We start from the raw sequence: 225,707 nt of genomic DNA, 5'->3' as shown, positions 1-225,707 counted from the left end.
TACGGGTCGGCCAGCGCCGCGACGTCAGGCGAGACGCGCTTGCCCTGGGCGAGCGCCGCCGGAACGACTCCGCGCTGGTAGTCGGGCTGGGCGAATACGGCGCTGACGCCGCCACCCGCGCCGCCGCCGTACAGGTCACCCGGCAGAGGCGCCGTGTAGCTCAGCGTGCCGTCGGTGCCCTTCTGGACCTTGTCGAGGATGTCGCCCCAGCCGGTCTCCCACGCGATCTTGCCGTTCTTGTCGATCGCAGTGCTTGTGCCGCCCACCGAGGTCACCCACGGGGAGGAGGCCGGGAAGTCCGGCGACGCGTAGCCGAGGTTGATCGTCTCGTCACCGTTGTCACCGCTGGAGAAGTAGAGCCCGATTCCCTCACCCGCGGCCTGGAGCTGCAGGTTCACCTCGCCCTGGATCACGTCCGCCGGGACCGCCTCGCCCACGTTTCCGTAGCTGTTGCTGACGATGTTGGCGAGCTTGTTGTCGAGGATCTTCGACATCGCGATGTCGAGGCCGCCCGAGCAGTCGGTACCGCCGACGTACAGGATGCGCGCACCCGGTGCGATCGCGTGGACGGACTCGACGTCGAGCGTCTGCTCGCCCTGCCATCCGCTGGGCTGCTGGCAGAGGTCCTGGTCGGTGAACTGGCTGGGCTGCGGCACGAGCTGCTGGTAGCTGGAGTTCGTCAGACCCGGCTCGCCGTTCTGCTGCGAGTAGCTGTTGGCGTCCTTCAGAATGCTGGGGCTCGCGTACGCGTCGATGATTGCGACGGTCTGTCCGGTGCCGTTGACGCCCTGCTTGCCGAGGGTGTCGAGACCGTAGGCGCTACGCAGCTGCTGCGGGGTGTAGCCGCAGATGTTCGTGTTGAACTGCGTCTTGCCGTAGGCCGCCGGCATGGTCGCGGTGTGCTCGCCGATGTAGTGCGAGCACGGCGCATCGACGACCGGTGCGGCCGCGGCCTTGCGCTGCGCGAAGGGCGCCGCCGTGGTGCCCAGGTCACCCTGCTTGATCGAGTCGGGGCGCGTTGTGGTGCGCGACTGCTCCAGGCTGATCGCCGAGACCTTACCGGCGATGGCTGCCGGGACCGATGGCGCCGAGGCCGGGGCGATCAGCTCCTTGCCCTGGTGCTTGAACGAGTGCAGCGAGGTGCCGAAGACGGAGCCGAGCTGGTCGGGCGTCCCGCGGAAGACGACGTACTGGCGACTGTCGGGCACCCCCTGGATGGTGAGGCCGGCGGCCTTGATGAAGTTGACGATGGAGTCGAAGTCCGGCTTCGTCGGTGAGAACCGGTTGATCCACTGCTGCGGCGACAGCGCCTTGCGGTAGCCACGGTCCAGCGGGTTCGAGACGGCCTTGGCGAGCGCCTCTGCACCCTTCTGGTCGCGCAGGGGCAGGTAGATCTCGCCCTGCACCGTGGTGTCGGCGGGGGCCGCGCCCGTGTCGTTCGCGGCGGTGGCCCACGCGGGGACGGAGCCGGCGTAGGGCACCCGGTCGGCTGCGCCGGCCGCGGATGCTCCCGCCAATGACAAAGCCACCACGGCGGACGTGGTGGCGATGATCCCGAGCGCCCTCTTGTGAAGGGATCGGGGGGTGCGAAGTGCCATGAATGTCATCCTTCGTATCGGACCGGCTCTGCGGCGAGCCGCCGCGCGACGCGCGACAGGAGTGACCCTAAACCCGCGTGTTCTACCGCCACAAGAGGGGGTAGAAAGGCCTGTCGGGATCGTTGCTCCTGATGAAGGATCCTCACCGCGCAAAACATCCCGGCCCGGCCAGGAAAACGCCGACGGGGCCGGGGCCGGCGTGCGGCCCCGACCCCGTCGGGATGTTCGTGGAACGAACTCAGATGGCGTTGACGTCCAGCGGGATGCCCGGGCCGAACGTGGTCGACACGGCGCCCTTCTGGATGTAACGTCCCTTCGCGGCGGACGGCTTCAGACGCACGACCTCTTCGAGAGCGGTGGTGATGTTGTCGTTCAGCTGCTCGGCGGTGAAGCCGGCCTTGCCCACGACGAAGTGCACGTTGGCGTGCTTGTCGACGCGGAACTCGATCTTTCCGCCCTTGATGTCGGAGACGGCCTTGGCCACATCCGGGGTGACGGTGCCGGTCTTCGGGTTCGGCATGAGGCCGCGCGGGCCCAGCACCTTGCCGAGTCGTCCGACCTGGCCCATGAGCTCCGGGGTGGAGACGGCCGAGTCGAAGTCGGTGTAACCACCGGCGACCTTCTCGATGAGCTCGGCGCCGCCGACCTCATCCGCACCCGCGGCGATGGCCGCCTCGGCCGCAGGGCCGGTGGCGAACACGATGACGCGGGCGGTCTTGCCCGTGCCGTGAGGAAGGATGACGGTACCGCGGACCATCTGGTCCGCCTTACGGGGGTCGACACCCAGCTTCAGCGCGACCTCGACGGTCGAGTTGAACTTGGCGGAGCCGGTCTCCCGGGCGAGGGCGACAGCCTCCTCGGGGGTGTAGAACTTTCCGGCCTCGATCTTGTCGGCCGCGGCCCGGTAGGCCTTTGACTTCTGTGCCATGAGATTTCTCCTAACGAGAATGTGGTGCGAGCCTGGCCGGCTCTTCCACGAGATGTCTGGTGGAGTCGGGGCCTCAGGCCTCGACCGTGATGCCCATCGAACGGGCGGTGCCTGCGATGATCTTCGACGCCGCGTCGATGTCGTTGGCGTTGAGGTCGACCATCTTCTGCTCGGCGATGGCGCGCACCTGCTCCTGGGTCAGCTTGCCGACCTTGTTGGTGTGCGGGACGCCGGAGCCCTTGGGGACGCCTGCAGCCTTCTTGATCAGCTCGGCGGCCGGCGGGGTCTTCAGGACGAACGTGAACGAGCGGTCCTCGTAGACGGTGATCTCGACCGGGATGACGTTGCCGCGCTGCGACTCGGTGGCCGCGTTGTAGGCCTTGCAGAACTCCATGATGTTCACGCCGTGCTGACCCAGGGCCGGGCCGATGGGCGGGGCCGGGTTAGCGGCGCCGGCGTTGATCTGAAGCTTGATCAGACCGGTGACCTTCTTCTTCGGTGCCATGTCTCTTCCTTCTTTGTGTATTCGAGCGACTCAGGCCGCAGCCGTGTGCGCTCTCCCGGTTTCTCGGCCCTTCCGAGACCCGGTGAATTGAAAAACAGTGGGGAGGCTCTGGATGTTCCCTAGAGCTTGGTGACCTGGTCGAAGCTGAGCTCGACCGGCGTCTCGCGCTCGAACAGGGAGACGAGCACGGTGAGCTTGCCGCTCTCCGGCTTGATCTCGCTGATGGAGCCGGGCAGGCCCGCGAACGAGCCCTCCTTGATGGTGATCGTCTCGCCGATCTCGAAGTCGACCTCGGCGGGGATGACGCGCGCGGCGGTCTTCTGACCCTTCGCATTACCCTTGGCCGGCGCGGCCTCGATCTGGACGAGGCTCTTCAACATCGAGAAGGCCTCCTCGAAGCGCAGCGGCGTGGGGTTGTGGGCGTTGCCGACGAAGCCGGTGACGCCCGGCGTGTGGCGGACGACCGACCAGCTGTCCTCGTTGAGATCCATGCGCACGAGCACGTAGCCCGGGATGCGCACGCGGTTGACCATCTTGCGCTGGCCGTTCTTGATCTCGACGACGTCCTCCATGGGGACCTGGACCTCGTAGATGAAGTCCTCCATGTTCATCGACACCATGCGGTTCTCGATGTTGGACTTCACCCGACGCTCGAAGCCGGCGTACGAGTGGATGACGTACCACTTGCCCATCTTGGAGCGCAGTTCGGTACGGAACGCCTCGTAGGGGTCGGCGACGGACTCGTCTTCCTCGTCCTCGACGGCGAGCTGTGCGGCCTCGGCCTCGTCTTCGCTGTCGACCTCGAGGGCCTCGTCCACGGCACGGTCGGCCTCGGGGTCGACCGCTTCCGCCATGGCGTCCAGCACAGCGTCGAGGTCGATCTCGGTGCCGTCGTCGGAAACGACGTGCAGCGCTTCGTGCTCGGCGGAGTCGGACGCTTCGTCCTCGCTCGCGAGGACGTTGCCGGTCTGTGCTTCGTCGTCTTCGGAGGACTGCTCCGCAGCCGGAGCCCAGTCCACGTCGTCGCGATTCGTCTCAGACACTGAATTCATTCCATTTCTTGTCGGGAGGGCCGAATGTGTGCCGGGAAGTCCAGCACGGCCCGTTCGACGTCGTCTACTTCGGGTTTCCGAAGACCCAGACGACACCCATGCCGAACACCCAGTCAAGGAGTGACACGAGAGCCATCATGATGATCACGAATACGAGCACCACGCCGGTGTAGCTGAAGAGCTCCTTGCGGGTCGGCGTGACGACCTTCTTGAGTTCGCCGATGACCTGCCGGATGAACAGGGCGATCCGCGCGAAGGGGTTGCGCCGCGCGGCGCGATCCTTCTTCGCGTTGGCGACGATCTCCTCGCTCGGCTCGTCGATTACCTTTCGGGCCACCTCGTTACACCTTTCGTGGATCGGCATCGGAATGCCGACTTGCAGGGCGGACAGGAATCGAACCTGCAACCTGCGGTTTTGGAGACCGCTGCTCTGCCAATTGAGCTACCGCCCTAGGAAAGCGAATCGTCACCCTCTCCGCGTCCGGTCTCAAGGCTAGCCGATCGAACATCCGAACGTGCTGCGGATGCCCAAGCGGGGGCAGTCGCGCTGCCACCGCCAGCCTCGAAAAAAGGCGCAGAAAAGCTTGGCAGATTCAACCACCGCGTCAAGTGTACGGGACGCCGCCCGTCACCCGCAAAGCGGCCACTACAGGAGCTTGCGCTCCAGCGCCCACGCGGTCAGTTCGTGCCGCGACGACAGCTGCAGCTTGCGGAGCACAGCGGAGACATGGGTCTCGACGGTCTTGATCGAGATGAACAGCTCGGACGCCACCTCCTTGTAGGCGTAGCCGCGAGCGATGAGCCGCATGACCTCCCTCTCCCGCGCCGACAGGCGGTCCAGCTCGTCGGTCGACTCGGCCTGCTCGCCGGAGGCCGCTCCGAAGGCGTCCAGCACGAAACCGGCCAGCCGCGGCGAGAACACGGCGTCGCCGCCGGCCACCGCCAGCACCGCGTCGCTCACCTGCCGCCCGGAACTGCCCTTCGTGAGGTACCCGCGAGCGCCGGCGCGGATGACCCCGACCACGTCGTCGGCAGCGTCCGACACACTCAGTGCGAGGAAGCGCGTCGCCGACGCCTCTCCCGCTGTCCGGCGGATCACCTCCGCTCCCCCACCACCCGCGCCGCCGGGGAGGTGCACGTCGAGGAGCACCACCTCGGGACGCGTCTCGAGGATGACCGCGACCGCGGCATCCACATCGGCGGCCTCGCCCACCACATCCAGTCGCCCGTCGAGGTCTGCGCGCAGGCCGGACCGGAAGATGGAGTGGTCGTCGACCACCACGACCGTGACGGATCGAGGGGTGTTGATCTGTTCGCTCATGTCGTCTCGCTCGGGATGTCGATGGTCAGGTGGATCTCGGTACCGGTCTCGCGCGCAGTGACCGTTGCCTGGCCACCGGCGCGCCGCATGCGCCCGATGATCGATTCTCGGACCCCCAGCCGCCCTTCGGGAAGCGCGCCGACATCGAATCCGGGGCCGCGGTCGCGGACGAACACGTCCGCGCTCTCCGGCGTGCGCTCGATATAGACCGAGACCTCGCCTCCGGCGTGGCGTGCGGCGTTGAGCATCGCCTCGCGAGCGGCCGCTCCCAGTTCGGAGGGGGCGTTCCGCACCGGCTCCCCGACCGACACCACTTCGAAATGCACGGCGTGGTCCACTTCCAGCGCCACCGCGACCTCCCGGAGCTCGCCGGCCAGGTCGCGTTCCTCGCCGGGCGCGCCCACCGCGGCCTCGGCGAACAGCCAGTCGCGGAGCTCCCTCTCCTGCGCCCGCGCGATCCTCCCCACCTCGCTGGAGGCGCCGGCCCGGTTCTGAATGAGCGCGAGCGTCTGCAGCACCGAGTCGTGGAGATGAGCAGCCATCTCGGCTCGCTGCTCCTCCTTGATGCGGGCGGTGCGCTCGGAGATGAGCTCCCGCCACAGCCGCAGCCCCCACGGCGCCACCAGCACGGCCGCGCCGGCGAACGTGGTGATCAGGATGCCCAGCCACAGGATGCCCGGACCTCCCGCGTCCTGCGTCACGGCCAGCGCGAGGGCGACGACAACCAGGAACGCGCCGCACGCGACGCGGAAGACCGTCGGCGTGAGCGGGGCGAATGCTGCGGGTTCCTCATCGGCGAGCTGTTCCCACGCGACGGCCACCACGAGGAGGCCGGCGGTGGCGACGAGCGCAGCGAAGCCGGCACCGAGCGCACCCCCGGCGGCCAGCACGATCGCCGCGATCCCCGCGGCCGCGCCCGCTCCCGCCAGCACCCAGGGCACGTTGACCCGGCGACGGACGCCATCCGCGGGGTCGTACGACGACGGCGCGCGCAACGGTGTCAGCGCCCACAGCCAGAGGTAGAGCAGGATGCCGCCCCCGCCCAGGAAAGCGGCACCGACGAAGACCCAGCGCACCGCGGCGACAGGCCACCCCAGGTGATCGGCCAGCGCGACGGAGACCCCGCTGACGACGCAGGAGCGCGGACGGGCCAGCGCCGGGCGCTGCGGGCGGGTCTGCGGCCCGGCGGGCGCGGTGGAGGCCATGCCAGCATCCAAGCAGACCCCGAACCGGGCCGCACCCGGAGGCGTCCGGAATCAGGGTGCGCTCAGGGGTTCACCCGATATCCGCCGAGTCCGGGCGCCGCCAGGATGAAGGACATGTCACAGAACGATTCGACCCGGCCGGTGGGGACCCCCGGCAACCCCTACGGCGGCCCGCAGACCGGATTCGCCGGCCGAGGCACGCGGTTCTTCGACTGGATGCGCGGGCTCGGCGTGGTGCGCGCCGACGGCTGGCTCGGCGGCGTGTCGGCGGGGATCGCCTACCGTCTCGGCATCGACCCGCTCATCGTGCGCGGCATCATCGTGGTGGCGGGCATCCTCGGAGCCCCGGTGCTGCTGCTCTACGCGGCAGCCTGGGCGCTCCTCCCCGACCGCGACGGCCGCATCCACCTGCAGAGCCTGTTCGAGGGCGACTTCGAGCCGCCCATCGTGGCCATCGGGGTCATGCTGCTGCTGTCGCTGCTGCCCTGGACGAGCGGGCTCTGGTGGGCCCACGGGGCGTTCTGGGACGCCTCGGCCTGGGGTGATGTGATCGGCCGCGTGGTGTGGACGCTCGTGGTCGTCGGCGCCGTGGTGGCGCTCATCGTCGTTGCCGTGAGGAACTCGGACACCCGGGGAGCGGGTGCACAGGCGCAGGGGGCGTGGGCGACGACGGCCGCGACGACGGCGGGTTCGCCCGCTGAGACCCGCTCTGCTGCAGGGACCTCGCAGGCCGCGAGATCGGGGGATGCGGCACCTGCGGCCGATCCGGCAGATCCGGACGCGGGCGCGCCCACGGCGAGCGCAGGCACACCCGCCTCGCCGACCGTCTCCGCGCCGGACCCGGTGCAGCTCGACATCGCCGCCGAGCCGACGCCGCCTCCCGCCCTTCAGCAGGGTGCGTCGACGGAGGAGCTCGCGGACTGGCAGCAGCGGCAGTCGCAGTGGCGGGCCGACCACGCGGCATGGAAGCAGCGCCTCGCCGCCGACATGCGGGCCGTGAAGGCGCAGCGCTCCGCGGAGCTCCGTGGCCAGGTGGCGGTGGCCACCGCGGAAGCCGCCGCACGCCGCGAGGCATACCGGGCGGCGAACCCTCGGGTCGGCGCAGCCGTCGGTTGGCTCACGGTCGGTCTGGCGCTGATCGCCGGGTCGCTGGTGGCCATCATCTGGCCGCAACTGGCGGACGTCGCACGCTACACCACCGCCGCGGGACTCTCTGCGGCGACCCTCGTCGTCGGCGTCGCCGTGCTGGTCGCCGGGCTCGCCCGTCGCCGCAGCGGCTTCCTCATCTTCCTCGGGATCCTGCTGGCCGTTCTCACGGGCGCGGCACTGTTCCTGGCGGGCGACGGCTTCGCCGGCGTACGCATCACGACCGAGGGCCTCCCGGTCCTCCTCCAGTACTGAGATCCGACAAGGAGCAATGGATATGACCGAGCCGCTGAACATGGCCCACCCGACGCCCGTCATCCCGACCGCCTCGCCGGCGGGAGGCGCGCCGATCCGCTGGGGAGGAGTGGTGTGGGGCGTGCTGCTCACCGTCTTCGCGACCGTGACTCTGTACATCGTGGCGTCTCCGGAGCGTGCGGCCGACGCGGGAACCTGGCTCACCTCCCTCACGCCCGGCTCGGCCTGGGCGCTGGGCGCGGCCCTCCTCGGATTGATCATCGTCGTATCGGCACTCTTGGGCGGGATCCGTGCGTCGCAGCGCAGGCGGGTGCGTCCGGGCGCCTGATTCCGTCCACAGCGGCCGTCAGATGGGTGTTGTCCACTGATTTGTGCCGCACGGGACCGGGCGTCGGGCGTCCCTGAGACGATGGCTCCATGACCACAGCAAGCGACGCCCTCCTCCGCCTCCGAGCCCTCGTCGGGCGACCGGATGCGGAGTTCCACGACGGGCAGCTGGAGGCCATCACCGCTCTGGTCGAAGATCACCGGCGTGCACTGGTGGTGCAACGGACGGGATGGGGCAAGTCGGCTGTGTACTTCGTGGCCACCATGCTGCTCCGGGCACGCGGGGCCGGCCCGACCATCCTCGTCTCGCCGCTGCTCGCCCTCATGCGCGACCAAGTCGCGGCCGCCGAACGCGCCGGGGTGCGGGCCGTCAGCATCAACTCCGCGAACCGTCACGAGTGGGATGATGTGGCCGCCCGCCTGCGCGACGACTCGGTCGATGTGCTGCTGGTCTCTCCGGAACGGCTGAACAATCCCGAGTTCCGCGATACGCAGCTTCCCGCCCTCGTGGAGCGCAGCGGACTGCTGGTGGTCGATGAGGCGCACTGCATCTCTGACTGGGGTCACGACTTCCGTCCCGACTACCGGCGTTTGCGCGACCTCATCGCCCTTCTACCGAACGGCGTGCCGGTGCTTGCGACGACCGCCACCGCCAACGAACGCGTCGTCGCCGACGTGGTGGAGCAGCTCGGCGCGGGCCGAGAGGGCGACGTACTGACGATCCGGGGGCCGCTCGCTCGCCGCTCGCTGCGGCTAGGCGTCCTCCCACTACCCGACGCCACCACCCGCCTCGCGTGGCTCGCCGGCCATCTGGCAGACCTTCCGGGGAGCGGCATCGTCTACACGCTGACCGTCTCCGCGGCCGAGGACACCGCTCGGGTCCTTCGTCGCGCCGGCCACGAGGCGCACGCGTACACCGGACAGACCGACACGGCGGAGCGAGAAGACCTCGAGGGGCGGTTGAAGCGCAACGAGGTGAAGGCGCTGGTCGCGACCAGCGCGCTCGGAATGGGGTTCGACAAACCCGACCTCGGTTTCGTGGTGCACCTCGGTGCTCCGTCGTCCCCGGTGGCGTACTACCAGCAGGTCGGCCGCGCCGGCCGCGCCACGGAGAACGCAGACGTGCTGCTCCTTCCCGGTCCGGAGGACCGCGCCATCTGGCAGTACTTTGCAACGGCGTCGATGCCGTCCCGCGAGAAGGCATCGGCGGTGCTGGAGGCGCTCGGTGACCAGGCGCAATCGACCCGCGTGCTGGAGAGCCGGGTCGACCTGCGGGCGTCGACTCTCGAACTGCTGCTGAAGGTCCTCGACGTCGACGGCGCGGTGCGACGTGTGAGCGGCGGTTGGGTCGCGACCGGCGCGCCCTGGGAGTACGACGAGGAGCGCTACGCCCGGATCGCCGCGGCGCGTGAGGCCGAACAGCTGTCGATGCTGGAGTACGAGTCGACGACCGGATGCCGCATGGAGTTCCTGCAGCGGGCCCTTGACGATCCCGCCGCTGGGCCGTGTGGCCGATGCGACAACTGCGCAGGGGTCTGGTACCCCGCCGAGGTAGACGGAGCGACCGCAGGCGAGGTGGGCTCGCTGCTCGACCGCGTCGGAGTGGAAATCGAGCCCCGCAAGCTCTGGCCCACGGGAGCCGATCGGCTCGGGGTGGCCGTCAAGGGAAAGCTGCGTCCCGAGCAGCAGTTGCAGCCCGGACGGGCGCTCGCGCGCCTCACCGATCTCGGCTGGGGTGGGCGGCTGCGCGAGTTGCTCGCCGACGGGGCGGCCGACCAGCCGGTACCGCCGGCCGTGCTGGACGCGTGCGTCCGGGTCCTGGCCGACTGGGATTGGGCAGCTCGCCCTGGAGCAGTGGCCGCCATGCCGTCACGACGTCGGCCGGTGTTCGTGGAGTCGCTCGCGCGAGGGCTCGCGAACGTCGGCCGGCTGCCATTCGCGGGGACCCTCGCCTGGCGCGGCGGACCGCCGTCCGGCGCACCAGGAGGCAACAGCGCGTTCCGGCTGGCGTCAGTCTGGGACCGTTTTTCCGCGGATCAGCTGGAGGTACCCGCCGGCGCCCCCGTGCTCCTCGTCGATGATCTCGTCGACAGTCGCTGGACTGTCACCGTCGCCGGACAGGAACTCCTGCGGGCCGGTGCCTCGGCCGTGCTGCCGTTCGCCGCGGCCGTGCGCAGCTGACGGGAGCGCTGGCGATGCACCGAGCCTCGCAGATGTCAGATGAAGTCGCCCCCACCGAAGTCGCCCCCGCCACCGAAGTCGCCCCCGCCGAAGCCGCCCCAGTCGCCACCGCCACCGCCGCCACTCCAGTCACCGCCGCCCCAGCCACCGGCGTCGCCGCCGGACGGGTCGCCGCCGCCACCGTCCCAGCCGGCCGCGTCCACAGAGCCGCCATCGCCGGAGGCGTTCTCGACACCGGTGTCGCCGCCTTGGCCCCCATCACCCGAGCCGCCATCGCCGCCCTGGTCATTGGAGTTCTGGTTGTCGCCGTTCTGGTTGTCGCCGTTCTGGTTGTCGCTGTTCTGGTTGTCGCCGTTCTGGTCGCCGGAGCCGCCGTCCGCCTGATTGTCTCCGGGCGACGGCAGGAAGGCGCTGACCAGGGCCGAGCCGATCACATAACCCGCGACACTTCCGAGAAGCGAGCTGGCGAACATGCTCCCGAAGCCCATCCCGCCGTAACCGGCACCACGAGGGCCGCCGCCGCCGAGCGCACGCTCGAGCGTGCCGGGCTGACGAAGTTCGGACCTGGTGGCGGACTGGGCGAGGGAGCGCGGGTCGTCGCCGCGCGGTTGCTCGCCGGCCGGCGCAGCCTCGCTGAGCTGCTGGAACAGCAGCCGGCGCTGGTCCGGAGACAGTTTGGCGAACGCCTCCTCGTGGACCTGCTCGATGGTCTCGGGCGGAGCCGTCCGCAGAAGGTAGCGGTAGCGCTCGACCGCGATCTCGTCCTCGCTGCGGGCCGGGCCGGGCGCACCGGTGCCCTGCGCGCTGGCGCCCTGCGCGCCGCCGCCCGGCGGCGGGTAGGCGGCGTTCTGCGGCGTCTCACTGCCGGCCGGGCGCGGTTCTTCGCGTCCAAGCAGGCGGTCGAGGAATCCCATGTCGTTCCCTTCGCTCCGTGTCGACGCGATCGCGCATCGGTGGCCTCAGCCTATGGAGCCCGGGGTGAGAATACTCTCAGAGTCCGCAGGGCGTCAGCCGTGGGCGGGATGCGAGCCAGCCGTCAGAGTGACAGTCCGACCAGAACGGGTTCGGCCTGGAGCACGACACCGAATTCGGCCTGCACACGCGACTGGATGAAATCGGCCAGTTGCACGACGTCCGCGGCCGTCGCTCCCCCCCGATTGACGATGGCCAGCGTGTGCTTCGACGAGATGGCCGCGCCCGAGCCGGGCAGCGCGAAACCGCGCCGGATGCCGGCGTTCTCGATCAGCCACGCCGCGCTGAGCTTGACCGTGTACTGGCTCGTCGCGAGCGGTGGCACATCCAGGGGGTTCAGCCCGTACGGGGGGAGGCTGATCACCGCATCGGGCTCCGGCGGCTGCTGCGCCCACCGCGGGGCATTCGCCGGGAGCGACCGGGCGAAGCTTTCCGAGACGATCGGGTTGGTGAAGAACGAGCCGGAGCTCACGGAATCCGGGTCGGCCGGGTCCAGCACCATGCCCTTCGACGACCTGAGGGCGAGCACAGCACGCCGGAGTTCGGCAACGGGAACGCGCGAGCCGAGCGAGACGCCGAGAGCGTCTGCGAGTTGCGCGTATGCCACCGGCGCGCTCAGCGGAGCGCCGACGTCACCGGGGACCGTCCCGTCGGCGAGCTCGAGGTCGACGGACAGCACGACTCCCCTTCGGCCCTGCTTCAGAACGGACGTCCGATACCCGAGACCCAACTCCTCGCGGGTGAGGTACATCACGTCGCCGGAGGCATCATCGAAGAATTCGACGCCGACCAGGGCGGACTCCAGCTCCTGGCCGTACGCGCCGATGTTCTGCACGGGCGCCGCGCCGGTCGAGCCGGGGATGCCGGACAGCGCCTCCACGCCGGACCACCCGTTACGGACGGTCAAGGCGACCAGCTCGTCCCACGGCTCACCCGCCTGGACGCGGATGCGGATCCGCCCGTCCGCAGCCGAGAGCCTCTCGACCCCGCGCGTGCGGATATGGATGACCGTCCCGCCGAAACCCTCGTCGCTGGCGACCGTGTTCGAGCCGCCGCCGACGAGCAACCACTCCTCACCGGAGGCGCGTGCGTCACGGACGGCGTCGATGAGGGCGTCGCGATCGTCCGCGGCGACGAAGTCCGCTGGGACGCCGCCGACACGGATGGTGGTGAGATCGGCCAGGGCCGGGATTCGGTCGGTCATGCGAAGCGGACGCGGACCTGCGCCTTGCCCAGCACTGTCTCGCCGCCGAAGGTGGTCGTCAGGTCGATGCGGGCGACGCGGGCCTCCGCGTCCAGCTGGCCCACCTTCGCCGAGACGGTCACGGTCGCGCCCTCCGACGGGTCGACCACGACAGGCCGGGTGAACCGCACCTGATAATCCCCGACGAGGGCGGGATCGCCCGCCCAGTCGACGACCGGCTGCACGGCGAGGCCCATGGTCAGCATCCCGTGGGCGATCACGCCCGGGAGACCGACCGAGGCGGCGACATCGTCGCGGTAGTGGATGGGGTTGAAGTCGCCGGAGGCCCCGGCGTAGCGGACCAGGGAGTCACGGCTCAGCTCGAACGTGCGCTCGGCGACCACGTCGCCGACGCTCAGCGCATCGAAGTTCGGCGCATCGAAGTTCGGCGCGGTGTCACGGGATGCCATCACTCGTCTCCTCGAACGACCAGGGTGGATGTGGCGGTCACCACGTGGGCGCCGTCCGCGTCGACGATCGTCGACTCGGCGGTCACCATCGAGTGCGGGCCCAGCGACTTGACGGAGCTGACGCGGAGCGTCGCCGTCAGTTCGTCGCCGGCGAACACGGGCCGGCTGAAGGTGAAGCGCTGGTCGCCGTGGACGACCCGGCTGAAGTCGATGCCGGCGTCCGGCTCGGAGAGCAACTGCGCGAGCGTCGACTCCTGCACCACCACGGGGAACGTGGGCGGCGCGACCAGATCGGGGTGGCCGGCGGCGCGCGCCGCGTCGACGTCGAAGTTGATCGGATCGGTGGCGAAGACGGCCCGCGCGAACTCGCGCACCTTCTCGCGCCCCACGAGGTACGGCCGGGTCGGCGGGAACTCCCGCCCCTGCAGCTCTGGATTCACTGGCACCCGACGATTCTAACGACCGGCCCTCCACGGCGCCCGGACGACAGAAGACCCCGGAGGCCAGTGGCCTCCGGGGTCTTCGTGCTCGGTGCTAGCGCCTTACTGGCAGCTGTCGCACTGCAGCAGGTCCATGGGGTCGACGGGAACCGAGTAGCCGCCAACGCTGTCGTTTTCGTAGTCCATGATGGCCTCCCCTAGAAGTCTTGGTGAACCGCGTTCCTGCGGTGTTCACCCACTATATAACCCTAATGACACGATTGTCATTCCACTACATGTTGTGTTTTGGGAGTTTTTTCTAACTACCCCCAAGAGTAGGGGCGACCACCGACATTGACAGCTCGCATGGACTCTGAAGTCCCACTCACCATTGATGCCATTTCTCGCGCCTCACCTGCTCAAAAGCCCTGCATTCACGCAGTTGATACCGCGAGGTCGGCGGCTTGCGCCTGGGGCGCACTGTCCACGCCGATCACGCAGACGGTCCGCACCTCGGCGTGTCGCTGGTTCATGTCCTACTGGACGTCACGGCCGGACGGGGGCGCGATCTCTCCAGAGCCGCGAATGACCAGGTCCACCTGGGAGACCAGGTCCGCGGCCTCATGAGTTGATTCCGAGGCGCGATTCTCGAGTCTCTGGAACATGCGCTCCGCGGCGATCGTTCCGATTCGTGCCGGATGCTGTGCGATGACCGTGATGCCGGGATCGAGAAGGTCTCCCAGCTCGATCTCGTCGAAGCCGACCAGCGCGACCTCGTGCTGGCGGCCCAGCTTGCGGAGGGCGCGAACGACGCCGACAGTGATCAGGTTCTGGCTGCTGAAGATCGCTGTCGGCGGCCGCGGCGAGCTGAGGAGGTTTTGCACGACCGCTTCTGCCGCTGACGACGTCGTCACGTCGTCGACGACGGTGCAGAGGCTTTCGTCGACCTCGAATTCGTCGATGGCGCTGAGAAAACCGGCTTTGCGCTGCTGTGCGGTCCAGATTCCGGTCTTGTCGAAGATCCCTGCGATCCGGCGGTGGCCGCGGCTGAGCAGATGACGCGTGCCCATCGCCGCCCCGCCGAAGTTGTCCGAGCGCACGACGTCTGCGATGTAGTCGGAAGGTTCCCGGTCGATGAAGACAACGGGCACCTTCTCGGGAAGGAGTTCCGAGAGATACGCCTGGCTGCCGGTCGAGCACGTGAGGATGAGCCCGTCCACCTTGCGACGCAGGAAGTTCTCGACCGCGGAGACTTCGCGAACGGGATCCTCGTCGAGGCTCGACGCGAGCACGGCGACACCGTGTTGCGCCGCCACGTCCTCGATGGCCCGATGAATCGTCGCCGCGAAGGGATTGTCGACGCTTCCGAGCAGCAGCCCGATCGACTTGGTGCGGGCATGCGCGCGCCGCAGGTTGCTCGCGAGGCTGTCCGGCTCCCACTGCAACTGTGCGATGACGGCGCGTACGCGCTCCCCCGTAGCCGGAGCCACATTGGGTTCGTTGTTGATGACGCGGGACACGGTCTTGATCCCGACGCCCGCCTCGCGGGCGACGTCACGAATCGTCACTCGCCGGGCCGCGGTTGGCCGGGCGCCCGATAACGATGTCATAACGCCCCGTCTCTAGCCGTCGAACCGAGTCTAGCGAAATGTCTTCGCGTATGTCATCATGACCGATGACACCGTTGTCAGGGCATCAGGCCCTCCGACAGAAAGGGGCCAAGAAGATGCCCACCCGATTCCCGCGCCGATCGCGCAAGGCCGCCCTCACCTCGCTCGCCATGGCAGCCGCCCTCGCCGCGACCATGACCGCATGTTCCTCGGGGGCAGGCGGTGGCTCCACCGCAGGCCCGAATGATGAGGTCGGCGTTTCCCTGATCGTCAAGACCACCAGCAACCCGTACTTCGTCGCCATGGAGACCGCCGCAAAAGCGGACGCGAAGAAGAACAACGTGAAGCTGACCCTGGCCGCCGGCAAGAAGGACGGCGACACGGACACCCAGATCCAGGCGATCGAGAACGCGATCTCTCGCGGTGACAAGGGAATCCTGATCACTCCCAACGGTCCCGCCGTCAACAACGAGATCGGCAAGGCGCGCCACGCCGGCCTCTACGTGATCGCGCTGGACACGCCCCCGAACCCCGCTGACACGGTCGACATCACCTATGCGACCGACAACTTCGCTGCCGGTAAGTCCATCGGCGCGTGGACGGCGGACACTCTAGGCGGCAAGAAGGCCGTCATCGCGATGGTCGATCTCTTCTCCGACCAGATCGTCTCCGTCGACGTCGACCGCGACCACGGCTTCCTCTCCGGCATGGGTATCGATGTCGGCGACAAGAGCAAGAACGGCGGAGAGGACCCGACCGGCTCGTACACCGGCGGCAAGGGTGGCGAATACGAGATCGTCGGCCATCAGGCCTCGCAGGGTGCCGAAGACGGCGGCCGCACGGCGATGGAGACACTGCTCTCCAAGAACCCGAACATCAACGTCGTCTACACGATCAACGAACCGGCCGCGTACGGCGCGTACCAGGCCCTCAAGGCCGCAGGCAAGCAGGACAGCGTGACGATCGTCAGCATCGACGGCGGCTGCACCGGTGTCGGCTACGTGAAGGACGGCATCCTGGGCGCCACCGCGCAGCAGTACCCGTCGAAGATGGCCTCGCTGGGCATGGAAGCGATCGCGAAGATCGCGCGGGGCGGCGAGAAGCAGGGCGCTCCCAGCGGAGCGCCCTCCCCGACGGCTACACACATCACTGGAGTGCCATCGTGACTAATCCGAACACCACTACATCCCCACCGACATCATCACTGAATCTCGCCGACGAGTTCATCAACCGGCAGACACCGCTGATGCGAGTGCGCGAGGTCCTGCACCGCTATCCCGCGATCAGCCCGGCGATCGTCCTCGTCATCTCGATCATCGTCTTCGGGATCATCAATCCGCGCTTCCTCGCACCGACCAACCTTTCCCTGATCACCCAGCAGGTGGCAGTGATCGGAACGCTGGCAGTCGCCGAGACCCTGGTGATCCTCACCGCGGGCATCGACCTTTCCGTCGGAGCAGCAATGGTCCTCAGCTCCATCGTGATGGGCAACGCTGCAGTGGGGCTGGGCGTTCCCGGGATCGTCGCGCTGCTGCTCGGCCTTATTACGGGACTCGCAACCGGACTCATCAACGGTCTGCTGGTGACTCGGCTGAACCTGCCACCGTTCATCGTCACCCTGGGAACCCTGAGCGTCTTCACCGCCCTGACGTTGCTCATCTCGAACGGCGCAACGGTCCAAGGAACCTCCATGCCCGGTCTTCTCACCTGGACCGGCCTGACTCTCAGAGTCTTCGGTGTGGACATCACCTACGGCGTGTTGCTCATGATCCTGCTCTACGTCGTCATGGGTTTCGCCCTCGCTCGCACCGCTTGGGGACGCCACGTCTACGCCGTGGGCGATGACAAGGAAGCGGCCCGCCTGACCGGTATCCGGGTCAGCAGAGTCCTTCTCAGCGTCTACCTCGTGGCCGGAGTCGTCGTGGCACTGACCGCGTGGATCCAGATCGGCAGAGACTACGGCTCCAGCCCCAATGCCGCCGTCGACGCGAACCTCAACGCCATCACCGCCGTGGTCATCGGCGGCACCAGCCTCTTCGGCGGGCGCGGCAATATCTGGGGCACCCTCCTCGGTGCGTTGATCGTCGGCGTGTTCCGCAACGGGCTCGCTCTCGCCGGTCTGGATGTGCTCTACCAGACGCTCGCGGTCGGAGTCCTCGTCATCGTCGCTGTGTCCATCGACCAGTGGATCCGAAAGGTACGAAAGTGAACACGACCATCACCGAAACCCGCACGCCGATCCTGTCGGCTCGCCGCCTGGTCAAGACCTACGGTCATGTCGTCGGACTCGATGGAGTCAGCCTTGAACTGTTCGAAGGTGAAGTCCTCGCCATCATCGGCGACAACGGCGCCGGCAAGACGACACTGATCAAGTGCCTCACCGGGGCGGAGGTCCCGGACGAGGGAGAGATCCGGCTGGACGGGGAGGTCGTGCACTTCCGCCGCCCGCAGGACGCACGCGAAGCCGGCATCGAGACGGTCTACCAGTCGCTGGCCGTGTCGCCCGCTCTCGACGTCGCCGCCAACATGTACCTCGGCCGTGAACTCCGCCGCCCCGGCTTCCTCGGTTCGGTGCTGCGCATGGTCGACACCAAGACCATGAGGCAGCGCGCGCGAGCAGAGCTGACCGAGCTGGGGATCTCGACACTTCAGGACGTCGCCGTCCCCATCGAGAACCTCTCCGGCGGCCAGCGTCAGGCCGTCGCCGTGGCCCGAGCAGCCGCTTTCGGTTCCAAGGTGGTGGTGCTGGACGAGCCGACGGCCGCCCTCGGCGTGCGCGAATCCCGCCAGGTGCTCGACCTGATCAAACGACTGCGCGACAAGGGGATCCCCGTGATCCTCATCAGCCACAACATGCCTCACGTGTTCGAAGTGGCCGACCGGATCCACATTCAGCGGCTCGGCAAGCGAGCGGCCACCATCACCCCGCAATCCCACTCCATGACGGACGCGGTGGCGATCATGACGGGAGCGCAGAAGGAGTGAGCGGGGCCCGATTCCTCTCGGCGGAAATCGACGCCCTCCCCGGTGCGGAAGACGCCATCGCCACTCTGCTGATCGACTACGGCGTGCAGGTTCGGGCGGAGCGTGGCAACCGGCGATTCGAGGTCTTCACCCTGGCGGGCCGCAGAGACAGGTTCTTCGTGTACGAGGAGTACGAGTCCACTGCCGCGTTTCAGGCTCACGAATCAGCTGACTACTGCGCCCGCTTCAATCAGCGACTCGAGCCGCTGGCGGTGGGCGGACGATCGCGGCTGACCTGGCTGGAGCCAGTCGAGTGAGGACTGCTGCGGCGGCACGCGTCTTCGTCGTCGGCGAGTCTCTCGTCGACGTGGTCGAGCGAGAGGGGGTCCGCACTGCACATCCCGGGGGGAGCCCGCTCAACGTCGCGTTCGGACTGGCCCGCCTCGGTCTCTCGACGACGTTCCTGACGACCTGGGGGGACGATGACAACGGCCGCATGCTCGCAGCGCATTTGGCGACGGCAGGCGTAGACACGATCGTCGAGCGTGCCGAAGGCGGCACATCCGTCGCCACGGCCGAGGTCGGTGCGAACGGAACCGCTCGGTACGTTTTCGACCTCGATTGGGCTCTTCGGGCGATCGCTGCACCGACCACCGCCGTCTTCCACACCGGCTCGCTCGGCGCCCTCCTCGAGCCTGGCGCTACGGCCGTGAGACGACTAGTCGATGGCCTGCACCCGGATACCGTCGTCACCTTCGACCCCAATGTTCGTTCCGCCCTCATGCCGGATCGGCAGCCCACCCTCGACATGGTCGGCTGGTACAGCGAGCACGCGCACCTGGTGAAACTCAGCGACGAGGATGCTGCATGGCTGTTTCCCGGCATGAATCACCGCGCCGTCCTGGATTGGATCGTGGATCACGGGGCGGCTGTGGCGGTGCTCACCCTGGGCGAACGAGGGAGCATCCTCCGCTCTCGCATGTCCGAACTGCGGGTCGAAGCACCGGCCACTTCGGTGGTCGACACCATCGGCGCTGGGGACGCGTACATGGCCGGACTGATCGCCGGCGCCGTGTTCGCCGAGGCGCTACCGGAAATGAGAACCCGCGAAGTAACCGAAGATGCCCTCCGATCGATGGGCGAAATCGCCTCGAGAGTGGCGTCGCTGACCGTGGCGAGAGCGGGTGCGATGCCCCCCACCTGGGACGAGATCGAGCGCGTCGGACGCGGAGCGCCTCAGAGGGAATTCACCACGAACGCACGATGACCATCGTCATCGGCAGAATCCATGACCCACAGGGAGTTCAGTCTATGAAGACTTCACAACGGGCATTCGCGATCATCGTCGCGTCCCTCCTCTCCTTCGGCGGTATCGCCGCAGGAACTGCCCCGGCCGCGGCAGACACACCGGCGTCCACCGATACGCGACCCAACTATCACTACACACCGCAGCAGAACTGGATGAACGACCCGAACGGGCTCATCTACTACGGAGGCAAGTACCACCTCTTCTACCAGTACAACGCGACCGGCAACACGGGCGGCAACGCCTCATGGGGACACGCGGTGAGTGCCGACCTGACCCATTGGAAGCAACTACCGATCGCCATCCCCTCCGATGCTGATGAAGAGGTCTGGTCCGGCAGCGTCGTCTACGACAGCAAGAACACCAGTGGGTTCGGCGCAGGGAAGAAGGGCCCCCTCGTCGCGATCTACACGAGCGCACCGCGGGCCACCGGCATCCAGCGGCAGTCGCTCGCCTACAGCACCGACGACGGCACGACGTGGACCAAGTTCGCCGGCAATCCCGTCCTCGACATCGGATCGCACAACTTCCGCGACCCCAAGGTCTTCTGGTACGCCCCCGCTCACGAGTGGCGCATGGTCGTCGCGCTCTCCGATCAGCACAAGATCGCGGTCTACGGATCGAGCAACCTCACGGAGTGGACGGAGAAGAGCGAATTCGGCCCGGACGGGGTCACTTCCGCTGTCTGGGAATGCCCGGACCTCTTCCCCCTCCAACTGGATGGCAAAGCAGACTCGACGAAGTGGGTCCTCTCCGTGAACGTCGCAGGAAAAGCGGAGTACTTCGTGGGCTCGTTCGACGGCACCACCTTCACCAACAGTGAGCCGCCGTACACGGCGCCGGCCGGCACTGTTCTCAACGACTTCGAAGGGACGGCATACGGCCCCGGCTGGGTGACCACGGGCACAGCGTTCGGCGACGGTCCCGCCCGCAACACCGGGGCCTCCGGCAACCTCGGATCCGGTTACGTGGACACCTTCCACAACTCGGATGCTGAAACGGGCACCCTGACCTCGCCGTCATTCACGATCGACAAGAAGAAGCTCAACTTCCTCATGGCAGGCGGAAACCACCCGTATGTCGAAGGCGGTTCGATCAGCGCTCCCCCGGGCGATACCTTCCAGGATTTCGAGGGGGACTCCCTGCCCGGATGGACCGGAACGGGCGATTTCACCACGATCGCGCCCTCGAAGGAGAACCTGGGCGGCCAGCTCGGCAGCGGTGTCCTCGACACGTGTCAGGCAGGCTGCGACGCCGCACAGGGGACCCTCACGTCGCCGGCGTTCACCGTCACCCACCCCTACATCGACCTGTTGACTGCCGGAGGCCGGCACCCCTGGGGGCAGAGCAACCCGACGGCGGTCAATCTGGTCGTGAACGGCCAGGTCGTCGCCAGCGTGACCGGCAACGACTCCGGCAGCATGGACTGGGTCCACATGGACGCGTCGGCGTACCTCGGGGAGACCGCCACACTCCAGGTCGTCGACCAGAACGATGGCAGCGCCGGGTGGGGTCACATGATGGTGGACAACATCGTCTTCTCCGACGCGATCGCACAGCCTTGGAACAGCGAAACCGGCGCAAACCTGCTCGTGAATGGAAAAGTGGTCCGCACGGCTACCGGCAATGACAGCGGCACGCTGGATTGGAGAAGCTGGGATCTGAGCGACCTCCAGGGACAGCAAGCCCAGGTGCAACTCGTCGACCTCAATTCCGGCGGGTGGGGCCACCTGATCGCTGATCAGTTCACGCTCTCGGACCAGGCAGCCCTGAGCTCCACCCAACGGGCTCACTGGATCGACTATGGCCGCGACTTCTACGCAGCCGTCACCTTCAACGACGCACCGTCGAACCAGCGCATCGCGCTCGCGTGGATGAACAACTGGGACTACGCAAACACGATCCCGTCCGCGGGATGGCGGGGAACGCAGTCCGTCCCCCGGATCCTCTCCCTTCGGACGGTCGACGGACAACCGCGCATCGTCCAGACCGTGGCCCCACAGGTGAGCGCTCTCGCTCAACTCAAGCAGCTGCAGATCGCCCCGCCGACCACGATCCCGGCGGGAACCAAGAAGCTCAAAGCGACCACGACCACGAACGCCGTCCGAGTGGATGCCGTTCTGGCTGCGGGAACGGCGAAGAACTTCGGGCTGCAACTCTTCCGCTCTGCCGACGGTTCGCAATACGTCGGAGTGTCCTACGACACAGCGACGAAAACACTGAGCCTGGACCGGACCCACGCCGGGAACGTCGATTTCAATCCGGCTTTCCCCAGCGCCGACTCAGCGGTCGTTCCTCTGGATCATGGTCTGCTGCGGCTGGAACTGTACCTGGACAAGACCTCGATCGAGACGTTCGCGCAGAACGGGCGAGCCTCCCTCACCGATCTGGTCTTCCCCGGGCCCGGAAGCAACGGTGTGGCACTGACGGCCGCGGGCGGCACTGCCGGCCTGGTCCTCCTCACCGTGACGCCGCTCGCCGATGCGATGAACGGCGCATACCCCGGCTGACTGCGGAAGCGGGCGCRGCCTTCACAGGTCGCGCCCGCTTCTCCGCGCTCCGCCGCCGCACCCGCACGTCCGCCCCGCTGAGCGCTAAGGTCATACCTATGGTGACTGACTCCACCGCCGCGACCCGGCTCATCCCCCAGCGACTCCCCGCTGCTCGGTTGGGCGTCGCCGTGGTCGCCGAGCTGGTGGAGATCATCGTGACGGGGCAGCTCAAGGAGGGTGACCTCCTTCCGCCGGAGGGTCCGCTCAGCGAGCACTTCGGCGTCAGCCGGACGGTGCTGCGCGAGTCGGTGAAGCGGCTGGAGGAGAAGGGCCTCGTCATCGTCTCGCAGGGACGCGGTACGCAGGTGCAGGCTCCCGGGTACTGGAACATGCTCGATCCGGTCGTGCTTTCCGCGTTGATCGACAACGACGAGAGCCTCGGCGTCCTTGATGAGCTCACCGTGGTCCGGGCCAGCCTGGAATCCGCGATGGCCGGCGCGGTGGCACAGGCGCGCACGTCGGAAGAGCTTCGCCGACTCGAAAACGCGCTGACCGCGATGCGGGAGAGCGAGTCGGAGACCGATTCGTTCCGGCAGGCCGATGTCGTCTTCCACTATGCGCTGATGGAGATCTCGGGCAACGGCCTCGCCGAGAACATCGCGAAGCACCTTTACAAGCGGGCGGTCGAGTCGAGCCGCTACCAGGGCATCAACCCACCGGACGCGGTGTCCCTCACCCTCGACGAGCACGCCGCGATCGTCGACGCGATCTCCCGCGGGGATGTGACCGGCGCCGAGAAGGCGATGCACGACCACATCCACGACTCGTGGGAGCGGCGGCGGTTGCCCGACCATGCGCCGCGCACGCGCGACGCGAAGAAGACCCGTTCGAGCGAGCTGGGCGCTCAGCCGAGCGAGTAGACCGAAGCGGCCGTCCCGCCGAGAACCGCCGAGCGGTCGCCCGGCGAGAGATGGGTCAGCAGTTCGTCCACCGCATGTCGCCAGGCGGGCGCGCCCCCGCCGAGCTCGGCCAGCGGCCAGTCGGAGCCGTACAGCAGCCGGCCGGCGCCGAATGCGTCGAACGCGGTCGTGACGACCGGCCGGAGGTCAGCAGCGGTCCACGCGCCGGGAGCGAGCCCCGAGGTGAGGCCCGACAGCTTCGCCGATGTGTTCGGCAGTGCTGCGAGCGCCCGCACGCCGTCCTCCCATCGGGCGGGGTCCGCGTCGTCGGCGAGCGGGCCGCCCAGGTGGTCGAGCACGAAGCGCAAGCCAGGATGCCGGCCGGCGACCGCGGCGGCTTGCCGTAGCTGCCAGTCGCGGACGACGAGGTCGAATGCGAGGCCCGCCTCCTCGAGCTCCGCGAGGCCCGCACCCACCTCCGGCCGAAGCAGCCACTCCGGGTCCGGGTCGATGTGGACCAGGTGGCGCACTCCGACGATGGGGACATTGGCGGTCCGGCGGGCGCGGTCGAGCTGCTCCGCCACGTTCGTCTGCAGGTCGACCCACACCACCACCCCGGCGACGACGCTCGGGTCCGAGCGCACCAGCCGGAGGCTCTCCTCGAGGCTGTTGCTCGCCTGCACGACGATCGCGCTGTCCATGTCGGTCGACGAGAGCATCGTCGCCAGGTCGGCCGTCCCGAAGTCGCGGTCGATGGCCGCCATGGTGACCGGATCGATCCAATCCTGCGGGTCCGACGCCCGGTTCCAGAGGTGGACGTGGGCGTCGATGCGCGCGGTCATCCCAGGTGCCACACTTCGTCGAGCGGCTGCCAGAGTGCTCCCGGATCGCGTTCCTCCGCGATCCGGACCTGGCACGGGTCGGTATGCGTCAGCCACTGCTGCGTCACCGGGTCGTCATCGATGCGCCGCATATCGGCCTCGTAGTCGTCCCCCACATACTCGTAGTAGCCGAACAGCGTGTCGCCGAACGCATAGATGCTGTAGTTGCGGATATTGCCCTCGCGCAGCTTCGCCTCCACGTCCGGCCACACGGAGCGATGGAGTTCCAGGTACTCCTCGCGCTTCTCGGGACGAACGCCGACCACGAACGCGAAGCGCCGCGGTTCGCCGCTCACGAGACCCTAGCCGGAACGGTCGGGTCGTCGATCACGTCGGGCTCTGCCACCAGGCGCAGGGCCGCCCGCTCGGGCCGGACGTGGGGACCGGTCGCAGGGGGGAGAAGCGACGAGCCGGCGTCGGAGATCTCCGACTCGTTGACGATGATGCCGAGCCCTGGGCGGTCGCCCAGCACGATTCCTCCGTCGTCGAACTCCTGGTCCACATCCAGCCCGACGGGGAAGCGGAGATCCTGCACCTCGAAGGTGAGCAGGTTGGGCACCGCTGCCGCCGCGTGCGCGACCGGATTGGTGTTGAACGCCACCGGGCTCACAGGGAGGTCGTGGCCGTGCGCCAGTGTCGCAACCCGCAAGAAGTGGGTGATGCCCCAGACGTTGCCGACCTGGACGATGTCAAGCGCGTTGGCGTCCAGCAGCGGACGGTACTGCTCCAGACCGGTGAGGTTCTCACCGCTGGCGATCGCCGCCCGGATCTTGCCCCGCAGTGCCGCCATCCCCGCGGCATCCCAGCGCCGCAGCGGCTCCTCCACCCAGGTGAGGTCCATCCGTTCCTCGATGGCGCCGATGTAGCGGGCCGCCTGCGCGTGATTCCACGACTCGTTCACGTCGAACATGATGGCGGGATGCCGGGAGTTGCGGCTGAGCACCTCGCGCATGATCTCCAGGCGCGGGAGGTCCCGATCCAGGTCACGCCCGCCCTTGAGCTTTCCAGCCTTGAAGCCACGATCAGCGAACTCGCCGTACAGCTGCACCAGCTCGTCGTCGGTCAGGCCGTACTCGAGCCCGGACGCGTAGCCGGGCACGAAGCGCTCGCGAGCGCCCAGCGTGCGCCACAACGGCTCGTCAGCAGCCTTGGCCTTGAGGTCCCAGAGCGCCATGTCGATGGCGCCGATCGTGCCGAACGTGCTGCCCGAGTGGCCCGCCTTGAACACCCAGTCCAGCATCCGGTCGTAGAGGGCGACCACGGACCGCGGGTCCTCGCCCTCGACCGCGGGGAAGACCCGCGCGATGTCGGAGTGCGCGCCCATCCCGATACCCTCGAGCCCGCTGTCCGTCTCCAGGATGAGAATCGGGACGGGAGTGGTGTCGCCGCTCTGCACACCGTTGACGTCGCCCGTGACCCGGCCCCAGTCGTGGACCGTCATGATGCTGCGGTAGCCGGTGATCTTCATCGGTGGTTCTCCTTGCGTGTGGACGCGGTCATTCCTTCGTCCCTCCTGCCGTCATCCCCGAGACGAGGAAACGCTGGGAGAAGAGGAAGACGATGAGGACGGGCAGGATCGACACGATCGTGGCCAGCGCCAGGGTGGGTAGCTGGACCGAGTCCGATCCGGCCGAGCTGGGGTTGAAGGCGGGCGTCGCCGCCAGCAGCGACGTGAGCCCGACCTGAACCGGATAGCCGTCGCTGGACGGCAGCATGACGAACGGCAGGAAGAAGTTGTTCCAGTTCTGGACGAAGCTGAAGAACGCGACCAGGGCCACCACGGGCGTAGCGAGCGGCAGGGCGACGCGCAGGAACACCTGAAGCTCGCTGCAGCCGTCGATCCTGGCCGCGGCCAGAAGGTCGCGGGGGATGCTGGTCGAGAAGTAGATGTAGGTCAGGTAGACGCCGAACGGGAAGAACGACATCGGGAGGATCACCGAGAGCGGGCTCCCGATCAAGCCGACGGTGTTCAGCTCCAGGAAGATCGGCAGCACCAGCGCGGTGCTGGGGATGAGCATCACCACCAGGGTCAGCACCAGGATCGCCTTGCGGAGGCGGAACTCGGTCAGAGCGAGAGCATAACCGGCGGGGATGCTGACCAGCAGGGTGATCAGGAGCGCGCCGACCGTGTACAGAGCCGAGTTGCCGATCCAGGTCGTCACGGCTCCGTCCTGGAACCCGAACAGCTGGTTCCAGTTGGCCACGAAGTCATCCCACGACCCGAGCGAGAACGGGTTGTTCACGATCAGCGCATGCGACGACTTGGTCACCGCGAACAGCAACCAGACGATGGGAATGGCGAAGAACAGGACGAAGAGGACCAGGATGATGCCCGCGATGGAGCGCCCGCTCCACCCGCGCAGGTTGGCGCGACGGCGATCGCCGGTGAGTGCTGTCATGGTCATTCCTTCTCGAAGAGGCCGCCGCGGGTGACGAACACCCAGGAGAGCAGGAGCGCGACGATCAGCAGAATGAGCGAGATCGCGGCGGCGCCGTTGAAGTCGTTCTGCTGGAAGGCGTACTGGTAGGCGAGCTGGTTGAGCGAGTAGTCGTTGGGCACGACCGCGTTGCTGGCCTGGCTGAGCAGCTGGGGTTCGACGAACAGCTGCGTCCCGGCGGCCAGCGACATCACCCCCATGTACGCGATCCACTTGCGCAGCATCGGCAGCTGGATGCGCAGCGCGACCTGGACCGCGTTGGCCCCGTCGATCCGGGCCGCCTCGATCACCTCGGTGCTGATGTTGTTCAGCGCGCCGTACATGATCACGATCCAGCCGCCGGCTCCCGTCCAGAACGCGATGATGGCGAAGATTGCGGGAAGGTTCCCTGGCTGGATCACCTCCACGAAGCTGTTCAGCCCCATCAGGCGGAGCAGCCCACTGACCGGGCTGGCGGTCGGGTCGAGCACGAACAGCCAGAGCAGGACGCTGGACGCACCGGCGAGCGCGCCCGGCAGGTAGTAGATGAAGCGGAACGTGGTGCTGGCCCAGCGGACCCGGAGCGCGTGGACCACCAGGGACAACAGCACCACGAAGATGAGGAGGGCGATCAGCCAGATGATGAGGTAGATCGTCACGTGCAGCACCGCGGGCCAGAACCGGAAGTCGGTCACAACCTTGACGAAGTTGTCGAGGCCGGCGAATCCGCCGTCCGTGTTGGTGAAGGCGAGCAGCACCGCGTAGAGCGCCGGGAGGATACCGAACGCGATGGCGAGCAGAGCGTAGAGCGAGACGAAGACGTAGCCGACCGGGGTACGCCCGGGCGCGCGGCCGCTTCGCCCGACTGACCGCCGGCGCTCTGCAGCGCCGGCGGCCAGCTGATCGCTCGGAGGAGCGATGGTCATATCAGTTCACCTTGTATCCGTCGACCTTGGCCTGGTTCTCGATGGCCTGCTGCCAGGTCGGCAGGAGGCTGACGATCGACTTGCCGCCGGTGATGGCGGGCGTCATCGTCTTCGCCCAGACCGCTTCCTGACTGAAGATGCCATATCCCCAGCCGTCCCAGACCTGCGAGGCGGCGGTGGCGACGGGCTGCAGAGATGTGGCGAAGTACTTGCTGGACTCCTGCTTCTCCACCCACTTCTTCGCGGCAGCGGCGTACGCCGGGTATCCGGGCGCGACCTCGACCTGGTACGCGTCGTCCGTCGTGACGAACTGGGCGAACTTCTCAGCGGCTTTCAGGTTCTTCGAGTGGCTCGAGATGAACCAGGTGCCGCCGCCGACGTTGCCGGTCACGGCCTTGTCCTCGCCCTTCCAGGGAAGCGGAGCGGCGACGCCCAGCTCACCGGCAGGCACGTTCAGGGACTGCGGGTTGTTGAAGATGGCGCCGGCGTACCAGGCCGGGCCGGGCATCATCAGCACCTTGCCCGCATAGCTCTTGACGAACTCCGGAGTGAACACGCTGATGTTGGGTACCGTGCCGTTCTCGCGCAGAGTGTCGAGCATCGACGCGGCACGCTTGCACTCGTCGCTGTCCGTCTTCACGGTCACGGCCTTCGGGCCGGTGATGTCGTTGGCCTGGCACTTGCTGGCCCACATGAACACCTCCGGCGTCCACGCGTCACCCGCGGTCCCGACGATGTAGCCGGGGTGCTCCTTGGCGACCTTCTCGCCGAGCGCCTGGTACTCCTCCCAGGTGGTGGGAACGGTGTAACCGAACTTGTCCATCTGGGCCTTGTCGTACCAGAGCACCGCCTGAGCGAGGTCGTTGCGGAGGCAGTAGACGTGTCCCTCGACCGTGCACGGGTTCAGCGCGCCCGGGGTGAAGCCGTCGAGCGTGTCCTTGGGCACGAGACCCTTGTCGAGCTGGGCGGCGAATGCCTGCTTGCCGTTGGTCTTCTGGCTCGCCCAGGATGCGTCGTTGTTCTGGCTGGAGAACACGACGTCCGGCCAGCCGCTGCCGGCGCGATCGAAGAGCTGCATTTTGGTGCGGAACGAGTTGGACCCGTTCGCGGAGCCGTCGTAGGTGACGACCTTGATCTTGGTGTCCGGGTTCGCCTTCTCGAATGCCTTCGCCGCGGCCTGACGGTCCGCGTCCACCCAGACGGTGATCGTCGAGGAGGTGTCCTGCTTGGCTTCGGGAAAGCCGTACGACCCGTTCGCCGAGCTCCCACCGGTACTGCAACCGGTGAGAGCCAGGAGCGCCGTCGCGGCGCCAAGTGCGGCCACGGTCAGCGCCGAGCGACGGCGTGAACGCACCACAGTGTGGATTCCGACCATGAGATGTCCTTGTCTTGTCGACTTCGTTGACGACTCCGAGGAGGCGTGGTTCGACTATAGAGCATACGTATGATGTTTGCCAACACCTCAGCGGGCGACCGGATCCGCGCCATCGAGCAGGGCCAGGTCGTCAGCGCGCGGCATGCTCTCCCAGTCGCCCATGCCCGTGCAGGCGAAGGCTCCGGCCGCTGTGGCGACCCGCACGCACTCGGCCAACTCGTCGCCGCGGAGCCACCCTGCCAGGAAGCCGGCGACGTACGCATCCCCCGCGCCGACAGTGTCGACCACCGGGACGCGAAGCGCCGGGCGCTCGGCCCGTTCGATCGCGCGACGTGCGATGCTTCCGCTCGCCCCTCGCTTCAGCACCGCGGTGGATACGCCCAGCGCCAGCATCCCATCAAGCAGGGCCTCGCTGTCTTCCGGGTCGGCTCCGGTCAGAAGCGCCGCCTCGTCCTCGCCTGCGAAGCAGAGGTCGGCGGCGGACGCGAGCTCGCGGTACAGAGGACCGGGGTCGCCTGTCCGCCAGAGTGCGCTGCGGTGGTTCACGTCGAACGACACGGGCACGCCGGAGGCGCGGGCACGCTCGATGACGGCCCGCACGGTGTCCCGGGCGGAATCCGAGAGGGAGGCTGTGATGCCGGTGACGTGCACCAGGGCCGCGGTATCGATGAGGACCGGATCGACATCCTCCGGCTGCAGGCGACTGCCCGCGCTGCCCGCCCGGTAGAACCAGACGCGGGTCGTGTGCGGCGTCGGCTTCTCCTTGACCATCAGCCCGGTCGTCGCGACGGGATCCACGACGGCCCGCGTCTCCACTCCCTGCCCGCGGATGTCGCGCACTACTCTCCGGCCGAGCGCGTCGGCTCCCACCCGCCCCGCCCAGACCGTGCGGACGCCCAGCCTGCTGAGCCCGATCGCGACATTGCTGTCGGCTCCCCCAGTGGCGATGCGCGCGGAGTCGACGTCGTCCAAGCCTCCGATCTCGGAGGCGCGGAACAGGCCCATCGTCTCGCCGAAGGTCAGGACGTGCCCGCTCATCCGGCGGCCTCCACCGCGTTACGGCAGAGCTCTGTCACGGCCGTGAAGTCGCCCGCGGCGATAGCAGCGCGCGGCACCATCCAGCTTCCGCCGACCGCCGCGACCGACGGCAGCGCCGCATAATCGCGCGCCCGGGCGGCGCCGATCCCGCCGGTCGGCACGAAACTCATGTCGGGGAAGACCGACGCCAAAGCGGAGAGGGCGGCGGTGCCCCCGGAGGCCTCCGCCGGAAAGAACTTCACCGTCCGCAGGCCCAGGCCCCGTGCGCGCATCACCTCCGTGGCCGTCGCCACCCCCGGCACGACGGGGACGCCCCGCCGCACGCACACGGCGACGACGTCCTCGGCCAGACCCGGACTCACCACGAACGATGCCCCGGCGTCGATGACCGCCTCCGCCTGCCCGGCATCCAGCACCGTGCCGGCGCCGACCCGCAGACCGGCGATGCGGGCCATCGACCGCAGAGCGTCGAGCGCCGCGGGCGTCCGCAACGTTATCTCGGCCTGCCGGATGCCGCCCAGGAGAAGGGCCTCCCCCAGCCGCTCTGCATCTTCGGCGCGGTCGATGACCACCACCGGCAGGATCGGATCGAGCGCGATCATCGGCCGAGCCACCCGCCGTCGACGGGGAGGATCGCCCCGGAGACGTACCGTGCGGCATCCGACGCAAGGAAGACGGCCGCTCCGCCGAGGTCTTCCGCACGCCCCCACCGGCCCGCGGGGATCCTCTCCAGGATCGAGCGCGAGCGATCGGGGTCGTCCTGCAATGCCTGCGTGTTGTCCGTCGCGATGTACCCGGGCGCGATCCCGTTGACCGTCACGCCGGCCGAGGCCCACTCGTTCGACAGTGCGCGCACGAGTCCCGCGACGCCTGACTTGGCCGCCGCATATCCGGGAACGGTGACGCCGCCCTGGAAGGACAGAAGGGAGGCGGTGAAGATGATCCGGCCCGAGCCGGCCTCCAGCATCCGTGTCCCGATCGCCTGGCTGAGCACGAAGCCGCTGGTGAGGTCCACCTCGAGCACCTCGTCGAACCAGTCCAGTGGATGCTGCACAGCGGGCGCCCGACGGATGGTGCCCGCGTTGTTCACCAGGATGTCGACGGGCCGCTCCCGGGAACCCAGGGCTGCGGCGAACTCCGTCACCTGCGAGCGGTCGGCGAAGTCGACCCGGTGTCCTTCGAACTCACGCCCGAGCTCGCGCACGCGGTCGCCGATGGCCGACGACGCCGGATCGAGCGTCGCCGAGACGCCGATGATGTCCGCCCCGGCGGCTGCGAGCGCCTCCGCGATGGCGAAGCCGATCCCGCGCTTCGCCCCTGTGACGACCGCGAGCCGGCCACTGAGGTCGAACGGATTCACGATGCCACCTCGACCAGGAGCTTCATGGCCTGTCCCGCTTCGAGCACCTCGAACGCGGAGGCCACCTCCGTCAGCGGCACGACACTGGTGATGAGGCGGCCGGCCGGAATGGCACCCTCCGCGACCAGTTGGACCGCACGCTCGAAGTCCGGGCGCTCGTACACTCGGGCCCCGAGAATCCGGAGTTCCCGCCAGAACAGGCGATGGAGGTCGATGGGTCGCGGCTGCGAGTGGATCGCGACGACCACGAGCGTGCCCCGCACCTTCGCAAGCGAGGTCGCACCGAGCACTGCGGCCGCAGAGCCCGACACCTCGAAGACGACGTCCGCTCCGGCTCCCCCGGTCCAGTCCTCGACCCAGGCGACCTGGTCGACGGACGACGGGTCCACTGTCTGCAGCCCCATCTCGGCCGCGGCCGCACGACGGTTCGGATCGATCTCCGCGATCACGACGTCGGCACCGAAGGCGGTGGCCACCGTCGCGATGAGCACGCCGATCGGTCCGGCGCCGATGACCACGGCTTTGTCGCCCGGCGCCAGCTCGGAACGGCGGACATCGTGCACGGCGACGGCGACCGGCTCCACCAGGGCGGCGTCCCGCAGCGAGATCTCCTGCGGAAGGCGGACCAGCGTCGACGCGGGGACGTTCCACGTCTCCTGCAACGCCCCCGGGGTGTCGATGCCGATGAAGTCGAGGTTCTGGCAGATGTGCTGATTGCCGGCCAGGCACGCCGGGCAGGTCCCGTCCCAGTCCAGAGGCATGACGGTCACAGCGTCGCCGACCGCCCATCCCTCCACGCCGGAGCCCAGCTCGAGGATGGTGCCCGACATTTCGTGCCCGATCGTCGCCGGCATGGTCACCCGCGCATCCATGTCGCCGTGGAACACATGGAGGTCGGTTCCGCAGATCCCCACGTAGGCCACCGCGATGCGCACCTCCCCCGGCTTCAGTTCGCTGGGTTCCTGCTCCTCGACCGTGATGGTCCGCTCACCTGTGTACTTCGCCGCCAGCATCGCCGGGTGCTCCTTCCTCATTGAATCCTTGGACCATCCAAACATAATACGTATGCTCATTGGAATAGACTGGGCACATGACGTCGTCGCCAGCGCTACCCACCCGAGCCCTGCGGAACGGGACCGAGATCACCGAACTCGGCTTCGGAGCAGCCCAAATCGGCAACCTGTTCCGCGAGACGACGGAGGAGGCTTCCCAGAGGGCGGTCTCGTCCGCCCTCGACGACGGCATACGCTACTTCGACACCGCGCCGCACTACGGGCTCGGGCTCTCGGAGGGGCGGCTGGGCAGGGCGCTCCACGTGACGGCTCGGGATGCCATCGTGCTCTCCTCCAAGGTCGGCCGACTTCTCGTGGACAGTCCAGAGACGGCGGATCGCCTGGACGACGACGGGTTCGTGGTCCCCGCCGCCACGCGGCGCGTCTGGGACTTCAGCAGAGACGGCATCCACCGTTCGGTCGAGGCATCACTCGCCCGGCTCGGCACCGACCGGCTGGATATCGCCTACCTGCACGACCCGGACGACCACTGGGACGCCGCCTCCACCACCGGTGTGGACGCGCTCATCGAGCTGCGCGACCAGGGAGTCGTCGGGGCGATCGGGGCAGGGATGAACCAGTCGGCGATGCTGACCGAGTTCGTCCGTCGGACGGACATCGATGTCGTCATGGTCGCCGGCCGCTTCACTCTGCTCGACGCGTCGGCGCTGGACGACCTGCTCCCGCTCGCCGCCGAGCGTGGGGTCGGCGTCGTCGCCGCCGCCGTGTACAACTCCGGGCTGCTGAGCTCTGAGACCGTGGACCGCGCCGCGCACTTCGACTACGGCGCCGCCCCCGAGGCGGTCATCGATCGCGCCGTCCGGATCGCGGACGTCTGTGAGCGGCACGGCGTGAGCCTTCCGGCGGCCGCGATACAGTATCCGCTGCGCCATCCCGCCGTGGTCTCGGTGGTCACAGGGATGCGCACGGCGGACCACGTCAGCAGCACGGTCGCGCGGTACCGGGCGGAGATCCCCGCAGCGCTCTGGGACGAGTTGGATGCGACCGGCCTCGCGCCGGACCCGGCACGCCGCGCAGACAACTCGGTCTAGAGAGAACATCATACGTCTCTTGCTGTAAAGGTCATACGTATGATAACCCTGTTCTGGGGGCACCGACGCCCTCCACGACAGGAAGCGATCGAACATGACATTGACGTCAGACTCGCGACGATCGATGACGAGACGAAGGGGAAGGCCGGCACTGCTGGCCCTGCTCGGCGCCGGCGTCGTCATCGCCTCGGCGCTCATTCCCCTCCGGGCAGAAGCTGCGCCATCGACCATCTTCTACGCAGCACCCGACGGCAAAGATGCCGGGCACTGCAGCCAATCCATGCCCTGCTCCCTCGACCGCGCGCAGCACGTCCTGAAGCCGTCGATCAAGCACGGCGACGTGACCGTCCAGCTCGCGGACGGGACCTACCGCATCTCGCAGCCGCTGACCTTCGGCGCCGATGACGGCGGCGGGGAGAACACGGTCCACTGGGCGGCCGCGCCCGGCGCGCACCCCATCATCACCGGAGCATCTGCCGTCACCGGCTGGTCGAAGTCCGCCGCGGGCGCGGGCATCTGGGAGGCCCCCACCCCCAGTGGACTCGACACCCGGCAGCTGTACGTGAACGGGACGATCGCACCACGCGCAGCCATCCGCCTGGCCAACGCCGACGTCACCCCCACCGCCACCGGCCTCGCGATCAACAACCCGGCGCTCGGTTACCTCGCCGGGCTTCCCGATCAGGGGCGCATCGAGTTCGAGTCCCTCGGCGACTTCACCAACCGCTACTCCCCGGTGCAGAGCATCAGCCCGACCGCGATCACGATGGCGCAGCCGGCCTGGGACAACAACACCTGGGGCTGGGACACCGTCCAAAGGTCGTTCCTCGCCGGTCCGAGCTGGTACCTCGACAACTCGCTGGCCTTCCTCACCCAGACGAACCAGTGGTACATCGACCCGCAGGGCGGAAAGCTGTACTACAAGCCCGGCGACGGAGTGGACCCCAACACGCTGGACGTGGAGCTGCCTCGCCTGCAGTCGCTGATCAGCATCGGCGGCACCTACGACAAGCCGGTCAGCGGACTGTCGTTCGAGGGCATCCAGTTCTCGGGCACCTCCTGGCTCGGCCCGTCCACCGACGGCTACGCCGACCAGCAGAACGGTCTCTTCCTGAAGGGTGCGTACGACTACCGGCCGGCCGACGCGTTCACCAGCTGCTCCCGCGGCTGCGAGCAGTTCGAGCGCGCACGCACCAGCTGGTTCCAGGAGCCGGCGGCGGTGCAGGTCTCGGCCGCGAGCCACGTCTCGTTCACGGGCAACACCTTCACGAACCTGGGTTCGTCGGCGCTCGGTATCGGCAACGACTCCAACGCGATGGTGACAGGCGTCGGCTACGGCGCGAGCACCATCCAGGTCGTCGGCAACCGATTCCTGGAGGACAGCGGACACGGCGTGGCGGTCGGCGGAGTGCTGCCGGACGCGCACCACCCGAGCGATCCGAGGATGACCAACCAGGACATCACGATCCAGGACAACACGATCGATCACGTGTCGGTGGACTACAAGGACAACAGCGGCATCCTCAGCACCTACGTAACGCGGGCGCAGATCCTCCACAACGAGGTGTCCAACGTGCCCTACGACGGAATCGACACCGGCTACGGCTGGGGAATCAACGATGCAGGCGGCTCGAACGACTACGTCGATCGCGGCTACTACAAGTGGAACACGCTGTACACGACGCCCACCACGCTGAAGGACAACAAAGTCGAAGGCAACCTGGTGCACAACACCAAGGCGCGCTTCGCCGACGGCGGCTCGGTGTACAACCTGTCCGCCAGCCCCGGATCGGTCGTCGACAAGAACTACCTGTTCAACATCTCCGGCGTCGGTCTGTACCTCGACGAAGGATCCCGCTCGATGCTCTACGAGAACAACGTGGTCCAGGGCGGATCCTTCGTGTTCACCAACGCCGGAAGCCTCCGCAACAACACCAGTGACAACACCATCCAGAACAACTGGTACAACTCCGGTGGCATCTCGGCGCCGAACGCGGCATTCCACAACAACAAGCTGATCAACAACGTCAAGGTCACCGGCACCAACTGGCCCGCCGGCGCCCAAGACGTGATCTGCGCGGCCGGAGTCGCTCCGCAGTACCGGACATCGCTCAACGCCAACCAGTTCGGATTCACCGGCTGCCCCGTCCCGGCACCGGTGACGAACGGCTACAGCACCACCGGCGTTTCCGCGGCGAGCTCGTACTTCGGCCAGGCGGGCGGAGCCTTCGGCATCGCTGCGGCCGGGGCGGACGTCTGGGGAGCTGGCGGTCAGCACTCCGACCAGTTCGGTGCCATCTACCGGGCCGGCTCGTTCGGGGCGGCGTCGAGCGTCTCGTCGCGCGTCGTCTCGGTGAACGACTCCAACTCCTCGGCGAAGTCCGGTGTGATGGTCCGCAACGACATCACGAAGGCGGGCGCTTCCGCCGGCTACGCCGTGGTGGCGGTCACCGCTCGCAACGGTGTCGTCTTCGAGTGGGACTCGAACGGCGACGGGTACCTGGACTCGGAGGCGAAGGCCGCCGTGGATGTGTTCCGTCCGATCTGGGTTCAGCTGACGCGCGCAGGCTCGTCGTTCACGGCGTCGTACTCGTACGACGGCGCGAACTACGTGCCGATCGGCTCGCCCGTCACGCTGGCGTCGGCCGCGGCCACGCAGGATGCGGGGATCTTCTCGACCTCGCATGACGTGACCCAGTCGGCGATCAACCAGTTCGACTCGGTGTCCATCCGCCCGTAGCGCGGAGAAGACGCGTGGGGGCGACGGCACGTCCGTCGCCCCCATCACCGTGTCCGGGTGGTGATCGTCCAACCCGGCGGCCGAGGTCGACTAGATTGCGTGTCGTGAAGATACCGACGCCGCTGCTTCTCGGCCCCAACCAGCCCCTCGACCGGCCCTACCGGGGAGGCGCGGGAATCGCTCGCTTTCGCGGCACCACCCAGCCCAGCCCGTTCACGCCGGAGGATTTCGTCGCGTCCACCACCGAGGTCTTCGCGGGCGGCGGCGTCGGGCTGACCGTCCTGCCCGACGGCCGGACGCTGCGGGACGCTGTCGCCGCCGACCCCGAGGCCTTCCTCGGCGCGGCGCACGTCGCTCGCTTCGGCACACGCACGATGCTGCTGGTGAAGCTTCTCGATACCGCCGAGCGGCTCTTCGTGCACTATCACCCGGACGACGCTTTCGCCGCCTCACACCTGGGCAGCCCGCTCGGTAAGACGGAGGCATGGGCCGTGATCGACGCTGAACCCGCGGCCTACGCAGCCCTCGGTTTCCAACGTCCCGTCTCCGAGACGGAGGTGCACGCCTGGTGGGACGGACAGGATGCCGACGCGATGCTGGCCGCCATGAACCGCGTGCCTCTCGCCGCGGGCGACACACTTCTCGTGCCCGCCGGCCTCGCCCATGCCATCGGCCCTGGCGTCACGCTCGTGGAGCTGCAGCAGCCGACCGACCTGTCCGTCCTTCTGGAGCGCCGCACCCTCTCCGAGCGGGACGCCCTGCTGGGACTCGACCTGGGCGTGGCCATCGACGGCTTGACGCGTGAGGTCACGCCGGAGGACCGCATCCAGTCACTCCGCGGCGGGCGCGGGACGGAGACGTTGTTTCCGGCCGATGCCGACCCGTACTTCAGCGCCGAACGCATCCGCGTCTCCGGAACGCGCGAGCTCGAGCCGTCGTTCTCCGTTCTCATCGTGCTGGACGGAACGGGAACGCTCGAGACCGCGAAGCAGTCGATCTCCTTGAGTCGAGGCGCCACGGTGCTCACGGCTCACGGGGACGGTCCGCTCGCCCTGAGCGGCGAGCTCGACCTGATCCGGTGCCGCCCGCCGCACTGAACCAGGCCCGAGGCGTGTCGGTGGCTGTGGTTACGCTGGGGCCGTGACCAGCCCGTGCGCGCTCTGCGGCGCTCCCGCGCATCCCGGGGCGCCGGTCGCGCTGTGCCTCGCCCATGTGCTGGAGGCCCACGACTGGGTGGACGGCGAATTCGGGGTCACCGACGTTCTGCCGTTCCCGTGCGCATTCTGCGGATCGCGGCTCGGCGTCCACTACCCCTCGGGCTGGCTCTGCGCGGTCTGCGAGTGGCGCGTCGGCGATACTCCGCCGGCTGACGCTGTGGCGACCCGCGTCGATGTCGTCTACTACCTGCGCTACCGCGACCGCATCAAGATCGGCACCACGGCGAACCCGGTGCAGCGTTTCGCTAGCCTCCCGCACGACGAAGTGCTCGCGTTCGAGCGAGGCGACCGGACGCTGGAGCACGTTCGGCACGTCGAGTTCGCGCACCTGCGCATCCCCGGCACCGAGTGGTTCGAGACGGATCCGGCGCTGCTGAGCCGCGTGGAGCGACTCCGGGAGGCGGCACCCGACCCGTGGGCGCTGCTCGCGCGCTGGCGCAGCGAGGCGGCGGCCCTCCGCGGGTGAGCGCGACTCGACGGGCGACGAGGGGTCCGCGCCACCGCGGAAACGGAGGGAGACCGCTCCCGATGCGCCGCCACACAGTGGGAAAGGAGGAGAAGCCCGGAAGGCGAGATCGGATCTCCTCCCGTTACGACACGGCGGCCGCAACCTCCTGAGAATCGAAGGTTGCGGCCACCGTGAGGATCCGGCGACGAGTCGTCACGCCACTTCGAGGCGCTCCCGCGTACGGGGGTCTTCTGCTTCGTCGGGGAGTCCGCCGTCGAACTTCGCAGCCAGGCGCGCCATGTCGGCGGCCTCCTGGTCGATCGGTCCGCGAGCAGGGTGACCGGCGCATCCACCACCGCGGAATCGACGAGCCGTTCGGCCTCGCGCTCAGCCGCCCTGCGCGCGGCCCGCATGATGACCGTGGCCACCACGGTCACCACACCCGCGGCGAGCGCCAGCACGCCGGCCGTCGCGAACCCTTCGGTGTACCCGCGCTCGGCCGGAAGTCCGTCCGGCGCGATGGCCCCGGTGACGAGCGCGGTCATCACGGCCGCACCCACGGCCGAGCCGACCGTGCGCAGGTTGGCGTTCATGCCACTCGCGATTCCGGTCTGCGTGGGCGGAACGCTCTGCACGACCACGCTGGTGATCGCGGCGTAGATCAGGCCGAGGCCGATCCCGAACACACCCGCGCTGACCGCGACCGCGATGAGAGAGCCGTGCATGAATGCAAGCGACAGGCTCGCCGCGCCCATGACGGCCGCCGAGACGACGATCTGCGCACGGAAGCCGACCCAGCGGGCGAGCGGGCCGCTGAGGAACCCGGTCACGGCCATGGTGACGAGCATCGGGAGCATCAGCATCCCCGAGCCGGCGACGGATGCGCCCAGCCCGTATCCCGTCGACGTCGGCGTCTGCACGAACCGCGGGAAGAAGGCGAACACGGCGAACATCGAGGCGCCGATGAAGACGGCGGCCGCGTTCATCGACCAGACGCCGGGCTCACGCATGAGTCGCATGTCGACGAGGGGATGCCGAGAGCGGAGCTCCACGATCACCCACGCGGCGAGGAGCACGGCGGCCAGGGCGAGGAGCCCGATCACCGCGGGCGACGACCATCCCCACTGCGCGCCTGTGCTGAGCGGAAGGAGCAGAGCGATGAGCCAGCCGGAGAGCAGCACCGCCGCCCAGGGGTTCACCCCGCCGGTCGCGCGGGTCGGCGACTCGGGGATGAAGATGAGCGCCAGGACGGCTGCGGTCACGGTCAGCGCGACCGGCAGCAGGAATAGTCCACGCCAGCTGAGGGCGGCGGCGAGGGGCCCGGCGAGCACCGTGCCCAGGCCACTGCCGATGGCGATGATGGAGGCGATCGCGCCGATCGCCGAGGGGAGACGGCGGGCCGGGAACTCGTCCCGGATGATGCCGAAGGCGAGCGGGAACATGGCGCCGCCGAGGCCCTGGATGACACGGCCGGCGATCACGACGCCGATCGTGGGGGCGACGGCGGCGACGACGCTGCCGAGAGCGACGGCGAGGAGGGCGAGCACCAGGATGCGGCGCTTGCCGACCAGGTCGCCGACGCGGCCGAGCAGCGGCGTGGCGACCGCTGCGGCGATCAGCCAGGCGGTCATGGTCCAGGTGACGCCGGCCGTGGTGGTGTGCAGGTCGGACTGGATGACGGGGAGGACGGGGACGACGAGCGACTGGAGGGTCGCGAAGGAGCCGACGCTGAGCGCCAGGATGGCGAAGGTCAGTCCGGGGTGGGATCGAGACATTGTCGGGACTTTTCCGTTTCTCGAGGTGAGGCCCGAAAAGGGCTAGAATGGAGGGAGGCTCCGTTCGGAGGGTTCCTCCGGTTATGTGTTCTACAGTACCGGAGGGTGCCTCCGTTTCGCAAGCCCCTCTCCCGTCGCACCCGAAAGGACCGTGGCCGTGACCGGCACAGATACCCCGACCCTCGGCGTGGCGCGCCCGCAGCGGGCGGACGCCCGCCGCAACTTCGACGCCCTGCTGACGGCGGCGCGCGAAGCGTTCGCCGAACAGGGGCCGGGAGCGCCGCTCGAAGACATCGCACGGCGAGCCGGAGTCGGCATCGGGACGCTGTACCGCAACTTCCCGACGCGAGACGCGCTGGTGGAGGCGGTCTACATCGACGAGGTCGCCGCCGTCGTGCGCGCGGCCGACGAGGCCGGGACGCTGGAGCCCTGGGAGGCCATGGAGGCTTGGTTGCGACGCTTCGTGACGTACGTCGGCACCAAGCGGGCGCTCATCGACGGGCTCAACAAGGACTCCCCCGTGCTGCTCAGCTGCCGCACGTCGCTCTACGACGCCGGGGAGCCGCTCCTCCGGCGCGCACAGGCGGCCGGCGAGCTGCGCGACGACGCGACGATTGGCGACGTGATCCGCATGGTCTCCGGTATTGCGGGAGTCGCCTTCGACGACGACGCCCAGCGTGACAGGGTCATCGCCATGGCCGTGGACGGCCTGCGCTCCCGGTGACCGCGGCCGGGCCCTCCCCGTACGCTTAGGAGATGGAGCTCGGCGTCTATGCGGTGATCGCGGTCGCGGTCATCGTCGGCGTGGCCGCCTTCGCGCGGAAGCTCGGCGTAGCGGCGCCGATCATCCTGGTCATCGTCGGTGTCGTGCTGTCGTTCCTCCCCGGTGTGCCCGAGATCGAGGTGCCGCCGGAGATCATCCTCGACGGGCTGCTCCCGCCGATCCTCTACGCGGCGGCGATCAGCGTGCCGCTGACCGACTTCCGCCGCAACCTCGCACCGATCGCCGGACTGTCCATCGTGCTGGTCGTCATCACGGCCTTCGCGTCCGGGTTCGTGCTGTTCACGATGCTGCCGGATCTGAGCCTCGCGGCCGCAGTCGCCCTCGGTGCGATCATCAGCCCGCCGGACGCTGTCGCGGCCACATCCATCGGCCGCAAGCTCGGTCTGCCCCCGCGCCTGCTGACCGTGCTCGAAGGCGAGGGTCTCGTCAATGACGCGACTGCCCTGGTGCTGCTGCGGACGGCGATCGCCGCCGCACTGGGAGGACTGACGACCCCGTGGGCGGGGGTGGTCGACTTCCTCAGCGCCGTCGTCATCGCCGCGGTCATCGGACTGGTGGTCGGGTTCGTCTCCGTGTGGGTGCGCTCCAAGCTCAACGATCCGGTGCTCGACACCGCCCTGTCGGTGGTCGTGCCGTTCGCCGCGTTCGCGCCGACGGAGGCGCTGCACGGCTCAGGCGTTCTCGCCGTCGTCATCGCCGGCCTGTACACGGGCCACGCCGCACCGCAGCAGTTCAGCGCACAGGCGCGCATCAGCGACGCCATCAACTGGCGCACCATCCAGTTCCTGCTCGAGAACGGCGTCTTCCTCCTGATCGGCTTGGAGCTGCGGACACTCGTGGGCGACGTCCAGAACCCTGAGGTGCTCAGCGTCTGGAACGCGATCGGCATCGGACTCATCGCGGTGGTCTCGCTCATCGTCATCCGGTTCGTCCTGATCGTTCCGCTCATCCTCGGCCTTCGAAGACGCGCGGAGCGCGCCGAGCGCTCCGTCCTCCGCGAGTGGCTGATGATCAGCTACTTCCGCGACCATCCGGTCCGGTACCGCTGGCAGTCGCTGCGCAAACAGCGGGCGGAGCAGCGCTATCTGCGACATCGCACGGACCTCGAGGAGTACCGCCAGGAGGCGATCGACTGGAAGGGCGGGGTCGTCCTCGGCTGGGCCGGGATGCGCGGCGTCGTCACGCTCGCCGCGGCGCAGTCCCTGCCGGCGGGCATCCCGTACCGCCCACAGCTCATCCTGATCGCGTTCACCGTCGCCTTCGTGAGCATCGTCGTCCAGGGCGGCACGCTGCCCGGACTCATCCGCCTCCTCGGACTGCAGGGAGCCGACGCCGGCGAGGATCGGCGACTCCTCGCGCAGCTGCTCGACGACCTGAGCGAGGCGGGGCTCGCGGTCCTCGACGATCCGGAGACGGCGGCCAGCACCACGGCCCCGATCGACCCCGAAGTGGTGGAGCGGGTGCGGCAGTCGTCGTATCTGCGCGCCGAGTCCGCGTGGGAGCGGACGCTGCGGAGCGACTCCGAGGACGGCCGGCCGCACCACCTCTACCGGACCCTCCGGCTCGCGGTCGTCGACGCCGAGCGGACGCGTCTGCTCCTGGAGCGCGCCCGCGGCGCCTACCCGTCGCGGGTGCTCACCGAGGCGCAATCGCTGCTCGACCTGGAGGAGACGCGCCTGCGCTCGCGCGCGCGCTGAGCACTGACAGCTGATCCCGACGAGCGGAAAGCCGATCGATCATGACGTCTCGTCGTCATAAAGGGGCATACCGACTCGTCTACATCAGTGAGGCTCCGCACGGGCGGGCTGCAGAAGGGAATCATGGAACTCACGGTGATTCGCGCTACCGACCGGCGCCGGATGGTGGTGTCGGTCGATGCCCGCAGCGAGACGGAAGCGCTGCGCACGATTCAGAACGCGGTCGGCCCGGTCACCCTCGACCCGGAACAGGTGGTGGTCCGCGGCGGGCGCTCCGGCATTGCGGAGCGCCACGCCCGGGGTGCGGGCTATTTTTAGTTATTCAAAACACGCGACTAAGGTCGAAGGATGGACACGGCACGGCTCGAAAGCGCGCTGCGGGAAGCCGGCCTCCGGGCGACGCGAGGGCGGGTGGCGGTGCTCCAAGCACTCGCCGATCGGCCCCACGCGGACGCTGAGGCCGTCTTCCGGGCGCTGCTCCCGAACCTGCCGGCCACGTCCATCCAGAACGTGCACAACGTGCTCGGCGACCTGACGGACGCCGGGCTGCTGCGGAGGATCGAGCCGGCCGGTTCGGCGGCGCTCTACGAGCGGCGGATCGGCGACAACCACCACCATGTGGTCTGCAACTCATGCGGAGCGGTGGCTGACATCGACTGCGTCGTGGGCCACGCGCCCTGCCTGCATCCCTCCGAGGCAGCGGGTTACGCGATCGACACCGCCGAGGTCACCTTCTGGGGCGTGTGCCCGTCCTGTCAGGAGCGCGCCGCGCGCGCTCTGCACATCTGAACGCTCGCACGTCCGAGCGCTCGACAACACCGAGGAGAACCATGTCGGATGACTACACCACCACCCAGACCGGGACGCCGGTCGCCAGCGACGCGCACTCGCTGACGGCCGGACGCGACGGCGCGACAGCGCTGCACGACCGCTACCTCGTCGAGAAGCTCGCCCAGTTCAACCGGGAACGCATTCCCGAGCGCATCGTCCACGCGAAGGGCGGCGGCGCGTTCGGCGAGTTCGTCGTGACTGGCGATGTCAGCGCCTACACGAAGGCGGCGGTCTTCCAGCCCGGCACCACCACCCGCACCCTCCAGCGCTTCTCGTCAGTGGCCGGTGAGCAGGGCTCCCCCGACACCTGGCGCGATGTCCGCGGATTCTCGGTGAAGTTCTACACGACCGAGGGCAACTACGACATCGTGGGCAACAACACCCCCGTCTTCTTCATCCGCGACGGCATCAAGTTCCCCGACTTCATCCACTCGCAGAAGCGCCTGCCGGGTTCCGGTCTCCGCGACGCCGACATGCAGTGGGACTTCTGGACACTCTCCCCCGAGTCGGCGCACCAGGTCACCTACCTGATGGGCGATCGCGGGCTCCCCCGCTCGTGGCGCACCATGCCGGGCTACGGTTCGCACACGTACCAGTGGATCAACGCGGCCGGCGAGCGCTTCTGGGTGAAGTACCACTTCCACTCGCTGCAGGGCAACGACGAGATCACCGGCGTCGAGGCCGAGCAACTCGCCGGCGCCGACGCGGACTACTACCGCCGCGATCTGTACGAGGCGATCGAGCGCGGCGACCACCCCGCATGGCGCGTCTCCGTCCAGGTGATGCCGTACGAGGACGCCAAGTCGTACCGGTTCAACCCGTTCGACCTCACCAAGGTGTGGCCTCACGGCGACTACCCGCTGATCGAGGTCGGCATCCACACGCTCGACCGCAACCCGGAGAACTTCTTCGCCGAGATCGAGCAGGCGGCCTTCTCCCCGGCGAACACCGTTCCGGGCATCGACATCAGCCCCGACAAGATGCTGATGGCGCGCGTCTTCTCGTACCCGGATGCGCAGCGCTACCGGGTGGGCACCAACTACAACGAGCTCCCGGTCAATCGCCCGGTGGCCCCGGTGCACAACTACTCGCAGGACGGAGCGGCGCGTCACGGTTTCAAGCCCGCCGACGCGCCGGTCTACGCGCCGAACTCGTTCGGCGGACCGGCTGCCCAGCCGGAGCGCGCGGGTGACGGTTCCTGGGAGTCCGACGGTGCCCTCGTGCGGTCGGCGGCCACGTTGCACTCCGAGGACGACGACTTCGGCCAGGCGGGGACCCTTTATCGCGAGGTGTACGACGCCGAGGCGAAGGAGCGCTTCCTCGACACGATCGCGGGTGCTGTCAGCGGTGTGAAACGAGAGGACATCCGGGAGCGTGCCATCCAGTACTGGACGAACGTCGACGCGACCCTCGGCCGCCTCCTGCGCGACCGCCTGGCGTCGCCCACCGAGACCCCGAACGAGTCCGCCGAGTACGTCGGCGTCGCCGAGTAGGAACTCTGGTCGCGAGTGGTGAGTTGATGCGCGAATGTCGTCCGAGTTGCGACATCCACTCACCACTCGCGGTGGCGAGCTAGAGCGTGGCCTCGATGGTTCGGTCGTACACCGTGGTGCCGCCGACGCGGATGCGTCCGTCGCCGAGCGGCTCGGTCAGCAGGTCGGAGCCCTCCCCCTGCCGGATCCCGAGCGGACGTCCAAGCCGAGCGGTCAGGGCGACCGCGGCGGCGCCTGTCGCCTCATCCTCGATGATGCCCATCTCCGGGGCGAACATGCGCGATCGGATGCTGCCGGCCTCCTCGTCGATCCACGCGTAGGCGTAGTGCTGGCCCGAAGAGAAAGAGAAGGGGTCGAGCGCCTCCACCTCGGCGGGCGACTCCAGCTGCAGCCACTCGAACTCGGGGGCCCACTCAGCGCGGGCCGTGATCCAGGCGCTGTCGTCGTCCACCGACACCTCGACATCCCCGGCGGCCTCGCGCAGCACGTCGACGGGCGTCCGCCGGTCGGACAGCCACCACGCCGTCCCGACGCTCGGGTGCCCGGCGAAGGGCAACTCCTTCGCCGGCGTGAAGATGCGGATGCTCGCCGCGCGCCCGGCCTCATCCACCCCGTCGACGAATACGGTCTCACTGAAGCCGAGGGCGGTCGCGATCTCTTGTTCGCGCTTGGCCGTCGTGGCGGAGCTGGTCACGATGCCGAGCTCGTTGCCGTTCCTTCCGCTCTCGTCGGTGAACACGCGAACGACGACTACCTCGATGGTCTCATCCATCTGCTCAGCCTGGCAGAACCCATCGCCGCCGTTAACCCTCGGGGTGCATAATCACGGCATGACGATTGACGACCGCCAGACCGACGAAGAGGACATCGCCGTCGAGCACGCCGCTGAGCGGCTGGCCGAACGCTACCCAGAGGTGCCCCGGCAACGGATCGACGAGCTCGTCGAGAAGCACTACGAGCAGTTCGACGGGGCTCCCGTGCGCGACTTCGTGCCGGTCCTGATCGAGCACGATGTCAAGCAGGTGCTGAACGCGGAAGAGCACGCCGACTGATCTTCAGCGGCGCGCTCTTCTGCGTATCCCTCAGTGGGCTCCCGGTCAGCCCGGGATCAGCGTGTACTTGGTGCTCAGGTACTCGTGGATGCCCTCGAGGCCACCCTCGCGGCCGAGGCCCGACTGCTTGACGCCGCCGAACGGTGCGGCCGCGTTCGAGACGAGCCCGGTATTCAGCCCCATCATGCCGGTGTCGACACGGTCGATCATCCGCTGACCACGGGCCAGGTCCTGGGTGAAGACGTAGCCGACCAGCCCGTATTCGGTGGAGTTGGCAGCGGCGACGGCCTCATCCTCGGTCGAGAACGTCGTCATCGCCAGGATCGGGCCGAAGATCTCCTCACGGAGGATGTCGCTGCCGGGCTGCACATCCACGATCACGGTGGGCTCGAAGAAGAATCCGTCGCCCTCCGGTGCGGTGCCGCCGGTCAGCACCCGGGCGCCCCGGTCGACGGCGTCCGTCACCAGCGCCGTCATGGATGCGACGGCCCGGTCGTCGATCAGCGGCCCGATGGTCACCCCGTCGTCGGTGCCGCGGCCCACCTGGAACGCCTGCACCTTCTCGGTGACCCGGCGCGCGAACTCCTCGGCGACGGACTCGTGCACGATGAACCGGTTGGCCGCGGTGCACGCCTGCCCGATGTTCCGGAACTTGGCGAGCATCGCGCCTTCCACCGCCTTGTCCAGGTCGGCGTCCTCGAAGACCACGAACGGCGCGTTGCCGCCGAGCTCCATCGAGGTGCGGAGAACGTTCTGCCCGGCTTGGGCCAGCAGGGAGCGTCCGACCGGGGTAGACCCGGTGAACGACAGCTTACGGAGGCGCGGGTCAGCGATGATCGGCTCGGAGACCGTGCGGGCGGTGCTGGTCGGGATGACGTTCACCACCCCATCCGGAACGCCCGCGTCGGCGAGCAGCTGCGCGAAGAGCAGCGTCGTCAGCGGGGTCAGCTCGGCCGGCTTCACGACGACCGTGCAGCCCGCGGCGAGTGCCGGAGCGATCTTGCGGGTGGCCATCGCGAGGGGGAAGTTCCAGGGCGTGATCAGGTAGCACGGGCCGACCGGGCGCTGCGAGACGACCATGGTGCCAGTCCCCTCCGGGTTCTGCCCGAAGCGGCCCGAGATGCGCACCGCCTCCTCTGAGAACCAGCGGAGGAACTCGCCGCCGTAGGTGACCTCGCCGTTCGCCTCGGCGAGCGGCTTGCCCATCTCCAGGGTCATCAGCAGGGCGAAGTCGGCCCGCCGCTCCTGCAACAGGTCGAACGCGCGGCGCAGGATCTCGGCCCGCACACGCGGCGCGGTGGCGGCCCATTCGTCGGCGGCGGCGGCTGCGGCGTCGAGCGCGCGGATCCCGTCCTCCGGCGTGGCGTTGGCGATGCGCTTGATGACGCGACCGGTGGCCGGGTCCTGCACCGCGATCCGCTCGCGCGTGCCGGCCTCCCAGCGACCGCCGATGAAGAGCCCGTCCGGGATGCGGGCGAGCAGGTCGGTCTCGCGGGTCGACAGCTCGGTGGTGGTGTCGGTGATGGTCATGCGCCCGCCACCGCCTCCGCGACGACGTCGAGGCCCTCGATCAGGAGGTGATCCGGGATGCTCAGCGGCGGCAGGAAGCGGATGACGTTCCCGTAGGTGCCGCAGGTGAGCAGGATGACGCCTGCGGCGTGGGCGGCGGCGGCAACCTTCGACGTGAGCGCGGCGTCCGGCTCGCCGGTCACCGGGTCGACGAGCTCGATGGCCACCATGGCACCGCGTCCGCGGACCTCGGCCACACGGGCGTCAGCGTCGCGGAGGGCGCCCAGCTTCTCGAACAGGATGTCGCCGATCTGGCGGGCGCGCGCCGCGAGGTCCTCGGTCTCGTAGGTCTCGATCGCGGCGAGCGCGGCGACGCAGGCGAGCGGGTTGCCGCCGTAGGTTCCACCCAGGCCGCCCACCTGCGGGGCGTCCAGGATCTCGGCGCGGCCGGTCACTGCCGACAGCGGGAGGCCGCCGGCGATTCCCTTCGCGGTGACGATCAGGTCCGGGACGATGCCGAACTGCTCGGAGGCGAACATGGTGCCGGTGCGGGCGAACCCGGTCTGCACCTCGTCCGCGATGAAGACGACTCCGTTCGCGTTCGCCCACGTCTGGAGCGCGGGGAGGAAGCCCTCGGCTGGGACGATGAAGCCGCCCTCCCCCTGGATCGGCTCGATGATGAGCGCCGCCAGGTTGGCAGCTCCGATCTGCTTCTCGATCATGGAGATGGCGCGCTTCGCCGACTCGGCGCCCGACAGGCCACCGTCACGCAGCGGGTAGCTGAGCGGGGCGCGGTAGATCTCCGGGGCGAACGGCCCGAAGCCGTTCTTGTACGGCTGGTTCTTGGCGGTCAGGCCCATCGTCAGGTTGGTGCGGCCGTGATAGGCGTGGTCGAAGGCGACGACGGCCTGCTTGCCGGTGTAGTGGCGGGCGATCTTGACCGCGTTCTCGACGGCCTCCGCGCCCGAGTTGAACAGGGCGCTCCGCTTGGCGAAGTCTCCAGGGGTAAGGCGGTTGAGCGCCTCGGCGACGTCCACGTAGGAGTCGTACGGGGCGATCGTGAAGCAGGTGTGGGTGAACGCTGCGACCTGCGCGGTGACGGCGTCGACGACGCGCGGGGCGGAGTTGCCCACGCCGGTGACGGCGATGCCGGAGCCCAGGTCGATGAGCGAGTTGCCGTCCACATCCACCAGCACACCGCCACCCGCCGCGACGGTGTAGACGGGGATGGTGGTGCCGACACCGGCAGCGACGGCCTGCGCCTTGCGCTCGGCGCGTTTGCGCGACTCGGGGCCGGGGATGGGGGTGACGAGCCGGCGCTCCTGCGGGAGCGAGGGTCCGCCGACAGGAGTGTCGATGGCGGTGTCGAGGATGGTCATGTCCCGAATCGTAAGAAGTCCGGACGATCCGAGTGCTGGACGCAACGTACAATCGCTGCGTCGGGGATCGACACCCTGGCAGATGGAGGCCCCATGCCCGCGACCCTGACCCAGCTCCTCGCCCGCCCGGAGCTCGGCCTGCGCCTCCTCACTCCCGCCTCGACGGGCGAGCTGGATGCTCCGCTCGCGTGGGCGCACAGTTCGGACCTGCCCGACCCGACGCCGTTCCTCGCCCCGGGCCAGGTGCTGCTCGTGACGCAGCCGCCGGAGGACCCCGAGCCGTATGTGCGCCGGCTGGTGGAGCACGGCATCGCGGCCGTGGGCTTCGGCACGGAGGTGGTGCGCGCGGGGACGCCGGCAGCGCTGGTCGACGCCTGCACCGAGCACGGACTCCCGCTCTTCGAGGTGCCGTACCGGACGCCGTTCATCGCGGTGGCACGGTTCGTCGCCGACCGCGTCGCCGCCGACGCCTACGCCCGCAGCACCTGGGCGCTCCGCGCCTCCCGGGCGATCTCGCTCGCGGCACTCCGGCCGGATGCGCTGGGAGCGGTGCTGTCGGAGCTGTCGCGCCAGATCGACCGGCCCGTCGCCCTCGTCGGGGCGGACGGCGCTGTGGCCCGGAGCCATCCGTCGGGGGCAATCGATGCTCGGGCCCGCCGCGCGCTCTCGGAGGCGGCCGACCCCTTGCTGCGCAGCGGCCGCCGGGCCGCCGGGACCGTCGGGACCGACGCCGGCCCGTTCGCCCTGCAGACCCTCGGCGCGGCCGGGCGCCTGCGCGGCGTGCTGGCCGTCGGTTCCGAGGGGCTGGATGCCGCGGCCCAGCAGGTGGTCACCGGCGTGGTCGCCCTCGCGGGCCTGGCGCTGGAGCAGTCGCGGGCGGCGGATGCGGCGAAGGCGCGCCTGCGGACCGCCGTCTGGCGTGCGCTCGTCGCGGGCGAAACCGCGGTCGCCGCCTCCATCGCGGAGCCCGTTCTGGGCCCGCTGCCGGAGGCGCCCTTTCGTATTGCCGTGCTGCACGGCTCGGCGATCGCCGCGGCCGCCGACTGGCTCGAGTCGAACGCGGACGGCTTCTTCGCCCGCGACGGCCAGGAACTCGTCGTCGCCGTCGGCGACGACGTCAGCGTCACCGCTCTCGCCGCGCGCTTCGACCTGCGTGGCGGGCTCTCGTCGAGCACAGCGCTCGATGCCCTCCCGGCGGCGGTCGCCCAGGCGCAGACCGCGGGCAACCGTGCGAGCGCGGACGACCCCGTCCCCTCGTTCGACGATGTCGCGGCGGCCGGGATGCTCGCGCTGCTGCACACTCCCGACGCCCGCGCCGTCGCCCAGACCTCGCTGCAGCCACTGGTCGCGGCCGACCCGTCCCTCCCGCACGTGCTCCGCACCTGGCTGGACGCGGACGGCGTGTACGACGTGGCCGCACGTCAGCTCGGGATGCACCGGCACACGCTGCGCGCGCGTGTCGCCGACGCCGAGCGCGTGCTCGGCCGCGACCTCACGTCGTTCGCCGCCCGCGCCGACCTCTACGCGGCCCTCCGCGCGTCCGCCTAGCCCCCTCCCCCACCATCGAGTCCGCAAAGACTGCACGTTTTCGGGCCCAATAGCGTGCAGTCTTCGCGGACTCGGTGGAGGGACCGCTCGACGGCTGGGCGGCGGGTCGAGGAGAATGGGCGGATGAGCACACCGATCTCCGGAACCCACTTCGGCCTCACGGCGGGCGACTACCACGCGACCATCGCGTCGGTGGGCGCGAGCCTGCGGACTCTCGAGTTCGACGGACGACCGCTGGTCGTCCCGTTCGACGCCGACGAGGTGCGGCCCGCGTTCCGCGGCGCGACCCTCGCGCCCTGGCCGAACCGGGTGGTCGACGGTCGCTACACCTTCGAGGGCGAGGAGCAGCAGCTCCCCCTCACCGAGCCGAACCGCGGGCACGCGCTCCACGGCCTGGCCGCCTGGCTCGACTTCGACGCGATCGACCGCTCAGCCAGCAGCGTCACGTTCGCGGCGACGATCCAGGCCCAGGCCGGCTACCCGCACCGGGTGGATGTGACCGTCGCGTTCTCCCTCGACGAGTCCGGCCTGCACACGACAGTGACGGGCACCAACACCGGGCCGACCCGCGCGCCCTGGGGAACAGGGCCGCACCCGTATCTGGTCGCCGGTGAGGGCCGAGTGGACGACTGGACGCTGACCCTCCCCGCCGACGACGTGCTGGCCGTCACCGAGGACCGCCTGATCCCGACCGTCTTGACGGATGTCACCTCGGCCGAGGGCGGCAGCTGGGATTTCCGCACCGCGCGCCGCATCGGCGACACCTTCATCGACCACGCGTTCACCGGCCTGCAGCGCACCGCGGACGGCGTGGCCACCGTGCGCCTGACCGCCCCGGAGGGCACCGGCGTCGAGCTGGCGTGGGGCGAGGACTGCCCGTGGGTGCAGGTGCACACCGCCGACCAGCCCATCCCGGAGCTGAATCGCCTCGGTCTGGCGGTCGAGCCGATGACGTGTCCGCCCGACGCCTACAACTCGGGCACCGACCTCATCGTGCTGGAGCCCGGCGACTCGGCCTCCGCATCCTGGACCATTCGCGGCATCTGACCCGACGTCGCACCGCGGCACCGGAATGAGGATGCGCGCGGCCCTCCACGATGGGCCGCGCGCACGCCGATGCTACGGGGTCGCGCGACCGGGGCGGGCTATACGCGATGTCGAACGACCGCGAGACGGCTCGACACGGCGGCGCCCAACGCACACGGCGTCGGGATGCCGGAGGCGGGAGGGCTTCACATCACCCGCCCCCGAACCCTCCCGGTCAGGTGGTCGGGATCCAGATCCGCATCGACGAGGGGCCGCGTTCTGCCCACTCGTGATACGGCACCAGCGCGACCTCGGCCGTCTCGAGCCGCCCGTCGTCCTCCCTCGGGCCGTACGGCCAGCGCGTCTCCTGCTCGACCCGGCGGCCCAGCCGCACGGTGACCCGGCCGTTGTCATCCGTCGGCGCGTCGTCCGCGTCGATGACGGCATCCGCCACGTCGTCCCAGCCGTCGGGCAGGTCGACCGACTCGAGCGCGTACACGATCGGTCCCCGCTCGACGGCCACGCTGCCGCGCACCGCGTCGACGCGCGGATCGGCAGCGGAGAAGCGCGGACGGACCGGTAGCTCCAGCACGATCTCGTCTCCCTCTCGGAACAGCCGCTGCACGGTGACCGCTCCCGGCGCAGCCGGTGCGGCCTCCTCCCCCGGGACCGAGAGCGTGGCTCCGGTCGCCCACGACGGAACGCGGAATTGCAGCGACCAGGGCTGCAGCGCGTCCCTCAGGATGCGGACCGCCACCCGGCCCTCCCGCGGATACTCCGTCTCGACCGTGAGTTCGACGCGCTCACCGTTCCCGAGGGTCGTGGCGATCCGCGCCGGCGCGTATTGATGCAGTTGCAGGGAGTCGTCGCCCGCTGTCGCGACGTACGAGTCGAGGCTCGCCAGGGTGCGCGCGACGTTCGGCGGGCAGCAGGACACCTCGAACCAGGGAGCGCGGAGTGACGCCTCGGCGCGCGGAGAGACCGTCTCAGGATCCGCCGGCTCGCCGGGAGTGCGGCGATGCAGTGTGTTCGCGTAGTAGAACGCGCGCCCGTCCGCCGACGGCGAGGTGGCCACCACGTTGTACAGGGTGCGCTCGATCAGATCCGCGTAGCGCGGATCGCCTTGCGCTAGGAGCAGCCGCCAACTGAACTGAACGGACGCGATGGATGCGCAGGTCTCGGAGTAGGCGCGGTCGGGCGGCAGCTCGAAGTCGTCACCGAAGGCCTCGTCCTGGTGGTGAGAGCCCTGACCTCCGGTGATGTACGTCCGGTGGGCGACCGTGTTCGCCCACTGGCGGCCGAGCGCCTCCAGCAGCTCGACATCGCCGGTCTCGACGGCGACATCCGTCGCCCCTGAGGAAAGGTAGTTGGCACGGACGGCGTGCCCACGCAGCACCGTCGCCTGCCGGATCGGGATGTCGTCCTGGTAGTAGGAACGTCCCCACTCGATGTCGCGCAGGACGCCCGTCCCGCGGCGCTCGACGAAGAGCCGCGCCTGCTCGATGTAGCGCCGCTCGCCCGTCACGCGTCCCAGTTCGACCAGGGCCGTCTCCACCTCGGGATGCCCGCACACCGAGCGGATCCCGTCCTCGCCGAAAACCGTGCAGATGAGGTCTGCGAACCGGGTGGCGACACCGAGGAGCCCGTCGTCGGCGTTAGGCCGGGTACGTGCGCGGGCCACGGCCGCCTGGAAGAGATGCCCGCCGCAGTAGAGCTCGTGCCCCCATTCCAGGTCGGACCAGCGCGGCTGCTGGGTTGGACGCCCGAAGTTGGTGTTCAGGTAGCCGTCAGCCTCCTGCGCCGCACCGACGCGAGCGACGACATCACGGAACCGCTCCTCGAGCTGCGGGTCGGGCTCCCGCCCGAGCTGCCAGGCGGCGGCCTCCAGGAACTTGTAGACCTCGGAGTCGGCGAACTCGCGGCCGCGACGGTTCTCCGCAGTGAGCGCGCCCGCGGCGGCGGCATCGAAGTTGCCGAGCCAGCCCTCCCGCTCCAGCCAGTGCTCGATGTGCGGGAGCGTCGCAGCCGCGTTCACGCGCTGCCGGTCCGCCCAGAAGCCACCGGTGATCCGCACTTCGCCGAGGCCCAGCGGGCGCAGTGCACCGCTGCTCGGGACGGTCGGCCCCACGGGCACGTGGACGGTTCGGTCGGTGTCGGTGAGAGTCATGATCATCCTTTGAAGGCGCCGGACATGAAGCCGCGGACGTAGTGGCGTTGGAGGACGAGGAACAACAGGATGCACGGCACCGCGAGCACGACCACGCCCGCCTCGGTTGCGCCGTAGTCGACGACGCCCTGCACCTGACCGCGCAGGTTCGAGATGGCGAGCGGGAGCGTCATCCGGTTGGAGTCGTTGATGAGGATCAGCGGCGCGATGAAGTCGTTCCACGCGGCAAGGAAGGCGAACAGCCCGACGGTGATCAGCCCGGGCTTGACCGCCGGGAAGAGCACTCGCCACAGGACGCTGAAGCTGGAGCAGCCATCCACCATCGCCGCCTCGTCGAGTTCGCGCGGGACCGACTCGAACGAGATCCGCATCATGAACGTCGCGAAGGGCAGCTGGAACATTGTCAGCACGAGGGCCACCCCGACGAGCGAGTTGGACAGACCGACCAGGTTCAGCAGAACGTAAAGAGGGATCAGCAGAGTGGCGTACGGGACCATGAGGATGGCCAGCGTGGCCATGAAGAGCACGTTGCGACCCGGAAAACGGAACCGCGCGAATGCGTAGCCGCCGAACAGTGAGATGACGAGGGTGAGGGCCACCGTCAGCAGCGACACGAACAGCGAGTTGCCGATGTAGACCCAGATGCCCGCCTGGTAGTTGGCGAGGGAGGCGTAGTTGCCCAGTCCCCAACCCTTCGTCTGGCTCGTCCCCGCCCGCGGCGCGAACGACGACACGGCCGTCCAGATCAGCGGGTAGAGGAAGATCAGCGCCAGTCCGCCGGTCAGCACCCAGTACGGCGTCCGGAGCGCCACACCTGCGACTCGTGTGCCGGGGCGGCGCCGTCCGGCGCCGCTGTGGGTGCGGCCCGGCTCGACCGCGACGTCGTCGACGATCTGCGCGCTCATACCGCTCCCTCCTTCTCTCCGAATGCCCGGATCTGGGCGACGTTGACGATGACCAGCGCGATGAGCACGATCACCGAGAGAGCGCCCGCCACCCCGAGGTTGTTGGGACCCTGGAAGGCGACGCTGTAGATGAGCTGCACGACCGTGATCGTGCTGTTGTCGGGGCCGCCTTTGGTGAGGATGTAGAACTGCTCGAACGCCAGTAGCGAGCCCGTCACGCACAGCACTGTGGTGAGCGCGAGCGTCGGTCGCAGCAGGGGAAAGGTGACCGAGCGGAAGATCTGCCAGCGGCTCGCGCCGTCGATGCGCGCCGCCTCGTACACCTCCTCCGGGATGCCCTGCAGGCCCACCAGCATGAGGAGCATGTAGAAGCCGGCGTACCGCCAGACGATCAGGAAGACCGTCGACCAGAGTGCGCCCGCCGGGGTGCCGAGGAACGTGAAACCCCAGGACTTCATCAGGTCGGCGAACGGTCCCGCGATGGGCGAGTAGAGCACGTAGAACAGGAGCGATGCCGAGGCCAGGCCGAGTGCACTCGGCACCAGGATGGCTGTCCGAAGGAACCCTTTCCAGCGGGTCGACTCCTGCACCAGAAGCGCCAACCCGAGTGCCAGCGCCAGCAGGATCACCGTGGTGACCACCGTGTAGGTGAGCGTGAAGATGATGGAGTCGACGAAGAATCGGTTGTTCACCGCGTCGACGTAGTTCTCCGGGAAGTTCAGCCCCTGGTTTCCGCCGAGGAGCGGCCAGTTCGAGGCAGACATCTGCAGCACCAGCAGCAGTGGGAGCAGGAACAGCAGGAGGACGAACAGCGCCGTCGGGAGGGCGTAGGCCCAACCGAGCAGCCGTCCGCGGTTCCTCCTGCCCCTGCGGCGTACGGCGCGGGCGGGGGCGTGGCCCACCGTCGTGCTCGCGGTCATGTGTGAAGCCTTTCGTGGTGTCGGTGGGGTCCGCAGGTGGATGCGCAGCACTCCTGTACGCGCATCCACCCGCGGAGGATCGTTCCGGGCGCCGTTACTGCGACAGCACCGAGGTGATCTCCTTGTTGTCGGAGTCGACCGACTTCCCGTCGCCGAGCACCGCGTTCCGGACCAGCGACAGCCAGGGGCTGTTGGGAGCGTTGAACGCCTCCTGGAAGTTGAGCGAGAACGGAGTCTCGCCCTTCCCGGCGACCTCATTGATCGTGACCAGGCGCGGGTCCTGCGACGAGTACTGGTTCGTGGCGAGGTCGGAGCGCGACACGACGTCCTTGTCCTTGGCCAGGACGCCGACCTGCGCGTCCTCCGACATCATCCAGTTGAGGAAGTTCCAGGCCTGAGGCGATTTCTTGGAGTCCTTCGAGATGCCGATGCCGTCTCCGCCGACGAAGGTGGATCCACCGCCCTTCGGCCCGGGGATGCCCGCCACGCCCGCCTCGAACGGGGTGGAGGAGAGCAGCGTGGCCGGATAGAACATCAGGCCGACCTTGCCTTCGGTGAATCCGGCGGTCCAGGTCGGTCCTGCCTCGTCCTTCGACGACGGCAGCACAGCACCCGACTTCCAGAGGTCCTGCCACGTGCTGTAGACGTCCTTCGCGGTGCCGCTGTCGAGGAGGGACTTCGTGCCGTCCTGGTTCATGACCTGCTGGTTGTCGGCCCACACCGACGGGAACCAGGTGAAGACGAGGCAGCCGCCGCAGTTGAGGCCGGTCGCGGTGCCGTACGTGTCCGGCTTGTTCAGCGCCTGGATCTTCTTGGCGTCGGCGGCGAACTCCGCCAGGTTCGCCGGGGCCTTCTCCGGGTCGAGTCCGGCCGCGGTGAAGAGGTCCTTGTTCCAGAACATCATCGAGAGGTCGAGCACGAAGGGGAGCACGTGCTCCTTACCGTCCGCCGTACCGGCCTTGAGGTGGCCCTGGTTGATCTTGTCCTTGTAGGAGAGGCCATCCACTTGCTTACTGATGTCTTGGAACAGTCCCTGCTTGACCCAGTTCGGCACGTAGACGATGTCGGCGGCGAACAGGTCCGGCAGCCCGCCGGACCCTGCGGCCGCGCCGACCTTCGCCACGTAGTCGTCGTTCGGGACCACCGTGAGTTCGACCTGGTTCTTGTGGCTCTTGTTGTACGCCTCGACCAGCAGCTTCGCCTGCTTCTCGAGCGGTGCGCGGGTCCAGAGCGTGAGCTTGGAACCGTCGTCGGTGCCGTCCTTGCCGATCGTCTGGGTGCCGGTCGAACCGGTCCCCCCTGAGCAGGCCGCCAGCGTGATCGCCAGCGCACCCGCCGCAACCGCTGCGGCGATACGTCGCGAGCGGGAACGGAATGTGGTCATCGCATCTCCTCTTGCTCTTCATCGAGCGACAGCTCAGGTGAGCTGAACTCGTCAGTGAGTCGGGCTGTGTGCAGCGCTTACGGCGTCCTACCGAACATTCCGAAAGGGCTTTCGGTCAGTAAAGCGGCAGTCGCAGCCCACGTCAAGCACTTCTCTAAGATTGACCGACCGAAAGTTTCGAGCTAGCCTTTCGAAATCCTCTGAAAACCGGGAGACCCATGGCCAGTGAACCCTCGACCACCCCCAAGGCACCGACGCTCGGCGACGTGGCGAAGCTCGCGGGCGTCTCCCTCGCCACCGCATCCAAGGCGCTGAACGGAAAGGCCGAAGTCGCCCAGCGCACCCGCGTTCGGGTCTTCGACGCGGCCGAGAAGGTCGGCTTCACGCCGAACGCGGTGGCGCAGAGCCTCATCGCCGGGCGGACCGGGACAGTCGGTCTGATCACCGGAGATCTGGAGGGGCGGTTCTCCATCCCCATTCTGATGGGCGCAGAGGATGCGTTCGGCGCGGGCAGCACCTCCATCTTCCTGTGCGACGCGCGGGGGGACGCGATCCGGGAGCAGCACCACATCCGCGCCCTGCTCTCCCGCCGCATCGACGGACTGATCGTCGTGGGCGAGACCACCAACCCCCGATCGCCGCTCCCGAACGACCTCCCGGTGCCGGTCGTCTACGCCTACGCACCATCGTCCGACCCCGACGATATCTCCGTCGCCAGCGACAACGTCGGCGGTGGGCGGATGGCGGCGGATCACCTGATCGAGTGCGGACGCCGTCGCATCGCCTACATCTCGGGTGAGGTCAGCTACAGCGCTGCCCGGGATCGCGTGACCGGCGCGAGCCAGGCACTGGCTGCCGCCGGCCTCGAACTCCTCGGCGGCGAGGCGATGTACGGCGCATGGAGCGAGCACTGGGGTCGCGGAGGCGCCCGCGCGGTGCTTGCCCGCTACCCCGAGGTGGACGGTTTCCTCTGCGGCTCCGACCAGATCGCCCGCGGCGTGATCGACGCGCTGCGGGAGGACGGCCGCGACATCCCCGCCGACATCTCCGTCATGGGGCACGACAACTGGGAGCCGCTGGCGACCCAGTCGCGGCCCCCGCTGTCGACGATCGACATGAACCTGAAGGAGCTGGGGCGGGTCGCCGCGCAGCTCCTCTTCCGCGCGATCGACGGCGATGCGGCCGCCGGCCTCCACGAGGTGCCCTGCCGCCTGGTCACGCGCGGATCGACGGCGCTGACGGAGTAAGAGAAATGGGGAGGCCCCAGCCTCCCCCCGCCGCAGTAGGGTGCCGCCATGTCAGCGACCCCACTCCCCGCGTCCGCCGCGTCCCCGCTCGACGGACCGAAGACCTGCGACGCCAGCGGCATGATCGAGATCCACCGCCTGTTCCGGCACTCGTTCGACGAGGCGCCGCGCCTCATCGAGGGCGTCGCCGACGGCGACACGGCCCACGCGGATGTCGTCGCCGACCAGCTCTCCATGATCTCGACCGCGCTGCACGGGCACCACGAGGGCGAGGACGCCCGGCTGTGGCCCGCCCTCGATGAGCGCGCGCCCGGCTGCGCTCTGCACGTCGAGCGGATGCGCGAGCAGCACGCCGCGATGCTCGTGCACCTGACCGCGCTCGATGCCGCTCTGCCCGGGTGGAGCGCCCACCCCTCGCAAGAGACCGCGCGGCCGCTGCTCGCGGCCGTCGACGGAGTGCGGTCGGCGCTGACGCAGCACCTTCCGGACGAGGAGACCAACATCGTCCCCGTGATGGAGCATGTGCTCACGGAGCCGGAGGTCGAGTGGTTCGCGAAGCACGGCCGCGCCTCGACGCCGAAGGGTCACGGCTGGTACATGCTCGGCGCGATCCTCGCGGCCCAGCCGGATGGCGGCGACGAGTGGCTGAAGAAGAGCCTGCCCGGACCGGTCAAACTGCTGTGGCGCGGGGTGGGCGCGCGCCGGTATGCGCGCTTCCGCGCCGCCCTCGAAGGGCAACCGCGCTGACGAAGCGTGCACCACCCATTCCGGACGGACCACAGGCGGACGCCCCTGCCGCATCCCTTAAAGTGTGCTTGTGGATGAGCAGGGGCGGCCGGCGGGAGTGCGTGAGGTCGCCGCGGCGGCCGGGGTATCCCGGCAGACCGTCTCACGCGTACTCAACGACCACCCCAGCATCCGCCCAGGAACCCGCGAGCGCGTTCTCGCCGCGATGGAGGCGCTGAACTTCCGCCCCAACCGCGCCGCCCGGATGCTGACCACGTCACGATCGACGACCATCGGGGTGCTGGTCGCTTCGCCTTCGTCGCTGTTCGGGCCTGCCTCCAGCATCGACGCCATCGAGAAGGCCGCCCGAGACGCCGGCTACTTCGTCACCGTCGCGCACGCCGCGTCCCTCGACACCGTCGCCGTCGAGGCCGCGCTGGAACAGTTGAGCGCGCAGGCCGTCGAGGGCATCGTCGTGGTGGCGCCGCAGCAGCGGATCCAGGATGCGATGGACGCCGTCTCCCTCCGCGTCCCGTCGATCACCCTGCACGGCGCGGGGACGGCCGGCGACCACGGCGTGTTCGTCGACCAGGTCGAGGGTGCGCGGCTCGCCACCCGGTACCTGCTCGATCGCGGGCACGTGCGCGTCGCGCACCTGAGCGGGCCGGGTGACTGGTCGGAGGCCCGGGCGCGTCGCGAGGGCTTCCTGCTGGAGATGGCTGCGGCGGGCGCCGACCCGGTCGTTTCGCGGGACGGCGACTGGACCGCGGCGTCCGGCGCGGAGATCGGGGCGGAGCTCCTGGCCGACCCGACGATCACGGCGGTGTTCTCGTCGAACGATCAGATGGCGCTCGGCGCCATGTTCGCGGCAGGCCGCGCAGGGCGGTCGATCCCCGCTGACCTCGCCGTGGTCGGGTTCGACGACATCCCCGAAGCCGCCTTCCTCACCCCGCCGCTGACGACCGTGCGCCAGGATTTCGCCGAGCTGGGCCGCCGCTGCGTCGCGCGGCTGGTCGCCGAGATCGAGGGGACGGATCTGGAGTTCGATGCCCCGGTGGCTCCCGCGCTGGTGACCCGCGCGTCGGCCTGATCCGCGGCGGCGGGCTTGACAGCGCCGCGGACGCATCCCGTAGACTCGGCGTTAATGTGACCGGTCACAACGACGTGAGGAGCTGTATGACCGCGCCGGAAACCCGCCATGGCGACGCCATCGCGACGGGACGCACCGCCCTCGGCATCGAGTTCGGCTCGACCCGCATCAAGGCCTGCCTGGTGGATGCGGACGACCCGGGCACCGTGCTGGCCGTCGGCTCCCACGAGTGGGAGAACGAGTACGTCGACCGGCTGTGGACCTACTCGCTCGACTCCGTCTGGTCGGGGCTGCAGGCCGCGTACGCGGACCTCGTAGCGGATGCCGAGCAGCGCCACGGCATTCGACCGTCGACGTTCGCCGCGATGGGCGTTTCGGCGATGATGCATGGCTACCTCGCGTTCGACGCCGACGGGGAACTGCTCGTCCCGTTCCGCACGTGGCGGAACACGAACACCGGCCCGGCCGCCGCCGAGCTGACGAAGGCCTTCGGGGTCAACATCCCGCTGCGCTGGTCGATCGCCCACCTGCATCAGGCCGTTATCGACGGCGAGCCGCACATCCACCGCATCGACTCGTTCACCACCCTCGCCGGTTACGTGCACCGCCGCCTCACCGGCCGCAACGCCCTCGGTGTCGGGGATGCGTCGGGCATGTTCCCGATCGACCCGGCGACCACGACGTACGACGGCGACCTCCTCGACCTCTACGCCGCGCTCGAGAGTGCGCGCGGAATCGACCTCCCTGCTCTCCTGCCCGAGGTGCTCGTCGCGGGCCAGGATGCGGGCACTCTGACCGAGGAAGGCGCCGCACTGCTCGACCCGACCGGCGCGTTGCGCCCGGGCGTCCCGTTCTGCCCGCCCGAAGGCGACGCCGGCACGGGCATGGTCGCCACGGCCTCCATCGCGCCGCGCACGGGCAACGTCTCCGCCGGCACCAGCATCTTCGCCATGGTCGTGCTCGAGCATCCACTCGCCTCCGTGCACCATGAGCTCGACCTCGTCACCACGCCGGCCGGCGATCTGGTCGCGATGGTGCACTGCAACAACGGCGCGAGCGAACTCGCGGCGTGGGCGGGCCTGTTCGGTCGGTTCGCCGAGGCGTCGGGCGCACCGCGGCCCACCGACGCCGTCTACCAGACCCTGTTCCGCGAGGCGCTCGGCGGAGAAGCCGACGCGGGCGGACTCCTCGCCTACAACCACCTCGCCGGCGAGCCGATCGCCGGACTCTCCGAGGGCCGGCCGCTCGTCCTGCGGACGCCCGACAGCCGGCTCACGCTCGCCAACTTCGTGCGCGCCCAGCTCTACGGCGTGTTCGGCACACTGGCGCTCGGGATGCGCGTCCTGCGCGACGAAGGCGTTGCACTCGATCGGATGTTCGCCCACGGCGGCATGTTCCGCACCGCCGGTGTCGCCCAGCGGTTCCTCGCCGGGGCCATCGACGCGCCTGTGTCGGTCGCCGACACCGCTTCCGAGGGTGGCGCCTGGGGCATCGCCGTGCTCGCCGCGTACCTCTCGGCGAGCCAGGGCACCGGTGGCGCCGGCGCTTCCACCGCCGCCGAGTTGGATGCCTACCTGCGCCACCGCGTCTTCGGCGGCTTCGCCTTCGAGACCACGAACGCGCATCCGGACGACGTGGCCGGCTTCGCGACCTACCTCCAGCGCTACCAGGCCGGCCTCGCCGTCGAGCAGGCCGCCATCGACGCCATCCCCGTGGAAGGAGCCTCCGCATGACGACCGACCTCGAGACCCCCGCCGTCCGCGCCGTACGGGAACGCGTCGCCGCGCTGCACGGCGAGCTGGTCCGCTACGGACTGGTCGTGTGGACCGGCGGCAACGTCTCCGAACGGGTCCCCGGCGAGGAGCTCTTCGTCATCAAGCCGAGCGGCGTCGACTACGACGACCTCGCCCCGGAGAACATGATCCTCTGCACCCTCGACGGGGAGGTCGTCCCCGGCTCGATCGGAAGCGACCGCTCCCCCTCCTCGGACACCGCCGCGCACGCCTACGTGTACCGCAACCTGTCCGACGTGGGCGGCGTTGTCCACACCCACTCCACCTACGCGACGGCGTGGGCGGCGCGCGCCGAACCGATCCCGTGCGTCATCACGGCGATGGCGGACGAGTTCGGCGGCGACATCCCGGTCGGACCGTTCGCGATCATCGGCGACGACTCCATCGGCCGCGGCATCGTGCAGACTCTGAACGGCCACCGCAGCCGCGCGGTGCTGATGCAGAACCACGGCGTCTTCACCATCGGAGCGGACGCACGCGATGCCGTCAAAGCCGCAGTGATGACCGAGGACGTCGCCCGCACCGTCCACATCGCCCGTCAGGGCGGCCCGCTCGTCCCCCTCCCGTCGGAGGCGATCGACCGCCTCTTCGACCGCTACCAGAACGTCTACGGACAGAAGCCGGAAGGACCCCTCTCCTGATGCCGAAGCTCACCACCTCCCTGGACCATTACGAGGTCTGGTTCCTCACCGGAAGCCAGCACCTGTACGGACCCGAGACCCTCGCGCAGGTCGCCGACCAGTCGCGTGCGATCGCCGACCAGCTCGGCGCGGCCGCCGACGTGCCGGTGCGCGTGGTGTGGAAGCCGGTGCTCACCGACTCCGACGCCATCCGCCGCACGATGCTCGAGGCGAACGCCGACGACGCCGTGATCGGTCTGGTCGCGTGGATGCACACGTTCAGCCCCGCGAAGATGTGGATCGCCGGCCTCGACGCGCTGCAGAAGCCGCTGCTCCACTTCCACACCCAGGCGAACGTCGAGCTGCCGTGGGCGGAGATCGACTTCGACTTCATGAACCTGAACCAGGCGGCCCACGGCGACCGCGAGTTCGGGTACATCCAGACGCGGCTCAGCATCCCGCGCACTACGGTCGTCGGGCACGTGAGCAACCCTGTCGTGACGGCGCGGATCGGCACGTGGATGCGCGCGGCGGCCGGCTGGGCCGCCACCCGCTCCCTCAAGCTGGCCCGGTTCGGCGACAACATGCGCTTCGTCGCCGTCACTGAGGGCGACAAGACGGAGGCAGAACTCGTCTTCGGCGTGCAGGTGAACACGTGGGGCGTCAACGAGCTGGCGGATGGGGTCACCGCGGCCGCCGACGCCGACGTGGACGCGCTGGTCGCCGAGTACGAGGAGCTGTACGACGTGGTCCCCGAACTCCGTCGCGGCGGCGAACGCCACCAGTCGCTGAGGGACGGTGCGGCCATCGAGCTGGGCCTGCGATCGTTCCTCGAAGAGGGCGGCTTCGGCGCGTTCACGACCAGCTTCGAGGACCTCGGCGCGCTCAAGCAGCTGCCCGGTCTCGCCGTGCAGCGCCTGATGGCCGAGGGGTACGGTTTCGGCGCCGAGGGCGACTGGAAGACCGCGATCCTGGTGCGCGCCGCCAACGTGATGGGCGCGGGCCTGCCGGGTGGCGCATCCCTCATGGAGGACTACACGTACGACCTCACGCCCGGCGACGAGCGCATCCTGGGCGCCCACATGCTGGAGGTGGCGCCGTCGCTGACCAGCGCCAAGCCGTCGCTCGAGGTGCACCCGCTCGGCATCGGCGGCAAGGACGACCCGGTCCGCCTGGTCTTCACCGCGGACCCTGGCCCCGCCGTGGTGGTCGCGCTGTCGGACATGCGCGACCGCTTCCGCCTCGTCGCGAACGTCGTCGAGGTCGTCGAGCCGACGGCTCCCCTGCCGAAGCTTCCGGTGGGGCGCGCCGTGTGGAAACCCGCTCCGGACTTCACCACGTCGGCCACGGCGTGGCTGGAGGCGGGCGCCGCGCACCACACCGTAATGAGCACGGCCGTCGGAGTCGAGACGTTCGCGGACTTCGCCCGCATCGCGCGCACCGAGCTGCTGGTGATTGACGAGTCGACCACGCTGCGCGGCGTGCAGCGCGAGCTGGACTGGAACGCCGCCTACTACCGCCTCGCCCGCGGCCTCTGACGCCCGACCTCCTGGCCGCCGGTTGTCATCGGTGCCGGCGGTCAGGAACCCACCTCCCCCCTCCGCCATTCACATCGTCGAGGTGCACGTAGTGGTCGGAAAAACGACGAAATAGCAGCCACTACGTGCACCTCGGCGAAGGCGGGGCGCGTCAGGAGTTCACGCGGATGATCTCCTGCTGGTAGGGCGCGACCACGTCGCCCGAGATGCGGAGGTCGAGCACGAGGAACGGCCGCTCCGACGCCGGGCGCGCGGTCCATTCGGCGAGAACCTCGAGATCTGCGGGTGTGCGGACGACCACGCCCGAAGCTCCAACGGCCTGCCCGAGCGCCGCGAAGTCGACCTCGGGGATCCGCATCGGCCCCTGCGCGAGCCCCTTCAGCCCGTACAGGTTCACCTCGGCCCCGTAGGCCGCGTCGTTCCAGACGACGGCGATCCCGCGTCCGCCCGCCACCCGGACGGCCGACTCGAGATCGGCCAGCGCCATCAGTCCGCCGCCGTCGCCGGTGGTCAGGACGATCGTGGACTCGGGATGCGCGAGCGCGGCACCCGGCACGCTCGGCCAGCCGAGACCGATCGACTGGTACGCCGTCCCGACCATGATCATCCGGTCGGGCGACGCCACCGGCCAGTACATGTTCGCCCAGCCGATGAAGTGGCCGCCGTCCGAGACGACGACGCGTTCCTCCGGTAGCAGTTCGCCGATCCGGGCCGCCGCCGTGCGTGGGTCGAGCCGGCCGTCGGCCGCCAAGCCGTCGCCGCGCGGGTGCTCCCGCTGCGGGGCGAGCTCCAGCGACTCCCGCCATCCCGACGGCACGGCACCGCCGGCCGCCAGCTGCGAGACGAGCGCTTCGGCGACGAGCCGCGCGTCCCCGCGCAGGTACGACCCGACGTGCGGGTGCGTCGCCGCCGGGCGCGTGTCCACCTGGATGATGCGGGTCCCGGGCGCGAATAGCTCCCCGAACCGCATCGTGAACTGGTTGAGCGACGCCCCGAAGACCACGGCGACGTCGGCCCGGCGGACCAGCTCCATCGCCCCTTCCGCGCCGAAGCCGCCGGTCACGCCGAGGTCGTAGCGGTCGTCGGGGAAGACGCCGCGGCCGAGGGCGGTGGATGCCGTGAGCGCGCCGGTCGCGTCGGCGAGCTCGCCGAGCGCGCGGCCCGCACCGGACAGCCACGCCCCGCGACCGGCGAGGAGCAACGGCCGCTCCGCCCCGGCGAGGGCGACGGCTGCTGCGTCGATGGCGGCGTGCGAGAACGGGTCGTTCGGAGCCTGCGGCGCGGGAAGCACCGGCTCCGGCGCCTCGGGCACCGGTCCGGCGTCGCGCGTGGCCACGTCGTAGGGGATCGCGATGACGGTCGGCAGCCGGTACGTCAGCGCGTGCTCGACCGCGATGGCGGTGGTGGCCGCCGCATCCGCCCGGCCGACCGTGTAGGTACGTGCGCCGACCGCTGCCGCGAGCGCGATCTGGTCCACATCCCACGGCCGGGGCCCCGACGTCGGCTCGTCGCCGACGACCAGGATGAGCGGGATGTGCGCCTGCACGGCCTCCGCGAGCGCCGTGAGCGTGTTGGTGAAGCCCGCGCCGTAGGTCGCCGTCGCGGCGGCGAGCCGCCCGGACGCGCGGAAGTACGCGTCGGCGGCGACGACGGCGCCCGCCTCGTGGCGCATGGCGCAGTACTCGCCGCCGCGCTGACGCTCCAGCGCGTCGAGGAAGTGGGCGTTCCCGTTGCCCATCACCCCGAAGACGTGGTCGACGTGGCGGGCGAGGGTGGCGGCGACGTGGGCGGAGACGGACGGCATGGCACAGCCTTTCGAGACGAACGGAGAGACGATTCCGTATGTGTCTCGCCCACCGCGGCTGTCGGCGGCTTCGTGCCCATTTTTCGAGCATCGGCGGTTCGTGAACCGCCGGACGCGACCATCCTAACCGGATGCGGGACGCGCGTCGGCGTCGCGAGCGAACTCCAGCAGCCGCCGCTGCGATTCGGCGTAGGACGTCGCGGTCGGCACCGCGCGTCCGTCCCTGACTGCCTCCGCCGCGTCCACGGCCGCGTCGATCGCGACGCGGTACGGCAACGATCCCGTGCTGACCCGTCTCACCCCGAGCGCCTGCAAGTCGTCGAGGGTGAGGCCGGGCACCACGAGCACGTTCAGCGGCAGCGGGATGGCCGTGGCCAGCTCCTCCAGCGTCGCCGGATCGGTCGCGCCGGGGACGAAGATGCCGTCCGCGCCGGCGTCGGCGTACGCCTTCGCCCGTTCGAGCACGGCCGGGACCCTGTCGTCCTCGTGGAACCAGTAGGAGTCGATGCGCGCGTTGACGAAGACGTCCGGCGCCGCGCGTTTGATCGCCGCGATCTTGGCGGAGGGGATGGCCGGGTCGACCAGGCGCCCGCCCGCCGAGTCCTCCAGGTTCACCCCGTCAGCCGCGAGCCCGGCGACGAATTCGGCCACCGCGAGCGGTTCGTTGCTGTAGCCGTCCTCGATGTCGGCGGTCACGTACACCGGCAGAGTCGCCAGCGCCCGGATGAGTGCGACCGTCGCCTCCCGGCTCGCACCCTCCGCATCCGGTCGACCCGTCGAGGCGTTGACCCCGAAGCTCGTCGTCCCGACTGCCGGGAATCCGGCCGCGACGAACCCGAGCGCCGAGCCGACGTCCCACGCGTTCGGCAGCAGCAGGGGGCGGTCGGCGTAGTGCAAGTCACGGAACGACATGGCGATCATCCTCCATCCGGAGGGTAGCGCCGGCCGGGGCGCCGCGGCAGCCCCGGCCGGCGCAGACGGTCAGACCCCGACCGAGCGGCGCTTGTTGTAGACGTCGAATGCGACGGCCGCCAGCAGCACCAGTCCCTTGATCAGCAGCTGGTAGTCGCTGTCGATGCCGAGGATCGACATGCCGTTGTTGAGCACACCGATGATCAGACCACCGATGATCGCGCCGGTGACGGTGCCGATCCCGCCGGTGACCGCCGCGCCACCGATGAAGACCGCGGAGATCGCATCCAGCTCGAAGCTGGTGCCGGCGCTCGGGCTCGCTAAGTTGAGCCCGGCGGTGAACACCAGACCGGCCACGGCCGACAGCACGCCCATGTTGACGAAGAGCAGGAACGTCACGCGCTTGGTCTTCACGCCCGACAGCGCCGCCGCCTGGAGGTTGCCGCCGATCGCGTAGATGTGGCGGCCGAACACCGAGCGGTTCATGACCGCCGAGTAGCCGACCACCAGCACCGCGAGGATGATCAGCACGATCGGCGTGCCGTTGTAGCTGGCGAGCAGCACGGTCATCACCATCACCAGGAGCACCAGGAAGGTGAGCTTGATGATGAACCACCACAGCGGCTCGTCCTCGAGGTCGTACTTGCGCCGGACTGCGCGCTGACGGATGCCGTTGGCCAGGATCGCGATGCTCGCCAGTGCGCCCAGGATCATCGTGAGCGGCTCGTACCCGGTCGTCCCGAACGCGGGCAGGAACCCCGACCCGATCGCCCGGAACTCCTTCGGGAAGAACGAGATCTGCTGGTTGCCGAGCGCGATCTGGGCGGCCCCGCGGAACGCGAGCATCCCGGCCAGGGTGACGATGAACGCCGGGATGCCGAAGTACGCGATCCAGAACCCCTGCCAGGCCCCGACCAGGGCGCCGAGCACCAGACAGAACACGATGGCGAGCGGCCACGGCAGGTGCCAGTTCGAGATGAACACACCCGCCATGGCGCCGATGAAGGCGACGACGCTGCCGACCGACAGGTCGATGTGCCCGGCGATGATCACCATCACCATCCCGATCGCCAGGATCAGGATGTAGCTGTTCTGCACGATCAGGTTCGACACGTTGATCGGCGCCAGCGTGATGCCGCCGGTCGCGATCTGGAAGAACACGACGATGGCGATGAGCGTGATGAACAGGCCGATCTGGCGCAGCTGCCCGGTCAGGTAGTTCAGGGCTTTCGTAAGCGGTTTCATGCGTGGTTCTTCTCGCGTTCCTGGGTCATGAATTGCATGAGGTATTCGGCGGTGGCCTTCTCCCGCGGCACATCGGCGGTGATGCGGCCCTCGCTGAGGGTGTAGATGCGGTCGCAGATTCCGAGCAGCTCCGGCAGCTCGGAGGAGATCACGAGCACGCCCTTCCCCTGGTCGGCGAGCTTGTCGATGATCGTGTAGATCTCGTACTTGGCTCCGACGTCGATGCCCCGCGTGGGCTCGTCGAGGATGAGGATCTCCGGGTCGGAGTACATCCACTTCGACAGCACGACTTTCTGCTGGTTGCCGCCGGAGAGTTTGCCGGTGAGCGTCAGGACGTTCGGCGTCTTGATGTTCATCGACTTCCGGTACTCCTCGGCGACCAGCGACTCCCGCTGCTCGTTGACGAACTTGAACCAGTTGACGAGCTTGTCGAGCGCTGCGATGGAGATATTGCGCTGGATGTTGTCGATCAGGTTCAGCCCGAAATGTTTGCGGTCCTCGGTCGAGTAGGCGATGCCGTTGTCGATCGCCTTCGAGACCGTGCTGACGGAGATCGGCTTGCCGCGCTTGTACACCTGGCCGCTGATCCCGACGCCGTAGCTGCGACCGAAGATGCTCATGGCGAGCTCGGTGCGGCCAGCGCCCATGAGGCCGGCGATGCCGACGATCTCGCCCGCGCGAACCGTGATGTTCACGTCGTCGACGACGACACGGTTCCGGTCGAGTGGATGGTGGACCGTCCAGTTCTCGACCCGGAGCAGCTCTTCGCCGATGTGCGGCACGTGGTCCGGGAACCGGCTGGCGACATCCCGGCCCACCATCCCCTTGATGATGCGCTCCTCGCTGGTGCCCTCTTTGCCCATCTCGAGCGTCTCGATCGTGCGCCCGTCGCGGATGATCGTGACGCGGTCGGCGATCGCCTTGATCTCGTTCAGCTTGTGGCTGATGATGATCGACGTGATGCCGTGCTCTTGGAGCTGGCGGATCAGGTCGAGCAGGTGCGCCGAGTCGTCGTCGTTGAGGGCGGCCGTCGGCTCGTCGAGAATGAGGATCTTCACCTCTTTGGAGAGCGCCTTCGCGATCTCCACGAGCTGCTGCTTGCCGACGCCGATGTCTTTGATCTTCGTGATCGGGTTGTCGTGGAGGCCGACCCGGGCGAGCAGCTTGGCCGCCTCCAGGTTGGTCTCGTTCCAGTCGATGAACCCGTGCCGCTGACGCTCGTTGCCGAGGTAGATGTTCTCGGCGATCGAGAGGTACGGCGACAGCGCCAGTTCCTGGTGGATGATGACGATGCCGGCGGCCTCGGAGTCGTTGATCGACCGGAACTCCAGCGGCTCGCCGCCCACGACGATCTCACCCTCGAAGGTGCCGTGCGGGTACACCCCCGACAGCACCTTCATCAGCGTGGACTTGCCGGCGCCGTTCTCGCCGCAGATCGCGTGGACCGATCCCTCCTCGACGCTGATCGACACATCCTGGAGCGCCTTGACGCCGGGGAAGGACTTCGAGATGTTGCGCATCTCGAGAATCGTGTTGGCCATGGTCTTCCTTGCTCGCATGACGTCCGGGCGGGGCGCTCGACGCGCGTCCCGCCCGGACGATCCGGATGGTGCTACTTGAGGTCGGATTCCTTGTAGTAGCCGCTGTCGACCAGGATCTTCTGGTAGTTGTCCTTGGTGACGACCACCGGCTGGAAGAGGTAGCTCGGCACGACCTTGACCTTGTTGTCGTAGCTCTTGGTGTCGTTCACCTCGGGCTTCTTGCCCGTGAGCAGGTCGTCCGCCATCTGCGCCGCCTGGTTGGCGAGCTTCCGGGTGTCCTTGTAGACGGTCGAGTACTGCGTGCCCGCGATGATCTGCTTCACACTGGCGACCTCGGCGTCCTGACCGGTGATGATCGGGATGTTCTTGCCGCCCGAGCCGTAGCCGGCGCCTTCCAGCGCGCTCAGGATGCCGTCGGAGAGGCCGTCATACGGCGAGAGGACGCCCTGCACCGCCGCGTCCGTCGAGTACGACTTGGCGACGAGGTCCTGCATGCGGGCCTTGGCGGTCGCCGGGTCCCAGCGCAGGATCGCGACCTGGTTGAAGTTGGTCTGCCCGCTCTTCACGACCAGGGTGCCGTCGGCCAGGTACGGCTTGAGGGTGTCCATCGCGCCGTTGAAGAAGAACGTGGCGTTGTTGTCGTCGGGGCTGCCCGCGAACAGTTCGACGTTGAAGGGACCCTTCTTGCCCGTCGGCTTGCCGTCGGCGTCGACGATCCCCAGTCCGGTCAGGAGCGACGTCGCCTGGACGACGCCGACCTTGTAGTTGTCGAACGACACGTAGTAGTCGACGTTCTTGTCGCCGGTGAGCAGGCGGTCGTACGAGATGACCTTGATGCCGGCCTTCGCGGCGGCGTCCAGCTGGTCGGTGAGCGAGCCACCGTCGATGGACGCGACGATCAGGATCTTGGCGCCCTTGGTAATCATCGTGTTGACCTGCTGAACCTGGGTGGGGATGTCGTTGTTCGCGTACTCCAGGTCGACCTTGTAGCCGTTCTTCTGGAGGTCGGACTTGACGGCGTTACCGTCCGCGATCCAACGCTCGGACACCTTCGTGGGCATGGCCACGCCGACGAGCGCGCCCTTGTTGTCTCCGTCGTTCGCGGTCCCGCCGCCTCCGCGGCCCCCTCCGGAGCAGGCGGCGAGTGCGACCGCGACGCCGAGTGCGGCGGCGGCCAGTGCGACTTTCCTGAACTTCACTGTGTTTCCCTTCGAGCGGTGGGGCGACCGGTGTGCCGAGTGCGCACGGACTCGCCGAGCTCGGAACCGGCACGCGTTCGACCAGCCTGCGACGGGGCAGTGCAGCGGCCGTCGCGACTGTGCGATCCGGCTGCTGACATGAGCGACTCCCTCGTCGTATGCTGGGCCTACGCGATATATGTGACCGGTCCCAGAACGGGTTAGACGCTATGACGCGAACCCCGTGGCAGTCAAGTGCTTCGCGGAAAAATATGATGAGCACGTTCACCCAGCGGCACAGTCGCCGCTCTCGCCCCCGAGACAGGATCGATGGACAAGCGCGGACCCGACGAACAGCGCGCTCTCTCCATCCGGGACATCGCCCGGCTGGCCGGAGTGTCGCGCCAGACGGTCTCGCGCGTCCTCAACGGCGAGCGCTACATCAAGGCCTCCACAGAGGCGCAGGTGCGCAAGGTCATCGAGGAGAACGCGTGGCGCCCGAACAGCGCGGCGCGCGCCCTGGCCACCTCCCGGTCGCAGACGATCGGGCTGCTCGTCTCGGCGCGCTCCCACTATGGGCCGTTCAGCGCGGCCACGGCGATCGACGAGGCCGCCCGCGCACGCGGCTACGCCATCCTCTCGGCGACCCTCGCCCGGGAGGATGACGCGAGCATCTCCGAGGCGCTCGACGCCTTCGCCGCCCACGGGGTCGACGGTGTGGTGGTCATCGCGCCGCAGCAGCGCGCACATGAGGCGCTGCAGCGGGTGGCCATCCGGGTCCCCTTCGTCAGCATGCACTGGAAGGACGTCGGCGACGGTCGGGTCGCCGCCTTCGACCAGGAGGCCGGCGCCCGCCTCGCCACCCGGCACCTCATCGAACTGGGCCACACGCGCATCCGCCATCTCGCCGGCCCGCAGGACTGGAGCGAGGCGGAGGACAGGATGAACGGCTTCCTCGCGGAGCTGTCGGACCACGACCTCCCCGTCACAGCTCCCCTGCTCGGCGACTGGACACCGGACCTCGGCTACGAGGTCGGTCTGCGGCTGCTCGACCATCCCGACTTCACGGCGGTGTTCGCGTCGAACGACCAGATGGCGCTGGGCCTCATGCATGCAGCCGCCGAGCTCGGCCTCTCGGTACCGGGCGACCTGAGCATCGTCGGGTTCGACGACATCCCGGAAGCCAAGCACTTCGCGCCGCCGCTGACGACCATCCGACAAGACTTCGGCTGGCTGGGCGCCCGCGCGATCGACGTGCTCATCTCGCAGATCGAAGGCGGGGACGCATCCGGACTCGCCGACTACCCCGTCCCCCAGCTCGTCGTCCGCCAGAGCACTGCTCCCCCTCGTCAGCCATTCGGATAACGAACGATTTTGGGCAATCCACCGTACCGGGACGACTTCCCCGGCAGCGCCTCTGGTAGACCGGTGCTCGACCCGGCGCTCTGCAGAGAAGGACCATCGTGAGCGACAGCACCTGGCACGCCTCGTTCGTGCACCCGCAGCACCCGTGGCGCGACTTCGAGCACACCTTCCCCGGTGACCGCGAGGTCCCCCCGGCCACCATCCGCCGGCCCGCGTCACTGGCCGGGATGCCTGCCATCGACATCTACCTGCTCAGCGACTCCGAGCCGTGGCCCGCGTCGTGCGTGTTCACCTACACGGAGTCGGTACCCGGCACCCTCGCCGATCACCAGCCGCCGGACTACTGCCTCGACATGTCCCCGACGGAGCCGACGCCCACCCCTGCCTGAGCGCTGTAGGTCGTACGCCCCGCCACGATGGTTTCGACGACGCGCGCCGTCAGCAGGGACGGCGCACCACCCTCGAACACGTCGGTGTCGAGCACGGTGACGTCGGCCGCGTAGCCCGGTGCGATCCGCCCGCGCCACTCCCCGTCGCCCACCGAGGCTGCTGCATCCCGAGTCGCGTGGCCGATCGCCCGTTCCAGCGGCAGGGCGTACTGCGGCTGGACAGCCGGCACCGACGGGTCGAGCGCGGAGGCCCGGGTCGATGCGACGTACATGTTCGCGAGCGCGTGGTGAGGAGCGGTCGGCGAGTCGGTCGAGAAGGCGAGGAGGGCACCGGCGTCTTCATACTCCGGCCACGGGAAAGCGCGGTCGACCCTGTCATCACCGAGCATCGCCACCCAGTTGTCGAAGATCGCGGGATCCGAATGCACCGGCTGCATCGACGCCGTCACACCGAGGCGTGCCATCCGTTCCGCCGTCCCGGGCGCCGCGTACTCGAGGTGCTCGATCCGGTGCCTGCGGGGACGCTCGCCGTTCTCGCCGTGAGCGTGCTCGATCGCGTCGAGCGCGATCTGGCTGGCGTAGTCGCCGATCGCGTGCATCGCGATCTGCAGGCCGGCGGCGTCCGCCGCCGCGACCACGGGGGCGAGGCGCTCGGCTGGCCAGATCGGGTCGGCGTTCGTGCCGTTCGCGTACGGCTGCCGCATCGCCGCCGTGCACGCATCGATGACGCCGTCCAGGATGAGCTTGATGCCGACAACACGCAGCCACGGCGTCGCGGGCTCAGCGGCCAGCCGCGCGGCATAGTCCACCTGCGCGAGGTTCGCTGCGTCGTCGCCGGTGTTGGCGACCAGCCAGTGCGCCGCCACCCGGATCGGCAGCTCACCTCCGCGGCGCTCCTGAGCCCGTCGCAGCGCCGCCAGCCCAAACTCGTCGAGCGCCATGTCGACCGCACCGGTTACTCCGGTCGCGACGTACGCGGCGATCGTGCGCTCGACGTCCGCGTCGCGGTCCTCGTCGGTCGTGGCGGCATCGCGCTGCGCCCAGGCGTACTGGGTGGCAGCGGTCTCGAGCAGCAGCCCGGTCGCCTCCCCCTCGGCGTCGCGGACGATCTCCCCGCCGATCGGGTCGGGCGTCTCGCGAGTGATGCCCAGCTCTGCCAGCGCGGCCGAATTCACCCAGCAGGAGTGGTAGTCGTTCGCATCCAGGTACACCGGGATGTCCGGGATCGCTGCGTCGATCATGGCCGCCGTCGGCGCCCCTCCCGGCACGGCGTCGAAGAGCCAGCCGCGACCGCGCAGGGCCGACGCTCCGGGGTCAGCGGCACGGGCCTCCCGCAGCATACGGTGGATGTCGTCCAGGCCACGCGCCCCGGTCAGGTAGACCTGCCCGAGAGCCGCGCCCATCATCAGGAGGTGCGTGTGCGCGTCGGTGAACCCCGGGAGGACGAGCCGCCCCTCCAGGTCGACGACCCGCTCCGCGGCCGGCGCGTCGTCCGCCCCGCCCACCCAGACGATCGACTCACCGCTGACGGCGAAGGCCTGCGCCCATGCCCTCTCCTCGTCGGGGTCGGCCGTGAAGATGCGGCCGTTCCGGTACAGAGTGCTCACGGTGGTGCCGCTCACAGTCGACCTTCCTTTCCGAGCCGCGTGCGGCTCAACACTGCGTACACGATTGCGGAGACGGCCATGCCGACCGGGACCGAGAGATCCACGTGGCCCAGCGCTTGCGCGATCGGGCCCGCCCAGACATCCGTCGCCAGACACATCGCCGTCGCGAGGCCGCCGAGGAGGAGGGCCGCGATGCCCGGGATGCTCCAGCCTCCGGTGTACCAGTAGCGACCGCCGCGACGGTCGTCGAACAGGTCGACGCCGTCGTACACGTAGTGCCGGCGGAGGACATCCACGACGTAGATGGCCATTGCGGGGCCCGAGACGATGACGAGGAACTGCAGCAGCAGGTTGGCGGCCTCCAGCAGGCTCGACGACAGCACCAGGTAGATCGTCAGCGCCGTCCCGACGACGCCGACGACGATCGCCGCGGGGATGCGGCGCAGCCGGAAGCCGATCGCCTGCAGCGCCATGCTCGAGGTGTAGGTGGTCATCGCGTTCAGCGCGATGGTGTTGACGATGACGCCGACGACCAGCAGGGGCCCGATCCACCCGGGCAGCAGGTCGAACAGCGCTACGTCGATTCCGGCGTCGAAGGCGCTCGCCTTGAGGCCGGTGGCGAGGAGCACGCCGACGCTGGTGAAGACGATGAATGGCAGGGCGCCGCCCAACGCCGTGGCCGCTGCGATGTGCGACGGCTTCGTCGACCGCGGGAGGTACCGCGCGATATCCGGGCTGTTGATGAACGACAGCGGAGTGGAGGCGAGGATCGTGAACCCAACCGAGATCGCGGACCACAGCGCCACCCCGCCCAGCGGTTCGGGTGCCGCGTAGCCCCAGTCGACGGTCGGGAGGATGAACGCCGACACCAGGATGAAGATGACGAACAGCACGACGGCCATCACGGGGTAGATCCTCAGGATGAGGCCGTGTCCGAAGATGGCGACCAGGACGGTGACCGCGGAGACCACGACGGTCACCCCGATCGGCACCCACACCGGGTCGTCGAGACCGATCCGCCGGAGCAGGTCGGCGCCCATGAAGCTGGAGGCGAGCCAGGTCAGCGACAGGAAGACCGCCCCGATGAACCAGCCGACGAACGCGACGAAGAGCTTGTTGCCGATGATGCCGTACATCGCCCGCGTCACCACGGAGCCGGACGTTCCGGCCGCTGGGCCGCTGGCGGCGATCAGTCCGGGGAACACCCAGAGCAGTGAGGCGGCGACGATTACCGCAATGGCCTGCCAGATCTCGAGCCCCAGCAGGATGAGCGTGGCACCGATCGTGAAGTTCAGGATGCTGACGCCGGGTGCAGCCCAGACGAAGAACAGGTCCCGGGCGCGGCCGTGCCGCTCGGAGTCGCCGATGACCTCGATGCCGCGGGTCTCGGGTTGGGTGGAGGCATCCACGTAGTGATCGGTGCCGGTCCGGGCTTCGGACATGGGTTCCTCTCCTGCCAGCAGCTCCGTCGCTGTTGGTCATGTGCCCAATAGGTTGTTGGTCAGTCATTCAATAGCATGTACTCCATGGAGTCAAGAGCGCCTTCTCCCCGGGTTCGCAAGCAGCCCGAGGAGCGCCGCGAGGAGATCCTCTCCGCGGCCGCCTCGATCGCCCTCGACGAGGGCCTCGAGCGGATCACCCTGCGGGCGGTCGCAACCCGGCTGGGGGTCCGTCCCGGCCTGATCTCGCACTACTTTCCCGCCGCCGAAGACCTGGTCGACGAGGCATTCGCCCGAGCGGCGACCATCGAGCGCGAACGGTTCTTCCCGGCCGACGGCGCGCCGGTCGAGCGGCTCGCGCACTTCGTCGGACACATCCGCTCCGGAGCCTCGCTGCCGCTGGCGCGGCTGTGGCTGAACGCCCGGCACCTCTCCCGCTTCACCCCCTCGCTGGATGCGACCCTCACCGAACAGGACGCGCTCGACCGCGCACGGCTGCGCGAGCTGATCGAAGACGGCATCGCCAGCGGCGACTTCGCGGACGTGGATGCGGAGGCGGCGAGCATCCGCATCCTCATCGCCGTCGACGGCGGAGGCTCCTACGTCAACAGCACCGGAGACCTCACGCACCCGGCGCACGTGAAGTTCGTTGCGGAGGTCGCCGAGTGGACGCTGGGCCTGCTGCCGGGAACGCTGGAGGCCGCGATCGCGCCCTGAGATCTGGGCTCAGCGACCATAGACGAGGGAAACCAACGAGCTTAGCCGCTCGATCCGTGCAAATGCGGCACGCGCCCGTGTACGATGAGAGGGTCCAGCGCCTGAATAGCTTGCGTAGGGCGTGAAAGGAAGAAAAACGATGGCTCAAGGTACCGTCAAGTGGTTCAACTCGGAGAAGGGGTACGGCTTCATCGCCCCGGATGACGGCAGCGCCGACGTCTTCGCCCACTACAGCGAGATCTCCGCACAGGGGTTCCGCAACCTCGAAGAGAACCAGAAGGTCGAGTACGACCTGGCTCAGGGTCCGAAGGGACCCCAGGCCGCTAACATCCGCCCTCTCTGACGGCAACCGGTGCCCGGCCGTCAGGCCGGGCCCGCGCCGGCGGCGTCATCGGGGTACGGTGGCGCCGTGGGTAATGTGCGAGAGCGTGCGAGCAAGGCCTCCGCTGAGTCGAGCGGGCCGAAAGGCCCTTCGTCTCGTCGCGGTCAGAAGGCCGTGGTCGGCGCTGCACTCGCTGCGCTCGGTGTCGTCTTCGGCGACATCGGGACCAGCCCCCTCTACGCACTGAAAACCGTCTTCCTGCTCGACGGTGGCGCTGTCGGCGCCGAGCAGGAAGACGTCTTCGGCGTGATCTCGCTCATGTTCTGGAGCGTCACGATCATCGTCTCGATCAAGTACCTCGGCATCCTGATGCGCGCCGACAATGACGGCGAAGGCGGCGTCATGGCTTTGGCCGCGCTGGCCAAGCGTCTGTACGCAGGCAATGCATCGCGTGCCGGAACCCTGCTGGTGATCGGCATCGTCGGCGTCGCCCTCTTCTACGGCGACTCGATCATCACCCCGGCGATCAGCGTCCTGTCCGCCGTCGAGGGTCTTCACGTCACCGTTCCCGCGATCTCGCACATGGTCCTTCCCATCGCGGCGGTCATCCTCGTCATCCTGTTCGCGGTCCAGCGGTACGGGACCGGCAAGGTCGGTGTCCTCTTCGGCCCGGTCATGGTGCTGTGGTTCGCCGTGCTGGCCGCTGCCGGCCTCAGCATGGTCATTCAGTACCCGGCGGTGCTCCTCGGGCTGTCCCCGACCTACGCGCTGACGTTCATCGTCGCCCACCCCACCATCTCCTTCATCGCGCTCGGCGCCGTCGTGCTCGTCATCACGGGCGCGGAGGCGCTCTACGCCGACATGGGGCACTTCGGCCGGTCGCCGATCCGGCGCGCCTGGTTCTTCCTCGTCTTCCCCGCGCTGACCATCAACTACCTCGGCCAGGCGGCACTCATCCTCCACGACCCTGCCGCGCGGGCGAACCCGTTCTTCCTTCTGATCCCGGAATGGGGACGGCTCCCCGTGGTGATCCTCGCCACCGTCGCGACCGTCATCGCCAGCCAGGCCGTCATCTCCGGCGCCTTCTCGTTGTCGCGTCAGGCTGTGCAGCTGGGGCTGCTCCCGCCGCTCACCATCCGGCAGACCTCCAAGCAGGAGGGTGGGCAGATCTACCTTCCCGCCGTCAACGGCCTGCTCTTCATCGGGGTGATCGCCGTCATGTTCGCGTTCGGCTCGTCCGACCGGCTATCCACCGCGTACGGCATCTCCGTCACCGGTGCGCTGGTGGTGGACACGGTGCTTCTGCTTCTCGTCGCGCGACCGCTCTGGAACTGGGCGCCCTGGAAGATCGTGCTCGCCGCGGTCGCATTCGGCGGCCTCGAGCTCGCGTTCCTGGCCGGCAACCTCTCCAAGATCATCAACGGTGGATGGGTGCCGCTGCTGATCGCGGCGGCCGTGATCCTCATCATGACCACGTGGCGACGCGGGCGCCAGCTCGTCCAGCTGGACCGGCAGCGCAAGGAGGGGTCGCTCGTCGACTTCATCGAGCACGTGCGTAAGGAGAACCTCCCGCGCGTGCCCGGGATCGCGATCTTCCCGCACCCGAACAAAGACACCACACCGCTCGCGCTTCGTGCGCTCGTGAAGCACAACCACATCCTCCACGAGCACGTCATCATCGTCGCGATCGCGACCGCGCAGGTGCCGCACGTCCCGACCGAGGAGGCGTTCGAATACGACGACCTCGGCTATGCGGACGATGGCATCGAGTTCCTGAACATCCGGTTCGGGTTCTCCGACAAGCCGGACATCCCGCGTGCTCTTCGCGCCGCGTGCCGGGTGGGCGCACTTCCCCTCGACGCCGCCAACTTCAAGAAGGCGTCGTACTTCGTCTCGCGGGGCGCCATCCGCACCACCCGCACGCAGGGCATGGTCCCCTGGCGCCGCTCCCTGTTTGTCGCCCTCGCGCACAACGCGGCAGACCCGGCGGCCCGGTTCGGGCTGCCCCCGCTGCGGACGGTCACCATGGGAAGCGACGTCGAGATCTAGCCACACCCCACTAAGCGCTCATCGAGGGGCGAGTTGTGGTCGCAATTTCCACGAAATGGCGACCACTACTCACCCCTCGGCGTTCCCTAACGTCAGGCGGGCACCGCTGCGGAGACGATGGCCGCCGCGGTCTCGCGGCCGACGCGGATCGCGCCGTCGACGTGCTGGTAGCCCTTGCCCGCCATGTCGCTGCAGGAGAAGTGGATGGGGCCCACCGGGGTGCGCAGATCGGAGCCGTAGCGCGCGAGGCCGCCCATGTCGAAGCTGGCGGCGTAGGCGCCGCGGGTCCACTCCTCGCTGCCCCAGTCGCTCTCGTAGTACACGACGGGGTTGAGCGCCTGCTCGCCGTAGTAGTGCGCCAGCGACTCGAGGATGCGCGCCTTGCGCTCCGCAGGTTCGAGGCGGAACACCTCGTCGGCGGCTTCGTCCGAGACGAAGCCGACCAGGGTGCCGCGCGGGTCGCCGTGGTAGCTGTTGTCGTACGCCTCGTGCACCAGCTCGTACGGGCTGAAGGCGGTGCCGCTGTAGCCGAGGTCGCGCCAGAACGGGGTCTCGTAGACGGCGTGCACCTTGATGACGAAGCCCATCGACAGGTGCTGGTGCAGCTGCTGCTGACGGCGCGGTAGTGGCGGCTCGTACGAGATGCGGCTGATCAGCACCGGCGGGACGGCGAGGATGGCGAAGCGGGCGCGCACCTCGACGCCGTCCGCGATCGCTGTCACGCCGGTCTTATCCCAGCGCAGCGTCCGCACCGGAGCGCTCAGGTGAACGTCGTCACCGAGACGGTCGGCGAGGAGCAGGGGCACCTGCTGGAGGCCGCCCTTCACACGCTTGTCCAGGATGAAGTCCGCGTCGACCAGGTTCGAGAAGCTGCCCGCGCTGGCCGCCATGAGCAGGGCCTGCAGCGCGGAGAACGCATGCGCCGGCTTGGTGAGCATGGCACCGGCGATGAACATCCCGATGTTCTGCCGCGCCTCCTCGTCATCGGTCTGCGTCTCCAGCCAGCGGCGGAACGAGATCTCGTCGAGCTCCTTCGCCCGCGGGTGGGCCCAGGGGCGCTCGGGGTCGATCTCGGCGACGAGCTGGTCCATCCGCTCGATGAGGCCGACGATCTCCTTCTCGGTGGAGGGCGCGACCGGGAAGATCTCGCCCTCGAACGTCCGGCGTTCGCCCTCCGCACCGAGGTAGATGTTGATGCCCTCGCGGTAGCGGCTGTACGTCTCGAGGCCGAGGTCGGCGAGCGTGTCGATGAGCGCATCCTGGTCGGGCGACACCCACTGTCCGCCGATCTCGAGGGTGGCGCCGTCGATGTCGTCGGTCCAGAGGCGGCCGCCGACGCGGTCGCGCGCTTCGAGCACGGCAACGGTCAGGCCGGCCTTCTTCAGTTCGGTCGCGGCGGTGAGACCGGATGCTCCAGCGCCGACGATGACGACGTCCCGTTCGATGCTGTCCATTGATATCAGCTCCGTTTGAGTAGGTGTTCGGACGAAGGGCACACTACCGGATCCGTCTGCGAAATGTGGATTCCTCGACTAAATCCTCACTGGATGTGCGCTTTCAACGATGTGATCCGCTGTCTCGGCTTCGGATTTCGTACATCCAGCGTTTAGGATGATGCGACCCCCGACAAGAGCGAAGGAGCTCGCGTGCCCTCCACCTCCGCACCCACGTCACTGCGACGGTCCCTCGGCCTCTGGTCGATCGTAGGACTCGGCCTCGGCTACATGACGCCCATGACCGTCTTCGACACCTTCGGCATCGTCACGGGCGAGACCGATGGCGTGGTGCCCGCCGCCTACCTCGTCGCTCTCGTCGCCATGGTCTTCACCGCGATCAGCTACGGACGGATGACCCGCGTCTTCCCGTCGGCCGGTTCGGCGTACACGTACGCGTCGGAGACCATCCACCCCAACGTCGGCTTCCTCGTCGGCTGGTCCTCGCTGCTCGACTATCTCCTGTTGCCGTTGGTGAATGCGCTGATCGTGCGGCTCTACCTGGAGTCGTTCTTCCCTCAGGTGCCCGGCTGGATCTGGGTGGTGGGGTATGTCGTGGTCATCACCGCCATGAACCTGTTCAGCATGTCGTCCACCTCGCGGGTGAACGGCATCCTGGTCGTGTTCCAGATCGTCCTGATCGCCGTTTTCGTCGTCCTGACGTGGACCGCGCTCAATGGGGGCGCAGGCAACGGCACGCCGTTCAGCCTGGCCCCGCTCCTCCACTCGGGCGTCCACTTGGGTGCGGTGATCGGCGGAGCGACGGTGGTCTGCTTCTCGTTCATCGGGTTCGACGCGATCACGATGTACACGGAGGAGGCGAAGGACGCCCGCACCGTGCCGCGCGCTATCGTGCTGGCGCTTCTGATCGGCGGAGCCATCTTCTTCGTCGCGGCTTGGTTCGCACAGTCGCGGTTCCCGACCCTGGCCGGCTTCCACTTCACCGACGACACGCTGCCCGAGATCGCGCTGAAGACAGGCGGTCTGCTCTTCCAGATCCTGTTCATCTCGGCCGCCGTCGCCGCGGCGGTCGCGTCGAGCCTGGCCTCGCACGCGAGCGTCTCGCGGATGATCTACGTCATGGCACGGAACGGCAACGGCCGCCTCTCCCGTGTTCTCTCCTACATCCACCCGAGGTTCCGCACGCCGTCGACCGCTGTGCTCCTCGTTGGCGCCGTGTCGCTGCTCGCGGCCGCATTCACGCTCGAGTTCGTGTCGTCGATGATCAACTTCGGTGCCCTCATCGCCTTCACCGTCGTGAACGCGACGGTCATCATCCACTTCGCCGTCCGGCGCCGGGAGCGACGCGGTGCCGCGCAGGTCCTCCGGAACATCATCCTGCCGGCGATCGGGATGGTGCTGACCGGCGTCCTCTGGGCCAACCTGCACCTGGATGCGCTGACCTACGGCGTCGTCTGGCTGGCGATCGGCATCATCACCTTGCTCGTCATCACGCGGGCCTTCCGCAAGCCGCTGCGGGTGAAGCTCGACGAGGACGGCGACGCGGCGATCATCACGCGCGAGGGGGCGCCGTCGGAGGCTTCCCGCTGAGGGGAGCGCTCGCGGGAGCGGCGCCGGGAGCGCCGCCGGGAGCGCTGCCGGGTGAGCTCCCCCGCGCCTCGTGGGCGGCGATGTGCCCCAACACGGCCGCTCCGGCACTGATGATCGCGGCCAGCCCGAGCGGCAGCGCGATGTGCACCTGCAGCAGGGCCGCGCCCACGAGCGCCCCGAGGGCGATCAGCACGACGGCCGCGGCCCGGCGGCGCCACGGCTGCCCGGAGCCGCCCGCCAGCCGGGAGTCCGCGGCGAGACCCGTGATGGTGGAGGTTACGACGACAGTCGTCACATCCTTGACCGCCAGGTGCCGGGCGACGGCCGCCTGGAAGCCCATCGTGGCGGCGAGGAACGAGGTGACCGCGACCTCCCATGGCTTCGGCGGGACGCCTCCCGTGACCAGAGTGGCCACCGTGAGTACCGCGAGGGCGGCGGCCACGGCGGTGAACGACCAGCTGGTGCGGGTGTTCCACCCGGTCGTCTCGCGGCGCAGCGTCCGCCCGCCGATCACCGCGCCGGCCATGAAGGCGAACAGCGCCAGCAGCGGTCCCACCCAGGGCAGGCCTTCGGCGCCGGCCAGCGCCATCCCGAGCACGACGACGTTGCCGGTCATGTTGCCGGCGAAGACCTTGTCCAGTCCGAGGTAGCCGACCGCATCCACGATCCCGGTGGAGAAGGTGAGCGCGAGCATCAGGAGGAGGGTCAGGTCTTGCTGTCGTCCCGCACTCACGCTCATCGTGTCTCCCGCCCGTCGTGCCGCCACTTCGGACGACCCTGACAAGGGTGCCACGCGCGGGAGGGCCAACTCGAATCGGGGCGAGTGGGCGTCAGCCTTTGCGGTCATGGCGGTCGAAGAACTCCGCCAATTCGCCGCGACGCTGCGCCCCGCACTTCCGCATCGCACGATGAAGATGACTCTCGACCGTGCGCACGGAGAGGACGAGTTCCGTGGCGATCTGCTGGTTGCTCAGTGCCGCTGCGGCCAGCCGCGCGATCTGTTCCTCCCGGTCGGTCAGTTCCACGAAGTCCGGTCGGAACCGGACGGATTCGATTCGTTGCGGCTTGAGGTTCAGCTCCAGCTGCTTCAGGTACTGCTCCAGCTGCGCGGCCCGATCCCGAGTGCCCTGGTCGGCGTGCAGGCGTATGGCTTCGCGATACGCGGTCAAAGCCAGCCCGTACCTGCCCGATGTTTCGAGTGTCGCGGCGGAGGCCGCGACCTCCTCGGCGTCGCGCTGGATGAGGGCGGTGAGATAGCCGAGCTGGTCGAGAACGAGGGGTATCGCGACGGCCGCGATGCGGGGCTGGAGAGCAGTGAGACGGTGTGGGGTCGGATCGATCTCGAGCGCTGCCAGGTAGCCCAGTGCCGCAGCGGCGAGAGCGCCCCGGTCCCACAGGGCGTCCGCCGCCTGGACGAGGTGAGTGACCGCTTGCTCATGGTTGCCGGCGCCGGCGATGAGTTGGGCGCTGGCCCAGCTCGGGTTGCTGCCGGGGAAGGGTCCGTCGGGGAGGCCGAATCGTTCTGCTTCGTCCAGTAGTCGCTCCGCGGCCCTGCGGTGCCCCCGGCGGGAGGCGAGGACGCTGGCGATCACGGAGAGGTCCCTGTCCGCGAACGGGGGGACGGAAACGGGGTCCCCGAGTGCTTTGACCCGTTCGATGATTTCGTCTACGTCCGAGTATCGTCCCGCGAACATTCCACACATCGAGAGCAGGAAGCCGAAGGCGCGCATCCGCTCTGGTTCCAGCTGAGCCCGGGCGATGTCCCACCCGCGGGCCGCGATGGTGGTGGCGTCTTGCACCGCGCCGGACAGGAGGTGGTTCATGCCGGCGACGATCTCGTCGGCGAGGCTGACGGTGGCGTCCAGTTCCTCCGCCACTTCCAGGTGACGCGTGGAGGCGTCCAGGTTCCCGCGGGAGCTGTGAACGAGGGCGAGGGTGCGGTGCGTTGCCACCCGGACGGAGAGCGGGAGCTCTTCGTCGTCCGGATCCACGAGGGTGGTGAGGTCACCGTTTCCCAGTAGCCCGTGCTCGAGTTGCACCGCTTTTGCGAGAAGCGTCCCGCCGTGCCGGCCGTGAGCGGCAGCAGCGGCACGGAGTGCTTGGACCGAGTTCAAGGCTTCATCGTGGTGAAATGCACGGTGTTCCGCCTTGAGGCAGATCCACTCGATGCCCGCTTCGACATTGTCGACTGGCGCGTTGGCGGTCTCCGTGAGGACGGCGTCGACGACGGAATCGGGCAGCGCCATTCGAATTGTCGCCTCCGCGTACGCGACCGCGGCTGATGCTTGCGGGTTGAGGGCCCACTCTTTCTGTGCGACGAGGTGGCGTACGCGCAACCGGTCGTGGACGACGCGCACGAACTGGGCAGCGTGGACGTCTCGGCGCCCGAGGGCGGGGTCGAGGCTCGGGACCGTCTGGCCGGTGGGTTGGATCTGCTTGACCTGGTCGAGGAGTCGCATGCGACGGATCATCCGCGGCGACGCGCGGAAATACTCGACGACAAGCGGAGGCACAACCGTGACGAGCAGGCGCTGACCGGACGGAACCGTCGCGATCAGGCCGCGCGCTTCGAGCTGTTCGAACGTTCGACCGTCCAGGGCAGGGCGCAGGGCGTCCACGTCGACGGTGCCGACGAAGGCGACGAGCTCGAGCGCCTCGACCAGCGACGCATCCAGCGTGCTCAGCATCCCCTCCACCACGAGCCCGAGACTTTCGCACCACAGGTCGCCGCTGGCGACCCACTGCGCGTCTGTGCGCTCGATCTTTCCTTCTGCTGCGGCGGCGTCGAAGATCGCCATTCCGATGCCGATGTTTCCGGCTGAGAGGGCGAAGAGTTGACTCAGCGAGGAGGGGTCTACTCGCTGCCCGCCGTGCGCGACCAGGGCCCGCTCGAATTCGTCGAAGCGCAGCGGCGGAAGCGGCACCTCAAGCCGACGTCCGAGGTTGTGACTCGCTATGCCGTCGGACGCTCTGAGCGACAGGGACTCTCGTGGGCGGACGAGGATGATCGGTGCTCCCGTTGCGCTACTGGCGGCAGCAACCGCCCCCCAGCTGATCTCGTCGAGTTCGTGCCAGTCATCGACCAACAGGGCCGCGGGCCCGGGCGACAGCTTCTCGATGAGTTCTTCGACCACGGCCGCCACCGATGATGCCCGCGCCTCCCGAGCGGTTGCGATTCCCGCGAGGGCGAGGGAGGACAGCGGCGCGGATCGCAGCGGTTCGACTCCGCGTACCAGGAGGGTGCGCCATTCTCGGTTGAGTAGCTCGCGTTGAATTTGTGCGAGGAAGTGTGTGCGTCCGCTTCCGCGGTCACCCGTGATTTCGATGCTGTTTCCGCCCAGGATGAGCGAAACAGTCCGGGTCGTCAGCTGTTCTCGTGTGCTCATTGCGGGAACGGCCTCCTGCCGGCGCGGTCACAGGCCGCCATCTGTGTAGGAGCCGAATACTTTGTGTCGGAAGTCATTCGGTGCCGTTCAACGTGGTCTCCATCCACCAGTGAAGCTTCGGCCTGTCGGGCCGCCCCGGGGGCGTCTCGGCAACGCTTGCTCGTCAATGTAGGTAGTGGCGTGTTCGTCTCGCTAGACGGTATGTGCGCCAGTGTCGGCGAGCGTGACGGCGATTTCGGTGATGCGGGTGCTGGCGTGGGTGTCGCCGTACGGTGACGGAATCTGGTCGAGCCCGGTGGGCAGGGCGTTGAGGACAGCGTTCGCGGTGGCCGCGATGGGCAGGTCCGGTGTGATGAGGCGGGCAAATCCCGCGGTGACCGATTCGGGGCGTTCGGTCGACCGGCGGATCACGAGGAGGGGTTTGCCGAGGACGGTGCACTCCTCCTGGAAGCCGCCGGAGTCGGAGATGAGCAGCGTGGCCGTGCGGGCGAGGCTGAGCAGTTCCGTGTGCCCGACCGAGGGGGCAGTGATGAGGTGCTCGAGGTAGCGGTCCAGCCCGTGCCGGGTGATGGCTGCGCGGGTGCGGGGGTGGATCAGGAACAGCACCGGAATGTCGATCTCGGCCAGGCCGCTGAGGACGCGCTCGAGCGCTTCGGGTGTGTCGGTGTTCTCCGGGCGGTGGATCGTGGCGAGCACGAATCGGCTGGGGGTCGTCCGGCCGGGGAAGTAGTCGTCTATCGAGTCGCTGGCGTGTGCGAGCGCGAGTGCGTCCACGGTGGCTTCGACGATCGTGTTGCCGGTGACGACGATCTTGTGCTCGGGAATTCCTTCCCGTCGGAGGTTCTCGGCGTTGTGGCCGGTTGCCGCGCAGTGCATGTCGGCGAGAACTCCGACGAGGAGCCGGTTGATCTCTTCCGGCATGGCCCGGTCGCCTGAGCGCAGTCCCGCCTCGATGTGGACGAGGGGGATCCCGGCGATGTTCGCCGCTAGCGCGCCGGCCGCCACGGCGTTGGTGTCGCCCTGAACGATCACGGAGCTGGGGCGCCGGAGACGGAATTGTTCGCTGAGCGCTTTGAGGGCTGTCGCGATCTGCGTGGCCCGGTTGTTTCCGCCGACTCCGCTCAGGATGACGTCGGGCTGGCCGATCCCGGCCTGTTCGAGAAACCGTCCGGACAACTCTTCGTCGTAGTGCTGCCCGGTGTGGATGGTCAGCGCACGGTCGCCGAGCCGGCGGATTACCGGGGCGAGCTTGATGATCTCCGGGCGGGTGCCGAAGACGACAGCGACATCTTTCGATCGGGTCATGATTCTCCTCCCAGGACGTACCGAATGGACGGTTGTCGGCGACACATCCAAAATATGAGCGCTTCGCGTGCGCTACGTGGCTGAGGCTCAGCGCTCGGTACCGCTGCGCGAAACATCCGTAGCAAACCCGGCGGTTAGCGGTGCCAGGTGCGGGCGAGGATGAGTGAGGTGAGGTAGCCGCAGAGGGTGCCGACGCCGGTGAGGAGGAGGAGTCCGTTGATCAGGGGCGCGCTCCACTCGTGGACGTTGGCGGTGGCGATCAGGGCGACGACGGCGACGGCGAGGGTGAACAGCGCGGTGGCGCCCTGCGTGATCGGGTGACGGGTGTGCTGGGCCGTGCCCGAACCTGAGCTTGGCGCGACGGCGGCGGTGAGCAGTCGGAAGATGGATGCGACGAGCAGCGTGAAGGTTGCCAGGGTGGCCAGCCAGGCCAGGTAGTAGTTCTCTGTCAGGCCGGTGGCCGCGAGCAGGGCGACCGGGATGGCGGCTTGCGCGGCGGCGGTGGTGATCAGGAATGCGGGGAGCCCGATGCGTGATGCGGCATGGAGTCGCTGCGTGAGCAGCGCCTGAGCGGCGACGCCGGTGATGAGGATGGCGAGGAATCCGAGTTGGCCGGATACCGTGCCGTCGATGACGGAGGTGCCCGCTGTCGACCAGAGGATCCATCCGGCGACGGCGATGGTGCCGGCGTTGAGCAGCAGCTGGGCGACGGTGTGGCCGGCGAGGGTGACGGGGGTGGTGGCGCGGAGCCTGCGGGTGTTGCGGCGGCTTGGTGCGATGGTGGTCATGGGGTGGTTCTCCCTAGTTTTCGATGGCAATGGTGCCGGCGGCGGGGACGTCCGCGTTGCGGCGGGTTTTCGCCCAGCCGTTGCGGCGTCGGATGATTCGGAAGCAGGCCTTGAAGATGGACACCATGACGTAGAACTGGAAGAGCCACACGCTCACCCCGATCCACAGCGCGTGCGGCCAGCTGATGTCGGGTTCGCACCGAATTTTGTAGATCGGTCCCCAGATCATGAACGGGCCGATCCCGAACACCAGCCCGATCGCGAGCAGGCCCCACAGGTTCTGCAGCCAGCCCTGCAGCAGCACCGGGTCTGTGGCGATCCCGTAGGCCTGACCAATCACGAGGGCGAAGAACGCGAAGAATCCGACGATCTGAACGAACGGGAGGGTGAGGAAGTAGGCGGCCTCCAGGGCGCCTGCGGCGTCGAACTGGCGGGAGCGAAGGATCTGCGGGAGGTACTTCACGCACTGCATCACGCCCTGCGCCCACCGGCCCCGCTGGGTGATGAACCGGGGCAGGCTGGGGAGAGCTTCCTGGGAGACGTGAGTGTTGTCCACCTGCCGGTTCTGGTAGCCGGCGAAGATGACGTGCAGACCCAGTTCGTAGTCCTCCAGCAGCGACCCGTGCCACGGAGCCCCGTAGTGTTCGTGGACAGCGTCCAGCACGGACAGCCGGGTGAACTGGCCGTTGCCGCCCATCCCCACCGTGCCGGTCTTCGACCGCAGCGCCTGCATGGCGAGGATCACAGTGCGGAACTCCACATCCTGCAACCGGAGCAGCCAGGACGCGAACCCGTTCGCGATCCGGTTGCGACCCGGGTACGGGGTGCGGTCGCCGCGGTTCTTCATCCAGACCGTGACCTGGGCAGCTCCCACCTCGGGGTCGGCGAAGACGTCCTCCGCTGCGACTGCTGTCAACGCGTTCGCGGCCAGTTCCCCGTCCGCGTCCACGACCACGACGATCACGCCCGCCCGGTCGGTTCCCTCGGGCAACCAGTCGTCCAGTTGCGCGTATGCCGCGTTCAGCGCGTCACCCTTGCCGGTGCGAGCCTGAGGCCGCCGACGCTGCACCAGGTGCACGAACGGATCATGGTCGGCATGGGACTGCACGATCCGTGCGGTGTCATCCTCACTGTCGTCGTCGACCACCCACACGTGCATGTTGGGAAACGTCGCCCGCGCCCGAGTGATCGTGGTGCCGATCACCGATTGCTCATCACGGCACGGGATGAACGCGTGCCACTCGAAGGCGTCCGCATCACCCTCCGGGGACGGCTTATGACGCAGGTACGGCACCACGATCATCACCACATATGTGAGGAAGAGCACGGTCAGGATCAAAGACACCGACTGGAAGAACGAGAGCATGGAGGATCCGTTCAGAAACGGGCGGGCGAACACCGCCAGGACCTCGTCCGCGGGCGACCCGGGGAGGGACTAGATGGTGTGTGCGTGGCGTTTCAGCAGCCGGTCGCGGAGCAGGAGGGCGCCGCCGATTGCGAGGGTGAGGGCGGCGAGGGTGATGCCAATGGTGGCGTTCGCACCCGTGGCGGCGAGGACACCGCCGGTGGCCAGCGGGGGGACAGCGCTTCCTGCGTACATGTGTGTGCCTTTCCGATGTGCGGGTGTCTCGGGGTGGACGGGGTTGTCCCCGTCCACCCCGAGACTGTTGAGAGGGGTGAGTGTTAGATCGTGGCGGTGCGGCGGGTGCGGCGCAGCAGCGCGGTGCCGCCCAGGCCGAGGCCGGCGAAGGCCAGGGCGCCGAGGGCGACCGCCGGGGCGACGATCGGCAACGGTGCGGAGTTGAACTCCACCGGAGCCGACGCGACCCCACCCACCGACTGGGTGATCGACAGCGGCGGAACCGTACCGTTCGGGATCATCACCGACCAGTTACCGGAACCGTCAACCGTTGCCGTTCCGACCGTCGAACCAGAACTGTCCTTCACCGTCACCGTGGCACCGGCCGTACCGGTACCGGTCAGCGGAACACCCGACGCACCCGGGGTACCCGCCGATAGGCCACCCACCGGGGCCGTCGCCGTGGAGATGAACAGCGACGTGCTGGGAGAAGCGGACGGGGTGAACCCCGCGGCCTGCGTGTAGTCAACGGTGGCCGTGCCCGAGACAGAACCCGTAGACACCACAGGGAGACTAATCAGGTCCGTCTCCGACGGGATGTAACCGGTGCCCGATAGCGCAACGTTGTAGGTCTGTCGGATCTGCAAGGTCCTCATCCCCCCAGTAACGCTGCAGGTCTGGTTCGCGGAGGAGGGGTTATTCCACACAAAGCCCGCGCATGCGTCGGACGCAAACTCCAGACCCGCGGGCACGTTGACCGTCCACGTGAACCAATCTCCGGGCGAGATGCCAAAGGAGGCGCTTGGGCCACCGCCGTGCCGGTCGTAGGTGAGGGTGCCGGTCGTGCCAGCCACACCGAAGTTCCCTCCACCTGACGGGGTGACAGTGAGGTTGCGAGCGCCGAACATCACGCTCCCGGTCGCTGCGCTGGCGGGGAGGGCAGCGCCGAAGGTGAGGGCGGCGGTTGCGACGGTGACGGCGGCACCGGCGAGGAGCCGGCCCTTGCGGATCTTGCGGGTGGTGTTCATGTGTTGGTTTCCTTTCGGGGACGGACAAAACCATGTCCGGTGCCGGGGTTTGGGCGGCGGGGTTAGTTGGGTAGTGGGTTAGCTGGCCGGGGCCTTCGGGTTACGGGTTTTGCGGGTTGTGGTGGTGCGGCGGCCGGTCATGATTCGGAGCATGAGGACCAGGGTTGCGGCGCAGCCGATGAGGGCGAAGACGCTGCCAACGAGGAGGTGGGACCACTCGTATCCGATGTCGTCCCAGGCGAGGGTGGAACCGGCGATCATGCCGATCCGGACCAGGTTGATGGCACTGATCAGGGCGAGCCCGACCAGTCCGCCCAGTGCCCACCGCCCCCACGTCAGACGCTGCACGAAGGTGATCATGACGGCGAGGAACAGCAGCACCGGGACGAGGAGCACCAGGGTGGTGCACTCCACGGTGATCTGCAGCCCGAGGTAGTGGGTGGCGTCCTGGCGGATCACGAACTGGTCCGCGAACGCGAACACGTCATCGCCGAGGAACGGCTTGAGCAGCATGCTCATCGCGGCCGCTTCGGCGTGCCGGAACTGTTCCTGCCCCACCACCAGCAGCCCGCTCACCGCGACCAGCACGACCCCCAGCAGGACGCGGAGCGCGCGGTGCGCACCCGTCAGGCGCCGCCTGGGCGCCTGGGCGACGCGCAGGCTACGGCGCCCGGCAGGGGAACCGGTAACGGTGCTGCCGTCGACGAGAGAGGAAGTCATGAGGAGGTCCGATGGGTCAGTTGCGGTCGGTGTGGGGAGACACCTGTAGCTAACTGCCCCGGGACCAGCGTTTCCGTGGGTGAAGAGCACTCCTCGGTGACTCGACCCCGCCAACCCAGTAGCGCCGCCCGCCGACCCACGTGGTTCCACGTCGACGCACGGTGACGACACGCAGCTCGTTGCGGACAGGAAGTAGTCGCCCACGAGCACGCCAGGGGCGACAGCACGCACGAGGTGAACAGGAATACCCTTTCGTTCTACCCGGGCGACACTGTGACGTTTACCGGTTACTCCGCAATACGTGCGGCACGGTTGCGTACCCAAGGCGTGAGAATCCCGTGTCGGCTGCGCCTACGACACACGTGGTTCAGTGCCGGGCCGGGCCTTCCGCCCCCCCTAAAGGTGTGTCTCGCCTGGACTCACGGAAGGGAGTAGACCTGCCGTCACGATAGTGGAGGACTCATGGCCCGATGGATCCGAGTCGTGGCGGCGCTAAGTGCGGTCACCATCCTGAGCTTTCTTGCGCCGAATACCGCAGTGGCCGCTGAGAAGTGCGCCACCAAAGCGAGTACGTTCTCCGGCACCTTCTGGTCGCCCTATGACGACTGGTCGGTCGGCGACATGGAGTCGACGTTCCGCGAGCAGGCGTCGGTCGGTATCCATTCGACGATCGTGGTGTGGAGCGTGCACCTCGACGCCAACAACGCGGCGTACCCGTCCTCGGCCGGCCTCGGTTACAGCCGGTTCAACGATTCCATCCCCAAGCTCGTCGAAGCAGCCAGAGCGACCGGCCAGAAGCTGTGGATGGGCCTGATCGTCGCGCCCGATGGGTTCCCCACCCACCACAAGGACACGGCGTGGCTGGGCGCCTTCGTGAAGCGGTCCGAAGCCGTCGCCCACGATCTCAACGCCCGGTACGGAGACACGATCGCCGGATGGTACGTTCCCACCGAGCCCGCGTACGCCGATATCGACACGGCAAGCAAAGCGAGGACATACGCGGGATGGCTCGGACATCTGACCGCGTACTTGCACTCCCACGACGGAAACAAGCCGGTGATGGTATCTCCAACCATGCCCAGCGCTATCTACACAGGCGCGAGCGCGACCCAGTACGTACAGCTTCTCAAGCGGCTCATCGTCTCGACGAAGGTCGACGTGTGGAATCTTCAGGACGGTTTCCGCATGACAGCCTGGTCGCCCACGCAGGAAGCCGCCGCGCTCGTTCTGGCCAAGAAATATACGCGCGCAGTCGGCTCCGCACTGTGGGCGTCCGTGTACACGCCTCCCCGAGACGGCGACGGAACGCCCGTCTCGGTCGCGCAGATGGCTCCCTATCTCGACGCGATCTCCGCGACGGGGACACCCCTCACCCAGTGGACCTACAACGACTACTTCTCGGGCACTCAGGCGACGGACCAGGCGCTTCGCGTAGGCAACCTGGCTGCGTATCGGGCATGGTGCAGCTGACGCACGTGTGGCCGCAATTAGTTGCTCATTTGATTTTGATTCGAGCACTGGATACTTTCGCCTGATCCACCCCCGCCCGTGATCGGAGCCATCCCACCTCATGAAAAGAATTTCCGTATTCGCTGTTGCGCTTGCGCTTGCGCTGTCCGCTCTCGCGGCGAGCCCCGCACATGCCGAGAGCCACCCGACCGTTCCGTCGTCGTTCATCTCGGCCAAGCTCACGGTCGGCTGGGACAGCACGCGCTGGGGTTACGAATTCCGCGACCTGAAGGCGGCCGGTATTTCGGAGCTCGTCCTCGACGGGGCCGTCTTCGCAACCGCTGACCGCCCCACCGCGTACTACCCCTCGGGCGTTCCCGGAGTCGACAGAGCAAGCGGGCCGGCCGGCGCTCCGGCGGACGTGATCACCCCGTTGCTCTCCGGAGCACGCGGCGCAGGGATGCACGTCTGGCTCGGTACATACATCCCCGACTCCGGCTGGTACGCGCCGAACGATGCCACCGTCGACGAGATGACCACGTCCAACGCTGCGATCACGGCGGCCGTGCTGAATGACCTCGACGCCAAGTACAGCGCATACTCCGATGTCGTCTCGGGTTGGTATCTCGGCTCGGAGGTGTCCGCATCCTATGCGTGGTCCTGGAACGCCGGGACAGCACTCACCGACTACTACCGGTCTCTCGCCGCCACGGCGAAGGCCGCCCGAACCGCGACGCGGACGATGATCGCCCCGTACTTCACCATCGCCGCGCTACCCCCACACTCGTCCCTCTGGACGAGCATGTGGACGCGCATCCTCTCGGCAGCCCCGATCGACGTCCTGGCCTTGCAGGACGGCACGGGAGATACCGGGATCCGGCTGCCTCCCGAGACGGTCCGGGACCAACTGCTCGAGAAGTTCGGCGACACTCGAGCGGCGATCACCGCGAGCGGCGCGAAGACGGAGCTCTGGGCGGACCTCGACCTCTACGACACGGAGGGTCTGAAGAGCATCGCAGACGTGGCGGCGGTGACCGCAATCCTGAGCGGGACCGTGAGCCGCTTCACCTCCTGGAGCTTCAGCCAGCTGTACAGCCCATGGACGTTGGGAACCGACATGTACGCCGCACCCTTCGGGTCGTGGAACAACACCGGGGTCATCCCGGAAGGCGCGCCGTAGACACAGGCTCCGCTCACGCATGCGATCACGCGTCGGTACTTAACCTCGCGTCGCACGATACGCACAACCCGCTCAGGCACGCGCCCCGCGCCCGCGCGACCCGATGATGGAAGCAGTGCCCACCGGCCACGGGTAGACGCCGGACGGGCACAGGACGACGGAGCCGGGTTTCTCCTTCGCTCCGACCGATGCCGCCGGCTCACTGCCGGCGGCATCCCCGGCTCACTCGGCTCCGGCATCGGGTGGGCCATTCTCCTTCCGAGATGCCTGCGCACGAGAGGACAGCAGTGAGGCCGACCCGTTGGAACCCACTTGAGCGGGCAGCACGGCTCGTCACGGTCACGACCGACGGGCGGCGCGGCGAGGTGGTGACGCCATCCATTCCGCGCGATCCGCTGTCGCAGCTACGCTCGGCACTCCTCACCGAACGGGCTGAGAGGCTCACTGAGCTCCGCGGCCTCCAGTTCCGCGTGTATGACACGGTGCGCGGCGAGGAGAGCGGCGCGGGCGGCAGCTATCGCATCGTCGACCGCTTCAAGACGACGGCGTCCGAGCCGCACTAGCCCGCGGCCCCGAACGCGGCCCGAGCGCAGCGAGCCGGTACAAATGTCCTAGTATTTAGGCACCGCCGTCACGTCGTCCGGTGTTTGGAGGATCCACGTGCCCGTCCCTTCCCCCGATCCTCAGCGCGCGAGGCGACACTCCCTCCGTGAGGTGGCCATCGAGAAGATCAAGGCGGCCATCCTGGATCGCACCCTCAAACCGGGCGAGGAACTCCGCGACGCCGAGTTGCAGGAGTGGCTCGGGATGTCGCGGACGCCCGTCCGTGAGGCGCTGATCGAACTCACCCGGCTGGGACTGGTCGAGGTCCAGGCGCAACGGTTCACCCGCGTGGCCGATCCGGATCCGGCCACGGCTATCTATGATCTGCAGACGCTCGGAGCTCTCGTCGGCGCCCTCGCGCGCGTCACCATTCCGACCCTCACCCCCGAGGGGACAGCCGAACTGCTTCACGCGCTGGAACGCGTACAGGACACACTGCGCGAGCAACGACCTCAGGACTACCTGCAGCGCAACTACGAGGCCTACCTCGTGCTCCGAGACAACTGCCCCAACCCTGTCCTCGTCGACGCGACGCACGACCTGATCGAAGCGAAGCTGTTCCGCGTGTCCCTCAGCCGGGTCAACCTCCGCCGCGACTGGAACGACCTTCAAACGATCTATGACGACACCCGCGCAGCGGTGAAAGCCGGTGACGCCGTCGCGTCAGAACTGGCCGTCGAACGGATCTTCCAGCTCGACCGACCGGTGCCCTCAGCCTCCTAACAGCGCAGGGTGTTCCGGCGTAGGCGCCCATTCCTGTGATTTAGCCCAGAACGCCGGCAGCTCGCGTCATGTTCTCGACCAGGCGTCGTCCTTTCTGCACACGGTTCAAACGAGCCGGAACACAGGAGGACTCAGATGGCTACCAAAGACGTCGCAGTGGTGCTCGGCACTCGCCCGGAGATCATCAAGCTCGCCGGTCTGATCCGCGAGCTGGGTCCCCGCGCCCGAGTCATCTACTCCGGGCAGCACTACGACCCCGAGCTGGCCGGCGCACAGTTCGCAGGCTTCGGCCTCGCGCAGCCCGACGTGGTCCTGACCGGCGTCGGAGGCCGCGACCGCGGCACCCAGATCGCCGCCGCCCTGCAGGCGCTCACCGATGAGTTCGCCACCAACCCGCCGTCGGTCGTCATCGTCCAGGGCGACACGAACACCGTCTCCGCAGGCGCCCAGGCCGGCAACTACGCCGGCGTCCCCGTCATCCACGTGGAGGCCGGGCTGCGCTCACGCGACCGGGCCATGCCCGAAGAGCTCAACCGGCTCGTCGCCGGGGCGCTCGCCGATGTGCACTGCGCGGCGACGGCCCACAACGCCGACAACCTCACCGCCGAAGGCGTGAGCGCCGACCGGATCGCCGTCACCGGGAACACCATCGTCGAGACCACCATCGAGTCCCTGAGCGCGGTCGCCGCTCCGTCCCTCCCCGCCGGCGTCCAGCCGGGCAGCTACGTGCTGGCCACCATCCACCGCCCGGAGAACACCGACGACGCCGACGCGCTGCGCCGCGCTCTGACCGAGCTCGCCGCCATCGACGCTCCCGTGCTGCTGGTCGCCCACCCGCGCACCCGGGCGGCCATCGAGAGGTTCGCCCTCACCGACCTGACCGCCGGCCTCCACCTGCTGGAGTCGGTGGACCACACCGAGTTCCTGGCCCTGGCCAAGCAGTCCGCTTTGCTGGTGTCCGACTCGGGCGGAGTGCAGGAGGAGTGCACCGTCCTCAAGAAGCCGCTCCTGGTGCTGCGCCGCTCGACCGAGCGCCCCGAGTCGGTCGACGCGGGTTTCGCCCGCCTGATCACGCCGGAGCTGCCACTGGCCGACATCGCCAACGGGATGCTGGCAGACCACGCCCTCTCGGGCCGGCTCGACGCGCTGGCAAGCCCGTACGGCGACGGCAGCGCCACATCCCGGATCGCGCACATCGCCCGCAGCATCGCCGACGGCAGCACCCCCGAAGACGCCGTCCAGCGAAGCCGCTCTTGCCTCAGCCCCACGGTCTGATCCCCTACCCGGCCCCGCCCGCCCCCGACCCGAACGGACCCGACCGTGTTCTCCCTCCTCCAGTCCATCAGCTTCGTCCTGGTGATCATCTTCCTCACCTACGTCGTGTTCATCCTGGTGCCCTACCTGCGCCAGAAGCCCACGCCGCCCGGTAACCCGGACCTCTTCCTGTGGCACACCTTCATCCCCTGCCGGGACGAGCAGTCGGTGATCGCGGCGACGATCGCGCACTCCCGCGAGACGTTCCCCGAGATGCACGTGTGGGTCATCGACGACGACAGCGAGGACGACACCGCGGCCATCGTCCAGGCACACGCCGAGGCCGACCCGTTCGTCCACCTCGTGCAGCGCCGCCGCCCGGAGGCCCGCACCGGCAAGGGCGACGCGCTGAACGCCGCGTACGCGCAACTGGACGCCTGGCTGCCCGAAGACACCGACCGCTCCACTGTGATCGTCGCCGTCGTCGACGCCGACGGCGCCCTCGCCGGCAACGCTCTCGCCGCGGTCTCCGCCGAGACCGTCTTCGCGGACCCGGAGGTCGGTGCCGCCCAGCTGACCGTGCACATGAAGAACCGCGCCGACGCCCGGCCTCTCGCTGACAAGGGACGCGCGGCCAACGCCTTCTCGTCCTGGCTGCTGCGGCTGCAGGATGTGGAGTTCCGCACGGTCATCCTGGGGATGCAGGCCCTGCGCTCCAAGACGGGCACCGTCGGAATGGGCGGCAATGGCCAGTTCACCCGCCTGTCGGTTCTCGACGCCATCACCGAGACCCACGGCTCCCCCTGGCACGGCTCGCTGCTCGAGGACTACGAGCTGGGCCTCCACGTCATCTTCGCGGGATACCAGAACCGGCAGGTGCACGACTCCTACGTCTCGCAGGAGGCCGTCCCGACCCTGTCGCGCCTGATCACCCAGCGCGCCCGGTGGGCGCAGGGCGTCATGCAGTGCATCCGCTACCTGCCGCGCATCATCCGCTCCAACAATTTCGACGCAGCCGGCGCCCTCGAGGCCACGTACTACCTGCTGCTGCCGCTGGTCCAGCTCATCGGTTCTGTCGTGTTCCTGTGGCTGTTCGGCAACCAGGTCGTCGGCCTCGTCACCGACCCGGTGGTCCGCGACCAGTGGCTCTCCAACATCTGGGGGCTCGCACTGCTCACCCTGGTGTTCGGCATCGGGCCCTTCGCGATCTGGGGCTTCATCTACAAGCTCCGCTGCGAGCCGAGCCTGAGCTGGGGTCGCGCCGCCTTCCTGGGTGCCAGCCTCTGGCCCTACCAGCTGTATGTGGTCGTCTCCATCGCCAAAGGCGCCATCCGCATCGTCACGGGAAAGAACGGCTGGGCGAAGACCCGGCGCGCGGGCGACATCGTCACCACCCGCAGCATCGCTATCGAGGCCTGAGAGCCAACGGACCGAAGAGAAAGTCAGACCCCATGAAGATCAACCTTCACCCGACGACCACCGACCGCCTGCTCCTCGGCGGGACCGTGGGAGCCGTCGCGATCGTCGACGCCGCGGGAATACTGCTGACCAGCTGGATCCTGTGGTCGACCGCCGGTGCCACTGTGGTGAGCGGAACCGTGTTCGGCCAGGTCGTCTTCCTTCTCGTCGCCCTGATCTGGGTCGCCGCTCGCACCCTCCTGATCCGGCGGACGAGCCGGAGCATTGCAGCCCCGCAGAGGCTGAGGGTCATCGTCACGGCTGTTGAAATCGGCGGCATCGCGGCGCTGCTCACGCTGTGGATCGCGACGGGACTGTACTACGTCGGCTGGGTACTCACTCTCGCCACCCTCACCCTGCTGCTCGGGAGCGCGCTGCGCCTCCTCATCACGGTGGTCCGCCCCCAGTCGGCCGACGACCAGGATGAGACGGGATCGCAGACCTCCGTGCTGCGGTCGGCGCGGACCCAGGCGGTGATGCCCGCGATTGCCGCCGCCGTCGGGATCGTCGTCGTCTTCCTCACCGCAAGCGTCCACGGCCTGGACCCGACCATCCTGGGCGGCCTGATCCTGCTCACCGCGTTCGGCGCGCTCGCCGGTACCGCCACGGGGTACGCGCTCGACCGCACGCCTGCCCGCAAGGTGGGGAAGCACCGGCCCGCCAGCCTCTGACCCTAAGGACCACCCGTCATGCGCAATACAACCGCCGAAGCCTCGTCCGACGCCGACCTGGTGGCCTCCGTCCGCGAAGGCGACGACGACGCCGCCGCCAGGGCAGAGTTGTGGCGCCGCCACGCCGCCGCCGGAAGGGCGATGGCAGGCTCGATCACCGACCAGCACGAACCCGAAGACCTGGTCTCGGAAGCCTTCACGCGCATCTTCGCGCTGATCCGCCGCGGCGAGGGACTCGAGGGGGCGTTCCGCTCCTGGCTCTACGAGTCCATCCGGCACGTGTCGACGGAATGGTCGGGGGAGATCGCGCCACAGCCACTCGACACCCTCCAACTCAGCGAAGAATCGACGCTCGCCGCCCTCGACCGGTCGCTGACGGTCACGGCATTCCGGACGCTGCCCACCCGGTGGCAGGAGGCGCTCTGGTACACCGAGATCGAGCAGCTGACCCCTCGGCAGCTCGCCCCGATCCTCGGGATGGACGCCGCCAACGTCTCCGAGCTCACCCTCCGCGCCCGCGAGGGGCTCCGTCAGGGGTGGATGCGGGCGCAGATCGCCTCGGTTAGGGAGGATTACGAACACGCGTGGGCACTCAGCGCCGAAGTAGCGCGCCAGGTCGGTTCTCGGCTCACTCAGGTGCTGCTCCCGCTCTCCGCCGGAATCGCGGGAAGCGTCGGCTACACCGCCTGGCTGCAACGCAACGGTCCAAGCTGAGAAACCCCCGAGGACCGGCCACTTCACTGTCATGAACGGGGTCGCGCTGCGTCCTTTACGGGAAGGCAAATAGCACTTCGGCCTCTGACCGTGAGGAAGACCCGTGACAACTCTGACCGTCCGCCCGACCGCGACACTCGACAAGCCTGCTTCTGGCCGACGCGCCGCCTCTGGCCGACGCGCCGCCTCCGGCCGACGCGCCGCTCCTCGGCGGCGTCCCGGGAAACTGGCCCGAGCCGTCCGCGTGCTGGCCGCCGCCGCGTTGGTCGCGCTGAGTGCGCTGCTCGTCCTCGGCCAGGAGGCCTTCCGGCACTTCGAGGCAACCGTGATGACCGCGCTGCTCAAGCCGTTCCTGGGCGGCGACGTGTTCACCTTCCAGGACCAGTTCGTGATCAAAACGGATCCGACCCACTACCTGGGCCTTCAGATCACCGTCGAATGCACCACCCTGGTGCTGCTGGTGCCGACGCTGCTCTTCGCTGCGATCATGATCGGCCTGCTCCCCCGGGTCACCTGGGGCCGCTGGGCCGTCGGCCTGTCGGTGGGGCTCGCCCTCATCGCCGCCGTCAACCTCACCAGGATCGCCATGATCGCCTTCGCCGCTCTGATCTGGGGCCACGACGGCTACGAATGGTCTCACCTCGTCGTCGGCACGGTGTTCGCCCTGATCGGCATCGTCGCGACCCTGATCGTCATGCTGCGAATCATGACCGGACGACGCACTAAGAAGTCCGTTCGTCGCGGTTCGGAGTGACCCGACCCGATCCGGCGTTGCATGTAATCATACTAGTCTGCTAGTATGATTACACGAGGTCGAAGAGAAGCCTGCACAGGATTTCCCTCCCTCAGCGCATCCCTTTCGTTGAATGCGCACCCCGCGGCCGGTCCGGGCGCGGACGATCATTCCATTCCGAAAGCGGGTTCTTCGTGCGCACCTCCTTCACCCCCGACGCCGTTCTGAGCAGCCGCGTGCGAGCCGGTGACATGGTCGCTTTCGCGGAGCTGTGGACGCGGCACTCGGCCACCGGCCGCCGCTTCGCGGTCAGCCTCACCAGCCAGTTCGACGCCGACGACCTCGTCGCTGAGGCGTTCACCCGCATCCTGGCCCAGCTGAAAGGCGGCAAGGGTCCGCGGGACGGTTTCTGCCGGTACCTGTTCCGGTCCATCCACCGCATCGCGATCGACTGGTCGCGACGCGAGAAGCACCTCGACGACGAAGCGGCCCCGGAGGCGGCGGACCCGCACTGCGCCGAGGTCATCTCGCTCGCCGCCGAGGAGCGGTCGCTCAGCGGTCGCGCGTTCCGGAGCCTCCCCACCCGCTGGCAGGAGGTGCTCTGGTACAGCGAGGTCGAGTCCATGAAGCCCAGCGAGTTCGCCCCGCTGCTGAACATGAGCGTCAACGCCGCGGCCCAGCTCGCCTGCCGCGCCCGGGCCGGCCTCCGCGAGGCCTTCGCGAACGTGAGCGCCCCCGTCTCCGAGCTCGTCGCCGCCTGACCCGCCCGAACCACCCGACCCTGAAACTCTCCATGCGAATCGTCACCCTCACTTCCAGCGTCGTCATCGTCGCCAGCGTGCTCACCTTCGGCGGCATCCTCCCCGCCCACGCGGACGCACCGAGCACCCGCGGTGCCGCGACGGCGCCCGCCGCGCCTCCCGCACCTGCGGTCCCCGCGGCCGCCCGGGCGGTCCCCGCGCCCGCTGCTACCGACCCCGCGCCCGCACCCGCACCCGCAGACCCCGCACCCGCTCCTGCAGATCCCGCGCCCGCCCCGACGGCACCCACACCCGCCCCCGCAGACCCCGCCCCCGCACCGGCGGCTCCCACGCCGGCCACCCCGGCCGCGCGAGACGGGAACGCCATGGTCGCCCTCGCGCAACAGCACGTCGGCGTCGTCCCCTACTCGAACGGCGCCACTGCCGAGGACGGGTTCGCGTGCGACGGACTCACCCAGTGGGTGTACGGCCAGTTCGGCGTCGACCTTCCCCGTGGGGTCACCGCCCAAGCCGCACGAGGAGTGCAGGTCTCGGCCGCGGAGGCCCAGGCCGGTGACCTCGTGGTCTACGTCGGCGAGCACATCGGCATCTACGACGGTGCCGGCGGCATCATCGATTCTCCCGACTGGGGGCGCTACGTGTCGCATCGTGCCATCTGGGGAGAACCCATCTTCGTCCACATCCCGTAACGCCAACCCGCACACAGAACCGCAGACCGACCAGGAGAAACGAGCCCGCCATGCCCACCAGCACCCTCCCCGTCATCAGCCCCCGAGCGCTCGTCGCCCACCACGGCCGACGAACCCCGGCCGACCTGCGCAAGCACGCCGAAGCCAGCTACTCACCCGGCAGCGCGCAGCAGACCTGGCTGCTCGAGGTCGCCACCAGGACGGCCCGCAGCGGTCACGCCACCATCGCCGGCCTCCCGGCGGACGAGCTGAACGAGATCCTGAAGGCCGCGACGTTCGCCCTGCTCACCGATCGGTACCTCGCCCTCTACGACCAGCGAGCGTGATCGAAGGAGAATGGCGCCCGAATCTCCTTCGATTGGCAGTACTGAAGGAGAATCGGACGGTTTGCGGCCGAAACTCCTTCGCATCCGGGACCAACGAGGGCCGGCGATTGGGAGACCCGGCACCGCGTCGCTTACGGTAGCGATCATGGACGGCAGCAGCATCCGCATCAGAACCGCGGCAGCACACGAGTATCCCGCGATCGGAGAGCTGACGCACGCGGCCTACACGCACGACTACGACGACCTCCCGGAGCACTATCGGGAAGAACTGAAGCATCCCGAGGCGCTCGCGGAGGACTTCGAGTTCTTCGTGGCCGAGGACGAGACGGGTGAGCTGCTGGGAACCATCGCGCTGCTGCGCGTCGGCCACGACAACGGCGGACACATCGCGCCCGACGAGCTGTACTTCCGGCTGCTGGCCACGCATCCGTCAGCACGGGGTCGGGGACTCGGCGTGCGGTTGACCGAGTTCGCCCTGGAGCAGGCGGCCGCTCGCGGTCAGCGCGCCGTCGTCCTCAACAGCGGGCCGGACATGGTCGGCGCCCATGCGCTGTACCGGAAGCTCGGCTTCAGCAGGCGTTCCGAGCGGGAGGGCATCATCGTGCTTCCGGACGGCCGCGAGCTGGAGCTGCTCACCTTCGTGCGCGACCTGTCCGCCTGACGGCGGCCGCGCAGCGGACGCCCGTCACATCGTCTGGCGGAGCCCTCCGTCGATCACGACGTCCGCGCCGGTCAGGTTGCCGAGCACCGGGCTGGCCAGCATCACGGCGAGCGCCGCCACCTCGGCCGGGGTGGTGAAGCGTCCGGTCACCATCGACTCCTCGGCGCCGCGACGAACTGCGGCCGGGTCTCCCCCGGTCGCCGCCGCGACGGTCCGGGCGACGCCGCCGTCGCCCAGCCAGAGGTCGGTTGCGACCGGCCCCGGACTGATCGAGTTGACCCGGATGCCGCGGTGCCCGACCTCCTTGGACAGCGACTTGGTGAAGCTCAGCAGCGCGGCCTTGGCGGCGCTGTAGTCCATCACCAGCGGGTCGGCGAGGATCGCGTTCTCGGACGCGATGTTGACGATCGCGCCCCCGTCCGGGATGCGGTCGAAGAGCGCGCGGGTGGTCCGCACGGCGGCGAGCGCGTTCAGCTGGTACGTGTTCGACCACTGCTCGTCGGTGATGCTCGGGAAGCCTCCCGGCCGCGGCGGAGCCGACCCGACGTTGTTGATCAGGATGTCGACCGGTCCCGTCAGCTGCGCGGTCGCGGCGAGGATGCCGTCGTTGCCGCCGAGGTCCGCCTCCACGAGCCGGAAGTCGCCCTCGTCCGCCGCGGCCGCCGTCTCGGGAGTGCTCTTCCGGGCGATGCCGACCACGGAGACGCCCTCCTTCAGGAGGGCCCGGACGATGGCGAGGCCGATTCCGCGACTCGCTCCGGTGACGATCGCGTGCTTGCCTGTCAGTTCAAGATCCACAAGCGGGAGGCTATGGGGTCCGGAGCCGCCGCGGCTAGGGCTGCCGTGCGAACCGCCCGTGGAACAGCGCGACCGGCGCCACCATCCCGGCCCTATCCGTAGCGGAGACGCCGGTATTCCTCGTACACCACCCGGCCGCCGAACGTCCGTGTGCCCACCAGCGAGAGCGGCAGCCGGTGACCGAGCGGCGGCCAGTAGCGGGTTCCGCCACCGATCACGATCGGGTAGCGGAACAGCCGGTACTCGTCGACCAGATCGAGGGCGATGGCTTCGGCGGCGAGGTCGGCACCGCCGATCGAGACATCCCGGTCCGAGGCGCCGACCGCAGCGGCGATCTCCTCGGCGACGGAGGCTGCGGCGAGCCGCGCGTTCCCCTGCACCTCGGACAGCGTGCGGCTGAACACGACCTTCGGGAGGGCCGCCCAGCTGTCGGCGAACGCGGCCCCGGACGCGGGGACGCGGAGGGAGTCGTCGGTCTCCCAGACCAGCATCGTCTCGTAGAGCTTGCGTCCGAGCAGGTAGCCGCCCAGCCGCCCGACCTGGCCCAGCTGGAAGCGGAACTGCTCGTCGCTCGGGGCGGTGAAATCGAATCCGCCCTCGTCGTCGGCGATGAAACCATCTGCCGACACGCCCATCGAGTAGATCAGCACGGCAGCAGGCTAATGCGTCGGGGCGCCCTGCGGCAGGGGTGTCCCGGTCAGGCCGGAAAGGTCTGCACTTCGCACAGCGCACGCCGCGCGCGACGCGCCCCGGAAGTTCGCCGCCAACGCCCAGCAACCGCGCCTACGCTTGCATCATCTCGGGCGTTCGCCCACCCCCTCGGCTGGGAAGTCGGTACGACCCACGCGGAGGAACCTTTTGACAGCACCCACGCTCGGCCCGGTCCTGCGGACGCGACCCCGTACCGAGGGCCGCCCCCCGGTGACCAGCACCTACAACGAGTTGCTCGGGCGCGTGCGCGCTGAGGGCCTGCTGGAGCGCCGGCGCGGTTTCTACATCATGATGTTCTCGCTGCTGACGGTCGGGCTCGTCGGAGCCGGTGTCGGGTTCGTCCTCCTCGGCGACTCCTGGTACCAGCTCATCATCGCCGCCGTGCTCGGGGTGATCTTCACCCAGTTCGCGTTCCTGGGTCACGAGGCCTCGCACCGTCAGGTCTTCGCATCCGGTCCGAGCAACGACCGGGCAGGACGCCTCATCGCCACCTGGCTGGTCGGCATGAGCTACCAGTGGTGGATGACGAAGCACACCCGCCACCACGCCAACCCGAACACGGTCGGCAAAGACCCCGACATCGCGTTCGACACCGTCTCCTTCACCGAGGAGGATGCAGCCCGTCAGCGCGGGGTCATGGCCGTCATCACCCGGCGTCAGGGCTACCTGTTCTTCCCCCTCCTGCTGCTCGAGGGCGTGAACCTGCACATCACGTCCGTCCGCTCGCTGCTGAGCCGCGGACCGGTGGACCGCCGCGGGAGTGAGTTGGTCGCGATCGGACTCCGCCTGTCGATCTACGTGACGATCGTCTTCCTGATGCTGCCGCTCGGCATGGCCTTCGCCTTCCTCGGTGTGCAGCTCGCCGTCTTCGGTGTCTACATGGGTGCCTCTTTCGCCCCGAACCACAAGGGCATGCCGCTCCTCCCGGCCGGGTCCCGCGTCGACTTCCTCAACAAGCAGGTCCTCACCTCCCGCAACATCCGGGGCGGCTGGACTATGAGCGCGCTGATGGGCGGCCTCAACCACCAGGTCGAGCACCACCTGTTCCCGAGCATGGCCCGTCCGCACCTGAGGCGGGCACGCATCCTGGTGCGCGAGCACTGCGCGACTCACGGCATCCCCTACACGGAGACCGGGCTGATCAACTCCTATCGGATCGTGATCCAGTACCTGAACCGGGTGGGCCTGGCCGCACGCGATCCGTTCGACTGCCCGGCGGCGCAGCAGCTCCGACGCGCCTGAGGATCTCCAAAATGACCCCCATCCGGGTGTCCCCAGTTCGGTGGACGCAGGCGTAGGTTACGTGTACCCCGATCGGTTCCCGAAAAATCGTGAGGGGTATCGCCGTCCGGCAGTCGCCGGAATGTCAATAATGCGTCGGCGATGGGGGCGTCCTGGGGCACTCTCGTCGCGCCCGCCTGAGTCCGGAAAGTACCCGAAACTTTCATGATCAGAGACACCGAAGGGGCAGCTGCAGCCCCTCTTCTTGCAGTAGTGGAGCGCGTCAAGCCCGGCCGTTGGCTGGCGATCGCCTCTTCAGGGATCTCCGAGGGGATGGCGCACGTGCCGGCAGGCGTCGGCATCGAACGCCTCTCCAGTTCACTCTTCGCCGTGATGTCGGTCAGCAGGAGCGCCGAGTCGCCGCTGATCGGCTGGCTCGCGGACACCTCAGACGACGAGAGCCTGGATGCGTTCTTCACCGTCCAGGGCACCGCGCGGGATTCTGAGCGGCGCGAGCTCGAAATGGGTCGGCTGCCGGAGGTGCCCGACCACGCGTGGCAGAACGTCGACACCGTGGTGGCCGTGGAGTCCACAGCCGAGTTCGTCTTCTTCGTCTGCGTGGGCGGCGAGACGGAGACGGTGACGGAACTGCTTGCGCAGCCTGAAGCCCGCGCGGCCTGACAGCCTTCGCTCTCGACAAGAGAGCAGGATTCGAGAAGCGCTCCTCGTGTCGCGCCTCATAGATTGATCCCACTCACACCGTGAAGGGGACATCATGACCACCACGACATTCAGCAAAGAGGAGAAGGCAGCGATCAAAGCTGCCGTCGCCGAGAAGAAGGCAGCGCAGGAGGGAGCGGACGCCGCAGCAGCGTGCGACGCCGCCATCGCCGCGATGACCGGAATAGACAAGGAACTCGCCGAGACCTTCCACCGCCTGGTGGCGGAGAACACCTCTCTGGCCGCGAAGACCTGGTACGGCATGCCCGCCTACGCGGACGCCGACGGGAAGACGGTCGTCGCGTTCAAGCCGGGCTCGAAGTTCAAGATCCGCTACGCGACGATCGAGTTCCAGCAGGCAGCGAAGCTGGACGACGGCCGGCTGTGGCCGGTCGGCTTCGCCGTCACCCAGCTGGACGACGCGGACCAGAAGCGCATCGCCGAGGTTCTGCGGGCGGCCGTCGGCGACTGACCGCGCCTACGCCGGAACGTTCGCTCGCGCCGCGCCGATGGCCTTCGAGAGGGATTCGACGTCGATATCGCCGTCGTGGCGCTGACCGTTGATGAAGAACGTCGGCGTTCCGGCGGCGCCGCTGCGATCCGCGGAACGGATGTCCGCCTCCACCCGGTCCGCGTAGGCACGGGACTGCAGGTCCTCCATGAACCGTTCGGGATCGATCCCCACCTCCTCCGCATACCTCTCCAGCTCGGCGATGCCCAATCCCCGCTTCGGGTCCAGGAGGAGGTCGTGCATCGGCCAGAACGCGCCCTGCGCCGCCGCCGCCTCTGCTGCCTCCGCCGCACGCAACGCGTTCGGGTGGATGTCGCTGAGCGGGAGATGCCGCCAGACGAACGCGACGTCCGGATGCCGGTCCAGCAGGTCCTGTGTCACCGGCTCGGCCCGGCGGCAGTAGCCGCACTCGAAGTCGCCGTACTCGACGACGGTCACGCGCGGGTGCTCGGCGCCGCGAACGTGATCGACGTCGGGATCGACCGGTGACAGCAGGTCGAGTGTCTGGTCCGGTCGCCCGACGAGCGCCCGGGTCCTGTCGACCGCAGGAATGAGCCGCACCGCCTGGAAGACGAGCCAGGTCAGGATGGACGAACCGATGACCGAGAAGAAGATACCGATCTTGGCCTCGTCAAGCTGGGGACCACTCAGCGCGATGCCCGCGATCAGGAGGGAGACGGTGAATCCCACACCGGCCGCGGTACCGCTTCCGAGGACGGAGAGCCAGCCCACCTGCGGCCTGATCCTCCCCCGGCTCAGCTTGCCCACCACCCACGCTGTTCCCGCGACCGACACCGGCTTGCCGATGACGTACCCGACGACGATGCCCAGGGTGATCGCGCTGGTGAACGAGCGCACGAGGAGGTCTGCCGAGATCGCCACGCCGGCGTTCGCCAGGGCGAAGATGGGGACGACGACGTAGCTCGTCCACGGGCTGAGCCGGTACAGGATCCGCTCATTCTCGGACAGCGAATCAGCCAGGCCGACGGCAGCCGAACGCGCCAGTTCGGCGGTCGGCGCCTCCCGGTAGCTCCTCACCAGACCGGTGGCCCGTTCGAGGTCAGCGCGGAGCGGCACGTAGGCGGTGGTGGCCAGGCCGATTGCGAGCCCGGCGACGACCGGGTCGATCCCGCTCAGCAGCACCGACAACCACATCCCGACCCCGAGCACGACCGCCAGGCTCCTGCCGATCGTCTTTCCGATCCGCCGGGCGACCAGGATGCCGACGAAGGCGATCACCGCGACGATGAGTGGGATGGGCGAGATCGGTCCGCTGTACAGCGCGCCGATGATGATCAGTGCCGCGACGTCGTCGACCACGAAGGCCGTCAGCAGGAAGGTGCGCGTGCGTCTGGGCGCTCGCCGTGCCAGGAGGGTGAGGATCCCGAGCGCCAACGCGGTATCGGTCGACATCGCGACACCCCAGGCGCGGGCCGATTCGAGTCCCGCGTTGAAGGCCAAGTAGATCGCGACCGGGACGGCCATTCCGAGAAGGCCGACGGCGAGCGGGAGGATCAGCTTCCTCCGGTCCCGCAGGTCGCCGAGGTCGAACTCGCGCCGGGCTTCGAGTCCGACGGCGAGGAAGAAGAAGGTCATCAGCCCGCTGTTGACCCACGTCCGCAGGTCGTACGACAGGCTGAGGCCGCCCAATTGGAGTACCAGGCGCTGACTCCAGAAGTCCTCGTACCCGCCGATGTTGGCCCACACGACCGCCAGGATGACGGACACGACCAGGATGACGGATGCGAGGGCGCCGGCGCGCAGGATGCCGTGGAAGTCGCGCTTCGGTGCCACCATCGTGCGGCCGTCGGCTTCGGTTGCCGGCCTGTCGAGTTCTGCCGTCATCGTGCTCACCTCACTGGGACGTGATGCGCCTCAGGGATGTCCCGAAGGCGCGCATCCCCCTAGATTGGCGACATGACCCCCCGGATCGCAAACATCACGTTCCATGCCACCGACCCTGCGCGTCTCGCGCGCTTCTGGAGTGCGGTCATGGGATACCCCGAAGACACCGGCTTCGACCCGGAGGAACTCGCCGAGCTGAAGCAGGCGGGCCTGACGGACGATGACATCGCGTCCCGCGCGGTGGCGTGGGACGGCGATCCGGCCCATCAGCGCTTCTACTTCACCCGTTACGAACACGCGAGGCGGCAGCGGAACCGGATGCATATGGATATCTCACCCGCCTCGGGACGTCACTCGAGCCGGGAGGAGGTCGAGGCCGAGCGCGACCGGCTCGTCGCGCTCGGGGCGACGGTCGAGAAGGTTCTCGACGGCGCCTGGGGACCGTATGACGAGTTCGCCATCATGATGCGCGACCCCGAAGGCAACGAGTTCTGCCTTCAGTGATCGCGCGGGTTCCCCGTGCAGCCGGAAATCGCTCCTGTCCCGACGACACGTCGCGGGAGCACAATGGCGGCGACGACGTAACCGTCCGAACCAGAGGAGCCGCTCATGTCCGCATCCGCCGCCACGGTGAGTTCTTCCGAGAGTCTCCGTCGCCGATCCCGCGAGGCGCTCACCGCATTGGCCGTTCAGTTCCTGCTCGGGATGGCCGCGAATCTGATCGGCGAACCGGAGAGCACCTTCGTGATCGTGGTCGACTGGATCATCATCATCCTGCACATCCTGATCGCGATCGGCCTGGTCGTGGTCGCCGTGCGGCTGCTCCTCGCGGCGCGGAAGGCCGGGGTCGGGCAGCATCTGGCGATGTGGGGCCTCGTGGTCATCGTGATCACCTTCCTCGCGGGCGTCGGAACGATGGTTACGGGCAGCGACTGGGCGTCCTACGTGATGGCTACCGGCTTCCTTGTCGCTGCCGCACTCTACGTCGCCACGTTCCTCGCTTCGTACCGCCTCGATTACGGATCATGACGTCGAGGGTGCGAGCGGTGAGGCCGTGCCGCATCCTGGTGCGATGACCAGGCAGATCCGTTTCAACGCGTTCGACATGAACTGCGTCGCCCACCAGTCGTCGGGGATGTGGCGGCACCCGGACGACCAGGCGTGGCGGTACAAGGACCTCACCTACTGGACCGAGCTCGCCAAACTGCTCGAGCGCGGCACCTTCGACGGCATCTTCATCGCGGATGTGCTGGGCACGTACGACGTGTACGGCGGCAGCAATGAGGCAGCGATCCGTCACGGTGCACAGGTCCCGGTCAACGACCCGGTGCTGCTGGTCTCGGCGATGGCTTTGGTCACCGAGAACCTCGGCTTCGGGATCACCGCGGGCACCGCGTACGAGCACCCGTACCCGTTCGCGCGCCGCATGTCGACGCTCGATCACCTGACCAACGGCCGGGTGGGCTGGAACGTGGTCACCGGATACCTGCCGTCCGCCGCCCGGAACATGGGTCACGACGACCAGCTGCAGCACGACGACCGGTACGACCACGCCGACGAGTACCTGGAGGTGCTCTACAAGCTGTGGGAGGGGTCGTGGGAGGACGACGCCGTCGTGCGCGACCGCGAGTCCGGCATCTTCACCGACCCGTCGAAGGTGCACGAGATCGGTCACGCCGGAAAGCACTTCACCGTGCCGGGCATCCACCTGTCGGAGCCCAGCCCCCAGCGGACGCCGGTGATCTACCAGGCCGGGGCGTCGAAGCGCGGCATCGGGTTCGCGGCCGAGAATGCCGAGGCGATCTTCGTGGCGGCGTCGACGAAAGAGGGCCTCACGGCCACCGTCCGCAAGCTCCGGGACGCGCTCGAGGCCGCTGGACGCGACCGCTACTCCGCCCGCATCTACACGCTGCTGACGATCATCACCGATGAGACCAGCGAGAAGGCGCAGGCGAAGTTCGAGGACTTCCTGCAGTACACGAGCGACGAGGGCGCCCTGGTGTTCATGTCCGGGTGGATGGGCGTGGACCTGTCGCAGTACGACCTCGATGAGCCGATCGGAAACGTGGACAGCAACGCCATCCAGTCCGCGGTGGCCAACTTCCAGCTCCCCAACGAGGACGGCGGCCAGTGGACCGTCCGCGACATTGGACGCAACGGGGCGATCGGCGGCCTCGGACCGTTCATCGTCGGGTCCGGCACCGAGATCGCCGACCAGCTGCAGGAGTGGGTCGACGAGACCGACGTGGACGGCTTCAACCTGGCGTACGCGATCACCCCGGGCACCTTCGAGGACATCGTCGAGTTCGTCATCCCAGAACTGCGCAAGCGCGGAGCGTACCCGGAGGAGTACGCGCCGGGCACGCTCCGCAACAAGCTGCACGGCGCCGGTGACCGGCTCCCCGAGACGCATCGCGGCGCGCGGTACAAGGTCGGCGCGCGGTCAGGCGTCGCGGGCGAGTAGCCCCAGATCGCGCAGGCTTTCCGCGGTCTCGACGATCGTCTCGGCGACCGGTCGCGGCCGGAAGCCGAGTTCGTCCTTCGCACGTTCGTTGTGGATGACGAGGGGTGCAGGCTCCTCCCCCGGCAGCTGCTCGGTGGTCACGCGCGCGGCGAGCTCGCCGAGTCGGTCGCGGAGCACGTTCGCGACGTCGAGGAACGTCAGGGTCGGGCCGTCCGCGAGCAGGAGGTAGCGCTTGCCCGCTGCCCCGGGGGTGGACATCGCAGCGATGTGCGCCGACGAGACGTCGCGGACGTCCGCGATCCCGAAGCGCTGTCGCGGAAGCGCCGCCATCGTGCCGTCCAGCATCCCGGTGAAGACCTGGAGTGATGAGCGGGCGGATGCGGTGAGGGTGGGTCCGGCGATCCAGGTCGGATTGAGGGCGACGAGTTCGAGGTCGCCGCCCTCGCGCTCGACGAAGTCCCACGCCGCGCGCTCCGCGACCGCCTTGGACAGCGGGTAGGCGGGCAGGCCCGGCGTGGCCGGGTCGGTCCAGTCCGATTCGTCGTAGTCGCGGACCGGTTTCGGCGAGTACCCCACGGCGGCGAACGACGACGTGAGCACGACCCGGCGAGCGCCGTTGTCGCGGGCCGCCCGCAGCACGCGCAACGCACCGTCCCGTGCGGGGACCACCACCTCGTCCGGATTCGTAGCCTGGACCATCGGCGACGCGACGTGGTACACATCGGTGATGCCGGCGAGTGCCTCATCCCAGCCCGCATCGTCGGTGAGGGAGGCGGCGACGAACGACAAGCCGGTGTCGTCGACCCCGGCCCGCCGGACCGCCTCGCGGACTTCCTGCGACCGCTCCAGCGATCGGACGGTTGTCCGCACATCGGCGCCGGAGGCGAGAACGTCGGCGATGAGCCGGGTGGCGAGATAGCCGCTTCCGCCGGTGATGAGAATGGTGGGCTGACTGTTCATCGGAAGGTCTCCTCGAGTCGGGGAAGGATGGATTCGAGCTCGACGTGCGCCTCCGCTTCGGCGGCGACATCGTCGCGATCACGGGCATCCCAGAGCGCGGCCTTCACCCGCAGATAGTCCAGGTGCACGTGGAGGGTCACGATCTGCTCCTCGACGCGCTCGGCATGACGGAGCAGGATGTCGCGCTGGTCCCCCGCCGCGGCGTGCCCGCGGCGCCGGTTGGCCTGGTAGGTCCGCATGTCCTCGATGCCGACACCCATCGCCCGCAGGCAGGCGAGCACCTGTGCTGCGTCGAGGTCGCCCTCGCTGTAGCGCCGATGGCCGCTGCGCTCGTCGCGCGCGATCGGCCCGAGGAGGCCGACGTCTTCGTAGTACCGCAGCGTCGGCTCGCTGAGTCCGCTCTGCCGGGACACGTCCTGGATGGTCAACGTGATCATGTCCCCATCAGAACAGACCTCAAGCGCTTGAAGTCAAGCTCGTCGGGTAATGGATGTGAGGTCACGGTGTGGTCGCACGGGGCCTGCTGAACAGGTTGACAACGTTGCCATCCGGGTCGCGGAGCAGTGCCGAGCGGTTACCCCACGGCATCGTCGTCGGGTCCAGAACGACGTCCCAAAGGTCCGTGCTGTCGAGGTCGGCTCGGAGGCGCGCGAACTCGGCGTCCACATCGTCCACCTCGAACTCCACGATCACCGAGCGATTGGATGCGGGGGCCGTCGCGGAGCCGAGCATCGCCACGGTGACCGGGCTCGCGATCGCCAGCGTCGCTCCGTGACCGGTGAACTGAGCGAACACCGGCGCTGGCCGGTCGGCCGGGCGTCCGGTCACGAGTTCGTAGAACGACGCGAGCCGATCGACGTCCTCGGTGATGATGCGGATCGATGCGAATGACATGGTGGGTGCCTCCTGGTGGTGGGTCGTCCATCCAGGCTCCCGCACGCGCGCGACACCGTCCTGTCGGTGTTTCCGCGAACCCGTCAGCTCAGGTCGTCTGCCAGGGAGCGGAGCACTCCGAACGGGATGTCGAGCTCCGCGCGGTCGAGCGAGCGGGCGACGGGGCGCTCGCCTGTCGCCTCGAGTGACGCCATGCGGTCTCCCCGGAAGGCGCGCACTCCGTTCCGGAGCCGACACCACGCGATCAGGTACCAGTTGCCGTCCTTCCCGATGTAACCGAGCGGTTCGATCTCGCGATGGGTGACGGCGCCGTGCTTGTCGCGGTAGTCGACGGCGAGCACGCTGTTCGACCGGAGGGCCGCCGCGAACATCGGCGGGACCGGCTCCCGCTCCTCCGCCTCCTCCCCCTCGAGCAGGTGCACCCGCGCGGCCAGCGACGCAGCACGCCGCGCGTCATCGTCCGGCATCACGGCCAGGAGCTTGCGGAGCGCCGTGCCCGAAGCGTGCCGGAACGGTCCGCGACGCAACGATCCCAGGCCGATCAGGATCGCGAGCGCCTCGTCGGCCGAGAACCCGAGCGGGCCGAGGGTGGAGGCGGCGTCGATGACGTACCCGCCGGTGCGGCCCTGTTCGGCCCAGATCGGGACGCCCGCCTGCTGCAAGGCAGAGAGGTCGCGCTCGACGGTGCGCATGGAGACCTCGAACCGATCGGCCAACCAGCGCGCGCTGCGCGGCCGTGGGGATACGGCACGAAGCTCCTCCACGAGCGCGTAGAGGCGGTCCGTCCGGTTCACCCGCAGAGTCTACGGTTCCCCACCGTCAGTCCTCGATGTCGGAGAACAGACCCGTGAACGGTGTGCCAGATCCCGCGAGCTGCTGGAAGAATGCTCCGGCGGCCGGAGTCGCTACAGCTGCGGAGGCGTCGTCGTAGCTGTCGAAGTAGAGGTCCAGCGTCCGGTGCGACGGCGTCGGCGTGCCATCCTCCTTGGGCCACACCTTGGCGCTCTCGAGTCGGCGGAGTCCGGGAAGCTGCCGGGCGAGCGCGGCCAGCTGCGGGTAGCCGCTTTCGAAGGCGTCCGGGTCGGCGGGGTTGTCGATGATGATGGTGATCTTGGTAGGCATGATGTTCTCTGTTCTATCAGTTGCTCGTGACGAGCTGGCGGTGGATCAGAGGGGTCAGCTGCGCGAGAGTTCGAACACGATCTCCTCGACCTTCTCCTTCGCGTCACCGAACAGCATCTGTGCGTTCTCGCGATAGAAGAGGGGATTCGGCACCCCGGCATAGCCCGATGCCATCGAGCGCTTGAAGACGATGACGTCGCGCGCCTCCCACGCTCTGAGCACCGGCATGCCCGCGATGGGGCTTCCGGGGTCTTCGGCGGCTGCCGGGTTCACCGTGTCGTTCGCGCCGATGACGAGAACGACGTCGGTCGCCGCGAGGTCGTCGTTGATCTCATCCATCTCGAGCACGATGTCATACGGCACCTTGGCCTCGGCGAGCAGTACGTTCATGTGCCCCGGCAGGCGACCGGCGACCGGGTGGATGCCGAACCGCACGCCCACGCCGCGCTCACGGAGCTTCTGGACCAGGTCGGCCACACCGTGCTGAGCCTGGGCGACGGCCATCCCGTAACCGGGTGTGATCACGACAGTGGATGCTCCCGCCAGCAGCTCGGCGACCGACGCGGCATCGGTCTCCCGGTACTCGCCGACCACTTCGTCGCTCTTCTTCGGCGCCTCGATGCCGAAGCCGCCGGCGATGACGGAAAGGAAGGACCGGTTCATCGCCTTGCACATGATGTAGCTCAGGTACGCACCGGACGATCCCACCAAGGCGCCGGTGACGATGAGCAGGTCGTTGTCCAGGAGGAAGCCGGCGGCCGCTGCCGCCCAGCCGGAGTAGCTGTTGAGCATCGAGATGACGACCGGCATGTCGCCGCCGCCGATGGAGGCGACGAGATGCCAGCCCAGGGCGAGCGCAACCGCGGTGACGACCACGAGCAGCCACAGCTCGGGCGTGACGACGTACCAGACGGTCAGCAGGACGAACAGGACGAGGGCGCCGACGTTCAGGATGTTCTTGCCCGGCAGCACCAGCGGTTTGGAGGAGATCCGGGCGGACAGCTTCAGGAACGCGACGATCGACCCGGTAAAGGTCACCGCCCCGATGAACACGCCGATGAACACCTCAGCGTGATGGATATCGGCCAGCGCTCCGGTGAGCCCGGTGTCGTACAGGGCGCCGTTCCAGCCGACCAGGACGGCGGCGAGACCCACGAAGGAGTGCAGCAGCGCGATGAGTTCGGGCATCCCGGTCATCTCCACGATGCGGGCACGCCAGAGCCCGACCGAACCGCCGATGACCACGGCGACGACGAGCAGCACGAGGCCCAGCGTCCCCTGCGGCTGTCCCCACGCTCCGGCTGCGACCAGCGCGAGCGTCGCCACCAGGGCGACGACCATGCCGACGATGCCGAATACGACCCCGCGGCGGCTCGTCTCGTGCTTGCTGAGACCGGCGAGGCTCAGGATGAACAGCAGCGCGGCGACGATGTAGGCGGCGTCCGCGATCGCGCCGGTGACGGCGATCATCGAGGGTCGCCCTTCTGGAACATCGCCAGCATGCGACGCGTGACGGCGAATCCACCGAAAATGTTGATGCTGGCGAGAAGCACCGCGATCGCCGCGAGGATCTGCACCGCGACGTTCGGCGCCGTGATCTGCACCATCGCGCCGACCACGATGATCCCGGAGATCGCGTTCGTCACGCTCATCAGCGGGGTGTGGAGCGCGTGGGCCACGTGGCCGATGACGTAGAACCCGACGACGACCGCGAGCGTCAGCACCAGGAAGTGCTGCGGAAGCGGCGGCGGCGCGAACGCGCACACCAGGAACAGCACGGCGATGCCGGCCATCACGAGGGCGGTCCTCCGCGCAGGGGTGGCCACCGTCTTCGGTGGAGCCGCGGTCGCGGATGCGGACGTCGCCGTGGCGGAGAACGGGGCTGCCGACACCGGCACGGGCGGTGGGGGCCAGGTGACGACGCCGTCCCGGACGACGGTGGCCGTACGCTGCACCACGTCGTCGAAGTCGATCGTTAGTCGTCCCTGTTTGCCGGGGGTGAGGAGCTTCACCAGGTTGAGCAGGTTCGTCGCGAAGAGCTGGGACGCCTGTTGCGGAAGCCGGCCGGGGAGGTCGGTATAGCCCAGAATGACGACACCGTTGCCCGTCACGACCCGTTCCCCGGCGACGGACCCTTCGACGTTGCCGCCCTGCACGGCCGCCATATCGACGATGACGCTCCCCGCCCGCATCGAGGCGACATCCGCGGCGGTGATCAGCCTGGGCGCGGGGCGGCCCGGGATGAGCGCCGTCGTGATGATGATGTCGGCATCCGCGGCCTGCTCGGAGTAGATCTCCGCGGCCCGGCGGTCGTACGCCTCGCTGGTCGCCTTCGCGTAGCCGTCGGCGGAGGCCTGCTTCGCTTCGTCGGGGACGACGACCTCCACATACTGTCCGCCGATCGACGCGACCTGGTCCGCCACCTCCGGACGCGGGTCCGTCGCACGCACGATCGCCCCCAGACTCGACGCCGCTCCGATCGCCGCGAGGCCCGCGACGCCGGCTCCCGCGACGAGCACCTTCGCCGGCGGCACCTTCCCCGCGGCGGTGACCTGACCGGTGAAGAATCGGCCGAACTCGTGCGCGGCCTCGATCACCGCGCGATACCCGGCGATGTTCGCCATCGAACTCAGCACGTCCATCGACTGGGCACGGGAGATCCGGGGCACCGCATCCAAAGCGATCGCCGTGATCCCGCGCGTGGCCAAGGCGTCGAGGAGGTCTGGTCGCAGGGCCGGACTCAGCATCGCGATCAGGGTCGCCCCGTCGGCGATCATCGCGATCTCGGCCTCGGTGGGCGCGTTCACCTTCAGCACGATGGATGCGCCCCACGCGGTCGCCCTGTCGACGATCGCGGCGCCGGCTGCGGCATACGCGACGTCGGGGAATGAGGATGACGCCCCGGCCCCGGCCTCGATGACGACCTCGTATCCCAGGCCGATGAGCTTCGGGACGGTGGTGGGGGTTGCTGCCACCCGTTTCTCACCGGGGGCCTCGGCGACGATGCCGATGCGCGCTTCGCTCATGGGCTCAGCGTAGAGGGGGTGAGCTCGGCGCGTCAGGGCGACGCGACGATGCCGCCTGTTGACCAATCGCGCCCTTTAGCCAATACTTAGGCATATGCCTAAGTATCACGATGAGCTCGACGCCGTGCTCCGCGCTCTCGCGGATCCCACGCGCCGGGCGATCGTCGAGCGCTTGGCGGCATCCCCCGCCGTTGTGTCCGAACTGGCGGCACCGTTCTCGATGGCGTTGCCGTCGCTGATGCAGCACCTGCGGGTGCTGGAAGACGCCGGTGTCGTCACGTCGCAGAAGCACGGACGCGTCCGCACGGTGACCCTCCGACCGGGTGCCCTCGACGTCCTCCACCTCTGGCTCGGCGAGCAGCGGACCCCCGCGGAACGCCAAGCCGACCGCCTCGGCATCCACCTCATCCGCCCCACCGCCAAGGAGACCTCATGACCCGCGTGCGCCTCGCCCTCTTCACCTCGCTCGACGGCTACACGTCGACGACCGACCAGGGGCCAGACAACCCGATGGGCGCCGACTGGGGTCGGCTCACCGCGGCGTACGTGGCGACCCGTACGTTCCGTGAGCGCATCTTCGGCGACACCAGCGGAGCCGGCACGACCGGCGTGGACGACTCCTACGCCGCCGGGTTCTTCGAAGGCGTCGGAGCCGAGATCATGGGGGCGGCGATGTTCGGCCTGCACTCGTTCCCCGATGACCCGGAGTGGAAGGGCTGGTGGGGCGACCGGCCACCGTTCGGAACCCCGGTCTTCGTGCTCACCAGCACAGCCCCGCGTCCGTCGATCCCGATGCAAGGCGGAACCACGTTCCACTTCCGCAACGGCCCGATCGAGGCGGTGCTCGCCGAGGCGACAGAGGCTGCAGGGGGTCTGGACGTGCGCGTCGGCGGCGGGATCGGCACCGCGCGCGCCTTCCTGCGCGCCGGCCTGGTCGACGACTTGCACCTTCAGATCGCCCCGATCATCCTGGGCCGTGGAACGCGCCTGTGGGACGACCTGGCCGGCCTCGACCTCACGCATTCGGTCACGTCCGAGGTTGCCGAGAGCGGCACCATCCACGTCACGTTCACCCGATAGGACACACCCATGACGATCGAACGCCGGCTCGCGCGCTCCGAGTTCACCCTCACCCGCGACTATCCCGCTGCGCCGGAACGGGTATGGGATGCGTTCTCCGACGAGGAGCAGAAGCTGCAGTGGTGGGGCGCCGGCGACCACATCGAGGCGCGCGAATGGGCGTTCGACTTCCGTGTCGGCGGGCGCGACATCGCCGAAGGGAAATTCCATGACGGTCCCCTCTCACGGTACGAGGCGACCTACACGGACATCGTCGACTATGTCCGCATCGTGACGACCTACGACATGTGGCTCGACGGAGTGCACATGTCGACGTCGGTGGCATCGCTGGAGTTCGAGCCGATCGACGGAGGCACCCGCTTCACGCACGTCGAGCAGGGCGTGTTCTTCGACCAGTTCTGGGCCGACGGACCCGGCCGCGAGAAGGGCACCCGCGGGCTGCTCGACGCACTCGGCGCCTACCTCGCGCGCGGCGCGTCCCGCTGAGAGAGGTCAGCGTTTCAGGACGGCCTCGATCTGGTCGAGTGTCAGGGAGGGGACGAATCCCGGATCCTCGTAGAGCTTCTGCAGGGTCGCCGTGTCGATGGCCGCGAGTTGCGCCGGGGTGAAAAGAGCGTTGCCGTCGGCCGCCTTCCACGCGCTCTGCCAGATCATCGCCAGGATGAGCGCCCCGTCCACCAGGACGCCGATCGTCTTCTGCCCGAACCGGCTCCAGAGCGCGTCGGTCACCGCCACCGACGTATCGCCGGCCTTCGTGGCGACGGTCGCGTACGCCGTCACCAGATCGTGAGGGTCGATCGCCTTCGCCGACCGGTCCATGAGATCGACGACGGCCGCCGCCGCTTCCGCGCCCGATGCAACGACGGCCGGTGCCGCTGCCTTCGCGGTCGCCTCGGCGATCCCGGCCACGATCTCGGCGTCGTGCCGGTCGATCATCGTCGACTCGTAGGCGGAGTGCACGCCCGTGCCCGTTCCATCCGGAAGACCATCGGCCAGCATCGAGCCGTGCAGCGGCTGACAGGCGTCGCCGACATAGTGGGCGAGCAGACCGGCTGCCGCGACGAACCGCGCGAGGTCTTTCGCCGTGACGGCGGCGACCATCTCATCGAAGAACTGCCACACGCGGAAAGGGAGGAGACCTCGCTTGTCCGACTCGGTGTGGCCGAGCCGGGTGTAGTAGTCCTGCCACACGGGCACGGACACGTTGGCGGGGTCCTGGACGCACCGTTCCCGCAGCGTCACGCCGTCGAGTGGTTCGTCGATGTCGGCGAAGTGGTTCGGATGCTCCGGCCCGGTGCGGAACGCCGTGTCGCGGCCGCCCTTCACCGCGGTCGGCAGGTTCTTCCAGATCAGGTCCGGGACGTCGGCGAGCGGCACGAAGCCGCCGTTCTTTTTCGCGTCGATCGTGGCTTTGTCGATCGCGCCGTGCCCCAGCCCCTGGATGCTGAAACTGATCCGGTCCTCGTTGGCGGTCATCAACCGCTTGAGCCGGGCCGGCTTCACCCGCTCACAGGCGAAGGACGCGATCGTGTAGTGGCCCGTCTTCCCCCAATACGGCTGCGGACCGGTGTTGTAGTCGACGACCAGCTCGACATCGAGCAGCCGGAGGACGCTGGTGAGACTTGTAGCCAGTGCGAAGTTGAAGTTCGCCCCGGAGGAAGCGAGGAAGCTCTGTCCTCCCCACTCCAGCGCGATGGGCCGCAACGGGCCGTCCGCCTGGACCAGGTGCCAGACGGTCCCCGAGTCGCCCGGCCGGGAGCTCTCCTCACCCGGCAGCGGCGCGATCAGGAAGTCGGTCACGTCGTCGAAGCCGCCCCGGCTGCGATACCGGTAGAACAGGGCCGCGATCCGACCGTGAAGGGTGCCGGAAGCCGCGCCGAACGCCTGGACCTCGGCACCGATCAGCTTGACCCCGATGTTGAGCTCGTTCAGATCGGCCAGGGCGCCCGCCCGCGGGAGGCCGTAGCCCTGCGATGTCCACTCGGACACGTCATCCACTTCGACCAGACCAGCGTCGAGGGTCACGAAGCTGCGCCTCCCCGAGAACTCGGGGTAGACGGTGGAGAACGGCATGCGCGTCAGCTGCCGCGCGCTCGAGCGGCCGACCTCGGTCAGCACCCCTCGGAGGACGCTCGCGATCGGGCTGCCACCCGGTCCCGCCACATGCCGGCTGGTCAACGCGAAGACGGTGTGTCCATCTGTGACCAGCGTGCCGACGCTCGCGAGATTCTGCACGCCCTGCGTGGTGCTGACGAGGGGAAAGCCGCCACCGATCCGCGACGAGGGCCAGGTCCGCGGCGGGAGGAGGGACTCGTCGGGAGCGGACCGCGTGACTTTCACGACACACACCGGCACCGTCCGGCCATCCGGGAGGTACAGCGTCGCCGGCACGAGGTCTTGCGGCGACTCCTGGGTCTCGCCTGCACCGAACCGGTCGGCGGGGATCCACTCGTCGACGAGCACCAGGATGCACGGCCACGAGTAGTCGCGCACCTCGGAGTTCTCGAACGTGCGCTCCCCCCGCGCCCTGACGCGAGCCTTCGGCGCCGGGGGCTGCGTCCGACTCGGCCACGGGTCTTCGTTGCGGATGAGGTAGAGCCCGACCGCCGTTCCGACGACGTTCTTCTTGTTCAGGAGGTGCCAGTGGTAAAGGTCTCGTGCCTCGAGCAGGTCCGCCGTCGACAGGCTGGCGAAGCTTCGATCGGTCCCTAGAACGTCACGCATCTCACCAGCGTCGCAGAAGCAACCGTTCTGGTGGAGCCCCGGATCAGGAGTCGCGCGCCTCCAGCAACCCCACCAGCCGCTGGCGGCTGCGGATCACCGCGTCGAGGGTCGGGCCGCGGAACTCGTCGAGCCCGATCACCAGGGGGACGGTGCGCGGCAGCAGGGACAGGAACTCCGGCCAGTCGAGTTCCCCGTCGCCTACGGCGACCTGGTCCTCGTTCGCCCCGGTGAGCGGCCCGTCCTTCAGGTGCACCGCGAGTACTTTGTCCCCGAGCGCGCCGATCGTGGCCGGCACATCCACACCGGCGATCGTCGCCCAGTACGGGTCGAACTCGACCCCGACCGACGGCCCCACCCGCTCCATCAGGGCCACGAGCGCCGGGCGGCCGTCGACGGTGACGCGGAGGTCATCGTCATGGTTGTGGAAGGCGACCCGCATCCCCAGCGGGGCGGCCAGCTCCGCCGCCCGCTCAAGGTCGTCGGCGATCCGCTCGACGGCATCCGGGGCATGCCACCGGTCGGCGGGGAACGACGGATGCATCACGAGCGTGGCGCCCGCTTCAGCCGCAGCCTCGATCGTGCGCGGAAGCTCGTCTCCGACGAGCTCGCCGTGCACCGTCGGCGTGGTGATGCCGGTTCGAGCCAGAGCCGGGGCGAGGTCCGGCAGCGTACGCGACACGTGGAACGGCTCGACATGCTCGAACCCGGCCTCCGCGAGGGTGTCGATGACGGCATCCCAGCCGCGCTCGGCGATCTCCTCGCGGACGCTCCACAGTTGTACGGAGATCACCGGGTTCATCGCATCCTCGCTTCAGGTTGTGGTTCCGTCATTCTCGCGCACCACGGACTCGTTCGATGCTTGGATGGATAGATGCTCCGGACCATGTTCAAGTCCAAGATCCACCGCGCCGTCGTGACGCACTCCGACCTGCACTACGTCGGCTCGCTCACGGTCGACCTCGATCTGATGGATGCCGCCGACCTGCTTCCCGGAGAGCAGGTGGCCGTCGTCGACGTCACCAACGGTTCCCGTTTCGAGACGTACCTGATTGCGGGCGTTCGCGGCAGCGGAGTCGTCGGCGTCAACGGCGCCGCCGCCCACCTCGCGGACATCGGCGACACCGTCATCGTGATCTCATACGCGCAGCTGGAGGACGCCGAAGCTCGTGCCTTCAGCCCGACGGTCGTGCACGTGGACGAAGCCAATCAGATCGTCGCGGTGAGCAGCGATCCCGCCGACGCGCTCACCCCGGGTGTCTCCCGGCCCCCGCTCGCGGTCTGACGAGACTCTTCCTGCGCTCGACGCCCCAGCGCTACAGTCAGCGCATGGCGAAGCAGGTCATCACGACGGATCAGGCGCCGGCTTCCCCGTTCTACAGTCAGGGAACGCGGGCCGGTCAGACGGTCTACGTGTCGGGTATGACCGGCACCGATCCGGCGACCAAGGCGCTCGCGGGTGCGACGATCCAGGCGCAGACCCGGCAGGCTCTGCGAAACTGCGCGGCGGTCCTCGCGGCGGCCGGAGCCACCCTGGACGATGTCGCACAGGTCACCGTGCTGCTGACGAACCCCGCCGACTTCGCCGGAATGAACGAGGCCTACGCCGAGGTCTTCACCACCGAACCGCCCGCGCGAGCGGTGACCAAGCTCGGCGTCGAGCTGCCGGGCGTGCTGGTGTCGATCATGATGACCGCGCACCTCGGGCAGTGACCCCTCACTGAAGTTCGCGCCGGAGGATCCAGCGACGTGAGCCACCCGAGTGCGCTTCCGTCGGCTGGACGCGGGAGAAGCCGTGCGCCTCGAACAGGCGCACCGTTCCCACGTAGCCGCTGATCTGATCCACCTTTTCGGCGGTCTCGACCGGATACCCCTCGACGACGGTCGCGCCGGATGCGCGCGCGTGCTCGACGGCGCCGTCGAGCAGGTCGTGCATGAGCCCGCGCTTCCGGTACCCGGCCCGGACCACGAAGCACACGATCGACCACGGCCCGCGCTCCCCGTCGAGGTGCGGGATGGTTCGGGAGTTCATCAGCCGCCGGTAGGTGTCTTTCGGAGCGACCGAGCACCAGCCCGCGACGGCTCCGTCCACATAGACCAGCACTCCCGGTCCGGGCTCCGTCGAGCACTCGGCGTGCATGTAGGCGATCCGCTCCGGCATTGCCAGGCGGGCATCGCGATAGGACATGCAGACGCACCCGCCGCCACCCGGCTTGCGCGGCACCATGAAGGCGGCGAAGTCGTCCCAACGGCCGGTGGCCGGAAGCACCTCAACGGACATATCCGAACGCTAGTCCGGTTTGATCCACTATGGAGGCTGCGGGCCGATGGGTGGCGACGTCGGCTAGGAGGCTGGCCTGACGCCCAGATCGGTGGTCACCCAGGCGGGGAGGGGCGACCCGCTGATCGCTGGGGCGAGTGTGCCGTCATCGGTGACCCGGTACACGGCATCCCGGGCATCGATGAGCGACCAGCCCTGCGCGGTCTTATGGATGAACATCACATACTGCACGTCAGGCAGAAAGGTTGTCCGACGGCCCTGCGGAATGATCACCTGCTGTGTTCCCGCGGGAAGCGCGTCCGAGGTGCGGAACAGTGTGCGACCGGGTTGAATCGTCAGTGTCGGGTCGGATGGCTTGTGCGGGCCGGTCACCTGGCCTGCGATGATCCCGTCCGCTGATTGTTGGGTTGTCGATAGTCCGGCCTGCCACGGGTGCGAATTCGCGACCTGGACGTAGAAGCCAAAGCCGATCCCGATCACCACCGCGGCGGCCACCGCTACCGCCGAGAACCACCGCGCCGCGCGGGTTACACCAAGCAGCTCACGGACACCATGACGATCCGCCGGCGCAGGTCTCCGCAGATCCCGCACGAGCCTCAGCGTGGCCAGCACCACGACGACCAGTGCCGCCACCCACGTGAGCACCTGTGCGATCAACAGCTGCGGGCCTTCCGCGTTCACGTCCCACAACGGCACCCACACCATCTCGAGGCTCGCCCCGACTGGGATGATCAGCATGCTGAGGAACCCGACGACACGAGGTACCCGCATGAGCCCGCCCAGCACACCCAGGCCCGGGCCAAGCAGGACCGCGATCAGCGCCCACGGCGCCGTCCGCGACAGCACGCTCGGGTCATGCAGCGCCGCTATGAGGTCTGCGCCCGTGCCCAAGCGCAGGATCTCGCACGTGTAGAACACGAAGGCAGCGCACACGCCGACCGCGGTACTGACCAACGCGCCAACGACACCGCCGTGCACGACCCAGCCGGCCAGCATCATTACTGCCGCCCACGACCATCCCGAGTTCAGCACGTAGGTAAACCCCGAACTACCGCCGTTGCTCAACGACGAGAGGACTCCGAACACCACCGCCCCCACCAGCACCAGCGCCACCCGCCCGCCGAGCGCGCCCCTGCTGGCCCGCCACGACCGTCCAACCGCTCCACTCCCGCCGTCGGATACCTCCACCTCAAACCCACCCACCGCGGGCACCCCCTCAAGCTGGCCAGACAAAAAGAAGAGTCCCAGCCGCCAAAAACAACGAGAAGGACCCAGAACCTTCATCATCCCAGCCCTCGTGGACTTGGCCGTCACGACCAGTGAAGCGGATCCTCACGGCGTGCTGGTTCCAGGCAACGACTTCCGCCTCCGGGCGGATTACCGCTTCGTGGAACCGGACACAATGCGGTCACCGGCGCCGGCACCGCAGGCTCAATGGGCGGGTCGCGCTCGATATCCGGTTCTTTGCTCGGTCAGCCACACCGATCGTGGCCGGGTGACGATTCGCTCGACCACGCGATCCATCCCCGTCTCGGCGGCCGAACCTACGCCTCGCGCGTCGACCTACGCCTCGCGCGTCTGGGGCGACCGCGTGCTGGTGTGCTTCGGGTCGCGTTCGATGGCGCCGCCGAGCACCTCGTCGATGCGACCCAGCAGCTCGGCCGGGATCGTGACGCCGGAGGCCTTCACGTTCTCGACCACCTGCTCGGGCCGGGAGGCGCCGATGATCGCCGCGGCGACGTTGTCGTTCTGCAGCACCCAGGCCACGGCGAGCTGCGCCGGGGTGAGGCCGAGCTCCTGAGCGATCGGGGTGAGGTCCTGCACCCGGGTCAGCACGTCGTCGGTGAGCCAGCGCTTGACGGCACCGGCGCCGCCCTTCTCGTCGGTCGCCCGGCTGCCCTCGGGCAGCGGCGCACCCGGACGGTACTTGCCGCTGAGCACGCCCTGCGCGACCGGGGACCAGACGATCTGCGAGATGCCCAGCTCCTTCGAGGCCGGCACGACCTCCGCCTCGATCACACGCCACAGCGCCGAGTACTCGGGCTGGTTCGAGATCAGCTGGATGTTGAGCTCCTTCGCGAGCGCCGCTCCGGCGCGCAGCTGATCGGAGGTCCATTCGCTCACACCGATGTAGAGCGCCTTGCCCTGCCGGACGACGTCGGCGAGCGCCTGCATCGTCTCCTCGAGGGGCGTCTCGAAATCGAACCGGTGCGCCTGGTACAGGTCGACGTAATCCGTCTGCAGCCGCGAGAGCGAGCCGTCGATGGATTCGAGGATGTGCTTCCGGGACAGGCCGACGTCGTTGTGACCCTTCGGGCCGGTCGGCCCGAACACCTTGGTGAAGATCTCCAGCGACTGCCGGCGCTCCCCCTTCAGAGCCTCGCCGAGGACCGTCTCCGCGGCGGTGTTCGCGTAGACGTCAGCCGTGTCGAAGGTGGTGATGCCCGCATCCAAAGCGGCACGGACGCAGGCCGCGGCGGTGTCGTTCTCGACCTGGGAACCGTGCGTCAGCCAGTTGCCGTAGGTGATCTCGGAAATCTTGAGGCCGGAGTTGCCCAGGTATCTGAACTGCATGTCGTTCCCTTCACATCACGAGGCGAGGTCGCCATTGCGATGGTAGGCACGGAGCAGCCGCGGGAGCCAACAGGACGGTCTTCTCGGATTGAGTCCGATCGTCGATGAATCGCTCCCGCGGCCCCCTTCAGAACGACGCCGCGTGCTCGAACTGCAGCTGCAGCGGCGGCACCGGCGTGTCGAGGTTGGCGCCATTGCGGTAGCGCGCGCCGATGTGTCGCTCGGGCAGGCGGCTCCGGCCGGCCCCGAAGAGCCGCTCCCGCAGCGTCCCGGACTGCTCCCCTTCCTGCGGGAGCCGTCCACGGCGGCGCAGCTCGGGGACGACGAGCTCGGCGAAGTCCCGGGCCGTGTCGAACGAGTGGTACTGCCGGAGGTTGATGCCGTCGAGGCCGTCCTCGTCGAGCCAACGCTCGATCGCGTTGGCGACCGTCTTCGGGTCGCCGACCACCAGGAACCGCTCATCCCGTCCGGCCTTGATGAAGTCGAGCGCCGAACCGACGGTCGTGTCGAGCGGCAGGTACGGCACCTTCGACGCCGGGAAGTCGGCGCGCGCCAGCGCCTCGCGCACCGTGATGTCACGCGGGAACGCGGTCAGGTCGATGGGCAGGCTGCTGTGCGCGAGGATGCCGTCGAGGCTGGCGCGCTCGCGGTACAGCCGCCACTTGTCCTCCGCCTCCTCCTGCGTCCGGCCGACGATGACGCCGGCCATCGCGATGAAGCGGATGTCGTCGCGCTCGCGACCGTGCCGCTCGGCGGCGTCGCGCATCCCGTCGGCGTTGCGACGGAACTCCTCGCTCGTACGGCCTCCGGTGAAGACCACCTCGGCATGCCGCCCGGCGAACTCGATTCCCGCCGGCGATCCGGTCGCCTGGAACAGCGTGGGGGTGCGCTGCACGGACGGGTGGACGATGTGCGGGCCGGCGACCCGGAATCGCTCACCGACGTGGTCGATGTAGCGCACCTTCGACGGGTCGGTGAAGACGCCCGCCTCACGGTCGGCGATGACGGCGTCGTCGTCCCAGGAGCCCTCCCACAGCTTGTACAGCACGTCGAGGTACTCGTCGGCGTAGCGGTAGCGCTCGTCGTGCGGGATCTCCCCGTCGAGGCCGAAGTTGCGGGCGGCGTTGGGCAGGTAGGAGGTGACGATGTTCCAGCCGATGCGCCCCTTGGTCAGGTGGTCGAGCGTCGACATGCGGCGGGCGAACGCGAACGGCGGTTCGTAGGTGGTCGAGAACGTCACGCCGAAACCGAGACGCTCGGTGACTGCGGCCATGGCGGGGACGAGCAGCAGCGGGTCGAGGTTCGGGCTCTGCAGGCCCTCGCGCAGCGCGGTCTCCGGACCGCCCCGGAAGACGTCGTACGCGCCGATCACATCGGCGAGGAAGATGCCGTCGAAGCCGCCGTGCTCCAGCAGCTGGGCCAGCTCGAGCCAATAGTCGAGGTCGGCGAACCGCTCCCGGTTGTTGCCCGGCAGCGTCCACAGCCCGTGCGTGATGTGGCTCACGCAGGCCATCTCGAACAGGTTGACGAACAGCTGTTTCGGCTCGGTCATGCGGCGGTCTCCCTTTCCGGGGTGGATACGGCGGGGGTTGATGCGGTGCGGGCTGATGCGGTGCGGGCCTGCTGGGGGTCGAACTCGGGGATGGCGGCGATCAGGGCACGCGTGTAGGGATGCGCGGGGCGTTCGAACACATCCTCCGGCGTGCCCTCCTCCACCACCACCCCATCCTTCATCACGATGACCCGGTCGCTGATGTGGCTGATGACGCCCAGGTCGTGGGAGATGAACAGGTACGCGACGCCCGACTCCCGCTGCAACCCGGCGAGGAGGTCGAGGATCTGGGCCTGGATGGTGACATCGAGCGCCGACACGGCCTCGTCAAGCACGATGACGTCAGGGCGGGGCGCGAGTGCACGAGCGATCGCGACACGCTGGCGCATTCCCCCGGAGAGCTTCAGCGGGAATCGCGGCAGTACGTCCTCCGACAGTCCCACCTGGTCGAGCAGTTCGCGAACACGCTCCCGCCGTTCCTCCGGCGATGCAAAGGTCTCCGCGCGCAGCGCGTCGAGCAGGATGCGTTCCACGTTCCAGCGCGGATCGAAGGAGCTCAGCGGATCCTGGTACACCACGCCGATCCGGCTGCGCAGCCCGCGGCGGCGGCTCTCGGGCAGCGGCGCCCACGGCTGACCGAGCAGCCGTACGGCGCCGCCGTCCAGTGACTCCAGGCCGAGCGCCAGTCGTGCCGTCGTGCTCTTGCCCGAACCGGATTCGCCGACGATGCCGAGCGTCTCACCCGCGCGCAATGCGAACGAGACGTGGTCGGCGGCGGTCGTCACGGTCCCGTCTGCAGTGTGGAATCGCTTCACGAGGTCGGTGGCCTCCAGCACGATCTCTCCGGCGGCCGCCTTTGCAGTCACGGGAGCTGCGCCCGGGGTGAGGGCGTGCCCGCGTGTCGCCTCGCTCGGTACCGCCGCGATGAGGGCACGCGTGTAGTCGTGCTGCGGGTCCCCGAGCACCTGCGCCGCGGCACCCTGTTCGAGCACCTCGCCGCCGCGCATCACGACGATCTGGTCCGCCAGCCGAGCCACGACGGACAGGTCGTGGCTGATCAGGATGAGGGACGCACCCCGCTCCTTCATCGCTTCGAGCTGGTCCAAGACCTGCGCCTGCACCGTGACGTCGAGCGCGGTGGTGGGCTCGTCCGCGATCACGATGTCCGGGTCGAGCGCGATCGCGGAGGCGATCAGTGCCCGCTGGCGGAGCCCGCCGGAGAGCTGATCCGGTCGCTGTTTCGCCCGCACCGCAGGGAACGGGACACCCACCCGCGTGAGCAGCTCCAGCACCCGTTCGCGCCGTGCGCGGCGGTTACCCCAGCCGTGCAGCCGCAGCGCCTCGTCGATCTCGCGGCCGACGGCGCGCAGCGGATCGAGCGAGACCAGCGCATCCTGCAGCACGAAGCCGACGTCTCGGCCCCGGATGCGCTGCCACTGCCTGGACGTGTACGCGCGCACATCCTCGTGGTGGATCGTCAGCTCGTCCGCCTCGACCGTCGCCGAACGGCCGGCGAGCCCGACCAGCGAGCGTGCGGTCACCGACTTGCCCGAACCGGACTCGCCGACGATCGCGACGCACTCCCCGGGCCGCAGATCGAAGCTCACCCCGAGGACGACCGGACGCAGCGCGCCGTTCACGCGGAAGCCCGCCCGCAGGTTGCGCACCCGGAGTCGCGTGGCCGGCCAGTCCAGCTCCTCGACGATGTCCGCGGTCTCCCGTTCGACGATGCTCACGAGCGCTCTCCTCTCTCCAGGCGTGCCTGGATGTGCCGTCCGATGGTGGTCGCGGCGAGCGCCACAGCGACGATCACCAGCCCGGGGATGACGACGAGCCACCATGCGGTCGTCAGGTATTGCCGCCCCGCATCCAGCAACGCGCCCCACTCGGAGGCGGGCGGCGCGACGCCGAGACCGAGGAAGGAGAGGCTCGACGCCCAGACGATGGACTGCCCGATCGACAGGGCGAACACGGCGACGAGCGGCCGCAGGGCGTTGGGCAGGATGTGCGCCCGGAGGATGCGCCACCGGGAGTGGCCCAGCGCGGTCGCCGCCTCGACGTATCCCGATTCGCGCGCGCCGAGGATCTGCCCCCGGATCATGCGCGCGTAACCGGGTGCAGTGCCGATCCCGACGGCGAAGACCTGCGTCGCGGCGCTCGGACCGGCGATGGCGATCAGCAGAAGGGCGAGCAGCAGCGCAGGGAAGGCGAACATGATCTCCACGAACCGGTCGATCACGACCGCGACGGGCTTGACGCCGAGGGCGGCCGCGGTTCCCAGCACGAGTGCGAGACCGATGGACACCGCCGCCGCTCCGAGGCCGATCGTCAGGGAGTCGCGGGCTCCCCAGACCACCCGGGTGTACAGGTCGCGTCCCGATTCGTCCGTGCCGAACGGATGCGCCAGGCTCGGCGGCTGGAGCGCCGCCTGGTAGTCGATCGCCGTCGGCAGGTGCGTGGTGAGCGCCTGTGGCGCGACCACGGCGACCAGGAGCAGTACGGCGAACGCGACTGCGAGGTACAGGCCCCAGGGCACGCGGGCGAGGCGTGCGCCGAGCGTCGGGCCGGTGGAGGGCGCCGCGATGGGTGCGGGCGGCGTGCCGAGAGCGGTCATGTCAACTCCAGACGCGGGTCGATGACGGTGTAGACGACGTCGACAATCAGGTTGGCGGCCACGTACACGACGGCCACGAGGGTGACGATCCCGGTGACGACCGGGAGGTCCTGCGAGTTCACGGCGCTGACCAGGACCGAGCCGACACCGGGGCGGGAGAAGATCGACTCCACGATCACCGCACCCGACAGGGTCGCGCCGAGCGCCCATCCGGAGAGCGTCACCGCCGGGATGACCGCGTGCCGGAGCACATGCCGCAGCCGGATCCCCCACTCCCCCATCCCGCGCATCCGCGCCGACAGGACGAACGGCTGGTCCAGGGAGCGTTCGAACTCCGTTCGCACGCTCTGCGCCATGAACCCGGCGAGCGGGATGGCCAGTGTGAGGGCGGGCAGCACGATGCCGGCGGGGGACGAGCCGCTGATGATCGGGAACCAGTGCAGCCCGAGGCCGAACACGAGCAGCAGGATGATTCCCAGCCAGTAGGCCGGGAGACCGGCCGTGACCACATCCACGGTCGATCCGATTCCGCCGACGCGCGGACCGCGCCCGGCCGTCAGGGTCACCCAGACGACCATGATCACCCACGCGAACGCGATTGCGAGGAGGGACAGCGTCAGCGTGCTGCCGAGCTGCTCGCCGATGATCGCGGTCACCGGGCGGTACTGCTGGTACGACGTACCGAAGTCGCCGGAGACCAGGCCACGGAGATAGTCGACGTACTGGAGGATCACCGGCTTCGCCAACCCGTACTGCTGATTGATCTGGGCCAGCTCCTCCGGGGTCCGCGCCTGCGCCTGGCCGGCGCGGATGTTCAGGATGGTCGTCGCCCGATCGCCGGGAAGCGCCAGCTGTGCGAAGAACGCGACGGTCGCCGCTCCCCACAGCACCACCACGGCGGCGCCGACCTTCCGGAGGATGGTGAAACCGGCGGCGCGGGCCCGCCGGGGCCGGATCGCGTTCTCCACGATCGGCCCCGGGGCTACCGAACCAGCGGGCGCGGCGGTCAGCTCACTTGACGAAGTAGGCGTCATAGAACGTCGGTCCTCCCTGTGCGTGCTCCTGCCAGACACCGTGGAGCTTGGTCGCGACGGCGAGCGTGCTGAGCCGGTCGTACACCCCGATCGACAGGGCATGTTCGGCGATGTAGTCCTGCGCCTTCTCGTATGCGGCGTTCTGCGCCTCCACGGTCGGTGCGGAGTTGCCGTCGAGGATGAGCTGCTCAAGCGTCGGGTCGTTGTAGAACGCCGCATTCGCGTAATTCGGGTGATCGGCCGTAGACGGGCGCCAGTTGATGTAGAGGATGCCGGCGGTGACGGCGGTCCAGTAGCCAGCGGCCAGGTCGTGCGTTTCCGGGCCGGCGTACTTGCCCGAGAAGAACTCGCTCTGCGGCACGGGGAGCAGCTTCACGTCGAAGCCCACCGCGTCCGCCTGCTCCTTGATGCCCTGCAGGATCGCGGCGCCGTCGGCGTTGATGATCGAGCCGGCACCGTACGGCAGCGAGACGGTCAGCTTCACGCCGTCCTTCTCGCGCACGCCGGTCTTGCCGCTGCGCGTCCATCCCGCAGCATCCAGCAGAGCATCCGCCTTCTTCACGTCCTGGCTGTACCAGTCCGCCGCCTTCTCGCTGTAACCGGGGGTGGCCTGGCTGACGCCGCCGTTGCCCTCGAACGGGATGACGCCGCGGCCGATCGTGTCGACGATCTGCTTGCGGTCGAGGCTATAGGCGAAAGCCTGACGCACCTTCTCGTCGGTGAACGGTCCCTGCTGGGTGTTGAACGAGATCTGCTGCGGGCGCCCCGCCGTGACGTACTTCTCGAGCTGGTAGCCGCCGCTCTTCAGTGTGTTCCACTGCACCGCGGGCACGTCGTAGATCGCATCCACCTGGCCGCCCTGCAACGCGGCCACGCGAGTGGTCGGGTCGGCGACGAACTTCCAGTCGATCTCATCCACGTACGCCGGGCCGGTGTGCTTCGCGTTCACCGGCGGCGAGGTGTAGCCCGCGTTCTTCTTCAGGATGATGTCCTGCCCGCGGTTCCACTTGTCGACGATGAACGCGCCGGAGCCGATCGGGGCCTCGCAGTTCTGCTCCTTGGTCCGCGTCTCCAAGGCGTGCTGCGACTGGATGCCGAAGTAGCCCTGGCTGAGGTTCTCCGCCAGCCGCGGGTAGGGGCGCGAGAGGTCGATCTGGAGCGTCGTGTCGTCGATCGCCTTGGCATCCTTGTAGTAGCCGTCGAGCCAGACCTTGGCGGTGTTGTTGCCGCCCTTCAGCCAGTAGTCGAAGTTGTAGGCGACCGCGGCTGCGGTCAGGGGCGTTCCGTCGGTGAACTTCACGCCCTTCTTGAGGTCGAAGGTCCAGGTCAGGCCGTCGTCGGACTGCTTCCACGACGACGCAAGCCAGGGGACGACGGTGTGGTTCCCGTCCAGCGACGTGAGGCTGTCGAGCACCTGGTACGAGAGGTAGGCCTGCTCGATCCAGCCGCCGAACACGCACGCCGGCTCCTGCTGGTGGGCGTACACGATGGTGCCGCCGGTGACCTTCTGGCCGCCGCCGCTCGCGGCGTCGGAGCCGGAGGCGCAGGCCGACAGCGCGAGGGCGCCGGTCAGGACGACGGCGGCTGCGCCGAGAGAACGGGAGGTACGGGAACGCATGGGGACTCCTCAGGACGTTGGGTTCGCATCACCCTGGACGAAACCGCAAGCCGCGTCGAGCCCAGATGACTCCGTGTGTCGAACGGCCGACGGCCGCTCTCCGTGGACGTGCCAAAGGTGGGTTCGTCCGCCATGATGAGGGCATGAGCTCGGCTTCCGACGCGGTCGTGGTGCGCGGCCTGCGCAAGACGTACGGCTCGTACGAGGCGCTGCGCGGCATCGACTTCGAGATCGCGGAGGGTGAGACGTTCGCCCTGCTCGGCCCGAACGGCGCGGGCAAGAGCACCACCATCGAGATCCTCGAGGGCTACCGTCACCGCAGCGGCGGTGAGGTGAGCGTGCTCGGCGTCGACCCGAAGAGCGGCAGCACCGCCTGGAAGGCCCGGCTGGGCATCGTCCTGCAGTCCGGCAGCGAGGCGGCAGAGGTGACCGTGCGCGAGCAGCTCACCCACTTCGCGCGCTTCTACCCGAACAGTCGCGACGTCGACGAGCTCATCGACGCTGTGGGGCTGACCGAGAAGGCGAAGACGCGCATCCGGAGCCTGTCGGGCGGTCAACGACGGCGGCTGGACGTCGCCCTCGGCGTGATCGGACGACCCGAGCTGCTCTTCCTCGACGAGCCGACGACCGGCTTCGACCCCGAGGCCCGGCACCAGTTCTGGGACCTCGTCCGTGCGCTGAAGCGCGAGGGGACGACCATCCTGCTCACCACGCACTACCTCGACGAGGCCGCCCAGCTCAGCGATCGCGTCGCCGTCATCGCGCGCGGCGACCTGATCGAGATCGGCGCGGTCGATCGGATCGGCGGAGCGGATGCGCGGGTTCCCATCGTCCGCTGGCGCGACGACACCGGCGCTCTGCAGCAGGCGCGGACGGACGCGCCCGGCGCCCTGGTCTCCCGGCTCACTCGCGAATCCGGCGCCGAACCTCGCGACCTGGAGGTCATCCGTCCCAGCCTCGAAGACATCTACCTCGGTCTCGTGCACTCCGCCGAGGCGAGTGCAGCTGTCACCGCCCTTGACGAGAAGGAGCGCGCATGAGCACCCTCGCCCTCGGAGTCGTCCGCGCCGGCTACGAGACGCGGACGTACTTCCGGCAGGGCGACACGATCTTCTTCACGTTCCTGTTCCCCGTCGTGATGCTCGGGATCTTCTCGGTCGCTTTCCAAGGACTGGGCAACGTCGGCACGGCGCCGGACGGCACCGGCGGCATCACCCAGGCGGCCTACTACCTCCCCGGGATGATCGCCGCCGGCATCCTGCTCAGCGGAGTCCAGAACCTCGCCGTCGACATCGCCGTCGAGAAGGGCGACGGGACGCTGAAGCGCCTCGGCGGAACGCCGTTGCCGGTCGTCTCGTACTTCCTGGGGAAGATGGGTCAGGTGCTCGCCACGAGCATCCTGCAGATCGCGCTGCTTCTGCTGGTCGCGCGGCTGGCGTTCGGGGTTGCGCTGCCGACGGAGCCCGAGGCGTGGCTGCGTTTCGTCTGGATCTACCTGCTCGGGATCGTCACGTCCGCCGTCCTCGGCATCGCCCTGTCGGCCGTGCCGCGCACCGGCAAATCGGCGACCGCGGTCATCATCCCGATCGTGCTGGTGCTCCAGTTCATCTCGGGCGTCTACCTGGCCTTCAACCTCCTGCCCACCTGGCTGCAGAACATCGCCTCGCTCTTCCCCCTGAAGTGGATCGCGCAGGGCATGCGCAGCGTCTTCCTCCCCGCGAGCTTCGAGGCGCAGGAACCGAGCGGCAGCTGGCAGCTCGGTTGGATCGCCGTCGTCCTGCTGATCTGGCTCGTCGGCGGCCTGATCGCCTGCCGGCTGACTTTCCGGTGGATCCGCAAGGACAGCTGACGGTACCGAGTCGCTCGCCGCGCGTCAGAAGCTCTCCGCCAACCGGACGAGCAGGCGCGCACCGTAACCGGTCGCGCCGGCCGCCCGCCAGGAGTCATCGGTCGGCGATTGCATGGTGCCCGCGATGTCCAGGTGTGCCCAGGGAACGCCCGAGACGAAGGCTTCCAGGAACAACGCAGCGGTGGTGGCGCCGGCGAAAGCCCCACCGAGGTTGGAGATGTCCGCGATGTCGGAATCCAGCTGCTTCCGATAGGCGCGCTCGAGCGGCAGCTGCCAGGCTTGCTCCGAGGTCGCTTCGGAGGCCGCGCGCACCCGGTCTGCCAGGGGCTGATCGTTGCTGAAAAGGGCGGCAGTCAGGGGCCCGAGCGCCATCAAGGCGGCACCGGTGAGCGTCGCGATGTCGACGATCGCGTCCGGATCCCACTCCGTGGCGAGAACCAGGCCGTCCATCATCACCAGTCGGCCCTCGGCGTCGGTGTTCTTGACCTCGACCGTCGTGCCCCCGCGAGCGGTGAGGACGTCGCCCAGCTTGTACGCGGAGCCCGAGGGCATGTTGTCCGTGCACATCAGCCAGGCCGAGACGTCGGTGGTGACGCCGACGTCGCGCAGCGCGGTGAAGGCCCCGAGGATGGCCGCCGCGCCCCCCATATCCATCTTCATCAGCAGGTGCATCGGGTCGGAGGGTTTCAGGGAAATGCCGCCGGAGTCGTACATGATGCCCTTGCCGACCAGGGCGAGCTTGCGGTCGGAGCCACCCGAGTAGCGCAACCGGATCATCCGCGGCTCCTCGGCACTTCCGGCGTTCACCCCGAGTAGTCCACCGCAGCCCAGTTCGATCAGTGCGTCCCGGTCGAACGTCTCGACCTCGAAACCGAACGATTCGCCGAGCTCGACCGCGATCTCGGCGAGATTCTGGGCCGTGAGATGGCCGGGAGGCGTATTGGCGAGATCGCGCGCGACCGTCGCCGCCCGCACATTCGCGAGGCCTGCCGCACGTCCGGCTTCAACAGTCGATGTGTCGGCGTCGGAAACCGCCAGCTCCAAGCGGGTGAGCGCGGTCTCCTTGTGCTCGGCCCGCAGCGCGCGGTAGCGATATCGGGCGAGGAGCGTCCCCTCCGTGAGCGCCTGTGCCGCTGCCGCCGGGTCGACATCGCCGATATCGGGGGCGCGAAGTCCGACCTCGGCGAACGACGACGAGGCGCGCGCGAACGCGGCGGCAGCGTCCCGCAACACGGCGCCGCTGAGCTCGTCGGTCGGGCCGGACCCGACGAGAACGAGGGTGGGGCCCGATGGCTGAGGCAGCACGAGCGTCGCGCCCTTCTCGGCCGAGAAACCGGCTCTGCTCAGTGCCTCGCGGTCGAAGCCGATCGCCTCCGGAACGTCACCAGAATCGGCCACCACGATGCCCACCGCACCGAGATCCGCCGAAAGGTCATCGACGACCGAGACGTCGAGCGCACCGAGCCAGACGAGAGATGGAACCGGGGCGAAATCAGCCGGGATCAGTTTCGCCGGGTCATGGGTCTGCATCGCGTCATGCCTCCTGTTCGAGCCGTTCATCGGCTTCGTTATCGCCGTCCTCGAGAATGCGGTCCGGATCGTCCGGCTCCAGCTCTTCCGGCAGCTCCTCGCGCAGCTTGTCCGGCATCCGGGTGGCCGGCACGATGGCCAGCAGGGAGAGGACGGCGAGCCCGAGGAGCGAGATCTTGAGCGCCTGCAGCCGTGCATTCTCGTTGACCGCGACGGCCGCATCCACTTCGGCGGGAGACGCATCCGTCGTGGACAGCACGTCTCGCAGCTGGTCGTTGGTGACGAAGTTGACGTTGTCGAGATTGACCTGCGCGATCAGAGCGGGTCGCAGCTCCGGATGCTCCTGCGCCTGCGCCGCGACCAGGCCGCTGAGGATGCTCACCGCGAAGACGCTGATCACGGCGATGCCGACGCTCCCCGACAGGTTGTGCACCAGCCCGCGCCACGCACCCACGTCGCCGGCCAGCGGCTTCGGGGCCCGAGACAGCAGTGTGTTGAAGACGAGGGCCACGATGGAGCCCTGGCCGAGCCCGAGCAGGATCAGGCCGACCACCACCAGGGCCTGACCCCACTCGTTGCGGATCGTGAAGGCGAGAAGCGTCAGCGCGAGCGCGACCACGATGAAGCCGGCGGCCCCGAGCTGTCGCGGCGAGAACCGGCCGTACAGGGTGGCCACCAGCGTCGACGCGAGGAAGATCGAGATCGTGTACGGGATGATCGAGAAGCTCGTCTCGATTCCTGTCAGCCCCTGGACCACCTGCATGTAGAGCGGGAGCAGGAAGTTGGCCGCCGTGCCGACGAAGAGCATGATCGCCATGCAGGCCGTGATCGCCAACTCCGACCGGGAGCGGAGCACACGGAGGTCGAAGATCCGGGAGCGCGCCCGGGCCTGTCGCCGCCGCAGCCACACAAAGAAGAGCTGCCCCCCGATAAGCCCCAGGACGATCAGTACGGGCGCCGGGGACAGACCGAGGATGGTGAACGGCGCCCCGTCGGACGCCAGCACGAGCCCCCAGGGCTCCAGGCCGCTGAAACCGAAGCTCAACAGGATGATGGACACCGCGGCGATGGCCGCTCCCACCCAGTCGATGTTGAGCAGCGGCTGGGACCGCACCTTTTTCAGCGCGGTCGACAGCAGCAGGTTCACCGCGCCCAATCCGACCATCAGCACGAACGACCAGCGCCAGCCGATCCCCGTTGCGAAGGTGCCCGCGATCAGCAAAGCGAGCACTCCGGCGAGTGGGATGGCCGCGGCAAGGAGCCCGATCGCCGTGGCCTGCTGCTTGCCGTGGTAGTTCGATGCGATGAACACGGTCAGCGCCGGCGCGATCAGCGCGATCACGGCCCCGGATGCGGCCTGGGCGATGAAGAGCACCGAGCCGTTCGGCGCGAGCGCGACGCCCAGCATCGCGAGCGCGTGGATGGACACGGCGATCTGGAAGACGCCTTTGCTCCCGAACCGGGAGCCCACCTTCGCGCCGAGGAGGATGAAAGCGGCCATGGCGAACGTTCCCGCCGTGATCGCGGTGCCGACACTGGTGGCGGCGATCCCGAGGTCGTGGGTGATGCCGGCCATCGACACGGTGAGCGCGTTCACCGCGAAAGACGCCTGAACCTGTGTCAGCACGACGATGGCGAGCGGCAGCCAACTGCTCCGAACGGCGGTGGTGCCAGTGCTCATCGTCTCTCCTTCGCCACGCCGGGGGTCGAACGTGGGGCCAGTCTGGACCACGGTCTGGTCCGAGCGGAAGGGCCGTTGCTAGGGTCCTCAGACATGAGCCAATCGGCGATCACTATCGGGATCCTGGTGTTGGCCGTCGTGGCGTTCCTCAGCGGGCGCATCCCCACCGGGCTCGTCGCGATCGGCGTCAGCCTCGCCCTGCTGGCCACCGGCGTCCTCGACCTGCAGCAGGCGTTCGCCGGGTTCTCCGACCCGGCCGTGGTCTTGATCGCCGCGCTGTTCGTCGTCTCCGAGGGTCTCGACTCGTCGGGGATGACCGCGTGGACGGGTCGCCAGCTGGTGCGGCGCGGAGGAGGCCGGCCGCGCAGGCTGACCCTCCTGGTCATGGTGGTCGTGGCTGTGCTGGCGGCCCTGATCAGCGTCAACGGGGCGGTGGCGGCGCTGCTGCCGGTCGTGGTCGTGATCGCTTCCCGGATCGCTGTCGCGCCCGCCCGGCTGCTCTTGCCGTTGGCGTTCGGCGCTCACGCCGGCTCTCTGCTGACCCTGACCGGGAGCCCGGTGAATGTGCTCCTCAGCGAGTACGCTGCGTCGTCGGCGGGGAGGCCGTTCGGCTTCTTCGAATTCGCGCTGGTCGGGCTCCCCCTTCTCGCCGGAAGCGTGCTGATCGCGGTCTTCCTCGGTCAACGGCTCGTTCCGGCGCGAGCGCCGGCCGCGATGACGAAAGACTTCAGCGACCACGCCCGCACCCTGCTGCGCGAGTACCCGGGCGTCGCGGAGGGCTCTCTGATCGCATCGGAGTCCGGTGTCGCCGAGGTCGTCATCCCCCCACGGTCGGGCCTGGTGGGCGCGCGTGCCTTCCCGGGGATGGTGACCGACAGCGGGGACCTGGTCCTCCTCGCGGTGCAGCGCGGCGGAGAGGCGCTGGAGGTGGAAGCCTCTCTCGAGGCAGGCGATGTGCTGCTGCTGGAGGGCAGGTGGGACCATCTCGAGACCAACCTGACCGACCCGAATGTGCTGGTGGTGGATGAGCCCGACCTGGTCCGGCGCCAGGCCGCGCCACTCGGCTGGCGGGCCTGGACGGCGCTGACCATCCTCGCGATGATGGTGATCCTGCTGGCGACAGGAGTGTTCGCACCGGCCGTGACGGGCCTGCTCGCCGCGGGCGCGATGGTCCTCACCCGTGTCGTCTCCGTCGAGCGGGCACACCGTTCGATCTCGTGGACCACCCTCCTCCTGGTCGCGGGGATGATCCCCCTCTCGACGGCGATCACGCAGACCGGCACCGCCGCATCCATCGCGAATGGGCTGATCGGGTGGGTGGGCGGCGCCGGACCGACCGCCGTGCTCGCCGCGCTCTGTCTGGTGGCTGCGATCTTCGGCCAACTCATCAGCAACACGGCGACCGCGCTCATCATCGCCCCGATCGCCGTCTCCGTCGCCGCGTCGATGCACGTCTCACCGTTGCCGTTCCTGATGGCGATGGCCGTCGTCTGTGCGGCGGCGTTCCTCACCCCCGTGGCGACCCCCGCAAACTTCATGGTGATGGGTCCGAGCGGGCTGCGATTCACCGACTACTGGAGGCTCGGACTGCCTCTGCTCGTGCTCTTCATCGCCGTCGCGGTGGGCCTGGTCCCGCTCATCTGGCCGTTCTGACTGGGTGCCGACGGGCTCGCGGTGGCTTTTCCTCGCTTGGCGAGCGATGATGGCGGTGTGGATGACACGGAGCGTTCACTGATCACCGACCTTCGGTCCGGTGATGTGTCCGCGATCGAGCGGCTGTATCAGCGCTGGGGGCGACTGGTCTACACGCTCGCCCTGCGTTCCCTCGGAAACGTCTCCGACGCCGAGGACGTGACCCAGCAGGTCTTCGTGTCGGCCTGGCAGAGCAGGAACGGCTTCAATCCGGACCGGGGAAAGCTCAGCACCTGGTTGATGGCGATCACCCGGCACAAGATCGTGGATGCCTACGAAGCACGCGCCAAACGCCAGCGTGAGCTCGAGGCTCTGATGGAGAGCGTGTACCTCCAGTCGATGAGCTGGACCGACCAGATCGCGGACAGCGTGGAGATGAGTCAGGAGCTCGAGCGGCTGGAGCCGGTGGCGCAGCAGATCATGAGACTGGCGTTCTACGACCGGCTGACACACACGCAGATCGCGGCCCAAATGGACCTGCCCCTGGGTACGGTCAAGAGTCATATCCGGCGCAGCCTGCTCCGGCTGCGGGCACGTCTGGAGGACGCTGATGAGTCATAGCGATCCCGACGTGCTGGCGATGCTGGCGCTGGGCGACCCCGACGTTGACGAGGCCGACGCCGAGCACGTCATGGGGTGCCCGGAGTGCAGTGCCGAACTCGCGCGCCTGACGCGCGTGACGCGTGCCGCGCGCGAGAACGGCCCGCTCGACTTCGAGCTGAAAGAGCCGTCCCCCGCGGTCTGGGAAGGCATCCGAGCCCAGCTGACGCTCGAACCATTGGCTCCCCCGGCCGCCACGTCACTCTCCCACGGCGCGGATGCGGTACCGCCCCGGCGCGGGGGTAACCTCCGGCGGCGCTTGCCCATCCTTCTTTCCGCTGCTGCGGTGTTCGTGATCGCGGTGCTGGTGACCACGGTGGTCCTCCTCCGTCCGGCGGACCGCGTGGAGGCTCAGGCGACGCTCGCCGGTTTGCCTGCCTGGTCGACCTCGGTCGGTCAGGCGACGATGGAGCGGGAGTCCAACGGCACCACTGTCCTCGCCGTCGAGCTTCAGTCCCCAGCCGTGGATGCCGGCGGCACGGACTTCCGCGAAGTGTGGCTGATGAGCAGCGACCTGACGAAGGCGATCAGCGTCGGCCTTCTCTCGGGCGAGAGCGGACGCTTCGTCATGCCCCCGAGCGTGGCCGCGGCAGATTACCCGGTGGTCGACGTCTCGCAGCAGCCCCTGAACGGCGACCCCGGGCACTCCGGCGACAGCATCGTGCGCGGCACGCTCACGCCCGCTACGCGCTGACGCGTCGCTCCTGATCGGCGAGACGCTCGAAGAAGCCGGCGACGACCGCGCGCTCGCGGCGGCTCAGCCGGGCGAGGATGGGCGCCAACTGTTCGGGGGTCGGGTCGCCCGCCCTGTCGGCGGCGACGATGAGTGCCAGCGCGATGTCGTCAGCGGTTGTCTGCATGGGTTCCTCCTCGGTCCGTACCTATTCCTTCCCCGGAAACGGCGATTCGGATGCAGCCCCCGCCCAGAGGAGGAGGCGCGTCCGGCCGCCGTCGCACTGCAGCAGGCACAACCGACCCGGGATGCAGGAGATGAGCGCGCCTTCGGTCGCCAGGAAAGTGCGGTGCAATGCCGAGTCCAGGTCCGCGATCTCGTCGCTCACCAGCCCGTCTTTGATCAGGACGCAGGTGTGCGGTGCGCCCAGACGGATGAGGACATCACGTACATCGCTTTCAGCGAGCCGGCCGACATCGGAGGCACTTCCGTCCTTGAGCGCCACGGTGCCGGTGAGCCGACGGCGGAACTCCCGCCGCCCCCGCGCACTGACCCGACCGGCGACCAGGAAGGACCACTCCGGCGTGAAGAAGGCGTGCACGGCGGCGCGGACGTGCTGCTCGACGACGCGCACGCCTAGTTCGCCCGCCCGGGCCCGCGCACCGGAAGGACGCGCGCGGGCCCGGCCGGTGTCAGTGGCGAAGCATCCACGGGAAGTCGAAGAGACTCCCCTGGCGCAGCGACTGCACGGCGACGGTCAGGTTGCCTGCCGTCGCGCTCCCCCAGGCGTAGACGATGGTGTCGCGCTGCGCCTGCACGGGCACGGCCGCAGGACCGATGACCGGCGCAGTCGTCCCGGCCAGCGCCACCGCGGCATCGACTGTCCCGGCGGGGAGCACCAGCGCAGCCTGGTTCGGGTTGGTCAGGTTGGAGATCACGGGCGAGCCCCCGGCCAGCACATCCACGGCCGGCGCAGCCGCAGTGTGACGCACGATCAGCCTGCCTGTGCCCTGTGGAGTCCTGGACAGGTCATTGGTGAACACGGTGGCCGTCGGCGAACCCGACGGCGTGAGGTGAGCGGCGACCGTGTAGCTCGTGTTGCGGGCGAAGGAGACCGCCACCGGCCCGATGACAGGGTTCCTGTCGTTACGGGCATCCGCGGCCGTGATAGCCAGCCGGTACGTCCCGGACGGCAGCAAGTACGGTCCCGCGAAGTGCCCGGGCTGGAAGTCGTTCAGCACTCGCAGACCGTTCACGTACACGTCCACCGGGGTGTCCGGAACGCCGTGGAAGACCGACACCTGGGCAATGCCGAACGGCCGCCACGTCGGCTGGGTCGATGCGCTCGCCGGTGCCGCGACGCCGATCATTGCGAGCACGGCCGCGGCGATCACGCCGATCCGCACCCACCTGCTTCTCTTCATCATGGACTCCTTCGTCTCCGGGAGCGCTCGATGGCCTCCCTGAATGCTTTCCGCCGAAACAGGGGGATCGGATGCACCGGGATCGAAGAATGAGCGGTCGCGATTTTTCTCGCCTCAACCAATATCCCCTAGCCCATCGCGTTTCTAGCCAAGCTAGGCATATCCTGTTCTCGACGGACTCGGATGAAGCCGAAAGAGCAGTGAAGCTCGGTCGATATCGAGCCCATGGGAGGAGCGGACCATGGCCAAGCGGTACGACGAGACTCTGGTGGTCGAATACGACCGCAACGGCGATGTCGACGTGCTCGAGAAAAGGATGCGGCCTCTCCCCTCGCCCGGACCGGGTGAAGTGCTGGTCGAAGTGATCGCTTCGGGGATTAGCCACATCGACGGCTTCATCCGGAGCGGACGGGAGAAAGCGTGGGCCGACGAGGCGTTCCCCCGCCGCTCGGGAAGCGACTTCGCCGGGATCGTCGTGAGCGCAGACCCCACCGGGCGGTTCCGCCGCGGAACGGAAGTCATCGGACATGTCCGCGCCGGTGCCCACGCGTCCTACCTCGTGGTGCCGTCGGCAGCCCTCGTGGTCAAGCCGCCGCACGTCTCCTGGGAGGTTGCAGGGGGCCTCTACCTGGCGGGCGCGACGGCCCTCGACACGCTCGACGACCTCCGAGTGGCCGACGGCGATACGGTCGTCGTCTCGGCAGCGGCCGGCGGCGTTGGCAGCATCGAGGCACAGCTCGCCAAGCATCGCGGCGCCCGCGTGATCGGCACCTGCGGCGACCGCAACTTCGACTACCTGCGCCAGCTCGGCATCAAGCCGGTGCGCTACGGCGACGGCATCGAGGACCGCATCCGTGCCCTCGCGCCCGACGGCGTCACCTGTCTGATCGACAACTTCGGGCAGGATGGCCGGGCGCTGGCGGAAGACCTCGGGGTGTCGGAGTCGCGGTACCGTTCGAGCGACGACAGGCGAGAGACCGAGCTCCGGCTGCTGCGCGACGACCCCGAGTCGGTGGCCCACGGCACCGCGCAGCTCGAGCGGCTCGCGCGGCTCGCTGATGAGCGGGCGTTCACGCTTCTGATCTCGGGCTTCTACCCGCTCGACGAGATCGCCTACGCGTACGACGACCTCCAGAACCTCCACTCGCGCGGCAAGATCGTGCTGGGCACGCATCCCGTGACCACTTACCGGACGCTGAAGGCGCGGGACGTCCAGGAGTCCCGCGCCTGATCAGTGCTTCTCTGCAGCGGCCGTCCACGCGGCGAGCCGCGCCAGACCCTCGTCGATCGTGACCACCGGCGACCATTCGAGGTCCGCACGGATGCTGCGCTGGTCGAACCAGTGGGCGGTGGAGAGCTGCTCGGCCAGGAACCGGGTCATCGGTGGCTCGTCGCGGCCCGGCCGGATGCGCCACGCGGCTTCGACGACGCTCCCCGCGGTGCGGGCGAGGGATGCGGGCACCCGCCACGAGGGAGCGGGGGCGCCGCACGCGGTGCAGATGCCGGCGAGAAGTTCGGCGACAGGCCGGGGCTCGCCGTTCGTCACCACGTAGGAGCGGCCGTGGACCGCGTCGGCGCGGTCGAGTGCCGCGACGAGCGCTGAGACCGCGTTGTCGATGTAGGTGGTGTCGATCAGCGCGGAGCCGCTCCCGATCAGCGGCAGCCGCCGCTCCTTGGCGCGTTCGACGATGCGGCCGACGAGTTGCGGATCGCCCGGACCCCACACGAGGTGCGGTCGCACGACGACGACGGCGAAGCCGGGTGCGTCGGCGGCGAGAGCCAGAAGCTCCCCTGCGGCTTTCGTGCGCGCGTAATCCCCGCGCGCCCGGTCGGGGTCGGCGGGGAGAGCCGGATCGCCCATGAGCGACGCGCCCGCGTGCGCGACGGACGGCGAAGACACGTGCACGACCCGGCGCACGCCGGCGGCCCGCGCCTCAGCGAGCACCGTGCGGGTGCCGCCGACGTTGACCCGGTCGAAGTCGGCCACGGCGCCAGCCAGCGAGACCTTCGCGGCGAGATGCACGACCGCATCCATGCCCTCGACTGCTGCCCGCACCCGCGCAGCATCCGTCACATCTCCCAACACGTCGACGGCACCCGGAATGCCGGAGGGGCGCCGCTGCAGCGTGCGCACCTCGTGGCCGCGTGCCACGAGCGCCGCTGCGACGCGACCTCCGAGGTAGCCGCTTGCTCCCGTGACGAGCACGTTCATGGTCGGCGCACCCGTTTGCCGCGGAGCACCGCGTCGGCCCAGGTCGCGAGCGCCGTGCGGTCGATCTTGGAGTTGTGGCGGATGTCGGTCGGCAGCGAGGTCACGGTGAGCACGGCCGCGAGGGGCCGGGGGGATGCCGCTCGTACGGCCGCGGCCAGCGATGCCTGTGCCAGCCCCGAGCGCGCCGGGCCGACGAGTTCGACCACCGCGACAAGCGCCTGCGTGCCCCGCGGGCCGACGCCGACGAGGGCGGCCCGGCGCACGCCGGCGACACCCTCGATCCGCTGCTCGATGCCGACGGGAGTCACCACACCGTCGGGTGTGACCAGGACGTGCTGGAGTCGTCCCTCCACCCAGAGGCGACCCCGCGTGTCGAGGTGGCCGACGTCGCCGGTGCTGTGTCGCCGCGCGCCACCTTCGCTGTGCGACTTCGCGACGCGGTCGACCGCCCACAGGCGGTCGTACCCGTCGCGCAGGTGGGGCGCATCGACGACGATCTCTCCGGTGATGCCGGGCTCGCCCGTGAGCTGCGCCGTGGGTCGACCGTCGGCGTCCAGCGGGCTGATGAGAACGGTGACGCCTTCGACGGGCGTGCCGACGCACACCCCGCCGGCCGCCCCATCCTCCGCCGCGGAGTCCTCCGAAGCCGCTCGGATGCCCTCGAGCGTGATGTCGGTCATCAGCAGCCCCTCGGTCATTCCGTAGGGGGTGTGGGCCGTCGCGCCCGGCATGAGTTCTACGATGCGCTCCAGCAGCCGCGCCGGGACCGGCGCGCCGGCCGAGAGGACGGTGCGGATCCGCGCGAGCGCGTCGCGCTGCGCCGTATCGAGGGCATCGGCCGTCGCCACGACGTTCGCGAGCGCCGCGGGCGAAAGGAAGACCACCGTCGCGTCGGCGGCTCCGGCCGCATCGGCGACGGCGCTCGCGGTGAGGGTGCGCGGAGCGGTGACGTCGCCGACCGGGATCACCGACCGGGCGCCGAGCGCCGGCCCGAGCAGAGCGAACGGGGCGAACCCGGCGACGATCCCCGTCCCCGCGCCGAGCTCGTAGTGATCGGCGAGCGCGTCCCGCAGTGCTCCGAGTTGAGCATGCGTGTACCGCACGCCCTTCGCCGGACCGGTCGAGCCCGAGGTGAAGAGCACGGCCGCGAGGTCCGACGGCGCCGGTGTCGCCAGGGGCGCGCGATCCGACGCTGCGATCCTCGCCCGGCCCAGCCGCAGCAGGTCGCCGAGGGAGCGCTCGACGCCGAGGGAGCGCGCCAGCACGGGTGACAGGGTGGCGACGGAGATACGACGGCCGGGCCAACCGAGGGCGCGGGCCGCGGCCAGCCCGGGGAGCGCACCCACGATGACGGTGGGATGCGCGCCCCGGATCGCCCGGCCGAGGCCGCGCACTCCGAGGCCGGCGTCCGCGACGACCACGACAGCGCCGACGCGCACGGCGGCGTAGAGCACGGCCGTGAGGTCGGCCGACGGCGGGATGAGCAGGCTCACCCGGTCCCCTGGCCGCACGCCCGCAGCGAGCAAGCCGTGCGCGAGCTCGTCGACCCGGCGGGCGAGCTGCGACCATGGGATCACGCGTGCCACGTCATCCGGGCCGGCACCCATGTCGATCAGGGCGGGTGCATCGCTGCCGGCGTTGCGTTCGATCGCGGCCCACAACGGCTGGGTGGACCACTCCGCAGGAGCCGCCGCCGTGTCCGCCGCCGTGTTCGCGGTGGGCGCGAGGACCTTCTCCTCCAGCCAATCGAGCACGATCGGCGCGTACTCGACCTCCTCGGCGACGAGGTGACCCGCGCCCTCGAAGCGATGGACGTCGGCGTGCGGCATCCGCTCGAGCAGGTCGCGCAGATAGACCTCACCGAACACGGGATCCCGCGGGCCCCAGACGATGAGCGCCGGGACGTCCAGAGCCGTGACCCCGGTCGCGATGCGATCGAGTTCGGCGAAACTCGGGTGGGAGGCGTCGACGGGGATGTCCGCGACGAAATCGCGGATGCCGCGCCGCCGCGCCGCCGATGTGTACGGCGAGCGGAAGGCGTCGCGGACCGCCGGATCGAGCCGCGGCCGCGCCAGCGAGAGCGTCGTCTCGAGGAACGCCGTCGTCCCTGCCGTCGCGACGTCGAGCATCCCTGGGGCAAGGGCCGCACGCAGGGGCGCGGGGATCGATCGGTCCTCCGGCTGATGTACCGCTGTGTTCAGAAGCACGACCCCGGAGAGAAGGTCCGGATGATCGATCGCCCAGCCGAGACTCACGGGCCCACCCCAGTCGTGCCCCACCGTGACGACCGGCCCCGCGAGGCCCAGTGTGTCGGTGAGGGCGCCGAGGTCGGCGACCCGGTCGGCGAGGCGGCGCAGGCGGCCGGTTCGCTCGGAGAAGCCCATCTCGAGCTGGTCGACGGCGATCACCCGCCAAGCGGCACGGCCGGGATCGCCCTGCGCGGCGGCCGCTGCCGCGGCCACCAGACGGCGCCACAGGTACGACCAGGTGGGGTTGCCGTGCACGCACAGCAGGGTGCCGACCGGAGTGATGCCGGCCGCGTCGAGCGCTGGGCCGGTGTCGAGCAGGTGCCATTCGGCGCCTGCGGCAGTGACGAGACGCGAGTGATCCCCGTCGAGGCCGGGCAGGCCGGACGGAGGGAAGCTTGCCCCCATGCCGCCTACCAGGCGATCTCGAGCATCGAGGTGTTGAGCCCCGAACCCACGCCCATGAGCAGCACCCGGTCGCCGCGTCGCAGCGACGCCGCCTCCTGCGCCAGTGTGATCGGAATCGAAGCCGGCCCCATGTTCCCGAGCGTCGGGTAGGTGAGCGGGATGCGCGAGCGGTCCAGTTTCACCGCCTTCACGATCGCGTCGGTGTGCACGTCCGACACCTGGTGCATGATGTAGCGGTCCATCTGGGTCCAGTTCCAGTGCTTGCGCGCTTCCCGCCATGCCGCGGTCACGAGATCCATGCCGCCCTTGAGGAGCGCTTTGGCGTCCGTGAACATGCCGTCGACGCTGCCGACGCACAGTGCGTTGAATTGCGTCGCCGCGCGGGTGACGCCGCCCAGCATGCGGTGGCCGTCCGGATGGAGGTCGCTTCGGCCGATCACGGCGGCTGCGGCTCCCGACCCGAGGGTGAGGCTCGCGAACTCGCTCATGAACTCCGCCCGCCCGATGCCCGCCCGCTGCAGGCGCTCGATCGTGTTGAGCTGCACCTGGTCGGCGTCCTCGCCGTCGACCACCACCGCGTAGTCGATCTGCCCGGAGTCGACCATGCCGGCGGCGAGGGTCATCCCGTTCACGAACCCGAGGCAGGCGTTCGTGATGTCGAAGTTGATCGCCGACGACGGCAGGCCGAGCCCGTGGTGGATGCGTACCGCCACAGACGGCTCGAGATGCGGGCGCGTGATCGACGTATTGATGAGGAGCCCGACCTGGTCGGGTCGGACACCCGCCTCGGCGAGCGCGCGACGCCCCGCGTCGACGGCGGCCGAGTCGAAGGTCGTGCCCTCTTCCCAGTTGCGTCGCTCGCGAACACCGGCGACACGCTGCAGCAGCCCCGTGGGTAACTTCAACCGCTCGAGCACCGGCACCAGGTGCCGCTCGATCTCCTCAGAGGTGGTGATGCGATTTGCCAGCGTGGTCGCGACCGAGAGCAACGAGACGTTGCTGTGCCGGGTGGTTGCGTTCCCGGGAATATGGGCCATTTCAACACCATAGTTCTGAAAACGGGGTTTCGACTGGGGGTTGCCCTCAGCCGCCGGATGGGGTTGCCCGCCGCACGCCCCTTCGCGACGCCCGGAACGGGCAGATGTACAGTGACCGCATGCAACCAGCTGGAATGTGGCGCCCGGTCTGTGGAGGTGCGGAATGACGATCCCCGAGAGCATCACGATCACGCCCATCCCGGTGGCGACCCTGCTCGCCGTCGAGGAGCGGTTACCCGTCGTCGTGCACGTGATCGATCATCCGGCCGGACGAATTCTCGTGGATACCGGGATGACCGAGTTGCATCCTGCGGTGGCCGACATGGATCCGATCCTCGAGCCGTTGAGCGAGCAGGACGTGGACCTCGACGGCATCACCGCCGTGGTGAACACCCATTTGCATTTCGACCACTGCGGCGGCAATCACCTCTTCCGTGGCCGACCGGTGTACGTGCAGCGCCGGGAGCTCGAGGATGCTCGCAGCCTCGAGGACTACACGATCCGGGAGTGGGTCGACGCTCCCGGGGTCGAGTACACGGCAGTGGATGGGGAGGTCGAGCTGCTCCCGGGGGTCAGGCTGGTTCCAGCGCCGGGTCACACGCGCGGTTCGCAGATCGTCGTGGTCGAGACGGACGAGCGTCCGATCGTGATCGCCGGGGACACGGCGGTGTGGTTCGGTGAGCTCGACGAGCCCACGACGGACGGCCAGCGGCTCATCCGCGCTCTCGAGCCCCAGCAGGTCTGGCTCGCTCACGCGACCGAACCGTGGCGGCCCACCGCGTGACGAGCGACGACCACCGCTGGGGCGGGGCAGCTAGCCGCGTGCGCCCAGGATGAGGTCGACCAGCCGCTCGGGGAACCCCGCGTCCGAGGGCGTTCGCGCCAGCGCCCGGAACACGAGGGCACCGATGATGGTCTCGCTGACGTCCTCGATCGGAAGATCGGGCCGGAGCTCGCCGCTCTCGCGCGCATCCCGCAACCGCTGAGAGAACAGCCGTGGGTCGGCGAGCGACTCCCGCAGGCGCCGGCCCACATCCTCATTGGCCGTCGCCGCTGCGATAAGTGAACGGAACAGCCCTTCGCCGGCGGGGCTCTCGAGGACGGCGACGACCTCGCGCAGCCACGCCACCAGGTCCGTTCGCAGGTCTCCGGTGTCGGCGACCACGAAGTGGTCCGGCAGGAGCTTGCCTTCGAGCAGGCACTCCGAGATGAGTTCGCTCTTGCCCGACCACCACCGGTAGACCGTCTGCTTGCCGACGCCTGCGCGGGCCGCGATGCCCTCGATGCTGAGGTGGTCGTAGCCCCGCTCCGCGAACAGGGCCGCTGTGGCGTCCAGAATGGCCAGCCGCGCCGCCTCGCTGCGCGCGGCTCCCCGTCGTCCGTCCGGCATGGTTCACAGCTTATCGTCATTCAACGAGACGGACCGTTGCGTATTATCGATCGAGCGCCGTAACGGCGCAGACGAAGGGATGCTCGTGGCAGAACTGCTCTACCGGCTGGGCACTTTCTCGGCGCGTCACGGATGGCGTGTGATCGTCGCGTGGATCATCGTCCTCGGGATCGCTGTCGGCGGCTTCCTGATCGGCTTCAAGGGCCTCGCGTCGAGCTTCGATGTGCCGGGCACCGCATCCGGAGCCGTCGTCGACCAGCTCACGAAGAAGCTCCCGGACTATGCGGGAGCCGCGGGAACAGTCGTCTTTCAGACCGACGACGGCTCCGCACTCACCGCGGATCAGCGGTCCCAGATCAGCGCGCTGGTGAAAGACTCGGGTGACCTTCCCGACGTGTCGAAAGTCATCGACCCGTTCGAGACCGAGGCGCAGCGCGCCGCCCGGCACCAGCAGGTCACCGACGGGCAGGCCCAGCTCGACCAGGCACGCGCCCAGTTGGACGCCGGACAGACCCAGCTCGACGCTGCGAAGGCGCAACTGCAGTCCGCGGGGCCCCCCACCACCCAACTCGATGCGCAGCAAGCCACCATCGACGACGGACTCGCGACGCTCACGACCAAGCAGGCCGCACTGGACCAGGGTGCCGAGCTGCTGAAACTGTCCGACGAGATCCGCGTCGTATCGAAGGACGGCTCGACCGCCCTGGTCAACGTCGCCTTCACCAAGCCCCGGCTGGAACTGTCCGAGGACTCCAAGCAGGCGGTCATCGAGCACTTCGAGTCGAAGCCCATCGACGGCGCCACGGTGTCGTTCTCCACCGACATCGCCCAGGGCGTGCCGCAGATCGTCGGCGTCGGCGAGGCAGTCGGCGTGGTCATCGCCGCGATCGTGCTGATCGTGGTGCTCGGCTCCCTGGTCGCGGCCGCACTCCCGCTGTTCACGGCCCTCTTCGGCGTCGCCGTGGCGGCCCTCGGATCGCTCGCCTTCTCGGGAGTGGTCGAGATGGCGTCGGTCACGCCCGTACTCGCGATCATGCTCGGTCTGGCCGTCGGCATCGACTACTCGCTCTTCATCGTCAAACGGCACCGCAGACAGCTCCTCGAGGGCGCCGAGCCGAAGGAGTCGGTGGGCCTCGCCAACGGCACCTCCGGCAACGCCGTCGTCTTCGCCGGCACCACGGTCGTCGTCGCGCTGCTCGCGCTGAACGTCACCGGCGTGCCCTTCCTCGGCCTGATGGGCACGGTCGGCGCCATCGCCGTGATCCTGGCCGTGCTCATCGCCATCACCCTCACCCCGGCACTCCTCGGACTGCTGGGTACCCGGGTGCTCAGCAAGCGGGCACGCGCAAAGGTGGGCCAGGTCAATCCCGACGACACCAAAGCCAAGCCCATGTCGACAGCGCGCGCGGTGCTGACGGTCCTCGCCAGCACGGCTGTGCTGCTGATCGTCGCCATCCCCGCGCTCTCGATGCGGGTCGGACTGCCGGACGGATCCTCCGAGCCGGTCGGCTCGACGACGTACGACGCCTTCATGCAGACGTCGAACTCGTTCGGGGCCGGAGCCACCGGCCCGCTGCTCGTGACGGCGAACGTCCCCGCGGGACTGCCCGACGACAAGGTCACCTCCACCCAGCTCGACATCGCCCGGGTGCTCGCCGACCAGAAGGATGTGGTGGCCGTCGCTCCCATCGCGGTCTCCGACGACCACGAGCTGATGGCGTTCCAAGTCGTTCCGGCCGAGGGCCCGAACAGCGTCTCGACCGAGAAGCTGGTCGGCGCGCTCCGCGAACTGGGCCCGGTCGACGACGACATCCACCTGGGCGTCTCCGGTCAGACCGCGATCAACCTCGACATCTCCGCGAACCTGGCCGCCGTGCTGCCGCTCTACCTCCTGGTGGTGGTCGGCCTGTCGCTGCTGATCATGATCCTGGTGTTCCGCTCACTGCTCGTCCCGCTCATCGCAACCGGTGGATTCATCCTGTCGCTGTTCGCGACCTACGGTGCCATCACGGCGCTGTTCCAGTGGGGCTGGGGCGCCGACGCGCTGAGCATCCACACCGGGCCCATCCTGAGCTTCCTGCCCGTGATCCTCGTCGGCATCCTGTTCGGCCTGGCGATGGACTACCAACTGTTCCTGGCGTCCGGGATGCGCGAAGCCTATGTGCACGGCGCATCCGCACGGCTGGCGGTCGCGAAGGGCTTCCGGGCCGGCCGTACCGTCGTGACCGCAGCCGCTCTGATCATGATCTCGGTGTTCGGCGGGTTCGTCTTCAGCGAGTCCACGATGATCCGCTCGATCGGCTTCGGCCTGGCGTTCGGCGTGCTCGTCGACGCCTTCCTGGTCCGGATGCTGCTCATGCCGGCGCTCATGCACCTGCTCGGCCGCTCCGCGTGGTGGATCCCGCGCTGGCTCGACCGCATCCTCCCCAACGTCGATGTAGAGGGCGCCGCCCTCGAGCGCCGCCACCACACCTGACGTCCTGAGGGGCACGGCGGCTTAGAGCAGCGCCGAGATGCCAGTGGCCACGCTGTAGATCGCCAGTCCCGCGAGCGCGCCGACGACCGTGCCGTTGATGCGGATGAACTGGAGGTCGCGGCCGACCTGGGTCTCGATCTTGTCGGTCGTCTCGGCCGGGTCCCAGGACTGCACGGTCTCCGTGATGACGTGCGCGATGTCGCTGCGGTAGCTCGTCACGAGGTGCAGGGCGGCGTCGGTCAGGCGCGTGTTGAGGGATGCCCTCAGCTCGTCATCCGCCAGGACACGCCGGGCGACATCGGCGACGAATGCCTCCGCGCGACGCCGCAATTCACCGTCCTCGTCGGAGAGGGCGTCCATCGCCGCGGTACGCGCGGCCGCCCAGGTGGAGGCAGCGAGCTCGCGGATTCGTGGATCGTCGAAGGCGCGCCCCTTCGCCGCCTCCAGTCGTTCGATGGTCGCCGCGTCGTGCTGCAGCCGGTCGGCGAACTGGATGAGGTACTCATCCAGCGAGCGACGGAGCCGGTGGTCGGGGTCGTCGCGCATCTCGCGGACGAACCGGCGCGCCTCCGTGTGGAGGCGCTCGTCGATCACCCGGTCCACGAACGACGGCAACCACGACGGGAGACGACGCGACACCACCGGTCCGAACGCCTCGGGGTTGGCCGCGAGCCACTCATCCAGGCGGTCGAGCAGGAGGTCGACCGCGTCGCGATGCCCGCCGGAGCTGAGCACTCGAGCGCCGAGCCGCCCGAGCGGCGGACCCCACAACGGCGCGACGAGGTGTGTGCGCACGACCGCCTCCATCGCCTCGCGCATCCGTTCGTCGTCGATCAGGGCGGCGAGCCCGGTGATGCCGCGGAAAGACTCCGCAACCACCCGGCGTGCGTTCTGCGGCTCGGAGAGCCAGCCGGCGGCCGCGCCGGCGAGGTCGATCGTGCCCAGCTTGCCGGCGACCACCTGGTCGGAGAGGAAGTTGGTCTCCACGAACTCGCCGAGGCTCGCCCCGATCTCGTCCTTGCGGTTCGGGATGATGGCCGTGTGCGGGATCCGCAGCCCGAGGGGATGCCGGAACAGTGCGGTCACCGCGAACCAGTCGGCAAGCGCTCCCACCATCGCGCCTTCGGCGGCGGCGCGCACGAACCCGAGCCAGGGGTAGCGGTCCTGCAGCGCGAACGCAACGGAGAACACGACGGCGGCCACGGCGAGCAGGCTGGTCGCGAGCGCTTTCATCCGCCGCAAGGCGAGGCGGCGTTCGGCGTCGGTCGGAAGAGCCGTCACGCGAGCCGGCGCCCGACTTCATGAACGGTGACGACGGCGTTCTGGATGCGCACCCCGAACCTCCCCGGCATGAATATTGGTGGACCCCCACCGTACTCACGCTCTGGCGAGTAATCGAGTCGCCGTCGGACCGGAGAAATACTCAGCCGGAGTTCATCAATAGTTCATTCAGGCCCGATTCCCTGATGGAGGCTCCGGTCTAGCCTCGCCGGCATGGACATCCTCATCCCTGTGTTGCTGCTCGCGGGGGTCGTGCACGCTGGCTACCCGATCGGGGGGCTGAAGTCATGGGATCCTGGTCGATACGATCCGATCGAAGCTCACCCTTGAATACAGCGGAGGCCGACCATGACCGGGCGCGTGTACGTCGACACCCCTGACGGTCCTGAGATCGCGCCGGCCGGAGCGGCTGTCCTGGTTGACCTGCTGTCGGCGCTGGAGGAGCGCCTGATTCGGGTTGGCGTTCCTGTCCAGAACTGGCTGAACACCGGGCTTTCCGAACACGCGGTCCGCGTTCGATTGGCTGAAGTGGGGCTGACCGCCCCGGACGAAGTCGTCGCCTGGTTCGGATGGCACAATGGCCGGAACCTCGCCGCCGGCCCCGCTAGTCGGCTTGCACTTCCCCGGTTCGACATGCAGTCACTCGAGGCCGCGATCGACAGCTACAGGCTCTTCGGATTCGACTCGGCCGAACCGCTGCCATCCTTCGGAGCCGGGACAGGATGGCTCCGGCTGGTGGATGACAACCTCGGGTGCGCAGTCGAGTGCCTCGAGCCAGGGCCTCGACCCCCGCGCCTGCGGTATCGGACGGAAGAGTTCGGCGTCCCTGGGACCGAGCGCCTATGGAAGGCCCGATCGATCTGCACCCTCGTCGGTTGGATGATCGACGGTATCGAGTCGGGCGCGCACACCTGGATCGACGAGAATCACGGCTGGCGCCTTTCTCCGTCCCTGCTTCCGGAAACCCAGCGAGCCGTCGGCTTCGTCTGATGGCGCGCCGCGGCAGACACCGTGTTTCACAGACTGGATACCCCTTCATGCCCGACAGCGCTGACGCTCCGGGCAATGCGGACGAAGTCGTCGACGATCGGGCGCATGCGGTCTCGTCGCGCGATGAGTGCCCACCGCACCGGTTCCGCGTCGGAAAACGGCACGTAGGACACACCAGGCCAGGGGTAGTAGCGGCGGCCCTCGTCAGGAACGGGGCAAACCGCCTCTCCAGCGGCCACGAGCGCGAGAACCTCGGAATAGGTCGTGACTTCGTGGGCACGTCGTATTTCGCGACCTGACGGGGTCACCGCCGGCACCAGCGTCGCAAGCCACTCGCCCGGTCCGCGGATTGCCGGAACGGCGAGGTCAGCCAGATCCTCGATGCTGACCGCCGATCGGCTGGCGAGCGGGTGGTCTGAGGGGACGAGCAGGTTGAGCGGCTCTTCGCGCAGCACGCAGGCGACCCCCAGATCTTCGTCGTGCACGGGCAGCCACGCGGTCACGAGATCCACTTCACGCTGCCGGAGCTGCTCGAACGGGTCGGTGAAGAACACCTCCCGGAAACGGACGTCGGCGAGAGGATGCAGGTCCCGGAACGCGCGAAGGACCGGCTCGAGGTCGTGGATCTGGGCACCCATGGCGCCGATCGTGATCGTCTCCGTCGACCGCTGCGCGAGCGCAGCCGCGTCGGCGATGGCGCGCTGAAGGGCGTCATATGCGGGTCGCAGGCCCGCCTTCAAAGTCTCGCCCACCGGAGTGAGGACAACTCGGCGGCTGGTTCGATCGAACAACCTGGCGCCGAGGGCAACCTCCTGAGAGCGAATGACATGACTCACTCGGGAGACGGAGATGTGCAGTCGATCCGCCGTGCGACCGAAGTGCAACTCGTCCGCGAGCGTCAAGAAGATCTCGATATCGCGCAGTTCCATGGACCACCCATCGCGAACGTACAGGTCAACGATCATATCCGGATTCGTCGTTGATGGAGCCCTTCAGTGATAACAGGCTGGGGGCAGACAGAGGGAGTCGACATGCTGATCACCCAGTTACGGGCTGTGGACATCGACGACGGGCGCTGGAGCGACTACCGGGCCCGCGCGGCGACACTGCCGGAAAGCTACCGTCCGATGGTGCAGGCCATCGAGCAGTACCTCCTGGCATTCGGGCGGGCGGAGGGTGACGAGGCCGCGAGAATGTTCGACGATCTCGCCGACCTGTTCGAGCAGAGCGCTGCCCTGACGGTGCCGGTCCGCGTGATCGTCGGCGACGACCCCGCCACGTTCGTCGAGGAGTTCCTGAGCAACTACCACGGTGACACTCTGCTCCGCGCGCAGGACCTCCTGACGCGGGCTCTGGCCGAGGGGACATCTGGCCCCCGGGTCTTGTGCGAGAGCGGTGCGGCCCAGCAGACTTCGGGCCAGCGTGACGCTTCGTCGCGCACCCCGGTTCCTCGTCCTGAAGGAGACCCACAATGCCCCTGACCCCCGCCGAGCGCGACGAGATCGACGCCGCCAACGCATCCGGACGCATCCCCGTGATGTTCATCCACGGACTCTGGCTGCTCTCCAGCAGTTGGCAGCCGTGGCGGTCGCTCTTCGAAGAGCAGGGATTCGCGACGCTCGCACCCGGGTGGCCCGACGACCCGGAGACGGTGGAGCAGGCCAAGGCCGATCCGGACGCGTTCGCCGGCAAGATGGTCCGGCAGGTGACCGACCACTACGCGGAGGCGATCGACGCCCTCGACCAGGCGCCCGTGGTGATCGGGCACAGCTTCGGGGGGCTGATCGCCCAAAAGCTCGCGGGAGAGTCGAAGAACACGGTGACCGTGGCGATCGACGCCGCCCAATTCAAGGGCGTGACCGCTTTGCCCTTGTCCGCGCTCAAATCGGGGGCCCCGGCGCTGCTGAAGTTCACTCACACCAAGCACGGAGTCACCCTCACGTACGAGCAGTTCGCTTACGGCTGGACCAACGCCGTCTCCGAGGACGAGGGTCGGGCCCTGTACGAGAAGTACCACGTGCCGGCGTCGGGTGTGCCGATCTTCCAGGCGGCGACCGCGAACTTCAACCCGTTCGCCGAGACCAAGGTGGTCACCGACAATCACGACCGGGGGCCGCTGCTGCTCATCGCGGGGGCGGAGGACCACACCGTCCCGCCGTCCGTGGTCGAGAACGAGTACCGCATCCAGCAGAAGAACCCGGGAGTGACCGAGCTCGTCGTCATCCCTGGTCGCGGACACTCGCTGATCATCGATTCGGGTTGGCGCGGGGTCGCCGACGAGGCGCTCGAATTCGTTCAGCGCCACGCCGGGACGCCATCCTAGGCACCGCAGTGGTTCAGCAGCGGGACGCCCGCAACTGACGACGCCATACCCCTGGATTGCGCCGGGGTCTACTGGCGGCGTCGGCGGCGGGAATGCCGGAAGATGTTGAAGTGAACAAACTCGAGACCCCGGTCCCGCTGCTGCTCGGAAGGTATCGGCCGGAGCGGCTGCTCGCGAGGGGCGGCTCCTCGATGGTCTTCCGTGCTCGCGACGAGAACCTGAGCCGCGACGTGGCGATCAAGCTGTTCTCTTCGGGGAAACACGACGACCTTGCACGGTTCCGGACCGAGGTGGGCGTGCTCGCCGGCCTCCGCCACCACGGTGTCGTGTCGATCCTGGACGCGGGCGTCGACGACTCGTCACCCAAAGACCCCCGCCCTTTCCTGGTCATCGAACTCGTCGACGGCGACACGCTCCGCGCCGAGCTGAACGCAGGTCCCCTCACGACCCGGCAGATCGGCGAGGTCGCGTTCGAGGTCGCCGAGACGCTCGAATACGTTCATGCTCGTGGCGTCATCCATCGCGACGTGACGCCGACGAACATCATGATCGTCGACTACGGCACCCGGTTCTCGCGTCCGCGGGCGAGGCTGACGGACTTCGGCATCGCCATCCACGCGACGCGCCCTCAAGAGTCCGAGGAGGAGACGTTCGGAACCGCCGCCTACTTGAGCCCCGAGCAGGTGCGGAACGAGACTCTGACGCCGGCGTCGGACATCTATTCGCTCGGCCTCGTCCTGCTCGAGTGCTTCACGAGGACCGTCGCGTTTCGAGGGACGCCCGTGGAATCCGCGCTCGCACGACTGGAGCGCGATCCAGAGACGCCCGACGACATCCCCGAGCGCTGGCGCGAGCTCATCCGGTCGATGACACACACTGACGCGTCGCAGAGGCCGTCCGCTGCGGACGTCGCGACCGCCGCGCGAGGCGCCCTGCGCGCGGACCGGGAACACGAGCCTGCGTGAGCGTGCGGCCGCCTGAGCCGTGAAGCGCGGGCGCCCTGCGGGATGCAGCGCCGAGCGGCAGCGGTGGGGAGTTAGTTGAACTGCACCGGAATGGACTCGACGCCGCCCACCGACTGGATGGTCGACAGCGGCGGAACCGTGCCGCTGGGAATCATCACGGACCAGTTACCGGAGCCGTCGACCGTGGCCGTCCCGACCGTCGAGCCGGACGCGTCCTTGACGGTCACCCTGCCGTCCGCGACGCCGACCCCGGTCAGCGGGATATCACCAGATCCATCCGGAGTCCCGGCTGATAATCCATCCACCGGCGGCGTCCCAGCGACGAACGTGGTCGCGCTGGGGGAGGAGGACGGGGCGAACCCGTCGGACTGCGCACCGACTCCCCTCGAGCCCGATGCGGCCGAGGGTAGCACTCACCAGGTTCGGGGCAATATGCAGTCTTTTCCGACAACGGGGCCCCAGCCATCACTCAGAACATGCCCGGTCTGCGCTCAGACATATATAGACATACTGGTATCTAGATACGAGGAATGGAGTTCATGATGGCGAGAAATGTTGTCGCAGTGGTAGCAACGGGTTGCGCGGTTGCTGTGGCTGTGGGCGGCGTCGCGGTGGCCGCACATGGGCACGGCTATGTGGGCGGGCACGGCTCGGGACTTGTCGCTCGCGCGGCCCTCACACAGAACACCGGACTGGGTTCGGTCGCATACGAACCGCAGAGCCTGGAGGCACCGAAGGGGTTCCCGGCCGGAGGGCCGGCCGATGGGCGGCTGGCGTCGGCGGGTGGCTTGTTCGGTGGGACGCTGGATGAGCAGTCCGCCACTCGCTGGGTGAAGAACACGGTACGACCAGGAGCGAACACGGTTTCCTGGCACTTCACGGCACCGCATTCGACCGCCGAGTGGCGCTACTACCTCACCAAGGTCGGCTGGGACCCGAACGATCCACTCGACCGCGGGGACTTCGAGTTGCTGCAGACCGTCCGGCATGACGGAACGGCCGCCTCCACGAACCCCTCCCACGTCCTCGATATCCCCGCCGATCGCACCGGGTACCACGTGATCTACGCAGTGTGGGACATCGCCGACACCAGCAACGCGTTCTACAACGTGATCGACATCAATGTGACCGGGGAAGCGATTGTGGACAGTCAGGCCCCCGCGACGCCGAAGCAGCTGCGCTCCCCCGGTGCGACCTCATCCTCTGTGTCGCTCTCTTGGGCCGCCGCCACCGACAACATCGGCGTCAACGGGTACCACGTCTACCGCGACGGCATCAGAGTCGGCACCACCACCTCGACCGCGTACACCGACACCGGCCTGACCCCGGAATCCGGTTACCGGTACACCGTGGCCGCCTACGACGGAGCCGGGAACGTCTCCCCCATCTCCGATGCCATCACCGCGCGCACCACCACGGTTCCAGCCACGGACAACCAACCCCCGACGGCACCGACCATGATCCACACCATGAAGACCACCGCCAACACCGTGGACCTGATGTGGACCGCCGCGAGCGACAACGTGGGCGTTGATCACTACAGCATCGCCCGCACCGACGCCGCCACGCCTGAGCGCTGGGCTCCCGTGGGAACGTCCACCAAACCCACCTTCACCGACGTGAACCTCACCCCGGCCACGACCTACCTCTACCGAGTGACCGCGCACGACGCCTCCGGCAACGCCAACACGTCCACCCCGTTCCGGGCCACCACCAAGCCGGCCACCGAGACCGGCGCCTCTGCGGAATGGAACCCCACCCGCACGTACACAAAGGGGGATCGCGTAACCCACCGCGGCCACACCTACCAAGCCGTCCAAACCCACACCGGCAACGGCGACCCCAACTGGATCAACGCACCATCCCTCTGGAAGCGCCACCACTAAGACGACCGATAGCGGACCGGAAGGGAGTCTGACCCGGAGAACCAGTTCGGTGCGGCGCCCGCCTAGCCCTTCGGCGGCGGTACGGGCAGGGCGGGCGTCTGCCGCAACTCCAGCAGAGGGCAGCTGAACGGATCTTTGTCTCCCAGCCCTACCCGGTTGATGTGACGAGTGACAATGGCGTACGACCGAAGTAGCCCGGTCTGGGTGTACTGCACGCCGTGGTCGTCGCAATATGCGCGGATGGTGGGGGCCGCACGCCGCAGGTGTGGTCGCGGCATTGACGGGAACAAGTGGTGTTCGATCTGGTAATTCAGACCGCCCATCATGAAGTCCAGTACACGATTGCCGCGGATATTGCGGCTCATCAGCACCTGCCGACGCAGAAAGTCGAGCTTCACATCATGGGACACGAGCGGCATTCCCTTGTGGTTCGGCGCGAACGACATCCCCATGTAAAAGCCGAACAGGCCGAGCTGCACCGCTAAGAACACCGCAGCCTTACCCGGCGACAGCACCAGGAACACCAGAGCGAGGTACCCGGCGATCCGGACCACGAGGAACGCAATCTCCACCGGCCTGCGCTTGACAGGCTCCCGAGCGAACACCCGCCGCACACTCGAGGCGTGCAGGGACAGCCCTTCCAGAAGCAGGATCGGGAAGAAGAACCAACCCTGATGGCCAATCAGCCAGCGCAGGGCCACGGGGCGGCGTGCCGCTTGCCGAGGAGTGAACGCGATCACCGGCAACTCGATGTCCGGGTCAGCCCCCTCTTGGTTCGGGTTGGCATGGTGCCGCGTGTGCTTGTGCTGCCACCAGCCATAGCTCATGCCGACGAACAAGTCACCGACGATCAAGCTCACCCAGTCATTCCATCGGCCGGATCGGAAGATCTGCCGGTGCGCGGCGTCGTGCCCCAAGAACGCAATCTGGGTGAAGAGGAAAGCGAACGCGACCGCGGTGAGAATTTGCCACCAGCTGTCCCCGATGAGCACGAAGGCGATAACCAGGGCGCCGGTGGTCAGGGGAACCAAGGCCAGCTTGCTCCAGTAGTAGCCGTACCGGCGTCGGAGCAGACCCGAGTCCCGGATGATGGCGGCGAGGGCTGTGTACTCGCCACTGGATGGTTGTGGCGGTGTCGGCTGACTGACGAAGACCTCAGACATGGCAGCGCCCGATCCGTTTGCTCATGGCGTCGAGGTCATGGCCGCCGCTGTCATCATCGTACGCTCGCGCGGTTCCGCGCTACCCGTGAATCATCTCCGGTTCGGCGAGAATCGGCTTCCCGCACCCGTCGTTCCCCCGCCCATACGCGGGTAGCGTGAGCAGCATGCTGACAGTAATCGTGATCCTCCTGGTTGTCTGGGCGATCCTGGCCGTCGTCGGGTTCGCGATCAATGGCCTCCTCTGGCTGGCCATCATCGGAATCATCCTCTTCATCGGAACCCTGATCTTCGGGTTCGTCCGACGCAACGCGCGCAAGAACAAGTCCGTTTGACCCCCTGCCACCGGGGGTGCGGCGTAAACTATCGGTGATAGGGTCCTGGACCCAGACCGCTCTACCGGCAGAGCTCTCTGCCGGTGCCGGTCAGGAGGACACCATCCGACTCACTCGAGTTTCGACGTCTTTGTCACGAGCACACGATGTCTGACGATGCGTTCACCGAAGCCGCAATCGCCCTCTCCATGGCGTCGGAAAATGGATCCAACCTGTGCCTATCGTTCCTGAACGCGCTGCCGGTGGCGCATGCCGCCATCTCGACACTGGGCGCACCGTTCGGATCCGAAACGATCTGCGCATCGGATAGCCAGGCGGCGCGTCTGGACGAACTGCAGCTCGACTTTGGCGCCGGACCGTGCTGGGACGCGCTCAGAACCAGAGCCCCCGTCGTGGACGACGACCTCCACGAGCCGACAGAGTCTGGATGGCCGCTGCTGCGCGCCGCGATCCGCGCCACCGGGATTCGCTCGTTGTACGCCTTTCCCCTGGCGATCGGGGCGCTGAACGTCGGGGCCGTCGACCTGTACGCCACCACGCCCACGGCCTTGGGGCCGAGGTTGATCGCGCGAGCATCCGCACTGGCCGACCTTGCGGCGACCCACGTGGCCCGGCAGGTGATCCGGCGCCTGCAACCCGTCGACCGCGACGACACGGAGCCCGCCACATACTCCAGACGAGAAATTCACCAGGCAACCGGCATGATCATTGCCCAGATGCGTGTCAACGCGGAAGACGCGCAAGCCCTGCTCCACGCACACGCATTCACGCTCGACCGCCCCGTTCGCGAAGTCGCGGCGGATGTCGTGGCCCGGCGAATCACGTTCACCCAAGACGACACGGGGGACCGCGACTAGGGTGAGGACATGAGGGCCCAAAGCAAGGAACGGCAACTCGCCGAAGCGTTCGTCACCCTCGCCGACACCATGGTCGACGAGTACGACGTGGTGGACCTCCTCCACACGGTCGTCGAGCTCTGTTCCTCCCTTCTCGACGCCACCGACGCCGGCATCCTGCTCCCCAACTCTGCAGGCGAGCTCGAAGTCGCCGCATCCAGCAGCGAGCGCAGCCACCTCATCGGTCTCCTGCAACTCGGCGAGGGCGAAGGACCCTGTGTCGACGCGTACCGGACCGGCCTGCTCGTCACCGTGGACGACATCGCCAGTACGTACGCACGTTGGCCCTCCTTCGCGATCGCCGCCGCCGAATCGGGTTACGCCTCGATGCATGCCATCCCTCTACGGCTACGGAAGGAAACCATCGGCTCACTCAACCTGTTCAGAGATCGCACCGGCGGCTTCTCAGCGGATGACGCCGTCTCCGCCCGGGCCCTCGCCGACGGTGCAACGATCGGCATTCTCCACGAACGCTCATTGCGGGAAGCGGACCTCGCCCGGAGTCAGCTACAGCATGCCTTGGACAGCAGAGTCATCATCGAGCAGGCCAAGGGCGTGATAGCTCACACCCAGAACGTGGACATGGACACCGCGTTCCAGCTCATCCGGGCCCGGGCTCGGAACTCGCGTACCCGCCTCTCCGAAGTGGCGCGCCAGATCGTTGAGCATCCTTTCGGCGCCTCGGACGAGACGAAGTCTTTCGCCCCCTGACGAGCCCGTCCGGACGTGCAGCGCGGGACGAACCTGACCGAGCTGGCGGCAAGGGCACCCGACCCGGGAATAGAACCCCGGATACATGCTGATCCCTGGCGCCCGGTCGGAATCGGTGCGATCATTTAGGCGATCGCCCCAGACCTTGGCGTCAAAGTCCCCGATTTTGTTCGGCGCGCCTCGAGCCTGGCCCGGATGGCCGTCGTTTCGGGTACGTCCGCCATCCGGGCCTCGACAGCAGATTTCAGCGATACCACAGACGTCTGCGTCCCCGTTGCCTGGGGTCGCAGATCGGGAGTTGCAACCCTCCAACGACGAGGGCTCGGTGACCCGAACACTGAGCCCTCGTCTACCCGGGATCGCTCCCGGACTCACCGTCCGACGATGACGCCCCTAGGGGGCTTCCTCGTCGGTCGGGTCCAGCAAGTACGCGTCATGAGCCTTTTGAATCCTCTCGGGGTCATTCGCGCGCGTCGACTTCAGCGAAGCCCACGCGGCCTCGATCCGACGTTCGGTGCGCTCCGGGGACTCTTCAGGAAATAGCCGGTCCGACATGGTCCACCTCGTTCTCCGGTCAATTCCATCAACCGGCGTGAACGGGGGTCTGCGTGGTGGCCATTTCGCCACCTCTTTTCAGGCCCTCTAGTGGGCCATCTGTATCGAAGAGTACGCGCGTACCCTGCGACCGAGCCCGGAAAGAAGAACTCGGAAGCGGCGCAGCTCAGGCGTCCGGGCCGTCCGCCGCTGCAGCTCCCGGCTCGACCGGCGCCGAGTCCGTCTGCGCCGTCTTGGTGTCAGCCGGGTCGTTCTGGCGCCGGCTGGCGAACAGGAAAGGGATGCCGATCAGCTGGACTGCTCCGCCGATGACGAGCGACGTGCCGTAGCCCCAGAGGTCGGCCGCGCGTCCGAGCGCCGGCTGGATGAAGACCCCTCCGAGGCTGCCGAACAGCGAGTCGAACGACAATACGGTCGCACGCTGCTTCGACGGGATCATGTCGTTCAGGTAGGACTGGCGAACCGGCCCGGCCACCGCGAACACGAAACCCCAGATCACCAGGCAGATGACGGCGAACCAGAACAGACTGGTCACCCCCAGCGCCACGAGAACCAGGATGCTCACCAGCGACGCCCCGATCACCGTCGTGGTGCGTTTGGCGAACAGCCTCCGGATACGCGAGGCGAGCACGCCGCCCGCCACCTGCGCCAACGACAAAATGGCAGCCGCAAGCCCGGCGATCGAGTACGCCGTCTTGTCTCCGTAGAGCTCGAGCAGGTACGGCTGGAGCGCGTAGAAGGCGTAGATCCCGACGCCGGAGGCGAACGGCGCCGACAGGATCATCCACCGCACCGACCGTTTCCGCAGCCCGTGATCGATCGATTGCTTCAGCACGTTCCTCGTCGCCGCGAGCGGGCGCATCGAGTGGTCGGGCGTGAAGCCCAAGTCTTTCATCACGACGGCGGCGAACACCAGCATGACCACCAGCACTCCGGCTCTCAGCAGGAACGGCACGCCGAGATTGGTCGCCTGCGCGATGATGCCGCCCAGGACCGATCCGACGAACATCGCGATCCCCGTGACGACCAGGCCGCGGCCGAACACGGCCTCGAGACTCCCGGCGTACTTGGCGAACGCCAGCGCGTCGACGAGCCAGGCGTCCACCGCGCCGGAGAAGAACGTGAAGCCCAGGCCCAGCAGTACCGACACGATCGCCCACCAGACGAACGGCGCATGCCAGAGCCACAGCATCCAGTACAGGCCTGTCGTCACCGACAGGGTGATCGTGCCCAGCAGGTACGACGCTTTCCGTCCGACCGTGTCGGCGACGACGCCTGTCGGGATTTCGAAGATCACCATGCCGGCGGTGAAGAACGCGTTCGCGGCGAAGGCCTCGAAGTTCGAGAGTCCGGCGTCGAGCAGGAAGAGCGTGTTGATTCCCCAGATCAACGACGCGGCAAGCGTGTTGCCGAGCATCAGGGTCAGGTAGACGCCCTGCACTCGACGAGCCGCCGGGTTCATGACCGGCGACCGATCGGTTCATCCCGACTCGTCACCACGGCATGATGGACCCGAGCGGGTGGGCACGGCAACGGCCGATGCGCACGCATCGAGTGCCAACGTCGGCGATAGTCCGCGGTGCGTACCTTCATCGGGCCGTACGGAGCAGCCTGGATGCGCGCAGGACCTCCGACCCTATGACCCGAGACCGGATGCGGTGAGGGTGAGCATGCGGTGGCTCCGCCGCAGACCGGGGGACGTCCGACATGACCGCTCGACGACTGGCTGCCGTTACAGCCGTAGCCGCCTTCCTGCTCCTGGGAATCGGCGGCGCATCCGCCGCCGCACCCTGGTCCGCTGCGGCTGGCGGCACACAAGGACCGCACTTCTACAGTGGCGTCGCCATCGATGTTTCCGGGCCTATCGACGGTGACGTCTACGCCGCAGGGCAGAGCGTCACCATCAGCGGCAACGTCCGCGGCGACGTGATCGCGGCCGCGCAGACGATCACCATCGCCGGCACCGTAGACGGCAACATCCGGCTCGCCGCGCAGAATGTGACCATCACCGGCGGTGTCAGCCGGAGCGGCACTGTTTTCGCCTCGAGTCTCGTGCTGGCCGACAGCGGGGCGATCGGCGACGACCTCGTGGCGGCGGGGAGCTCACTGAGGGTCTCGGGTGACATCGGAAGGGATCTGCAGGTCAGTGCCTCCAGCCTCACGATCGATGGCGCGGTGGGCGGGGACGTCACCTACTCCAGCCAGAACACCGCACGCATCGCGCAGGGAGCGGTCGGTGGCACCGTCAGTCATGTGCAGCCTCAGCGGTCGCCGACCGTCGAGATCTCCCCCTGGGCCGTCCTGTTCGGATGGGTGCTGGGGTTGCTGTACGCCCTGATCGCACTCAGCCTCATCACGGTCGCCGCAGGCCTGCTCATCCCCGGGTGGTTGCAGCGGGTAACAGACCAGTTGCTCCCGTCCCCGTGGCGTGCCCTCCTGGTCGGATTCGTCGCGGCGATCGTCGTCCCCTTCGCGCTGCTCTTCCTGCTGGTGACCATCATCGGGGCTCCCCTCGCGCTCGCGGGCCTCCTGGTGTGGACAGGACTCACTCTCGCGACATTCCTGTTCAGCGCCCACTACCTCGGCCGGCTCGTACTCCGCGGCAACCATCCCCCCGTGCTCACCTCGTTCCTCGGCGGCCTCATCCTGATCGTGGCCCTGCAGATCCCTTGGCTCAACATCCTGGTGTGGCTGGCGATGGTCTTCTTCGGCCTGGGCGCCCAGCTCCTCGAATTCCGTCGGCAAGCACCATGGAGAAGGACGGTGGAACCGTCCATGACTACGCAGCACTCGACTCCACCTCACGGCTGAGCGGCACATCCGTTACGGTGCGACAGTGGGTACCAGAGCCAGCGCCGACGTCGATGAGACATTCGCGTCATGACTCCGGCATCATTGGCGCTCATCGTCGCGATCGGCCTGATCGGGCCGCTGCTCTCAGCACGCAACGTCTGGCATGTTCCGGTGGTGGTCGGCGAGCTGGCGGGCGGAGTACTCGTCGGCGACACCGGGCTCCGCCTCATCGATCCGCGCGCCCCGGACCTCCAACTCCTCGCAAACATCGGGTTCGGGCTGACCATGGTGGTCGTCGGGTCCCAGATCCCAGTGCGCGACCCGCGCCTGCGATCCCGGACAGGAGCACTCGGGGTGGCCGGCGCAGCCGCGGCCGGAATCGCCTCCGCCGCCCTGGGGGCCGTCCTCGCCGACGTCTTCGGCACCGGGCACGCGGCGGTCTACGGAATCGTGCTCGCGTCGTCCTCAGCGGCGGTGGTCCTGCCGATGCTCACCTCCCTGGGACTCAACCTGGCAAACTTCGGGCAACTGGTCACGCAGATCGCCGTGGCCGACATCGTGTGCGTGATCGCCCTCCCGTTCGCGGTGAGTCCCGCGCACGCGGGCAGTGCGGCCGTCGGCGCACTGGCCATCGCTGCAGCATCGCTCGGGCTGGTCTTCGTCCTGTCCTGGTTGGGCCGCACCGGTCTCCGGCGACGTGCGCACGCCTACTCCGAGCGGCGCCGATTCGCGCTGGAGCTGCGCCTCAGCCTGCTCGTGCTGTTCGTCTTCGCCGCCATAGCTCAGCTGGCACAGCTCTCCATCATGCTCGCCGGCTTCGCTCTCGGCCTGGTGCTTTCCTCGGTGGGAGAGCCCCATCGTCTCGCACGGCAACTGTTCGGCATGACAGAAGGCTTCTTCGGGCCGCTGTTCTTCGTATGGTTGGGCGCGTCTCTCGACATTCGCGGTCTCGCCGGCCATCCAGCGATGCTTGTGCTGGGGCTGGCGCTCGGCGCCGGAGCCGTCATCGCGCACAGCGCCTCGCGCGCGGTCGGGCTGCCGTGGAGGCAGACCGTCGCCTCGGCGGGTCAACTCGGTGTCCCGGTGGCCGCCGTGACGCTCGGAGTGCAGACGGCCACCCTTCTCCCTGGGGAGGGTCCGGCGATCCTGGTCGGTGCGCTGCTGACCATCGCCGCCGCGGCGTTCGCCTTGGGCCGTCTCGCGGCGGTGCCTGCTCGCGGCGACCGGGCAGGACACTGACTCAGCGACGGCTGGATCGGTGCCCGACGTGAGTCGGCTGGTCAGCGTCGGGGCACCCGCGCCGCCCGAAGCGCAGCGAGGATCGTCGCGAGGTCGACGGCCTCCTGAAGAAGCGCGCCGACGATGGCCGGGATGAACCCGAACGCGGCGATGAGCATCAGGACCACCGAAACCGCGATGCCGAGCCAGATACTCTGCAGCGCGATGGCAACGGTGCGGCGCGCGATGGCCACCGCCTCAACGACGCCCCCGATGTCGTCGATCAGCAGCACGACATCCGCCGACTCACTTGCCGCGGTCGCACCTTTGGCCCCCATGGCAATCCCGACATCCGCGCGGGCAAGCACCGGGGCGTCGTTGACCCCGTCCCCGACCATGACAACGGGACGCTCGATGATCGAGGCCACCCGCCGCACCTTGTCGGCCGGCAGGCACTCGGCGCGGTACCGGGTGATGCCCAACGCTCCGGCGGTGTGAGCGGCTGTTTCCTCCGCATCGCCGGTAAGCAGTTCGATGTTCCGCACGCCAAGAGCCCGTAGTCCCGCAAGCATGGACTGAGCGTTCGATCGTGGTGGATCGGCTTCGATGATCACGCCCGCGTACCTGTCATCCACCGTGACGTATACGGCCAGCTCCCCTGGACCAATCACCGCCCTCGGGGCGTCCCGATCGAATGAGCGCGCGAAGGCGAGCTTGCCCACGGCCACCCGGCGCTCACCCACGCGGGCCAGCACACCGTTCGTGGCGTGCTCCTCCGCGGAGGCCACCTCCTGAAGGCCGACCGCCCGCTGCTCGGCCGCCTGGACGACCGAGGCCGCGAGTACGTGCGAGGAGTACTGCTCCGCACTCGCCGTCAAGGAAAGCAGCTCGGTGGCATCGAACCCAGGGGCCGGACGCACCTCCCGGAGAACCGGGCGTCCGGTGGTCAGTGTGCCGGTCTTGTCGAAGACGACGGTCCGGACCCGAGCCAACGTCTCGAACACCGATCCGGTACGGACAAGGATGCCGGAGTGCGCCGCCCGGCTCATGCCACCGATGAACGCCACCGGCGCCGCGATCAGCAGCGGACACGGTGTCGCCAGCACGAGAACCTCCGCGAAGCGGACCGGGTCACCACTGACCAGCCACGCTATCCCCGCCAGCAGCAGCGAGAACGCGGTGAACGGGACCGCGAACCGGTCCGCGAGGCGGACCACCCGCGGCTTGCTTCCAGCCGCCTGCTCCACGAGAGCGACGATCTGCTGATACTGGCTGTCGGCAGCCAGAGCAGTCGCACGCAGCCGGACGGCCTCGGCGCCATTGATGCTGCCGCTGAGGACCACATCCCCCGGTGCGCGGTCGACCGGGAGGCTCTCCCCGGACAGCGATGAGAGGTCGAATGCGGCGGCATCCAGCAGCACCCCATCCACGGGCACCACTTCCGCCGGACGTACCAGGAGGATGTCCTCGATCTGGACATCGGCGACCGGCACGTCCTCCAGCCGTTCCCCGGCGAACCGGTGCGCGTACCGCGGATCCCGGCGCAGCAACGCATCCAACTCACGGCGTGCACGGCGATTGGCATAGTCCTCAAGCGCCTCACCACCGCTCAGCATAAGGACCACGATGAGCGCCGCCACCACCTCCCCCACCGCGACCGTCGCGACAATGGCGACGACAGCGAGCAGGTCCACCCCCAAACCGCCCGAAGCCAACGTGCGCAACATCCGGATGGTGTAGCCGGCCGCCACCGCGAGAGCGTAGAGGCCGGCGATCCACCGAGCCGCCGAATCCGCTCCGGCCACGGCGAACACCCCCGAGATCACACCGACCAGAACGGTCAGGGTGATCACGCGGTAGCGAACGGCGCCCCTCAGCAGCCGGTCGGCCCGGCGGGCGAAGGAGGAGTCAGCCCTCATTCCCGCGCACTGGCCGCATTGTGGGCGGGGGTTTCCACGGGAAGTGCCGACTCGTAGACGAAGACGAGCCGAGCGGGCACCTCCCCGGCGAGCACCTCCGCGACGGCTTCGTTGACGTCGCGGATGTCGCGCTCGGCAGCAACGACGCGGGTGCGTCCGGCCGCGTGGAGGGCGAACACCTCGACGAGGTCCTGTCGGGTTCCGACGATGGATCCGACGATCGAGATGCCCTTCAGGACGGTGTCGAACACGGGGACGGTGAGAGTTCCATCGGCGGGCAAAGAAACGAGCACCAGGCGACCGCCGCGATTCAGCGACCGGTACGCCTGGTCGAACACGCTGGGTGCGACCGCGAGAACGATGGCGACATCGGCACCGCCCAGGTGACGGATGGCCTGCGCCGGGTCCACCTCAGTCGCGTTGATCGCATGGTCGGCGCCGAGTTCTACGGCGAGGTCCAGTTTCTCCTCGGTGATGTCCACGGCGACGACCTGCGCTCCGACCAGTCGCGCGTATTGCAGGGCGAGATGGCCGAGTCCGCCGATACCGAAGACGGCGACGCGCTCGCCCGGAACCACGCGTGCGGCCTTCACCGCGGCGTAGGTGGTGACGCCCGCACACGTGAGCGGGGCGGCATCCAGCGGGGCGACGCCGTCTGGCACGGGCACCGCGAACCGTGCCTCGGCGACGGCGTACTCGGCGTACCCCCCATCGACCGAGTAGCCGGTGTTGTGCTGCGCCTCGCACAGATTTTCTCGGCCGTCGATGCAGTAGCGGCACTCGCCGCATGCGTACCCCAGCCACGGAAGCGCGACCCGCTGCCCGACCTCGCGGGTGGTGACGCCGTCGCCGAGCCCCTCGACGATCCCAACGCCCTCGTGCCCCGGGACGAACGGCAGAGCCGGCCGCACCGGCCAGTCCCCGTTGATGGCGTGGATGTCGGTGTGACACAGTCCGCACGCCTCCAGCCGCACCAGGACCTGGCCTGCACCCGGGGTCGGAAGGGGACGGTCTTCGAGGGTGAGCGGCTCGCGATACTGACTCACGACGGCTGCGCGCATGGGCGGCTCCTTTCGGTATGCCGCCAGTGTGGTGCGCACCCGAGAGCGGTCGTGGGCCGAAGGTCCCGCCGCGGGGCCCATAGGCCTTTGGACCCAGAGCGAACGGGCCGTCTGAGCCCACTCTGGAGGCGAGAGTTCGGAGGAGTCATGAAACGCTGGGTACGAATCGTCCCACTGCAGGCGATCTACTTCGCGGCCGGATTGGCCGAAATGGGAATGGTGCTTGTGGGCCTCAACGTGTTCACACGACGCCGGCCCGTCACGCCGTGAACGCGTCGCTGCGCTTCCTGGGCGCCACCGACACGGTCACCGGGTCCCGCTATCTGATCGAGCAGGATGGCCAGCGCATCCTCGTCGACTGCGGACTGTTCCAGGGCTACAAGCACCTGCGAGAACGGAACTGTCTGATGCGTCCGTCCTCCCCGTTGGAGCACAGTTTCAACGGACTCGGAGGCCGTCTCCCGCACTCTGCTCGGGGTGGATACCTCGACAACGGTCGGCGAAGGGGGGCTCACCGAGGTGCAGTATCTTCCGCCCGAGTGGGCGAGTTCCGCGCCACCACGACGGGTGTTCGCACGTCGAGCAGGACGTCGTGCGCGACCGAGCCGAGCATCAGTCGTTGCACGCTGTGCCGGTCATGGACACCGACGACCAGCAGGCTGGCACCATCGCTCTCGGCCACAAGCGCTCGCGAGGGTGCCGTGTCGAGCACCTCCGTGAGGACGATCACCCCGGGATGCCGCTCCCGGGCCAGGTCGCCTGCTTCCTCCGCGATCCGCTCGCGGCGGTCGCCGAGGGAAATCTCGGGGACGAAGCCGGCAAGCAGCGGGTTAGCCAGATAGCCGGCACACACGACCGTCAGCGGCTCGCCGAGCGTCTCGGCCTCAGCCGCCGCGAACTCCACCGCCGTCTCCGTCTGAAGCTCGCCATCCACCCCGACCACCACTCCGCGCCCGACGCCGGCCCAGCTGTGCGGGATCACCGCCACCGGGCATTCCGCCACGGCCGCCACGCGCACCGCGATCGACCCGGCGAGGGCGCGGTGTCGGTCCGCCTCGGCCGGTGTCCCGATCACGAGCAGATCGGTCTCACGGGAGACAGCCGCGAGCTCCGGCCCGATATGACCGTAGCGGAAACGTGTGCTCACTTCGATGTCCTCGTGCTCCGGACCGGACGCCGCCGTGACTCCGGCAGCGACCGGCCTGCGCTCCAGCACCTCGTGCGCGTGGTGCAGGGCGATCCGCTTCTCGGCCTCCAGAAGCGACTTCACGGCCAGAACGAGCAGGTGGCTCGGCTCCGCCGGGTTGTCGCCCCAGCCACGCTCGATCACGTGGACCAGTTCGAGACGTGCGCCGTCGCGCGCAGCCCGAGCGGCCGCCCATTCGAGGGCGGCGCGGTGATCCGGCTCCCCGTCGACAGCGACCATGATCGTGTAGGACATCGGAACCTCTTTCCTTTCCCCGGATGACGACATCTCCCACGATGCCGCCGCAGCAGCCCCCGCCGTAGAGCCGAAAGTCCCGCCCGCCCAGGTACGGCCTGACCAGACCTGCGAGCCGCACGCCGAAGGATTCGGTATTTGCCGCCTTCGACACCCGCCTCAGCGCCGGCCGGCGCCCTCGGCTCCGTGGATGACCAGGACGGGGCAGTCCGCATGCTCGACGGTGGACCGCGAGACCGATCCCAGAAGCAGCCCGGTGAACCCGCCCAGGCCACGGCTCCCGACGATCAGCATCTCCGCATCCTCCGACTCGGCGATCAGCTGCCGCGCGGGCGACCCGCTACGGATCACCTTCGAGTACCAAGAAGGCGGCGTTGAGCCGAACACCTCACCGGCTGCCTGGTCGGCGATCGCGTGCGCATCAGCCTCCGGGGACCACCCGTCCATCACATAACCGGGCCAGGACTGCGGGAACTCCCACACCGTCACACCCACCAGCGCGCAGCCCAGCCGCTCCGCCATCCGTGCCCCGCGACGAAGTGCGGACAGCGAAGACGCCGAGCCGTCGACACCGACCACGATGCGGCCCCCGGCGTGGATGCGGTCCTCGACCTCACCTGCGGTGGATTCGTTCCGGTCGGACATGTGCGCGTTCCTTTCCTGAGGGGAGGTCACCAGCGTTCGGGCTCCGCCGTGCGGTGGAAGCGCCGACCGCTCACAGCGTCGATATCGATGTGGATGTAGCGGTACTTGAGCGTGGGCACCCACGGTTGCAAGGGCGCACGATCGGCCGCGTCGATCTCGGCCTGCTGTTCCAGTTGACGGGCGCGTCCGTGTGCGACGACGCTCCAGGCCACCTCATCCGTGTAGTCGTCGGTCTCGAATGCGACCGCGCTATGCACCGTGACTTCGAGCAGCTTCGTTCCGGGCGCCGTCCGGATCAGGATGCTGTCCCCATCCGAGTGGTAATTCACGGGGAAAATGTCCACCTCCCCGCCGGCAGCCGTGGCGAGCCGGCCGAGTACGCCCTGCTTGAGCAGTTCACGGCATTCCGCCCGGTCGAGTTCCTCGACGGGATCATCGGACGACATGGGATTCTCCTTCGGCCAGGGTGGCCGCGGCGGCCATCGGTGGTGCGTGGACGACGATGGTCGGCGACGTCAGGTTGAGCAGGACGTCGTAGGCGACAGACCCCAGAACTCCGGGCTGCGCCTGCTCGCGACGGGAATCACCGACCACGAGCACTTCCGCACCGCGGGCGATGTCGTTCAGCGCTGTTCCGGGAGGTCGGCGGACCACGCGGCTGCGGATGGTGATCCCGGGCTGGCTGCGACGTACGCGTTCGACGGCGGCGGCAAGCAGATTCCGCGCCTCGTCGTCGTACTGCGACAAGAGCTCCGGCCCAGCGTCCCGTCGGTCCGTCCCCCTGGGCGATGCCCCGGACGACCGCACGGTGATGAGTTCGCAGTGATGGTCGCACGCCAGGTCGGCCGCCAGATCGAGCGCCGCGCTGCCTGCTGGACTGTCATCGACCCCGACCACCACACCGCGGCGGAGCCGCGACTCGGTATCCGGGACGATCGCGACCGGGCCCACAGCCAAGTTGGCAAGCTGCAGGCTGCGGGAACCGAACGCACGACCATAGTGGAAGCCGGTCTTGTGCGTGCCGACGACAAGCATCGTGTCGGTATCGCCGAGTGAGGCGAGGACCGTCATCGGGCTCCCGCTGAGCAGCTCTGCCCGCAGCCCGGCTGCGCCCTCCAACGAGCGCGCGTACGCGACCTCGTCCTGGAGCAATTGGCGTGCGCCGGAGTCGACCTCGTCGATGAGCTCCGTTCCGACAGCGCCCCATTCGTCGTCGGCGACCTGCACGAGGATGACCTCGGTATCGTGCTCCCGGGCGTGGCCGATGGCCCAGCGGATCGCCGCGCGCGACGGCAGCGAGCCATCGACACCGACGATATATCTGCGGATCTCCATTCCGGTACCTCCGCTCCCACTGTCCTGCGCCGAGAACCGTGGCGACGGGTCCTTGGTCCCGCGGGACCTCCGGCCCGGAATGCTGCTGCAGCATCCGGCCGGACGGTAGGGGGCTGTGCCGAACTGGGCCGCTGGCTAGAATCACCGCAATGGGGTGGCCCGACCGGACCCTCCTTGATGCATCCGAGAGCGGATGAGCGTCATGTCAGACGATGACCCGATCACCTTTCCCGACGCCCCCCGCGCAGAACTCGATGATGCGTTGGCGCACCTGGTCGAACAAGCCCGCAAGGTGCTGCAGACGCAGGGACGCCTGCGCGCGCTCGTCCGCGCCAACCGTGCGGTCGTTTCCCACATCGAGCTCCCGACCGTGCTGCGCACCATCGCCGAGGCAGCCGTCGACCTCGTCGGCGCCCGCTACGGCGCCCTCGGCGTGATTGCCGAAGGCGGAGGCCTCGAGCAATTCATCCATGTCGGAATGTCGCCCGAGGACGTCCACCGCATCGGGCACCTGCCAGAAGGGCACGGACTGCTCGGGGCACTGATCGATGACCCGCAACCCATCCGGATCAGCTCCATCGCTGCCGACGCCCGCTCGGCCGGCTTCCCTGAGGGGCACCCGCCGATGACGGCCTTCCTCGGGGTCCCCATCACGGTGCGCGACACCGTCTACGGCAACCTTTACCTCACCGATCCAGAATCGGGCGAGTTCACCGAGGACGACCAGCAACTCGTCAAAGCGCTGGCCGCGAACGCCGGCTTCGCCATCGATAACGCACGGCTTTACGCGGAGTCGCGCTCCCGGCAGGCCTGGAGCGTCGCTGCCGGAGAGTTGACCGCATCGATCCTGGGCGGCGAGTCCGCTGAGGCCTTCACCGAGCTGGCGGATCGCGCCCGCGCTCTGCTGGGAGCGCGAGCGGTATTCATCGTGCAGCCGGAATCCGACTCGTCCCTCCGCATCTCAGCGGCAGGTGACGCTGACCGTGCGCTCGCCGAGGCCGCCGCGGCAGCGGAGCAGGTGCGCAGTGCTGTGGAGGGAATGCAGCCGACCCGGCTCGCAGGGCTGGCTGCTGGTCCAACCGCTGATGATTCCGAAGCGGGGCCCGTCCTGGTGGCACCCTTCGCACTCCTGGACGGGAATACGGCAGCTCTGGTGGCGGTCCGCGATGAGGGAGTCGGCGGCTTCAGTTCGTTCGAGCTCGAACGTGCCACTGCGTTCGCCCGTCAAGGGGGGCTGGCTCTGGAACTGGCTGCCGTGCGCGCCGACCGGCAGCGCGCCCTGCTGCTGGAGGAGCGGGCTCGGATCGCCCGCGATCTTCATGACCATGTCATCCAGCAGCTGTTCGGCGCCGGTATCGAGTTGCAGAGCATCGAGTCGGCTGTCGGCCCCGGGTCCGTCACCGATCGGATCGAGGGCGCGGTCTCCTCCATCGACCAGGCCATCGCCGAGATCCGGACGGCGATCTTCGCGCTCTCGCACAGTCACGGCTCTCATGACAGCCTCCGCTACCGCCTCCTCGACATTGTCCATCAGGTGGGCGGGTCCCTGCCGTCACCGGCGACCCTCTCTTTCAGCGGGCCTGTCGACGTTGTCTCGCATCCCCAGCTCGACGACGACATCATCGCGTTCGTCCGTGAGGGTCTGACCAACGTGGTGCGTCACGCGGGCGCCGAGACGGCATCGGTGGCGGTGACGGCGTCGGCCGACGAAATCACGGTCTCCGTCGTCGACAGCGGGACCGGGCTGGGCGAAACGACCAGGAGAAGCGGGCTTGGCAACCTCGCTGAGAGGGCGCGCTTGCGCGGCGGCGAGTTCGATGTCGAATCCAGCGAACGAGGGACGCGGCTCAGCCTCCGCCTCCCGGTTCCGGAGCTCGGCCGATGACCGCGCCTGCCGTCCGAGTGTTCCTCGCCGATGATCATGAGATCGTGCGGCGCGGTCTTGCATCGCTCATTGACGCCCAGGACGACCTGGAGGTGGTCGGGGAGGCGGCGACGGCCGCGCAGGCGCGCTCGCGCATCCTTGCAGTCCGGCCGGACGTCGCCGTGCTCGATGTGCGCCTGCCCGACGGGAGCGGTATAGACGTGTGCCGGCGGATCAAACAGGACGAGCCCGGCATCCGCTGCCTCATGCTCACGGCGTACGACGACGAGGACGCCCTGCGTGCCGCGCTGATCGCCGGCGCCGACGGTTACGTCATCAAGGACATCCGCGGCAGCTCACTGCTCGACGACATCCGCGCCGCCGCCCGCGGCAAGAAGCTCATCGACCCACGTATCGCCGCCCGCATGGCCGCCCAGCTCCGCGAACCCGCCGACGACCCCCGTTTCGCCTCCCTCGGTCTGCGGGAACGGCAGGTGCTCGCCCTCATCGCTGACGGGTTCACGAACCGGCAGATCGGCGAACGGCTCGGCCTCGCCGAGAAGACGGTGAAGAATTACGTCAGCTCGCTCCTGGCCAAGCTCGGCCTGGAACGACGGACGCAGGCCGCCGTCCTCCAGCTTGAGCACCGTCGGTCAGATCACTGACCAGCCGTTGTCATTGGCAGGACGGCACCGTCGACGGTGGAGGAGTCCTCACTCTGCAGCCAGGCGAGGCCGCCGCCGGCGCAGACGGGACCTTGTGCCCTGACGCACCGCCGCTGCGCCGACGTACGTTCAGCTCATCGCCACGGCAGGCCCGTTGCGGGAGGGGACAACCTCATGGACGAACGCCTTGCTCCCATCGTCGTCGGGGTGGACGGGTCGGCTTCCTCCGTAGACGCGCTCCGGTGGGCGTGCGGAGTCGCCGCGAATCGCCAGCGACCCGTCCTAGCCGTGACGGCCGGACCGAGCGAAGCAGAGTCGCGCGCGGTCTCCCGACATGCCATCCTCCACGCATTCCGCGGCGCTCCGCCGCGAAATCTCACGGTGCTCACCAGGGTCGCAGAACCGGCCGACGCCCTCACCGAGTGCAGCCGGGATGCCTACCTGCTCGTCGTCGGTAGTTGCGGTCCCGGCGGGCACGCCCTGGACGTCCACGCCTCCTGTCCGGTGCTCACCATGCACCACACGCACGCCGCCGACCACGCCGACAGGGTTCGCGAGACCGTGAGTCGGACACCATGAGCAGGCCGACCTCAGTTGCCGTCGGCCGGAAGTCACGGGGCGTCCGATCCGGAAGGCCCGGAGCACTGCTGAGCATGGCCGCGATCAGCGGGCTGTGGGCAGTCGTGCTGGTGGGGCTGGTCATGCTCATGATCGCGACGATGACGACCGTGTTCGCCTCGCCGATAGCGGAAATCCTGCAGGTCTTCGGGGTCGTGCGTGGCTGATCAGGCGAGACCGCTCAATCTGCCGTCGCTCATCCCCGGTTCTCCGCACGGCCGCTGAGCGTGTGCAGATTGAGCCGGAAGACTGCGGCGGCAGCGTTCGGGTGGCCGAGGTCCGCAGCCGCTTCGGACATGCGCGGAATGTCGAGGGTGCGCACCATCCCGACTTCAGCTCCCGGGTGCACGCTGCCTGCCGACTCCCCGGCAGGTCGCAGCCGGTCGAGGAGCACATCCAGTCCCTCCCGGGCCTCGGCGCCCAGCAGCTGCTCGAACGTGCCCCACGCGATCACGCTCCGCCATTCGTCGACGGTGACCACATCGTCCACCTCGAAACACACCTCGGGGTGTCTCCGCAGAGCGTCGAGCTTGCGCCCCTGCGCGCTGTGCGCATAGATGTCACCGTCGCGGTATGCGTACGAGATCGGAACCACATACGGAACCTCACCGTCCGTCAGGCCCAAACGGCCGACCAGCTGACTCGCCAGAATGTCGTCAATCTCATCGCGACTCAGTTCCACAGGCATCGGGACTCCTCACATCCGTTGATCCTTCGAGAGTCCCGCGGATGCAGCCGCTCGCGCCAGGACCTTCGACCCTTCTCCCGCAGCGAGCAGGACGCTTGAGTGGGGGCATGAAGACCAAGCAGCGCAAGACCGCGTGGTTGGACGGCCAGGATCTCCCGGCAGGGAGTGCCGCAACGGTCGGCGCGATCGTGGCGTGGAGCCTCGCCTGGAAAGGCGCGTCGCTCTGGCGGGCCGCGCGAAACCAGAGCAAACCCTGGTTCGTCACCCTGCTCCTCGCGAACACCCTCGGCGTCCTCGACGCGATCTACCTGTTCGCCGTCGATCGTCGGCACCGGTCGGACGACCGGGTGGAGGATGCGATTCTCGCCGCGACGGGCGAGCCGGCGCAGGGCGGGCACAGCCAGGAGACCTGAGCGGCGGCTGCGCTGCAAGGTCAGGCGCCAAGCACGACCAAGAGGTGATACACGACGTAGGCCGGCCAGACGATGGCCTGCAACAAGCCGAGCACGACAGCCCAGAACGAGCCGTCCGAAATCGAGATGAAATAGATCGCCGCGCCAACGTAGGCCAACAGGAAGAAGAACCCCCACGGCCCGTCCCGGACGATCGTCCCCGCACTCCCCTTGTCCGCCATCGCCTCTCCCGCCTCTTCTTGTCTGCCGAGCTCGAAGTCCTCTTACCTAGCTCAGGCAGTTTTTCCGGCATTGTTCAGCGCGTAAACTGCGGATCATCAAGCCTGTGAACAGAGGTGTGACCCGGGCGGCCGCCCAGACCCCGCGCTCCCACTTCCCAGCATCCTCCTCCTGAACTCGCACAGTGGACAGGAGGTACATCCATGCCGCACAGAGCGCGCTCGCTGCACTACGACGGCCACTCCTACGAGCTCCTCGCGCTCGATGACGCGCAAACGTGGCACCTATTCGAAGACCTCGACGAGGAGGCCGCGCTGGTCGGCACGATCACCTTGCGTGGCTCGCAGTTCGCCATCGAGTGCTACTGGCGGCCCGGTATGGGAAGGCACGACATCGACGCGGCCACCGTCGACAGCGCAGCGGTCGCCCTGATCGCCTCTGCCAGCGCGGCGGACGCGCAGGAGCCCTCGCACCCCTAGGGGACACGTCGCCTGAAGCGTGAAGGCGGAGAGGGACTAAAGACCCAGGCCAGCTAACGAAAACATCGGATTTCTGGGTCCCCGCCGGGGAGGGTCGAACGTCCCTAGCCGCACGCGTCGCGCGCTGTCATCATTCCCTCGTCGGCGGTGGGCCTCCCGCCAACCGGCGGTTCCATCATTCACACGAAGGGGAAGAACATGGCTGAGCAGAATCTGTTCCTGGTGGTCGGCGCCTACGGCGAGCCCGAAGCGGCCGACGAAGACTACAAAGCCCTCAAATCGGGTGAGAGCGCCGGCGACTACGACATCGTGGGCGCCGTCGTGATGAACCGCGATAAGGACGGCAAGGTGCGGGTCACCGAGCACGAGACCGGCAAGGTCTCCAAGGGAGCCGGCGTGGGTGCAGGTGCGGGCGTCGTCGTCGGGCTCTTCGCACCGCCGCTTCTGGCCGCGACCGCGATCGGTGCCGGTATCGGTGCCGTCATTGGCGCTCTCCGCAAGCGGCACGATGAAAAGGCGCTCGGGGTCGACGTGGACGAGTACCTCCCGCCGGGGTCCTCGGCCGTCGTCGCGATCGTCGACGACAAGTGGGCCGACAAAGTGGAAAGCGCTCTCGTGAAGGCCGACAAGAGGATCTCGAAGGCGATCGACTCTGGCGACTACGACGAGCTCCAGCGCGCGGTTGAGAAGTCGGAGACCGAGGTCAAGGACGCTGCACAGTCCTGACGAGGCAGGCAATTCCGGCGATCTGCGAATCGTGGGCGGGGCCTGCGCTCACGATGTACCGCGTCCCGAAGATCACCGCCGGGCACCGTGGATATCACGGCTCAGGATGCGCGCGGCGGCGCGGCGGCCCGACTCGAAGGCGGCGGTGACTGTCGCGGGATCGTCCGTCCAGGTCGCCTCGCCGGCGATGTGCAGGACGCCGCCTCCGATCGGCGCGGCGAGGTCCTCGTGGTCCCGCCGCCGAGCACCCACCGGCAGGTAGGCGTAGGAGCCACGCGAATACGGGTCCAGCTGCCACCGCGTCACCGCGCATCCCGACGGATCCGGCACCGCCGCCCCGAAGACCTGGCGAAGTGCGGCCATCACCGATGCCACGATCTGGTCCTCGGGCCACCGAGCGGTGCGTTCCGCGCATTCCGCGGCCGCGAACGTCAGCAGGGTCGGCGTTCCGTCGGGACCGGTGATGTCGTACCACGAGTGCCACCACCGCGCCGCGGGTCCCTGCCGCCGGAAGGCGTACACGCCACCGGGCCAGAACCGCTGGGGGAACCGGAGCACGACCTTCTCGAAACGGTTCATCTCGAGTCGGCCGAGCGCGCTCGCGACAGGCTCGGGAAGCGGCGGGTCGAAGACCAGCTCGCCGGACTTCAGTACGCCGACGGGTACGGTGACGACGACATGGTCGGCCGACACCGCGAAATCGCCGGCCGTGACCTCCGCTCCCCGATCCGACCAGGAGATGCTCGACACCGCCCGGCCGAGCCGAATGTCGAGACCTTCGGCGAGCGCTCTGGTGAGCTGGTCGTAGCCTTCCGGGAACACCACCTCGTCGCCTTCGACGGCGTCGTCGTCCAGCCCATGCGCGTCGAGACGCTCCGCTGAGACGCCGTACTGCTCCTCCGCCCGATGCCCCAGGAACTCGCGGACTCGTTGCTCGCGTTCCCGCGGCCACGACAGTGCCTCCAGGGCGCGATCCACCGCCGTCGCGAAGGGGACGCCGGTGCCCAGCTCCGCGATCACCCGTTCGAGACGGCTCGACGCGGTCGAGACGTCGGCGACGAACGCGTCGACCTCGTCCGAGGTCAGCCGCGCTCCCTGCGGCGAGAAGTAGGCAATCGGCCGTCCCCCGGGCTGGTAGCTCCCGACGGTGAACTCCCGCGTGCCGATGCCCTGCCGCTGCACCACGTCCCACACGGGGTTGTCCGTGATCCCGTGGATCCACGACGCGCCGAGGTCGAGGGCTGTTCCGTACCGCCGATCCGTCCACACGCGACCGCCGATGCGGTCCCGCGCCTCGAGGACGGTGACATCCAGACCAGCCGACACGAGCATCCCCGCTGCGGCGAGCCCGGCGACACCGGCACCCACGACGACCACATCCGTCCGCTCCACGCTCACACCGTTCTTCTCTTCGAGGACGCCGGAGTCTCCACCCCGCCGGTCACTCGATACTGAACTGTAGCCGCGTAGGCAACTCCTGATCATCACGGGACCTTCGACCTATCGCCGTAGTCCCGCGGGTCCGTAACCTCGGAGTTACGGGTAGCTCCCGGGCAGCCGAAGCGAGGTCGCGCCTCAACCCCGATCGCGTCACGCCGCGACACCATGTCACATGGATCACGGGTACAGGCTGCAGTGACCGAGGCGGTGCCTCCCATGGGGACACCGCCTCGACCCCCTCAACCGCGGAGACGTGCAATCGCCTCAGAGAGCCACCTGCTCATGGACGAAAGAATTGAATCTCTCGGCGCAGAGCCCCCGGAGCGCAAGGCGGCGCGCGCGTTCGCCCTCTGGGCCATCCTGGATGCGCTTCCCGAAACCGATCCCACCCGCTTCGACAAGGCACGACGCGCATATCTGGCGGATCCGTCCGAGAACGGAGAACCCGCGAATTAGATGTCGCTGGACGAGCAGGCCGTACCTGCATCGCAGCAGGCCGGCTCACTGCATTCCTGGCGGCAGGTGGCCGCACATCTCGCGGGGGTGAGATGTGCGGCCAGCATGTGCCTGAAGAGGGACGCCCAAGCCACGACCGGAACCGTCTGCACCTTCATTCGGATGTCTCGTCCCGTCGCGTTGCGTGAAGATGCCGGGAGATCCGCCGACCGCTGACGACGTGGGGATGGATGGCCACGTACACGTAGGTCTTGGTCGGTACCCAGTCCGGCCATGACAACTGCTCAACGCGCCGGACCCGGCTCGGATCATGCAGAACGTGAGCCTCCCCGCGGAGGGAGATGCTCCAAGCCTCCTCGCCGTCGCGCTCGTCCACTTCGAAGGCAACGGCCGGATTTGCCGTCAGGTGCCGAAGCTTCGTCCCATCCGCCGTACGGAACACCACCTCGCGACCCGTCACCGCATAATCCACCGGGAAGATCTCAGGCTGATTCTCGTTACTCAGCCCCACTCGGCCAAAGGAGTGCGTCTCCAGGATCGCCCAGCAACTGTCTTCGCTGAGCACCGTCGCCGGCCCCTGTGGAGACCAGATGCCCTCGTCCCGATTGACTGCGTTCATGATGACCCACCTCCACGGTCCGCCCAGTCTCCGGCCACCCTGGTGCGGGCAACAGAGCCCTTGGTCCTGCGGTCACAACAGGCAGCGAGGCCCTGGGCACTGTCGGGAATGGGCGGGACGGCACTTTTCATTCATGCGCTACGGGCCACCGGGTTCGTAAGACCCGAAGCTCCACTCCCGGCCGCCCGGATCAAGGACTCGAGCACGCCGTGAACCCCACCCCGTGTCTTCGGGGCGAATTACCGACTGTGCGCCTGCCTCGATCGCGGCGGCGTACATCCCGTCGACGTTGTCAGTCGCGAGGTAGAGGCCAGATCCGGTTGACTGCCCGACGAGTGGTGCGAGGAAATAGTCGGCATCACTACTGGCAATCATGATGACGGCGTCGTCCAACCGCAGTTCAGCGTGTTGGATGGTGTCGTGTTCACCGTCTTGACGAGCGACCACGGTGAATCCGAGCGCTTCGAGCCAGACAATCGCCGCCTCAGCGTCTGAGTAGCTGAGGTAGGAAGCAAGCGTCACTGCCATGTCGAGATCCTAGCTCCGTGACGTCATGGCTCGGACCCCGATTCAGGCGGCCGCATCCGTACCCTGCCCTGGCCGCCCTGACCGGCCGCGTTCACCGACACGCCCCCGATCGCCAGGCGCGCGGCGCGATTGCGGTGACACTGTCCAGGTGCAGCATCTGCGAATCATCGCCCCCGCCGACCTCGTCGACCAGGTGCTCACGACCCTCCAGGACAACGTGGCGACGACCAACATCGTTCGCATCCCGAAGGCCGCTACCCGACCTGCGGGCGACCTGGTGCTGTGCGATGTCGCCCGCGAAGGGTTGAGCGCCCTGCTCGACCAGCTTCAGCAACTCGGGGTGCAGCACGAGGGATCAATCTCCGTCGACGACATCGGCATCGAGATCTCGGATGCGGCGAAACGCGCAAGCCGCGCCGCCCCCGGGCATGCCGCCGACGCCGTGGTGTGGCAAGAGATCGAGCAGCGCACCCATGAAGAGACCAGCCTCTCCCCCACCTTCCTGACATTCATGTCCGTCGCCACCATGATCGCTGCGATCGGTGTCGTCTTCGACGAACCCATCCTCATCGTCGGCGCCATGGTCGTCGGCCCAGACTTCGGGCCGCTTGCTGCGCTCTCAGTGGGCCTCGTGCGATGGCGACGTCGGATGATCGCTCAATCCGTGCTCGCACTCGCCGTCGGGTTCGCCATTGCTATCGCGATCACCATCCTGTTCACCCTGCTGCTCACCGCGCTCCACCTGATGTCACCCGCCGACCTGCTGCACTCCCGGCCTCTGACTGACTTCATCTGGAGACCGAACGTGCTCAGCTGGGTGGTCGGTTTCCTCGCCGGCATCGCCGGCCTGCTGTCACTGTCGACCGCGAAGTCGGGCGCACTCATCGGGGTGCTGATCTCGGTGACGACGATTCCGGCCGCCGCGAACGCCGCCGTCGCCCTCGCTTACGGGGCCACCGAGCAGGCCGTCGGCGCGCTCATCCAGTTGGTCATCAACCTCGCCGCGATCACACTCGGCGGGGTGGCGACCCTGATCGTGCAGCGCGTGAACCAGCGACGGCACGCAGCACAGGCGATCACCGGGCGACAGCACGGTCCGGTCTGACGTGGAAACCCCAGCGCGGGAGCAACGTCGCCCGCGGCTTGCTCCACACGCCCTCTCCGGTCAACGCCGCATAGGCGATGCGCTCGAGCGCAGTCGCGTGCGGGCGCAACGGAGCAGCCGCCACCCGCTCGGGCGTCGACCGGAACACGAACTTCGCGACGCTCAGCGCGCCCTCCTGGTTCGAGGGGGTCGGTGGCACGTCGAAGCGCTCGATGAAGCGGCGCAGGTTGCTGGTCGCCGGGAGGTCACGGAGCCGGTCGTCGAACACCCAGCTCTCGCACACCAGAGGGGCGCCGTCGTGGAACCACTCGGCCGCTCGGGCGAGTGCGTCGTCGACGGACTCCGGCGTCAGGGGGCCGGTCTCAGGGATGTGCATGTTGCGGCCGACCCGGCTGGGCGCCACCTCGAACTGCAGGCGTCCAAGGGTGACGACCCGGCCCGTGAACACCGCCAGCAGCCAGTCGTCGTCGACCAGCTCGCCGTACAGCTCCAGCTTTCTGGGGATATCGGCGAGCGAGGCCGCAGCGACAGCAAGGGGAAATCCCCGGGCGACGAGCGCAGCGACCGCCTCGTCGTTCACGTCGGCCATCGCCACCGCGAGCTCGTGCCGGTCGACACCGCGCAGAACTCCCGGACGGCCGGACGCGAGCATGCTGCGCAACGAATCGTGCGGTTCCGCCGTAGCCCCAGAAGCGCTCATCGCGTGGGCTGGCCGGCGGCGAAGTACTCCACGAGGCCGGCATCGAGAGCAGGCACCGGCAGTGTGCTGCCGTCGCCCCGGAGGGAGACGGTGGCGACCACACCCGTCGCAACGGCGTTGCGGGCGGCGACCGGGGATGTCTGCGCTTCGGCGCCGCTGCGTACGAACTCCAGAAACTCCGAGATCATGAGGGAATCCGCCCCGCCGTGGCCGCCGATCCCCTCGGACACCACGAACGTCTCGTCGGCCGGCGCCGCGCTCCCGTGCCGGCGATTCCAGAGCCCGACCTGCGACCCGGCATCGTCTCCGAAGTTCTCGATGCGCCCTTCGGTGCCGATGACCGTATAGTTGCGCCAATAATCCGGAGCGAAGTGGCATTGCTGGTACGACGCCAGAACCCCGTTGTCGAGCACCATGTTGACCTGCGAAATGTCCTCGACGTCCATCACCGGGTTGAGACCGTCGAGTGCGGTGGGTGGCCAGTTGTCGAGGCTGAACCAGTCCTGCATGCGCTCCCCCGCCCGGTCCCGCCGGTCGTCGATGGCTCCGTAGACGCTCAGGGAACCGATCGCCTGCACCCGGCTCGAATAGCCGCCGGCGAGCCAGTGGATGACATCCAGGTCATGCGCTCCCTTCTGCAGCAGCAGGCCCACCGACTTGGACCGATCGGCGTGCCAGTCCTTGAAGTAGTAGTCCCCGCCGTTACCGACGAAGTGGCGGCACCAGACCGCCTTGACCTCGCCGATGCGGCCCTCCCGGATCAACCCGCGCATCAGCGTGATCACCGGCATGTGCCGCATGTTGTGGCCGACATACAGCCGCGAGCCGGTGCGACGGGCGGCCTCCAGGATGCGGTCGCAGTCGTCGATCGAGATTGCGAGCGGCTTCTCGCAGAATGCTGCCACGCCGGCTTCGAGCGCCGGGATGACGACGGCCGCGTGCTGGTCGTCCGGCGTCAGCACCATGACGGCATCAAGGTCGAGGGCGAGCAGCTCGCCGAGGCTGCCGGTCACCGTAGCGTCCGGGAAGGCCTCGCGGAATTCGTCGCGCGACCGCTCGCTCAGGTCGCAGAGGGCGACCACGACCGATCCTGCGCCCGGGCGATGCGCCTCGCGCGCCACGCTGCCGCGGTTGCCGTATCCGACGACGCCGATCCTGAGGTCCATCGAGTCTCCTTCCGATCCGGTGTTCATCGGCCGGGCAGCGCCCGCAGCGCATCCGCCGCCAGCGGGGCCCCCGATACTTTCGCGGCATAGAGCGCGGCCCCCACGTCCGGCTCGTAGCGGGGTGCGCGCAGGTCATACCCGGCGTAGAGGGCGTTCAGCTCGGCGGTGAACGCGGCGAGCACCAGGTCGGACCGGAACACACCGCCCGAGTAGGAGACAGCGACCTCGTCGCCCGTCTCGTAGCCGAGTTGCCGGCGGGTGGCGTCGACCAGGCCGGCGAGCTCCCCGCCGGCTGCGGCGAGGATGTCCGCGGCGACGCCGTCCCCCGCACTCGCCGCCTCGGCGACGGTGCTGGACAGCGCCGCGATCCGGGTGCGCTCCTTCTGCCAGTCGGTGAGCACGAGCCCGATCAGATCGAGGTCGGCGGCGATTCCGGTGTGCTCCTTGATCAGGTCGTAGAGCGGGCCGCGTGGAAGCCGACCGTCGCTCATCCTGGTGAAGGCGTTGAGGCCGTGCGAGGCGATCCAGTAGCCGGATCCCTCATCCCCGAAGAGCTCGCCCCATCCGCCGACGCGGACACCCGACCCCTCCCGCTCGCCGTAGGTCATCGAACCGGTACCGCCGACGACGTTTATTCCGTCGGTCGCGCCCAGAGAGCCCGCCCAGCCGCAGACCATGTCGTTGACGCAGAGGTAGCGGTCCTGGCCGAGTGCGGCCAGAGGGACCGCGTCCAGCGTGTCCCGGTCGGTACTGACTTCGCCGTAGCCGGGCAGGCCGACCACAGTGAACGCGATCGCACCGGCCGGAATCCCGGCCTGCCGGCAGATGTCGTCCACACCGTCGGCGAGCGTCCGGGTCACAGCCTCGACGCCGAGACGGTAGTAGTCGCTGCTCGGCTGCCGGGACCGTGCCAGCACGGAGCCCTCTGCATCGATGAGGACGAACGCCGTCTTGGTGCCCCCGCCGTCGATGCCCAGGAAAGGGCTCACGCGACCCCGCTCGCGGCACCGTCGAGGGGGTGCAGCCGCACGCCCTTCACCACGCGGTTGACGTTGCCGCTCGGGAACGGATTGTCCGGTGTCGTCCCGACGCGCAGGGCGAACGAGAGTCCGAGGATCTGGGCGACGACGACATACACACTGGCGAGGAACGAATCGTTCAGTTCGTGCAAGCCTTCGAACGCGACCAACTGGCCGGCCGCTGTTGTGACTCCGTCGGGTGCGACCGCGATCACGCGGGACGGATCAAGTGCGCTCCTCAGCTCTGCGAGGATGTCGAGGTCGTACCGACGCGTGTACGGGTCGGACGAGATGAAGACGACGACGAGGGTGCGCTCGTCCAATACGGACTTCGGGCCGTGCCGGAAGCCGAGGGCCGAGTCGTAGTAGCTCACGACCTGTCCGGCCGTGAGCTCCAGGAGCTTGAGGGCGGATTCGCGGGCGAGTGCGGTGAGCGGCCCGCTGCCCAGGTAGACGACGCGCTCGTACCGGTCATCGGCGAGGTCGCTGATCGCATCCCAGCCGTCCCCGACGATGCCGGCCGCAGCCGCGACGAGAGGCGCGACCTCCCTGGAGCCTCCGCCACCCAGGACCAGGAGCACCGAAAGCAGCATCGAGGTGAAGCTCGACGTCATCGCGAATCCCTGGTCGTTGGCGGCGGCGGGCATCAGGAGCACGTAGGACTTCTTGCGGCCCTGGTGCTCCTGATTGAGCTGACCCGCCGGGTCGCACGTCACGATCAGGTGGCTCACGTCGCTGAGGGACTCGTCGGCGAGCCGTGTCGCTGCGACGCTCTCCGGGCTGTTGCCGGAACGCGCGAATGAGATCAACAGGGTCGGGACGTCTTCCGCGAGGAACTCGCGGGGGTTGGAGACGAGGTCGGTCGTGGCGATCGCCTCGATCCGTCGTGACAGCAGGCGCGACAGCTCAGGCGCGGCGACTCCGCCGACGAACGCGGACGTCCCGGCGCCCGTGAGGACGATTCGCAGGTCGGATCGGTCGAGGAGCGGGGCGAGGAACGCATCCACCTGGGCACGTTCGGCCTCGACGTTCGCCGCAGCCTCACGCCACACGTCGGGTTGGTGGCTGATCTCGCCGATCGTGAATTGAGCGCCAGTGATCTCGGGTCGTACGGTGGTCGGGCGTGTTTCAGACAAGGAGTTCCCTCTGGTTTCGTGCGGTGGTTGGACGTGTGGCGGCGGCGTACGGACGCAGGACATCCCTGATCTTGTCGGTCACGAGTGAACGCGGCTCGGGATCGAGTTCTCCGGCGCGAACGCGGACGTACTGGTCCGGCAGGAACTGTGCGATCAGTGGAAGCGGCAGTGTCCTGCCGGAGAGGTTGGCGTAGAGCAGCGCTTCGGCGGCTTCGATGGCGGGGTCGGGCCAGTAGTAGCGCAGCCGGTCGCTGTAGCTGTAGCGGCGAGCGATGCGCTGCTCGTCCTCGTCGCCTTCGTAGTAGTTCTGCCAGTACCCGGGTTCTGCCAGCATGCGCTCCTCGATCACTCCGACGAGGTTCGAACGCGCAGCGGCGGGCACCAGTTCGTCTTCGATGGCGGCCAACGCGAACAGCGCCTCCCGCATCGCAAAGGTGAGGCCCGGTCCGACCTTCAGGATGGCCCAGTGGTCTTCGACCAGTTCGGTCAGTCGAGACTCCAACTGGTAGTCGGTGGAGTGCGCCTCGAAGACCATCCCCGGTTCGTCATCGAGCACGGCGCGCAGTTCACCGGTGCGGTCGCGCCGGTAGTCGATGACCTGGAGGTGGTCGAACTCCACGCCGGGCTGCACGACCAGGGCGATGATCCGGGGCCACGCGCCCAGCACCCCGGCATCCGCAAAGGCTTCGCGGTGTCGTTCCAGTGTCCGCCGAGCCGCGTCGGGCGACGTGGGGGTCAATTCCGCCAGCGTCTCGTGCGCGCCGCCGGGCACCGGCACCTCTGTGCCGATCACATAGAGCTGGCGCCCCTCGATCCCGAGGCTGCGGGCTGTCTGCTCGGCGACACGGAGCAGTCGGGCGCTCCGTTCCGCGACGAGATCGTCTCCGAGCGGCACCGGATCGCCGCTGCACGACATGCTGCAGTCGAGGTGGATCTTCGTGTACCCGGCCTCGACGTAGGCGGCGACGAGGGCGTCGGCGTTGGCGAGCGCCTCCGCAGCCGGTTGCCCCTGCCAACGGTTGGGTCCGAGGTGATCGCCGCCGAGCACGATGCGGTCGCGAGGGAATCCCTGCTGGTCCGCGATCGAGAACACGAGTTCGCGGAAGTCGGCCGGGCGCATCCCGGTGTAGCCGCCGAACTGGTCCACCTGGTTCGAGGTGGCCTCGATGAGGACGAGGCTCGAATCGGCCGCGGCCTGCGCGATAGCCGCTTCGAGGACGACCGGATGCGCGGAGCACACCGAGTAGACCCCGACCGGTTCACCGGCCTTGTGCCGCCGGATGGTCTCCCAGAACTGGTCGGTCATGCTGCTCCTTCAGATCGTGTGCTGCTGGTCTGCGCGCAGAGCGCAGCGACCGTCTCGGCGATGCCGTCCCGCCCGTGCGCGAGGAAGCGCCGCGGGTCGGTCACCGACGGGTCGGAGGCGAGGAACGCCCTGATGCGCCCGGTGAAAGCGACATTGAGGGCAGTGCCGACGTTGATCTTTCGGATACCGGCGGCCACCGCGTCGTTCAGCGTGAGCACTGGAACGCCGGACGACCCGTGGAGGACGAGCGGCACAGGCACGACCCGCGCCAGCTCGGAGACCAGCGCGAGGTCCAGTTGTGCGTCAGCCGTGGTCATCGCGTGAGACGATCCGACGGCGACCGCCAGCCCGTCGACCCCGGTCGCCGCCACGAACGACACGGCCTCGGCCGGATCGGTCCGGACTCCGGGAGCGTGCGCGCCGTCCTTGCCGCCGATCGCGCCGAGTTCGGCTTCGACCCACAACCCGCGCTCGTGAGCACGGGCGGCGGCGTCCCGGGTGCGGGACACGTTCAGCTCGTAGTCGAGATCGGCTTCATCCACCATGATCGACGAAGCGCCGTAGCGGTCGGCGTGCTGGATCAGTTCCTCGGCGAGGGCGCTGTCTCTGATGTGGTCGAGGTGGATGCTGACCGGGACGGTGCTCTCTTCGGCCACCTGCCCGCAGGCCGCCAGCAACGGCGCGAACCGGCCGCCGTGGTAGCCGATCGCGTTCTCGCTGACCTGCAGGATGACCGCGACGCCTGCCTGCTCGGCGCCGGCGACGATCCCCTCGGCGTGCTCGAGAGTGATCACGTTGAAGGCGAGTGCCGCGCCCCGACGGCCGACGGCGTTTTCGAGGAGACCCCGGGTCGTGGCGAGGCTCATGAGGCGAAGCGATCGTAGTGCGACGGGTCCGCCGCCACGGCGTCGTCGAGGATCCCGCGAGCGGTCTGCGCGTCCGGCACGAGAGGGTCGAGGGCGAGCGCCTGCAGGGCGAGTTCGCGTGCACCGCTGACGGCGGCCTGGACGGTGAGCTCCTGTTGCTGGGCTCGCGCCGTCAGCACGGCGGCAACCGCATCGGGGAGCCGGCCGACGGAGACGCCGTGGATGCCGTGGGCGCCGACGACGGCAGGGACCTCCACGACGGCCTCCGGCGGCAGGTTCCTGATCACACCGGCGTTCGGCAGGTTGACGGCGAGTTCGACGTGTTCCTTCCCCGTCTGCAGCGCCTCGGCGATGGCCACCAGGCGTTCGGCCTCCTGGTTCCGGGCCGGTGCGAGGGGCTCGGTTCCTTCCGCCTGGGCCCGGAGCGAGTCCCACAGCCGGCCCTTCTCGTCGATGTACTCGCGCGTCATGTCCTGGCCGCCCTGGAGACCCCAGCCGAGGCCGCCATCGCCGGCGCGGGCGAGGTAGCCGGGGAAGAACTCGGACACATGGCGGTCGCCCGGAGCGGGGTACAGGCCGAAGGTCCGCATCAGATCCGCCGACACGCCAGAATGCACGCCTTCGCTGCGGGAGGTCTGAGCGTCCCGGCCGTCGGCGCGCTCGCGCACCAACTCGCGCAAGCGCGGGTACAGATCCTGCGAACCGGATCGGATGTCGAGGAGCCAGCAGAGATGGTTGAGCCCGGCGAACAGCGCGCTCACCGACTCCGGGTCGACGCCGAGGTCGGCGCTCAGTGCCGCCTTGGTGTGCATGGTGCCGTGGCAGAGACCGACCGCATTCACCGGCGTGTGCTTGGTGACGGCCCGGACGTTCGCCGTGAGGGGGTTGCTGTAGTTGATCAGCTGCGCGGTCGGCGCCACATCGGCGATGTCCGTCGCGATCGCCAGCAGTTCCGGGATGTGACGAAGCGCGCGCAGTACACCCCCTGGTCCGACGCTGTCACCGACGGTCTGGTGGATGCCGTAGGCCTCCGGGATGTCCAGATCGGCCCTCCAGCCGGCCGCAGACCCGACCGCGATGGTGGTGGCGACGAAACGGGCGTCGCGCAGCGCTTCGCGCCGGTCGGCCACCGCTTCGACAGTCATGGTGGAGCCGGCCGCTTCAGCGATCCGGCGGCCCAGGCGGGCCATCGTCTCGGCCGCTTCCGGGACCACGTCGACCAGCCGCACGGCGATACCGTCGAACGTGCGCGAGCGGGCGAGGTCGTTCAGCAGACCCGGGGTGAACACGGTGCTGCCGGCGCCGATGAGGACGAACGCCTCCTGCGTCATCGGACGATCCTTCTCATTTGACGCTCCCGGTGAGGAGTCCGCTGACGATGTACCGGTTGAGCAGCACCGCGATCACGGCCGGAACCGCGACGGCGACCACGCCGGCGGCGCTCATCAGCGAGTACGGGACGGTGTGCCGTCCCTGCAGCGCGGCGATCACAACCGTGAGCGGCTGCGTCGACAAGTCGCTGGAGAGCACGAGCGGGAACAGGAACTGCGCCCACGCCGAGAGGAACGTGATGATGGCCACCGAGACGATGCCCGGTCGGGCGAGCGGCAGCACCACGTGCCAGAGCACGCGCATCCTGCTCGCGCCGTCGACCTGGCCGGCCTCTTCGAGCGCGATCGGCAGGCTGCTCATGTAGTTGTACATGATCCAGGTCGCCAGCGGCAGGAAGCCGGAGATGTACACCAGGACGATGCCCGTATAGGTGTTGACCAGTCCCAGTCCCGACATCATCTGGTAGAGCGGGATGAGGGTGGCGTACGCGGGGAACGCCATCGTCGCCAGCACCGCATAGAACAGCACGTCGCGCCCCCGGAACTTCATGCGGGCGAACGCGTAGGCCGCCAGCGTCGCGAGCACGACGGTCACGATGGTCGCCGCGGTGCACTCGATGAAGATGTTGAGCATCGACCGCCGGACCGAGTCGGCCAGGTCGCCGCTCCCGCCGAGCAGTGTGATGTAGTTCGTCAGGGACGGGGTGGGCGGCAGGTAGTTCGCCGGCTTTGCGCTGATCTGCGCGTCCGTCTGCAGGCTCGTGTTGAGCACCCAGTACAGCGGCGTCAGCGTCCAGATCAGGATGAAGGCGACGCCGATCGGGCGCGCTATGGAACGTCTTTTCATCAGAACTCCACGGGGCGGTAGACGAGCCTCACGACGCCCAGCGACACGATGAGCGTGGCGAGCGTGATCAGCAGGGACAGCGCATAGCCCTGACCGAAGTCGAGGTTCTGGAAGCTGATGAAGTAGGTCTGCATCGTGACCGACGAGCCGGTCGCGGCCGCGCCGTTCAGCACGAACGGCTGGTCGAACACGTTGAGTGTCGCGATCACGGCCTGGACCATGGCGATGGCGATGCCCGGCCGCGCGAGCGGCAGCGTGATGCGGCGGAACATGTTGAACCCGGTGGCGCCGTCCAGAGAGGCGGCCTCGTAGAGCTCGCCCGGGATGTTCTGCAGCGAGGCCAGCACCAGCAACGCCGACAGCGGCGTGATCTGCCAGACCTGCACGAGTTCGATCGCCAGGATGGTCACGAACTGGTTCTGGCCGAGGAAGACCTGGTAATGGTCGATCAGGTGCAGCGATGACAGCACGCTGTTGAGCAGACCATTGTTGCTGTCCCAGATGCCCGACCAGACGATGCCCTCAACCACGCCCGGGAGCGCCCACGGCAGAATCAGGATCGCGACCAGGACCGAGCGGCCGCGGAACGGCTTCTGCAGGGTCACCGCGAACAGAATGCCCAGCGCGGTCGAAAGCAGGACGCCGATGATCACGTACAGCGCCGTGTTGCCCATGCTCGCGACGACGGCGGGGTCGTTGAACAGCGCGACGAAGTTGTCGATCCCATTGAAGTGATCGGGCGGATTCAGCGGCTGGATCTTGAAGAACGCCTCGACGAGCGTGATACCGGCCGGGACCAGGGCCAGGCCGACGATGAAGATCGCGAGCGGTGCGACCAGGCCGTAGGGCAGGAAGTCGAGGCGGCGGACGAGCCGCGATCGCGATCGGCTGGGGCCCGCCGCCGGCCGGGGCGGACCCGGCCGGCGGGGGGACTGGACGTCGACGCTCAAGAGCCGTTCGCCAGCTTGGTGGCCTGCGCGGCGATGGCCTTGATCGCCGCGTCGACGCTGATGGTGCCGACGGCGGCAGAGTGCAGGTTCGTGCTGACCGACCGGGAGAACTCCGGGTACCAGGACGGCGCACCCGATGCGAACACCGGCTTGGACTTCGACAGCAGCTCACTGAGCTCGGCACCCTGGGCCAGCTTGCCGTTCTCCGTGAGGATCTTCATGGCCGACAGCCGCGACGGGGTCGGGTAGTTCGGCATCACCTTGTCGGGACCGCTGGCCCCGGCGAAGTCGGCCTGGTTCTCGGTGGCGGTGATCCACTCGATGAACTTGGCCGCGGCGGCGGGGTACTTGGCCTGCTTGGGGATGCCGATACCGTCCGGGTTACCGAGATTGCTCGCGGTCCCGTCGACGCCCGGGGTCGGGATGTACACGGTCTTGCCGACGACGTCGGACGAGGCGGGCACGTCGTACAGGCTGCCCACGTTGCCCGAGTAGTCGGAGAACGTCGAGGAGACGACACCCTTGGCCATCAGGTTCTGCATGCCCTGGGAGTCGGTGACGTTGATGTTGCCGGCCGGGACGAGTCCGTCCTTCAGCGAGTCGACCATCCACTTGGCGGCCTTGTAGCCGCCGGAGTCGGGGCTGGCGAACTGCGGCTTGCCCTTCGAGTCGAGCACCGTGCCGCCGAACGCCTCCGTCGCCTCGTACCAGTAGGTCGAGAGGCCCTCGGCCGCCGCGAACGGAATGTTGAGCGGAGTGGCGGAGACGCCCTTGGCCTTGACCTGCTTGAGGTCGTCTGTGTACTCGGTCATCGTGGTCGGCATCGTGGTGATGCCCGCCTGCGCGAACTGGTCCTTGTTGACCGTCGTCACCATGTAGGAGGAGTCGAACGGGATGCCGATCACCTTTCCGCCGGACACGAACGAGCTGAGCTGCGGCATGTCCGACTTCAGCTTCTTGGTGTCGATGTAGTTGTCGATCGGATAGAACCAGTCCAGCCTGCTGAGCTGTCCGACGCGCGACCAGTCGACGTCGGTGACGTCGGCGAAGTACGTCTTCGACGTCGCGGCTGCCGCGATCTTGGTCTGGAGGTTGTCCCAGTCGATGCTCGTCCACTTGACGGTGATGCCCGTGCTCTTGGTGAACGCGTCGAGAGCTGCCTTCGGGGGCGCGGGGTTCATCCAAGCGACGGTGATGGTCACGCCCTTGGTCTGGGTAGAGCCTCCGGCGGAACCGCCGCCGGTGCATCCGGTCAGCGTGAGTCCGAGGGCGACGGCACCGGCGATAACGGCGTTTCGGGTATGGCGTCTGGGCTTGAGCGTCATTCTGCTCCTCCTTGGGCATAGGGAGCGTGTCAGCGGCGATGCTGAGCGACACGCGATTCGAGCAACGATGACATGCGATGCGCGCGGATTCAACAATTCCCGAGGGAAAAGCCCACATTTCGGTCAAATGCGCATTATTGCCGCCGATAACTGATTGTGCGCGCACTTTGGCTGCTCATTCGCTATAGTTCGACTGTGCAGCGCAAAGAACGTCTCCATCACATCGTTTCCGCCATCGTCGACAATCTCTCGATGGAGGTGCCCGAGCTCGCCGCACAGTTCGACGTCTCGGAGGCAACCATCCGACGTGACCTCGAGCTGCTCGAAGAGCAACAGCTGGTGAGCCGCACGCGCGGAGGCGCTACGACCCACGTCGCTTTCAACGACCTCCCGCTCGGGTTCAAGACCTCGCAGGATCTGGACGAGAAGCGGCGCATCGCTCACAGCGCGCTCGCCTTCCTCGACGGTGCCAGGGTCGTCGGCATGACCGGCGGGACGACCACGAACGAGTTCGCCAGGCAGCTGCTCACGCGCCGCGGCCTGACGGTCGTCACGAACGCGCTCAATATCGCGACCAGTCTGGTGACCAGTCCGGGCCTCCGGGTGTTCGCCGCCGGCGGCGAGGTCCGCAGCAGCAGCCAGGAGGTGGTCGGCCCGAGCGCCGAGGCGTTCCTATCCGAGTACAACATCGACGTCTCCTTCCTCGGGGTGGACGGCGTGGACACCGAGGCGGGCTGCACGAATTACGACCCGATCGGCGCCCGGGTGAACGGGGTCATGCGCGCGCGCTCCCGCATGACGATCGTGCTGGCGGACGCGACCAAGATCGGCCGAGTCGCGCTCGCGAGCGTCTGCTCGATGGACGAAGTGGACGTGCTGATCACCGACTCCCGTGCGCCGCAGTCCGCAGTGGACGCCATCCAGCGCCGAGGGTGCCGCGTCATCTGCGCCTAGCAGTATCACCGCGATAACGCGCAGAAAACTGCATATTTTGTGCACGTTGTTTGTGCGAATGGCGCACTCGTGCAATATTGGCCGAATGGTCAAAGTAGCCTTCATCGGCGCCGGGAGCGTCGAGTTCACCCGCAACGTCGTCACCGATCTCTGCAGCTTCAGCGAGTTGCGGGGCGAGTTCGAACTGTCCCTCCACGACATCGACGCCGAACGCCTCGGCTACGCCGACGCACTGGCGAAGCGGATCAGCGCCCAGCTGGGAGCGGATGCCCGCGTCACGTCGAGCCTCGATCGCCGGACGGCCGTGGCCGACGCCGACTACGTGGTCAACGAGATCCAGGTGGGCGGCTACGCCGCGACCCGCAAGGACTTCGACATCCCGGCCCGCTACGGCGTCCGCCAGACCATCGGCGACACGATCGGAATCGGCGGCATCTTCCGCGGACTCCGGACCATCCCGGTCCTCACCGGGATCGGTCAGGACCTCGCCGAGGTCGCCCCGGACGCCTACCTGCTCAATTACAGCAACCCGATGGCGATGCTCCCGTGGGCCGTCTCGGCCGGAACACCCTTCTCCCGTGTCGTCGGCCTCTGCCATTCCGTGCGCGACACCCACCACCTCCTCGCGGAGCTGGTCGGCGTGCCGGAGGACGAGATCACGTTCGAGACCGCCGGCTTCAACCATCAGGCGTTCGTCCTGCGGTTCGAACGGAACGGCGAGGATCTGTACCCGCGGCTGCGCGAAGCGATCGACGGGGACCCCGAGCTTCAGCGTCGCGTGCGCGTGGAGCTCTTCCGCCGGTTCGGGTACTTCCCCACCGAGTCCAGCGAGCACAGCGCCGAGTACGTTCCCTGGCTGATGCACAGCGACGCCGCGATCGAGCGCTTCCGCATCCCCGTCGGCGAGTACCTCACCCGGTCCGAGCGGAACATCGAGGAGTTCGACGAGACCCTCGCCACCCTGCAGGCGGAGGGCGAACTGGATCTCCAGCCGACCTCCGAGATGGCCTCCGAGTTCATCCGCGCCCACGTCACCGGCGAGCCGGCGAGCCTGTACGTCAACGTGCAGAACAACGGACTCATCGAGAACCTCCCCGCAGAGTGCTGCATCGAGGTACCCGGCGTCGTGGACAAGGATGGTCTGCACCCGCAGGCCGTCGGCGCCCTTCCCCCGCAGCTCGCTGCGCTCAACCGCACGTTCCTCAACGTCGTCGAGCTGACCGTCAAGGCCGTCCTCGAGGGCGACCGCGAGCACGTCTACCACGCTGCGCTGCTCGACCCGAACACCGCTGCCACCCTCGGCATCGACGACATCCGGAGCATGTGCGACGAGCTGCTGCAGGCGCACGGCGACCTCATCCCCGAGGCGCTCCGGCTTTCCTGACGGAGCGCGCGGGTGAGAACAGGCATCCTCGGCACGGGGGCGATGACGACCGCACTCGGTGCCCGGCTCGTGCGAGCCGGGCACGAGGTCGTCATCGGCTCCCGTGAACCGGCACGCGCGCGGGCGCTGAGTGCGGACCTCGGCGCCGCGGGCGCTGGGGACTACCGCTTCGCGGCGCGGGCCGACATGGTGATCGTCGCACTGCGCGACACAGAGGTTCTGCAGATCGTCGAGTCACTCGCCGACATCCTCGCCGGCAGCGTGGTGATCGATCTCAACAACCCGCTCGATCCTCCGTGGTTCGAGAGCCGGTACGCCGGAGCGGAGTCGCTCGCCGAACGGCTGGCGAGCGTCGCTCCGGGGGCCAGAGTCGTGAAGGCGTTCAACACGGTCTATGCCGAGTGGCTCGCCGACGGCGCTGAGGCGCGCTTGCCCGCAGTGCAGGTATTCCTGGCCTCGGACGACGAGGGCGCGAAAGACGCCGTCGACGCGCTCGTCCGGCAGATCGGCGCGGAGCCTGTCGACGTCGGACCGCTCCGGACCGCACGGCAGTTGGAGAGTCTGGCCGGATTCGAGGTCGCGCTGGTCGACCGCGGCTATGCGCCCTTCGCCGGTCTCCGACTGGTCGCCGGGCGCCACGCGCAGGATGCCGATGGCCCTTGACGCACCGATCAGCGCGGCGAATCACTCCGAACGGTACCGAAGAGCCAGGGCGGCTCCGCCCGCGAATATCCAGTGAAGAGGGTCGGCCATCGCAGCCTCACGTGAGCCGGCGAGATCGGCGATGGCGACGGCATCCGCGAAACCATCGGTCGGGGCGTCGATCGAGCCTGCAACCAGCAGCGACGGAATCCCTGGCGACTGCGCGAGCCTCGCGACGTACTCGGGGACCTTGCCCGCGGCCGACTGCCTGTCGTAGCGGCCTTCACCGGTGATGACGGCATCCGCTCGCGTGACCAGAGCGGGGAGCCCGAGTGCCTCGCCGACGGCGGCAGCGCCGGGCGCCATTCGAGCGCCCCACGCGAGCAGAGCGAACCCGGTTCCTCCGGCCGCGCCGGCACCGTGCTCGTTCGGTGAGACGGGTCGTGCAGCGGCCATCGCATCCGCCAGTCGGCGCAGCCCATCTTCGAGCAGCGGGATATCCGACGGGGTGGCGCCTTTCTGCGGCCCGAACACGGCTGCAGCGCCGGATGGCCCCAGCAGCGGGCTCGTCACATCGCTCAGGATCCGCGCACCGCCTGGAGGAAGCGGGCGGAGGTGCGCAAGATTGACCCGATCGAGCGCACTCAGTCCGCTGTTGCCCGTCGGGATCTCCTGCCCGTCGGCGCCCAGCAGGCGAGCGCCGAGCGCGGTCAATGCACCGGCGCCGCCGTCGGTCGATGCGCTTCCGCCGATCGCGAGCAGCAGCGCCGACGCGCCGGCGTCGAGGGCGGCGGCGATCGCCTGGCCGAATCCGACGGTGTGCGCGTCGAACGGCGCGAGTTCACGCATCCGTCCCAGCCCGCTCGCGTCCGCGAGTTCGACGACCGCCGTGCCGTCCGGGAGTTCCAGCCAACTCGCGTCCACCGGCCCACCGTCGGGCCCGTGCACACGGACCCGGTTCCGCACCGCTCCCGGAACCGCCGCGGCGAACGCGTCCAGCGTGCCCTCGCCCCCGTCCGCCATAGGCGCCAGGACCAGCTCGTCATCCGGACGCACCGATCGCCAGCCGTCGGCGACCGCCGACGCAACCGCCACGGCGGATGCCGAACCCTTGAATGAGTCCGGGGCGACCACAATGACGCTCACGCGACTCCTTGGCGCAGACCCACCGTGCGCTCGAACGCCTCCACCGTGCGGGCGACCACCGCCGCCGGCTCGTCGGCCCAGATCGCCTCGTTGAAGATCTCCACTTCGATGTCACCGGTGTACCCGGCCGCTTCGACCGCCGCCGTGATGGGGCCGAAGTCGATGTGCCCGTCGCCCATCATCCCGCGGGCCAGCAGCACGTCGGCAGCCAGAGGCGTGACCCAGTCGCAGACCTGATAGCTCGCGATCCTGCCTGTCCGGCCGGCGCGGGCGATCTGCTCGATGAGCTGCGGGTCCCACCACACGTGGAACGTGTCCACCACGACTCCCACCGCCTCGGCCGGGAACCGCTCCGCGATGTCGAGTGCCTGGCCGAGGGTGGAGAGCACTGCGCGGTCGGCCGCGTACATCGGATGCAGCGCTTCCAGCGCGAGAGTGACCCCGGCTGCGCGGGCCTCCGGCTCCAGTTCGGCCACCGCGTCGGCAACACGCTCGCGCGCACCCGCAAGGTCGCGGGATCCGTCCGGCAGACCGCCGGCCACGAGGACCAGAACAGCCGCCGAGCCCGGCGCGCCGCTGGCGGCAAGGCGCGCGGTCTCCTCTATCGCGCGCCGGTTCTCGTCGAGTGCCGCTCGGCGTTGGGCGCCTTCGGGAGCGGTGAAGAATCCGCCGCGGCACAGGCTCGAGACGCGGAGACCCGAGTCGGCCACCATCCGGGCCGCCACGTCGACTCCGACCTCGGCCACGGGCTCGCGCCACAGCCCGATCGACTCCACGCCCCCCTCCGCGGTCACCCGCAGAGCATCCGCCAGCGAGGCGTACTTGATCGTGGCCTGATTGATCGACAGGCGCGGGTCGGGCCGGGTCATGCGTTGACTCCGTTCAGTCGCAGCAGCGCATTCCACCGTTCCGCCGCCAGCTCCGGCCGCTCCAGCGCACCGGATGCGGCGCCCAGCCGGACAAGCTCGGACAGGTGCGGGAGGCTGCGGGCCGAGTGCATCCCGCCCACCATCGAGAACGCCTCCTGGTGGCCATTCAACCAGGAGAGGAAGGCGACTCCGGTCTTGTAGTGGAAGGTCGGCGCAGCGAACACCTGGCGCGACAGCTCCTGCGTCGGTTCGAGGATCTCCCGATAGCGCGCCACGTCGTCACGATCGAGCGCCTGGATGGCCGCCGACGCCGCGGGAGCGAGGCAGGCGAAGGCGCCGAGCAGGGCGTCGGAGTGGTCACCGCTCGGCCCGTCCCCCTCGATCAGCTCGACGTAGTTGAAGTCGTCGCCGGTGAACATCCGCACGCCCTCGGGCAACCGGGCACGGAGCGACCGCTCCGCTTCCGCATTCAGCAGGCTCATCTTGATGCCGGTCACCCGGCCGTCGGCCGCCTCGATGATCCGCAGCACGGTCTCGGCAGCCGGTCCGAACTCCCGTGAGCCGAAGTAGCCGGTCAGCGCCGGATCGAACGCGGGCCCCAGCCAGTGCAGCACCACCGGCGTGGAGGCCGCGGCCAGCACCTCGCGGTACACGCGCTCGTAGTCGGCCGCCGATTCGGCGGCGCGGGCGAGGTGCCGGCTCGCCATGAGGACGACTCCGGCGCCGGCCTCCTCGGTGAAGTGCAACTGCTCCGTGTACGCGTCGATCACGGCGCCGAGCGGGATGACCGCCTCGTCGACGTGGTCGGTGTTCACCCCGGCCAACACCGATCCGCCGACCGAGCGGGCGTCCGCCGCACTCCGGCTGATCAGCTCACGCGTCGCTGCGGCATCCAGCCCCATGTTCCGCTGAGCCGTGTCCATAGCGTCCGCGACGCCCAGCCCCCACGAGTAGACGTGCCGGCGGAAGGCGAGGGTCGCATCCCAGTCGATGTCGGCCGGAGCGCCGGGCACGTTGTCGGCCCAGGCCTTCGGGATGACGTGAGCGGCCGCATAGGCGACCCGCGACCGCAGCGGGGCGGTGGGCCGCTCGAATGCGGGGGCCTCACCGAGGTCGGCCGTAGCGGTCGTACCGTCGGTGTTCAGGAGGGTGACGGCAGTCATGCGAGCGACACGTCCGGCAGCTCGATGCGGCGACCCTCGCGCGAGGAACGCAGGCCCAGTTCGGCGAGCTGCACCCCGCGCGCCCCGGCCAGGAAGTCGTACCGGTTCGGCGCATCCTCGAGCACGTGCCGCAAGAACTCCTCCCACTGAGTCTTGAACCCGTTCTCGAACACCTCGTTCGCGGGAGACTCGATCCAGTCGGCGGCGTAGTCGTGGGTGTCGGCGAGGTCGGGATTCCACACCGGCTTGGGGGTGGCATTGCGCGGCTGGATCTTGCAGCCGAACAACCCGACGACGGCGCTTCCATGAGTGCCGTCGACCTGGAACTCGACCAGCTCATCGCGGTTCACACGCGTGGTCCAGCTGGAATTGAGCTGAGCGGTCACGCCGCCGGCGAGCTGGAAGATCGCGTATGCCGCGTCATCCGCGGTCGCCGGGTACGGCCGGCCCTGCTCGTCGACCCGCTGCGGGATCTCGGTCACCGCCTGCGCGTAGACCGACTCCACCCGGCCGAAGAGGTTCTCGAGCACGTAGCTCCAGTGCGGGAACATGTCCACGACGATCCCGCCGCCGTCCTCCGCCCGGTAGTTCCAGCTGGGCCGCTGGGCGCTCTGCCAGTCGCCCTCGAACACCCAATAACCGAACTCACCGCGCACGGAGAGGATGCGCCCGAAGAAGCCGGAGTCGACCAGCCGCTTCAGCTTCCGGATGCCCGGCAGGTACAGCTTGTCGTGCACGACGCCGTTCTTGACGCCCGCCTCGTCAGCGAGGCGGGCCAGTTCGAGTGCCTCCTCGAAGCTGTCGGCCGTCGGCTTTTCGGTGTAGATCGCCTTACCTGCCGCGATCGCCTTCCGGATTGCGGCGGAGCGGGCCTGCGTGACCAGGAAATCCGCGTAGATCTGCCACCGGTCGTCGGCCAGCGCCGCTTCCAAATCGGTGGTGTACTCGGCGATGTCGTGCCGCTTCGCGAGCTCCGCCAGCTTCTCCTCCGACCGCCCGACGAGCAGCGGCTCGACCTGCACGCGGCTGCCATCGGACAGCTCCACACCGCCTTGCTCGCGGATCGCGAGGATCGACCGCACCAGGTGCTGCCGGTAGCCCATGCGCCCGGAGACGCCGTTCATGATGATGCCGATCGACGACACGTGTACTCCTTCGTGACTGCGTGTGTTTGCCTACCCGCCTGTGGGAAAGCGCTTACCCGAGCGTATCAGAACCGACGCGGAGGAGCACCGGCCGAGTGGTGGGAGGCCCGCTATTGCGCCCGCGACGAGGCCGACACCGCCGCATCCGCCGGGACCGCCGTGAAGTCGATCCCCTTCGCCTGCTTGCCGACAGCGGTCAGCACGATCACCCCGATCGCGGCGATACCGACAGTCGACGCCATCGCCCAGCCGTAGCCGAGCTGGGGCGCCAGCGCCTGCTGGATCGGCAGGTTGAAGGCCGCGATCACGTTGCCCAGCTGATAGGTGACACCCGGGTAGAAGCCGCGGATGGCGTTCGGCGACATCTCGTTGAGGTGCGCCGGGATCGCTCCCCATGCGCCCTGGGTTGTGAACTGGATGAGCGCGGAGCCCAGGCAGAGCAGCCCTGCCGTTGTCGAGAAGGCGAAGATCGGGATGATCGGCAGGGTCAGCGCCGCCCCGAGGATGATCGTCGCCTTGCGACCCCAGCGATCGGAGAGGTTGCCGAGGACGATGCATCCGATGATCGCGCCGATGTTGTACACGACGGCGATCCAGCCGGCGGTCGCCGCATCCAGTCCCGCTCCCCCGTGGTCGGTCGCCTTGAGGAACGTCGGGTAGATGTCCTGCGTGCCATGGCTCATCCAGTTGAACGCGGCCATCAGGATGACCAGGTACACGAAGCGGCGGAGCACCTTGCCATCGAAGAACACACGACGGATGGAAGTGCCCGCCTTGCGCATCGTGACCTGCGTGTTCTCCCAGACCTCCGACTCCTTCACCCGCGAGCGAATGATCAGCGTGATGAGCGCCGGCAGGATGCTGAGCGCGAACATCCACCGCCAGTTCAGCCCCAGCACGGAGTGCACCAGGAGGAACGCCAGCGCCGCGAGGAGGTAGCCGGCCGAGTAGCCGGCCTGGAGGATGCCCGAGTAGAAGCCCCGGCGCGTGCGCGGGACCTTCTCCATCGTGAGCGCGGCTCCGAGGCCCCACTCGCCGCCCATCCCGATGCCGTACAGCAGCCGCAGGATGAACAGCACCGTGAAGTTCGGCGCGAAGGCGCAGAGGAAGCCGACGATCGAGTAGAAGCAGACATCCACCATCAGCGGGATGCGGCGGCCGATGCGGTCCGCCCACAATCCAAACAGGTACGCGCCGACCGGCCTCATGATCAGGGTGATCGTGGTCAAGTAGGCCATCTGCTCGAGGGGGACGTTGAACTCTGCCCCGATCTCGGCGTAGACCAGCACGATGATGAAGTAGTCGAAGGCGTCCATCATCCAACCGAGCAGCGAAGCGATGAAGGCGTTCCGCTGGTCGCGGTTGAGGCGGACCGAGGGGGTGGCGGTGTCGGACACTGGGTTTCCTTCCGATCGACGGTGATCGGCAGCGCGCGAGAAAGCGCTTACCAGAGCGTCACACTATCCCGCGCTCGTGACGTGTCAAGGGGCCCGGCTCAGAGAGCGGGCGTGGACGCCCGCAGCCGCACCTGGGCGGCCGCAACCGTCGGTGTCGATGGCTCCGGGTGTCCCGACAGCGCCAGGTTGAGCGCATGAGCGCCGATGTCGGCGAGGGGAAGCGCGACGGAGGTGAGGGCTGGGGTGACGTCGGCGACCAGGGGGATATCGTCGAAGCCGGCGACCGCGATCCCCGTTCCCGGAGTGATGCCGGCCTTGCGGAGCGCGGCCATGACTCCGAGGGCCATGACGTCGCTGACGGCGAAGATGCACTCCGGACGCTTGTCCGATGCCAGCAGCTCTGCGGTCGCCCGCTCCGCGCCTTCGCGCGAGAACTCGGTGTGGACGACATCACTCGAGGACGCGACCGAGCGGAATCCCTCGACCCGGTCGCGCACCGTGACGAGCTCCTCCGGCCCCGCCACGATCGCGAAATCGCGGTATCCGCGGGCCTGCAACTCGGTCGCCAGCGCAGCGGCTCCCGCGCGGTTGTCGACGTCGACGGTCGCGAACTCCGACGCGCCTCCGCCGATCACGGCGACGCGGCGTGACGGCAGGTCGGAGGTCGGCGCGCCGACCACCCGGCTGCTGGCCAGCACCACAGCGCGCGGACGCTGTCCGCGCAGCGCCGTGAGTGCGGACCTCTCCCGTTCGACGGACGCGTCGCCGACGTACGGCCCGGTGGCCGAGATCGTGACGACGAGCCCGCGCTCGTCCGCGACCCGGACCACCCCCGAGGCGATGGCGGCGAAGTACGGGTCGGCGATGTCACCGACCACGAGGGCCACAACGTTGCTGGTCCCGCGCGCGACGGCCTGCGCCTGCAGATTTGCGCTGTAGCCGAGGGCGCCGGCGGAGGCGAGCACCCGATCCCGCAGTTCCGGATTGACCGTGCGGGCGCTGCCGTTGAGGGCACGGGAGGCCGTCGCCAGCGAGACGCCAGCGTGCGCCGCGACCTCCGACAGCGTGGGCACCCTCTCGTTCACGCCTCCAACTTAGCCTGGCGCGCCGTCCCGGGACGGCGGTTCGCAGGACAGGGCGGAAGTGTTGACGATGAAACGGTTCAGCGCTAACCTACGACGAAGCGTTCGGAAAGCGCTTACCCCATACGGTCAACGATGACAGGAGAGACGATGCCCGACGAAGTGACATCGGCAGACGCGCGACGGATGCCGCGACGAGCCGCGATGAGCGGCTGGGTCGGCAGTGCCCTGGAGTACTACGACTTCTCGATCTACGCCGCGGCCGCGGCCCTGGTCTTCCCGCAGGTCTTCTTCCCTTCCGAGAGCCCGGCCGTCGCCCTCGTCGCCTCCCTCGCCACCTACGGCGTCGGCTACGTGGCCCGCCCGCTCGGCGCCTTTGTGCTCGGCAACTTCGGCGACAAGCACGGCCGCAAGCGTGTGCTCGTCTTCGCCATGATGGTGATGGGCCTTTCGACCCTGCTGGTCGGGCTCCTCCCGACATACCAGCAGGTGGGCGTCCTTGCGCCGATCCTGCTCGTCCTCCTGCGGCTCATCCAGGGCTTCGCCGTGGCCGGTGAGCTGGGTGGGGCCAGCGCGATGATCGTCGAATACGCACCGCAGGAGCGGCGCGGGTTCCTCACCAGCTTCAGTCTGCAGGGCACGCAGGCGGGCAGCATCCTCGCGTCGGCCAGCTTCATCCCGCTGGCGACGTTCCTCTCCCCCGAGGCATTCCTCGCCTGGGGCTGGCGGATCCCGTTCCTGCTCAGCGTCGTCGTCATCGTGGCGGGCCTGATCATCCGCTCCCGGGTCGAGGAAACCCCTGCCTTCCTGCGCGAGGAGAAGGCGGCCAAGGTGCCGCGGGTCCCGGTCGCCGAGCTGTTCCGGCAGAACGGCTGGACCGTATTCCGCTGCGTCTGCATGGGCCTCGCGAACGTGATCGGCACCACTGTGGTCGTCTTCGGCACGGCCTACGCCACGCAGCCCGCCTACGGGGTCGGGATGAGTCCCTCCGTCTACCTGTGGATCCCGGTGATGGCCAACATCGTCGCCATCATCCTCATCCCGTTCTTCGGAAAGCTCTCGGACCGGATCGGCCGCCGGCCGCTGATGATCTTCGGCCCGCTGGCCGCCGGTCTCCTCTCGTTCGCGTATCTGTTCGTCGTCAGCTCCGGCAATGTACCGCTGACGATCGTGCTCGCCATCCTCATCTTCGGCATCCTGTACCAGCTGTGGAACGCGACCTTCGCGAGCTTCTTCCAGGAGCTGTTCCCGACCCGTACGCGCGTCACCGGGTTCGCCGTGTCGCAGAACATCGCTCTGTTCCTCACGGGCTTCCTGCCGAGCATCTTCGCGGCAATCGCGCCTCCCGGGAGCTCGGCGGTGCCCCTCATCATCGGCTCGGCGACGCTGCTCCTGTCGTTGGTGTCTGCCGCGGCCGCCTGGCGTTCGCGGGAGACGGCGAGGATGGGTCTCGAGGACCTGGACACCGCTGCCCTGGCGGCGGTGACGAAGCGCCGCTCGTCGACCCGGGTCGAGGCGCGCGCGTCGCAGGACTGACCGGACGCCCTGGCACGGGAAAGGGAGGGAACGCGATGAGTGCAGGCGCAGCGCGCGTGGCTCTGGTCGGTGCCAACGGGTTCGGCGCCGTTCACCGGCGCAACCTGGAGCGGCTCAATGGGCTGGGACGCGCCCAGCTCGTCGCGATCGCCGAGCCCGCACCCCTCCCACCGGGGGCTCTCCCCGACAGCGTCCACGTCTACCCGGACCTGCGTTCCCTCCTCTCGGCCGAGGCCGACCTCGACGTTGTGATCGTGTCGACGCCTCTGCACACGCACTTCGAGTTGGCCGAGCACGTTCTCGCCTCCGGCGCGGACCTCTACCTCGAGAAGCCTCCGGTCACCTCCCTCGCGCAGTTCGACCGGCTGCGCGAGACGGCGACGCGGGCCGGACGGCTGGTCCAGGTCGGTTTCCAGAGCCTCGGCTCGCACGCCATCCCCTGGCTGCGGTCCGCGGTGGATGGCGGGACGCTCGGAGAGGTTCGCGCGATCACCGCAGTCGGAAGCTGGACCCGCCCACGGTCGTACTTCACCCGCTCGCGGTGGGCCGGCAAACGCACTCTGGACGGCGTGGATGTGGTCGACGGCGTCGCAACGAACGCGCTGTCCCACGCGGTCGTCACCGCCATGGGGGTCGCCGACGTGCGCCGTGCGCGCGATGTTGCACGGGTGGAGGTGGACGCGTTTCGTGCCAACAACACGGAGAGCGACGACACGACGGTCGTGCGAGTGCGCCGGCAGGGACGTGCGCCGGACCTCACCTGTGCGCTCACCCTGTGCGGCCCCGAGGAGGCCGAGCCGTACGTCACCGTGCACGGTTCCCAGGGCACCGCGACCTTCTCGTACGTGCTCGACGAGGTGCGGGTCGTCGACGCGACCGGCGAGCACGTGGAGCGGTTCGGGCGCGACGACCTCCTCGAGAACCTGCTGGATGCGCGTGCCGGTCACGGCGACCTCCTCAGCGCTCTCGCCGACACGGAGGCGTACATGACCGTCCTCGAAGCGGTGCGGACCGGTCCCGCTCCCCGCCTCATCCCGGCCGGGTACGTCGACCGCGTGGTTTCCGGGGGCGAAGAGCGGCTGATCGTCCGGGGAATCGAACGGGATGTGGTGCGCGCGGCGGCGGCGGAGGCCACCTTCAGCGAGCTCGAGCTTCCGTGGGCGGTCGACGCTGCGTCGGACGGTGATGAGCGGGACGCGGGCATGGTGATCGGAGACCGCGTCGTGGCGCTCAGCCGGGTCGGGAACGACCGGGCTGCCTCTCTGTCGCCGCGACCGTACTTGCATCCCGTGCGCACCCGTGGCGGAGTCATCCTCACCGATCACCTGCCGCTCGACCACCCGTGGCACCTCGGGGCAGGTGTCGGGATGCCTGTCGTCGCGCCGGTCGGCCGCGCGACGTCCGAACGATCGTCCGCGAATTTCTGGGGCGGCCCGGACTACGACTCGGGATCCGGCGCATACGCCTGGGGCGGCGCACACGGAGCCATCGACGTTGTCGCCTCAGCAACGGGACGCGATCGAGTGGACCAGGAGCTCGCCTGGCGCAACACCGAGGGCAGCGACCTCCTGCGCGAGCGGCGCGAATGGCAGGCCGAGGAGGTCGACGAACGCACCTGGCGACTCCGGTTGCGCTTCGCACTGCACGCGACGCATGCTGCGGTGGCACTCGCCAGTCCGGAAGCGCTCGGCCGCGCGGGCGCCGGCTACGGCGGATTCTTCTGGCGATTCGCGCCGTGCGAAGGCGCCGATGTCCTCACGCGGGATGCGAGGGGAGAGCAAGCCGCGAACGGCAGCCGCTCGCCGTGGCTGCTGTGGACCGCGCAGTTCGCCGACGCGCCCGCCTCCGTGCTCTTCACCGCGCCCCCTGAATCCGATGACCCCTGGTTCGTCCGTGTCGACGACTACCCGGGCGTCGGCTCCTCGCTCGCCGGGGCCGACGCGCTGACTGTCCGCCAAGGGGAACCCGTTGTGCGCAACCTCTCGATTTACGTCAGCGACGGCATGCTCAACCGCGACGACGCGGAGCGGCTCTTCGAGCGGGAGTCGCGATCGTGAACACCACCCGCACCTCCGCTCCGCGGGGGCTGCCTCGTCGCCTTCGTCCTTCGTCCTTCGTCCTTCGTCTCGATGATCGCGACCGTATCCCTGGCTCGCGATCAGCCGACGCTCATCGCGAAACCGGCTCTGGCTCACCTGCACCGACGGAGTTCCCGCCGACGGCCGAAGTGTCGAGCGTCACTCGCGGCGCGATGATGGCGACCCCCTGCGGTTCGAGCGTCATCCCCAAGGCGTCGCCACCGGTCAGGAGGTCGGTGCCGTCCTCCCCCACTGTCACCGCGGTCGCACCGTGGTTGATCAGGAAGAGCGCTTCCCCGCGCTGTACCGTCTCCACGAAGCCGTGCTCCAGATCGACGACCGGCGTGCGCACCTCGACGCCGCTTTCAGCGATGAGGTGGGCGACCAGCGTCGCCGCATCCTGACGGCTGAGTCGGGTCGCCAGGTACCACGCGGCTCCCGCTCCGTGCGCCCGACGGGTGAGCGCCGGCCAGCCACTCAGGTTCCCGCCCTCGAAGACGGCGCGCACGGCGGCGTCCCGCACGTGGACGGATTCGCTCCATTCGACCCCGGTCACCGCCTCCGCCCCGAAGATGTCGCCGCGCACCTGCACGGTGGGGGCGACTGTCGCCTCCGGGGTCACCGGGATGGCGCCGGGCCGCGCCCATGCTCCGCCCAGCGGCCAGAACTCTTCGACCCACACGCCGAGGGTCGACTGCAGGTCACCGAGGTAGCCGCCGAGCCGCACCCGCAGGTCCTGGTCCACGATGCCGGTCTGGCTGGTAACGAGCACGGTGGATCCGGCGCGCACGGCGGCGTCGATGGCGGCGGACTGGGCATCGGTCATCACGAACAGGCTGGGAACGATGACGATCGGATATCCGCTCAGGTCTTCGTCGCCGCGGGTGAGGTCCACGGTCAGGCCAGCCTCGGTAAGCGCTGCGTGCCAGTGGGCGGCGAGAGCGAGGTAGTTCGAGGTCGTGGGAAGTCCGGCCTGTTCGATCGCCCACCGACTGTCCCAGTCGAAGATCACGGCCGCTTGCGCCCGGGTCTTCGTGCCCAGCACCGACCCGAGCGTCGCGAGCTCGGCGCCGAGCTGTTCGACCTCTCGCCAGATGCGCGTGTCCGTTCCCGCGTGCGGCAGCATCGCGGAGTGGAACTTCTCGGAGCCAGCCGCAGACTGGCGCCATTGGAAGAACAGGATGCCGTCGGCACCGCGAGCGAGCGCCTGATATGAGAGCGCACGCATCTGCCCCGGCGCCTTCGGAACGTTGGCCGGCCGCATGTTGACGGCGCTGGTGGACTGCTCCATGAGGAGCCACGGCTTGCCCCGGCCGAGCGAACGCATCAGGTCACGGGCCATTGCCGAGCCGCGGGCCGCGTCGGGATCGGCGGGGTCCGGATACAGGTCGTCCGAGATGACATCGACGTGCGGAGCCCACGCCCAGTAATCAAGGTTGCGGAAGGTGCCCATGAAGTTGGTGGTGACGGGAATGTCCGGCGTGAGTTCGCGCAGGATCGCCTTCTCGTCGAGAAAGCACGCCAGCAGCTCGTCAGAGCTGAAGCGGTCGAAGTCGAGCGACTGCGTCGGGTTCGGGAAGGCGGGCGTGGCACGTGGCGGCAGGATCTGCTCGAACGACCCGTATGTCTGCGACCAGAAGGCCGTTCCCCAAGCGGCATTGAGTGCGTCGATGGTCTCGTACTTCGCTTCCAGCCAGCGGCGGAAGGCGGCCGCCGACTCATCGCAGTAGCAGCGGGAGACGTGGCAGCCGTACTCGTTGTTGATGTGCCACATGACCACGGCCGGATGCGAGCCGTAGCGTTCCGCCAGCTTGCGGGTGAGCCGCGCCGCGGCACGCCGATAGGCCGGGGAGCTCGGGCAGTAACCCTGGCGCGAGCCCGGCGAGAGGCGGATGCCGTCGACCGTCACCGGTAACGACTCGGGGTACTCGTGCGAGAGCCACGGCGGCGGTGCGGCGGTGGCCGTGGCGAGGTCCACCTTCACACCGTTCTCGTGCAGCAGTTCCAGTACGTTGTCGAGCCAGTCGAAGTCAAAGCGGCCCTCCTCCGGTTCGAGCAGCGACCAGGCGAACACGCCGACGGTGACCAGAGTGACGCCGGCGCGACGCATCAGGTCGACGTCCTCGTCCCACACCGCCTCCGGCCACTGCTCGGGGTTGTAGTCGCCGCCGAACCAGGGGCTGTTCTTGAAAACGGGACGCATCGGATCGGGCTTCCTTCGACTGTTGGGGGCTACTTGATCGCGCCGGCGCTGATGCCGTCGACGATCTGACGCTGGGCGAAGAGGTAGAAGACGACGACCGGGACGATCGAGATCAGCGTCGCCGCGAGGAGGATCTGCGGCTGCGGAGTCTCAGCGGAGACGAAGCTGGTCAGCCCTCGCTGCACGGGCATCAGGGAGTTGTCGTTGAAGATCACCAGGGCCATCAGGTACTCGTTCCAGACCGCGAACGCCTGGATCACGGCGACCGCGGCCAGACCGGGCTTGGCAAGCGGAAGCATGATCCGGAAGAAGATGCCCAGGGCCGAGGCGCCGTCGAGCGCTGCCGCCTCCTCCAGGTCTTTCGGCTGAGAGGCGAAGAAGCTGCGCATGATGAGCGTCGAGATGGGGATGCCCGTGGTGATCAGGATGAACACGTAACCCTGGCGGGTGTTGGCCAAGTCGAGAGCCAGCAACACCTTGTACTGGGCGAGGAACATCGCGGGCGCCGGGATGATCATCACGGCGAGGATCAGAGCGGTGAACACGCCCTTTCCCTTGAAGTCGAGCCGCGCGAGGGCGTAGCCGGCCAGGCTAGAAACCAGCAGGATGCCGGCTACCGCACACAGGGTGTAAATGATGCTGTTGGTCATGTACACGCCGAGGTTGCCCTTGACCCACGCCGTAGCGAAGTTCTGCCATTGCGGCACGGCGGGGAGCAGCGCGTCGCCCTTGAGGAGTTCCGGCAGGCTCTGCATCGAGCCGGAGATCATCCAGAGGATGGGGAACAGCGCGCTGAGCGCCGCGGCCACCAGCAGGGCGTAGAGGGCCACGCGTCCCGGCCGCAGCGGCCGGCGGCCCGTGCGCGCCTCAGCCATCGCAGTCTTTTCGCGCGTACCGACGTAGTCGGGCGCATGGGTTGTCGTCGTCATGGTCGTCTTCCTTTCCACTCAGGCGTTCGCGCGGCGCCGCGAGAAGCCGAGCTGGAACAGCGACAGGAGGATGAGTGCGCCGCCGAAGATCACCGACATGGCGGCGGCCGCGCCGTAATTGTTATAGGTGAACGCCTGCGTGAAGATCTGGAGGGTGGGCACCATCGTGGTGTACCCGGGTCCCCCGTTGGTGAGCACCTGCACCGTCCCGAAGATCTGCAGCGCCGCCAGCAGCGTCAGGAGGCTGACCACCGTGGTCACCGGCGCGAGCTGCGGCCAGGTGATGTAGCGGAATTTGGCCCAGCCGCGGGCGCCGTCGAGTTCGGCGGCCTCGTAGAGGTACTTCGGGATGTCCTGGAGGCCGGCGAGGAACAGGATGAAACCGAAACCCCAGTGCAACCAGAGGAACACGCCGATGACCGCGAGCATCGCGACGTTGGGGTCGTTCAGCCAGTCGTGCCGGAGGAATCCCAGTCCTACCCAGCCGAGGAGCTTGTTCACGACGCCTGAGCGCGGATCCAGCATGGCCGAGAAGACCATGCCGACCACGACCACCGACAGCACGCTCGGCAGGTAGTAGACGGTGCGGAAGAACGTGCGGCCCTTGCGGACGGCGTTGACGGCGAGCGCCATCACCATGGCGACGCCGTTGCCGACGATGAAGCCGACCACGCCGAAGATGAGGACGTTCTTCATCGAGGCCCAGAACGGGGCGCTCTTGAAGGCGGCCTGGTAGTTGAGCAGGCCGACCCAGGGGGTGTCCGGGCTGACGCCGTCCCACGCCTGGAAGCTGAGCACGATCGACTCGACGAACGGCACCAGGGTGAACACGGCGATCAGGGCGATCGCGGGCACCAGGAACAGGTAGCCGGTGAGCGACTTGCGGCCTGCGATGCGGCGCCGCCTGCGCGGCGCTCCGAGGGAGCGCCGCGCAGGTGTGGTGCTGAGGGTGGTGGTCACTGGCTTGCGTCCTGCGCGTTCTGGACGTCGGCGAGCAGGTCCTTGACCGTCATCTGACCGAGAACGAGGCTCTGCACGTCGCGGTTGATCGCGTCCGTTACCTGGGCGCTGAACGTGTTCGGGATGACCTGCTGGTTCTTTGCGGCCGCTGCGAAACCGGTCAGCGTGTCCGGGAGCTTCGAGCCGCTCAGGAGCGACGGGCTGGTGGGGATGATGTACGCCTCCTTCGCGAACACCGCCTGCTGCGCCGGCTGGGTGAGCCACTTCACGAAGTCGAGCGATGCCTGCACGTGCTGACCGCGCGGGTTGATGACGGCGCCCTTTCCGGGGACGCCCGGGGAGCGGGGGCTGTACTTGGCGTCAGATGCCTTCGGCAGCGACAGCGAGAAGAACGCGGTGTAGTCCGGAGCCGTCTTGTGGGCGACCGAGACGCCGGGCGATGCGTCGAAGATCGTTCCCACACTGTGCTTGGTGAAGAAGTTGGTCTCCACGGTGGGGTTGTCCGTCGAACCGCCCGGGATGGAACCGCCCTGGATGGCGCCCGCCTTCTTGAGGTCGGCGATCACCTGGAACGCCTTGGCCCATCCGTCGGACGTCCACTTGTAGTCGCCGGCGAAGGTGTCGTTGATCTGCTTGTCCGTCAGCCAGTTCGAGGCCAGGTACTGAACGAACTGGGGCGTGAGGGATGCGGCGACCGAGAAGCCGCCGTTGGGGTTCTTGTTGCTGGCGGCCAGCTGCTTGATGAGGTCGGACACCGTCTTCGGCGGCGTGGACGCCGTGATCCCGGAGTTCGCCGAGTCGGAAATGAGACCGTATGCCTGGTTCTCCCAGTGCACCGTGTAGATGCCCGGCTTCACGCCCAGGTTGTTGCCCTTCGCGAAGGTGGCGAGCTTGATCACCTCGGGGGTGAAGTTCTTGCTCCAGTCGCCCTTCAGGTCCTTGGTCAGGTCGAGCGCCCAGCCGGCCTTGTAGAAGGGGGCCATGGAGACCGGGTTGAACGACGAGTAGATGTCGGGCATCTGCTTGGACTGCGCATCCGCTTGGAGCTTCGGCAGGTAGTCGACCGGGCCCGGCGTGTCGATGGTGACGGTGACGCCGGTGTCCTCGCCGTACTTCTTGGCGAGCTCGTTCAGCACCGCCTCCTGGCCGCGGGACTGGTTGAGGAACGTCAGGTGCACGTCCTTCTCAGCCGTGGCTGCCGCCGACGGGGTGGCCGACGGGCTTCCGCCGCTGCAGCCGGTCAGCAGCAGGGCCGCAGCGGCGACGGTCGCGCCCGCTGCCAGGACCATCCGCCGATTGACTTTGGATCGATTCAACGTGCGTGGAAGCATTCGTCCTCACCTTTGAAAGACGCCGGGGCGATCCGCCCTGGCCATGTGGAATGGGATTGCGAGACTTGAACTCTGAGTCTCTTATAGAGTTCGCATGTGGATGGTAACCAGTGCGACTCGAGGATGTCAATTCTTAGTCGTCAATAGTTTTAAGAAAGTTTGGGCTAGGGTTTCGGCATGACGAATACGGTCGGCATCCGGGGCCGGCGCGGCAGCTACGCCAAGACGAAGGAACGCCGCCGGGCCATTGCGGAGGCAGCCCTCGAGATCGTTCTCGAGAAGGGGCATACCGCCCTCATCACCGCCGAGGTCGCCCAGCGGGCGGGCCTGAGCGAGCCCGGCGTGCTGTACCACTACCCCACCAAGGACGACCTCCTGCTCGCCGCCCTCCGGCTCTCCGACGAGTTCGAGTGGTCGACGATGCCGCTCGGCGAGTCCGTTCGGCGGGCACCTGCCCGCGCTGCCGAGAGCCTGCGGCGCATCAACGTCGTCCGGCTCCACACGGCGATGTTCGGGGAATCCAGCGACCCGTCTCATCCCGCGCACGAGTACTTCAAGGAGCGCTGGCGCGCCGGTGATGAGCGCATGGTGGAGAGCATCCGACGCCTGCAGGCCGCCGCCCTCATCGATACGGCGATCGACCCCCACCGTGCATCCCGCTGGATCCACACGGCCTGGGAGGGCCTTCAGCTCCAATGGCTCGCCGAGCAGGACTTCGACATCGCAGCCGAATTGAAGCTACTGATCGAGCGGATCCTCGGCGTCACGATGGACGAGATCGATCAGGCGACGCAGCACCGCGACTGAGGCCTACAGCGTCTCCCCCGCGTCCGCCAGCAGCGTGCTGCCGGTCATGATCAGCGACAGGTCGCTCGCCGCGAACAGCACCACGCGGGCGATGTCGTCCGGCGTGCCGAGGCGACCGATGCGGCTGTGCGTCATGACATCGAGCGGCGGCAGCTTGATGCCGGCCGCGGCCGCCTGGTCCGCCGCAGCCTTGCCCGCCGCGATGTTGCCCTCGGTCGGCACGAAACTGGGGGCGACGCCCAGCACACGTACACCGAGTGGCGCCAGGTCCACGGCCAGCGATTTCGTGAGCCCCCGCGCCGCGTGCTTCGAGCTGACGTATGCGGCCATCCCCGGAAACGCGACCTGGAAACCGGCGGTCGAGATGATGTTGACGATCACTCCGCCTGAGCTATCGGCGGCCATGCGGCGAGCAGCCTCCCGGGAGCCGAGGAACACGCCGCGCGCGTTGACGGCGAAGACGCGGTCCCACATGTCGTCCGGCATCTCGAGCACAGGTGCATTGGGGAACAGGCCGGCGTTGTTGACCCAGATGTCGAGGCCCCCGAGCTCCGAGACGGCGAGGTCCGCGGCTGCGATGACGGAGGCGGTATCGGAGACATCGGCGCGCGTACCGATCGCGGTGACGTCGTAGCGCTCGGCGACGTCCGCAGCGGCCGCGCGGGCGAGTTCTTCGTTGAGATCGACGATCAGGAGGTCAGCACCGGCCTCCGCCAGGCGGAAGGCGATGGCCTTGCCCAACCCTTGAGCTCCTCCCGTGACGACCGCTCGCCGTCCGTCGAGCGAGATCAGTTCGGAGACAGGGATGCCGGAGACATCGGCGAAGGGATAGGGCACAGGGACCTCCTCAGGACGTGGGAAAACAAGTATTGGCAGACTATGCCATAACCTCATTGCGAGCAATCCGCTAGCGTCGGACCATGGTTGGGAACCGCAGCAGAGGAGGTCGGCCTCCCATCGCGGACGAGGACGACCTGCGCACGCGCGCCATCGCCGTCCTGCAGCGGGACGGCTACCGCAATGTGACCATGTCGCAGATCGCGGCGGAGACCGGCGTAAGCGTTCGGACCCTCCACCGCTACTTCCCCGGCAAGGCCGACATCGTCTGGGGCGGGATCGAAGGGTCCCTCGACGCCCTCCGAGACGGCCTGGCGCACGCGGACGACACGCTCCCACCATTGGACGCGATCACTGCCGTCGTGGCCGCGGTCTTCGACCAGGACGCCGACGAGGTCGCCGTCGGCCGGGCGAGGATGCGGCTGATCGCCACGGAGCCCGACCTGGAGAGCACGCGTCCCGACACCTACCGCCAGTGGCGGGCCCAGACGGTCGCCTTCTTCGCGCGCCGGCTCGGCCTGCCTGCGGACGATGTCGTCCCGCAGGCAGCCGGAGCGGCCGTCCTGAGCACGATCATGAGCGCCCTCTCCTGGTGGGCCGTGCAGGACGACTCGGACATCTCACCCGCGGCTGCGGTCACTCGTGCCCTGCGCGGCCTCAGCAGCGCTACTCGGACAGATCCTCGACACGAATGACGGTGTCGCCGTAGCGGGCGAAGCCGTGGCTGCGCGGCCGGCCGTCGGCGTCCTGCCCGAACAGCAGTCGCGTCCCCTCGTCGAGACCCGACCAGGAGGCCCGCAGGCGCATTTCACCGTCGACATCCCCGGTCAGCTCGAGGTCAGCCTCGTAGACCGCGCCGCCCATCATCGACCCGTTCGATCGCTCCGCGCCGTTGAGGACATTGCGCCCGTCGTCGCTGTAGTCCACGTAGCGGGAGGACGCGGACCAGGTGCCGCGGCCGTCCGAGGAGCGGTCGAACTCGAGATATCCGGAGTGCGCACCCGCGATGCGGCCGGACGGCACGAACTCGGCGGTACGGCCGAGCAATCGCTCCGCGTCGCGACCACCGATCGCTGAGGGCGTCGTCGCCGGCGTCGTGACGGTGGGGATCGGTTCCCCAGGGCCGTGGTCGCTCAGCTGTGCGGTGCGGATGCGCAGCTCGGGCCCCAGGTCGCCGTCGCTGCCACGTCGCATCTCCATCCACATCGCATGGCGTCCGTCCGGGTGCCACGACATCGGCGAAACGTAGACCCACGAGTCGTCCGCGCTGTTGAGCGGTACACCGACATAGTCGGGATCGGTCTTCGAGCGCTCCATGTCGATCAGCACCGGACCGATGTTGCCCGACCGGAAGCGGCGGACGCCGTCGACGGCGTACATGTACAGCGCCCAGGCCATCGGCATGGTCACCAGCGTCGCGTGCGGTCGCGGCACCAACCCGAGGAAAGCCGGGTTCGTACGCACCGACGCTCGGGAGGTCATCACGATCCCGAGCCGTTCGTCCGGCGACAGGATGGTGGTCTCGTCATAACCGGGCGTGCGGGTGATCGGCTCGAGCGCATCCGTGAGGAGATCCTGGACGACCGAGTCGGTGAGCGGGGCGCCCCCGTCCCCCACCGCTGAAATGGCGGTGCCGCCTCGGACGAACTGCTTCACCTCCCCGCCGAGCATGGGCCGAGCCGTGAAGTAACCCTCCCGCTCAGGATCGGGCGAGAGTGCGTCCGTGCTGCTGATGATGACGGGATCGACGATCGTGTAACGGTCCTCGTCACGGCGCAAACGCCCCAGGGCGACGACGGCGGTCATGTCGGTCCGGAGGATGGTCCACGCGATCCGCTCGCCGTCGGGGGAGACGATGATCTCCGACCAGTGGTGCGAGGTCAGCGCGTCCGAGGTGAGGTTCCATGGGTACTCGACCGGGATGAGCTCGACGGTCTCGGCCCGATCGAGATCGGGTGTCGCCTCGAGCACGTGGTCGCCCAGCAGCATGCGGCGGTTATCCGCAAATGGCATGTGGCGGATCCCGTTGGCGGTGCGCTTCCGCTCGACGGGGCCGCGGAAGATTTCGGTGAAGTCGGAGCCGTCGTCGTCCACGACCGCGGCGCGCAGCCAGTCAGCAGGGTCTTTTTCTGTACGGAAGAGCAGGAACACCCGGCCCGAAGGCGTGTAGGTCGCGCTCGGCGCCCGGACGTACGCGGGGAGGGGCACCGACGAGATCCGAATTCGGCCGAGCGAATCGTCCACGGCCTCCTGCACCTCCTGGGCGGTGTCCCCGGTGGTGCCGGTCATACGGCGGCTTCCTCTCCGACCTCGGCGGTCGCCCAGTCACGGATATCGGCGGCGACGGCGGCGGGGCCGCCGTCGATTGCGAACTCACTTCCGTCCTCGTCAGCGGCGAGCGGCTCCAAAGTCTGCAGTTGCGAATCGAGGAGTGCGTTCGGCATGAAGTGGTCGGCGCGCGCCTCCATCCGCTCCCGGATCACATCCACCCTGCCGTTCAGGTGGGCGAAACGCACGGGCGTGCCCGCCTCCTCCGCGATGGCCTCCCGGTATCGGCGGCGCAGCGCCGAGCAGGCGACGACGACTCCGCGCCCGGCCTGCACCTGTTCGCGGATGGTGTGCCCGACGGTGAGCAGCCACGGGCGGCGGTCGTCGTCGGTCAGCGGCGTCCCGCCGGCCATCTTGTCCCGGTTGGATTGTGGGTGCAGATCGTCGGCATCCACAAAAGGCACGTGCAGCAGCCGCGCGAGCTCCCGGCCGACCGTGGTCTTGCCGGAACCGGACACCCCCATCACGACAATGGAGGGCGGTGGCGTTGAGGTGATCATGTCAGCGAACCGCCTTCACCTTGGTGAAGATGATGAGTCCGCCGATCAGAGCGAACACGGCCCCGATCAGGTAGAGGGCGGTGTAGTTCTTGTCCGCTCCGACCGCACCGATGGTGATGATCAAGGGCGCGATGAGCGGGGCGATGGCGCTCGGGATCTTCTGTGCGAAGGCGACGACCGCAAGGTACCGGCCGGCCTCGGCACGGCTGGGCAGAACGGCGAAGACGATGGCCTGATCGACGACGCTGAAGGCCGCGATCGCCAGCTGCATGATGACCGAACCGATGATCAAGGGGAGCAGCGAATGCGCGAAAGCCTCGACGCACGCCCCCGCGACGAAGAGCAGCGAACCGATCAGGGTGAAGAGCTTACGGCGGCCCAGCTTGTCGGAGAGGAACCCGCCGAGCAGAGCTCCACCGGCCGCCGCGACCACACCGATGATCCCGATCGCCGCGACCACACCGGCGACCTGGATGACGGGGATATGAAGGCGTTGCGCGTAGAAGAAGGTGCCGAACGTGGTGTTGAAGTAGAGCCCCATGAAGAAGATGAACCGACCGAGCCAGTTCCACCCGAAGTCCGGGTACTTGCGCGGGTTGAAGACGTAGGAGCCGAACAGCGTCTTCACACCGATGGCGTCGTTTCGGACGATAGCCCGTGAGCTCCCCTCGCGCTTGATGAAGACGAACGCCAAGATCAGCACCAGGCCGATGACTGCCGGGAGAACGAAGATCATCAGGGTGGACGACACCACCGCGTAAGCGATACCGATGCCGAACACCGGCGCGATCTGGGTCGTCACCCCGGTGAGCGCAGAGGCGCGGCCCCGCTGCTCCTCCGGGACACGGTCGGCGAGCATCGTCTGGATTCCCTGACCGGCTGTCGCCCAGCCCAGCAGGCCGACCACCCAGCCGACCCCGACGAGGAAGATGTTGGGGGCGACGGCGATGAACGCGACCGCCACCAGACCCACCAGCCCTCCGACGACGATGAACGGGGTCCGTCTGCCGAACGGAGAGCGCAAGCGGTCGCTCCACACGCCGAGCAACGGGCTGAGGACGAGATAGATCAGCTGAGCCGTGCCCGTGACGTAACCGAGCACCTCCTCATGACCGGGGGCCAGTTGCGTGACTCGCACCGCCAGGGAGTACGTCAGGGGCACCATCAACGCCAGGCTGGCGCCGAAGTTCGCCACCGTGATCCAGAACAGGAAGCTCGCGCTCACCCGGTTCAGCGGCGGCGCGACGAGATCCGGCCCGTTCACCTCCTGGTTCTGCGGTCCCGCAGCGGGCCCGGCGGTCGTTGGCAGGACCGTCGTGGCTTCCACGCGCACAGCGCGGGAGGATTTGGTGTCGAGATTGCTGTACTTGCGCATTGCGTTGACTCCTTCGTCAAGTGAACAGTGTTCAGGCGGCGCTTACCAGTCGTGGACGGTGCCGTCGGCGAGCCGGTTGTAGGGGAGGTAGGCGCGGATGTAGGGGTACTTGCCGGCCTCATCGACATCGAGTTCGACGCCGAGGCCGGGGTTGTCCCCGGGATGCAGGAAGCCGTCATGCCAGCTGTAGGACTGCTGGAACACGGCGTTGGTCTTCTCGCCGTGCTGCATGTACTCCTGGATGCCGAAGTTGTGGATCGCGAGCCCGAGATGCATGGCAGCCGCCATCCCGACCGGCGAGATGTCGGTCGGCCCGTGCATGCCCGACTTGATCTGATACTGCGAGGCGTAGTCGAGCACCTTCTTCAGGTGCGTGATGCCGCCGGTGTGGGTGACGGCGCTGCGGACGTAGTCGATCAGTTGCTCGCGGATGATCTGCTGGTAGTCCCACACCGTGTTGAAGATCTCCCCGATCGCCAGCGGCGTCGTCGTGTGCTGGCGCACCAGTCGCAGCGCCTCCTGATTCTCGGCCGGGGTGCAGTCCTCCAGCCAGAACAGGTCATACGGCTCGAGGGACTTGCCGAGCTGCGCCGCCTGGATGGGCGTCATCCGGTGGTGGCCGTCGTGCAGCAACGGCAGTTCCGGGCCGAACTCGTTGCGGACCGCCTCGAACACCGTCGGCATGTGCCGCAGGTAGGAGCGGGTGTCCCAGTCCTCCTCGTTCGGCAGCCCACCACGCTGGGCGGGTTCGTGGTCGTAGCGCACACCCTGGTTGGCTTCGTAGGTGGCGTTCGATGCGATCCCGTAGATCGACTTCAGCCCCGGTACCGCCGACTGGATGCGGATCGCCCGATACCCCTTCTCCTGGTGCTCACGCACACTGTCGAACAGCTCCGGCAGGTCACGGCCCGACGCGTGCCCATACGCCAGCAGACCCTCGCGGGACGCGCCGCCCAGCAGCTGGTATACCGGCATCCCGGCCGCCTTGCCCTTGATGTCCCAGAGGGCCATGTCCACCGCGGCGATGGATGCCATCGTCACCGGTCCGCGGCGCCAGTAGGCGCTGCGGTAGAGGAACTGCCAGGTGTCCTCGATCCGGGAGGCGTCCCGGCCGATCAGCAACGGGACGACGTGCTCGGCGAGGTAAGCGACGACCGCCTGCTCCCGGCCGTTGAGCGTTGCATCGCCGAGCCCGGTCAGACCGTCATCGGTGGTGAGCTTCAGCGTCACGAAGTTCCGGTCCGGACTGGTGACGATGACTTCGGCTTTGTCGATGCGCATTGATGGTTCCTTGAAATCGTGCGGGAGTCGGTCAGTCGGTGCTGCCGGGTTTGCGACCGTCGAGGCCGCGCCATCTGCTCTGCAGCGAGAAGGCGGCCCCCTTCGGCTTGCGGTCGCGGGTGAAGACGCCCTTCTTGTTGCCGTCCACCCGATGGATGCCGGGCCCGGTCATGAAGTCGGCGAAGTTCCAGATGTGCTCGCCCACGAATTCGGGGATGCGGTCGAAGACGCGGTGGTAGGCGGCGAGCAGGTCGGTCTGGTACTCCTCCGTCCAGGGCATGTCCCACACCGAGTGGAGGCCCGGCTGAGTGTCGGCGCCGTACTCCGACATCATGATCGGCTTGCCGAACCGCTGCACCCAGCCGCGAAGTTCTTGCTCGAGGACCGTCTCGGCCGTCGCCAGGTCGCCGGTGAAGACGTACCAGCCGTAGTAGCGGTTGATCGACAGCACGTCGAAGAGGTCGCCGATCTTGTCGTTCGCCGGTGTCGCGAACATGACAGCGGCGTACGTGAGCGGACGGGTGGGGTCCAGCTCGCGGGCGAGGCTCACCAGGGGCTCGAAGTACTCGCGTGAGCCCTCCTCGTTGGAGGCCGGCTCGTTGGCGATGCTCCACATCACGACGCTCGGGTGATTCTTGTCGCGCGCGATCAGCTCGCGGAGGTGCTGCGCGTGGACGTTCTTGGTCTCGCCGCCGAAGTTCTCCTCGGCGAACGTCGGTGTCGGCGGGATGCCGGTGAGACCGCCCTGCACACCCAGGTTCAGGCCGACGGCGGCGGTCTCGTCGACCACGACGATGCCGTGGCGGTCGGCGAAATCGAGCACCTCCTCCGCGTACGGATAGTGGCTGGTCCGGAAGCTGTTCGCACCCGTCCACTCCAGCAACTGGAAGTCGTGCACGAGGTAGGCGTCGTCGTGGCCCTTCCCGCGGACCGGGGTGTCCTCGTGCTTTCCGAAACCGGTGAAGTAGAACGGCTCTCCGTTGATGAGGAACTCGGTGCCGCGCACCTCGACCGTCCGCACGCCGAACGGAAGCGTGTAGCTGTCGACGAGTTCGTCGCCATCGAGCAGCTCGACCACCGCGTCGTAGAGGTAGGCAGAGCCCGGTTGCCACAAACGAACGTCCTCGAGGCGGATCGTGCCGGCGGAGCCGGCGCTCACGGCGACCTCGGTACCGCTCTCGTCGAGCACCCGGACGCGGACCGCGACATCGTCGCCACCGGTGCGGACGCTGTAGTCGACCGTTCCTGCCGTACCGTCGATGCCCGTCACGACGGTGATGTCGTCGACGTACGACGTGGGGCTGCTGTACAGCTTCACCGAACGGGCGATACCGGCGTAGTTGTAGAAGTCGTGGAAGTAGGTCTGACGCTCGCGGCCATCGGGCCCCACGGTGACGGAGCCAGGCGGAATCGTCAGGTTGGTGAGGCGGTTGTCCACCGCGATGGTGAGCCGGAACTCCTTACCTGCCTCCAACACGTTGGTGAGATCTGCCTCGAACGGCGTGTAGCCGCCGACGTGCTCGGCGACCAGGAGGTCGTCCACATAGACGGCAGCAGCGTGGGTCACCGACCCGAACCGCAGCACGATCCGCTCCCCGTTCCAGCCACGAGGCACTCGGGCGTCTCGCTGGTACCACACGACCCCCACATGGTCGCGGATCGATGAGTCCACGAAGAGATCGTTGTAGCTCGCCGGTACCGGCACCTCCAGCGCCGTGTCCAGGCGCGCCTTCCAGGGTTCGGGGCCAGTAGCCGTGTCGAGCGCGAAACGCCAGAGGCCGTCGAGGGCGACGACCTCTCGGGTGGGTGTGATTCGGGGGCTGAGCATGGTTCTCCTACGCGGCACTGCGGGGTCAGTGGACCTAGTACAGCAGGTTTTTGGAATTTCGGCAAGCGATTGCCATAATGGCACTGCGAACTCCGCAACTCACGCAATATGGAGGCGATGACGCCGATGACCGAGGCGGCACCCAGTGGACTACGAATCGACGCAGGCGGTGACCAGTTCCCGGTGTCTGGCGATCGCCCCCGGCTCTCCTGGCTGCCGCTGGACGGCGCCGACGGCTACGAGCTCCACGCCACCATCGACGGCGTCTCCCTCGAACCGGTCAGCGCGGCGGCCCACCGCCTCAACGCGTGGCCGTGGCGTCCGTTGCAGAGCGGCGAGCGCGTCCGCTGGCGTGTGTGCGTCCCGGGGGGCGCGTGGAGTGAGGAGCACGTGTTCGAGGCCGGCCTGCTCGACGCGGACTGGAGCGCCGACTGGATCTCGCCTCCGACACCGTCTGATGTCGTCTTCGGGAAGCGGCCCGGCCATGCCCTCCGGCGCGGTTTCCTCGTCGAACGCCCGATCCGCCGAGCCCGCCTCTACTCGACCGCGCTCGGAGTCTACGAAGCGTTCGTGAACGGTGAACGCGTCGGCACGGCGGAACTCTCACCGGGCTCCACCTCGTACGACAAGACGGTGTATGCGCAGGCAGCGGATGTGGCGCCTTCACTGCACCCTGGCAGGAACACCCTGGAACTCGTGCTCACCGACGGCTGGTACCAGGGCCAGGTGGGCGCCTTCCACGCACGCGCCGCCTGGACCGATGGAGACGATGTGGCCGCCCGCGCCGAGCTGCGCCTGCTCTTCGAGGACGGGACGACTGAGGTAATCCGCACCGACGGATCCTGGACCAGCTGGACCTCGCCGATCGTCCGAGCCGGACTCATGGACGGCCAGGCGACCGATCTCACCGTCGAGCCCTCCCTGCTGGGGCCGGTGCGGGTCGGCGTCGTCACAGCCCCACCCGTGAGCTGGTCGCCGGCACCGCCCGTCCGGCGGGTCGAGGAACGTGCGCCTGTCACGCTGACCCCGCTCGACTCGGGTGCGTGGATCGCGGACTTCGGGCAGAACGCTTCCGGGTGGACGCGCCTGACCGACCTGGGCCCGCGCGGCTCCCGAACGGTGATCGAGCACGGCGAGCACCTCGACCCGTCCGGCGATCTCGACATGTCGCATCTCGACTCGGAGCGCGAAGGCGACGGTCTGGTGGTCCTCGACCAACGCGACGAGGTCGTTTCCGACGGCTCCGATGGGTCGGTATTCGAGCCGCGGCACACCGTCCACGGCTTTCAGTACGCGCGCATCCAGCGCGCCGACCTGCCGCTGTCGGCCGACGCGATCAGCATGCAGGTGGTCAACACGGACCTGACCCCCGCTGGGTCGTTTCGGTGCAGCGACGACGACCTCAACCGGCTGTACGAGATCGCGGACTGGAGTTTCCGCGGGAACGCCGTGGACATCCCCACCGACTGCCCGCAGCGCGAACGGATCGGGTGGACCGGCGACTACCAGGTCTTCGCCTCCACCGCCGTCCGGCTGTTCGACGTGCACGGCTTCACCCGGAAGTGGCTCCAGTCGGTGCGCGACGACCAGCTGGACGACGGCCGCATCGCGAACTTCTCGCCCGACGGTCGCCAGGTCAAGCACCACCCCGACCTGCAGGTCGCTCAGATGACCGGGTCGGCAGGGTGGGGCGACGCCATCATCCACGTCCCGTGGATCCTCTACGAGACCTACGGCGACCGCGACGAACTCGCCGCGACCTGGGACGCGATGACCCGCTGGGTGGACTGGGCCCTCGACACCGCCCGCACCCGCCGCCACCCCTCGCGCGAGCAGCGTTCCGCCGATCCGCTCCCGCACGAGCAGTATCTGTGGGACGGTTCCTTCCACTGGGGCGAGTGGTGCGAACCGAAGGAGCGCGCGGCGGACGGCTCACTCGTCGACCCGCTGCAGGACAACCCGATGGCCTGGTTCATGGAGGACAAGGGCGAGGTCGGCACCGCCTACCTGTACCGCTCCACCACCACGCTCGCGCGCATCGCAGCGATCCTCGGCCGCGAGGGCGATGCCGCGCGCTACACGGACGAAGCGCAGCACGTGCGCGACGCGTGGCGCACCGAGTTCCTCTCTGCGGAGGGTCGCACGGTGAAGGACACACAGGCCGCGTACGTGCGCGCGCTGAGCTTCGGGCTCATACCGGACCACCTTCGATCGCGGGCGGCGGATCGCCTCGTCGAACTCATCCGGCGCGCGGACACCCACCTGGGCACCGGGTTCCTGTCGACCGCGGACCTCCTCCCGGTCCTCGTCGAGACCGGGCACGCCGACGTCGCCTACGAACTGCTCTTCCAGCGCACCTCCCCCTCCTGGCTCGGGATGCTGGACCGCGGCGCGACGACGATCTGGGAGGACTGGGACGGCGTGGATGAGGACGGCCGCGCCTTCGCCTCCCTCAACCACTACTCGAAGGGCGCCGTGGTGCGCTTCCTCCACACCCACCTCCTGGGTCTCGACCAGGCCCCGGACTCGGTCGCCTGGGAGTCGTTCCTCCTGCGTCCCGTTCCCGGCGGCGGCGTCACCTGGGCCGAGGGGTCCTACCGCACGCCGCAAGGAACGATCGAGGCGTCCTGGCGCATCGAAGACGGACAGATCACCGTCTCCGGCGCGGTCCCTCCCGCCACGACCGGAACCATCGTCCTCCCCGACGGCCGCTCGATTCAGGTCGGCCCCGGCCGGTTCACGGTGTCGTCGGCGGCCTGACCGGCACAAGAGAAGAGGGCGCCGGCGGTGGATCCGCCGGCGCCCTCTTCGGTTTCCGTCTGTCAGGCGGCGCGTTCCACCCGCCCGTTCCGCCGCGCCACGTCGCCTAGCCAGCCCAAGCTCGGCTTCGGCGTGCGCACGAAGGTCTCGCGGTCGACTTCGATCAAGCCGAAGGTCGGCTCCCAGTGGCCCCACTCGTAGTTGTCGAGCAGCGACCAGTGCAGATAACCCTGCACATCCACACCGTCCGCCATCGCCACGCCGAGATGGTGGAGGGCTTCGTCCGTGTACGCGATACGGCGAGAGTCATCGTGCGTCGCTATGCCGTTCTCTGTGACGACGATCGGCACCCCGCCCGTGACTTCGGCTGTGTGCCGCACCGCGATCCCGAGAGCGTCCGGCCGGTAGGCGGTGCCCACCAGCGTGTTGTCGGGATGCTGCGGGTGCGGCTCGATGCCCTCCCCGTTCACCCACTGCGCCGAGTACGACTGCACGCCCACGAAGTCGTCGCCCCGCGAGCCCTCGAGGTAGAGGTCCTCCCAGATGTACTCGAGCTCGCGGCGCTTCTCCTCGCCGCCGGGCCGGGTCTCGAACGCCCGGTTGGCGACCGTCCAGCCGACGTTCGCTCCTGTGCGCTCCCGGACGATGTCGCGGACGGCGTGGTGCGCCTCGACGAAGATCCGTCCGATCTCGGGTTTCGGCGCTGGGAGGGCCGGCCGTGGGCCGTCCGTGTCCACAGTCGGGCTCTGCCAGCCTTCACCCTGCTGCTGGGTTTGCTGCATCAGGGCGGCCATTCCGGTCATCATCGCGAGCATGTTCGGCTCGTTCATGGTGGCCACCCATTCCACGCCGTCGAGGATGGTGGTAGCCGTCTCGACGTAGGAGCGGAATCGGTCGATGGCTCCGGGCGCGGTCCAGCCGCCCTGCTCCGCGAACCAGCGCGGATTCGTGAAGTGGTGCAAGGTGACAAACGGCGTGATGCCCAGCTCGTGCGCCGTATCGATCATCCGGCGGTAGTGCGCCAGCTCGGCGCGCGAGATCAGGCCTGGCTCGGGCTCGATCCGCGCCCACTCGATGCCGAAGCGGTAGCTGTTCAATCCCGCGTCGGCGAGAAGCTGCATGTCTTCGCGGTAGCGGTGATAGCTGTCGCACGCGTCGCCGCTGCGCTCCATGCCCGGAACGCGGCCCTCGTTGGCCCAGAAGTCGCTGTTGAGGTTGTTGCCCTCGATCTGGTGCGGCGCGGTGGAGGCGCCCCAGAGGAAGCCGTCAGGGAAGGTCGTCATCGATTCGTTCCTACTTTCTCGGGTGCCCGGACGGCCTCGATGGCCGACCGGATGTCGTGGATGGTCTTCACGAATTCCTCGTCCTCCGCGAGTTCGGGAGCGAGCTCACGAACGGTCGAGAGGAGGTCGGCGCTGGCCGCCTCCCGAAGGGTCCATGCGGCGATGGCGGTTGCGGCGCCGACGGCGTTGCGACCTGCTTCCCGCTCCACAAGGGCAACCGGCACGATCCGGAGCCGCAGTTTGGTGCGGGACCCTTCGGCGATCTGGTCGAGTTGGTGGACGATCCGCGGGTTCGCGAACCGCTCCGCGAGGGCCTGCCGGTACTCGACCGTCTCGACGCTCGGGAGGTTTCGCGCAGCCTCCTCCCACAGCTCGTCGACCTGGGCGCGGCACACCGGGTCCGCGAACGCTTCGGCGACGGTCGCGTGCCCACGCAACCGGCCGGACGACGCGAGCAGAGTGTGGGCGCCGTTCAGCATCCAGAGCTTCCGCGCTTCCCAGGGGGCGATGTCGTCGACGAAACGCGCGCCGGCGGTCTCCCACTGCGGCCGACCGGACGGGAAGTCCCCCGCCAGCACCCAGTCGGCGAACGGTTCGGTCACGACGGGCGTCTCATCGAACCAGCCGGTGGCCGTCGCGACGAGCGTCCGGTCGTCGGAACCCAGGCGGGGCGTGATGCGGTCGACCGATGTGGATACGAACGACGTTCCCAGCGGGAGCCAGTCCGCCAGCGTGGGGTCGACTTCCTGCGCCAGCCGACCGAGGGCGCGACGCATCAGGGGACCGTTCTCGGGCAGGTTGTCGCAGGGCACGATGGCGATCGGCGGCGCATCCGCCAGCCGGCGATGGTGCAGTCCGAGCAGCAGGCGACCGAGAACCGTTCGCGGTCCCGTCCCGGCGCCCGGCGCAAGGGGTTCGTGCATCCTGAGCATGTCGCGGAGAAGTGCGATATCCGAGCGGACATCGGGATCTTCCAGATCCAGTGCACCGGCGGCATCCACCCGGTATCCCGCTTCCGTGATGGTCAGCGTGACGACGGCGATCTGCGGAGACGCGAAGGTCGCGACGAAGCCGGGGACGTCGTCGCCGGCCGACGCTTCCACGATGCTCCCGATGAGCTCGAACCGGTCAACCTCGGGGCCGCGCTCGACCAGCGTGTAGACGCAACCCTGCGCGGCGAGGAGTTCTGCCGCATCCGGCCGCCGCCCAGTGAATGCCGCGATTCCCCACTGGTCTGCGTCCGCGGCGTGCGCGGTGTACCAGGCCTGGTGAGAGCGATGGAAGGCACCGAGCCCGAGGTGCACGATCCGGACCGGTGGAGTTCTCTCGGGGTGGGGTAGCGCGGCGTGCGTGAGACGCGGGACGGTGGATGCGGCAGTCACAGTTTGAAGACCCTCTTCGGCAACGGCCCGACCAGGTCGTCGGCGATCTGCTCAGCGGCGCCCAGGGCGATCCTGCCCTCGGCGACGTAGCGGGCGAGAAAAGCGGCATCCGCGCGACGCGCGGTGTCGTGACGCGCCGGAATGGACAGGAAGGCGCGGGTGTCGTCGATGAATCCGGACCCGCGGTAGAACCCAGCGGTCTCCGTCACCGCGGACCGGAACCGGCCGATCGCATCCGGTGCGTCGAGGAACCACCACGGCGCCCCGATGTACACGCTCCGGTAGAAGCCCGCCAAGGGGGCGAGCTCCCGCGAGTACACCGTCTCATCGACGGCGAAGAGCACCAGATGAAACCCATCCGCGTTCCCGAACCGCTGCAGGAGCGGCCGGAGACCCCGGACAAAGTCGGTGCGGACCGGGATGTCGTGACCCGAGTCCGGGCCGAAGCGCTCGAACGTCTCGGTGTGGTGGTTGCGCAGAACCCCGGCGTGAACGGTCATCACGAGTCCGTCGTCCACGCTCATGCGGGCCATCTGGAACAGCATGTGGGCCCGGAATGCGCGCCTTCCGTCGGCGCCCGCCGTCCCCGCGATGACCGCCGCGAACAGCCGCTGAGCGTCGTCGGGCGGCAGGTCCAGCGCGAGCGGGTCCTCGACACCGTGGTCGGCGGACACCGCGCCGTGATCGATGAAGTGGCGACGACGTCCCTCCAGCGCCGCGAGATAGCCGGCGAACGTCGCGGGCTGTCCCGCGACCGCCAGAAGACGGTCGACGTTCTCCGCGAATCCACCCGCGTCGGGGTCGAGGTACTTGTCAGGCCGGAACGTCGGCACGACCCGGAGACCTGAATCCCGTAGCGCGTCGTGCTGTGCGAGCTCGGCGAGCGGGTCGTCCGTCGTGGCGAGCACCTCGATGCCGAATCGTTCGAACAGGGCCCGGGGGGTGAAATCGGCCTCCGCGAGACGGCCGGAGATCTGATCGTAGATCGCGTCCGCGTTCGCCGGGCTGAGTTCGCGGTCCACCCCTAGCACCGAACTCAGTGCCTCCTCCAGCCAGTAGCCGGAGGCGGTACCGGCGAAAAGGTGCCACTTCTCAGCGAG

At 68.4% G+C, this 225,707-nt stretch carries 213 protein-coding genes, 1 tRNA gene and 1 pseudogene (2 of these 215 running past the window's edge); 94 read left to right on the top strand and 121 right to left on the bottom strand.

Annotated features, from left to right (window positions below):
• The 8 genes from AB4Y74_RS02205 to AB4Y74_RS02170 form a co-directional block, all read right to left on the bottom strand.
• Window positions 1–1,598: the 5' portion of a S53 family peptidase gene (locus tag AB4Y74_RS02205; protein WP_441797487.1), read on the bottom strand. The gene continues 394 nt to the left of window position 1, outside the view; 1,598 of the gene's 1,992 nt are visible here — the first part of the coding sequence; its start codon is at window positions 1,596–1,598; its stop codon lies beyond the left edge, outside the window.
• Window positions 1,599–1,836: 238 nt separating this feature from the next.
• On the bottom strand, window positions 1,837–2,526 hold the full coding sequence (rplA, locus tag AB4Y74_RS02200) for a 50S ribosomal protein L1 (RefSeq protein WP_441797486.1): 690 nt from the start codon (window positions 2,524–2,526) through the stop codon (window positions 1,837–1,839).
• Window positions 2,527–2,599: 73 nt separating this feature from the next.
• On the bottom strand, window positions 2,600–3,031 hold the full coding sequence (gene rplK, locus AB4Y74_RS02195) for a 50S ribosomal protein L11 (RefSeq protein ID WP_441785252.1): 432 nt from the start codon (window positions 3,029–3,031) through the stop codon (window positions 2,600–2,602).
• Window positions 3,032–3,150: 119 nt separating this feature from the next.
• Window positions 3,151–4,074: a transcription termination/antitermination protein NusG gene (nusG, locus tag AB4Y74_RS02190; protein ID WP_441797485.1), complete on the bottom strand. Its 924-nt coding sequence runs from the start codon at window positions 4,072–4,074 to the stop codon at window positions 3,151–3,153.
• Window positions 4,075–4,147: 73 nt separating this feature from the next.
• Window positions 4,148–4,420, bottom strand: coding sequence for a preprotein translocase subunit SecE (gene secE, locus AB4Y74_RS02185; protein WP_441797484.1), 273 nt, complete (start codon window positions 4,418–4,420; stop codon window positions 4,148–4,150).
• A 42-nt stretch (window positions 4,421–4,462) separates the two neighbouring features.
• A tRNA-Trp gene (locus AB4Y74_RS02180) sits at window positions 4,463–4,535 on the bottom strand.
• A 194-nt stretch (window positions 4,536–4,729) separates the two neighbouring features.
• Window positions 4,730–5,404: a LuxR C-terminal-related transcriptional regulator gene (locus AB4Y74_RS02175; protein ID WP_441797483.1), complete on the bottom strand. Its 675-nt coding sequence runs from the start codon at window positions 5,402–5,404 to the stop codon at window positions 4,730–4,732.
• Window positions 5,401–6,609, bottom strand: coding sequence for a PspC domain-containing protein (locus AB4Y74_RS02170; protein WP_441797482.1), 1,209 nt, complete (start codon window positions 6,607–6,609; stop codon window positions 5,401–5,403). The genes AB4Y74_RS02175 and AB4Y74_RS02170 overlap by 4 nt, the downstream gene beginning before the upstream one ends.
• A 114-nt stretch (window positions 6,610–6,723) precedes the next feature.
• Here AB4Y74_RS02170 and AB4Y74_RS02165 point away from each other — a divergent pair, with 114 nt between their 5' ends.
• From AB4Y74_RS02165 to AB4Y74_RS02155, 3 genes are all read left to right on the top strand, one after another.
• Window positions 6,724–8,010 (top strand): PspC domain-containing protein, encoded by a 1,287-nt coding sequence (locus AB4Y74_RS02165; RefSeq protein ID WP_441797481.1) that lies wholly within the window; start codon window positions 6,724–6,726, stop codon window positions 8,008–8,010.
• A gap of 22 nt (window positions 8,011–8,032) precedes the next feature.
• Window positions 8,033–8,338 (top strand): hypothetical protein, encoded by a 306-nt coding sequence (locus AB4Y74_RS02160; protein ID WP_441797480.1) that lies wholly within the window; start codon window positions 8,033–8,035, stop codon window positions 8,336–8,338.
• Between the two features lie 89 nt (window positions 8,339–8,427).
• Window positions 8,428–10,518 (top strand): RecQ family ATP-dependent DNA helicase, encoded by a 2,091-nt coding sequence (locus AB4Y74_RS02155; RefSeq protein ID WP_441797479.1) that lies wholly within the window; start codon window positions 8,428–8,430, stop codon window positions 10,516–10,518.
• 35 nt (window positions 10,519–10,553) lie between these two features.
• Here AB4Y74_RS02155 and AB4Y74_RS02150 read toward each other — a convergent pair whose 3' ends face one another.
• The 5 genes from AB4Y74_RS02150 to AB4Y74_RS02130 all read right to left on the bottom strand — a co-directional run bounded on the left by AB4Y74_RS02150 (window position 10,554) and on the right by AB4Y74_RS02130 (window position 15,130).
• Window positions 10,554–11,432 (bottom strand): hypothetical protein, encoded by an 879-nt coding sequence (locus AB4Y74_RS02150; RefSeq protein WP_441797478.1) that lies wholly within the window; start codon window positions 11,430–11,432, stop codon window positions 10,554–10,556.
• A 122-nt stretch (window positions 11,433–11,554) separates the two neighbouring features.
• Window positions 11,555–12,694: a UDP-N-acetylmuramate dehydrogenase gene (locus AB4Y74_RS02145; protein WP_441797477.1), complete on the bottom strand. Its 1,140-nt coding sequence runs from the start codon at window positions 12,692–12,694 to the stop codon at window positions 11,555–11,557.
• Complete coding sequence (locus AB4Y74_RS02140; RefSeq protein ID WP_441797476.1) at window positions 12,691–13,143, bottom strand: MaoC family dehydratase; 453 nt, start codon at window positions 13,141–13,143, stop codon at window positions 12,691–12,693. The genes AB4Y74_RS02145 and AB4Y74_RS02140 overlap by 4 nt, the downstream gene beginning before the upstream one ends.
• Window positions 13,143–13,589: an FAS1-like dehydratase domain-containing protein gene (locus AB4Y74_RS02135; RefSeq protein ID WP_441797475.1), complete on the bottom strand. Its 447-nt coding sequence runs from the start codon at window positions 13,587–13,589 to the stop codon at window positions 13,143–13,145. Before AB4Y74_RS02135 ends, AB4Y74_RS02140 begins: the two co-directional genes overlap by 1 nt.
• A gap of 509 nt (window positions 13,590–14,098) precedes the next feature.
• Window positions 14,099–15,130 carry a LacI family DNA-binding transcriptional regulator gene (locus tag AB4Y74_RS02130; RefSeq protein ID WP_441797474.1) on the bottom strand — a complete coding sequence of 344 codons (1,032 nt, stop codon included), beginning with the start codon at window positions 15,128–15,130 and terminating at the stop codon, window positions 14,099–14,101.
• Between the two features lie 158 nt (window positions 15,131–15,288).
• On the opposite strand from AB4Y74_RS02130, the gene AB4Y74_RS02125 reads away from it, so the two are divergent.
• From AB4Y74_RS02125 to AB4Y74_RS02095, 7 genes are all read left to right on the top strand, one after another.
• On the top strand, window positions 15,289–16,338 hold the full coding sequence (locus AB4Y74_RS02125; RefSeq protein WP_441797473.1) for a substrate-binding domain-containing protein: 1,050 nt from the start codon (window positions 15,289–15,291) through the stop codon (window positions 16,336–16,338).
• Window positions 16,335–17,381, top strand: a complete 1,047-nt coding sequence (locus tag AB4Y74_RS02120) for an ABC transporter permease (protein ID WP_441797472.1) — start codon at window positions 16,335–16,337, stop codon at window positions 17,379–17,381. Before AB4Y74_RS02125 ends, AB4Y74_RS02120 begins: the two co-directional genes overlap by 4 nt.
• A complete protein-coding gene (locus AB4Y74_RS02115) occupies window positions 17,378–18,157 on the top strand; it encodes an ATP-binding cassette domain-containing protein (RefSeq protein ID WP_441797471.1) in 780 nt (259 codons plus the stop codon). The genes AB4Y74_RS02120 and AB4Y74_RS02115 overlap by 4 nt, the downstream gene beginning before the upstream one ends.
• Window positions 18,154–18,453, top strand: a complete 300-nt coding sequence (locus AB4Y74_RS02110) for a putative quinol monooxygenase (protein ID WP_441797470.1) — start codon at window positions 18,154–18,156, stop codon at window positions 18,451–18,453. Before AB4Y74_RS02115 ends, AB4Y74_RS02110 begins: the two co-directional genes overlap by 4 nt.
• On the top strand, window positions 18,450–19,403 hold the full coding sequence (locus AB4Y74_RS02105; RefSeq protein WP_441797469.1) for a carbohydrate kinase family protein: 954 nt from the start codon (window positions 18,450–18,452) through the stop codon (window positions 19,401–19,403). Before AB4Y74_RS02110 ends, AB4Y74_RS02105 begins: the two co-directional genes overlap by 4 nt.
• 44 nt (window positions 19,404–19,447) lie before the next feature.
• Window positions 19,448–21,952, top strand: coding sequence for a GH32 C-terminal domain-containing protein (locus tag AB4Y74_RS02100; RefSeq protein WP_441797468.1), 2,505 nt, complete (start codon window positions 19,448–19,450; stop codon window positions 21,950–21,952).
• A gap of 98 nt (window positions 21,953–22,050) precedes the next feature.
• Window positions 22,051–22,854, top strand: a complete 804-nt coding sequence (locus AB4Y74_RS02095) for a FadR/GntR family transcriptional regulator (RefSeq protein WP_441797467.1) — start codon at window positions 22,051–22,053, stop codon at window positions 22,852–22,854.
• Here AB4Y74_RS02095 and AB4Y74_RS02090 read toward each other — a convergent pair.
• From AB4Y74_RS02090 to AB4Y74_RS02045, 10 genes are all read right to left on the bottom strand, one after another.
• Window positions 22,839–23,675 (bottom strand): amidohydrolase family protein, encoded by an 837-nt coding sequence (locus tag AB4Y74_RS02090; protein WP_441797466.1) that lies wholly within the window; start codon window positions 23,673–23,675, stop codon window positions 22,839–22,841. The genes AB4Y74_RS02095 and AB4Y74_RS02090 overlap by 16 nt on opposite strands.
• On the bottom strand, window positions 23,672–24,010 hold the full coding sequence (locus AB4Y74_RS02085; RefSeq protein ID WP_441797465.1) for an L-rhamnose mutarotase: 339 nt from the start codon (window positions 24,008–24,010) through the stop codon (window positions 23,672–23,674). The genes AB4Y74_RS02090 and AB4Y74_RS02085 overlap by 4 nt, the downstream gene beginning before the upstream one ends.
• Window positions 24,007–25,182: a mandelate racemase/muconate lactonizing enzyme family protein gene (locus tag AB4Y74_RS02080; protein WP_441797464.1), complete on the bottom strand. Its 1,176-nt coding sequence runs from the start codon at window positions 25,180–25,182 to the stop codon at window positions 24,007–24,009. The genes AB4Y74_RS02085 and AB4Y74_RS02080 overlap by 4 nt, the downstream gene beginning before the upstream one ends.
• 28 nt (window positions 25,183–25,210) lie before the next feature.
• Window positions 25,211–26,113: a carbohydrate ABC transporter permease gene (locus tag AB4Y74_RS02075; protein ID WP_441797463.1), complete on the bottom strand. Its 903-nt coding sequence runs from the start codon at window positions 26,111–26,113 to the stop codon at window positions 25,211–25,213.
• A 2-nt stretch (window positions 26,114–26,115) separates the two neighbouring features.
• On the bottom strand, window positions 26,116–27,057 hold the full coding sequence (locus AB4Y74_RS02070) for a carbohydrate ABC transporter permease (protein WP_441797462.1): 942 nt from the start codon (window positions 27,055–27,057) through the stop codon (window positions 26,116–26,118).
• A 1-nt stretch (window position 27,058) separates the two neighbouring features.
• Window positions 27,059–28,432: an ABC transporter substrate-binding protein gene (locus AB4Y74_RS02065; protein WP_441797461.1), complete on the bottom strand. Its 1,374-nt coding sequence runs from the start codon at window positions 28,430–28,432 to the stop codon at window positions 27,059–27,061.
• A gap of 87 nt (window positions 28,433–28,519) precedes the next feature.
• Window positions 28,520–29,470 carry a sugar kinase gene (locus AB4Y74_RS02060; RefSeq protein WP_441797460.1) on the bottom strand — a complete coding sequence of 317 codons (951 nt, stop codon included), beginning with the start codon at window positions 29,468–29,470 and terminating at the stop codon, window positions 28,520–28,522.
• A complete protein-coding gene (gene eda / locus AB4Y74_RS02055) occupies window positions 29,467–30,072 on the bottom strand; it encodes a bifunctional 4-hydroxy-2-oxoglutarate aldolase/2-dehydro-3-deoxy-phosphogluconate aldolase (protein ID WP_441797459.1) in 606 nt (201 codons plus the stop codon). Before eda ends, AB4Y74_RS02060 begins: the two co-directional genes overlap by 4 nt.
• Window positions 30,069–30,830, bottom strand: a complete 762-nt coding sequence (locus tag AB4Y74_RS02050; RefSeq protein ID WP_441797458.1) for an SDR family oxidoreductase — start codon at window positions 30,828–30,830, stop codon at window positions 30,069–30,071. Before AB4Y74_RS02050 ends, eda begins: the two co-directional genes overlap by 4 nt.
• The gene (locus AB4Y74_RS02045; protein ID WP_441797457.1) at window positions 30,827–31,864 is read right to left on the bottom strand and encodes a zinc-dependent alcohol dehydrogenase; all 1,038 of its coding nucleotides are present in this window, start codon (window positions 31,862–31,864) and stop codon (window positions 30,827–30,829) included. Before AB4Y74_RS02045 ends, AB4Y74_RS02050 begins: the two co-directional genes overlap by 4 nt.
• 56 nt (window positions 31,865–31,920) lie before the next feature.
• Here AB4Y74_RS02045 and AB4Y74_RS02040 point away from each other — a divergent pair, with 56 nt between their 5' ends.
• The 4 genes from AB4Y74_RS02040 (at window position 31,921) to AB4Y74_RS02025 (ending at window position 37,357) form a co-directional block, all read left to right on the top strand.
• The gene (locus tag AB4Y74_RS02040) at window positions 31,921–32,934 is read left to right on the top strand and encodes an aldo/keto reductase (RefSeq protein ID WP_441797456.1); all 1,014 of its coding nucleotides are present in this window, start codon (window positions 31,921–31,923) and stop codon (window positions 32,932–32,934) included.
• Window positions 32,935–33,058: 124 nt separating this feature from the next.
• Complete coding sequence (locus AB4Y74_RS02035; RefSeq protein ID WP_441797455.1) at window positions 33,059–35,674, top strand: right-handed parallel beta-helix repeat-containing protein; 2,616 nt, start codon at window positions 33,059–33,061, stop codon at window positions 35,672–35,674.
• Window positions 35,675–35,778: 104 nt separating this feature from the next.
• Window positions 35,779–36,771: a class I mannose-6-phosphate isomerase gene (locus AB4Y74_RS02030; RefSeq protein WP_441797454.1), complete on the top strand. Its 993-nt coding sequence runs from the start codon at window positions 35,779–35,781 to the stop codon at window positions 36,769–36,771.
• Window positions 36,772–36,814: 43 nt separating this feature from the next.
• The gene (locus AB4Y74_RS02025) at window positions 36,815–37,357 is read left to right on the top strand and encodes a GIY-YIG nuclease family protein (RefSeq protein WP_441797453.1); all 543 of its coding nucleotides are present in this window, start codon (window positions 36,815–36,817) and stop codon (window positions 37,355–37,357) included.
• Between the two features lie 593 nt (window positions 37,358–37,950).
• Here the strand turns inward: AB4Y74_RS02025 and AB4Y74_RS02020 are convergent.
• Window positions 37,951–39,114: pseudogene (locus AB4Y74_RS02020) on the bottom strand (MFS transporter); the annotation flags it as partial.
• Between the two features lie 157 nt (window positions 39,115–39,271).
• Between AB4Y74_RS02020 and AB4Y74_RS02015 the strand changes: the two are divergent.
• From AB4Y74_RS02015 to AB4Y74_RS01995, 5 genes are all read left to right on the top strand, one after another.
• On the top strand, window positions 39,272–39,838 hold the full coding sequence (locus tag AB4Y74_RS02015; RefSeq protein WP_441797452.1) for a TetR/AcrR family transcriptional regulator: 567 nt from the start codon (window positions 39,272–39,274) through the stop codon (window positions 39,836–39,838).
• A 32-nt stretch (window positions 39,839–39,870) separates the two neighbouring features.
• Window positions 39,871–41,595: a cation:proton antiporter gene (locus AB4Y74_RS02010; RefSeq protein WP_441797451.1), complete on the top strand. Its 1,725-nt coding sequence runs from the start codon at window positions 39,871–39,873 to the stop codon at window positions 41,593–41,595.
• A 123-nt stretch (window positions 41,596–41,718) separates the two neighbouring features.
• The gene (locus tag AB4Y74_RS02005) at window positions 41,719–41,913 is read left to right on the top strand and encodes a hypothetical protein (protein WP_441797450.1); all 195 of its coding nucleotides are present in this window, start codon (window positions 41,719–41,721) and stop codon (window positions 41,911–41,913) included.
• A gap of 30 nt (window positions 41,914–41,943) precedes the next feature.
• Complete coding sequence (locus AB4Y74_RS02000; RefSeq protein ID WP_441797449.1) at window positions 41,944–42,384, top strand: Fur family transcriptional regulator; 441 nt, start codon at window positions 41,944–41,946, stop codon at window positions 42,382–42,384.
• A 41-nt stretch (window positions 42,385–42,425) separates the two neighbouring features.
• Complete coding sequence (locus AB4Y74_RS01995) at window positions 42,426–43,919, top strand: catalase (RefSeq protein WP_441797448.1); 1,494 nt, start codon at window positions 42,426–42,428, stop codon at window positions 43,917–43,919.
• 79 nt (window positions 43,920–43,998) lie between these two features.
• Here AB4Y74_RS01995 and AB4Y74_RS01990 read toward each other — a convergent pair whose 3' ends face one another.
• Window positions 43,999–44,691, bottom strand: coding sequence for a PhzF family phenazine biosynthesis protein (locus AB4Y74_RS01990; protein WP_441797447.1), 693 nt, complete (start codon window positions 44,689–44,691; stop codon window positions 43,999–44,001).
• A 58-nt stretch (window positions 44,692–44,749) separates the two neighbouring features.
• Here AB4Y74_RS01990 and AB4Y74_RS01985 point away from each other — a divergent pair, with 58 nt between their 5' ends.
• The gene (locus AB4Y74_RS01985) at window positions 44,750–44,971 is read left to right on the top strand and encodes a three-helix bundle dimerization domain-containing protein (protein ID WP_441797446.1); all 222 of its coding nucleotides are present in this window, start codon (window positions 44,750–44,752) and stop codon (window positions 44,969–44,971) included.
• Window positions 44,972–45,016: 45 nt separating this feature from the next.
• Here the strand turns inward: AB4Y74_RS01985 and AB4Y74_RS01980 are convergent, their stop codons facing one another.
• Both AB4Y74_RS01980 and gabT read right to left on the bottom strand, forming a co-directional pair.
• Entirely contained in the window at window positions 45,017–46,501 is a 1,485-nt protein-coding gene (locus AB4Y74_RS01980) for an NAD-dependent succinate-semialdehyde dehydrogenase (RefSeq protein WP_441797445.1), read from the bottom strand.
• Complete coding sequence (gabT, locus tag AB4Y74_RS01975; RefSeq protein WP_441797444.1) at window positions 46,498–47,859, bottom strand: 4-aminobutyrate--2-oxoglutarate transaminase; 1,362 nt, start codon at window positions 47,857–47,859, stop codon at window positions 46,498–46,500. The genes AB4Y74_RS01980 and gabT overlap by 4 nt, the downstream gene beginning before the upstream one ends.
• Before the next feature lie 93 nt (window positions 47,860–47,952).
• Between gabT and AB4Y74_RS01970 the strand changes: the two genes are divergently transcribed.
• Together AB4Y74_RS01970 and AB4Y74_RS01965 are read left to right on the top strand one after the other, a co-directional pair.
• Complete coding sequence (locus tag AB4Y74_RS01970) at window positions 47,953–49,407, top strand: PucR family transcriptional regulator (protein ID WP_441797443.1); 1,455 nt, start codon at window positions 47,953–47,955, stop codon at window positions 49,405–49,407.
• 123 nt (window positions 49,408–49,530) lie between these two features.
• Window positions 49,531–50,454 carry an aldose 1-epimerase family protein gene (locus AB4Y74_RS01965; protein ID WP_441797442.1) on the top strand — a complete coding sequence of 308 codons (924 nt, stop codon included), beginning with the start codon at window positions 49,531–49,533 and terminating at the stop codon, window positions 50,452–50,454.
• Between the two features lie 214 nt (window positions 50,455–50,668).
• Here the strand turns inward: AB4Y74_RS01965 and AB4Y74_RS01960 are convergent, their stop codons facing one another.
• The 4 genes from AB4Y74_RS01960 to AB4Y74_RS01945 form a co-directional block, all read right to left on the bottom strand.
• Window positions 50,669–52,600: a glycoside hydrolase family 127 protein gene (locus tag AB4Y74_RS01960; protein WP_441797441.1), complete on the bottom strand. Its 1,932-nt coding sequence runs from the start codon at window positions 52,598–52,600 to the stop codon at window positions 50,669–50,671.
• Window positions 52,601–52,602: 2 nt separating this feature from the next.
• On the bottom strand, window positions 52,603–53,505 hold the full coding sequence (locus AB4Y74_RS01955) for a carbohydrate ABC transporter permease (protein ID WP_441797440.1): 903 nt from the start codon (window positions 53,503–53,505) through the stop codon (window positions 52,603–52,605).
• Window positions 53,502–54,425: a carbohydrate ABC transporter permease gene (locus tag AB4Y74_RS01950; RefSeq protein WP_441797439.1), complete on the bottom strand. Its 924-nt coding sequence runs from the start codon at window positions 54,423–54,425 to the stop codon at window positions 53,502–53,504. The genes AB4Y74_RS01955 and AB4Y74_RS01950 overlap by 4 nt, the downstream gene beginning before the upstream one ends.
• 94 nt (window positions 54,426–54,519) lie before the next feature.
• Window positions 54,520–55,809 (bottom strand): ABC transporter substrate-binding protein, encoded by a 1,290-nt coding sequence (locus AB4Y74_RS01945; protein ID WP_441797438.1) that lies wholly within the window; start codon window positions 55,807–55,809, stop codon window positions 54,520–54,522.
• A gap of 218 nt (window positions 55,810–56,027) precedes the next feature.
• Between AB4Y74_RS01945 and AB4Y74_RS01940 the strand changes: the two genes are divergently transcribed.
• From AB4Y74_RS01940 to araA, 6 genes are all read left to right on the top strand, one after another.
• Window positions 56,028–57,056, top strand: a complete 1,029-nt coding sequence (locus AB4Y74_RS01940) for a LacI family DNA-binding transcriptional regulator (RefSeq protein ID WP_441797437.1) — start codon at window positions 56,028–56,030, stop codon at window positions 57,054–57,056.
• Window positions 57,057–57,104: 48 nt separating this feature from the next.
• Complete coding sequence (locus AB4Y74_RS01935) at window positions 57,105–57,803, top strand: hemerythrin domain-containing protein (RefSeq protein WP_441797436.1); 699 nt, start codon at window positions 57,105–57,107, stop codon at window positions 57,801–57,803.
• 70 nt (window positions 57,804–57,873) lie between these two features.
• On the top strand, window positions 57,874–58,872 hold the full coding sequence (locus AB4Y74_RS01930; RefSeq protein WP_441797435.1) for a LacI family DNA-binding transcriptional regulator: 999 nt from the start codon (window positions 57,874–57,876) through the stop codon (window positions 58,870–58,872).
• 86 nt (window positions 58,873–58,958) lie between these two features.
• Window positions 58,959–60,605 (top strand): xylulokinase, encoded by a 1,647-nt coding sequence (locus AB4Y74_RS01925; protein WP_441797434.1) that lies wholly within the window; start codon window positions 58,959–58,961, stop codon window positions 60,603–60,605.
• A complete protein-coding gene (locus tag AB4Y74_RS01920) occupies window positions 60,602–61,306 on the top strand; it encodes an L-ribulose-5-phosphate 4-epimerase (RefSeq protein ID WP_441797433.1) in 705 nt (234 codons plus the stop codon). The genes AB4Y74_RS01925 and AB4Y74_RS01920 overlap by 4 nt, the downstream gene beginning before the upstream one ends.
• Window positions 61,306–62,823 carry an L-arabinose isomerase gene (araA, locus tag AB4Y74_RS01915; protein ID WP_441797432.1) on the top strand — a complete coding sequence of 506 codons (1,518 nt, stop codon included), beginning with the start codon at window positions 61,306–61,308 and terminating at the stop codon, window positions 62,821–62,823. Before AB4Y74_RS01920 ends, araA begins: the two co-directional genes overlap by 1 nt.
• A gap of 151 nt (window positions 62,824–62,974) precedes the next feature.
• Here araA and AB4Y74_RS01910 read toward each other — a convergent pair whose 3' ends face one another.
• The 5 genes from AB4Y74_RS01910 to chvE form a co-directional block, all read right to left on the bottom strand.
• Entirely contained in the window at window positions 62,975–64,627 is a 1,653-nt protein-coding gene (locus AB4Y74_RS01910; RefSeq protein WP_441797431.1) for a thiamine pyrophosphate-binding protein, read from the bottom strand.
• Window positions 64,628–64,750: 123 nt separating this feature from the next.
• Complete coding sequence (locus tag AB4Y74_RS01905; protein WP_441797430.1) at window positions 64,751–65,539, bottom strand: isocitrate lyase/PEP mutase family protein; 789 nt, start codon at window positions 65,537–65,539, stop codon at window positions 64,751–64,753.
• Between the two features lie 69 nt (window positions 65,540–65,608).
• On the bottom strand, window positions 65,609–66,784 hold the full coding sequence (mmsB, locus tag AB4Y74_RS01900; RefSeq protein ID WP_441797429.1) for a multiple monosaccharide ABC transporter permease: 1,176 nt from the start codon (window positions 66,782–66,784) through the stop codon (window positions 65,609–65,611).
• Entirely contained in the window at window positions 66,781–68,325 is a 1,545-nt protein-coding gene (mmsA, locus tag AB4Y74_RS01895) for a multiple monosaccharide ABC transporter ATP-binding protein (protein ID WP_441797428.1), read from the bottom strand. The genes mmsB and mmsA overlap by 4 nt, the downstream gene beginning before the upstream one ends.
• Window positions 68,326–68,396: 71 nt before the next feature.
• Window positions 68,397–69,524 carry a multiple monosaccharide ABC transporter substrate-binding protein gene (chvE, locus tag AB4Y74_RS01890; RefSeq protein ID WP_441797427.1) on the bottom strand — a complete coding sequence of 376 codons (1,128 nt, stop codon included), beginning with the start codon at window positions 69,522–69,524 and terminating at the stop codon, window positions 68,397–68,399.
• A 309-nt stretch (window positions 69,525–69,833) separates the two neighbouring features.
• Here chvE and AB4Y74_RS01885 point away from each other — a divergent pair, with 309 nt between their 5' ends.
• Both AB4Y74_RS01885 and AB4Y74_RS01880 read left to right on the top strand, forming a co-directional pair.
• The gene (locus AB4Y74_RS01885) at window positions 69,834–70,868 is read left to right on the top strand and encodes a LacI family DNA-binding transcriptional regulator (protein WP_441797426.1); all 1,035 of its coding nucleotides are present in this window, start codon (window positions 69,834–69,836) and stop codon (window positions 70,866–70,868) included.
• Between the two features lie 98 nt (window positions 70,869–70,966).
• On the top strand, window positions 70,967–71,257 hold the full coding sequence (locus AB4Y74_RS01880) for a hypothetical protein (RefSeq protein ID WP_441797425.1): 291 nt from the start codon (window positions 70,967–70,969) through the stop codon (window positions 71,255–71,257).
• Here the strand turns inward: AB4Y74_RS01880 and AB4Y74_RS01875 are convergent.
• A complete protein-coding gene (locus AB4Y74_RS01875) occupies window positions 71,209–72,879 on the bottom strand; it encodes an amidohydrolase (protein WP_441797424.1) in 1,671 nt (556 codons plus the stop codon). The two genes, AB4Y74_RS01880 and AB4Y74_RS01875, sit on opposite strands and share 49 nt — an antisense overlap.
• Window positions 72,876–74,306: a purine-cytosine permease family protein gene (locus AB4Y74_RS01870; protein WP_441797423.1), complete on the bottom strand. Its 1,431-nt coding sequence runs from the start codon at window positions 74,304–74,306 to the stop codon at window positions 72,876–72,878. Before AB4Y74_RS01870 ends, AB4Y74_RS01875 begins: the two co-directional genes overlap by 4 nt.
• A gap of 84 nt (window positions 74,307–74,390) precedes the next feature.
• Between AB4Y74_RS01870 and AB4Y74_RS01865 the strand changes: the two genes are divergently transcribed.
• The 3 genes from AB4Y74_RS01865 (at window position 74,391) to AB4Y74_RS01855 (ending at window position 77,391) form a co-directional block, all read left to right on the top strand.
• Entirely contained in the window at window positions 74,391–75,020 is a 630-nt protein-coding gene (locus AB4Y74_RS01865) for a TetR/AcrR family transcriptional regulator (protein ID WP_441797422.1), read from the top strand.
• Window positions 75,021–75,159: 139 nt separating this feature from the next.
• On the top strand, window positions 75,160–75,363 hold the full coding sequence (locus AB4Y74_RS01860) for a cold-shock protein (RefSeq protein ID WP_374008179.1): 204 nt from the start codon (window positions 75,160–75,162) through the stop codon (window positions 75,361–75,363).
• Window positions 75,364–75,429: 66 nt separating this feature from the next.
• Entirely contained in the window at window positions 75,430–77,391 is a 1,962-nt protein-coding gene (locus AB4Y74_RS01855) for a potassium transporter Kup (protein WP_441797421.1), read from the top strand.
• A gap of 92 nt (window positions 77,392–77,483) precedes the next feature.
• Here the strand turns inward: AB4Y74_RS01855 and AB4Y74_RS01850 are convergent, their stop codons facing one another.
• A complete protein-coding gene (locus tag AB4Y74_RS01850; protein WP_441797420.1) occupies window positions 77,484–78,845 on the bottom strand; it encodes a flavin monoamine oxidase family protein in 1,362 nt (453 codons plus the stop codon).
• Between the two features lie 192 nt (window positions 78,846–79,037).
• On the opposite strand from AB4Y74_RS01850, the gene AB4Y74_RS01845 reads away from it, so the two are divergent.
• A complete protein-coding gene (locus tag AB4Y74_RS01845; RefSeq protein ID WP_441797419.1) occupies window positions 79,038–80,435 on the top strand; it encodes an APC family permease in 1,398 nt (465 codons plus the stop codon).
• On the opposite strand, the gene AB4Y74_RS01840 is transcribed toward AB4Y74_RS01845, so the two are convergent.
• From AB4Y74_RS01840 to AB4Y74_RS01805, 8 genes are all read right to left on the bottom strand, one after another.
• The gene (locus AB4Y74_RS01840) at window positions 80,398–81,174 is read right to left on the bottom strand and encodes a YoaK family protein (protein ID WP_441797418.1); all 777 of its coding nucleotides are present in this window, start codon (window positions 81,172–81,174) and stop codon (window positions 80,398–80,400) included. The genes AB4Y74_RS01845 and AB4Y74_RS01840 overlap by 38 nt on opposite strands.
• Window positions 81,175–81,265: 91 nt before the next feature.
• Window positions 81,266–83,821, bottom strand: a complete 2,556-nt coding sequence (locus tag AB4Y74_RS01835; protein ID WP_441797417.1) for a helix-turn-helix transcriptional regulator — start codon at window positions 83,819–83,821, stop codon at window positions 81,266–81,268.
• 192 nt (window positions 83,822–84,013) lie between these two features.
• Window positions 84,014–85,126, bottom strand: coding sequence for a non-hydrolyzing UDP-N-acetylglucosamine 2-epimerase (gene wecB / locus AB4Y74_RS01830; protein WP_441797416.1), 1,113 nt, complete (start codon window positions 85,124–85,126; stop codon window positions 84,014–84,016).
• Between the two features lie 134 nt (window positions 85,127–85,260).
• Window positions 85,261–85,914: a hypothetical protein gene (locus AB4Y74_RS01825; protein ID WP_441797415.1), complete on the bottom strand. Its 654-nt coding sequence runs from the start codon at window positions 85,912–85,914 to the stop codon at window positions 85,261–85,263.
• 13 nt (window positions 85,915–85,927) lie between these two features.
• The gene (locus AB4Y74_RS01820) at window positions 85,928–87,280 is read right to left on the bottom strand and encodes a glycosyltransferase (RefSeq protein ID WP_441797414.1); all 1,353 of its coding nucleotides are present in this window, start codon (window positions 87,278–87,280) and stop codon (window positions 85,928–85,930) included.
• A 69-nt stretch (window positions 87,281–87,349) separates the two neighbouring features.
• Window positions 87,350–87,514, bottom strand: a complete 165-nt coding sequence (locus AB4Y74_RS01815) for a hypothetical protein (RefSeq protein ID WP_441797413.1) — start codon at window positions 87,512–87,514, stop codon at window positions 87,350–87,352.
• 83 nt (window positions 87,515–87,597) lie between these two features.
• Window positions 87,598–88,521, bottom strand: a complete 924-nt coding sequence (locus tag AB4Y74_RS01810) for an Ig-like domain-containing protein (RefSeq protein WP_441797412.1) — start codon at window positions 88,519–88,521, stop codon at window positions 87,598–87,600.
• 78 nt (window positions 88,522–88,599) lie between these two features.
• Entirely contained in the window at window positions 88,600–89,241 is a 642-nt protein-coding gene (locus AB4Y74_RS01805) for an exosortase/archaeosortase family protein (protein ID WP_441797411.1), read from the bottom strand.
• 462 nt (window positions 89,242–89,703) lie between these two features.
• Here AB4Y74_RS01805 and AB4Y74_RS01800 point away from each other — a divergent pair, with 462 nt between their 5' ends.
• The 13 genes from AB4Y74_RS01800 to AB4Y74_RS01740 all read left to right on the top strand — a co-directional run bounded on the left by AB4Y74_RS01800 (window position 89,704) and on the right by AB4Y74_RS01740 (window position 100,463).
• On the top strand, window positions 89,704–90,711 hold the full coding sequence (locus tag AB4Y74_RS01800) for a DUF4434 domain-containing protein (RefSeq protein WP_441797410.1): 1,008 nt from the start codon (window positions 89,704–89,706) through the stop codon (window positions 90,709–90,711).
• Window positions 90,712–90,811: 100 nt separating this feature from the next.
• A complete protein-coding gene (locus AB4Y74_RS01795) occupies window positions 90,812–91,870 on the top strand; it encodes a DUF4434 domain-containing protein (protein WP_441797409.1) in 1,059 nt (352 codons plus the stop codon).
• Between the two features lie 287 nt (window positions 91,871–92,157).
• Window positions 92,158–92,433 carry a hypothetical protein gene (locus AB4Y74_RS01790; protein ID WP_441797408.1) on the top strand — a complete coding sequence of 92 codons (276 nt, stop codon included), beginning with the start codon at window positions 92,158–92,160 and terminating at the stop codon, window positions 92,431–92,433.
• A 151-nt stretch (window positions 92,434–92,584) separates the two neighbouring features.
• Window positions 92,585–93,196 (top strand): GntR family transcriptional regulator, encoded by a 612-nt coding sequence (locus tag AB4Y74_RS01785; RefSeq protein WP_441797407.1) that lies wholly within the window; start codon window positions 92,585–92,587, stop codon window positions 93,194–93,196.
• 135 nt (window positions 93,197–93,331) lie between these two features.
• Complete coding sequence (wecB, locus tag AB4Y74_RS01780; RefSeq protein ID WP_441797406.1) at window positions 93,332–94,471, top strand: non-hydrolyzing UDP-N-acetylglucosamine 2-epimerase; 1,140 nt, start codon at window positions 93,332–93,334, stop codon at window positions 94,469–94,471.
• A 45-nt stretch (window positions 94,472–94,516) separates the two neighbouring features.
• Complete coding sequence (locus AB4Y74_RS01775; protein WP_441797405.1) at window positions 94,517–95,869, top strand: glycosyltransferase; 1,353 nt, start codon at window positions 94,517–94,519, stop codon at window positions 95,867–95,869.
• Between the two features lie 32 nt (window positions 95,870–95,901).
• Window positions 95,902–96,579, top strand: a complete 678-nt coding sequence (locus tag AB4Y74_RS01770; RefSeq protein WP_441797404.1) for a hypothetical protein — start codon at window positions 95,902–95,904, stop codon at window positions 96,577–96,579.
• An 18-nt stretch (window positions 96,580–96,597) separates the two neighbouring features.
• Window positions 96,598–97,293 (top strand): RNA polymerase sigma factor, encoded by a 696-nt coding sequence (locus AB4Y74_RS01765; protein WP_441797403.1) that lies wholly within the window; start codon window positions 96,598–96,600, stop codon window positions 97,291–97,293.
• A gap of 103 nt (window positions 97,294–97,396) precedes the next feature.
• Window positions 97,397–98,047: an archaeosortase/exosortase family protein gene (locus AB4Y74_RS01760; RefSeq protein ID WP_441797402.1), complete on the top strand. Its 651-nt coding sequence runs from the start codon at window positions 97,397–97,399 to the stop codon at window positions 98,045–98,047.
• A 173-nt stretch (window positions 98,048–98,220) separates the two neighbouring features.
• Window positions 98,221–98,787 carry an RNA polymerase sigma factor gene (locus AB4Y74_RS01755; protein WP_441797401.1) on the top strand — a complete coding sequence of 189 codons (567 nt, stop codon included), beginning with the start codon at window positions 98,221–98,223 and terminating at the stop codon, window positions 98,785–98,787.
• Window positions 98,788–98,819: 32 nt separating this feature from the next.
• Window positions 98,820–99,476, top strand: a complete 657-nt coding sequence (locus AB4Y74_RS01750; protein WP_441797400.1) for a C40 family peptidase — start codon at window positions 98,820–98,822, stop codon at window positions 99,474–99,476.
• A 50-nt stretch (window positions 99,477–99,526) separates the two neighbouring features.
• A complete protein-coding gene (locus tag AB4Y74_RS01745; RefSeq protein WP_441797399.1) occupies window positions 99,527–99,802 on the top strand; it encodes a hypothetical protein in 276 nt (91 codons plus the stop codon).
• Window positions 99,803–99,947: 145 nt separating this feature from the next.
• The gene (locus AB4Y74_RS01740; RefSeq protein WP_441797398.1) at window positions 99,948–100,463 is read left to right on the top strand and encodes a GNAT family N-acetyltransferase; all 516 of its coding nucleotides are present in this window, start codon (window positions 99,948–99,950) and stop codon (window positions 100,461–100,463) included.
• A gap of 24 nt (window positions 100,464–100,487) precedes the next feature.
• On the opposite strand, the gene AB4Y74_RS01735 is transcribed toward AB4Y74_RS01740, so the two are convergent.
• Entirely contained in the window at window positions 100,488–101,261 is a 774-nt protein-coding gene (locus AB4Y74_RS01735) for an SDR family NAD(P)-dependent oxidoreductase (RefSeq protein ID WP_441797397.1), read from the bottom strand.
• A gap of 92 nt (window positions 101,262–101,353) precedes the next feature.
• On the bottom strand, window positions 101,354–101,911 hold the full coding sequence (locus tag AB4Y74_RS01730; RefSeq protein ID WP_441797396.1) for a dihydrofolate reductase family protein: 558 nt from the start codon (window positions 101,909–101,911) through the stop codon (window positions 101,354–101,356).
• 208 nt (window positions 101,912–102,119) lie between these two features.
• Here AB4Y74_RS01730 and AB4Y74_RS01725 point away from each other — a divergent pair, with 208 nt between their 5' ends.
• From AB4Y74_RS01725 to AB4Y74_RS01715, 3 genes are all read left to right on the top strand, one after another.
• Window positions 102,120–103,214, top strand: a complete 1,095-nt coding sequence (locus tag AB4Y74_RS01725; protein WP_441797395.1) for a fatty acid desaturase family protein — start codon at window positions 102,120–102,122, stop codon at window positions 103,212–103,214.
• A 204-nt stretch (window positions 103,215–103,418) separates the two neighbouring features.
• Entirely contained in the window at window positions 103,419–103,874 is a 456-nt protein-coding gene (locus AB4Y74_RS01720; protein ID WP_441797394.1) for a hypothetical protein, read from the top strand.
• 94 nt (window positions 103,875–103,968) lie between these two features.
• A complete protein-coding gene (locus tag AB4Y74_RS01715) occupies window positions 103,969–104,385 on the top strand; it encodes a hypothetical protein (RefSeq protein WP_441797393.1) in 417 nt (138 codons plus the stop codon).
• Window positions 104,386–104,391: 6 nt separating this feature from the next.
• Here AB4Y74_RS01715 and AB4Y74_RS01710 read toward each other — a convergent pair whose 3' ends face one another.
• Window positions 104,392–106,269, bottom strand: coding sequence for a Na+/H+ antiporter NhaA (locus AB4Y74_RS01710; protein WP_441797392.1), 1,878 nt, complete (start codon window positions 106,267–106,269; stop codon window positions 104,392–104,394).
• A 72-nt stretch (window positions 106,270–106,341) separates the two neighbouring features.
• Here AB4Y74_RS01710 and AB4Y74_RS01705 point away from each other — a divergent pair, with 72 nt between their 5' ends.
• The 3 genes from AB4Y74_RS01705 to AB4Y74_RS01695 all read left to right on the top strand — a co-directional run bounded on the left by AB4Y74_RS01705 (window position 106,342) and on the right by AB4Y74_RS01695 (window position 108,733).
• Complete coding sequence (locus AB4Y74_RS01705) at window positions 106,342–106,773, top strand: VOC family protein (RefSeq protein ID WP_441797391.1); 432 nt, start codon at window positions 106,342–106,344, stop codon at window positions 106,771–106,773.
• A 105-nt stretch (window positions 106,774–106,878) separates the two neighbouring features.
• Complete coding sequence (locus AB4Y74_RS01700) at window positions 106,879–107,298, top strand: hypothetical protein (protein ID WP_441797390.1); 420 nt, start codon at window positions 106,879–106,881, stop codon at window positions 107,296–107,298.
• A 43-nt stretch (window positions 107,299–107,341) separates the two neighbouring features.
• Entirely contained in the window at window positions 107,342–108,733 is a 1,392-nt protein-coding gene (locus AB4Y74_RS01695; RefSeq protein ID WP_441797389.1) for an LLM class flavin-dependent oxidoreductase, read from the top strand.
• On the opposite strand, the gene AB4Y74_RS01690 is transcribed toward AB4Y74_RS01695, so the two are convergent.
• The 7 genes from AB4Y74_RS01690 to AB4Y74_RS01660 all read right to left on the bottom strand — a co-directional run bounded on the left by AB4Y74_RS01690 (window position 108,713) and on the right by AB4Y74_RS01660 (window position 114,735).
• Window positions 108,713–109,693 carry an NAD-dependent epimerase/dehydratase family protein gene (locus AB4Y74_RS01690; RefSeq protein ID WP_441797388.1) on the bottom strand — a complete coding sequence of 327 codons (981 nt, stop codon included), beginning with the start codon at window positions 109,691–109,693 and terminating at the stop codon, window positions 108,713–108,715. The two genes, AB4Y74_RS01695 and AB4Y74_RS01690, sit on opposite strands and share 21 nt — an antisense overlap.
• Window positions 109,690–110,130, bottom strand: coding sequence for a MerR family transcriptional regulator (locus AB4Y74_RS01685; RefSeq protein WP_441797387.1), 441 nt, complete (start codon window positions 110,128–110,130; stop codon window positions 109,690–109,692). The genes AB4Y74_RS01690 and AB4Y74_RS01685 overlap by 4 nt, the downstream gene beginning before the upstream one ends.
• Before the next feature lie 61 nt (window positions 110,131–110,191).
• On the bottom strand, window positions 110,192–110,587 hold the full coding sequence (locus AB4Y74_RS01680) for a VOC family protein (protein WP_441797386.1): 396 nt from the start codon (window positions 110,585–110,587) through the stop codon (window positions 110,192–110,194).
• A gap of 83 nt (window positions 110,588–110,670) precedes the next feature.
• A complete protein-coding gene (locus AB4Y74_RS01675; protein WP_441797385.1) occupies window positions 110,671–111,381 on the bottom strand; it encodes a helix-turn-helix transcriptional regulator in 711 nt (236 codons plus the stop codon).
• Window positions 111,382–111,406: 25 nt separating this feature from the next.
• The gene (locus AB4Y74_RS01670) at window positions 111,407–111,709 is read right to left on the bottom strand and encodes an EthD family reductase (protein WP_441797384.1); all 303 of its coding nucleotides are present in this window, start codon (window positions 111,707–111,709) and stop codon (window positions 111,407–111,409) included.
• Between the two features lie 54 nt (window positions 111,710–111,763).
• Window positions 111,764–113,179 carry a Re/Si-specific NAD(P)(+) transhydrogenase subunit beta gene (gene pntB / locus AB4Y74_RS01665; protein WP_441797383.1) on the bottom strand — a complete coding sequence of 472 codons (1,416 nt, stop codon included), beginning with the start codon at window positions 113,177–113,179 and terminating at the stop codon, window positions 111,764–111,766.
• Window positions 113,176–114,735 (bottom strand): Re/Si-specific NAD(P)(+) transhydrogenase subunit alpha, encoded by a 1,560-nt coding sequence (locus AB4Y74_RS01660; RefSeq protein WP_441797382.1) that lies wholly within the window; start codon window positions 114,733–114,735, stop codon window positions 113,176–113,178. The genes pntB and AB4Y74_RS01660 overlap by 4 nt, the downstream gene beginning before the upstream one ends.
• A 94-nt stretch (window positions 114,736–114,829) precedes the next feature.
• On the opposite strand from AB4Y74_RS01660, the gene AB4Y74_RS01655 reads away from it, so the two are divergent.
• From AB4Y74_RS01655 to AB4Y74_RS01645, 3 genes are read left to right on the top strand one after another with little or no spacing between them, the layout of a single operon-like run.
• Window positions 114,830–115,171: an ArsR/SmtB family transcription factor gene (locus AB4Y74_RS01655; RefSeq protein ID WP_441797381.1), complete on the top strand. Its 342-nt coding sequence runs from the start codon at window positions 114,830–114,832 to the stop codon at window positions 115,169–115,171.
• The gene (locus tag AB4Y74_RS01650) at window positions 115,168–115,815 is read left to right on the top strand and encodes a dihydrofolate reductase family protein (RefSeq protein ID WP_441797380.1); all 648 of its coding nucleotides are present in this window, start codon (window positions 115,168–115,170) and stop codon (window positions 115,813–115,815) included. The genes AB4Y74_RS01655 and AB4Y74_RS01650 overlap by 4 nt, the downstream gene beginning before the upstream one ends.
• 9 nt (window positions 115,816–115,824) lie before the next feature.
• Window positions 115,825–116,301 carry an SRPBCC domain-containing protein gene (locus AB4Y74_RS01645; protein ID WP_441797379.1) on the top strand — a complete coding sequence of 159 codons (477 nt, stop codon included), beginning with the start codon at window positions 115,825–115,827 and terminating at the stop codon, window positions 116,299–116,301.
• A gap of 6 nt (window positions 116,302–116,307) precedes the next feature.
• On the opposite strand, the gene AB4Y74_RS01640 is transcribed toward AB4Y74_RS01645, so the two are convergent.
• Entirely contained in the window at window positions 116,308–118,539 is a 2,232-nt protein-coding gene (locus AB4Y74_RS01640; protein ID WP_441797378.1) for a S1/P1 Nuclease, read from the bottom strand.
• A gap of 43 nt (window positions 118,540–118,582) precedes the next feature.
• The gene (locus tag AB4Y74_RS01635) at window positions 118,583–119,338 is read right to left on the bottom strand and encodes a sugar phosphate isomerase/epimerase family protein (RefSeq protein WP_441797377.1); all 756 of its coding nucleotides are present in this window, start codon (window positions 119,336–119,338) and stop codon (window positions 118,583–118,585) included.
• A 72-nt stretch (window positions 119,339–119,410) separates the two neighbouring features.
• Here AB4Y74_RS01635 and panD point away from each other — a divergent pair, with 72 nt between their 5' ends.
• Window positions 119,411–119,821 (top strand): aspartate 1-decarboxylase, encoded by a 411-nt coding sequence (gene panD / locus AB4Y74_RS01630; RefSeq protein ID WP_441797376.1) that lies wholly within the window; start codon window positions 119,411–119,413, stop codon window positions 119,819–119,821.
• A 44-nt stretch (window positions 119,822–119,865) separates the two neighbouring features.
• Complete coding sequence (locus AB4Y74_RS01625) at window positions 119,866–120,249, top strand: RidA family protein (protein ID WP_441797375.1); 384 nt, start codon at window positions 119,866–119,868, stop codon at window positions 120,247–120,249.
• Between the two features lie 4 nt (window positions 120,250–120,253).
• Here the strand turns inward: AB4Y74_RS01625 and AB4Y74_RS01620 are convergent, their stop codons facing one another.
• The 8 genes from AB4Y74_RS01620 to AB4Y74_RS01585 form a co-directional block, all read right to left on the bottom strand.
• A complete protein-coding gene (locus tag AB4Y74_RS01620) occupies window positions 120,254–120,817 on the bottom strand; it encodes a GNAT family N-acetyltransferase (protein ID WP_441797374.1) in 564 nt (187 codons plus the stop codon).
• Window positions 120,818–120,880: 63 nt separating this feature from the next.
• Window positions 120,881–121,930, bottom strand: coding sequence for a hypothetical protein (locus AB4Y74_RS01615; RefSeq protein ID WP_441797373.1), 1,050 nt, complete (start codon window positions 121,928–121,930; stop codon window positions 120,881–120,883).
• A gap of 450 nt (window positions 121,931–122,380) precedes the next feature.
• The gene (locus AB4Y74_RS01610; RefSeq protein ID WP_441797372.1) at window positions 122,381–123,391 is read right to left on the bottom strand and encodes an aldo/keto reductase family protein; all 1,011 of its coding nucleotides are present in this window, start codon (window positions 123,389–123,391) and stop codon (window positions 122,381–122,383) included.
• Window positions 123,392–123,518: 127 nt separating this feature from the next.
• Window positions 123,519–124,943, bottom strand: a complete 1,425-nt coding sequence (locus AB4Y74_RS01605) for an NtaA/DmoA family FMN-dependent monooxygenase (RefSeq protein ID WP_441797371.1) — start codon at window positions 124,941–124,943, stop codon at window positions 123,519–123,521.
• Window positions 124,940–126,673, bottom strand: a complete 1,734-nt coding sequence (locus tag AB4Y74_RS01600) for a dipeptide ABC transporter ATP-binding protein (RefSeq protein ID WP_441800376.1) — start codon at window positions 126,671–126,673, stop codon at window positions 124,940–124,942. Before AB4Y74_RS01600 ends, AB4Y74_RS01605 begins: the two co-directional genes overlap by 4 nt.
• Window positions 126,674–126,675: 2 nt before the next feature.
• Window positions 126,676–127,557, bottom strand: a complete 882-nt coding sequence (locus AB4Y74_RS01595) for an ABC transporter permease (RefSeq protein WP_441797370.1) — start codon at window positions 127,555–127,557, stop codon at window positions 126,676–126,678.
• Window positions 127,554–128,525 carry an ABC transporter permease gene (locus AB4Y74_RS01590; RefSeq protein WP_441797369.1) on the bottom strand — a complete coding sequence of 324 codons (972 nt, stop codon included), beginning with the start codon at window positions 128,523–128,525 and terminating at the stop codon, window positions 127,554–127,556. Before AB4Y74_RS01590 ends, AB4Y74_RS01595 begins: the two co-directional genes overlap by 4 nt.
• Window positions 128,526–128,568: 43 nt before the next feature.
• Window positions 128,569–130,209, bottom strand: coding sequence for an ABC transporter substrate-binding protein (locus tag AB4Y74_RS01585; protein WP_441797368.1), 1,641 nt, complete (start codon window positions 130,207–130,209; stop codon window positions 128,569–128,571).
• Between the two features lie 143 nt (window positions 130,210–130,352).
• On the opposite strand from AB4Y74_RS01585, the gene AB4Y74_RS01580 reads away from it, so the two are divergent.
• Both AB4Y74_RS01580 and AB4Y74_RS01575 read left to right on the top strand, forming a co-directional pair.
• A complete protein-coding gene (locus AB4Y74_RS01580; protein WP_441797367.1) occupies window positions 130,353–131,249 on the top strand; it encodes an ABC transporter ATP-binding protein in 897 nt (298 codons plus the stop codon).
• A complete protein-coding gene (locus tag AB4Y74_RS01575; protein ID WP_441797366.1) occupies window positions 131,246–132,058 on the top strand; it encodes an ABC transporter permease in 813 nt (270 codons plus the stop codon). Before AB4Y74_RS01580 ends, AB4Y74_RS01575 begins: the two co-directional genes overlap by 4 nt.
• A 24-nt stretch (window positions 132,059–132,082) precedes the next feature.
• On the opposite strand, the gene AB4Y74_RS01570 is transcribed toward AB4Y74_RS01575, so the two are convergent.
• Both AB4Y74_RS01570 and AB4Y74_RS01565 read right to left on the bottom strand, forming a co-directional pair.
• Window positions 132,083–133,588 (bottom strand): leucyl aminopeptidase, encoded by a 1,506-nt coding sequence (locus tag AB4Y74_RS01570; RefSeq protein WP_441797365.1) that lies wholly within the window; start codon window positions 133,586–133,588, stop codon window positions 132,083–132,085.
• Between the two features lie 4 nt (window positions 133,589–133,592).
• The gene (locus tag AB4Y74_RS01565) at window positions 133,593–135,269 is read right to left on the bottom strand and encodes an MFS transporter (RefSeq protein ID WP_441797364.1); all 1,677 of its coding nucleotides are present in this window, start codon (window positions 135,267–135,269) and stop codon (window positions 133,593–133,595) included.
• Between the two features lie 93 nt (window positions 135,270–135,362).
• Between AB4Y74_RS01565 and AB4Y74_RS01560 the strand changes: the two genes are divergently transcribed.
• The 3 genes from AB4Y74_RS01560 to AB4Y74_RS01550 are packed head-to-tail and all read left to right on the top strand — an operon-like array spanning window position 135,363 to window position 138,255.
• Window positions 135,363–136,922, top strand: a complete 1,560-nt coding sequence (locus AB4Y74_RS01560; protein WP_441797363.1) for an SLC13 family permease — start codon at window positions 135,363–135,365, stop codon at window positions 136,920–136,922.
• 57 nt (window positions 136,923–136,979) lie between these two features.
• The gene (locus tag AB4Y74_RS01555; RefSeq protein ID WP_441797362.1) at window positions 136,980–137,522 is read left to right on the top strand and encodes a sigma-70 family RNA polymerase sigma factor; all 543 of its coding nucleotides are present in this window, start codon (window positions 136,980–136,982) and stop codon (window positions 137,520–137,522) included.
• Window positions 137,512–138,255 carry an anti-sigma factor gene (locus AB4Y74_RS01550; protein ID WP_441797361.1) on the top strand — a complete coding sequence of 248 codons (744 nt, stop codon included), beginning with the start codon at window positions 137,512–137,514 and terminating at the stop codon, window positions 138,253–138,255. The genes AB4Y74_RS01555 and AB4Y74_RS01550 overlap by 11 nt, the downstream gene beginning before the upstream one ends.
• Here AB4Y74_RS01550 and AB4Y74_RS01545 read toward each other — a convergent pair.
• Genes AB4Y74_RS01545 through AB4Y74_RS01535 form a run of 3 tightly spaced genes read right to left on the bottom strand, consistent with a single transcriptional unit; the run spans window position 138,245 to window position 139,658 of the window.
• Window positions 138,245–138,421, bottom strand: coding sequence for a hypothetical protein (locus tag AB4Y74_RS01545; protein WP_441797360.1), 177 nt, complete (start codon window positions 138,419–138,421; stop codon window positions 138,245–138,247). The genes AB4Y74_RS01550 and AB4Y74_RS01545 overlap by 11 nt on opposite strands.
• Window positions 138,422–138,442: 21 nt before the next feature.
• Window positions 138,443–138,868 carry a hypothetical protein gene (locus tag AB4Y74_RS01540; protein ID WP_441797359.1) on the bottom strand — a complete coding sequence of 142 codons (426 nt, stop codon included), beginning with the start codon at window positions 138,866–138,868 and terminating at the stop codon, window positions 138,443–138,445.
• 58 nt (window positions 138,869–138,926) lie between these two features.
• On the bottom strand, window positions 138,927–139,658 hold the full coding sequence (locus tag AB4Y74_RS01535; RefSeq protein ID WP_441797358.1) for a DUF4397 domain-containing protein: 732 nt from the start codon (window positions 139,656–139,658) through the stop codon (window positions 138,927–138,929).
• Between the two features lie 241 nt (window positions 139,659–139,899).
• Between AB4Y74_RS01535 and AB4Y74_RS01530 the strand changes: the two genes are divergently transcribed.
• Complete coding sequence (locus AB4Y74_RS01530; protein WP_441797357.1) at window positions 139,900–140,889, top strand: NADP-dependent oxidoreductase; 990 nt, start codon at window positions 139,900–139,902, stop codon at window positions 140,887–140,889.
• On the opposite strand, the gene AB4Y74_RS01525 is transcribed toward AB4Y74_RS01530, so the two are convergent.
• The 3 genes from AB4Y74_RS01525 to AB4Y74_RS01515 are packed head-to-tail and all read right to left on the bottom strand — an operon-like array spanning window position 140,890 to window position 145,561.
• Window positions 140,890–141,870: an NAD-dependent epimerase/dehydratase family protein gene (locus AB4Y74_RS01525; protein WP_441797356.1), complete on the bottom strand. Its 981-nt coding sequence runs from the start codon at window positions 141,868–141,870 to the stop codon at window positions 140,890–140,892.
• On the bottom strand, window positions 141,867–144,524 hold the full coding sequence (locus AB4Y74_RS01520) for an alpha/beta fold hydrolase (protein WP_441797355.1): 2,658 nt from the start codon (window positions 144,522–144,524) through the stop codon (window positions 141,867–141,869). The genes AB4Y74_RS01525 and AB4Y74_RS01520 overlap by 4 nt, the downstream gene beginning before the upstream one ends.
• Window positions 144,525–144,529: 5 nt before the next feature.
• Window positions 144,530–145,561 (bottom strand): 3-oxoacyl-ACP synthase III, encoded by a 1,032-nt coding sequence (locus AB4Y74_RS01515; RefSeq protein ID WP_441797354.1) that lies wholly within the window; start codon window positions 145,559–145,561, stop codon window positions 144,530–144,532.
• A gap of 163 nt (window positions 145,562–145,724) precedes the next feature.
• Here AB4Y74_RS01515 and AB4Y74_RS01510 point away from each other — a divergent pair, with 163 nt between their 5' ends.
• Window positions 145,725–146,345, top strand: a complete 621-nt coding sequence (locus AB4Y74_RS01510) for an MBL fold metallo-hydrolase (RefSeq protein WP_441797353.1) — start codon at window positions 145,725–145,727, stop codon at window positions 146,343–146,345.
• A 30-nt stretch (window positions 146,346–146,375) separates the two neighbouring features.
• Here AB4Y74_RS01510 and AB4Y74_RS01505 read toward each other — a convergent pair whose 3' ends face one another.
• Window positions 146,376–146,951 (bottom strand): TetR/AcrR family transcriptional regulator, encoded by a 576-nt coding sequence (locus AB4Y74_RS01505; RefSeq protein WP_441797352.1) that lies wholly within the window; start codon window positions 146,949–146,951, stop codon window positions 146,376–146,378.
• An 85-nt stretch (window positions 146,952–147,036) separates the two neighbouring features.
• Here AB4Y74_RS01505 and AB4Y74_RS01500 point away from each other — a divergent pair, with 85 nt between their 5' ends.
• Complete coding sequence (locus tag AB4Y74_RS01500; RefSeq protein ID WP_441797351.1) at window positions 147,037–149,427, top strand: MMPL family transporter; 2,391 nt, start codon at window positions 147,037–147,039, stop codon at window positions 149,425–149,427.
• 21 nt (window positions 149,428–149,448) lie between these two features.
• On the opposite strand, the gene AB4Y74_RS01495 is transcribed toward AB4Y74_RS01500, so the two are convergent.
• Window positions 149,449–150,660 (bottom strand): DUF445 domain-containing protein, encoded by a 1,212-nt coding sequence (locus AB4Y74_RS01495; RefSeq protein WP_441800375.1) that lies wholly within the window; start codon window positions 150,658–150,660, stop codon window positions 149,449–149,451.
• 396 nt (window positions 150,661–151,056) lie between these two features.
• Here AB4Y74_RS01495 and AB4Y74_RS01490 point away from each other — a divergent pair, with 396 nt between their 5' ends.
• Window positions 151,057–151,698: a hypothetical protein gene (locus tag AB4Y74_RS01490; protein WP_441797350.1), complete on the top strand. Its 642-nt coding sequence runs from the start codon at window positions 151,057–151,059 to the stop codon at window positions 151,696–151,698.
• A 26-nt stretch (window positions 151,699–151,724) separates the two neighbouring features.
• On the opposite strand, the gene AB4Y74_RS01485 is transcribed toward AB4Y74_RS01490, so the two are convergent.
• The gene (locus AB4Y74_RS01485; protein ID WP_441797349.1) at window positions 151,725–152,627 is read right to left on the bottom strand and encodes a LysR family transcriptional regulator; all 903 of its coding nucleotides are present in this window, start codon (window positions 152,625–152,627) and stop codon (window positions 151,725–151,727) included.
• Window positions 152,628–152,729: 102 nt separating this feature from the next.
• Here AB4Y74_RS01485 and AB4Y74_RS01480 point away from each other — a divergent pair, with 102 nt between their 5' ends.
• The 3 genes from AB4Y74_RS01480 to AB4Y74_RS01470 all read left to right on the top strand — a co-directional run bounded on the left by AB4Y74_RS01480 (window position 152,730) and on the right by AB4Y74_RS01470 (window position 154,986).
• Window positions 152,730–153,179 carry a DUF1048 domain-containing protein gene (locus AB4Y74_RS01480; RefSeq protein ID WP_441797348.1) on the top strand — a complete coding sequence of 150 codons (450 nt, stop codon included), beginning with the start codon at window positions 152,730–152,732 and terminating at the stop codon, window positions 153,177–153,179.
• The gene (locus AB4Y74_RS01475) at window positions 153,170–154,021 is read left to right on the top strand and encodes an alpha/beta hydrolase (RefSeq protein ID WP_441797347.1); all 852 of its coding nucleotides are present in this window, start codon (window positions 153,170–153,172) and stop codon (window positions 154,019–154,021) included. Before AB4Y74_RS01480 ends, AB4Y74_RS01475 begins: the two co-directional genes overlap by 10 nt.
• A 110-nt stretch (window positions 154,022–154,131) precedes the next feature.
• The gene (locus tag AB4Y74_RS01470) at window positions 154,132–154,986 is read left to right on the top strand and encodes a serine/threonine-protein kinase (protein WP_441797346.1); all 855 of its coding nucleotides are present in this window, start codon (window positions 154,132–154,134) and stop codon (window positions 154,984–154,986) included.
• 71 nt (window positions 154,987–155,057) lie between these two features.
• Here the strand turns inward: AB4Y74_RS01470 and AB4Y74_RS01465 are convergent, their stop codons facing one another.
• On the bottom strand, window positions 155,058–155,291 hold the full coding sequence (locus AB4Y74_RS01465) for an Ig-like domain-containing protein (RefSeq protein WP_441797345.1): 234 nt from the start codon (window positions 155,289–155,291) through the stop codon (window positions 155,058–155,060).
• Between the two features lie 234 nt (window positions 155,292–155,525).
• Between AB4Y74_RS01465 and AB4Y74_RS01460 the strand changes: the two genes are divergently transcribed.
• Window positions 155,526–156,872 carry a lytic polysaccharide monooxygenase gene (locus AB4Y74_RS01460; protein ID WP_441797344.1) on the top strand — a complete coding sequence of 449 codons (1,347 nt, stop codon included), beginning with the start codon at window positions 155,526–155,528 and terminating at the stop codon, window positions 156,870–156,872.
• Window positions 156,873–156,934: 62 nt separating this feature from the next.
• Here the strand turns inward: AB4Y74_RS01460 and AB4Y74_RS01455 are convergent, their stop codons facing one another.
• Window positions 156,935–158,035 carry a fatty acid desaturase family protein gene (locus AB4Y74_RS01455; protein ID WP_441797343.1) on the bottom strand — a complete coding sequence of 367 codons (1,101 nt, stop codon included), beginning with the start codon at window positions 158,033–158,035 and terminating at the stop codon, window positions 156,935–156,937.
• Window positions 158,036–158,199: 164 nt separating this feature from the next.
• Here AB4Y74_RS01455 and AB4Y74_RS01450 point away from each other — a divergent pair, with 164 nt between their 5' ends.
• From AB4Y74_RS01450 to AB4Y74_RS01440, 3 genes are all read left to right on the top strand, one after another.
• Window positions 158,200–158,367 (top strand): hypothetical protein, encoded by a 168-nt coding sequence (locus AB4Y74_RS01450; protein ID WP_441797342.1) that lies wholly within the window; start codon window positions 158,200–158,202, stop codon window positions 158,365–158,367.
• Window positions 158,368–158,513: 146 nt separating this feature from the next.
• Window positions 158,514–159,224, top strand: a complete 711-nt coding sequence (locus AB4Y74_RS01445; protein ID WP_441797341.1) for a GAF and ANTAR domain-containing protein — start codon at window positions 158,514–158,516, stop codon at window positions 159,222–159,224.
• 9 nt (window positions 159,225–159,233) lie between these two features.
• Window positions 159,234–159,974 carry an ANTAR domain-containing protein gene (locus tag AB4Y74_RS01440; RefSeq protein ID WP_441797340.1) on the top strand — a complete coding sequence of 247 codons (741 nt, stop codon included), beginning with the start codon at window positions 159,234–159,236 and terminating at the stop codon, window positions 159,972–159,974.
• 721 nt (window positions 159,975–160,695) lie between these two features.
• On the opposite strand, the gene AB4Y74_RS01435 is transcribed toward AB4Y74_RS01440, so the two are convergent.
• Window positions 160,696–161,991, bottom strand: coding sequence for an MFS transporter (locus AB4Y74_RS01435; RefSeq protein ID WP_441797339.1), 1,296 nt, complete (start codon window positions 161,989–161,991; stop codon window positions 160,696–160,698).
• Between the two features lie 245 nt (window positions 161,992–162,236).
• Between AB4Y74_RS01435 and AB4Y74_RS01430 the strand changes: the two genes are divergently transcribed.
• Together AB4Y74_RS01430 and AB4Y74_RS01425 are read left to right on the top strand one after the other, a co-directional pair.
• Complete coding sequence (locus AB4Y74_RS01430; RefSeq protein WP_441797338.1) at window positions 162,237–163,340, top strand: bactofilin family protein; 1,104 nt, start codon at window positions 162,237–162,239, stop codon at window positions 163,338–163,340.
• A gap of 69 nt (window positions 163,341–163,409) precedes the next feature.
• Entirely contained in the window at window positions 163,410–164,561 is a 1,152-nt protein-coding gene (locus AB4Y74_RS01425; RefSeq protein WP_441797337.1) for a cation:proton antiporter, read from the top strand.
• Window positions 164,562–164,602: 41 nt separating this feature from the next.
• Here the strand turns inward: AB4Y74_RS01425 and AB4Y74_RS01420 are convergent, their stop codons facing one another.
• Together AB4Y74_RS01420 and AB4Y74_RS01415 are read right to left on the bottom strand one after the other, a co-directional pair.
• On the bottom strand, window positions 164,603–166,459 hold the full coding sequence (locus tag AB4Y74_RS01420) for a heavy metal translocating P-type ATPase (RefSeq protein ID WP_441797336.1): 1,857 nt from the start codon (window positions 166,457–166,459) through the stop codon (window positions 164,603–164,605).
• Window positions 166,456–167,520, bottom strand: coding sequence for a zinc-dependent alcohol dehydrogenase (locus AB4Y74_RS01415; RefSeq protein ID WP_441797335.1), 1,065 nt, complete (start codon window positions 167,518–167,520; stop codon window positions 166,456–166,458). The genes AB4Y74_RS01420 and AB4Y74_RS01415 overlap by 4 nt, the downstream gene beginning before the upstream one ends.
• A 147-nt stretch (window positions 167,521–167,667) precedes the next feature.
• Here AB4Y74_RS01415 and AB4Y74_RS01410 point away from each other — a divergent pair, with 147 nt between their 5' ends.
• On the top strand, window positions 167,668–167,790 hold the full coding sequence (locus tag AB4Y74_RS01410) for a hypothetical protein (RefSeq protein WP_441797334.1): 123 nt from the start codon (window positions 167,668–167,670) through the stop codon (window positions 167,788–167,790).
• Window positions 167,791–168,031: 241 nt separating this feature from the next.
• On the opposite strand, the gene AB4Y74_RS01405 is transcribed toward AB4Y74_RS01410, so the two are convergent.
• The 4 genes from AB4Y74_RS01405 to AB4Y74_RS01390 form a co-directional block, all read right to left on the bottom strand.
• Entirely contained in the window at window positions 168,032–168,961 is a 930-nt protein-coding gene (locus tag AB4Y74_RS01405) for a universal stress protein (RefSeq protein WP_441797333.1), read from the bottom strand.
• Between the two features lie 159 nt (window positions 168,962–169,120).
• On the bottom strand, window positions 169,121–169,606 hold the full coding sequence (locus tag AB4Y74_RS01400) for a universal stress protein (protein WP_441797332.1): 486 nt from the start codon (window positions 169,604–169,606) through the stop codon (window positions 169,121–169,123).
• A gap of 26 nt (window positions 169,607–169,632) precedes the next feature.
• Window positions 169,633–170,052, bottom strand: coding sequence for a pyridoxamine 5'-phosphate oxidase family protein (locus tag AB4Y74_RS01395; protein WP_441797331.1), 420 nt, complete (start codon window positions 170,050–170,052; stop codon window positions 169,633–169,635).
• Window positions 170,039–170,941: a universal stress protein gene (locus tag AB4Y74_RS01390; protein WP_441797330.1), complete on the bottom strand. Its 903-nt coding sequence runs from the start codon at window positions 170,939–170,941 to the stop codon at window positions 170,039–170,041. Before AB4Y74_RS01390 ends, AB4Y74_RS01395 begins: the two co-directional genes overlap by 14 nt.
• A 202-nt stretch (window positions 170,942–171,143) precedes the next feature.
• Between AB4Y74_RS01390 and AB4Y74_RS01385 the strand changes: the two genes are divergently transcribed.
• From AB4Y74_RS01385 to AB4Y74_RS01370, 4 genes are all read left to right on the top strand, one after another.
• Entirely contained in the window at window positions 171,144–172,826 is a 1,683-nt protein-coding gene (locus AB4Y74_RS01385) for a GAF domain-containing sensor histidine kinase (protein WP_441797329.1), read from the top strand.
• A complete protein-coding gene (locus AB4Y74_RS01380; protein WP_441797328.1) occupies window positions 172,823–173,470 on the top strand; it encodes a response regulator in 648 nt (215 codons plus the stop codon). Before AB4Y74_RS01385 ends, AB4Y74_RS01380 begins: the two co-directional genes overlap by 4 nt.
• A gap of 381 nt (window positions 173,471–173,851) precedes the next feature.
• Window positions 173,852–174,049, top strand: a complete 198-nt coding sequence (locus AB4Y74_RS01375) for a hypothetical protein (protein WP_441797327.1) — start codon at window positions 173,852–173,854, stop codon at window positions 174,047–174,049.
• Window positions 174,050–174,123: 74 nt separating this feature from the next.
• Entirely contained in the window at window positions 174,124–174,255 is a 132-nt protein-coding gene (locus tag AB4Y74_RS01370) for a hypothetical protein (RefSeq protein ID WP_441797326.1), read from the top strand.
• Between the two features lie 29 nt (window positions 174,256–174,284).
• Here the strand turns inward: AB4Y74_RS01370 and AB4Y74_RS01365 are convergent, their stop codons facing one another.
• Complete coding sequence (locus AB4Y74_RS01365; RefSeq protein WP_441797325.1) at window positions 174,285–174,776, bottom strand: pyridoxamine 5'-phosphate oxidase family protein; 492 nt, start codon at window positions 174,774–174,776, stop codon at window positions 174,285–174,287.
• A 107-nt stretch (window positions 174,777–174,883) separates the two neighbouring features.
• On the opposite strand from AB4Y74_RS01365, the gene AB4Y74_RS01360 reads away from it, so the two are divergent.
• Window positions 174,884–175,189, top strand: coding sequence for a DUF5652 family protein (locus tag AB4Y74_RS01360; protein ID WP_441797324.1), 306 nt, complete (start codon window positions 174,884–174,886; stop codon window positions 175,187–175,189).
• Between the two features lie 20 nt (window positions 175,190–175,209).
• On the opposite strand, the gene AB4Y74_RS01355 is transcribed toward AB4Y74_RS01360, so the two are convergent.
• Entirely contained in the window at window positions 175,210–175,410 is a 201-nt protein-coding gene (locus AB4Y74_RS01355; protein WP_441797323.1) for a hypothetical protein, read from the bottom strand.
• Window positions 175,411–175,611: 201 nt separating this feature from the next.
• On the opposite strand from AB4Y74_RS01355, the gene AB4Y74_RS01350 reads away from it, so the two are divergent.
• Together AB4Y74_RS01350 and AB4Y74_RS01345 are read left to right on the top strand one after the other, a co-directional pair.
• On the top strand, window positions 175,612–175,887 hold the full coding sequence (locus AB4Y74_RS01350) for a hypothetical protein (RefSeq protein WP_441797322.1): 276 nt from the start codon (window positions 175,612–175,614) through the stop codon (window positions 175,885–175,887).
• A 198-nt stretch (window positions 175,888–176,085) separates the two neighbouring features.
• Window positions 176,086–176,613, top strand: a complete 528-nt coding sequence (locus AB4Y74_RS01345) for a DUF1269 domain-containing protein (protein WP_441797321.1) — start codon at window positions 176,086–176,088, stop codon at window positions 176,611–176,613.
• Between the two features lie 72 nt (window positions 176,614–176,685).
• Here AB4Y74_RS01345 and AB4Y74_RS01340 read toward each other — a convergent pair whose 3' ends face one another.
• Entirely contained in the window at window positions 176,686–178,011 is a 1,326-nt protein-coding gene (locus AB4Y74_RS01340; RefSeq protein ID WP_441797320.1) for a flavin monoamine oxidase family protein, read from the bottom strand.
• A gap of 324 nt (window positions 178,012–178,335) precedes the next feature.
• Between AB4Y74_RS01340 and AB4Y74_RS01335 the strand changes: the two genes are divergently transcribed.
• On the top strand, window positions 178,336–178,509 hold the full coding sequence (locus AB4Y74_RS01335; RefSeq protein WP_441797319.1) for a hypothetical protein: 174 nt from the start codon (window positions 178,336–178,338) through the stop codon (window positions 178,507–178,509).
• Between the two features lie 154 nt (window positions 178,510–178,663).
• Here AB4Y74_RS01335 and AB4Y74_RS01330 read toward each other — a convergent pair whose 3' ends face one another.
• Both AB4Y74_RS01330 and AB4Y74_RS01325 read right to left on the bottom strand, forming a co-directional pair.
• The gene (locus AB4Y74_RS01330; protein WP_441797318.1) at window positions 178,664–179,128 is read right to left on the bottom strand and encodes a pyridoxamine 5'-phosphate oxidase family protein; all 465 of its coding nucleotides are present in this window, start codon (window positions 179,126–179,128) and stop codon (window positions 178,664–178,666) included.
• A gap of 138 nt (window positions 179,129–179,266) precedes the next feature.
• On the bottom strand, window positions 179,267–179,656 hold the full coding sequence (locus AB4Y74_RS01325; RefSeq protein WP_441797317.1) for a VOC family protein: 390 nt from the start codon (window positions 179,654–179,656) through the stop codon (window positions 179,267–179,269).
• Window positions 179,657–179,804: 148 nt separating this feature from the next.
• On the opposite strand from AB4Y74_RS01325, the gene AB4Y74_RS01320 reads away from it, so the two are divergent.
• The gene (locus AB4Y74_RS01320; protein ID WP_441797316.1) at window positions 179,805–180,761 is read left to right on the top strand and encodes a DUF389 domain-containing protein; all 957 of its coding nucleotides are present in this window, start codon (window positions 179,805–179,807) and stop codon (window positions 180,759–180,761) included.
• On the opposite strand, the gene AB4Y74_RS01315 is transcribed toward AB4Y74_RS01320, so the two are convergent.
• Genes AB4Y74_RS01315 through AB4Y74_RS01270 form a run of 10 tightly spaced genes read right to left on the bottom strand, consistent with a single transcriptional unit; the run spans window position 180,733 to window position 191,407 of the window.
• The gene (locus AB4Y74_RS01315) at window positions 180,733–181,413 is read right to left on the bottom strand and encodes a hypothetical protein (protein WP_441797315.1); all 681 of its coding nucleotides are present in this window, start codon (window positions 181,411–181,413) and stop codon (window positions 180,733–180,735) included. The two genes, AB4Y74_RS01320 and AB4Y74_RS01315, sit on opposite strands and share 29 nt — an antisense overlap.
• A 44-nt stretch (window positions 181,414–181,457) precedes the next feature.
• Window positions 181,458–182,627: a Gfo/Idh/MocA family protein gene (locus AB4Y74_RS01310; RefSeq protein WP_441797314.1), complete on the bottom strand. Its 1,170-nt coding sequence runs from the start codon at window positions 182,625–182,627 to the stop codon at window positions 181,458–181,460.
• 23 nt (window positions 182,628–182,650) lie between these two features.
• Window positions 182,651–183,616, bottom strand: a complete 966-nt coding sequence (locus AB4Y74_RS01305) for a BadF/BadG/BcrA/BcrD ATPase family protein (RefSeq protein WP_441797313.1) — start codon at window positions 183,614–183,616, stop codon at window positions 182,651–182,653.
• Entirely contained in the window at window positions 183,613–184,782 is a 1,170-nt protein-coding gene (locus AB4Y74_RS01300) for an SIS domain-containing protein (RefSeq protein ID WP_441797312.1), read from the bottom strand. The genes AB4Y74_RS01305 and AB4Y74_RS01300 overlap by 4 nt, the downstream gene beginning before the upstream one ends.
• Window positions 184,775–186,088, bottom strand: a complete 1,314-nt coding sequence (locus AB4Y74_RS01295; RefSeq protein WP_441797311.1) for a D-tagatose-bisphosphate aldolase, class II, non-catalytic subunit — start codon at window positions 186,086–186,088, stop codon at window positions 184,775–184,777. Before AB4Y74_RS01295 ends, AB4Y74_RS01300 begins: the two co-directional genes overlap by 8 nt.
• A complete protein-coding gene (locus AB4Y74_RS01290; protein WP_441797310.1) occupies window positions 186,085–186,954 on the bottom strand; it encodes a class II fructose-bisphosphate aldolase in 870 nt (289 codons plus the stop codon). Before AB4Y74_RS01290 ends, AB4Y74_RS01295 begins: the two co-directional genes overlap by 4 nt.
• Window positions 186,951–188,285 carry a family 4 glycosyl hydrolase gene (locus AB4Y74_RS01285; RefSeq protein ID WP_441797309.1) on the bottom strand — a complete coding sequence of 445 codons (1,335 nt, stop codon included), beginning with the start codon at window positions 188,283–188,285 and terminating at the stop codon, window positions 186,951–186,953. Before AB4Y74_RS01285 ends, AB4Y74_RS01290 begins: the two co-directional genes overlap by 4 nt.
• A 13-nt stretch (window positions 188,286–188,298) precedes the next feature.
• Entirely contained in the window at window positions 188,299–189,132 is an 834-nt protein-coding gene (locus AB4Y74_RS01280; protein ID WP_441797308.1) for a carbohydrate ABC transporter permease, read from the bottom strand.
• Complete coding sequence (locus tag AB4Y74_RS01275) at window positions 189,132–190,082, bottom strand: carbohydrate ABC transporter permease (protein ID WP_441797307.1); 951 nt, start codon at window positions 190,080–190,082, stop codon at window positions 189,132–189,134. Before AB4Y74_RS01275 ends, AB4Y74_RS01280 begins: the two co-directional genes overlap by 1 nt.
• Window positions 190,079–191,407 (bottom strand): ABC transporter substrate-binding protein, encoded by a 1,329-nt coding sequence (locus AB4Y74_RS01270; protein WP_441797306.1) that lies wholly within the window; start codon window positions 191,405–191,407, stop codon window positions 190,079–190,081. Before AB4Y74_RS01270 ends, AB4Y74_RS01275 begins: the two co-directional genes overlap by 4 nt.
• Window positions 191,408–191,602: 195 nt before the next feature.
• Between AB4Y74_RS01270 and AB4Y74_RS01265 the strand changes: the two genes are divergently transcribed.
• From AB4Y74_RS01265 to AB4Y74_RS01255, 3 genes are all read left to right on the top strand, one after another.
• A complete protein-coding gene (locus AB4Y74_RS01265; RefSeq protein WP_441797305.1) occupies window positions 191,603–192,361 on the top strand; it encodes a DeoR/GlpR family DNA-binding transcription regulator in 759 nt (252 codons plus the stop codon).
• Window positions 192,362–192,446: 85 nt separating this feature from the next.
• Complete coding sequence (gene melA, locus AB4Y74_RS01260; protein WP_441797304.1) at window positions 192,447–193,745, top strand: alpha-galactosidase; 1,299 nt, start codon at window positions 192,447–192,449, stop codon at window positions 193,743–193,745.
• A 12-nt stretch (window positions 193,746–193,757) separates the two neighbouring features.
• Entirely contained in the window at window positions 193,758–194,408 is a 651-nt protein-coding gene (locus tag AB4Y74_RS01255) for an NADPH-dependent F420 reductase (protein ID WP_441797303.1), read from the top strand.
• Between the two features lie 21 nt (window positions 194,409–194,429).
• Here AB4Y74_RS01255 and AB4Y74_RS01250 read toward each other — a convergent pair whose 3' ends face one another.
• The 6 genes from AB4Y74_RS01250 to AB4Y74_RS01225 form a co-directional block, all read right to left on the bottom strand.
• On the bottom strand, window positions 194,430–195,533 hold the full coding sequence (locus AB4Y74_RS01250; RefSeq protein ID WP_441797302.1) for a glycerate kinase: 1,104 nt from the start codon (window positions 195,531–195,533) through the stop codon (window positions 194,430–194,432).
• Window positions 195,530–196,402, bottom strand: a complete 873-nt coding sequence (locus tag AB4Y74_RS01245) for a sugar phosphate isomerase/epimerase family protein (protein ID WP_441797301.1) — start codon at window positions 196,400–196,402, stop codon at window positions 195,530–195,532. The genes AB4Y74_RS01250 and AB4Y74_RS01245 overlap by 4 nt, the downstream gene beginning before the upstream one ends.
• On the bottom strand, window positions 196,399–197,565 hold the full coding sequence (locus tag AB4Y74_RS01240) for a dihydrodipicolinate synthase family protein (RefSeq protein WP_441797300.1): 1,167 nt from the start codon (window positions 197,563–197,565) through the stop codon (window positions 196,399–196,401). The genes AB4Y74_RS01245 and AB4Y74_RS01240 overlap by 4 nt, the downstream gene beginning before the upstream one ends.
• Window positions 197,562–198,710 (bottom strand): Gfo/Idh/MocA family protein, encoded by a 1,149-nt coding sequence (locus AB4Y74_RS01235; RefSeq protein ID WP_441797299.1) that lies wholly within the window; start codon window positions 198,708–198,710, stop codon window positions 197,562–197,564. The genes AB4Y74_RS01240 and AB4Y74_RS01235 overlap by 4 nt, the downstream gene beginning before the upstream one ends.
• 110 nt (window positions 198,711–198,820) lie before the next feature.
• On the bottom strand, window positions 198,821–200,107 hold the full coding sequence (locus AB4Y74_RS01230; RefSeq protein ID WP_441797298.1) for an MFS transporter: 1,287 nt from the start codon (window positions 200,105–200,107) through the stop codon (window positions 198,821–198,823).
• A 98-nt stretch (window positions 200,108–200,205) separates the two neighbouring features.
• Complete coding sequence (locus AB4Y74_RS01225; protein WP_441797297.1) at window positions 200,206–201,192, bottom strand: LacI family DNA-binding transcriptional regulator; 987 nt, start codon at window positions 201,190–201,192, stop codon at window positions 200,206–200,208.
• 147 nt (window positions 201,193–201,339) lie between these two features.
• Between AB4Y74_RS01225 and AB4Y74_RS01220 the strand changes: the two genes are divergently transcribed.
• Together AB4Y74_RS01220 and AB4Y74_RS01215 are read left to right on the top strand one after the other, a co-directional pair.
• Window positions 201,340–202,725, top strand: a complete 1,386-nt coding sequence (locus AB4Y74_RS01220) for an MFS transporter (RefSeq protein WP_441797296.1) — start codon at window positions 201,340–201,342, stop codon at window positions 202,723–202,725.
• Window positions 202,726–202,760: 35 nt separating this feature from the next.
• On the top strand, window positions 202,761–204,782 hold the full coding sequence (locus AB4Y74_RS01215) for a DUF6807 family protein (protein ID WP_441797295.1): 2,022 nt from the start codon (window positions 202,761–202,763) through the stop codon (window positions 204,780–204,782).
• A gap of 112 nt (window positions 204,783–204,894) precedes the next feature.
• Here AB4Y74_RS01215 and AB4Y74_RS01210 read toward each other — a convergent pair whose 3' ends face one another.
• From AB4Y74_RS01210 to AB4Y74_RS01195, 4 genes are read right to left on the bottom strand one after another with little or no spacing between them, the layout of a single operon-like run.
• Window positions 204,895–207,006, bottom strand: a complete 2,112-nt coding sequence (locus AB4Y74_RS01210) for a beta-galactosidase (protein WP_441797294.1) — start codon at window positions 207,004–207,006, stop codon at window positions 204,895–204,897.
• Between the two features lie 29 nt (window positions 207,007–207,035).
• On the bottom strand, window positions 207,036–207,935 hold the full coding sequence (locus AB4Y74_RS01205) for a carbohydrate ABC transporter permease (RefSeq protein ID WP_089877319.1): 900 nt from the start codon (window positions 207,933–207,935) through the stop codon (window positions 207,036–207,038).
• An 18-nt stretch (window positions 207,936–207,953) separates the two neighbouring features.
• A complete protein-coding gene (locus tag AB4Y74_RS01200; RefSeq protein ID WP_441797293.1) occupies window positions 207,954–208,895 on the bottom strand; it encodes a carbohydrate ABC transporter permease in 942 nt (313 codons plus the stop codon).
• Complete coding sequence (locus AB4Y74_RS01195) at window positions 208,892–210,184, bottom strand: extracellular solute-binding protein (RefSeq protein ID WP_441797292.1); 1,293 nt, start codon at window positions 210,182–210,184, stop codon at window positions 208,892–208,894. Before AB4Y74_RS01195 ends, AB4Y74_RS01200 begins: the two co-directional genes overlap by 4 nt.
• A 219-nt stretch (window positions 210,185–210,403) precedes the next feature.
• Here AB4Y74_RS01195 and AB4Y74_RS01190 point away from each other — a divergent pair, with 219 nt between their 5' ends.
• A complete protein-coding gene (locus AB4Y74_RS01190) occupies window positions 210,404–211,033 on the top strand; it encodes a TetR family transcriptional regulator (RefSeq protein ID WP_441797291.1) in 630 nt (209 codons plus the stop codon).
• Between the two features lie 3 nt (window positions 211,034–211,036).
• Here AB4Y74_RS01190 and AB4Y74_RS01185 read toward each other — a convergent pair whose 3' ends face one another.
• A complete protein-coding gene (locus AB4Y74_RS01185; protein ID WP_441797290.1) occupies window positions 211,037–211,870 on the bottom strand; it encodes an SDR family NAD(P)-dependent oxidoreductase in 834 nt (277 codons plus the stop codon).
• Between the two features lie 83 nt (window positions 211,871–211,953).
• Here AB4Y74_RS01185 and AB4Y74_RS01180 point away from each other — a divergent pair, with 83 nt between their 5' ends.
• Window positions 211,954–212,565 carry an acyl-CoA-like ligand-binding transcription factor gene (locus AB4Y74_RS01180; protein WP_441797289.1) on the top strand — a complete coding sequence of 204 codons (612 nt, stop codon included), beginning with the start codon at window positions 211,954–211,956 and terminating at the stop codon, window positions 212,563–212,565.
• Here the strand turns inward: AB4Y74_RS01180 and AB4Y74_RS01175 are convergent.
• The 5 genes from AB4Y74_RS01175 to uidA are packed head-to-tail and all read right to left on the bottom strand — an operon-like array spanning window position 212,537 to window position 219,182.
• Entirely contained in the window at window positions 212,537–214,159 is a 1,623-nt protein-coding gene (locus tag AB4Y74_RS01175; RefSeq protein ID WP_441797288.1) for a hypothetical protein, read from the bottom strand. The two genes, AB4Y74_RS01180 and AB4Y74_RS01175, sit on opposite strands and share 29 nt — an antisense overlap.
• Complete coding sequence (locus AB4Y74_RS01170) at window positions 214,156–214,698, bottom strand: gluconokinase (protein ID WP_441797287.1); 543 nt, start codon at window positions 214,696–214,698, stop codon at window positions 214,156–214,158. Before AB4Y74_RS01170 ends, AB4Y74_RS01175 begins: the two co-directional genes overlap by 4 nt.
• A 1-nt stretch (window position 214,699) precedes the next feature.
• Window positions 214,700–216,073, bottom strand: coding sequence for an MFS transporter (locus AB4Y74_RS01165; RefSeq protein WP_441797286.1), 1,374 nt, complete (start codon window positions 216,071–216,073; stop codon window positions 214,700–214,702).
• 42 nt (window positions 216,074–216,115) lie between these two features.
• A complete protein-coding gene (gene manD / locus AB4Y74_RS01160) occupies window positions 216,116–217,354 on the bottom strand; it encodes a D-mannonate dehydratase ManD (RefSeq protein WP_441797285.1) in 1,239 nt (412 codons plus the stop codon).
• 31 nt (window positions 217,355–217,385) lie between these two features.
• The gene (gene uidA / locus AB4Y74_RS01155; protein ID WP_441797284.1) at window positions 217,386–219,182 is read right to left on the bottom strand and encodes a beta-glucuronidase; all 1,797 of its coding nucleotides are present in this window, start codon (window positions 219,180–219,182) and stop codon (window positions 217,386–217,388) included.
• 183 nt (window positions 219,183–219,365) lie between these two features.
• On the opposite strand from uidA, the gene AB4Y74_RS01150 reads away from it, so the two are divergent.
• The gene (locus AB4Y74_RS01150) at window positions 219,366–221,942 is read left to right on the top strand and encodes a family 78 glycoside hydrolase catalytic domain (RefSeq protein WP_441797283.1); all 2,577 of its coding nucleotides are present in this window, start codon (window positions 219,366–219,368) and stop codon (window positions 221,940–221,942) included.
• A 62-nt stretch (window positions 221,943–222,004) separates the two neighbouring features.
• On the opposite strand, the gene AB4Y74_RS01145 is transcribed toward AB4Y74_RS01150, so the two are convergent.
• The 3 genes in view from AB4Y74_RS01145 to uxaC are tightly spaced (each overlapping or abutting the next) and all read right to left on the bottom strand, a layout consistent with a single transcriptional unit that may run on beyond the window.
• Complete coding sequence (locus tag AB4Y74_RS01145; RefSeq protein ID WP_441797282.1) at window positions 222,005–223,225, bottom strand: glycoside hydrolase family 1 protein; 1,221 nt, start codon at window positions 223,223–223,225, stop codon at window positions 222,005–222,007.
• Complete coding sequence (locus AB4Y74_RS01140) at window positions 223,222–224,607, bottom strand: mannitol dehydrogenase family protein (protein ID WP_441797281.1); 1,386 nt, start codon at window positions 224,605–224,607, stop codon at window positions 223,222–223,224. Before AB4Y74_RS01140 ends, AB4Y74_RS01145 begins: the two co-directional genes overlap by 4 nt.
• Window positions 224,604–225,707, bottom strand: the 3' portion of a protein-coding gene (gene uxaC, locus AB4Y74_RS01135; protein ID WP_441797280.1) for a glucuronate isomerase. It continues 285 nt past the right edge of the window; 1,104 of the gene's 1,389 nt are visible here — the last part of the coding sequence; its start codon lies off the right edge, out of view; the stop codon is at window positions 224,604–224,606. The genes AB4Y74_RS01140 and uxaC overlap by 4 nt, the downstream gene beginning before the upstream one ends.

This window comes from Leifsonia sp. RAF41, from assembly GCF_052114085.1.
Classification (GTDB): Bacteria; Actinomycetota; Actinomycetes; order Actinomycetales; family Microbacteriaceae; genus Leifsonia.
Note: the sequence above shows the minus strand (reverse complement) of the source record. Positions and strands in the feature narration are given on the sequence as shown.

Excerpts from the sequence above, each read along its gene's own strand:
- rplA (WP_441797486.1), bottom strand. The coding sequence starts at position 2,526 with ATGGCACAGAAGTCAAAGGCCTACCGGGCCGCGGCCGACAAGATCGAG.
- rplK (WP_441785252.1), bottom strand. The coding sequence starts at position 3,031 with ATGGCACCGAAGAAGAAGGTCACCGGTCTGATCAAGCTTCAGATCAAC.
- AB4Y74_RS02175 (WP_441797483.1), bottom strand. The coding sequence starts at position 5,404 with ATGAGCGAACAGATCAACACCCCTCGATCCGTCACGGTCGTGGTGGTC.
- AB4Y74_RS02170 (WP_441797482.1), bottom strand. The coding sequence starts at position 6,609 with ATGGCCTCCACCGCGCCCGCCGGGCCGCAGACCCGCCCGCAGCGCCCG.
- AB4Y74_RS02165 (WP_441797481.1), top strand. The coding sequence starts at position 6,724 with ATGTCACAGAACGATTCGACCCGGCCGGTGGGGACCCCCGGCAACCCC.
- AB4Y74_RS02160 (WP_441797480.1), top strand. The coding sequence starts at position 8,033 with ATGACCGAGCCGCTGAACATGGCCCACCCGACGCCCGTCATCCCGACC.
- AB4Y74_RS02155 (WP_441797479.1), top strand. The coding sequence starts at position 8,428 with ATGACCACAGCAAGCGACGCCCTCCTCCGCCTCCGAGCCCTCGTCGGG.
- AB4Y74_RS02150 (WP_441797478.1), bottom strand. The coding sequence starts at position 11,432 with ATGGGATTCCTCGACCGCCTGCTTGGACGCGAAGAACCGCGCCCGGCC.
- AB4Y74_RS02145 (WP_441797477.1), bottom strand. The coding sequence starts at position 12,694 with ATGACCGACCGAATCCCGGCCCTGGCCGATCTCACCACCATCCGTGTC.
- AB4Y74_RS02140 (WP_441797476.1), bottom strand. The coding sequence starts at position 13,143 with ATGGCATCCCGTGACACCGCGCCGAACTTCGATGCGCCGAACTTCGAT.
- AB4Y74_RS02125 (WP_441797473.1), top strand. The coding sequence starts at position 15,289 with ATGCCCACCCGATTCCCGCGCCGATCGCGCAAGGCCGCCCTCACCTCG.
- AB4Y74_RS02100 (WP_441797468.1), top strand. The coding sequence starts at position 19,448 with ATGAAGACTTCACAACGGGCATTCGCGATCATCGTCGCGTCCCTCCTC.
- AB4Y74_RS02095 (WP_441797467.1), top strand. The coding sequence starts at position 22,051 with ATGGTGACTGACTCCACCGCCGCGACCCGGCTCATCCCCCAGCGACTC.
- AB4Y74_RS02090 (WP_441797466.1), bottom strand. The coding sequence starts at position 23,675 with ATGACCGCGCGCATCGACGCCCACGTCCACCTCTGGAACCGGGCGTCG.
- AB4Y74_RS02080 (WP_441797464.1), bottom strand. The coding sequence starts at position 25,182 with ATGAAGATCACCGGCTACCGCAGCATCATGACGGTCCACGACTGGGGC.
- AB4Y74_RS02075 (WP_441797463.1), bottom strand. The coding sequence starts at position 26,113 with ATGACAGCACTCACCGGCGATCGCCGTCGCGCCAACCTGCGCGGGTGG.
- AB4Y74_RS02070 (WP_441797462.1), bottom strand. The coding sequence starts at position 27,057 with ATGACCATCGCTCCTCCGAGCGATCAGCTGGCCGCCGGCGCTGCAGAG.
- AB4Y74_RS02065 (WP_441797461.1), bottom strand. The coding sequence starts at position 28,432 with ATGGTCGGAATCCACACTGTGGTGCGTTCACGCCGTCGCTCGGCGCTG.
- AB4Y74_RS02060 (WP_441797460.1), bottom strand. The coding sequence starts at position 29,470 with ATGAGCGGGCACGTCCTGACCTTCGGCGAGACGATGGGCCTGTTCCGC.
- eda (WP_441797459.1), bottom strand. The coding sequence starts at position 30,072 with ATGATCGCGCTCGATCCGATCCTGCCGGTGGTGGTCATCGACCGCGCC.
- AB4Y74_RS02045 (WP_441797457.1), bottom strand. The coding sequence starts at position 31,864 with ATGAGGAAGGAGCACCCGGCGATGCTGGCGGCGAAGTACACAGGTGAG.
- AB4Y74_RS02040 (WP_441797456.1), top strand. The coding sequence starts at position 31,921 with ATGACGTCGTCGCCAGCGCTACCCACCCGAGCCCTGCGGAACGGGACC.
- AB4Y74_RS02035 (WP_441797455.1), top strand. The coding sequence starts at position 33,059 with ATGACGAGACGAAGGGGAAGGCCGGCACTGCTGGCCCTGCTCGGCGCC.
- AB4Y74_RS02010 (WP_441797451.1), top strand. The coding sequence starts at position 39,871 with ATGGAGCTCGGCGTCTATGCGGTGATCGCGGTCGCGGTCATCGTCGGC.
- AB4Y74_RS02005 (WP_441797450.1), top strand. The coding sequence starts at position 41,719 with ATGGAACTCACGGTGATTCGCGCTACCGACCGGCGCCGGATGGTGGTG.
- AB4Y74_RS02000 (WP_441797449.1), top strand. The coding sequence starts at position 41,944 with ATGGACACGGCACGGCTCGAAAGCGCGCTGCGGGAAGCCGGCCTCCGG.
- AB4Y74_RS01995 (WP_441797448.1), top strand. The coding sequence starts at position 42,426 with ATGTCGGATGACTACACCACCACCCAGACCGGGACGCCGGTCGCCAGC.
- AB4Y74_RS01990 (WP_441797447.1), bottom strand. The coding sequence starts at position 44,691 with ATGGATGAGACCATCGAGGTAGTCGTCGTTCGCGTGTTCACCGACGAG.
- AB4Y74_RS01985 (WP_441797446.1), top strand. The coding sequence starts at position 44,750 with ATGACGATTGACGACCGCCAGACCGACGAAGAGGACATCGCCGTCGAG.
- AB4Y74_RS01980 (WP_441797445.1), bottom strand. The coding sequence starts at position 46,501 with ATGACCATCACCGACACCACCACCGAGCTGTCGACCCGCGAGACCGAC.
- gabT (WP_441797444.1), bottom strand. The coding sequence starts at position 47,859 with ATGACCATCCTCGACACCGCCATCGACACTCCTGTCGGCGGACCCTCG.
- AB4Y74_RS01970 (WP_441797443.1), top strand. The coding sequence starts at position 47,953 with ATGCCCGCGACCCTGACCCAGCTCCTCGCCCGCCCGGAGCTCGGCCTG.
- AB4Y74_RS01965 (WP_441797442.1), top strand. The coding sequence starts at position 49,531 with ATGAGCACACCGATCTCCGGAACCCACTTCGGCCTCACGGCGGGCGAC.
- AB4Y74_RS01960 (WP_441797441.1), bottom strand. The coding sequence starts at position 52,600 with ATGACTCTCACCGACACCGACCGAACCGTCCACGTGCCCGTGGGGCCG.
- AB4Y74_RS01955 (WP_441797440.1), bottom strand. The coding sequence starts at position 53,505 with ATGAGCGCGCAGATCGTCGACGACGTCGCGGTCGAGCCGGGCCGCACC.
- AB4Y74_RS01950 (WP_441797439.1), bottom strand. The coding sequence starts at position 54,425 with ATGACCGCGAGCACGACGGTGGGCCACGCCCCCGCCCGCGCCGTACGC.
- AB4Y74_RS01945 (WP_441797438.1), bottom strand. The coding sequence starts at position 55,809 with ATGACCACATTCCGTTCCCGCTCGCGACGTATCGCCGCAGCGGTTGCG.
- AB4Y74_RS01940 (WP_441797437.1), top strand. The coding sequence starts at position 56,028 with ATGGCCAGTGAACCCTCGACCACCCCCAAGGCACCGACGCTCGGCGAC.
- AB4Y74_RS01935 (WP_441797436.1), top strand. The coding sequence starts at position 57,105 with ATGTCAGCGACCCCACTCCCCGCGTCCGCCGCGTCCCCGCTCGACGGA.
- AB4Y74_RS01925 (WP_441797434.1), top strand. The coding sequence starts at position 58,959 with ATGACCGCGCCGGAAACCCGCCATGGCGACGCCATCGCGACGGGACGC.
- AB4Y74_RS01920 (WP_441797433.1), top strand. The coding sequence starts at position 60,602 with ATGACGACCGACCTCGAGACCCCCGCCGTCCGCGCCGTACGGGAACGC.
- araA (WP_441797432.1), top strand. The coding sequence starts at position 61,306 with ATGCCGAAGCTCACCACCTCCCTGGACCATTACGAGGTCTGGTTCCTC.
- AB4Y74_RS01910 (WP_441797431.1), bottom strand. The coding sequence starts at position 64,627 with ATGCCGTCCGTCTCCGCCCACGTCGCCGCCACCCTCGCCCGCCACGTC.
- AB4Y74_RS01905 (WP_441797430.1), bottom strand. The coding sequence starts at position 65,539 with ATGTCGTTCCGTGACTTGCACTACGCCGACCGCCCCCTGCTGCTGCCG.
- mmsB (WP_441797429.1), bottom strand. The coding sequence starts at position 66,784 with ATGAAACCGCTTACGAAAGCCCTGAACTACCTGACCGGGCAGCTGCGC.
- mmsA (WP_441797428.1), bottom strand. The coding sequence starts at position 68,325 with ATGGCCAACACGATTCTCGAGATGCGCAACATCTCGAAGTCCTTCCCC.
- AB4Y74_RS01885 (WP_441797426.1), top strand. The coding sequence starts at position 69,834 with ATGGACAAGCGCGGACCCGACGAACAGCGCGCTCTCTCCATCCGGGAC.
- AB4Y74_RS01870 (WP_441797423.1), bottom strand. The coding sequence starts at position 74,306 with ATGTCCGAAGCCCGGACCGGCACCGATCACTACGTGGATGCCTCCACC.
- AB4Y74_RS01865 (WP_441797422.1), top strand. The coding sequence starts at position 74,391 with ATGGAGTCAAGAGCGCCTTCTCCCCGGGTTCGCAAGCAGCCCGAGGAG.
- AB4Y74_RS01860 (WP_374008179.1), top strand. The coding sequence starts at position 75,160 with ATGGCTCAAGGTACCGTCAAGTGGTTCAACTCGGAGAAGGGGTACGGC.
- AB4Y74_RS01850 (WP_441797420.1), bottom strand. The coding sequence starts at position 78,845 with ATGGACAGCATCGAACGGGACGTCGTCATCGTCGGCGCTGGAGCATCC.
- AB4Y74_RS01840 (WP_441797418.1), bottom strand. The coding sequence starts at position 81,174 with ATGAGCGTGAGTGCGGGACGACAGCAAGACCTGACCCTCCTCCTGATG.
- AB4Y74_RS01835 (WP_441797417.1), bottom strand. The coding sequence starts at position 83,821 with ATGAGCACACGAGAACAGCTGACGACCCGGACTGTTTCGCTCATCCTG.
- wecB (WP_441797416.1), bottom strand. The coding sequence starts at position 85,126 with ATGACCCGATCGAAAGATGTCGCTGTCGTCTTCGGCACCCGCCCGGAG.
- AB4Y74_RS01825 (WP_441797415.1), bottom strand. The coding sequence starts at position 85,914 with ATGACCACCATCGCACCAAGCCGCCGCAACACCCGCAGGCTCCGCGCC.
- AB4Y74_RS01820 (WP_441797414.1), bottom strand. The coding sequence starts at position 87,280 with ATGCTCTCGTTCTTCCAGTCGGTGTCTTTGATCCTGACCGTGCTCTTC.
- AB4Y74_RS01815 (WP_441797413.1), bottom strand. The coding sequence starts at position 87,514 with ATGTACGCAGGAAGCGCTGTCCCCCCGCTGGCCACCGGCGGTGTCCTC.
- AB4Y74_RS01810 (WP_441797412.1), bottom strand. The coding sequence starts at position 88,521 with ATGAACACCACCCGCAAGATCCGCAAGGGCCGGCTCCTCGCCGGTGCC.
- AB4Y74_RS01805 (WP_441797411.1), bottom strand. The coding sequence starts at position 89,241 with ATGACTTCCTCTCTCGTCGACGGCAGCACCGTTACCGGTTCCCCTGCC.
- AB4Y74_RS01800 (WP_441797410.1), top strand. The coding sequence starts at position 89,704 with ATGGCCCGATGGATCCGAGTCGTGGCGGCGCTAAGTGCGGTCACCATC.
- AB4Y74_RS01795 (WP_441797409.1), top strand. The coding sequence starts at position 90,812 with ATGAAAAGAATTTCCGTATTCGCTGTTGCGCTTGCGCTTGCGCTGTCC.
- wecB (WP_441797406.1), top strand. The coding sequence starts at position 93,332 with ATGGCTACCAAAGACGTCGCAGTGGTGCTCGGCACTCGCCCGGAGATC.
- AB4Y74_RS01770 (WP_441797404.1), top strand. The coding sequence starts at position 95,902 with ATGAAGATCAACCTTCACCCGACGACCACCGACCGCCTGCTCCTCGGC.
- AB4Y74_RS01765 (WP_441797403.1), top strand. The coding sequence starts at position 96,598 with ATGCGCAATACAACCGCCGAAGCCTCGTCCGACGCCGACCTGGTGGCC.
- AB4Y74_RS01750 (WP_441797400.1), top strand. The coding sequence starts at position 98,820 with ATGCGAATCGTCACCCTCACTTCCAGCGTCGTCATCGTCGCCAGCGTG.
- AB4Y74_RS01745 (WP_441797399.1), top strand. The coding sequence starts at position 99,527 with ATGCCCACCAGCACCCTCCCCGTCATCAGCCCCCGAGCGCTCGTCGCC.
- AB4Y74_RS01740 (WP_441797398.1), top strand. The coding sequence starts at position 99,948 with ATGGACGGCAGCAGCATCCGCATCAGAACCGCGGCAGCACACGAGTAT.
- AB4Y74_RS01720 (WP_441797394.1), top strand. The coding sequence starts at position 103,419 with ATGATCAGAGACACCGAAGGGGCAGCTGCAGCCCCTCTTCTTGCAGTA.
- AB4Y74_RS01715 (WP_441797393.1), top strand. The coding sequence starts at position 103,969 with ATGACCACCACGACATTCAGCAAAGAGGAGAAGGCAGCGATCAAAGCT.
- AB4Y74_RS01710 (WP_441797392.1), bottom strand. The coding sequence starts at position 106,269 with ATGACGGCAGAACTCGACAGGCCGGCAACCGAAGCCGACGGCCGCACG.
- AB4Y74_RS01705 (WP_441797391.1), top strand. The coding sequence starts at position 106,342 with ATGACCCCCCGGATCGCAAACATCACGTTCCATGCCACCGACCCTGCG.
- AB4Y74_RS01700 (WP_441797390.1), top strand. The coding sequence starts at position 106,879 with ATGTCCGCATCCGCCGCCACGGTGAGTTCTTCCGAGAGTCTCCGTCGC.
- AB4Y74_RS01695 (WP_441797389.1), top strand. The coding sequence starts at position 107,342 with ATGACCAGGCAGATCCGTTTCAACGCGTTCGACATGAACTGCGTCGCC.
- AB4Y74_RS01690 (WP_441797388.1), bottom strand. The coding sequence starts at position 109,693 with ATGAACAGTCAGCCCACCATTCTCATCACCGGCGGAAGCGGCTATCTC.
- AB4Y74_RS01685 (WP_441797387.1), bottom strand. The coding sequence starts at position 110,130 with ATGATCACGTTGACCATCCAGGACGTGTCCCGGCAGAGCGGACTCAGC.
- AB4Y74_RS01680 (WP_441797386.1), bottom strand. The coding sequence starts at position 110,587 with ATGTCATTCGCATCGATCCGCATCATCACCGAGGACGTCGATCGGCTC.
- AB4Y74_RS01670 (WP_441797384.1), bottom strand. The coding sequence starts at position 111,709 with ATGCCTACCAAGATCACCATCATCATCGACAACCCCGCCGACCCGGAC.
- pntB (WP_441797383.1), bottom strand. The coding sequence starts at position 113,179 with ATGATCGCCGTCACCGGCGCGATCGCGGACGCCGCCTACATCGTCGCC.
- AB4Y74_RS01660 (WP_441797382.1), bottom strand. The coding sequence starts at position 114,735 with ATGAGCGAAGCGCGCATCGGCATCGTCGCCGAGGCCCCCGGTGAGAAA.
- AB4Y74_RS01655 (WP_441797381.1), top strand. The coding sequence starts at position 114,830 with ATGCCTAAGTATCACGATGAGCTCGACGCCGTGCTCCGCGCTCTCGCG.
- AB4Y74_RS01650 (WP_441797380.1), top strand. The coding sequence starts at position 115,168 with ATGACCCGCGTGCGCCTCGCCCTCTTCACCTCGCTCGACGGCTACACG.
- AB4Y74_RS01645 (WP_441797379.1), top strand. The coding sequence starts at position 115,825 with ATGACGATCGAACGCCGGCTCGCGCGCTCCGAGTTCACCCTCACCCGC.
- AB4Y74_RS01640 (WP_441797378.1), bottom strand. The coding sequence starts at position 118,539 with ATGCGTGACGTTCTAGGGACCGATCGAAGCTTCGCCAGCCTGTCGACG.
- AB4Y74_RS01635 (WP_441797377.1), bottom strand. The coding sequence starts at position 119,338 with ATGAACCCGGTGATCTCCGTACAACTGTGGAGCGTCCGCGAGGAGATC.
- panD (WP_441797376.1), top strand. The coding sequence starts at position 119,411 with ATGCTCCGGACCATGTTCAAGTCCAAGATCCACCGCGCCGTCGTGACG.
- AB4Y74_RS01625 (WP_441797375.1), top strand. The coding sequence starts at position 119,866 with ATGGCGAAGCAGGTCATCACGACGGATCAGGCGCCGGCTTCCCCGTTC.
- AB4Y74_RS01620 (WP_441797374.1), bottom strand. The coding sequence starts at position 120,817 with ATGTCCGTTGAGGTGCTTCCGGCCACCGGCCGTTGGGACGACTTCGCC.
- AB4Y74_RS01610 (WP_441797372.1), bottom strand. The coding sequence starts at position 123,391 with ATGCAGTTCAGATACCTGGGCAACTCCGGCCTCAAGATTTCCGAGATC.
- AB4Y74_RS01605 (WP_441797371.1), bottom strand. The coding sequence starts at position 124,943 with ATGACCGAGCCGAAACAGCTGTTCGTCAACCTGTTCGAGATGGCCTGC.
- AB4Y74_RS01595 (WP_441797370.1), bottom strand. The coding sequence starts at position 127,557 with ATGACCGCTCTCGGCACGCCGCCCGCACCCATCGCGGCGCCCTCCACC.
- AB4Y74_RS01585 (WP_441797368.1), bottom strand. The coding sequence starts at position 130,209 with ATGCGTTCCCGTACCTCCCGTTCTCTCGGCGCAGCCGCCGTCGTCCTG.
- AB4Y74_RS01580 (WP_441797367.1), top strand. The coding sequence starts at position 130,353 with ATGAGCTCGGCTTCCGACGCGGTCGTGGTGCGCGGCCTGCGCAAGACG.
- AB4Y74_RS01575 (WP_441797366.1), top strand. The coding sequence starts at position 131,246 with ATGAGCACCCTCGCCCTCGGAGTCGTCCGCGCCGGCTACGAGACGCGG.
- AB4Y74_RS01570 (WP_441797365.1), bottom strand. The coding sequence starts at position 133,588 with ATGCAGACCCATGACCCGGCGAAACTGATCCCGGCTGATTTCGCCCCG.
- AB4Y74_RS01565 (WP_441797364.1), bottom strand. The coding sequence starts at position 135,269 with ATGAGCACTGGCACCACCGCCGTTCGGAGCAGTTGGCTGCCGCTCGCC.
- AB4Y74_RS01560 (WP_441797363.1), top strand. The coding sequence starts at position 135,363 with ATGAGCCAATCGGCGATCACTATCGGGATCCTGGTGTTGGCCGTCGTG.
- AB4Y74_RS01550 (WP_441797361.1), top strand. The coding sequence starts at position 137,512 with ATGAGTCATAGCGATCCCGACGTGCTGGCGATGCTGGCGCTGGGCGAC.
- AB4Y74_RS01545 (WP_441797360.1), bottom strand. The coding sequence starts at position 138,421 with ATGCAGACAACCGCTGACGACATCGCGCTGGCACTCATCGTCGCCGCC.
- AB4Y74_RS01535 (WP_441797358.1), bottom strand. The coding sequence starts at position 139,658 with ATGAAGAGAAGCAGGTGGGTGCGGATCGGCGTGATCGCCGCGGCCGTG.
- AB4Y74_RS01530 (WP_441797357.1), top strand. The coding sequence starts at position 139,900 with ATGGCCAAGCGGTACGACGAGACTCTGGTGGTCGAATACGACCGCAAC.
- AB4Y74_RS01525 (WP_441797356.1), bottom strand. The coding sequence starts at position 141,870 with ATGAACGTGCTCGTCACGGGAGCAAGCGGCTACCTCGGAGGTCGCGTC.
- AB4Y74_RS01520 (WP_441797355.1), bottom strand. The coding sequence starts at position 144,524 with ATGGGGGCAAGCTTCCCTCCGTCCGGCCTGCCCGGCCTCGACGGGGAT.
- AB4Y74_RS01515 (WP_441797354.1), bottom strand. The coding sequence starts at position 145,561 with ATGGCCCATATTCCCGGGAACGCAACCACCCGGCACAGCAACGTCTCG.
- AB4Y74_RS01510 (WP_441797353.1), top strand. The coding sequence starts at position 145,725 with ATGACGATCCCCGAGAGCATCACGATCACGCCCATCCCGGTGGCGACC.
- AB4Y74_RS01505 (WP_441797352.1), bottom strand. The coding sequence starts at position 146,951 with ATGCCGGACGGACGACGGGGAGCCGCGCGCAGCGAGGCGGCGCGGCTG.
- AB4Y74_RS01495 (WP_441800375.1), bottom strand. The coding sequence starts at position 150,660 with ATGAAAGCGCTCGCGACCAGCCTGCTCGCCGTGGCCGCCGTCGTGTTC.
- AB4Y74_RS01490 (WP_441797350.1), top strand. The coding sequence starts at position 151,057 with ATGACCGGGCGCGTGTACGTCGACACCCCTGACGGTCCTGAGATCGCG.
- AB4Y74_RS01485 (WP_441797349.1), bottom strand. The coding sequence starts at position 152,627 with ATGGAACTGCGCGATATCGAGATCTTCTTGACGCTCGCGGACGAGTTG.
- AB4Y74_RS01480 (WP_441797348.1), top strand. The coding sequence starts at position 152,730 with ATGCTGATCACCCAGTTACGGGCTGTGGACATCGACGACGGGCGCTGG.
- AB4Y74_RS01475 (WP_441797347.1), top strand. The coding sequence starts at position 153,170 with ATGCCCCTGACCCCCGCCGAGCGCGACGAGATCGACGCCGCCAACGCA.
- AB4Y74_RS01460 (WP_441797344.1), top strand. The coding sequence starts at position 155,526 with ATGATGGCGAGAAATGTTGTCGCAGTGGTAGCAACGGGTTGCGCGGTT.
- AB4Y74_RS01455 (WP_441797343.1), bottom strand. The coding sequence starts at position 158,035 with ATGTCTGAGGTCTTCGTCAGTCAGCCGACACCGCCACAACCATCCAGT.
- AB4Y74_RS01450 (WP_441797342.1), top strand. The coding sequence starts at position 158,200 with ATGCTGACAGTAATCGTGATCCTCCTGGTTGTCTGGGCGATCCTGGCC.
- AB4Y74_RS01445 (WP_441797341.1), top strand. The coding sequence starts at position 158,514 with ATGTCTGACGATGCGTTCACCGAAGCCGCAATCGCCCTCTCCATGGCG.
- AB4Y74_RS01440 (WP_441797340.1), top strand. The coding sequence starts at position 159,234 with ATGAGGGCCCAAAGCAAGGAACGGCAACTCGCCGAAGCGTTCGTCACC.
- AB4Y74_RS01435 (WP_441797339.1), bottom strand. The coding sequence starts at position 161,991 with ATGAACCCGGCGGCTCGTCGAGTGCAGGGCGTCTACCTGACCCTGATG.
- AB4Y74_RS01430 (WP_441797338.1), top strand. The coding sequence starts at position 162,237 with ATGACCGCTCGACGACTGGCTGCCGTTACAGCCGTAGCCGCCTTCCTG.
- AB4Y74_RS01425 (WP_441797337.1), top strand. The coding sequence starts at position 163,410 with ATGACTCCGGCATCATTGGCGCTCATCGTCGCGATCGGCCTGATCGGG.
- AB4Y74_RS01420 (WP_441797336.1), bottom strand. The coding sequence starts at position 166,459 with ATGAGGGCTGACTCCTCCTTCGCCCGCCGGGCCGACCGGCTGCTGAGG.
- AB4Y74_RS01415 (WP_441797335.1), bottom strand. The coding sequence starts at position 167,520 with ATGCGCGCAGCCGTCGTGAGTCAGTATCGCGAGCCGCTCACCCTCGAA.
- AB4Y74_RS01410 (WP_441797334.1), top strand. The coding sequence starts at position 167,668 with ATGAAACGCTGGGTACGAATCGTCCCACTGCAGGCGATCTACTTCGCG.
- AB4Y74_RS01405 (WP_441797333.1), bottom strand. The coding sequence starts at position 168,961 with ATGTCCTACACGATCATGGTCGCTGTCGACGGGGAGCCGGATCACCGC.
- AB4Y74_RS01400 (WP_441797332.1), bottom strand. The coding sequence starts at position 169,606 with ATGTCCGACCGGAACGAATCCACCGCAGGTGAGGTCGAGGACCGCATC.
- AB4Y74_RS01395 (WP_441797331.1), bottom strand. The coding sequence starts at position 170,052 with ATGTCGTCCGATGATCCCGTCGAGGAACTCGACCGGGCGGAATGCCGT.
- AB4Y74_RS01390 (WP_441797330.1), bottom strand. The coding sequence starts at position 170,941 with ATGGAGATCCGCAGATATATCGTCGGTGTCGATGGCTCGCTGCCGTCG.
- AB4Y74_RS01385 (WP_441797329.1), top strand. The coding sequence starts at position 171,144 with ATGTCAGACGATGACCCGATCACCTTTCCCGACGCCCCCCGCGCAGAA.
- AB4Y74_RS01380 (WP_441797328.1), top strand. The coding sequence starts at position 172,823 with ATGACCGCGCCTGCCGTCCGAGTGTTCCTCGCCGATGATCATGAGATC.
- AB4Y74_RS01370 (WP_441797326.1), top strand. The coding sequence starts at position 174,124 with ATGGCCGCGATCAGCGGGCTGTGGGCAGTCGTGCTGGTGGGGCTGGTC.
- AB4Y74_RS01365 (WP_441797325.1), bottom strand. The coding sequence starts at position 174,776 with ATGCCTGTGGAACTGAGTCGCGATGAGATTGACGACATTCTGGCGAGT.
- AB4Y74_RS01360 (WP_441797324.1), top strand. The coding sequence starts at position 174,884 with ATGAAGACCAAGCAGCGCAAGACCGCGTGGTTGGACGGCCAGGATCTC.
- AB4Y74_RS01355 (WP_441797323.1), bottom strand. The coding sequence starts at position 175,410 with ATGGCGGACAAGGGGAGTGCGGGGACGATCGTCCGGGACGGGCCGTGG.
- AB4Y74_RS01350 (WP_441797322.1), top strand. The coding sequence starts at position 175,612 with ATGCCGCACAGAGCGCGCTCGCTGCACTACGACGGCCACTCCTACGAG.
- AB4Y74_RS01345 (WP_441797321.1), top strand. The coding sequence starts at position 176,086 with ATGGCTGAGCAGAATCTGTTCCTGGTGGTCGGCGCCTACGGCGAGCCC.
- AB4Y74_RS01335 (WP_441797319.1), top strand. The coding sequence starts at position 178,336 with ATGGACGAAAGAATTGAATCTCTCGGCGCAGAGCCCCCGGAGCGCAAG.
- AB4Y74_RS01330 (WP_441797318.1), bottom strand. The coding sequence starts at position 179,128 with ATGAACGCAGTCAATCGGGACGAGGGCATCTGGTCTCCACAGGGGCCG.
- AB4Y74_RS01325 (WP_441797317.1), bottom strand. The coding sequence starts at position 179,656 with ATGGCAGTGACGCTTGCTTCCTACCTCAGCTACTCAGACGCTGAGGCG.
- AB4Y74_RS01315 (WP_441797315.1), bottom strand. The coding sequence starts at position 181,413 with ATGCTCGCGTCCGGCCGTCCGGGAGTTCTGCGCGGTGTCGACCGGCAC.
- AB4Y74_RS01310 (WP_441797314.1), bottom strand. The coding sequence starts at position 182,627 with ATGGACCTCAGGATCGGCGTCGTCGGATACGGCAACCGCGGCAGCGTG.
- AB4Y74_RS01295 (WP_441797311.1), bottom strand. The coding sequence starts at position 186,088 with ATGACCGACCAGTTCTGGGAGACCATCCGGCGGCACAAGGCCGGTGAA.
- AB4Y74_RS01290 (WP_441797310.1), bottom strand. The coding sequence starts at position 186,954 with ATGAGCCTCGCCACGACCCGGGGTCTCCTCGAAAACGCCGTCGGCCGT.
- AB4Y74_RS01285 (WP_441797309.1), bottom strand. The coding sequence starts at position 188,285 with ATGACGCAGGAGGCGTTCGTCCTCATCGGCGCCGGCAGCACCGTGTTC.
- AB4Y74_RS01280 (WP_441797308.1), bottom strand. The coding sequence starts at position 189,132 with ATGAAAAGACGTTCCATAGCGCGCCCGATCGGCGTCGCCTTCATCCTG.
- AB4Y74_RS01270 (WP_441797306.1), bottom strand. The coding sequence starts at position 191,407 with ATGACGCTCAAGCCCAGACGCCATACCCGAAACGCCGTTATCGCCGGT.
- melA (WP_441797304.1), top strand. The coding sequence starts at position 192,447 with ATGGTCAAAGTAGCCTTCATCGGCGCCGGGAGCGTCGAGTTCACCCGC.
- AB4Y74_RS01245 (WP_441797301.1), bottom strand. The coding sequence starts at position 196,402 with ATGACCCGGCCCGACCCGCGCCTGTCGATCAATCAGGCCACGATCAAG.
- AB4Y74_RS01240 (WP_441797300.1), bottom strand. The coding sequence starts at position 197,565 with ATGACTGCCGTCACCCTCCTGAACACCGACGGTACGACCGCTACGGCC.
- AB4Y74_RS01220 (WP_441797296.1), top strand. The coding sequence starts at position 201,340 with ATGCCCGACGAAGTGACATCGGCAGACGCGCGACGGATGCCGCGACGA.
- AB4Y74_RS01215 (WP_441797295.1), top strand. The coding sequence starts at position 202,761 with ATGAGTGCAGGCGCAGCGCGCGTGGCTCTGGTCGGTGCCAACGGGTTC.
- AB4Y74_RS01210 (WP_441797294.1), bottom strand. The coding sequence starts at position 207,006 with ATGCGTCCCGTTTTCAAGAACAGCCCCTGGTTCGGCGGCGACTACAAC.
- AB4Y74_RS01205 (WP_089877319.1), bottom strand. The coding sequence starts at position 207,935 with ATGACGACGACAACCCATGCGCCCGACTACGTCGGTACGCGCGAAAAG.
- AB4Y74_RS01195 (WP_441797292.1), bottom strand. The coding sequence starts at position 210,184 with ATGGTCCTGGCAGCGGGCGCGACCGTCGCCGCTGCGGCCCTGCTGCTG.
- AB4Y74_RS01190 (WP_441797291.1), top strand. The coding sequence starts at position 210,404 with ATGACGAATACGGTCGGCATCCGGGGCCGGCGCGGCAGCTACGCCAAG.
- AB4Y74_RS01180 (WP_441797289.1), top strand. The coding sequence starts at position 211,954 with ATGGTTGGGAACCGCAGCAGAGGAGGTCGGCCTCCCATCGCGGACGAG.
- AB4Y74_RS01175 (WP_441797288.1), bottom strand. The coding sequence starts at position 214,159 with ATGACCGGCACCACCGGGGACACCGCCCAGGAGGTGCAGGAGGCCGTG.
- AB4Y74_RS01170 (WP_441797287.1), bottom strand. The coding sequence starts at position 214,698 with ATGATCACCTCAACGCCACCGCCCTCCATTGTCGTGATGGGGGTGTCC.
- AB4Y74_RS01165 (WP_441797286.1), bottom strand. The coding sequence starts at position 216,073 with ATGCGCAAGTACAGCAATCTCGACACCAAATCCTCCCGCGCTGTGCGC.
- manD (WP_441797285.1), bottom strand. The coding sequence starts at position 217,354 with ATGCGCATCGACAAAGCCGAAGTCATCGTCACCAGTCCGGACCGGAAC.
- uidA (WP_441797284.1), bottom strand. The coding sequence starts at position 219,182 with ATGCTCAGCCCCCGAATCACACCCACCCGAGAGGTCGTCGCCCTCGAC.
- AB4Y74_RS01145 (WP_441797282.1), bottom strand. The coding sequence starts at position 223,225 with ATGACGACCTTCCCTGACGGCTTCCTCTGGGGCGCCTCCACCGCGCCG.